Consider the following 225831-nt stretch of genomic DNA (forward strand, 5'->3'; position numbering starts at 1 on the left):
ACCAACCTGACCCAGGGCCAGCGCGACCTGTTCGGAGCCCACACCTTCCACCGCCTCGACCGACCGGGAACCTTCCACCACAAATGGCCCCAGGCATGAGATGGGCGGAACGCGCGCAGGCCGCCGGGCGCCGCGTCGAAGGTCGCCGATCCTCGCATGGCGCCCTTGCTCTGTTATCGGTATCATGGTAGTCGGACAGTCAGGGAGAACGGAATGTCGCTGAAGCTTTTCGATCTGACGGGCCGCACGGCCCTCGTCACGGGTTCGGGCCAGGGCATCGGCCTGTCGCTCGCCGAAGGGCTCGCCCGCGCGGGCGCGCGGGTGGTTCTGAACGGACGCGACGCGGCCAAGCTCGAGGCGGCGGCCGGGCGCCTGCGCGCCGAGGGCGTCGCGGTCGAGATCGCCCCCTTCGACGTGACCGATATCGCGGCCGTGCAGGCCGGCGTCGACCGCGTCGAGGCCGAGATCGGGCCGATCGACATCCTGGTCAACAATGCCGGCATCCAGCGCCGCGCGCCGCTCGAGACCTACCCGGCCGAGACCTGGGCCGAGATCATGCGGGCCAACGTCGATTCGGTGTTCTTCGTCGGCCAGGCGGTCGCCCGGCACATGATCGGGCGCGGGCGCGGCCGGATCATCAACATCGCCAGCCTCCAGGCGCAGGCGGCGCGCTACTCCATCGCGCCCTACACCGCCACCAAGGGCGCGGTGCTGAACCTCACCAAGGGCATGTGCACCGACTGGGCCCGGCACGGGCTGCAGGTCAACGCCATCGGCCCGGGCTATTTCGAGACGCCGCTGAACCAGGCGCTGGTGGACGATCCGAAGTTCACCGAGTGGCTCCAGGTTCGCACGCCGACCGGCCGCTGGGGCAAGGTGGAGGAACTGCAGGGCGCCTGCATCTTCCTCGCCTCCGACGCGGCGAGCTTCGTCAACGGTCAGATCGTCTATGTCGACGGCGGGGTGCTGGCGACGCTCTAGACCTCGGTCGCCCGGCGGCTGGGAGGCCGCCGCGACCCCCTTTTTCGGAACTTCACGAACGCCATGGGAGGCAAGGGCATGAAGAACACGACACGACGCGGGGCCATCAAGGCCGCGTTCCTGGGCTCGCTCTGCGCGGCCCTCCTGGCCGCGGCGGCCCCGAGCCCCGCCGAGGCGGTCACGCTCGCCGACATCCAGAGCCGCGGCACGGTGCGCATCGGCGTCCTGACCGGGGCGCCCCCGATGGGCATGATCGACGAGAAGGGCAATCCGAGCGGCTACGACGTGGACGTGGCCAACCAGGTCGCCCAGTACATGGGCCTGCCGGTCGAGCTCGTCCCGCTGACGCCCCCGGCGCGCATTCCCGCGCTCCAGACCGGCCAGGTGGACTTCCTGGTCGCCACGCTCGCGCCCACCGGCGAGCGCGCCAAATCGGTGATGTTCACTTCGCCCTATTCCGCCTTCAACATGGTGATCGTCTCGGGCCCGAACGAGAAGTTCGAGAACCTCGACGCGCTGAAGGGCAAGCGCGTCGCCGTGAACCGCGGTTCCTCGCAGGAGACGGCGCTGCGTCGTGCCAACGTGGACGGGCTGGAGATCGTCGTCTTCGAGGACGATTCCACCTCCGCGCAGGCGCTCGTCGCGGGCCAGGTCGACGCCACCGCGCTGCCCTCCACCGTGGCCAACGGTCTCCTGCAGCAGGCACCGCAGGCCGGCCTCCAGATCGGCTTCACCTTCTTCCGCCAGGGCAATTCCATGGCGGTGCAACCGGGCGACTTCGACCTTCTCCAGTACCTCAACACCTCGATCTACCTGATGAAGGTGTCGGGCGAGCTGGACAAGATCGCCGTGAAGTGGACCGGCGATCCGCTTCCCGCCACGCTGCCCGCCTTCTGAGGCGCCCGGACGCCGGCCCCAGCGGCCGGCGTCCTTCCCCCTTCGCGCCGGATTCAACTCCCATGAACTACACGTTCCAGTTCGGCGTCCTGGCGCAATACCAGGACGAGCTCCTGGCGGGGCTGTGGCTGACGATCCAGATCTCGGTCTTCGCGATCGTCTGCGGCACCGCCTTCGGCATTCTCTTCGCCGCGCTGCGCTCCGTCGCCGGGCGTCCGGTGCGCATCCCGATCGACGCCTATGTCGAGCTAATCCGCAACACGCCCTTCCTGGTGCAGCTCTTCATCATCTATTTCGGCCTGCCGGCCGGCGGGATGCGGGTCAGCGCCATCACGGCCGCGCTGATCGGCGTCACCATCAATCTTGCGGCCTATTCCACCGAGATCGTGCGCGCCGGCATCGAGGCGATCCACAAGTCGCAGATCGAGGCGGGCGAGGCGCTCGGCTTCACCCGCGTCCAGATCTTCCGCTACGTGGTCATCATCCCGGCGCTGCAGAAGGTCTATCCGGCCCTCTCGTCCCAGTTCGTGCTGATGATGCTGGCGACCTCGATCTGCTCGGCGATCTCGGTGGGCGAGCTCACCGCCGCGGCCTCGTTCGTCCAGTCGCAGAGCTACCGCTCGTTCGAGGTCTACCTTGCCGTCACCGCCCTCTATCTCGTGCTGGCGCTGGCGCTGCGCGCGATCCTGGCGCTGATCGGTCTCTGGCTCTTCGGCCGGCGCACCGCGCGGCGCGCGCTCAAGCCCGTGGTGGAGGCGTCGGCATGATCTTCCGCTCGTTCGGCACGTCCGAGTTCCTGTTCCTCCTCCAATCGCTCCAGTGGACGCTGATCCTCACCGCGCTGGCGCTGGGCGGCGGCGGGCTCGTCGGCTTCTTTCTGGCGCTGGCCCGCGCGTCCCGGCTCCGGCCGCTGCGCATTCTGGCCGGCACCTATATCCAGGTGATCCAGGGCATCCCGGTCCTGATGATCCTGTTCCTGTCGTTCTACGGCCTGGCGCTTCTGGGCTACCGCCTGCCGCCGCTGGTGGCGGCCGGCATCTCGATGACGGTCTACGCCTCGGCCTATCTCGGCGAAATCTGGCGCGGCTCGATCCAGTCGGTTCCCAAGCAGCAATGGGAAGCTTCGGAATCGCTGGCGATGACGCGCGCCCAGCAATATCGCTACGTGATCCTGCCCCAGGCGGTCCGCCTGTCGCTGCCCTCGACGGTGGGCTTCGCCGTGCAGGTGGTGAAGAACACCTCGATCGCCTCGCTGATCGGCTTCGTGGAGCTCGCCCGCGCCGGCCAGCTCGTGAACAACGCCACCTTCCAGCCCTTCCGCGTCTTCGTGGTCGTGGCCGTCCTTTACTTCATCGTCTGCTACCCGCTGTCGCTCCTGTCCCGGCGGCTGGAGAGGAGGTTCCATGCCTGAGGTCGCCATTCGGGACGTGCGCAAGAGCTTCGGCGCGGTGGAGGTGCTCAAGGGCATCACCATGGAGGTCGATCGCGGCGAGGTGACCGCGCTGATCGGCCGCTCGGGCTCCGGCAAGTCGACCCTGCTTCGCTGCGTCAACGGGCTGGAGGCGATCAACGCCGGCTCGATCGAGATCGCCGGCCACCGGGTCGGCACCGACAAGGCTGGCCTGCGGGCGCTGCGGCGGGACGTCGGCATCGTGTTCCAAAGCTACAACCTGTTTCCGCACCTGTCGGTCGGCGAGAACATCATGCTCGCCCCGCGCATCGTGAAGTCCGTGTCGCGCGCCGAAAGCCGCACCACCGCCGAGGAGGTGCTGGCGCTCGTCGGCCTGTCGGAGAAGTTCGACAGCTATCCGGACGAGCTGTCCGGCGGCCAGCAGCAGCGCGTCGCCATCGCCCGCTCGCTGGCCATGCGGCCCAAGGTGATGCTGTTCGACGAGGTCACCTCGGCGCTCGACCCCGAGCTCACCGGCGAGGTGTTGGCCGTCATGGAAGAGCTCGCGGAAGGCGGCATGACCATGCTCCTCGTGACCCACGAGATGGGCTTCGCGCGGCGCGTCGCCAACACGACCGTGTTCATGCACCAGGGCCGCATCCACGAGGCGGGTCCCTCGCGCGAACTGTTCGAGAACCCCAAGACCCCGGAGCTCGCCCAGTTCGTGCGCTCCGACGTCAAGTAGGAACACCATGGCCACCGAGATCCTGCAGCTCTGCCCCCTGATGCCGTCGCTGGAGGCGGCGCTCGCCGAGCGCTTCACCGTCCACCGGTTCTTCGAAGCGGACGATCCCGAAGCGTTCCTGGATGGGAATGCCGGGCGCCTGCGCGGGGTGGTCACCGGCGGCCATCTCGGCCTGCCGACCGATCTCGCCGCCCGCCTGCCGGCGCTCGAGATCGTCGCCATCAACGGTGTCGGCTTCGACAAGGTCGACCTCGCGGAGGCCCGGCGGCGCGGCGTGCGCGTGTCCAACACGCCGGACGTCCTCACCGAGGACGTGGCGGACCTGGCCATCGGCCTCATCGTGTCCGCGCTGCGCCAGATCCCGCAGGGCGACGCGCATGTGCGCGCCGGGCGCTGGCTCGAGGGCGACCTGCCGCTGGGCTCCAAGGTCTCGCGCCGACGCTACGGCATCTTCGGCTTCGGACGCATCGGCCAGGCCATCGCCCGCCGGCTCGCGGGCTTCGACGCCGAGATCGGCTATGCCAGCCGCTCGCCGGTCGACACGCCCGTGCGCGCCTTTCCCGACATCGCCGCGCTCGCCGCCTGGAGCGACGTCCTGGTGATCGCCGCCTCGGCCTCGCCGGAAACGCGCAACGTGGTCGACGCGGCGGTGCTCGAAGCGCTCGGCCCTCGAGGCCTCCTCGTCAACGTGGCGCGCGGCTCGCTCGTCGACGAGCCGGCGCTGATCGCGGCGCTGGAGGCGGGCCGCATCGCCGGCGCGGCGCTGGACGTCTTCGCCGACGAGCCGCGCGTGCCCAATCAGCTCCTCGCGCTTCCGGGCGTCGTCGTCACGCCGCACATGGCCAGCGCCACCCATGAGACGCGCCAGGCGATGGCCGACCTCGTCCTCGCCAATCTCGACGCCCACTTCGCCGGTCGCGAGATGCCGAGCGCGCTCGTATGACAGGCGCCGGGCCGGAGGCGGCCGCGCGGCAGACCGCCGCCGCCGCTCCGCCGCCCGTCGTCGTGGTCATGGGCGTGTCCGGTGCCGGCAAGACCACGCTCGGCCGGATGCTGGCGGCGAGACACGCCTTCCGCTTCCTGGATGGCGACGACTTCCATCCGGCCGACAACGTCGCGAAGATGCGCGCCGGCATCCCCCTCGACGATTCCGACCGGGCGCCCTGGCTGCAGTGCCTTTCCGATATCCTGTCGCAAGCGGGCGAGCCGACGGTGCTGGCCTGTTCGGCATTGAAGGCCTGCTACCGGGAGGCGCTCGCCGCCCGCTGCCCGCAGGCGTTCTTCGTCCACCTCGCCGGCAGCCGGCAGGTGATCGGCGGGCGGCTCGCCGCGCGCTCCGGCCACTACATGCCGCCCTCGCTTCTCGCCAGCCAGATGGAGGCTTTGGAGGCGCCGAGGGACACGGATACGAGCGTCACGCTCGACTGCGGACGGCCCCTCGAAGAGCTGTGCGATGCCGTCCTCTTGGCGCTTGCGGCACGGCGCGCGGGCGCGGCTTGAACCATCTGTCGGAGGATCGCCGCGCTCGTCGGATGCGACGCGCCGCGCTCGAACGGAGCGCGCTTCGATAGCCCGCAGCCGTCCTCCGAAGATCATGAGCCCTCCCACGATCGGCGTGGTGGCGGTCGTCTCGCGCGCCTGTACGCCTGGCGGACACGTGCCGCCGGCCGACCGCGAGCGCATCGACGAGGCCGCCCAGGCTGTCGGCTACCGGCCGAACATCGTCGCCCGGTCCCTCTCGACACGCCGCGCCAACACCATTGCCGTCGCCATGACGCGTCCGGGAACGCGTTCCTTGCCGACCGTCCGCAACGGTCTCGGGAACGAGCTGCAGGCGACGGGCTCCAGATGCTCCTGTTTCTGACCGGCCCCCACACAGATCCCGATCCGCCGATCGACGCGCTCCCGCGCCACCGGCTCGACGCCATCGTCCTGTCGGCGATCCGCTTCTCCCGTGCTGGATGCCACTTGCTGTCCCGTCCGCTCCGATCCTCGCGGTCGGATAGGGCGCGGCGACACCGAACATCCTGACAGGACGCCCCGTCCTCTCCGGAGCGGTGAACCTGCCGTCCACGATCTGGATTCTCCGGGAGCCGGGCGTGGCAGCCTCGATCGACGGAGGACCATGCTGTGGCGCTGACGGCAGCTATCGAGGTGGTCGCGCTCCAGCGGGGTCTTGCGAGCGCCAGGACCTTCGTCTTCCACATTGGACGGAACGAGTCCATGCCCGCGCTGGTTGTGTCCGAGCGGGCGGCGCGCAGGCTGCCGGTGGCGGCCTCGCTCCGCATCACCGCCGCCCGCGTCGAGTAGGGAAAGCTGATGGTGCCGGACGTCCCGATCGCCCTGCCGCCACGGCTCGTCATCCTTATGGCAGCCCGCCGGATCGTCGCCGGGCTCGCCGCCAACGTCGTAAAAGGCTGGGAAGCAGGGCGCGACAGGGAAAGGGAGGCCCGCCGCGATGGTCGACATCTCCGAATGGGGTCGGTGGCTTCTCTCGCCCCTGTCGGGCGCGAGCCACCACGAGATCGCGCCATGGGCCTACTGGCACGCGCGCATGATGGTGATGGGGTGGGGCGTGCTTCTGCCCCTGGGCATGATCGTCGCTCGATTCTTCAAGATCGTGCGAGCGTCCGACTGGCCGGCGACGCTCGACCGCAAGTTCTGGTGGCACGCCCACCTGACGTTTCAGATCGCCGGCATCGGCGTCATGACGCTGGGACTGTTGCTTGCCTACGGGCGGGGCGAGGGCGCCTCCGAACTGGCGCGCCTCCACCACCTCGTCGGCTGGACCGTCGTTCTGATGGGGTGGTCCCAGGTCCTGGGCGGCCTGCTGCGCGGCACCAAGGGCGGACCCACCGGCACGACGATCCGCGGCGACCACTACGACATGACGCTTCGCCGGGTCGTCTTCGAGTATCTGCACAAGTTCGGCGGCTGGGCCACCCTGCCACTCGTCGTCGTCACCACCACGATCGGTCTCGTCATGGTCGATGCTCCACGCTGGATGCCGCTCCTGATCGGCGGATGGTGGGGAGGACTGGCCCTCGCGTTCGTCCTCCTGCAGCGACAGGGATGCTGCATCGACACCTATCAGGCGATCTGGGGTCCGGAACCCGTGCATCCGGGAAACGCCAGGATGCCGATCGGATGGCGTGTCACGCGTCGCTGACACCGCACAGGCACGCCACGCGGCACGGCAGCCACCGGCGATCCGCGGCCGCCGCGGCAAAGCTCGGCGCGACTGTCGAACCCGGCCGCAAGCGGACGGTATCTCCCCCGGCGAGATCGCCGACGGGCCCTCGCATAGGGGAGATCCCGGCAATCGCCTCAGCCGCGAGCTGCGTTGTCCGCGGCATCCACGCAAACGTCGTGTTGATCGACCAAAATGCCAAGTCAGCACACGCCACTGCGCGTGGGTCTCGACAATTCAACGGCAGCTTCGGTAATCGGAAGTGGCGCGCCCGAAAGGATTCGAACCTCTGACCCCCAGATTCGTAGTCTGGTGCTCTATCCAGCTGAGCTACGGGCGCCTGGAACGGTTGGGTTGGCCCCGGCCGTTCGTGAGGGGTAACTAGACAAGTCGCGGGGCGATTGCAAGCGATTCTGCGAGGGTGCCGCGCGGTTCGTGGCAAGGCCCTGAATTTGATGTGGTTCCGTGACGTCCGGGGCCGTTCAGCCGACGGCGGCGGGCAGGGCGCCTGGGAGGTCGATCTCGAAGCGTGCGCCGGGCGTGGTGGAGGGCGCGAGGCGGATCTGGCCGCCGTGCGCCTTCACGATCTCGGCGGCGATCGCAAGACCGAGCCCCGTGCCCCCCGCCCGGGTCGAGCCGCGAAAGGCCTGGAACAGGTGATCGCGCGCCGCCGGGCCGAAGCCGGGGCCCGTGTCCTCCACGACGAGGCGCAGCATGCGGCCCTCGGGCGTTTCCGTCCGGACGCTGACGCGGCGCACCACCGCGTCCTCCGCTTCCCCCTCCATGGCCTGGACCGCGTTGCGCACGAGATTCGACAGGGCGCGGAAGAACTGCTCGGGATCGAGGTCGACCTCGAGCGCCGGGGGCACGGCGTTGTCGAGCTCGATCCCCCGGTCGGGCGTCACAAGCTGCGTCTCGAAGATCTCGTCCACCAGGCGGTGTAGGAGGGTGCGCCGGCGCACCGGCCGGCTCTCGGCGGCCTGGCCGTAGGCCAGCACCGACTGGGTGTAGTGCAGGGCCCGGTCGAGGCTGCGGATCAGGACGGGGGTGAATCGCTGCACCTGCGCGTCCGGCACGTCGGCGAGCCGGTCGGAGATGAGTTGGGCCGAGGCGAGGATGTTGCGCAGGTCGTGGTTGATCTTGGAGACCGCGAGGCCAAGATCGGCGAGGCGCCGCTGCTGGCGCAGCGTGTCGGCGAGCACGCCCTGCATGCCGGCGAGTTCGCGCTCGGCGATGCCGAGCTCGTCTAGCCGGCCGCTCGGGCTGAGAATCAGAGACGGGTCCTCCGGATCGGCGCCGAATCGCACGAGGGCACGCGTCAGCGCGCGCACTGGGCGCAGCAGGAACAGGCTGATCGCGCCGAACACCAGAAGGCCGGTGAAGCTCGCGACACCGAGCGACAGGAGAAGGATGTTGCGCGAATAGAGCCGCATCGCCCGGCGGAGCGGCGCCTCGTCGAAGACGATCTCGCCGCTCATCGTGCCGTCGCCGATCTCGCCGACCAGGCGGATGGTGCGGGGGCGGTGGCTGAGGAGCGTGCCGAAGGCAGCCCAGACCGCATCGAGGCTGCCCTCCTGCGTCAGGTCGACCTGCTCGTCGACGCCGGCAAGGTCCGGCACCCGGGCGAGGAGTTGCGTGCTGCCGGGCCGGCGGATGGCGATCAGCCGCGCGTCCAGGGCGTGCAGCAGTTCGCTTTCCTGATCGGGCGACAGGAGGAGGCCGCCTTCGGCGAAGTCCGCCATGAGGGTGGCCACGGACACGGTCTCCAGCTTGGACTGGAGCCAGTCGACGCGGAACCGGGCGATGGAGGGAACGAACACCAGCACCTCGGCTCCCATCACCGCCAGCACGGTGAGGGCGAAGAGGCGCGAGGACAGGCGCTTGGCGAAGGGCGGGCGCGAACCTTCCCTCGGCTTCGCGTCATGTAGGGGCTGTGTCATCGTGGTTCCGGCGGCCGTGAGGGGCCGGCGCAGGAGATAAGGGGAACGCGGGGCAAGCCTAGGCCATCGCCCGGGCGCGGTCATCCGCAAACGTATCGCGCGCGTCCGGAACCGCGCGGCGGGCTTAACGAACCCTGGCCGGCGCCCGCCGGGTGCTCGCGCCGCTGCCGGCCCGGACCGCCGATCGGGCGGGGGCGATTGACTTATCCCCCGCCACAACCCTATAAGCGCGCCCACAGACGGATGCCGGGTCGGATGGGGCTTGCCCATGCGGATCTTTCGTGCGTTCGACGTTCGATTTGAACCCATAGAAGATCAAGAGGTCCGCGGGTCCCCCGCGGTAAACGTCCATGAAGCGCACTTATCAGCCCTCCAAGCTCGTCCGTAAGCGCCGCCACGGTTTCCGCGCCCGCATGGCCACGACCGGCGGCCGCAAGGTGATCGCCGCCCGTCGCGCGCGCGGCCGCAAGCGCCTGTCGGCTTGAGCCGAGGCGCGCCCGGCTCCGGCGGACCGCCGATTTCCAGACTGACCAAGCGCGCCGAGTTTCTGGCCGCGAGACGGGGCCGTCGATTGACCGGCCCCTTCTTTTTGATCGAGGCTCTGGACCGCGCCGACGGTCGCGGCGCCCGCTACGGCCTCACCGTGACCCGCAAGGTCGGAAACGCCGTGGAGCGCAACCGCATCCGTCGACGTCTTCGTGAGGCGATCCGCACCGTGTGCGGGGCTGACATGGCGTCCGGCTTCGACTATGTGATCGTCGCCCGTCGCGAGCTTCTGACCCTGCCGTTCGACACGCTCACGGGCGAGCTTTCGAGACGCGTCGCCAAGGTGAAGGCGTCCAGGCAAGCGCCCGCAACGCCTCCCCCGGGGACCTGACTCCATGGAAAACAGCCGCAATTTCCTGATCGCCATGGCGCTTTCGATCGCCGTTCTGGTCGGGTGGCAGTTCCTCGTCATCAATCCGCGCATGGAGGCCGAGCGCCTCGCCGCGCAGGACGCGCCCGCCACGCTGCAGACGCCGACGACGCCCGCCGGAACCGAGCAGCAGGGCGCGGTCTCGCCGGCCGGGCGCGAAAGCGTGGTGCCGACGACGCAGACGCCCGAAGTCTCCGGCCAGACGCGCGAGGCCGCGCTCGCCGCGAGCCCCCGCGTCGCCATCGACACGCCCTCGCTGTCGGGCTCGATCAACCTGCAGGGCGCGCGCCTCGACGATCTGCGCCTGAAGAACTATCACGAGACGGTGGACGACAGCTCGCCCACGATCGTGCTCCTGTCGCCCGAGACGATCGGCGCCAACGCCTATTTCATGGAATTCGGCTATTCGGGCCAGGGCGCCGGCGCGCTGCCGGGCCCGTCCACGCTCTGGCAGGCCGAGGGCGGCCAGACCCTGACACCGCAGACGCCCGTGACGCTGAAGGCGACCAACGAGGCCGGCGTGACGTTCACCCGCCGCATCTCGGTGGACGACCAGTCGATGTTCACGGTCGATGACAGCGTGCGCAACGACGGCGCTGCGGCCGTCACCCTGTCGCCCTACGGGCGCACGGTGCGCTTCTCCAAGCCTGAGCACGCCGCCGCCTTCGTGATCTTCGAGGGCCTGATCGGGAATCTCGGCGAGGACGGCCTCCAGGAGGTCACCTACAAGAAGATCGAGGACGAGGCCCGCGTCTCGCCGGCCAAGACGTCGATCGGCTGGCTCGGCATCACCGACAAGTATTGGGCGACGGCGCTGGTTCCCTCAACCGGCATCGCCTCGTTCCAGCCGAACTTCCGCTACTCGGCCGACGGCCGCGCCTTCTACCAGTCGGACTATCTCGCCGATCCGATCACGATCCAGCCCGGCGCCGCGATCGATACCACGACCCGCGCCTTCGCCGGCGCCAAGGTGGTGGACACGATCAACGGCTACCAGGAGACGCTCGGCATCGCCCATTTCGGCCAGCTGATCGACTGGGGCTGGTTCTATTTCATCACCGAGCCGATGTTCCACTACATCGACTGGCTCTACCGCTTCACCGGCAATTTTGGCGTGGCGATCCTGATCGTCACCGTCACGCTGAAGCTCCTGTTCTTCCCGCTGGCCTCCAAGTCGTACCGCTCGATGGCGCGCATGAAGACCGTGCAGCCCAAGATTGCCGAACTGCGCGAGAAATATGCCGACGACCGGACCAAGCAGCAGCAGGAGATGATGCGGATCTACAAGGAGGAGAAGATCAACCCGGCGGCGGGCTGCTGGCCGGTGCTGGTCCAGATCCCCGTGTTCTTCGCCCTCTACAAGGTGCTCTACGTCACCATCGAGATGCGGCACGCGCCCTTCTTCGGCTGGATCCAGGACCTGGCGGCGCCCGATCCGACCAGCGTGTTCAACCTCTTCGGGCTGATCCCGATCACCCTGCCGCACCTCCTGATGGTAGGCATCTGGCCGATCCTGATGGGCATCACGATGTTCATCCAGATGAAGCTGAACCCGACGCCGCCGGATCCGGCGCAGCAGATGATCTTCACCTGGATGCCGATCATCTTCACCTTCATGCTGGCCTCGTTCCCGGCGGGACTGGTGATCTACTGGACCTGGAACAACACGCTCTCGATCACCCAGCAGACCGTGATCATGAAGCGGCACGGGGCCAAGATCGAGCTGTGGGACAACCTACGCGACACGTTCCGGCGCAAGAAGGCGAGCTGACGGGGCAGCGGACGGCGCCTCCGGGCGCCGCCCGCCCAGGCCGCAGACCCGAGCGGTGGACGCGCCGCCGGGGAGGCCGTAAGAAGCGGCCATGTCCCTCGGTCCCGATCCCCGCGCGGTGCATCCCGTGCCCGCCCACCAGCGCATCGTGTTCCTGCGCAACGTCGTCTCGGCGCCCAATGTCGAGATCGGCGAATACACCTATTACGACGACCCGGAGGCGGCGCTCCTCTTCGGCACGCGCAACATCCTCCACCACTACGCGTTCCTGGGCGATCGGTTGGTGATCGGCCGGTTCTGCGCCATCGCGACCGGCGCGCGCTTCGTGATGAACGGGGCCAACCATGCGATGTCCGGCTTCTCCACCTTTCCCTTCAACATCTTCGGCGAAGGCTGGGAGGAGGGGTTCGAGCTCGGCTCGATCACCGCCGGGCTGAAGGGCGACACCATGGTGGGCAACGACGTGTGGATCGGCGCCGACGCGCTGATCCTGCCGGGGGTGCGGATCGGCGACGGGGCCATCGTGGCGGCGTCCAGCGTCGTGTCGCGGGATGTCGCACCCTATTCGATCGTCGCCGGCAACCCCGCTGCGGAACGGCGTTTGCGCTTCGAGCCGCGTGTGATCGAGCGGCTGCTGGCGCTTCGCTGGTGGGATTGGCCTGCCGAGAAGGTCGGCCGCAACCTCGCCGCCATCCGCGGCGCCGACATCGACGCGCTGGAGAAGGCCGCATGAGCGAGACGACGCAGACGCAAGCGCCGGAGATGGACGGGGGCGAGGCGCGCCGCCTGTTCTTCGCGCGGCCCTGGGTGTTCATCCGCGGCGTGCCCGCGATGAAGTTCCTGCCGCCCGAAGGGCCGCCGGAGGTCGCCTTCGCGGGCCGCTCGAATGTCGGCAAGTCGTCGCTGATCAACGGCATCGTCGGACAGAAGGGGCTCGCGCGCACCTCCAACACGCCGGGGCGCACGCAGGAGCTCAACTACTTCGTGCCCGACGGCTTCTCGGGCGAGGCGGGCGACCTGCCGCCGGTCGCCATGGTGGACATGCCGGGCTACGGCTATGCGCAGGCCCCCAAGGAGCAGGTCGACGCCTGGACCAAGCTCGTCTTCGACTACCTGCGCGGCCGCGCCACGCTGAAGCGCGTCTTCGTGCTGATCGACGCCCGCCACGGCATCAAGAAGAACGACGCCGACGTGATGACGCTGCTCGACAAGGCGGCGGTGTCCTACCAGATCGTGCTGACAAAGGCCGACAAGATCTCCGCGCTCGCTCTGCCCAAGCTCGAGGCGGCCACGCGCGAGGCGATCCGCAAGCGGCCGGCGGCCTATCCGGCCATCATCGCGACCTCGTCGGAGAAGGGCTTCGGCATCGAGGAAGTCCAGTCCGCGATCGCCGGCTTCGCCGAGGTCAAGGACTGAGAATCGAATCGAGCTCCGCCGCGAGGCCGGCGGGGAAGAGGGGCGGATCGCCGCGTCGCAGCGCCGAGGTCGCGAACCAACGCGCGACGCAGGGCACCCCGTCCATGAACCGGACGGGCTCGGCCGTGTCGAACCGGCGGTCCAGGATGCGGATCGGTGCACAGAAGACGATCTCGTGGCCGCTGGCGCCTTCGTGCACGAAGAGGTTCTCGAACACCCGCCAGGGGCCGATGAGCGCGACCCGGGCGTCCAGTTCCTCCGCGAACTCGCGCAGAAGGGCGGCCTCCCGCGTTTCGCCGAACTCGACCGAGCCACCGAGAGGGCGCACGCCCCGCAATCCGCCGGCATCGTCGCGGACCTCCGCGGCCAGAAGCCGGCCCTCCACGAGCGGCAGTCCGAGAACCTTGACCCGGATCGACCGCGGGGGACGCCACGTCGTCAAGAGCGCGGGCCGTATCCGGCCATGAACAGGGCGACGGCCGCGTCGACGATACGCGCCATCTCCCGGTCCTCGAGCGGCGGAGCCTCGTCGTCGAAGAAGCGGCGGCGCAGGGCGCCGGCGGTGGCGAGCTCGACGAACTGGGCCGCAGCCAGGGCGATGTCCGCGATCTCGAGCGTTCCAGCGGCGCAGGCCTTCTCGAGATAGGCCGACAGGAGCGCGAGGCCGCGCTGCGGCCCGTGGCGGTAGAACTCGCGCCCGAGCTCGGGCATGCGGGCGGCGACCGCGATCACCGTGCGCTTGGCGTGCATGGCCTCCGGGGACATCACCAGACGCGCTAGGCGGAGTCCGTAGCGCCGGAGCGTGTCGGCCGGCTCGCCCGGATCGGTCAGGAGGGCTTCGACCTCGGCCAGATATGCTTCCCGCTCGCATTCGATCAGGGCGCGGAACAGGTCTTCCTTGGACCGGAAGTAGACGTAGAGCGTCGATTTGGAGACGCCCGCCTCGCGCACCACGTCGTTCATCGACGCCGCGTCGAAGCCGAGCCCGACGAAGGCCCGGCGTGCGCCTTCGAGAATCTGGCGCCGCTTCGCCGGGTCCTCGCCGGCCGCCGTTCGGCGATCGCAGGGGATCGGGGCGGGCGAGTCGATTCGAGGAACTGCGGTCACGGTTTGGGGACCATTTTTCGCTAAGGATGCCGAAATAATCGCGACGGGGATCGGGATGCACCCTTGCCCTGCCCTGTCATCACGTCTATGTCAACGTCGAACCGAACGGTTCGGTTCGATTTGGGTTCTGCCACTATGTCGAAATCCGCGTCGCAAAAGTCAAATCCTTCCGAGCAGCCGGAGCGCACGGCCGACGCGCCGAAGCTCGAGGTGGTCGGCCGCAAGACCGGCGAGGCCGCGCCTGCGTCCGAGAAGCCCGCGGAGGTCCCACCGGCCAAGCGCAAGGGCGGTATCGGCAAGCGCCTGCTGCTGCCGCTGATCGTGGTCGCGGCGCTGGGCGGCGGCGCGTGGTACGGCCACCAGTGGTGGGTCGACGGGCGCTTCCTCGTGTCCACCGACGACGCCTATGTGGGCGCCGACATGGCGGTGATGATCCCCAAGGTCACCGGCTACGTCCGCGCCGTGCCGGTGATCGAGAACCAGGCGGTGAAGGCGGGCGATCCGATCGTCGAGATCGATCCGGCCGACTACCAGCTCGCCCTGCGCTCGGCGCAGGCGAAGATCGATTCGCAGAAGGCCGCCATCGGCAGCATCGAGGCGCAGCGCGAGGCGGCCATGGGCCAGGTCGGCGAGGCGGAGGCCAACGTGACCGTGGCCGAGGCCTCCGTCGGGCAGGCGGACCTCGATCTGCGGCGGGCCGAGCAGCTCGCCCGCAGCGGCGCGGGCGCCCAGGCGCCGCTCGACCAGGCGCGCTCGGCCAAGGCCGAGGCCGACGCCAAGCTCATCGGCGCCAAGGCCTCGGTCACCTCCGCCCAGGCCAATGTCGGCGTGCTCGACGCGCAGATTACGCAGGGCAAGACCACGCTCGAAGGGCTCGAGGTCGCCCGCGACCAGGCGGCGCGCGATCTGTCCTTCACCACGCTGCGCGCGCCCTACGACGGCGTGGTCGGCAACCTGTCGGTGCAGACGGGCGACCTCGTCTCGCCCAGCCGCCGCCTGGCCTCCGTGGTGCCGCTCGACAAGGTCTACGTGGACGCGAACTTCAAGGAGACGCAGCTCCACGAGATCCAGGTCGGCGAGAGCGTGCGCATCGAGGTGGACGCCCTGCCGGGCGTCGAGGTGAAGGGGACCGTGGTCTCGCTCGCCCCGGCCTCGGGCTCGGTGTTCTCGCTGCTGCCGGCCGACAACGCCACCGGCAACTTCACCAAGATCGTCCAGCGGGTGCCCGTGCGCATCGCGATCGATCCGGCCGACGCGGCCAAGGGCAACCTACGCCCGGGTCTGTCGGTGACCGCATCGGTGGACACGCGCACCGCCCCGGCCGGCTCGCACGCGCTGGCCGAGGCGAACTGACCCTTCCCACCTGACGGCCGGCCCCCGGGAGGGGCCGGCGAGGCAGAGGCCCATGTCCTCGATCACCGCCCAGCCGTCCGCCGCCCTCGGCGCCACGGACAAGGTCCCCGCGCGCCGGGTCCTGGCCTTCATGGCCATGGTCTTCGGCATGTTCATGTCGATCCTCGACATCCAGATCGTCTCGGCCTCGCTGGCCGAGATCCAGGCCGGCCTGTCCGCCTCGTCCGACGAGGTGGCCTGGGTCCAGACGGCCTATCTGATCGCCGAGGTGATCATGATCCCGCTGTCCGGGTTCCTCGCCCGGATGCTGTCGACGCGCGTCCTGTTCACGCTGGCGGCGGCGGGCTTCACGGCCGCCTCGGCGCTGTGCGCGACCGCCACCAACATCGACCAGATGATCCTCTACCGCGCGCTGCAGGGTTTCATCGGCGGCGCGATGATCCCCAGCGTCTTCGCGGCGGCCTTCACCATCTTCCCCCCGTCCAAGCGCGCCGTGGTGTCGCCGATGATCGGCCTCGTGGCGACGCTGGCGCCCACGATCGGCCCGACGGTCGGCGGCTATCTCAGCCACGCGATGAGCTGGCACTGGCTGTTCCTGGTGAACGTGCCCTTCGGCATCGTGGTGACCCTGGCGGTCTGGAATCTTGTGGACTTCGACAAGCCCGACCTGTCGCTGTTCTCCCGCTTCGACTGGTACGGCCTGTTCGGGATGGCGGCGTTCCTCGGCGCGCTGGAATACGTGCTGGAGGAAGGACCGCTCGACGACTGGTTCGAGGACGAGGTCATCGTCGTGATGTCCGTGGTCCTGGTGCTCGGGGCGCTCCTGTTCTTCTGGCGCGCCTTCACCGCCAAGGAGCCGATCGTCGATCTCACGGCCTTCCGAAACCGCAACTTCGCCTTCGGTTCGCTGTTCTCCTTCATCATGGGCGTCGGCCTCTACGGCCTCACCTATCTCTATCCGGTCTATCTCGGGCGCATCCGCGGCTACGATTCGCTGATGATCGGCGAGACCATGTTCGTGTCGGGCATGGCGATGTTCTTCACCGCGCCGGTGGCGGGCAAGCTGTCCACCAAGCTCGACCCGCGCGTGATGATGGTGATGGGCTTCGCCTCGTTCGGGCTCGGCACCTGGCTGATGACCGGGCTCACCCACGACTGGGACTTCTACGAGCTCCTGATCCCGCAGATCCTGCGCGGCTTCGGGCTGATGATGGCGATGGTGCCGATCAACAACATCGCGCTCGGCACGCTGCCGCCCCAGGTCATCAAGGGCGCGTCGGGCCTCTACAACCTGACGCGAAATCTCGGCGGCGCCGTGGGTCTGGCGCTGATCAACACGATGATCAACGACCGCACCGCGCTGCACTACGACCGCCTGGCGGAGCGCGTGCGCTGGGGCAGCCAGGTGACCGAGGAACGCATGGCGGACATCGCGGCCAACCTGTCGGCCGCCGGGATCGACGGCAACCAGGCGGCGATCGGGCAGATGGTGCAGCTCGTGAAGCGCGAGGCCTCGGTGATGGCCTTCTCCGACGTGTTCCTGTTCCTGACGGCGCTGTTCGTCGCCCTGTGCCTCCTGTGCGTGTTCGTCCAGAAGCCGCAGTCGGGCGTCAAGGTGGACGCGCACTGACGCGGCGCGCCCTCCCGGCTCAGCGACGCGCGAAGTCGTCGAGCCGGGATCGGATCCGCCGGAAGAGGTCGCGATAGGCGTCGAGGATCTGCCCTCTGCTGCCGGTCACGGCGGAGGGGTCGGGCATCGGCCAGAACTCCACCGCGGTCGCGTCGGTCTCGGTCGCGCTCATCGCCGCGTGGTGGGCCTCGGGCGACAGGGTGACGATCAGGTCGAAGAACCCGTCGGCCAGGTCCTCGTATTTTTGCGGCTTGCGGTCGCCCAGGGTCAGGCCTTCCTCGGCCAGGATCACGTCCACGAAGGGGTCGCGCTCGCCGTCCTTGACGCCGGCCGAGGCGACGTAGGTGCCGGGCAGGACCGAGCGCGCGATGGCCTCCGCCATGGGCGAGCGGATCGCGTTCATCCCGCAGACGAACAGGATCGATCCCGGCCGTTTGGCGGCCTCGCCCGCATCGCTCAAGGGCGGGCCCTCGAACTGCTGCGGCTGCTCTGCCGGTGAACCATCGCAGCCCCTCGCTTCAGTTGCGCCGGTGCAGGACGCAGATCAGCGTGAACAAGCGCCGCGCCGTGTCCTTGTCGAGCGTGATCTTGCCGGCCAGGCGCTCCCGCAGGAGATCCGAGCCGTCATTGTGGATGCCGCGTCGCCCCATGTCGATGGCCTCGATCTGCGAGGGCGTGGAGGAGCGGATCGCCTCGTAGTAGCTGTCGCAGATCAGGAAATAGTCCCGGATCACCCGCTTGAACGGGGTGAGCGACAGGTGATGGGCCGCCAGCGCATGCCCCGTCTCGTCGGCGATCTCGAACACGAGGCGCCGGTCGGCCAGCGCCAGCTTCAGCCGGAAGCGCCCGCCCTCCAGCCCCTCGGGCTCGAAGACGTTCTCCTCGATCAGGTCGAAGATCGCCACGGCGCGCTCGTGCTCGACGTCGGGCGAGGCGCGCCCCACCGTCTCGTCCAGGTCCACCGCGATCAGCTTGCCCGCGCCCGCCATCGTCGCCCCCTAGAGGTTCAGCCGCACCGCGACCGAGCGGGCGTGCGCGTCGAGCCCCTCGACGTGGGCGAGCTCGATGGCGGCGGGGCCGAGCGCGCGCAGCGCCCCGGCCGAAAGCTGGAGGATCGAGGTGCGCTTGACGAAGTCGAGCACCGACAGGCCGGACGAGAAGCGGGCCGAGCGGGCCGTCGGCAGGACGTGGTTGGAGCCGCCGACATAGTCGCCGATCACCTCGGGCGTATGGCGGCCGAGGAACACAGCGCCCGCGTTGCGGATGCGCCCGAACAGCGCTTCCGGGTCGGCGGTGGCGATTTCCAGGTGCTCGGCGGCCAGGCGGTCGGCAAGCGGCGGCGCCTCGCGCAGGAGATCGGAGACGACGATCGTGGCGCCGAACTCGTCCCAGCTCGCGCGCGCCGTCTCGGCGCGCGACAGACGCGCGAGCTGGCGCTCCACCGCGGCCTCCACGGCGTCGGCGAAGGCGGGGGAATCGGTCAGCAGGATCGACTGCGCCGACCGGTCGTGCTCGGCCTGGGCCAGGAGATCGGCGGCGATCCAGTCGGGATCGTTGTCGGCGTCGGCGATCACCAGGACTTCGGACGGGCCGGCGATCATGTCGATGCCGACCGTGCCGAACACCTGCCGCTTGGCGCTCGCCACGTAGGCGTTGCCGGGGCCGACGATCTTGGCGACGGGTGCGATGGTGGCGGTGCCGTAGGCGAGGGCGGCGATCGCCTGCGCGCCGCCGACGCGGTAGATCTCGTCCACCCCGGCGATGCGCGCGGCGGCCAGCACCAGCGGGTTCAGCGCGCCGCGCATGGCCGGCACCACCATGGCGATGCGCTCCACGCCCGCCACCTTGGCCGGCACGGCGTTCATCAGGACCGAGGACGGATAGCTCGCCGCGCCCCCGGGCACGTAGAGGCCGACCGATTCCACCGCCGTCCAGCGGCTGCCGAGCACGGCGCCGATCGCGTCCTCGTAGCGGTCGTCGCGCGGGCGCTGGCGCTCGTGGTGGCTGGCGATGCGCCGATGGGCGAGGGTCAGCGCCTCCAGCGTCTCGGGGGCGGTCGCGGCGTGGGCGGCCTCGATCTCCGCCTCGCCGACACGCAGCGTCCCGGGCGTCAGCGAAAGCTGGTCGAACCGTTCGGTATAGGCGATCAGCGCCGCGTCGCCGTCGTGGCGCACCGCGGCCACGATGTCCCGGACGGTCGCCTCGACATCGGCCGAGGCCTCGCGCTTGGCGCCGAGAAGGTCGCGAAACCGGGCTTCGAAGTCCGGCTCGGCGGCGTTCAGCCTCTGGGGCAAGGCGCGGATCTCCCTCGGGCCGTCCGGTTCGGGCGCCGGCGAAGCGCCCTCAGACCGGGTGCGCCGGCCGCGACGGGGTACTCCAGGACGCGCCGAGATCGGTCAGCTGGACCTCGATGCATTCGACTTGGAGCCTTATCGCGGCTTCCCCGGCGAACACAAGCTCGATCGAACCGGAGGGCGCCTCGCCCTCGTGCCAGCGCAGCGCCATGAGCGACAGGATCTCTTCCGGCGCGCCCGGATCGATGCCCGTGCGGCTGGCCGACAGGACGCGGTCGAGCCGCAGGACGCTGCGGCGCCGCTCGCCGGGCTCCGGCCTCGCGAACCATCGCCGTGGCTTGGCGGTCTCCCAGGCGAAGCGGTTCATCGGCACGAGGAGCCGGCCGGCGCGCCCGTCGAGTCGGAGGTCGCCGGCGCGCAGGACCGCGTCCTGGCAATGGGCCGAGACGATCGCGAGGTCGTCCGCGTCGAGGGCGTTGAGTCGGATCTGATCCATCGTGTCGGGTCTCGTGAGCATGCCGGCGCATCTAGCGCGATCCGGCGCCCGGACAGGGGCGCCGGATCGAACGGGAGCCGCTCAGCCCGTTCCCTTCTCCCCGAGCGCCGCGAGCACCCGCGCCCAGGACCGCTGACCCTTGGCGAAGGAGGTCATCTCGTACTTCTCGTTGGGCGAATGGATGCGGTCGTCGCCGAGGCCGAAGCCGATCAGCAGCGAGGGCATGCCGAGGCGCCGCTTGAACTCGCCCACCACGGGGATCGAGCCGCCCATGCCGATCATCACGGCGGGCTTCGGCCACTCGTCGGAGAGCGCCTCGCGCGCCGTCTGCAGGACCGGCGAATCGAAGGGAAGCTGGATCGCCGGCGAGCCGCCGTGCTCGTGGAACTTGGCGGTGCAGTCGGCCGGCAGGCGCTCGCGCACGAAGGCGCGGAAGCTCTCGCGGATCGCCGCCGGGTCCTGGTCGAAGACCAGGCGGAACGACACCTTGGCCTGCGCCTCGGCCGCGATCACCGTCTTGAAGCCCTTGCCGGTGTAGCCGCCCTCGATGCCGTTGACCTCGGCGGTGGGCCGCGACCAGGTCTGCTCCAGCACCGAGCGTCCCCGTTCGCCCGCCGGCACCGACAGGCCGACCGAGCCGAGGAATTCCTGTTCCGAGAAGGGCAGCTCGTCCCAGACCCGGCGCACGTCCTCCGGCAGGTCCGGCACCCCGTCGTAGAAGCCGGGCAGGGTGACGCGGCCTTCCTCGTCGTGCAGATCGGCGAGGATCCTGGCGAGCACGCGGATCGGGTTGGCGGCGGCGCCGCCGAAATAGCCGGAATGCAGGTCCATCGAGGCGGCGCGGATCGTCACTTCCTCGCCGACCAGCCCGCGCAGGCCGGTGGAGATCGCGGGCGTCTCGCGGTCCCACATGTTGGTGTCGCAGATCAGCGCCACGTCGGCGGTGAGTTCCTGTCGGTTGGCGTCGAGGAAGGGCAGGAGCGAGGGCGAGCCGGACTCCTCCTCGCCCTCCAGGAAGATCGTCACCGAGCAGGGCAGGCCGCCGGTCTCGGCGATGAAGGCGCGGCAGGCCTCCACGAAGGTCATGAGCTGACCCTTGTCGTCGGCCGAGCCGCGTCCGGTGATGCGGCGCGTCCCGTCCGGCATCGCCGCCACCTTGGGGTCGAACGGATCGGCGTCCCAGAGGTCCAGCGGGTCGACCGGCTGGACGTCGTAATGGCCGTAGAACAGGACATGCGGGCTGCCGGCGGGGCCCTCCCGGCGCGCCACCACCATCGGATGACCGGCCGTTTCGGCGACGCGCGCCCGGAAGCCGATCGCCTCCAGGTCGCCCGCGAGCCATTCGGCGGCGCGACGGCACTCCGGCGCATAGGCCGGATCGGTGGAGATCGAGGGGATGCGCAGGAGATCCTGGAGCCGCTCCACGGAGCGGTCGAGGTTGAGGTCGAGACAGGCGAGCACGCTGTCGAGATCGGCCATGAGGTGCCCTTTCGCTGGCGTCACGGCCTGGCGGGCCGCGACGGATCGGCTCCTGCGATAGCGCGACCGGCGGCGCGACGCAAAACCCCGTTCGCGCGCCGGGACTGTCGCGCGGATGCAACAGGGGCGGTCCAAACAGGTGCGAAACTTGCGGGGATGAGAAGAGAAGAGCCGTCGCGGACTGGAGGGGGGTTGTCGCGACGGCTCCTTCTCATTAGAGCGGAATCCCGTGAGGGGGGATGGGATGATCCGCTCCGGACATTCGGCTCAAAGCGGGGGACGAGCTTGAGGCCGAACCACGACAGCATCGTGTGCGTCGTTGCTGAGAAAATGCGCCTTGACAGGCTTTAGTTCAATGGCTTCCGATCACGAAAGCGTGATCCGGTGCATTAAACCTTTGTAATCCAGACCGTGCGGCAAGCCTTCCTCTGGGGAGGGTGCGTGAGCGTGGCTCGTGCCTGCCGATGGACAGGACGCCCGCCCCGCGATACGACCCGCTCCATGCAAAAGGGCGATCACCTCTTCCTCGTCGATGGTTCGGCCTACATCTTTCGGGCCTACCATGCGCTGCCGCCGCTGACGCGCAAGTCCGACGGGATGCCGGTGGGCGCCGTGTCCGGCTTCTGCAACATGCTGTGGAAGCTGGTGGAGGAATCGCGCGACACCTCGGTCGGCGTCGCGCCCACGCATTTCGCGGTGATCTTCGACCATTCCTCGACCACCTTCCGCAACGCGCTCTACGACGGCTACAAGGCCAACCGGCCGCCGCCCCCCGAGGACCTGCGCCCGCAGTTCGGGCTGATCCGCGAGGCGGTGCGCGCCTTCGACCTGCCCTGCATCGAGAAGGGGGGCTACGAGGCCGACGACTTGATCGCGACCTATGCGCGGCTGGCGCGCGAGGCGGGCGGGGACGTCACCATCGTCTCCTCCGACAAGGACCTGATGCAACTCGTCGGGCCCGGCGTCGTGCTCTACGACCAGATGAAGGACAAGCGCCTCGGCCCCGAGGAGGTTCGGGAGAAGTTCGGCGTCTATCCGGACAAGATGATCGACCTCCAGGCCCTGGTCGGCGACACGTCCGACAACGTGCCGGGCGTGCCCGGCGTCGGGCCCAAGACGGCGGCCGACCTCCTGGAGACCTTCGGAACGCTGGAGGCGCTTCTGGAGCGCGCCGGCGAGATCAAGCAGGCGAAGCGCCGCGAGACGATCATCGCCAACGCCGACCAGGCGCGCCTGTCCAAGCGTCTCGTGACGCTCGACCAGGACACCCCGCTCGACGTCCCGCTGGACGACCTCTTCATCCACGAGCCGGACGGCGAGAAGCTCGTCGCCTTCCTGAAGGCGATGGAGTTCACGACGCTGACGCGGCGCGTCGCGGCCCGGCTCGACACGGACGCCGCCGAGGTCGCGCCGGCCAAGGTCGACGCCGAGGCGCCCGTGCGCGGCCCCGACCTGGACCCCGGCGCGACGCCGGCCGAGGCGGCGCTGGCGATGAGCCCGCAGGCCCTGGCCGCCGCGCGCCTGGCCGAGGCCGCCTCGCAGCCGGTGGACCGCGCGGCATACGAGACCGTGCGCGACGAGGACGCCCTCCGGCGCTGGATCGCCCGCGCCGGGGAAACCGGCATCCTCGCCTTCGATACGGAGACCACGGCGCTGGACGCGATGACGGCCGATCTCGTCGGCCTGTCCTTCGCGGTCGCTCCGGGCGAGGCGGCCTATGTGCCGATCGCCCATGTGGGCGAAGGGGCGGGCGACCTCCTGTCGGGCGGCGAGGCCGCCGCCGGCGTCGGCGAGCAGATCCCCCTCGGGCGCGTGCTCGACCTTCTGACGCCCGTGCTGACCGACCCCGCGATCCTCAAGATCGGTCAGAACGTCAAGTACGACTATCTCGTGATGCTGCGCCACGGCGTGGCGATCGCGCCCTTCGACGACACGATGCTGATCTCCTACGTCCTGGACGCCTCGTCGTCGCTCGAGGGACACGGGATGGACGAGCTGTCGGAGCGCCTGCTCGGCCACAAGCCGATCAGCTACAAGGAGCTGTGCGGGAGCGGCAAGAGCGCGCGGCCCATCGCCGCCTGCCCGATCGACAAGGTGGCGGAATACGCCGCCGAGGACGCGGACGTCACGCTGCGCCTCTGGCGCGTGCTCAAGCCCCGGCTGGCGGCCGAGGGCCTCACCGCGGTCTACGAGCGGCTGGAGCGCCCGCTGGTGCCGGTGCTCGCCCGCATGGAGGAGCGCGGCATCCGCGCCGACCGGCAGATCCTGTCGCGCCTGTCGGGCCGCTTCGCGCAGAAGGCGGCGGGGCTGGAGGCCGACATCCACATCCTGGCCGGCGGGCCCTTCAACGTCGGCAGTCCCAAGCAGCTCGGCGAGATCCTGTTCGGCAAGCTCGGCCTGCCGGGCGGCAAGAAGACCAAGACGGGCCAATGGGCGACCGACGCGCGCCTTCTCGAGGACCTTGCCGCCCAGGGGCACGAGCTGCCGCGTCGCATCGTGGACTGGCGCCAGATCACCAAGCTCAAGGGCACCTATACCGACGCGCTACCGACCTACATGGACGGGGCCGAGCGCATCCACACGTCCTATTCGCTCGCCTCGACCACGACCGGCCGTCTGTCCTCCTCCGAGCCCAACCTGCAGAACATTCCGGTGCGCACGCAGGAGGGCCGCGAGATCCGCACCGCCTTCGTGGCGCCCGGGGGCCACAAGCTGCTGTCGGCCGACTACAGCCAGATCGAGCTTCGGCTCCTCGCCCACATGGCCGAGATCCCGCAGCTCGTGGAGGCCTTCCAGGCCGGGCAGGACATTCACGCGACCACCGCGTCGGAGATGTTCGGCGTGCCGGTGGACGGCATGCCCGCCGAGGTGCGCCGCCGCGCCAAGGCGATCAACTTCGGCATCGTCTACGGCATCTCCGCCTTCGGCCTCGCGGCGCAGCTCTCGATCCCGCAGGGCGAGGCCGCGAGCTACATCAAGCGCTACTTCGAGCGCTTCCCCGGCATCCGCGACTTCATGGACCGCACCAAGGCCTTCGCCAAGGAGACGGGCTACGTGGAGACCCTGTTCGGCCGGCGCGCCCACTATCCCGACATCCGCTCGTCGAACCCCCAGGTGCGCGCGGCGGTGGAGCGGGCGGCGATCAACGCGCCGATCCAGGGCACGGCCGCCGACATCATCCGCCGCGCCATGATCCGCATGGAGGATGCGCTGCGGGCCGAGCGCCTGGGCGCGCTCATGCTGCTCCAGGTCCACGACGAGCTCGTGTTCGAGGTGCCGGACGAGGAGATCGAGGCGACGATCCCGGTGGTGAAGCGCGTCATGGAAGGCGCGGCCGATCCGGTGGTCGACCTCGTGGTGCCGCTGGTGGTGGATGCGCGAGCGGCCGGCAACTGGGACGAGGCGCACTGAACCGATGGATGCGATGAGCGAGCTTTCCCCCCGCGACCGGCTGATCGTCGGTCTGGACGTCTCCTCGCGCGCCGAGGCGGAGGCGATCGTCGTCGAGCTCGGCGACGCGGTGGGCTTCTACAAGATCGGCTACCAGCTCGGCTTCGCAGGCGGACTGCCGCTGGTGGGCGAGCTGGCACGCATGGGCAAGAAGGTGTTCCTCGATCTCAAGCTTCTCGATATCGCCAACACGGTGGAGAAGGGCGTCGAGAGCATCGCCGGGCTCGGCGCCGCGATGACCACGGTGCACGCCTATCCGCAGGCCATGCGCGCGGCCGCCCGGGCCGCGCAGGGCACGGGGCTGGTCGTCCTCGGCGTCACCGTCCTCACCTCGCTCGCCGACGAGGACATCCGCGAGGCCGGATACGGCGGCGGGGTTTCCGATCTCGTGGAACTGCGCGCGCGCCAGGCGGCGGAAGCGGGCATCGGCGGCATCGTCGCCTCGGCCCAGGAGGCGCCGCTGGTGCGCCCGCTGCTTCGCCCGGACATGGCGCTGGTGACCCCAGGCATCCGCCCGGCGGGCGCGCAGGCCGGCGACCAGAAGCGCGTGGTCGCCCCGGCCGAGGCTCTGCGCGGCGGCGCGTCCCACCTCGTGGTGGCGCGCCCGATCATCGCCGCGCCGGACAGGCTCGGCGCCGCCCGTGCCATCCTGGCCGAGATGCAGGCGGCCTGAACCTTCGAGGAGACGCCCATGCCCAAGGCCTACTGGATCGCCCGCGTCGACGTCCACGACCCCGAACGCTATCCCGACTACGTCGCCACCGCCGCGCCGGCCATGCAGCGGCACGGGGCGCGCTTCCTGGTGCGCGGCGGCCCGTTCCGCGCACTCGAGGGCGCGTCGCGCTCCCGCAACGTGGTGATCGAGTTCCCTTCCATGGAGGCGGCGCTCGCCTGCTACGGGGCGCCCGAATACCAGGCGGCCAAGGCGATCCGCGAGGCGGTGTCGGAGGCCGACATCGTGATCGTGGAAGGCTACGAGCCGGATTGAACGGCCGCAAGGCGTTCCGGAGGATGGCGCCGGAGGGCTACCGCATCCGCATGATGGAGCCCGGCGAGGCCGAGCGCCTGCGCGCGATCGACGCGGCGGCCGGCCGGCTTCTGGTCGAGGCGGGCCACGTCGCCCGCGCCGACCCGCCGCCGCTGCCGGACTTCGTGCGGTTCCTGCTGACGCACGAGGTGTTCGTGGCGCAGGAGAAGCGCGGCGCGCCGGTGGGCTATGCCGCCGCCGCCGACCTCGCCGCGCTGGTGGGCGATCCGGACGCGGGCGGCTGCTACTGGCTGGCGGCGCTGGCGGTGGATCCCGCCCATGGCCGGCGCGGCGTCGGATCCGCGCTGCTCCAGGCGGTGGTGCGGCGCGCCGAATGGTTCTTCCACCGCGCGGTCGGGCTCTCCACGGCGCGCGCGCTGCCCATCGGCGAGGGCTTCTATGCGGCACGCCGGTTCGTGGGCGTGGCGGAGGCGGACCTGACGCCAGCCCTGCTCAAGCGTCGCGAGATGGAATGGCCGTCCGGCGCCGCGCCGGGCTCGCGGGCCGTCATGGTTCGTTGGCTGTGACCCACGGTTCCGAAGGGCGCTTGTCGGACAATTAACTTGCACGGCACCAATTCGGTGCCATGTTTGGTCGCACGAGCCGGTTCCGGCTCCCCGTTTCCCAGTCGTGGGAGTGCATGTTGTACGAATTCTACGAGTGGAACCACGCGGTTCTGGCCCCCTTCCGCGCCGTGGCCGATGCCACCAAGGCGATCTACCAGAACCCGATGAACCCGATCTCGCACACCGAGATGGGGCGCACGGTGGCCGCCATGGCCGAGCTGTTCGAGCGCACCACGCGCGTCTACGGCAAACCCTCGTTCGACCTCCACGACACGTTCGTCGACGGCATGCGCGTTCCCGTGGTCGACAAGCCGATATGGGGCAGGCCCTTCGCCCAGCTCCTCCATTTCGAGCGCGCGCTGCCGGCGGGCCGGGCGCCCGACCCGCGCTTCCTGATCGTCGCGCCGATGTCGGGCCACTATGCCACGCTGCTGCGCGGCACGGTGGAGGCGCTGCTGCCCTATGGCGAGGTCTACATCACCGACTGGAAGGACGCGCGCACCGTGCCGCTTTCGGCCGGCCGCTTCGACCTCGACACCTATGTCGACTACGTCATCGAGATCCTGCGCTTCCTCGGCCCCGGCATGAACGTCGTCGGCGTCTGCCAGCCGGCCGTGCCGGTGATGATGGCGGTCGCGCGGATGGAAGAGGACGAGGATCCCTGCCATCCCGCCACGATGACGCTGATGGGCGGCCCGATCGACACGCGCGTCAATCCCACGGCGGTCAACCGGCTTGCCGAGGACAAGGGGATCGACTGGTTCCGCCAGAACGTCATCATGAAGGTGCCGTTTCCCCAGCCCGGCTTCATGCGCGAGGTCTATCCCGGCTTCCTGCAGCTCACCGGCTTCATGTCGATGAACCTCGACCGACACCTGATCGCCCACAAGGACTTCTTCTGGCATCTCGTGAAGAACGACGGGGACTCGGCCGAGAAGCACCGTACCTTCTACGACGAGTACAACGCGGTGATGGACCTCACCGCCGAATTCTACCTCCAGACGGTGGAGGAGGTCTTCATCAAGCACTCGCTGCCGCGCGGCACGATCACGCATCACGGCCATCGGCTCGACATGGGCAAGATCCGGCGCACGGCGCTGCTCACCGTGGAGGGCGAGAACGACGACATCTCGGGCGTCGGCCAGACCCGCGCCGCGCACGACCTGTGCCGCAACATCCCGGACGACATGCGCGTCCACTACCTCCAGCCCAAGGTCGGCCATTACGGCGTCTTCAACGGCTCGCGCTTCCGCGCCGAGATCGCCCCGCGCATCGTCGACTTCGCGCTGACGCACGGGCACCGCGCCGCTCCGAAGGCGCCCGTCGACGCCGAGGCCGGCGACGAGGCAACCTTGCGTCCGCCGCCGCCGCTGGACGGCGCGACCCTGCCCGAGGACGCCGTCGCCTCCGCCGTCGCGGCCACGGGCGAGCCGCCCTTCGACGCCGGCGCGCCGGCTGGCGACGGCACCGCCAACGTCTGAGGCTTCGGCTGCGGGGCGTTGAAGCGCCGGGAATCCGTCACCATCTCAGGAGCGGGATCCTCGCCCGCTTCCCATGGGCTCTGGTTGATGGACACCGACATGACGTCACAAGCTTTGATCCGTCCCGCCTGGACGCCGGCCACGATCGCGCTGATGGTCTTGGGCTTCATCGTCTACTGGCCGCTGGGCCTGGCGATGATCGCCTACATTCTGTGGGGCGACCGCCTCGAGGTCTTCCGCCGCGACGTCGGCCGGGCGACCGACGGCTTGGCCGCCACGTTCCGCCGCTCCGGCGCGCGCATGCCGTTCGCCGCCGAGCGCACGGGCAACGTCGCCTTCGACGATTGGCGCGAGGCCGAGCTGAAGCGCCTCGACGAGGAGCGGACGCGGCTCCAGCGCATGAGCGCCGATTTCGAGGCCTATGCGCGCGAGCTGCGCCGCGCGAAGGACCAGGAGGACTTCGACCGCTTCATGGCGAACCGCAAGCGCCGTGGCGATGTCGTGGACGCCGAGTTCACCGACGTCCGCTGACGCGAGCGCCCCTGTGCGACGCACCGGCCGCCGGCTTCCCGCCGGCGGCCTTTTTTGTGTCGCCGTTGCGGGGAAGGCGCTGCTCGACGTATGAAGCGCTGGCGGGGCGGGGCGGTTTTCGATGGCGACGAGGTTTCTGGAGCGGCTGGCGGGACGCGCGGCAGGGCCCCGTCTTCCCGAGACGCTGCTCCTGGCCGACCGGGCCGTGCCCCTTGAGGTGCGCGAGCACCCGACGGCACGGCGCATCGTGATGCGCCTGGCGCCCGGCGGCGACGCCCTGCGCCTCACCGTGCCGCGCAGGACCCCCGCGCGCACCGTGCTCGCCTTCCTCGAGCGCCATCGCGGCTGGGCGGAGGAGCGGCTGCGTGCCGCCGGCGGACGCGTCGCCGTCGCCCCCGGCATCCGCCTGCCGCTGCGCGGCGAGGCGTTTCGCCTCGTCCACGATCCCGCCCTCCGTGGCGCCCGGCTCGAGCGCGAGGGGGACGTCGGCGTGCTTCGCGTCGGCGGCGAGGCGCCGCACCTCGCCAGGCGCGTGCGCGACCTCCTGAAACGCGAGGCGCGACGCGACCTCCAGGCTGCCGTGGATCGGCACGCCGCCACGGTCGGGCTGCTGCCCCGGTCGCTGGCGCTCAAGGACACGGTGAGCCGCTGGGGCTCGTGCACGGCGGACCGCCGGCTCGCCTTTTCCTGGCGCATCGTGATGGCGCCGCCTGCCGTGCTCGACTACCTCGCGGCGCACGAGGTGGCGCATTTCCGCGAGATGAACCACGCTCCGGCCTTCTGGGCGCTTTGCCGCAGTCTCTGCCCGGAGACCGAGGCGGGGCGCCGCTGGCTGAAGCGCGAGGGGCCGGGCCTCCACGCCTACGACTTCGGCCCTTGAGCGCGGCCTCGCCTGCGCTTTACACCGCAGGGTCTATGGCGCGATAAGTCGTCATGATCGATCCCCACGCCATCCGAGAGTGCTTCGCCGCGTGACCCGCCCGCATATCAAGATCTGCGGCCTCAAGACCGAAGGCCATATCGACACGGTGCTTGCGCGCGGCTGCTCCGAGGTCGGCTTCGTCCATTTCGAGCCGAGCCCCCGGCATCTGTCGCTGGAGGACATGGTGCGCCTGCGCGCCCATGTCGGCGGCCGGGCGCTGGTGACGGTGGTCACGGTGAACGCGGACGACGACCTGCTCCGGCATTTGATGACGCGCGTGCGCCCGGACGTCCTGCAACTGCACGGATCGGAAAGCGCGGCGCGCGTCGCCGAGGTCTCGGCGCTGACCGGCGCCACGGTAATGAAGGCGATCCCCGTGGCGGGCGATGCGGACCTCTCGGAGATCGAGCGGTTCCGCCCCGTCGCCGACCGCATCCTGCTCGACGCGCGCGCGCCCAAGGGCGCGCGGCTTCCCGGCGGCAACGGCGTGCGGTTCGACTGGGGCCTCCTCGACGCGCTGGACGGCCGCGACTTCACCCTGTCCGGCGGCATCGCGCCCGAAACCATCGAAGCGGCCGTCCGCCGCGTCGCCCCGCGCGGCCTAGACGTCTCGTCGGGCGTCGAGCGCGAGCCCGGCGTCAAGGACGACGGCCTGATCCACCGCCTGTTCGACGCCTTCGAGGCGGCGGTCGAGGCGGGCCCGCTCACTCAAGAAGACCGGAAGCGCAGGTTCGCATGACCACGATCCCGACCCCCAACTCCTTCCGCCTGGGGCCCGACGAGGACGGTCTGTTCGGCCAGTTCGGCGGCCGCTTCGTGGCCGAGACCCTGATGCCGATCATCCTCGACCTGGAGACGGCCTACCGCACCGCCAAGGACGATCCGGCCTTCCGCGCCGAGCTCGACGGGCTCCAGACCCACTACACCGGCCGCCCCAGCCCGCTCTACTTCGCCGAGCGGCTGACCGAGCATTTCGGCGGCGCGCGCATCTATCTCAAGCGCGAGGAGCTGAACCACACCGGCTCGCACAAGATCAACAACTGCCTCGGCCAGATCCTGCTCGCCCGGCGCATGGGCAAGCCGCGCATCATCGCCGAGACGGGCGCCGGCCAGCACGGCGTGGCCACCGCCACGGTGTGCGCAAGATTCGGCATGCCCTGCGTGGTCTTCATGGGCGCCACCGACGTCGAGCGCCAGAAGCCCAACGTCTTCCGCATGAAGATGCTCGGCGCGGAGGTGCGCGCCGTGACCGCCGGGGCCGGCACGCTCAAGGACGCGATGAACGAGGCGCTGCGGGACTGGGTGACCAACGTCGCCGACACCTACTACCTGATCGGCACCGCCGCCGGCCCGCATCCCTATCCCGCCATGGTGCGCGACTTCCAGCAGGTGATCGGCGACGAGACGCGCCGGCAGATGCTGGAGGAGACCGGTGCGCTGCCGGACGCGGTGGTGGCATGCGTGGGCGGCGGCTCCAACGCGATCGGCATGTTCCGCGCCTTCCTGGACGACCCTTCCGTCGCGATCTACGGGGCGGAGGCGGGCGGCCATGGGCTGCATGTCGACAACGGCCATGCCGCCTCGATGAGCGGCGGGCGGCCGGGCGTGCTCCATGGCAACCGCACCTATCTCCTGCAGGACGCGGCCGGCCAAATCCTGGAAGGCCATTCGATCTCCGCCGGGCTCGACTATCCGGGCGTCGGCCCCGAGCATTCCTGGCTGCGCGACACGGGCCGGGTGTCCTACGTGCCGGTGACCGACGACGAGGCGGTGGACGCCTTCCACCTGTGCACGCGCCTGGAGGGCATCATCCCGGCGCTGGAATCGGCCCATGGCCTCGCCCACGTCGCCAAGCTCGCCCCCACGATGGGACGCGACCAGTCGGTCGTCCTGTGTCTGTCGGGGCGCGGCGACAAGGATGTCCACACGATCGCGGGGCGCATGGGCCTGGAGCTCTGATGGGCCCGGCCTCTCCGGGCGAGACGTACCGGCCCCGCGCGTCCGGGACGCTCGGACACTGGCGGGCGGGCTCGGCGCAGGTGAAGGCCTACGCGATCCGGGCGGACGGGGATCCGCTCGGCGACGATCTCCAGCGGGCGGCGCGCGATCTCGTGGGGGCCGAGGACCTCGGCGGGGCGGAACTCGGCTTCGCCATCGTCCATCGCGGCGAGGAGGCCGTCTGGCTGCTCCTCCACTGGTGGATGCCGGGCGGCATGCTCGCCGAGCGGCTTTGGCGCCGGCCGCTGGACGGAACGGCCGCGTTCGAGCCGGTGGACCGGCCGCTGATGGCTTGCGTCTGGGAACTCCCGGTGATCGGCTTCGAGCGGGATGCCTATGTCGAGACCGTCATGGCGGGGCGCTCCGGCGCCGAGTATCTCGCCCGCGTGCGGCCGGACGGGACGGCATGACGCAAGCTCGCGCCCTCGACATCGCCGTCGCCTGTCCCGACGAGGCGACGGCGCGCGCGATCGCGGACGGTCTGCTCGCGCGCCGGCTCGTCGCCTGCGCGCAACTCTCGGGGCCCATCGAAAGCCGCTATCGCTGGAAGGGGGCGCTGGAATGCGCGCGCGAGGTCGTGCTGGTTCTCAAGACGCTCGATGTCCGGTTCGAGGCGGTGGCGTCCGCCATCCGCGCCCTGCATCCCTACGAGACGCCGGCCATCACCGGATCTCCCGTGCTGGCCGACGCGCCCACCTTGAGATGGATCGCGGACGCCTGTATCGCATCCGCAACACGAATGGGCGGGACCGAGCCATGAGCACACGCATCGAGACGCGCTTCGAGGCGCTGAAGGCCGAGGGGCGTCCGGCGCTCGTGACCTTCGTCATGGCGGGCGACCCGGACGCCGGGACGACGCTGGAGGTTCTGCGCGCGCTGCCGGGCGCCGGCGCCGACGTGATCGAGCTCGGCATGCCGTTCTCCGATCCGATGGCCGACGGGCCGGCGATCCAGCGCGCGGGGCTGCGCGCCCTCCAGGGCGGCGAGACGCTCGCCCGGACGCTGGAGGCGGTTCGCGCCTTTCGCCAGGGCGACGACGCGACGCCGATCATCCTGATGGGCTACTACAACCCCGTCTTCATCTACGGCGTGGACCGCTTCGTCGCCGATGCCAAGGCGGCGGGCGTCGACGGACTGATCGTGGTGGACCTGCCGCCCGAGATGGACCGCGAACTCTGCCTGCCGGCGATCGGGGGCGGGTTGAACTTCATCCGCCTCGCCACGCCCACCACCGACGAGCGCCGCCTGCCGGCGGTGCTCTCGAACACGTCGGGCTTCGTCTACTACGTGTCGGTCAACGGCATCACCGGTTCGGCGGCGCCCGACACCACCGCCGTCGCCGCCGCCGTGGCGCGCATCAAGGCCCGCACGCCGCTGCCGGTCTGCGTCGGCTTCGGCGTGCGCACCGCCGATCAGGCGGCCGCGATCGGCCGCCATGCCGACGGCGTGGTGGTCGGCTCGGCGCTCGTGTCGGCGATGGAGGCGGCGCGCGAGGGCGGAACGCCGGCCATGGTCGAGGCGGTGTCCTCGCTGGTGCGCGAACTGGCGGGGGGCCTGGCCGGCTCCCGCCTTGCGGCGGCCTGAGCCGGCCGCCATCTGAGACATCGAGGGCCGGCACGCCCGATCGCATCGCCGCCGGCCGGACACGCATCCGAAGGACCAGGACGCCGTGAACTGGATCACCAACTACGTTCGCCCCAAGATCTCGAGCCTCCTCGGCCAGCAGCCGCGCGAGGTGCCCGAGAACCTCTGGATCAAGTGCCCCGAGACGGGCGAGATGGTCTTCCACAAGGACCTGGAAGCCAACCAGTTCGTGATCCCGTCCTCCGGCTTCCACATGCGCATCGGCGCGCGCGACCGGCTGGCCGGCTTCTTCGACGGCGGCATGTTCGAGGAGATCGCGCTGGAGAAGGTGCCGGTGGATCCGCTGAAGTTCCGCGACGAGCGGCGCTACGTGGACCGGCTCAAGGATTCGCGCACCAAGACCGGCATGGAGGATTCCGTGCTCGTCGCCTGCGGCGACATCGAGGCGCTGCCCGTGGTCGCGGCGGTGCAGGACTTCGCCTTCATGGGCGGCTCGCTCGGCATGGCGGCGGGCGAGGCGATCGTGACCGCCGCCGAGACCGCGGTGGAGCGCGCCCGGCCGCTCGTGCTGTTCGCCTCGTCGGGCGGGGCGCGCATGCAGGAAGGCATCCTGTCGCTGATGCAGCTCCCGCGCACCACCGTGGCGGTGGACATGGTGAAGGAGGCCGGGCTCCCCTACATCGTCGTTCTTACCAACCCGACCACCGGCGGCGTCACCGCGTCCTACGCGATGCTGGGCGATGTCCACATCGCCGAGCCGGGCGCCCTGATCGGCTTCGCCGGGCCCCGCGTGATCGAGCAGACGATCCGCGAAAAGCTGCCCGAGGGCTTCCAGCGCTCGGAATACCTGATGGAGCACGGCATGGTGGACATGGTGGTCCACCGGCACGAGCTGAAATCGACGATCGCCCGTCTCCTGCGCGTTCTCACCAAGGCGCCGCTGCCCGCCCTGCCGCCCCCGCCCGCAGCGGAGATCGAGCCGGTCGCGGCCGCCTGATCCGTCGATGAGCCAGACGAGCCTCGCCGCGGCCGAGATCGATCGGCTGCTCCAGCACCTGCCGAAGGGGATCGATCTCGGGCTCGACCGGATCGGCCGCCTCCTGGCGGCGCTGGGCGACCCGCATCGCAGGCTGGCGCCGGTGATCCACGTCGCCGGCACCAACGGCAAGGGCTCCACCGTGGCCTTCGCCCGCGCCATCCTCGAGGCGTCGGGCCGGGGCGTCCACACCCACACCTCGCCCCATCTCGTGGACTGGCACGAACGCTATCGGCTGGCCGGGACGGATGGCGCGCGCAGTGCGCTGGTGGCCGACGCGCTGCTCGCGGAGACGGTGCGCCGCGCGGCGGCGGCCAACGGCGACGCCACGGTCACGGTGTTCGAGCTTCTCACCGCCGTCGCCTTCATGCTGTTCTCAGAGCATCCGGCCGACGCGGTACTCCTGGAAGTCGGCCTCGGCGGCCGGTTCGACGCGACCAACGTCGTGGAGCGGCCCGCGGTGACGGCCGTCACCAGCGTCTCGCTCGATCACCAGGCCTATCTCGGCGACCGGGTGGAACTGATCGCCGCCGAGAAGGCCGGCATCTTCAAGCGCGGCTCGCCCGTGGTGATCGGCCCGCAGACCGAGCCGGCGGCGCTCGAGGTCCTGTGCGACAAGGCGGCGCGCACGGGCGCGCCCGTGCTGGTCCACGGGCAGGACTTCCACGCCATCAGCGAACGCGGCCGGCTGGTCTACCAGGACGAGCGCGGCCTTCTCGACCTCGCCCTGCCGCGGCTTCCCGGCCGGCACCAGATCGGCAACGCGGCGACCGCCATCGCGGCCGTGCGTGCCGCCGGGTTCGATCCGGCCGACGCCGAGATCGAACGCGGGATCGCGGCCGCCGAATGGCCGGGGCGCCTCCAGCGCATCACCTCCGGCCCTCTGGTGGCGCTGGCGCCCGATGGCGCGGAGATCTGGCTCGACGGCGGCCACAATCCGGGCGCCGGCGTCGTGGTGGCCGAGGCCATGGCCGACATGGAGGAGCGCGTCCCGCGTCCGCTGATCCTCGTCGCCGGCATGCTCACCACCAAGGACCCGGCCGGTTTCTTCGAGGCCTTCGCCGGCATGGCGCGGCACGTCTTCACCGTGCCCATCCGTTCGTCCGATGCGGGGATGACGCCCGAGGCGCTGGCGGACGCTGCGCTGGAGGCGGGGCTCGACGCCGAGCCCGCTCCGAGCGTTTCCGCCGCCATCCGGCGGGTCGCGTCGCACTGGGCGGGCGGCGCCGCGCCGCGCTTCCTGATCTGCGGCTCGCTGTACCTTGCGGGCGACGTGCTGGCCGAAAGCGACCTCGCGCCGCGCTGAGGCACGAAAAAGCCCGCGGCCGGGGTCGGTCGCGGGCTGGCGATCGGGCCTGCGCCGATCTCAGGCGGCGTTGGAGTTGATCCAGGCGAGGATCTGGCTCTTGGCGGCCGCGCCGACCTTCACCACCGGATCCTGGCCGGGATTGAAGAGCATCAGCGTCGGGATGGAGCGCACGCCGAACTGGGCGGCGAGGTCCGGGTTCTCGTCGATGTTCACCTTGACGATGTCGACCTTGTCGGTCTCTTCCGAGATCTCCTCGAGGCTCGGGGCGATCATCTTGCAGGGGCCGCACCATTCGGCCCAGAAGTCCACGACGACCGGCTTGCCGGCCTGGAGGACGTCGGTCTGGAACGAGGAATTGTCGGTCTTCTTGGTGGCCATGGGGCGCTCCGATGGGGCGGGGCTCCGACCGGACGCCTCGCGCGGTGGTTCGAGAAGGAACCGGCGGGGGAATCGCCGGCCGCCGGGTCCGGATGCCCCATAGGTAGAAGGGAGGGGCGGCGGGTTCAAGCCGCCCCGCCATCCGCCGTCCCGGTCCCTCCACCGCCCGCCGCGCCGCGCCCGGCACGCTCGGCGAGCGCGCGCGCCATCGCCGCCTCCGGCACCTCGACGAGCTTCGGTCCCTCGCTGTAGAGCAGCGCCGCGCGCACCGCCCGGCCGCGGAACAGGGGGCGCACCATCTCGGCATAGAGGGCGAGCTGCAGCACATGGGACGCCGGTGCGTCCTCGACCCCTTCGGGAACCGTGCGGCCGGTCTTGTAGTCGAGGATGTGGACGGCCTCGTCGGTCACCGCCAGGCGGTCGATCGCACCGCTCACGGCGTAGCGCCGGCCGCCGAGTTCGATCTCGCCCGCGACCGCCACCTCCGCCCGGTTGCCGGGCGCGAACAAGGGGGCGAAGGCCGGCTCGGCCAGGATGCCGAGCGCCTGGTCGGCGATCCGCTCCGCCTCGTCCTCGCCGAGCGAGTGGCCCTCGCGGCGGGCGAAGGCGCGGGCCGCCGCCTCGCGCTCGCCCGGCTCGAGGTCCGGCAGGGCCTGGAGCAGCCGGTGCAGCAGAAGGCCCCGCCGCACGCCGGCGCCCGGCCTGGCGGCGGCGCCGAGAACGGGCGAGGCGGAGAACGGGGCCGCCACGTCCTCGTCCATCGCCGCAAGCTCGATCCGGCTGCCGCCGGACGCCGTTGAGGGCTGGAGCGGGCGCGGCGGCAGCTCCTCGGGCGGCAACCGCGACAGGTCGAGCGGGCGCAGCGCCGGAGCGTCCGGCGCGGCGACGGGCGGAACCGCCGTCCCTTTCGCCTCGGCACCCAGCCGCCAGGCCAGCGTCTCGCCGGTCGACGGGTCCTTGACCTCGCGCGCATGGGGCTTCAGCGCCGCCTCCACGCGCTGGAGCCAGGACGCGGCGTCGGGTCCGCGCACGCCCGACAGGCCGCAGACCACCAGCCGGTCGGCCGCGCGGGTGAGGCCGACATAGAGGAGGCGGCGATACTCGTCCTCGGCGCGCGCGCGCTCGGCCTCGCGCAGGGCGCCCACCGCGCTCTCGCGGGTCGACGCGTCGGGGCACCAGAGGAAGCCCGGCGGCATGTCGGGGGGAAGGCCCGGCATGCCGGTCCACTCCATCAGCTTGGCGCCGTGGGTGTGGCTGAACGGCGCGGAGCCGGGATCGACCAGGAACACGACCGGCGCCTCCAGGCCCTTGGAGGCGTGCGTGGTCATGATGCGGACCTCGCCGCGCCCGTGCTCCATCTCGCGCTTGATCTCGGGCGGCGAGGCGGCGAGGTCGGCCAGGAACGCCTCCAGCCCGCCGTGCCCGGCCTGTTCCTCGGCGAGCGCCAGGTCCAGGAAGGCGTCGACCACGTCCCCCGCGTCGCGGCCGAGCCGCGCCACCAGCCGGGCGCGGCCGCCTTCCGGACCCAGGATGCGGGCGAAGAAGGTGAACACGGTCTCGAAGCCGGCGCGCCGGCGCAGCTCCTCCAGCCGTGCGAACGCGGCCACCGCCTTGTCGCGCAGCGCGCCACGCGCCCCGCCCGGCACGAAGTCCGGGATCCGCGCCTCGCCGCGCTCTCCGGCGAGGCGGCGCAGGGCGAGATAGAGCGCCTCCGGCCGTCCGGCGTCGCCGCGCGACAGGGCGAGCGCCATCAGTTCGTCGTCGGTGAAGCCGAACAGCGGGCTCTTCAGGACGGCCGCCAGCGACAGCTCGTCCTCGGCGTTGGAGACGGTGCGGCCGAGCGCGGCGAGATCGGCCACCGCGATATGGTCGGTGATCACCAGCCGGTCGGCGCCGGCCACGCGGATGCCGCGTTCGCGCAGCGCCGCGCCCATCGCCGAGACGAAGCCCGACCGCTTGCGCACCAGGATCAGGACGTCGCCCGCGTCCAGAGGGCGCACCTTGCCCTTGGCCCGGATCGGCCGGCCGATCCATTCCCCGATCCGCCCGGCGATGCGGGCGGCGAGGCGGTGGGCGGGCGAGGAGGCGGGCTGGAGGTCGACCGGGGTCAGCCAGTCCTCGTGCTGGGGCACGCTGGCCGGCACCATCACGGGCCAGACCTCGATCAGGCCTGGATCGGCGGTCCGGGTGGAGACGTGGACGGGCGGCCCGTCCTCCGACTGCAGCCCGCGCCGGTCGGCCGGCTCGGCGAACACACGGTCCACCGCCTGGAGGATGTCCGGCACCGAGCGGAAGGACTGGTGCAGCTCGACGCTGGCGAAGGGCCGCTCGGCGCCCTCGGCCAGCGCCCGCAGGTGGGCGCGTTCCCTCGCGAACATCTCGGGCGAGGCGCCCTGGAAGGAGTAGATCGACTGCTTCTCGTCGCCCACCGCGAACACGGTGCGCGGCCGGGCGGTGGCGGAGGCGCCGGAGAAGAACTCCTCCACCAGTTGGCGCACGACCTGCCACTGACGCGGGCTCGTGTCCTGCGCCTCGTCCACCAGCACGTGGTCGATGCCCTGGTCGAGCTTGAAATGCACCCAGGCCGACGCTTCCGCGCGCAGCAGGAGATCGGCCGTGCGCACGATCAGGTCCTCGAAGTCGAGCCGGCCGCGCCGCCGCTTCAGGGCGGCGTAGTCGCGCTCCAGCGTCTCGGCGATGGCGAGCGCGGCGCCGCTGGCGCGCGCGAGGCGCAGGGTGGCGAGGCGCTCGCGTCGTTCCTCCAGGAAATCGGCGAGCGCCGCCAGCCGCTCCTCGAAGTCCTCGAACGCGCCTGCCACCGCCTTGGTCGCGACGCTGGAGGGCTTGTAGCGCCCGCCGTCCGCCTTGAAGACGATCGCGCAGAGGGCCGCGAAGCGCGCCTCGGGCGTCGCGCTTTCCGCGACGAGGGCGAGCTTGCCGGCAAGCTTCAGGTCGGTCGCCTTGCCGCTGCGTGTGGCGGCGTCGGCCAGGGCATCGCGGAACCCGTCCTCGAAGCCCGGCGGCTCGAGCGCGGCGCGCAGCACGCCCGCCTCGTCCTCGTCCGGCGCGAGGCCGAGGGCGCGTCGGAGGCGTTCCTCCGCCGCCTCGCGCCCGCCCGTCGCCTCCAGGTGGCGTCGCAGCCGGTCGCGGCGCTGGACGATCTCCGACAGGAGCGCGTCGAGCCCCCATTCCCCGCCCATCGCCAGCGCGTCGGCGAAGGCGCGGGCGAGGTCGGCGTCCTCGCGGTCCTGCCCGCCTGGATCGTCCGGCCGGGTCTGCGCGCCGGCGATCAGCATGCGCCGGGCCTCCGCCAGCAAGAGCGCGCTCTCCGTCTCGTCCATCACCTCGAAATGGCCGGGAATGTTGGCTTCCAGCGGAAACTGGTGGAGCACCGCCTCGCAGAAGGCGTGGATGGTCTGGATCTTGAGGCCGCCCGGCGCCTCCAGCGCCCGCGCGAAGAGGCGCCGCGCCGCGGCCATCCGCTCGCGCGAGGGCGGTCGGCGGTCGAGTGCCGTCAGGGCCTCGGACAGGGCCGCCTCGTCGGTCACCGCCCAATGCGACAGCCGGGCGAAGACGCGCGTCTGCATCTCGGCGGCGGCCGCCTTGGTGTAGGTGAGGCATAGGATCTTGGACGGTTCGGCGCCGGCCAGGAGCAGGCGCACCACGCGCTCGGTCAGGACATGCGTCTTGCCCGAGCCGGCATTGGCGGCCACGAACACCGAGCGCGCCGGGTCGGAGGCGATGCGCTGGGCGTCGATCGTGGCCGGAAGAACCTCGCTCACGGCGTCGCCTCCTCGTCTTCGCCGGCTCCGGCGGCGGTCCATTCGCGCGCGCGGGCGAGGTGGTCGTAGGGGCCCGCGAAGTCCCCCGCCTGGAAGGGCCTCGCGCGCGACAGGTAGCCCCAGCCCGGATCGCGGTAGGCGGCCGCCAGCGCGCGGAAGGCGGCCAGCGCGGCATCCGACAGGTCGTCGCCGCTCTGGGGCTCGCCCGTGCGCCCGCCGTCGTGGGCGAGGCGTTCCTCGTAGAAGTCGCGCTCGCGCAGGCGCACGTAGAGAAGGTCGCGGACCGAGGCGACGGGGGCCAGCCCGTCGAAGCCGCCGAGTCGCGCCATCGCGCCCTCCAGCGGCAGTTGCGGGCTCAGCAGCGTGCGCGCCTGGCGGACCGAGGGATTGGTCCCGGTCTTGTAGTCGATGATCTCCACCGAGCCGTCGCGCATCCGGTCGATGCGGTCGGCGTAGCCGTGGAAGCCGACGCCGATCTCCGGCAGGTCGAAGCGCCCGCGCACCTCGGTCAGGCGCTCCGCCACCTCGCCCGCCCGCTCGCGCTCCCAGGCGATCATGTTGGTCGCCAGCGTTTCCATGCGCGGCCACCAGACGGCCTCGATCTCGGGCGGCAGCCTGGCCTCGTCGAAGGCCTCGCGGGCGATCGCCAGGAGTTGCGCGCGCGCGTCGGGCGCCTCCGGGTCCACGCCGTCCGCAACGAAGCGGTGCAGGATCGCGTGATACAGGTCGCCGCGCTCCGGCGCGCCGGGCGCGCGGATCATCTCCGGCAGCGGGTCGAGGCGCAGCACGCGCCGGGCGAACACCGCGTAGGGGTCGCGCACCAGGGTCTCCACCTCGGTGAAGGAATGGCGCACGGGGCGCGCGGCGACGGGGGGGCGGGGCTCCGGCCGTGGGGCGGGGGGCTCCGCCGGACGCTCGTCCAGGCGCCGGACGTGCCGGAGATAGGTCTCGCCGCGCAGGCGCAGCGCCTTCGCGCCCTCCGGCCCGGCCAGCGTCAGGATGCGCTGGAGCCAGCGCGAGGCGATGGCCGGAGCGCCGCCCGAGCGGTGCGAGCGCGCCATCACGACCCGCCGGCAGCCGAGCGCCATCCAGACGTCGTGCGCGGCGAGGCCGATGCGGCGTTCGGGCGGATCGAGGTCGATCTCCGTGCGCATCAGGCGCGACAGGAAGGCGTCGGAGCGCGCCGTGCCGGGCCAGGTGCCCTCGTTGAGGCCGCCGAGGATCATCACGTCGACGCTCTGGAGTCGGGCTTCCAGCGCGCCCCAGACGAAGACGCGCTGCGACAGGCCGCCGCGCGGGCGCACGTCCTTGGAGCGCATCAGCGCCAGCGCCACGTCCGGCAGCTCGGCGGCGCGGAAGGCGAAGCCGGTCTCGGGCGCGCTCACCCAGGCGCGCAGCGTGTCGCGCAGCGCCGTGCCCGCCTCCTCGGCGTAGAGCGCCGTGGGCAGGCCGGTCTCGTCGCCCGCCAGCGCCTCCAGGACGCGGGTGAGGCACACGGCGTGGTCGGCAAGCTCCTGCTCGCCGCCGTCGCGCAGCTCCGACAGCGGCAGCAGCGCGGCCTCCAGCCGTTCGGCCAGCGCCTGCGCCGCATCCCGGTCCTCGGCGGACACGAGCTGCACCGGGCGGGGCGCGCGCCCGTCCGGGGCCTCGGCCGCGCGGCGCCGCTCGGCGAACAGGGCGCCGAGCCTGGCGCCGTCGGCGACGCCGCAGCCGCCGCGCAGCGCGATCAGCTCGATGGTGCGCGCCGCCTCGCGCGCGCGGGCCGGCGCGAGGCCGAGCCGCAGCAGCGGATGCTTGAGCAGCGACAGGAGCGTGATCGGATCGCCCGGCTCCAGCGCCACCGACAGGGCGAGGCGGCAGAAGGTGCCGGGCGCCGTCGCGGGGAGCGGCCGACCGGCGGAATCGTTGGCCGCCACGCCGAACCGCTCCAGCTCGGCCGAGACCCGGCGGGCGAGGTTGCGGTCGGGCGTGGTCAGCGCCACCGTCGCGGCGGGATCGGCGAGGGCGTCGCGGATCGCCACGGCGATCGCCAGCGCCTCCTCGCGCTCGTCCGCCGCCTCGATCAGTTCCAGCCCGTCCAGCGCCTCCTGCCCGTGGCGGCGGCTGGCCTCCGGCCAGACGTCCGTGGTCTCGGCCGGGCGCAGCGCGTCGGACAGGAACCGTTCGCGCGCCAGGAGCGGGTCGGTCTCGTCGGGGCACAGGAGCTCGATGCCAGCGCGCTCCACCAGCAGCCCCTGGAGGATTCGCTTCAACGCGTGCTGCGGATGGCCGGGGGCGGCGATGGAGCGGGAGCGGTCGATCGCGTCGAAGCCGGTGGCGTCGAGGTGGCAGTCGACGCCGGGCAGCACCACGGCGCCATTCGGCAGGGCCGCCACCGCCCGCAGGAAGCGCAGCGTGGACGGCGCCGTGGCGGTGGAGCCGGCGACCAGGATCGGGCCGCGCGAACCCATGGCCGCGAGCCGGTCGGCCTCGGCCTCGAACCAGCGGCGGCCCAGCGTCGCCCGATCCTCGACGCCCCGTTCCGCCAGGATCGCCGGCCACTGCTCCGACAGGATCGAGAGGAAGGCGAGGGTGAGCTGCCACCACTCGGCCAACCGGTCCGGCGCCAGCGTCGCCAGCTTGTGGAGCCCCGCCTCCTCGGCGACCGCCTCGTCCAGGAAGAGGCACAGGTCCTCGGCCGAGTAGAGCGCATCGGCGGCCGAGGCCGGCAGCACGATCTCCTCGTTCGCGAGGATCCGCAGCGCCTGCCGGTTCAGCCCGTCCTTCCAGAAGCGCACGAGCCGCGCCAGCAGCAGGTGGCGCTCCAGCCCGTCCATGGCCGGCGCCAAGGTTTCGCCGAGGCCGACGAAGGCGGCGCCCTCGTCGGCCTCGGCCAGCGTGCGGATTGAGGGCAGGATGGCCGAGCCGCCGCCCATGGCGCGCGCGAACTCGCCGGCCAGCGAGCGCGCCGCGCGCCGCGTCGGCACGAGGATCGTCAGCCCGGCCAGCGCCAGCGGATCGGCGGCGAAGTCCTCGCCTGGCAGGAAGCGTCCGCGGAGGACGCCGCGCGCCAGCGTCGGCAGGAAGGGCAGGCCGGGCGAGATGGAGAAGACATGCGAGGGCATCGTCGGCACCCTAGCCGAGCGGGCGGGTCAGGCGAAAGGGGAGGGCGGGGAGCCGCCTCGCGCCGGCGGGGGAAATGATACCCCCCGATCGCTTCCTGTGTAGGAAGAGCCTCGGACGAAAAGAAGGGTTCGGGAACGGCTTCCCGAGCGGGGCGGGCCGGCAGCCCCCTTAAGCCCGCTCCGCCCGCGTCGCGCTGGCGGCGAAGGCGGCCTCGGCCTCGGCGATGGCGCGCGGAGTGCCGACCGTGATCCACAGCCCGTCGAGTCGGACGCCGAACAGGCGCTCCGCCTCGATCGAGCGGTCGAAGACGCGGTTCAGGGAGAACGTCTCCTCGGGCAGGTCCCGGAAGATCTCGGGCTTGAGGATGCCCGCGCCGGCGTAGATGAAGGGGCTCATGTCGCGTTCGGCGACGCGCTGGAGGCGCCCCTCGCGGTCCATGGTGAAATCGCCGCGCCCCTCGTAGCCGGTGGCCTGCCGCATCTCGGCGATCAGGAGGCTCATGTCGGCCGCTTCCGGGTTCCACAGATCGGCCAGGAGGTCGAGGTTGTCGCGGTAGCCGTCGATCCAGAACGTGTCGGAATTGACGAGGTAGAAGGGATCGTCGCCCAGCACCGGCAGCGCGCGCACGATGCCCCCGCCCGACTCCAGCAGGCGGTCGCTCTCGTCGGACACGACCACTTCCATGTCGCGCCGCTTGCGCAGGTGCGCGCGCATCAGGTCGGCCATGTAGTGGACGTTGACCACCACGCGCTCGACGCCGTTGCGGGCGAGAGCGTCGAGACCGTAGTCGATCAAGGCCTTGCCGCGGATCTCCACCAGCGGCTTCGGGATGGTCGAGGTGATCGGGCGCATGCGCTTGCCGAGGCCCGCGGCGAGGATCATCGCGGTCTTCGGCTTGGGCGCGCGGGGAGGGCGGGCGGCAATGGCGCGGATGGTCACGTCTGTCTCGTCTCGAAGGGGGCGTCCGGCTCGTCCAGAAGGTGCCACGCCGCGTAGAGGCGCGCCAGTTCGCCGAGCGCCGGATGGGAAAGCGTTCGTCGGAGATACGCTTTAATCCGGGGAATGTGACGCAGGTATTGCGGCTTGCCGTCCCGCACCAGGAGGCGGACGAAGATTCCGAGGATCTTGGTCTGCCGCTGCGCCGCCATGATCGCATAGGCGGTCTCGAACGCGGCCTCGCGGAAGCCCGGATCGACGCTTCGGCGCGCCGCGACATAGGCCAGCCGCAGCCGCGCCTCGAGGTCCGGCTCGATCGTCACGCGGGGGTCGTGGGCCAGGGCCGCCACGTCGTAGGCCGACGGGCCGACCATCGCGTCCTGGAAATCGAGGAAGGCGATCCGGTCGAGGCCGCTCCGGCCGGCGCGCCACACGAGGTTGGGCGCCTGCACGTCGCGCTGCACGAGGTGGCGCTCGGCCGTGTCGAGCACCGCGAACAGCCGCTCCCAGACGCGATCGAAGGCGGCACGCTCCTCCGGCGTCGCGGGGCGCCCGAAGACGTGCGGCACGTACCAGTCGAGGAGCAGCCCCGCCTCGATCGCCATGGCCGCATGGTCGAAGGGGGGCACCGTGTAGGGCCTGCCGTCGGGCAGGGCGAGCGCCGGGTCGAAGGACGCGGCGTGGAGATGGGCGAGCGCCAGCATCGCCGCCTCGTAGCGCTCCGGGATCGGCCGCCCTTCTCCGTCCAGCACGCCCTCGCGGCCCAGATCCTCCATCAGCACGAAGCCGTGGCCGGTGTCGAAGGCCTCGATGCGCGGGGTCGCGAGGCCGCGCGCGCGCAGCGCCTCGGCCACCGCGACGAAGGGCACCGTGTTCAGCGCCGAGCGCGCGATCTCGGCATAGGCGCGGCCGTCGCGCACGGGCGGGCCGAGCACCAGGGGCGGCGAATCCATCAGGATCAGCGGCCGGCCCCCGCCTGTCGCGAGCGTCTCGTAGCGCCGGGCCGAGGCGTCGCCGGGAAACGGTGCGCGCCGGGCGTCCGCATGCCCGGCGGCCGCCAGGAAGGCTAGGAGGGCGAGCGGGCGCTCGATCCGCGCCGCCGCTTCCGGCAGGGCGGCGATGGCGAGCCGTCGTCCGCCGCCCGGAAGGTCCGCGAGCGACAGGTGCAGGTTGGCGGCGCGCAGGACCTCGGGCGCGCGCTCCGGCCATTCGGCCAGGACGATGCCCGCTTCCGCTGCCTCGTCGAAGCCGAGTTCCACGAGCTCGTCCGGGTCGCCGAGGCGATAGAGGTCGAAATGGGTGACGCGCGGCCGCGTCGGGTAGATCTGCACCAGCGTGTAGGTGGGAGAGGGGACCTCGAGCGCCGGATCCCCTGCCACGGCTCGGATCAGGGCGCGGGCCAGCGTCGTCTTGCCGGCGCCGAGCGGGCCCGACAGGGCGACCACGTCGCCCGTGCCTAGAAGCGGCGCCAGCACGGCGGCGCAGGCCACCGTCGCCGCTTCGTCGGCGAGCGCGAGCGCGAAGTGCCGCGTCTCGTCCGGAACGCCGGCAGGCTCCATGCTCATTCGGCGGCGAGATCCCGCTCGTCGCGGACCAGCGGAAAGCGGCACAGAACCGTGGTGCCGGCCTTCGCGCCGGACTGGATCTCGACCCGGCCGCCGTGCAGCTCCACGAAGGAGCGCACGATCGACAGGCCGAGACCGGCGCCCGACTGGCGCCCGCCCGACGGGTTGGTCTCGAAGCGCTCGAACAGGCGCGCGACCTCGCCCGGTGCGATGCCGGGTCCCTGATCGGCGACGCTGAAGATCATCTCGCCGTTGCTGCGCACGGCCTTGAGGTGGACCACCGAACCCGCCGGCGCGAAGTTGGCAGCGTTGGACAGGAGGTTGAACAGGATCTGCGTGATCCGGTGTCCGTCGGCGCGGAAGGTCGAGCCCGCGCGGGTGATGTCGACGTTGAGGACGATGTCGTTCTCGCGGAACCGGTCGCGGACCGCGTCGGCCGCGTGCCCGACCGTGCCGGCGACGTCGACGTCGGTGAGGTCGAGATCCATGATGCCGGCGTCGATCGTGGCGAGGTCCAGGATGTCGTTGACGATGGTCAGGAGCGACGAGGTCGAGGTCCCGATATAGTCGAGATATTCCGACTGCCGGTCGTTGAGCGGGCCGGTCTCGGGCGAGCGCAGGAGCGCCGAGAAGCCGATGATGTTGGTCAGCGGCGAGCGCAGCTCGTAGTTCACGTGCTGCACGAAATCGCTCTTCAGGCGCGCGGCGTTCTCCAGCGCCTCGTTGCGCTCGCGCAGCATGCGCTCGGCCTCGCGCGCGTCGGAGATGTCGGTGAAGGTCAGCATGGTCTGCCCGTTGGGCAGAGGCACGACGCCATAGGCCTGGACGCGGCCGTCGGAGAGTTCGATCTCGCCGCTCTCGGCCTCGCGCGCCCCTTCGTCGAAGGCGGTGACGGCATGGGCGAAGGTGGCCCAGCTCGGCCCGGCGCCGGCGCCCTGCACTTCGCGGATCGAGACGGAGCTGGTGGTGGCGAAGGCGCGGATATGCGGCTTGGCGTGGAGGAATTCGGCCGACAGGCCCCAAAGCTCGGCGAAGATCGGGTTGGACAGGCGCAGGCGCCCGTCCTGCCCGAACACGGCCACGCCCTCGCGCAGGAAGTCCAGCGTCTCGCCCTGGAGGCGCACCAGCGCGTTGAGCCGCGACTCGAGCTGGAGCTTCTCCGTCAGGTCCTCGAACACCCAGCTCGCGCCGCCGCGCGGCTCGGGGCTGGCGAAGACGCGCAAGGTCCGCCCGTCGGCCAGGTGCCATATGGCTTCCGTCGGCTGGGTCGCGCGGTGCGCGGCCAGGATGTCCGCCTTGACGTCGCGCAGGGGACGGTCGTCGGGAAGGATGCCGCGCGAGCGGAGCTGGTCGAGAATGGCGATATGGTCGGGCGCGGTCTCGAGATAGGTGGTGGAGAGGTCGAACAGGCGCGCGAAGGCGGCGTTGTGGTAGAGGAGGCGGGTCTTCTCGTCGAAGCGCGCGATCGCGGTGGTGAGCTGGTCCAGCGTTTCCGAATGCGAGCGCACGGTCTCGTCCAGCTCGCGCCGGATCGCCTCGGCGTCCGACACGTCGACGGCAAGGCCGGCCGAGCCGAAGGGGCCCGCCGCGTCCACCACCTGGAAGTTGCGCCGGTCGGCCTCGACCACGGCGCTGAGGCGATCGGCGAAATGGCCCGCGTTGCGCCGACGCGCGGCGATGCGGGCGCGGTCCTGCTCGTTGAGGAACTCGGTCTGGGCGCTCACCGCGCCGGTCACGCCGGGCGCGTCGACCGCGCCGGCATAGGCGTCGTTGACCCAGATCAGCCGCTCGTCCTCGTCGCGCACCCACATGGGCACGGGCGCGGCGTCGAACAGGGCCTGCATGGTCTCGATCATGCCGTTGGTGCGCACGTGCTCGACCTTGAGCGCGGCCAGTTCCTCGCGCAGGCCCGACAGGGGCGTGAAGCGCACGGTGGCCAGCGCGCCGACGGTGCGCCCGCTCGCCTCGATCAGCCGGCCGTCCGGCCGCTCGATCTCCAGACGGAAGGGTTCCGCGCGATGGCGGAGCTGGGCGATCGCAGCCTCCAGCCGGCGCGCCTCGTCGGCATCCATCCAGGCGGAAAAGGCGAGGAACGCGCTCGCTTCCGCCGGAACGCCGAGGTTCTTGGGGAGCGCGCCGACGATGTCCGGCGCGCCCGCCCCGGCATAGACCACGAGGCGCTGGTGATCGTCGGCGAGCAGTCCGGAGCGACGTTCGGCCTCGGTCAGCGCGTCGGCCAGCTCGGCACGCAGGCGCGCGTTCTCCTCGGCCGTCGCGGCCTGCTGGCGGATCAGCCACACGGCGGTGATCATCGCCGCGCCGATCGTGAGCGCGACCAGGGCGAGATAGATGAGGGACTCGGCGGCCACGGGCCCGGCGGCGTCTTGCGCCCGCGCCCCGCCGCACGCGAGGACCACGCCCGAAAGGGCGAGGGCGAAGCTCCAGCCCCGCGCGGCACGCCCGGAGGCGTCTCCACAAGCTTGCCGCAGGCAGGTCCCCCGACCCACCCGCTCCAACGATTCGCGCGTCCGCATCGCGTCCTTTCAGTCGCCCCGCAATCGAGGCGTGTATCCCCGTAGCGCCCGCCGCTCCCCAACGTCGGGCCAGGAGGAGAATTTAAACGGTGGATAACCGTCCGAAAAGCGCCGATCGGACACGCGATCGAAAAAAGAAAGGGCGTCGGGGGGCTTGCCTCCGACGCCCTTTTGCTATGGGGCCGCCCGCCGTGACGGGCGGGCGGACACCGTCGTCAGTAGCGGTAGTGCTCGGCCTTGAACGGGCCCTGCGGGGTCACCCCGATATAGGCGGCCTGCTCGTCCGACAGGGTCGAAAGGCGCGCGCCCAGCTTGTCGAGGTGGAGGCGCGCGACCTTCTCGTCGAGATGCTTGGGCAGCACGTAGACCTGGTTCCCGTACTGCCCGCCCTTGGTGAAGAGCTCGATCTGCGCCAGCGTCTGGTTGGTGAAGGAGGCGCTCATCACGAAGGACGGGTGGCCGGTCGCGTTGCCGAGGTTGAGGAGGCGCCCTTCCGACAGCAGCAGCATGCGCTTGCCGTCCGGGAAGGTGACCATGTCGACCTGCGGCTTGATGTTGGTCCAGGCGAGGTTCCGCAGGGCGGCGACCTGGATCTCGTTGTCGAAGTGGCCGATGTTGCCGACGATGCACATGTCCTTGACCGCGCGCATCGTGTCGAGCGTCACCACGTCCTTGTTGCCGGTCGTGGTGATGATGATGTCGGCCGTGGGCGCGGCGTCCTCGAGCGTGACGACCTCGAACCCGTCCATCGCCGCCTGGAGGGCGCAGATCGGGTCGACCTCCGTCACCTTGACGCGGGCGCCCGCGCCCTGGAGCGAGGCGGCCGAGCCCTTGCCCACGTCGCCGTAGCCGCAGACCACGGCCACCTTGCCGGCCATCATCACGTCGGTGGCGCGGCGGATGCCGTCCACCAGCGATTCCTTGCAGCCGTACTTGTTGTCGAACTTCGACTTGGTGACCGAGTCGTTGACGTTGATCGCGGGGAAGGGAAGGAGGCCCTTCTTCTGGAGCTGGTAGAGACGGTTGACGCCCGTCGTGGTCTCTTCCGTCACGCCCCGGATGGCGTCGCGCTGGCGCGCGAAGAAGCCCGGCGTCGCCTGCATGCGCTTGCGGATCTGGGCGAAGAGGACTTCCTCCTCCTCCGAGCCGGGGTTCGAGAGGACGTCCTCGCCCGCCTCCGCCCGCGCGCCGGTGAGGATGTACATCGTGGCGTCGCCGCCGTCGTCCAGGATCATATTGGACGGCTCGCCGTCCGGCCACTGGAAGATGCGGTCGGTGTAGTCCCAGTACTCGGCGAGGCTCTCGCCCTTGACGGCGAAGACCGGGGTGCCGGTCGCGGCGATCGCGGCGGCGGCGTGGTCCTGCGTCGAGAAGATGTTGCACGAGGCCCAGCGGACCTTGGCGCCCAGCGCCTGCAGCGTCTCGATCAGCACGGCGGTCTGGATGGTCATGTGCAGCGAGCCGGTGATGCGCGCGCCCTCGAGCGGCTGGTCCGCCCCGAACTCGGCGCGGCAGGCCATCAGGCCCGGCATCTCGGTTTCCGCGATGTCGAGTTCCTTGCGGCCCCAATCGGCCAGCGAGAGATCCTTGACGACGAAATCGCCTGTGGCGGCCATGGTGAAGCTCCTCGGCTCGGGGCGCCCCGCCCGCGCGTCTGCCAAGCGCGGGCGAGGGCCGGTCAAGGCGCCTCCATAGCAGGCCGAGGGATATAAGGAAATCCTTATATCCTTATCCCGTCAGCACTCCTCGCCGAAGCGGTCGGCCACCAGGGCGGCGATGGCGCACACCGCCTCGTCGGCGTCGTGGCCCTCGGCACGCACGTCGATCGTGGTGCCCTGGCCGGCCGCCAGCATCATCAGGCCCATGATCGACTGGCCGCCGACCGAAAGGCCCTCGCGCGAAATGGTGATCTGGGAATCGAACCGCTCGGCGAGCTGCACGAACTTGGCGGAGGCGCGGGCGTGGAGGCCCTTGCGGTTCACGATGGTCAGCGTGCGCTCCACCGGCCCGTCGGACGGCGGGCCGGGCGGGGGCGCTTCGGTCGGCGGGGTGAGGGGTCCGGTCTTGTCCATGCTCGGCCGCCGATGGTTCCGTCTGAAGGTTCGAGGCTACTTGCCGCTGAGGATGCGGCTGGCGACGGCGATGTACTTTCGGCCCGCCTCCTGGGCGGCCACCAGCGCGTCGGCCATGGGCTTCTCGTCCCGCACGCTGGCGAGCTTGATCAGCATGGGAAGGTTGACGCCCGCGAGCACGTCGATGTCCCCCTCATCCATCACCGAGATGGCGAGGTTGGACGGGGTGCCGCCGAACATGTCGGTGAGGATGATGACCCCCTTGCCGCGCTCCGCGTCGCGCACCGCCTGGAGGATGTCCAGCCGGCGCTGTTCCATGTCGTCGTCCGGTCCGATGCAGATCGTCTCGAACGCTTCCTGGCGACCGACCACATGCTCCACGGCAAGTTTGAATTCGCGCGCGAGCTGGCCATGCGTCACCAGCACCAGTCCAATCATACGTCGTCCACTCCGGGCTCCGCCGCTTGCTTGAGCAGCGGATTGTGCGCTTGCGGCCAGATTGCTGCAAGACGCAGCAGGTCACACCGCTCGGAATCTTTCCAGATCAGGGTGAAAGCCTTGCGCGGTCGCGCTTCGGGACCGCTCACGAAGCCGCGACCGCCCTGCTGCGATGCGGCATCAACCTGGTTTCCCCGCCTGCCAGAAGGCGTGCGAGGCGGCGAGCGTTAGCAGGATGTCGGCGCCGAAGCTCGGATCGCGCTCCGCGAGGCGCACGGCGCGCAGACCGATTCCCGCGATCTCGACGCGCCGCGCCGCGTCGGGCATGCGCTCCACCGCCTCGCGCGGCACGAGCTCTACCACGAGGTCGAGAAGCGTGTGCGTCACGTGCCGCTCGGGCAGGATGCCGATGCCGCGGATCTCGATCAGCCCGGTGATCGCTTCGGGTGCGCGGGCGCCGAGCCGGTCGCCCTCGCGCGCGACGAGAACCTGGTCGTCGGCGACCAGCGCCGCCTCCAGGCCGGCGGCTTCCGCCCGCCGCAGCACGGCCAGCGCCAACGCCGACTTGCCGCTGCCCGAGGGGCCGCGCAGCAGGAGGCCGCGCCCGGCGAGGCGCAGCGCGGTGGCGTGGATGTTGGTCGCCCCGCTCACGTCTCGGCCGGGAGATCCACGGTGAAGCGCGCGCCCGCGATGCCGCCGGGGGCGGCGGCGTCGAGAATGTTCTCGGCGCGGATCGCGCCGCCGTGCGCCTCCACGATCTGGCGCGAGATCGACAGGCCGAGCCCCGAGTTCTGGCCGAAGGACTCGGCGCCGGGGCGATCGGTGTAGAAGCGCTCGAAGATGCGCTCGATCTTCTCGGCCTGGATGCCCGGCCCGTTGTCCTCGATCGTCACCGTGCAGGTGCGGGCGCGGCGCTGGAGACGCACCGAGATGCGACCGCCGGTCTCGGGCACGAAGGAGCGGGCGTTGTCGATGAGGTTGGTGAAGACCTGGCTGAGGCGCAGGTCGTGGCCGGCGACGCGGAAGCCGCGGCCCGCCGGCGGCGGCACGACCGTGAGGTCGATGGCGATTTGCTGCTCGGGCTTCAGGTGCCCGCGCGCCCCGTCCACCACGGAGCCGACGAGGCCCGCGAGGTCCACCTCGCCCGCCACCTCGCGCGCCAGCTCGGCGTCGAGACGCGAGGCGTCCGCGATGTCGGTGATCAGCCGGTCGAGGCGCTTCACGTCGTGCTGGATCACGGCAAGGAGACGCTCTCGGGCATTGTCGTTGCGCGCGAGCGGCAGCGTCTCGACGGCCGAGCGCAGCGAGGTCAGCGGGTTCTTCAGCTCATGGCTGACGTCGGCGGCAAAGCTCTCGATCGCGTCCATGCGCGCGTAGAGCGCGTTGGTCATGTCGCGGATCGCCGAGGCGAGGTGGCCGACCTCGTCGGCGCGGTCGCCGAAGTCGGGGATCTCCTCGCGCGCGGTGACGCCCCGTCGCACGCGGATCGCGGCCGCCGACAGGCGGCGCAGCGGGGTCGCGATGGTGGAGGCTAGGAGCGCCGACAGGATCACCGTCACCATGGCGGCCACGGCGAAGGTGCGCACGATGGCCATGCGCTCGGCCTGGACGATCTTGTCGATGTCGCCGCCCTGCGTCGACAGGAGAAGCACGCCCAGCACGGCGCGGAACCGCTGGATCGGCACCGCGACCGACACGATCAGCTCGCCGTTCTCGGTGGAGCGCACCAGGGCGCGGGGGCCGCCGGTCAGCGCGCTCATCACCTCCGGGTAGGTCGAGCCGGAGCCGCCCGGCGTCTCCTTGTAGATCGGCAGGTCGCCGTGGCCGAGAAGCCGGCCCGTCTCGCGGCTGATCCAGGCGAAGATGCCGTTCTCCTCGTCGGTCTCCACCGGCGGCAGGTCGTAGCGCAGGATCTGGCCGCGCGAATACAGGTGGCGCGAATCGAGGATCAGGTTGGCGTCGCGGTCGTAGAGACGGGCGCGCGTGCGCGTCGGCGAGATCAGTCGGCGCAGCAGCGGAGCGACGCGCTCCGGGTTGATCGGGAAGTCGAGCGATTCGGACTGGTCGGGATTGGGCTGGAGCGTCGCACCGGCCTGGAGTTCCAGGAGGCGTTCCGGGTCCACGGTGATCGAATCGGTCTCCACCGTGGCCGAGGACGCGATGGCGCTGGCGATGATCTCGCCCTGCGTCAGCAGGCTCTCGACGCGCGCGTCGATCAGCCCGGCCCGGAACTGGTTGAGATACAGGATGCCGGAGACGAGGACGATCAGCGCGACGAGGTTGAGGAAGACGATGCGCCGCGTCAGCGAGGAGAAGATGGAGTGGCCGAGCAGGCGGCGGACGCGGATCACCAGTCGCCGCACGATGGGCGTGCGGCGCCAGCGGGCCGGGCGGCGGCGTGCCGCGGCCGTGCGTCCGGTCTCGTTGGTGCCCGTCGCCGACAACCCCGCCGGCCCGTCAGACTTCGCGGAAGCGATAGCCCACGCCGTAGAGCGTCTCGATCATGTCGAAGTCGTCGTCGATCGACTTGAACTTCTTGCGCAGGCGCTTGATGTGGCTGTCGATGGTCCGGTCGTCGACATAGACCTGCTCGTCGTAGGCCGCGTCCATCAGCGCGTCGCGGCTCTTCACGACGCCGGGCCGCTGGGCCAGCGAGTGGAGAATCAGGAACTCGGTGACCGTGAGGGTCACCGGCTGGCCCATCCAGGTGCAGGTGTGGCGCTCCTGGTCCATCACGAGCTGGCCGCGCTCCAGGGAGGACTCGGCCACCGAGACCGGCTTGCCGCCGACCGTCTCGCGCGGGGCGCCGCGGCGCAGGATGGCGCGAACGCGCTCGACCAGGAGGCGCTGCGAGAAGGGTTTGCGGATATAGTCGTCGGCGCCCATCTTGAGGCCGAAGAGCTCGTCGATCTCCTCGTCCTTCGAGGTCAGGAAGATCACCGGAAGGTCGCTCTTCTGGCGCAGACGGCGCAGGAGTTCCATGCCGTCCATGCGGGGCATCTTGATGTCGAAGATGGCCAGGTGCGGCGGACGGGCGGACAGGCCCTCCAGTGCCGAGGCGCCGTCCGTATAGGTCTCGACCCGGTAGCCCTCGTTCTCGAGCGCGATCGATACCGAGGTCAGGATGTTGCGGTCGTCATCCACCAGCGCGATCGTCGGCATGTCGTCTCCACTCCTGTCCGGGCGGGCGAACGCGCGCCGTCAACCTCAACGGTGCGCCGTAACGCTCCCGGCCCGCCCCGTCGCCGGAGCGGGCTCGATTCCCTTCTGGAAGGGAAATGTGGCGTTCGTGACGCTTTTGCAACGCCTTTCGCGTTTTGCGCCGCTCGCCCTCGATCTTTCGCGAGATCTCAGAGCCGGACCTTGACGTTCTCCGTGGTGTCCGGGCGCGGCTTGTCGCCGACATAGGCCTTAGCGAACTCCCAGGCCTGGGTGATCTTGTTGGCGGTGACGTCCCAGATCTCGGCCTGCGTCGGGCGGACCACCAGGACCGCGGTGTTCGGGCCGTCCTTGCCGCCCGGCATCCAGGCCTCGGCCTGCGGGTCCCACGCCTCCTCGATCCGGGCGCGGTCGGTGGACAGGCTCGCCGTGCCCGAGAGCGCGACATACTCCTCCTTCTGCACGAAGGAGCAGGCGACCTGGTCGTCGGCGGTGATCTCCTCGACCTTGTGGGAGTTGCGGTCGGTGATGAAGAGGATTTCGGCGCGCTCGCGCGAGATCTGCGGCGCCATCGGGCGCGAGCGAAGCTTGCCCCCGTCGCGGGTGGTGACCATGCAGGTCTGGAAGTCGCCGATCATGTCCCAGAACTTCTCGGTTGCCGACTCGGCCATGTCTCGTCCTTTCAAGAATGCGTTCCGCCCCACAACGCAGGACGCGCCGAAAGGTGCCCGGGGCATCGGCGCGACCGAGGAGCCCCGGCGCACGCACCGCGCGAATTTATTTTGCTTGGGTTAATCCGATTGAAGTGCGGTGCTGAACCGATTTAGGCACGTAGATCGATGTTTTAAATCGTTTGATATTGCGGCATCCATGTATTTCTCTGAGTTTTCGATAGTTGCCGCGATGCGGCTTCGGGGATATTTGCTTGGCTTTCCGGGATGTCCCGGCCGACCGAGGGAAGTGTGACATGGAAGAATTCGGGCTCCGCAATCCCGATCGCGGCATCGAGACCACCGGTCTCGCCAACCTGTCGTCCCTGCGCTGGAACCTTGCCGAGGGCGAGCTCGTGGAAACGGCCGTGCGTCGCGGCGAAGGCAAGCTGACCGCCCACGGCGCCCTGGTCGTCACCACCGGCCAGCACACGGGCCGCAGCCCCAAGGACAAGTTCGTGGTGCGCGACGCCGGCACCGAGGGCCGCGTCTGGTGGGACAACAACAAGCCGATGGCGCCCGAGGCGTTCGAGCGGCTCTATGCGGACTTCAAGGCGCACGCCGAAGGGCGCGACCTGTTCGTGCAGGATCTCGTGGGCGGAGCGGACACGCAGAACGCCATCCGGGCGCGCGTGGTCACCGAATACGCGTGGCACTCCCTGTTCATCCGCAATCTCCTGATCCGCCCCGAGCGCGCCGAGCTCGAGGGCTTCGTGCCGGAGCTGACCATCATCGACCTGCCCTCGTTCCGGGCGGACCCCGAGCGCCACGGCTGCCGCACCGAGACGGTGATCGCCTGCGACTTCACGCGTAACATCATCCTGATCGGCGGCACGACCTATGCCGGCGAGATGAAGAAGTCGGTCTTCACCGTCCTCAACTACCGCCTGCCCGAGACCCGCGTCATGCCGATGCACTGCTCGGCCAATGTCGGCGCCGACGGCGACGCAGCCGTGTTCTTCGGTCTGTCGGGCACCGGCAAGACCACGCTCTCGGCCGATCCGACGCGCACGCTGATCGGCGACGACGAGCACGGCTGGGGCGAGACCGGCATCTTCAACTTCGAGGGCGGCTGCTACGCCAAGACGATCCGGCTGTCGGCGGAGGCGGAGCCGGAGATCTTCGCCACCACGCGCATGTTCGGCACGGTGCTCGAGAACGTCGTTCTGGACGAGGCGCGCGTGCCCGACTTCGAGGACGGCTCGCTCACCGAGAACACCCGCGCGGCCTATCCGCTGCATTTCATTCCGAACGCCAGCGACACCGGTCTCGGCGCCCATCCGCGCAACATCATCATGCTGACGGCCGATGCCTTCGGCGTGATGCCGCCGATCGCCAAGCTGACGCCCGAGCAGGCGATGTACCACTTCCTGTCGGGCTACACGGCCAAGGTGGCAGGCACGGAGAAGGGCGTGACCGAGCCCGAGGCGACGTTCTCGACCTGCTTCGGCGCGCCGTTCATGCCGCGCCACCCGGCCGAGTACGGCAACCTCCTGCGCGACCTCATCGCGCGGCACGGCGTGGACTGCTGGCTGGTGTCCACCGGCTGGACGGGCGGCGCCTACGGCACGGGGCGGCGCATGCCCATCAAGGCGACGCGCGCGCTCCTGGCCGCGGCGTTGGACGGCTCGCTGAAGTCGGCCGAGTTCCGCACCGATCCGAACTTCGGCTTCCGGGTGCCGGTCTCGATGCCGGGCGTGGACGCCGCGATCCTCGATCCGCGCTCGACCTGGAGCGATCCGGCGGCCTACGACGCGCAGGCAGAGCGCCTGGTCGCGATGTTCCGCACGAACTTCGCCAAGTTCGAGGAGCATGTCGACGCCGGGGTGATGGACGCTTCGCCGGCGCGGGCGCTGGCCGCCGAATAGGGCGCGCGATCTCCGGGGAGGAGGCGGGGCTCGCGACCTTCGGGTTGCGGGTCCCTTTCGTTTGCGGCAACCACGGGGGCGGAAGGCGGCGGCGTCCGCCGGAGCCGGGAGGAGGAAGCCGCGCATGGCGGAGCCAGCAGCGAACAGGGGCCTGCCCGTCAACGCCCGGATCACCATTCCCGACGACGAGCTGGAGGAAAGCTTCATCCGCTCGGCCGGTCCGGGCGGGCAGAACGTCAACAAGGTGGCGACCGCCGTTCAGCTCCGCTTCGGCGCGGCGGGGTCCAGCGTCCTGTCGGACGAGGTGAAGGCGCGGCTCCTGCGCCTCGCCGGCCAACGGGCGACGAAGGGCGGCGCCGTCCTGATCGAGGCCTCGCGCTTCCGCACCCAGGAGCGCAACCGCGAGGATGCGCGCGAGCGTCTCGTCGCGCTGGTGCGCGAGGCGCTCGTGCCGCCGCCGCCGCCGCGCAAGAAGACGCGGCCGACGCGCGGCTCGGTGGAGCGCCGGCTGGAGGCGAAGAAGGGCCGCTCCAACGTCAAGCGGATGCGCGGGCGCGTCAGCGACTAAAAATTATGATCACGAATTCGGCATCCGCGCCGCATCCCCTTCCGTAGCTCATGACGCCCCTCGCTCGGAGGGCGCATCAACAGGGGAAACGGACCCATGATCTCCAAGCTGTTCCGCAGTGCCCTCGTCGCCTCGCTCCTAGTCGGCTCGGCCGGTCTCGCGATGGCCAAGGACAAGATGGTCGAGGTCGGCGGCGCGCCGATGTACGCATCCAAGACGATCGCCCAGAACGCGCCCAACGCGAAGAACCTGACGACCCTGGTCGCGGCGGTGAAGGCGGCGGGCCTCGTCAAGACGCTGGACGGGAAGGGGCCCTTCACCGTGTTCGCGCCCGACAACGCGGCCTTCGCCAAGCTGCCCGCCGGCACGGTGGAGAAGCTGGTGAAGCCGGAGAACAAGGCGCAGCTCACCAAGATCCTGACCTACCACGTGGTGCCGGCCAAGGCGACCGCCGAAGCTGCGATGAAGATGATCAAGGACGACGGCGGCAAGCACGTCGTGAAAACGGTCGAGGGCGAGGAGCTGACGCTCGCCATGAAGGGCAAGAAGCTCACCGTCACCGACGCCAAGGGCAACGTCGCGACGGTGACCCAGGCCGACGTGATGCAGAAGAACGGCGTGGTGCACGTCATCGACACCGTGCTGATGCCCTGATCGCCGATCATGGACGACCGACGGCCCCGCCCCCATATGCGGCGGGGCCGTCCTGCCCTTCCACACCATCCACTCGGGAGCCTTCCCATGCGGCGTAGACAGTTCCTTCTCGGCCTCGCGGCGTCGGGGCTCGCGCTGAAGGCGGCCGGCGCGGTGGCCGCCGAGAGCTTTCCGTTCACCCTGAGCGACGAGGACTGGCGCCGCCGCCTGTCGTCGGACCAGTATGCCGTGCTGCGCCAGGAGGCGACGGAGCGGCCCTTCTCGAGCCCGCTCAACGCCATCAAGACCAGCGGCCTGTTCCACTGCGCGGGCTGCGACAACACGCTCTACTCGTCGGCGACGAAGTTCGATTCCGGCACGGGCTGGCCGAGCTTCTGGGCTCCGGTGCCCGGCGCGATCGCCAACCGCACCGACTATCTCCTGGTGTATCCGCGCACCGAGGTGCACTGCGCCAACTGCGGCGGCCATCTCGGCCACGTCTTCGACGACGGCCCGCCGCCCACCGGCAAGCGCCACTGCATCAACGGCGTCGCGCTCCAGTTCAAGCCCGGCCCGGTGACCTGAGCGGCGGCAAGGCTCCGTCAATCTTTGGGGCGCTGAATGGTGGCAGGGGCGCGAGGGGCCCGGCGCATTGAAGCGGGCCCTCCGGGTCGCCATATCTCGGACAGGTCGAGCGGGACGCCGCACCAGGGTCCCGACCGACAAGTCGCTTGAGACAAGGGCTTGCCGTGACATGAACAGGATGACGCCGTTTTCCAGTCCGCTGCTTCTCGGTTTCGACGGGGTGGAGCGGATGCTCGAGCGGATGGGGAAGGCCAGCGACGGCTATCCCCCGTTCAACATCGAGCGGATCCGCACCGTCGCGAGCGACGGGACGGCCGGCGAACCCGCCATCCGCATCACACTCGCGGTGGCCGGCTTCCTGCCGGACGACCTGGAGATCACGACGGAAGACAACCAGCTCACCATCCGGGGCGCGCAGAGCGACCGGGAGGAGCGGGACTTCCTGCACCGCGGCATCGCAGCCCGTCAGTTCCAGAAGAGCTTCCTCTTCGCCGACGGCATGCGCATTCTCGGCGCGCAGCTGAAGAACGGTCTTCTGATGGTGGACTTGGTCAAGCCCGAGCCCGAACGCGTGGTGAAAAAGATCGAGATCACCGTCGAGGATTGAAACCTCGGCCCCGATCTCCCGTTTGCCTCTTCAGGAGACGCCCCATGACCCGTACGAATTCCGTCACACCGGTTTCCCAGTCCGACCTCGCCTCGATCGGCGAGGGTCACCTGGCCTATCTGCGCCGCATGTCGTCCGACGACATCCGCGCCCGCTTCCCGTCCGCCCAGTCGATCCGGCCGGGTTTGAAGCTCTGGGCGCTGTTCTCGGCCGACGGCACGCCGCTGGCCGTGTCCGACGATCGCGGGTCGATCCTGGCGAGCGCCACCGAAAACGAGCTGATGACCGTCAGCATCCACTGACCCGCCCGGACCTTGCGGCGGAAAGATCGATCGAGGCCGGCCGGACCCGCTCCGCGCCGGCCTTTCGCTGACCGGGGGAGTAGGCGTCATGACGCCCGGCGTCAGGCCGCGTGCGGCGGTGCCTGGCGCGTCATCAGATGGTGGAGCGAGCCCGCGTCGCGCGAGGCGCGCAATTCGTCCACGGTGCGCGGGTCGCGCAGGAGGCGGGCGATCTTCGACAGGGCCTTCAGGTGGTCGGCGCCCGAGCCTTCGGGCGCGATCAGCAGGAACACGAGATCCACCGGCTGGTCGTCCAGCGATTCGAAGTCGATGGGCTTGGCGAGGCGCGCGAAGACGCCCTGGATGCGCTGAACGCCGGCGAGCTTGCCGTGCGGAATGGCGATGCCGTGGCCGATGCCGGTGGAGCCGAGCTTCTCGCGCGCGATCACGGTCTCGAAGATGTCGCGCGCCTCCAGGCCGGTGAGCGCGGCGGCCCGCTCGGAAAGATCCTGCAGAACCTGCTTCTTGGAATGCGCCTTGAGGGAGGGGAGGATCGCTTCCTCCCGGATCAGATCGGACAGCTCCACGTCGTCAATGCCTTCCGCTCAACCGGTCCGCGCAGCCCATCGGGGCGGAGCGTGCCGGACAAACCTTGCGCGGCCCTTCCCGGACGCCGACGGGACCGAGACCGGGGCGAGACGCCCCGGCCGGTTCCCGTGCGGCCGGTATCAGACCCTGGCCCGCAATGTCGAGGGGTCGATCCAGCCGACATTGCCGTCCGGCCGCCGGTAGACGATGTTCACCTCGTCGTTGGCGCCGTTCTTGAACACCACCACCGGACCGTCGCGGCGATCGAGCTCCATCACGGCGCTGGCGACGCTCATGGTGCCCATCACGAGCGAGGTCTCGGCGATCACGGCCGGGGCGAAGTCCTCCGGCACCTCCTCGGTCTCGTCCGGCACGGCGCTGATGACGGTGTAGGCGATCTCGCGCGATCCCGCGGCGCTCGCCTTGTGGTCCTTCAGCCGGCGCTTGTAGCGGCGCAGGCGCTTCTCGACCTTCTCGGACGCTTCGACGAAGCTCGACTCCGGGTCGTGGGTATCGGCGGTGGCCTGAAAGTAGACGCCGCTGTCCAGGTGCAAGGTGATGTCCGCGCAGGTGCGCGCCCCTTCCTTGGACAACACGACGGCACCGGAGAAATTCCCGTCGAAGTACTTGGCGACCAAGTCGTTCAGCCGATCCTCGATCCGCGAGCGAAAGGCTTCGCCGACGTCCATGTGTCGGCCCGATACGCGAAGTCCCATTCGTGTCTCCTTCCATTCGTCCGGCGACGGGCTTCGGAAGCCGCGCGTCGCCGTCTTCTCGAAGACTCCGCACGGCCATTTCGTTCCGGCCCGTCGGGGGAATCATTCGATCCCAATTCCGTGGCAGGGCCAAGGCCCCCAAGGCCCGAAATTCCGAGCGTGGCGGCGCCGGTTCGCTCAGCCGGCGAGGCGGCGGGCCTTCATCTCGCGCCGGCGTTGCACGGAGGAGGGAATGCCGAGCGCCTCGCGGTACTTGGCGACCGTGCGCCGGGCGAGCTCCACGCCCTCGCCCTGGAGCCGGGCGGCGATGTCGTCGTCGGACAGGACGCCGCCGGCGCCCTCGGCCGCCACGAGGTTGCGGATGCGCAGCTTCACGCTCTCGGCCGAATGCGCCTCGCCCCCGTCGCTGGCGGCGATGGCGCCCGAGAAGAACGCCTTCATTTCCACCGTGCCGCGCGGGGTGGCGAGGTACTTGCCGGCGGTCACCCGGCTGATGGTGGATTCGTGCATGCCGACGGCCTCGGCCACGTCCATCAGCGTCATCGGCCGCAAGTGTCCGCCGCCGCGCGCGAGGAAGGCGCCCTGGCGGCGCACGATCTCGTCCGCCACCTTCAGGATGGTGCGCGCGCGCCCTTCCAGGGACCGCTGCAGCCAGCCGGCGGACTGTCGGCACTGGGCCAGGAAGACGCGCTCCTCGCCGCTGCCCGAACGGGGCGCCCCGGCCTCGAGGCGGATGCGCAGTCGGGGAAAGGCCTCCGGGTTCAGCGCGACGCGCCAGCCACCGGGCGCGCCGGCGTCCTGCGTGACCACCGCGTCCGGCAGGACGGCCGCCGGCGGCGCGAGCGAGAAGGCCGAGCCCGGCCGCGGGTCGAGCGAGCGGATCTCGGACAGGATGTCGAGAAGCTCCGCCTCGCTTTCGCCGGTGAGGCGTGACAGCGCCGCGAAGTCGCGGCGCGCCAGAAGCGGCAGGTTGGCCAGCACGCAGCCCATCACGGGGTCGAGTCGGTCGCGCCGCCGGAGCTGGATGGCGAGGCATTCCTCCAGCGAGCGGGCGAACAGGCCGGCGGGCTCCGCCTCGTCCTGAAGGCGCCGGAGCAGGGGTGCCATCTCGGGCGGAAGCGCGAGGTCGGCGAACAGGAAGCCGGACGCGTCGAGATCGGCGAGCCAGTACTCCGCGAGCCGGCGCTCGTCCCCGCCGCCGAACACCTCGGCGATCTCGCCCATCGCATGGGCGTGGAGCGAGGGCAGGCCCTCGCCGACCCGCTCCTCCCAGGAGGCGGGCTCGCCGCCCGCGCCGGACGCGGCGCCATGCGCGAGGTCCAGGAGGCGTTCGGCGGCGTCGGGATGGCGCTCCCCCGCCGGGCCCGTCCCGTCGGAGAATGCGGCGCCGTCGTCCCGGCATCCGGAGAGCGGCGCGGGGTCGCTCGCGACGGGCTCCGGGATCGTCTCGACCGGCGACGGCGGCGCGGGCTCGGCTGCCGGCACGAGTTCCAGAAGCGGATTGCCGTCGGCCTCGCGCTGCAGGAAGGCGAGAAGCTCGACATGGTGGAACTGCAGGAGCCGGATCGACTGGAGGAGCTGGGGCGTCATGGTGAGCGACTGGCTCTGACGCGCCTGGAGGTTCATCGACAAGTTCACGGCGATCCTCCCCTCCGTCGTGCCCTCACAAGCTCGGGGCAACCTCGGGGAGAAAACTGGTCCGCATCTTGCTTGTCAAGGCGGGCCGCATAGGGCCCGGCCGGAATCGGTCAATAGGTGAACTGTTCGCCGAGATAGATCCGCCGGACGTCGGGATTGTCCACGATGTCCTGCGGGGTGCCGTGGGTCAGCACCGCGCCCGCGTGCATGATGTAGGCCCGGTCGATCAGCCCGAGCGTCTCGCGCACGTTGTGATCGGTGATGAGCACGCCGATGCCGCGCCGCGTCAGGTGGCGGACCAGTTCCTGGATGTCGGCCACGGCGATCGGGTCGACGCCCGCGAAGGGCTCGTCCAGAAGCATGAAGGTCGGGCGCGAGGCGAGGGCGCGGGCGATCTCGCAGCGCCGCCGCTCGCCGCCCGACAGCGCGGTGGACGGTTGCCGGCGAAGATGGGCGATGTGGAACTCCTCCAGGAGCGCGGTGAGCTGGCGCTCGCGCTCCGGCTTGGAAGGTTCGACCATCTCGAGCACGGCGCGGATGTTGTCCTCCACCGACAGGCCGCGAAAGATCGAGGCTTCCTGCGGCAGGTAGCCGATGCCGAGCCGCGCGCGCCGGTACATCGGGATGCCGGTGATGTCGTGGCCGTCGAGCTCGATGCGGCCGCCGTCCACGGGCACGAGGCCCGTGATCATGTAGAAGCAGGTGGTCTTGCCCGCACCGTTGGGACCCAGCAGCCCCACGGCCTCGCCCCGCCGCACCGCGACGTCGACGCTGTCCACCACGCGGCGGCCGCGATAGGTCTTGGTGATGCCACGCGCCACCAGCGTGCCGGAGGACGGATGGGCGCGCGCGTCGGACTGCATGGCGCTTTCGCGGGGGTCCTGCGCGGGTCGCGGGGCGATGGGGTCGAGCGGTGTGTCCACGGAACGTCCAGGGTCGGGGCGGCCGGCGCCGGACCGGCCCGCCCGGAGAAACGGGGCGGGGGAAGGGGGCTCAGTTGGCGCCGGGCGCGCCGCCGGCACCGGGCGAGAGCAGCATGCGCACCCGGCCGCCACCGCCCGAAGCCCCGCCGCAGTCGGTGCTCTGGAGCCGGGCGACGCCCGTGTCCATCTGGATGCGCAGGACGCAGCCGGTCGCCACGTTCTTGCCCTGGCTGAGCACGACGTCGCCGGTGAGCAGGGCGACCTGCGTCTTCATGTCGAACTCGGCCTTGTTGGCCGTGGCGGTCTGGTCGGCCGAGCGGATGGTCACCTTGCCGGTCGCCTCCAGGCGGCTGATGTCGCCCGAGCCGCCCGGCATGTTGGAGCGCTGGGCCGCCGGCTGGGCGCCGCCCTCCTGGTTGCGCACGTAGAAGACGAGGAGCTTCTCGGCGTTCATCGAGGTCTGGCCCTGGCGCACGCTGACGTCGCCCGAGAAGGTCGCCAGCGACTTGGCGTCGTCGACGTCGAGCTGGTTCGATTCGATGGCCACGGGCTGGTCGCCCTGCACCTGAAGCCCGCCGAAGGAATTGCCGAACCCCTGCGACTGCTGCTGCGCCATGGCGGCGCCGGGCAGCGAGGCGGAAAGGGACAGGGCGCCGAGAACGGCCAGCACGGCGGGCATGCGATGGGTCGATGTCATTGTCCGGGCTCGCTCGTGGGGGCGCCGCCCCCGTTGGAAAGGGACTGCGGAAGAAGGGTCAGCTTGACGCGGTTGCCGAAGGACAGCGTCTTGCCGCCGTCCGAGATCGACACGTTGCCCGCCTCCAGGCGCTGGTCGGAGGTGGCGATCTCCACCGGGCCGGTGCCGGTCAGCGTGCCGCCCTCGAGCGCGACGTCGGCGCTCTGCATGCGGATGCGGATGCCGCTGGTCGTGTCCACCGAGATCTGGTCGTAGAGGCGCAGCATGTTGGTGCGCGTGTCGAAGCGGCCTTTGGCCGCGACCAGCTCGGCCGTGGTGCCGGCGTCCACCGTGAGGTTGGCGCGCACGCCGTCCAGGTCGATGCTCGACCCGCCGAGCTCCTGGATCGCCCGGTCGGCGACCATGGAGAAGGGGCGGTCGTTGCCGTCGACGCCCGACATGCGCGGGTCGCGCATCACCAGGCGCCCGTCCTCGATCGAGGTGGAGGCGAAGGCGATGTCGGCGGGAAGGCTGCGCGCCAGCCAGATCGCCACCATGCCGGCGAGCACGATGGCGCTGGCCACCAGCGGCAGCCCGATCTTGAGCCAGCGCACGCGGCGCGAGTGGGCCCGCGCGCGGCTGAACGCGTGCGCCGGGCGCTCGGCGGCGCTGCCGAGGGCCAGATCGTCGCGGGTCGTGGTCGCCGCGTGCCTGCCCTGCCTGTTGGGTGCGTCGAGAATGCGGAAGGCTCCAGAACGAATCGAATGGGGAAACGCGGGATCGCCGCCGGACGGGGCGATCCGTGCATTTCCCTATGCGGGATATAGGGTTTTTACATGGTAAAACCACGGCGCGCGAGGGCCCGTCGCTCACACGCCCGCGCGTCGCCGGGCCGCGTCCCGGCGCCCGCTTGGCAAGCCGGCCCGGCCGGTCTATCGCTCGCTGCGAATGGAACGGCAGGGGCGAGGCGGCATGGACGCACAGGGGATCATCGACCGTCGGCGGCTGCGCCGCAAGCTGTCGTTCTGGCGCGTGGCGGCGATTCTGGTGCTCGCGGTGGCCGCCGTTCTGGCCGCGTTCGCCGCCGGATGGCGTCCGGGCGCCGGGCTCGGCCCCACCATCGCGCGTGTCGAGATCTCCGGCCTCATCACCGAGGACCGCGAGATGCTCGAGCTCCTGGACGACCTTGCCGAGGACGACGGCGTGAAGGCGGTGATCGTCAAGGTGAACTCGCCGGGCGGCACCACCGTGGGCGGCGAGACGCTGTTCCACGCGGTGCGGCGCCTCGCCGAGGCCAAGCCGGTGGCCGCCGAGGTCGGCCAGCTCGCCGCCTCCGCCGGCTACATGGTCGCCATGGCCACCGACCGCGTGTTCGCGCACCATTCCTCGATCGTCGGCTCGATCGGCGTCCTGTTCCAGTATGTCGACGCCTCCGTGCTGCTCGGCCGCATCGGGGTGGACGTGGCGGCGGTGAAGTCCTCGCCGCTCAAGGCCGAGCCGTCGCCCTTCGACCCCGCGCCGCCGGAGGCGCGCGAGATGATCGGGCGGCTGGTCGACAGTTCCTATGCCTGGTTCAAGCGGCTGCTGGCCGAGCGGCGCGGCTTCTCGCCGGCGGAGACCGATGCGCTCGCCGACGGCTCGGTGTTTTCGGGCGAGCAGGGCCTCGACAACCGTCTGGTGGACGCCCTGGGCGGCGAGCGCGAGATCCGCCGCTGGCTGGAGCAGGAGCGCGGCGTGCCCGAGGGGCTGGAGATCGTCGAGCGCGAGCCCGCGCGCGAGGGACGCTGGGGCCTGTCGGGCGCCGCGCACGCCCTCGCGACCCGTCTTCTCGGCTTCGACCCGGCCGCGTCAGGCCTCGGCGGAGCGGTCGCGGGAGCGGCCGGTCACCTTGACGGGATGGTGTCGCTCTGGCAGCCTCCCGGCCCATGACAAGGCGCGGCATATCTGCGCCATCCAGTTGAAATTGCAGGCGTTTTGGACCCGCATCGAGGGTGTGGCGGGTTCGGTGCCCTTCCAGGTTGCGCTTCGGGGAAACGTATCGTGATCAAGTCCGAGCTCGTGCAGATCATCGCCGGCCGCAACCCGCATCTCTACCAGCGGGACGTCGAGACCATCGTCAACGCGATCTTCGACGAGATCACCCAGGCGTTGTGCGAGGGAAACCGGGTCGAGCTGCGCGGCTTCGGCGCCTTCTCGGTCAAGAACCGTCCGCCGCGCGCCGGCCGCAACCCGCGCACCGGCGAGGCGGTCGAGGTGGAGGAGAAGTGGGTGCCCTTCTTCAAGACCGGCAAGGAACTGCGCGAGCGGCTGAACGACGCCTGAGCCGTCGCTCCGGGCCGGCCGGGAGCGGCCGCGAGGCACGGATCGCCGATTGACGCGGGCCGCGCCCTCCATACCTAGTTCCGAAGCCTGGGAATCAGGCGTCCGGCCGGGCGGCTTCCGTGCCTCCCGCGCCCCTCAAGACGGACGGACCATGATCTCGAAGATCCTCACCCTCCTCGTGCTCGGGCCGCTGGCGATCCTGCTCGTGGTCTTCTGCGTCGCCAACCGGGCGCCCGTGCCCGTGTCGCTCGACCCGATCGGCACCATTCCGCAGTTCGTCTACCAGGTGCCGCTCTTCGTGCTGCTGACCGGGGCGGTGATCCTGGGCCTGCTGCTCGGCGGCCTCGGAACCTGGGTCACCCAGCGCCACTACCGTGCCCGGGCGGCGCGGCGCGGCAACGAGGTGGAGAACTTGCGCCACGAGGTGGAGGTCTCGCACGAGCGCCTACGCCGCCTGCGCGAGGAGCAGGCCCGCGCCGCCTCGGCCGGGCCCGCGCTCGCCGCGCCCGGCGAGGCGCGGCCGGCGCTGTCCGGTCCGGCCGCCGCCTGATTCAGGCGTCCTGCGCCGCCTCGGCGGCAAGGGGCTCGCCGCCGACGCGGGCGGCCAGGTTGTCGAAGAACTGGCCGGCCAGCTTCCTGGCCGAGCCGTCCACCAGCCGGCCGCCGAGCTGGGCGATCTTGCCGCCGACCTGCGCGTCCACCGTGTAGGTGAGCACCGTCTCCGCGCCTTCGTCGGCCAGATGCACGTCGGCGCCGCCCGAGGCGAAACCGGCGATGCCGCCCTTGCCCTCGCCGACGATCGAGTAGCTCACCGGCGGCACGATGTTCTCGAGGCGCACCTGGCCCGTGAAGGTCGCCTTCACCGGTCCGACCTTGGCCACCACCGTGGCCGCCATCTCGTTGTCGCCCGTGACCTCCAGCGCCTGGCAGCCGGGAATGCACGCCTTGAGAACCGCCGGGTCGTTGAGCATCGCCCAGACCGTCTCGCGCGGCGCGGGCAGGCGGTATTCGCCCTTCAGATCCATGTCCTGTCCTCCCTCTCGGCCCGGGGGCCGGCAGGCGGGAAGAATGGTCCGCGCCGCGCGCTTTGCCAAGCCGGTGCGGTTTGCCGGATGCCCCTGCGATACGCTATGAGCCGCGGCATGAGGAACCACAGATCCAAGGGGCCGTCCAAGGGTTCGGGCAGGCCCGCCCGGCACGAGCGCCCGCAGCCGGGTCCCGGCGCGCCCGCCGGCGCGAAGGCGCGGCCGCCGACCCCCGCGAACCCGCCGGCGCCCGAAACGCCGCCCGCCCGGCGCGACAGCGTCGAGGAGATCGCGCGCGAGAACCGGCGCGACCGGCCGCCGGTGGAATGGCCGCAAGGGGCGCGCCCCGGCTTCCGCGCGCCGGTGATCCTCGAGGTCGAGCCCGGCGCCGACTACGCGCTCCTCGACTCGGGCGACGGCGAGAAGCTGGAGCGATACGGCCCGCTCTCGATCCGCCGCCCGGAGAACCAGGCGATCTGGCCGCGCCGCCTGCCGGCCGCGCTCTGGGAGGGCGCCGACGCCGTGTTCACCGGCGACACGGACGAGGAGGGCACCGGCCGTTGGCGCTTCCCCCGCGAGCCCCTCGGCGAGACCTGGCCGATGCGCCAGGACGGGCTGCCCTATCTCGGCCGCTTCACCTCGTTCCGCCACGTCGGCGTGTTTCCCGAGCAGGCCGTCCACTGGCGCTTCATGACCGACGCGATCAGCCGCGAGCTGGCCAATTCGGGGCGTCCGGTGCGCGTGCTCAACCTGTTCGGCTACACCGGCCTCGCCTCGCTCCTGGCGGCGCGCGCCGGCGCCGAGGTGACGCATGTCGACGCCTCCAAGCGGGCCATCGGCTGGGCGCGCGAGAACGCCGAGCTGGCGGGCCTTTCGGACAGGCCGATCCGCTGGATCTGCGAGGACGCCGTGCGCTACGCCGAGCGCGAGGCACGGCGCGGCTCGGCCTACGAGATCGTGCTGCTGGACCCGCCGAAGTTCGGCCGCGGCCCCAAGGGCGAGGTCTGGCAGCTCTTCGAGGACTTGCCCCACCTCCTGGTGCTGATGCGCCGGCTCCTGTCGGACCGCCCGCTGGCCCTGGTGCTCACCGCCTATTCCATCCGCTCCTCGTTCTATTCGCTCTCCGCCCTGATGGGCGAGGCGATGCGCGGGCTGGGCGGCACGGTGGAATCGGGCGAACTCGTCATCAGGGAGGAGGGCGCCGACGCCCGCCTCCTGTCCACCTCGCTCTTTTCCAGATGGGTGTCCGCTTGACCGACCGCGAAGCCCCCCGCCGCCCGGCCACCGTCGCTCCCGGCCGCGTGAAGGAGGTGACCAGCGTCTCCAACCCGATCGTCAAGGACATCCGCAACCTCGCGCTCAAGAAGCATCGCGAGGAGACCGGGCTGTTCCTGGCCGAAGGGCTGAAGCTCGTGATCGACGCGCTGGACGCCGGCTGGACCATCGACACGCTTGTCGCCGCCAGGACCCAGCTCCATTCCGACCTCCTCTCCAAGACCGCCGCGCGCACCGTGGCGGCCGGGGCGGACGTCCTGGAGGCGAGCGACAAGGTGCTGGCGGCCATCTCGCGCCGCGACAATCCGCAGAGCGCCATCGGCGTGTTCCGGCAGCGGACGCAGCGCCTCGATCGGATCGATCTCGGTCGCGACGGGCTCCTGGTCGTGCTCGACCGGGTGCGCGATCCCGGCAATCTAGGCACCATTCTGCGCACCGCCGACGCGGCGGGCGCCCGGGGCGTGGTGCTGGTGGGAGAGAGCGTCGACCCGTTCTCGCTGGAGGCGGTGCGCGCAACGATGGGCTCGATCTTCGCCATGCCTGTGGCGCGGGTCGACGAGGCCGGTTTCCTCGCCTTCCGCAAGGGGTTCTCCGGGCTGGTGGTGGGCACGCACATGCGCGGCGAGACCGACTTCCGAAAGCCCGCCTACGGTGCCGGGCCGACGCTGCTGCTGATGGGCAACGAGCAGGCCGGGCTGACGGACGCGCTGGCGGGGGCCTGCGATACGCTGGTGCGCATTCCCCAGGTCGGGCGGGCCGACAGCCTGAACCTCGCCGTCGCCACCGGGCTGATGATCTTCGAGGCGCGGCGCGGGAGCCTGGTTCTGTGAAGGCCCGTCTCCTCTCCGCCCTGTCCGTGGTCGCCGTGGCCGTGGGGCTCGATCAGGCGATCAAGCATCTGGTGGTCGCCACGATGGGGCTGGGCGAAGCGATCGAGCTCCTGCCGTTCCTGGCCCTGTTCCACGCCCGCAACGAGGGCATCGCCTTCTCCATGCTGGACGGGTTCCACGGGCTGGGCCTTGCCGCGATCTCGCTGGTGGTGCTCGGCTTCATCGGCTGGCTCTGGTGGAACACGCCGGCCGACCGCCGGCTCACCCAGTTCGGCTTCGCGATCATCGTGGGCGGGGCGATCGGCAACCTGATCGATCGCGTCACGCTCGGCTATGTCGTGGACTACGTCCTGTTCCACACGCCGGTCTGGAGCTTCGCGGTGTTCAACCTAGCCGACGCCTTCATCTCGGTGGGCGCGGCGCTGATCCTGCTCGACGAGTTCGTGCTGCACAGGAAGAAGCGACGGGCCGACGGACGGGAGCCTGCGGACGGTTGACGCGTTCGTGAAAGGGGCGGAAACAGGAGCCGGACGGTCCCGGCGGATCGGGGCGGCGACACGTCCGCTCGTCACGAAACCGTCGCCCCCGTCCGCTAATCGGATGGCGCCGAGCCGTTTCGATCGTCCGCAGGAGACGCCATGCTGGGATTTGCCGCCACCGTGAGCCCGCGCACCGCCCGAACGGGCGAGCCCCTGGCCAAGCGCGTGCTGTCGCTCATCCCGTCCGCTCCGCGCGGCTTCGCGGCGCCCCTGGATCCGCGCGCGCCGGTTCTCGGGCGGCTCGGGGGGCTGGAGGTGCGCCTGGCGCGCACCCGGGCGGAGATCCGCGCGGCGCAGGAGCTGCGCTTCCGCGTCTTCTACGAGGAGATGGCCGCCAAGCCCTCGCCGCTCCAGAAGATGACCCGGCGCGACGCCGACGGCTTCGACCGCTTCTGCGACCATCTCCTGGTGTTCGACCGCGCCAGGGCGGGTGAGGGCGCGGACCAGATCGTGGGCACCTATCGTCTGCTGCGCCAGAGCGCGGCGGGGCGCTCGCCGGGTTTCTACACGGCCGGCGAGTTCGAGATCGACCGGCTGGTGGCGCGCCACCCCGGCCTGCGGTTCCTGGAGCTCGGTCGCTCCTGCGTCCTGCCGGACTATCGCGGCAAGCGGACGGTGGAACTCCTGTGGCAGGGCATCTGGGCCTATGTCCTCCGCCACCGGATCGACGTTCTCTTCGGCTGCGCCTCGCTCGCCGGGACCGACCCCTCGAAGCTGTCCGACGCGCTGGCGCTGATGCGCGACAGCGCCCCGGCGCCCGCCGAGTGGCGCGTGCGGGCGGTGGCCGGGCGGCGCACGACGCTGGCTCCCGGCGTGGTCTGCGCCGATCCCAAGCGCGCGCTCGGCGCGCTGCCGCCGCTCCTGAAGGGCTACCTGCGGATCGGCGGCTATGTCGGCGAGGACGCGGTGGTGGACCACCAGTTCGGCACCACCGACGTGCTCGTGGTGCTGCCCGTTTCTCGCATCAACCCGCGCTATGTCAGCCACTACGGGGCCGACGCCGGACGCTTCGCCGCCTGAGGCCGTCGTCCCGCGAGGCGGCCGGGAGGGGCTCCCGGCCAGCCGGGCCGCTTCAGTGGTCCACGCGCACCACGGAGCGCGTGCGCAGGTCCACCAGGACCGGGCGCCCGTCGAAGTAGAAGTAGCCGTAGTCCTGGTCGCCCTCGACGCGCGACAGGTCCACCGCCTGCGGCACCGAGGCGCCGAGCGTGGGCGCCGCGCGGAGCGACGCGTCCGCCTGCGGATGGTCCACCGCGTACTGGTAGACGTTCACGCGCTCCTGCGCGCTCTGCGCCGCCGCCGTGCCCGCCACGCCTGCCAGAAGCAGCGCCACGAGCGCCACGCCGCCATTCCTGCCGATCCGCGCCATTCTGCTGATCACCGTCATCGCCTTTCCTCGCGCCCGCGGATGGGATCGCCGCGGTTCGAGCAAACATCGCCTTCGCCGTCCCCTGTCAGCCGTCGTCGACGGAATCATGGACGGTCTCGAAGGTCAGTCTCACATGCGGACATTGAATGCCGGATGAACGGTCGGCGTTCCATGGCGAATCCTGGGGACGGCAACAGGCCGGGCGCTTCCGCCGGGCGCCGCGCGCCGCTATCCATGCCCCATGCTGGAGATCCCGCGACCCGACCGAGAGCTTCGACGGGCCCCCGACGCCGGAGCCGGCGCCGCGGGCGACGCCGCGCCGACGCCGATGATGGCGCAGTTCCTGGAGATCAAGGCGGCCCATGCCGACTGCCTCCTGTTCTACCGGATGGGCGACTTCTACGAGCTGTTCTTCGACGACGCGGTGGAGGCTTCGGCGGCGCTCGGCATCACCCTGACGAAGCGCGGCAAGCACCTGGGCGCCGACATTCCGATGGCCGGCGTGCCGGTGGTCTCCGCCGACGACTATCTCCAGAAGCTGATCGCGCGGGGCTTCCGCGTGGCGGTCTGCGAGCAGGTCGAGGACCCGGCCGAGGCGAAGAAGCGCGGCTCGAAGTCGGTGGTCCGGCGCGACGTCGTGCGCCTCGTCACGCCCGGCACGATCACCGAGGAAACGCTGCTCGAGCCCGGCCGGCCGAACTATCTGATGTGCCTGGCGCGCGTCGGCGGCGCGGCGGGCGCCTACGCGATCGCCTGGGCGGACCTCTCCACCGGCCTGTTCCGCATCGCGCCGAGCAGCGCCGAGGCGATCGCCGCCGACATCATGGCCATGGAGCCGTCGGAAGTGGTCGTGGCCGACACGCTGGTGGCCGACGAGGCGCTGGCGCCGCTCGTCATGCGCCTCGGGCGCCGCCTGCGCCTCGAGCCGGCCGTGCTGTTCGACGGCACCACCGCCGCCGAGCGCCTGTGCCGCTTCTTCGGCGTCTCCACGCTGGACGGGTTCGGCGCGTTCGGGCGGGCCGAGACGGCGGCCGGCGCGGCGCTCCTGGCCTATCTGGCGCGCACGCAGCTCAAGGCGCATCCGCCGCTGTCGCCGCCGCGCCGCGTAGAGGCCGGGTCCTACCTGCGCATCGATCCGGCGACCCGCGCGAGCCTGGAGCTGACGCGCACCGTCGCCGGCAAGCGCCAGGGCTCGCTTTTGGGCGCCATAGACCGCTGCCTCACCGGCGCGGGCGCGCGCCTCCTGGGGGCCCGCCTCGCCCTGCCGCTGACCGACCCGGCGGCGATCCACGCGCGCCAGGACAGCGTGGCGCTGCTGGCGGCCGACGCGGGGCTGCGCCGGCGCCTGCGCGAGGGCCTGCGGGGCCTGCCGGACATCGACCGCGCCCTGTCGCGCCTCGGGCTCGACCGGGGCGGCCCGCGGGATCTCGGCGCCCTCGGCGAGGGGCTGCGCCGCGCCGGGACGATCGCGGACGCGCTGGCCGGTGCCGCGCTGGAGCCGGAGCTCGCCGAGGCGGCGGCGGCCCTGGCCGGGCGCCCCGCCGACCTCGTCGCGCGCCTGTCCGCCACCTTGGCGGACGACCTGCCGCTCCAGCGCCGCGACGGCGGCTTCGTGCGCGCCGGCGCCAGCGCCGAGCTCGACGAGACGCGCGCCCTGCGCGACCATTCGCGCCGGGTGGTGGCCGAGCTCCAGGCCCGCTACGCCGCCGAGACCGGCATCCGCTCCCTGAAGGTCAAGCACAACAACGTGCTCGGCTATTTCGTGGAGGTGCCCGAGGCGCAGGGCCCGGCCCTTCTGGCCGGCGGCGCCTTCCATCACCGCCAGACCCTCGCTTCGGCCATGCGCTTCTCGACGCCCGAGCTCGCCGACCTCGAGGCGCGGATCACCGAGGCGGGCGCCAAGGCGCTGGCAATCGAGCTTGCCGTCTTCGCCGAGCTGCGCGAGGCGGTGCTCGCGGCGCTCGACGCGATCCGCCGGGTCGGCGAGGCGCTGGCCGTGATCGACGTCTCGGCAGGGCTCGCCGACCTTGCCGTCTCCGCCGGCTGGGTGCGCCCGGTGGTGGACGGCTCGCTGGCCTTCTTCGTGGAGTGCGGGCGGCATCCGGTGGTGGAGGCGGCGCTCAAGGCCGCCGGCGGCCAGTCCTTCGTGGCCAACGACTGCGACCTGTCGCCGCCGGACGCCTCCGGCGCGGTGGCGGGCGGCAAGGCGGCGGCGGCCGGCGCGATCTGGCTCATCACCGGTCCCAACATGGGCGGCAAGTCCACCTTCCTGCGCCAGAACGCGCTGATCGCGGTGCTGGCCCAGATCGGCGCCTTCGTGCCCGCCACCAAGGCCCGCATCGGCGTCGTCGACCGGCTGTTCAGCCGCGTCGGCGCCTCGGACGACCTGGCCGAAGGGCGCTCGACCTTCATGGTGGAGATGGTCGAGACCGCCGCGATCCTCAACCAGGCGAGCGAGCGCACGCTGGTGGTGCTGGACGAGATCGGGCGCGGCACCTCGACCTACGACGGACTGTCGATCGCCTTCGCCGCCGTGGAGCACCTGCACGAGGTGAACCGCTGCCGCGCCCTGTTCGCCACCCATTTCCACGAGATGACGGCCCTGGCCGGCCGGCTCAAGCGGCTGCGCAACGCCACGGTGCGCGTCAAGGAATGGGAGGGCGAGGTGATCTTCCTGCACGAGGTGACGGCCGGCGTCGCCGACCGGTCCTACGGCGTGCAGGTCGCGCGCCTCGCCGGCCTGCCGCCGGCCGTGGTGGAGCGGGCGCGCGAGATCCTGTCGGAGCTCGAACGATCGGAGCAGGGCGAGAAGCGCACCGCCTTCCTGGACGACCTGCCGCTGTTCCGGCAGGCCGCCAAGGCCACGCCGCCCGCGGCCCCGTCCCCGGCGCTGGAAGGGCTCGCGGCGCTCGACCCGGACGCCATGACGCCGCGCGAGGCACTGGAGGCGCTGTATCGCCTGAAGGGTCTCCTGGCCGACCGGCGCTGACCGGCGGGCCGCCGTGCTTGCCCGGCCACGCTTTGCGGGCAGGCGCGCGGGAACGGTGCCGGCTTTCGCGCCTTCCTTCGCCGGACGGGCCGCCCCGTGCGGCCGGCAGAAGGAGACGAACCCGATGACGAACTTTCCCCCCCAGCACCAGGACCACGAACCCGGCCGCGAGCACGATATGACGCCGCGCCCCGACTACGAGCCCCGCTTCCCCGGCTCCGGCCGCCTCCAGGGCAAGGCCGCGATCGTCACGGGCGGCGACTCGGGCATCGGCCGCGCGACGGCCGTTCTGTTCGCGCGCGAGGGCGCCGACGTCGCGATCGTCTACCTGGAAGAGGACCGGGACGCCGAGGAGACCAAGGCCGCGATCGAGAAGGAAGGCCGCAAAGCGCTCCTGATCCGCGGCGACGTGCGCTCCAAGGCCTTCTGCCGGGAGGCCGTCGACAAGGCCGCGGACGCGTTCGGCAAGCTCGACATCCTGGTCAACAACGCCGCCCACCAGGAGGAGGCGGAGGACCTGCGCGACATCACCGAGGCCCAGCTCGCCAAGACCTTCGAGACCAACATCTACGGCTATTTCTACATGACGCAGGCCGCGCTGGACCACCTCCAGCCGGGTTCGGCGATCGTCAACGTCACCTCGGTCAACTCCTACAAGGGCAACGACACGCTGATCGACTATTCCTCCACAAAGGGGGCCATCACCGCCTTCACGCGCTCCATGGCCTCCAACCTCGTGGACAAGGGCATCCGCGTGAACGGCGTCGCGCCCGGCCCGATCTGGACGCCCTTCATCCCCATGTCGATGGACCCGGAGAAGGTCGCGAACTTCGGTTCGCAGGTGCCGATGAAGCGCGCCGGCCAGCCCAACGAGGTGGCCTCGGCGCTCCTGTTCCTCGCCTCGGAGGACGGGTCCTACTTCACCGGCCAGGTGATGCACCCGAACGGCGGCGCCATCGTCGGCGCCTGAGCCGGTCGGCGCCCGCGGCCTCTTCGCGGCGCAACCTTTTGTCAGGGCCGCTCGCCCATGCTAGAGCGCCGCCGTCGGACCGGCGGGTTCCTCCGGACCCGTCGTGCCGACGGCGGCGTGCGCCGGCATGAGGCAGTCCCGATGAGCGTTTCCCAGAAGCCCGGCATCCGTTTCGCGGCGCGTCACCCGACCGACGGCGAGGATCTGCGCCTCCCCGAGATCATCGACCCGCACGCGCTGCGCGCCGCGCTCTGGGCGCTCGTTCCCTCCGAGAAGCCGGGGAGCTGCGCGACGCCGGAGGTGCGCGCCCAGGTGCTAGCGGTCCTGAAGGCCTACAACGCTGCGGGCCGCAAGGCGGCCGAGGCGATGCTGTTCGCCGACGGCGGCGGCCTCCTGTGCGCCCAGCGCATCTCGGCGCTCCAGGACGAGCTGATCCGCGCCATCCACGACTTCGCCCTCCAGCACAGGTTCGCCGCGCCCAACCTGTCGTCGGGCGAGCGCATGGCGATCCTGGCGGTCGGCGGCTACGGGCGGGGCACGCTGGCGCCCGGTTCCGACATCGACCTCCTGTTCCTCCTGCCCTACAAACAGACCGCGCTCGGCGAGCAGGTCGCCGAATACCTCCTCTATCTTCTCTGGGATCTCGGCCTGAAGGTCGGCCACGCCACGCGCTCGGTGGAGGAGAGCGTGCGCCTGTCGGAGACGGACTTCACCATCCGCACCGCGATCCTGGAGCGGCGCCTCGTCTGCGGCGACGCCGAGCTCTTCGCCGAGCTCGGCCGGCGCTTCGACGCCGAGGTGGTGGAGGGGACGGGCCGCGCCTTCATCGCCGCCAAGCTGGCCGAGCGCGACGCGCGCCATGCCAAGGGCGGCGACACGCGCTACCTGGTCGAGCCGAACGTCAAGGAGGGCAAGGGAGGCCTGCGCGACCTCCACACCCTGTTCTGGATCGCCAAGGACCATTACCGCGTCGACACGCGCGACGCGCTGGTCGCCGCCGGCGTCTTCTCCCGGCGCGAGGGGCAGATCTTCGGCAAGGCCGAGGACTTCCTCTGGGCCGTGCGCTGCCACATGCACTTCCTGACCGGCAAGGCCGAGGAGCGCCTGTCCTTCGACCTCCAGCCCGAGATCGCCGCCCGGCTCGGCTACAACACCCATCCCGGCCTGACCGACGTCGAGCGCTTCATGAAGCACTACTTCCTGATCGCCAAGGACGTCGGCGACCTGACGGGCATCTTCTGCGCCGCCCTGGAGGAGGAGAAGGCCAAGGACGCGCCGGGCATCCGCGGCTTCGTGCGCTCGCTGCGCCGCCGCTCCCGCCAGATTCCCGGCACGCTCGCCTTCCTGATCGACAACGGCCGCATCACGGTGGCCGACCGGCACGTCTTCGCGCAGGACCCGGTCAACCTGCTGCGGATCTTCAAGCTCGCCGCCGTGCACCGGCTGGAATACCATCCCGACGCCCTGAAGCTGGTCCGCCGCTCGCTGCGCCTGATCGACGAGGCGCTGCGCCGCAACCCGGAAGCCAACTCGCTCTTCATCGACGTCCTGACCGACCGCGAGGATCCGGCCTTCCATCTGCGCCGGATGAACGAGGCGGGCGTGCTCGCACGCTTCGTGCCCGACTTCGGCAAGATCGTCGCGATGATGCAGTTCAACATGTACCACCACTACACGGTGGACGAGCATCTCCTGCGCTCCATCGCCGAGCTGTCACGGCTCGAGCGGGGCAATCTCGGCGGCGAGCTGCCGGTGACCAGCGGCTTCGTCTCCACGATCCGCGACCGCGTGCCGCTCTACGTCGCGCTGCTCCTGCACGACATCGCCAAGGGGCGGCCGGAGGACCATTCGGTGGCGGGCGCGCGCATCGCCGAGGCGCTGTGCCCGCGCTTCGGCCTCGACGCCGGCGAGACCGAGCTGGTCGCCTGGCTGGTGCGCGACCATCTCGTGATGTCCATGGTGGCGCAGCAGCGCGACCTCAACGACCGCAAGACGATCCGCGACTTCGCCGCGCGCGTCCAGACGCTGGACCGGCTGAAGCTCCTGACGATCCTCACCGTGTGCGACATACGGGCGGTGGGCCCGGGCGTCTGGAACGGCTGGAAGGGCCAGCTCATCCGCACCCTCTACGCCGAGACCGAGCCGATGCTCACGGGCGGCTATTCCGAATCCTCGCGCGAGCAGCGCACGCAGGCCGCCAAGGCCGAGCTGCGAGGACGGCTTTCCGAGTGGACGCCCGAAGCGCGCGAGACGGCGGTGGACCACCACTACCAGAACTACTTCCTGTCGGTGCCGCTCGACGACCAGGTGCTGCATGCCGAGTTCGTGCGCGACGCCGACGCCGCCGGGCGCGGCTTCGCGTCCGTGGCCCGCACCGACCGATTCCGGGGTATGACGGAGATCACCGTGCTCGCGCCCGATCATCCGCGCCTCCTGTCGCTGATCGCCGGCGGCTGCGCCTCCACGGGCGCCAACATCGCCGACGCGCAGATCTTCACCATGACCGACGGACGCGCGCTGGACGTGGTCACGCTGAACCGGGAGTTCGCGGAGGACGCGGACGAGCTGCGCCGTGCCGAGCGGATCGCGCGGACCATCGAGGGGCTGCTCGACGGGCGCGAGGCGATCCCCGCCCTGATCGCGCGTCGCCGCGCGCCGCGCACCAGCCCGTCCTTCGCCTTTCCGCCCCGTATCGACATCCACAACGAACTGTCCAACCGGCTCACCGTCCTGGAGGTCGAGGGCCTCGACCGGCCGGGGCTTCTGGCCGACCTCACCGGCGCGATCTCCGACCTGTCGCTCGACATCCGCTCGGCCCACATCTCGACCTACGGCGAGAAGGTGGTGGACGTCTTCTACGTCACCGACCTCCTGGGCATGAAGGTGACGGGCGAGGGGCGGGGCGAGCGCATCCGCCGCCGCCTGCTGGCCGTGTTCGAGGACCCGGACGGCGAGCTGACCTCGCCCTCCGCCAAGCCGTCGCCGGTGGCCTTCGGGATGGTCCCGTGAGCCTTCTTAAGAAGTTCGCCACCGTGGGGGGCGCGACGCTGGTGAGCCGCGTCTTCGGCTTCACCCGCGAGATGATGATGGCCTCCGCGCTCGGCATCGGGCCGGTGGCGGACGCGTTCAACCTCGCCTTCCGCTTTCCCAACCTGTTCCGGCGCCTTTTCGCGGAAGGGGCGTTCAACGCCGCCTTCATCCCGCTCTTCGCCCGTTCGCTGGAGGAGGAGGGGGAGGTGGGCGCCCGGCGCTTCGCCTCCGAGATCTTCGCCACCCTGTTCGTGGTGCTGACGGGCCTCACCGTGGTGGCAATGATCTTCATGCCCTTCCTGGTGAAGACGATCATCGCGCCGGGCCTCGCGGCCTGTATCGACGACCCGGAAACGCTGCGGCAGCAGCTCTCCTGCGAGGACCGCTTCGGCATCACCGTCGCCTTCTCGCGCATCATGTTCCCGTATCTCGCCTGCATGTCGCTGATGGCGATGGTGTCGGGCATCCTCAACGCCTTCCGCCGCTTCTTCGCCGCGGCGGCCGCGCCGACGCTGCTCAATTTCGTGCTGATCGGCGTCCTCGCCTATGCCTGGTGGCAGGCGGCCGATCAGCGCACGATCGGCTTCCTGATGAGCTGGGGCGTGCTGGCGGCGGGCGTCGGCCAGCTCCTCATGGTGACGCTCGCAATGCGCATGGCCGGCTTCTCCGTGTCGCTCGGGCGCCCGCGCTGGACGCTTGGCCTCAGGCGGCTCCTGGTGCTGGCCGGTCCGGCCGCGCTGATCGGCGGCATCACGCAGATCAACCTCTTCGTCGGCCAGGCGATCGCCTCCTACCAGCCCGGCGCGGTGTCGATCCTGACCTATGCCGACCGCCCCTATCAGCTTCCGCTCGGCATGGTGGGCGTCGCCATCGGCGTCGTGCTCCTGCCCGAGCTCGCCCGCGCCCTCAAGGCCGGGCGGCTGGAGGAGGCGCAGCACACCCAGAACCGCAGCCTCGAATTCGCGCTGTTCCTCACCGTGCCGGCGGCGGTCGCGCTGTTCGTGATGCCCGAGCCGATCATCCGCCTGATCTACGAGCGCGGCGCCTTCGGGCCGGACACGACCGAGAAGGTCGCGGCCGTGCTCGGCCTCTACGCGCTGGGCCTGCCGGCCTTCGTGCTCATCAAGGTGTTCTCGCCCGGCTACTTCGCGCGCGAGAACACCCGGACGCCGATGATCGTCACCGGCGTGTCGGCGCTGGCCAACACGGTGCTCTCCTTCGTGCTGTTCTGGTTCTACGCCGAGCGCGGCATCGCCCTGGCGACCACGCTGGCCGGCTGGATCAACGCGTGGCTTCTGTTCGAGGGGCTGCGCCGGCAGGGGCTGTGGCACGTGGACGGCAAGCTCCTGCGCCGCGCCGCCCTCGTGCTCCTCTCGGCGGCGCTGATGGGCGTCGCGCTGCTGGCGATGCTGGAGGCGCTGGACCGCTGGATGGGGGCGGACCCCAACGTCATCCACCAGTCGCTCGCGGTGCTGGCGCTGGCGGGTGTGGCGATGCTGATCTACTTCGCGCTGGCCTTCGCCACCGGTGCGGCGGACCGGGCGCTGGTGCTCAAGCTCGTGAAGCGGAGGCGGGAGGCACGCTGACGCCGCCCGCCCGCGCTCCTCAATCGCGAAGCTCGGCCGGAACCGTGCCGCCGTTGGCGGCGAGCTTGGTCATCACCTGCCGGTGCAGCCACGTGTTCATCGCGGCCGAATCGTCGTGGTCGCCCGTGTATCCGAGTTCCCCGGCTAGCTCCTTGCGGGCCGCAAGGCTCGAGTCGAGATCGAGAAGCTTCAGGAGATCGACGATCGAGCGGCGCCAGTCCAGCGTCTGGCCCGCGTCCTTCGCCTTGCCGTCGAGAATCGCGGCGACGTCCACCGAACCCGCCGGCGCGGATGCCGGCATGGACGAGGCGCCCGGCGTGGTGGCGGTGGGCGCCGATGCGCCCGCGGTCGCCGGCGCGGCCGCGCCGGAGCTGCCGGGCGCTCCCGCCGCGGGAGCCGTGATCTGGGGGCTGGGCGTCGGCTCCTGGCCCGCGGGTGCCGCGGTGCCGCCGAGGCTGGTGGAGGCCGGTGTCGCGGCGGGCCCGGTGCCGGCCTGCGGCGTGGCCTCCGCCGCCGGCGTTTCGGCATGGGCCGAGCCGAAGATCTTGGATTTGATGCGGTCGAAGAAGCTCATGGCGGGTCTCCTGCGGTTCGGTTCAACCGCCGGGATGCGGCGGGTGTGGAGGGGAGACGCCAGGGTTGTGCACCTGGTTCCCGGACGCGCCCGAGGCGCGTCTTGCGGCGCGCCGCCCGCTTCGCCATAAGCGCCCGATCGGCCGTCCCGGCCGCATGCCCTTCGGAGCTGTCCCATGGCCGCGTTCCAGCCGCTCGTGTTTTCCGGCGTCCAGCCCACCGGAAACCTCCATCTCGGCAACTATCTCGGCGCCATCCGGCGCTGGGTGGCGCTGCAGGACGCCTATCCCTGCCTGTTCTGCGTGGTGGATCTGCACGCCATCACCGTGTGGCAGGAGCCGGCCGAGCTGGAGCGCTGCATCCGCGAGCTGGCCGCCGCCTTCATCGCCAGCGGCATCGACGCCGACAAGCACATCCTGTTCAACCAGAGCCGCGTGCCGGAGCATGCCGAGCTCGCCTGGATCTTCAACTGCGTCGCCCGGCTCGGCTGGATGAACCGCATGACCCAGTTCAAGGACAAGGCCGGCAAGGACCGCGAGAACGCCTCGCTCGGTCTCCTGGCCTATCCGAGCCTGATGGCCGCCGACATCCTGGCCTATCGCGCGACGCTGGTGCCGGTCGGCGAGGACCAGAAGCAGCACCTGGAGCTGACGCGCGACATTGCGGCGAAGTTCAACCACGACTTCTCCGAGCGCATCGCCGAGAAGGGGCTCGGCCACCCGATCGCGATGGGCGAAGAGACCGTGCAGGGCTTCTTCCCGCTCACCGACCCGCTGATCGAGGGGCCGGCGACGCGCGTCATGAGCCTCAAGGACGGCTCGAAGAAGATGTCGAAGTCCGACCCGTCCGACCTGTCGCGCATCAACCTCTCCGACGAGGCGGACACGATCGCCAAGAAGATCCGCAAGGCCAAGACCGACCCCGACGCGCTGCCGTCCGAGGCGGCGGGCCTCGCGGGCCGGCCGGAGGCCGACAACCTCGTCGGCATCTTCGCCGCGCTGGACGGCCGCTCCAAGGCCGACGTCCTCGCCGAATACGGCGGGCGCCCCTTCTCCGAGTTCAAGCCGGCGCTCGCCGACCTCGCCGTGGCCAAGCTCGCGCCGATCGCCACCGAGATGCGCCGCATCCTCGATGATCCCGCCGAGATCGACCGCACGCTGCGCCACGGCGCCGAGCGCGCGCGCGCCATCGCCAGCCGCACGCTCGGCGACGTCAAGTCCATCGTCGGCCTGCTCAACGGGTAGCGCCGGGGCGGCCTGCCGGCCCGCTTGCCGCTCCGGCGGCGGGCTGTCATGGTCGCGCGATGGTATCGAAGCGACTCGGGCGGGGCGAAGGCGGCCGCCGCAAGTTCCTGGCTGTGATCGACGAGACGCCCGAATGCGGGCGTGCGGCGGCCTACGCGGCGCGCCGCGCCAAGGCCTCGGGCGGCGTGGTGGTGTTTCTCTACGTGATCGACGCGGCCGACTTCCAGCAATGGCTGGGGGTCGGCGAGATCATGCGCGCCGAAGCCATGGAGGAGGCGGAGACGCGCATGGCGCGGGTCACCGACGACTTGCGCGAGGCGGTGGGCCTGGAGCCCGAGACGCTGGTGCGCGAGGGCAAGACCGTGGACGAGATCCGCGCCCTGATCGAAGCCGACCGCGAGATCGCGATCCTGGTGCTGGCCGCGAGCGACTCGGCCGAGGGACCCGGGCCGCTGGTCTCGGCCGTGGCGGGCTCCGGCTCGGCCTTCCCGATCCCCGTGACCATCGTGCCCGCGACGCTCAGCGACGAGGACATCGAGAGCCTCTGCTGACCGGCCGGCGCGCTCAGCGCCGCAGGATCACGGCCGGGCGCCGACGCTCCCATCCCCGGCGCTCGAGTTCGGGCACGTCGTCCTCCCTCTCGGGCAGGCCGAGGCAGAGATAGGCGACGAAGCGCCAGTCCGCCGGCACGTCGAGGGCGGCGCGGATCTCGGCCGGATCGAGGATCGACACCCAGCCGAGACCGATGCCGTCGGCGCACGCCGCCAGCCACAGCGTGTGGATCGCCAGCACGGCCGAATAGTCGAGCGTCTCGGGCATGGTGTGGCGGCCGAGCCCATGGCCCTGCGCCGGATCGGCGACGCTGAACACGGCGACGTGCACCGGCGCCCGGTCGAGGCCGGCGAGCTTCAGCCCGGCATAGGCCGCCCGGCGCTCCGGCTGCGCGGCGGCCAGCGCCTCGGCGTTGCAGCGACGGAAGCTGGCCCGGACCGCTTCGCGCCGGGCGGGATCCTCCACCAGCACCAGCCGCGTCGGCTGGCTGAGGCCGACCGATGGCGCCAGGGCAGTCAGCCGCAGGAGATGCGCCACCCGGTCGGCGGGCAGCGGATCGAGGCGAAACCGGCGCACGTCGCGGCGCAGGCGCAGGAGGGTCTCCAGGGCGGCGAGGGCGCGGGGCGGCAGGTCTTCCATCCGCCTCCTGTGTCACCGCGCGCGGACCGGGGGAAGCCCCCTCAGGCCGCCGGCGCCGAGAGCGGCAGCGCGAGCCGCGCCTCCAGCCCGCCCTCCGGCGCGCGGCCGAGCGCGAGGCTGCCGCCGTAGAGCCCCGCGATCTCGGCGGTGATGGGCAGGCCGAAACCGTGGCCGGGCCGCGTCTCGTCGAGGCGGCGGCCGGGCTGGACCACGGCGTCGATCTCCGTCTCGGAAAGCCCCGGCCCGTCGTCGGCGATGCGTGCCACGGCCTGCGTGCCGTGCTGCGTGGTTTCGAGCACCACGCGGGCGCGGGCGTGGCGGCAGGCGTTGTCGAGGAGGTTGCCCAGCATCTCGTCGAGGTCCTCCCGGTCCACGGCGACGAAGAGGCCCGGCGCCAGCGCGGTTTCGAGGCGAACGCGGGGGTCAAACTTGGCGAGCGTCGCCGCCAGGTCCTCGCCGTGGCGGGCAAGGTCCGTGCGCTGGCGCACCGGCCCGCCGAGCGCGGCCGTGCGCGCGCGGCGCAGGTGGTGGCGCACCCGCCGGTCCATCAGCGCCGCGAGATCCAGGAGGCGGGCGCGGGTCTCGGGCTCGGGCAGGCGCTCGGCGGCGGCCGAAAGGGTGGCGAGCGGCGTCTTCAGGCCGTGCGCGAGGTTGGCGACATGCAGGCGGGACTGGCGCAGGTTGGCGGCATCCTGCTCGATCAGGGCGTTGAGCTCGCGCTGGAGCGGCTCGAGCTCGGCCGGGTATCGCCCCTCCACCGTCTCGCGCTCGCCCGAGCGCACGCGGGCGAGCGCCGTGCGCAGGGCGTCGAGCGGCTTCAGGCCGAAGCGCACCTGCGCGAAGATGGCGGCGACGAGCAGCGCGCCGAGGCCGGTCAGCGTGGCCGCCACCTGGAGCGTGACGTCGCGCAAGGGGCCGTCGATCGTCCCACGCGGGGCGGCCGCCAGGATGCGCGCCTCGCGTCCGCCGGGCAGGTCGACCTCCTGCTCGCGCAGCACCAGCGCCTCGCCGTCGGGGCCGAGGCCCGTGAGGAGCCGGTTCGGGCCGCCGCCGAGCCTCGGCGCGTCCTCGCGCAGGTCGAGCGCGCGCCCGCGCAGCGAACGCGAACGGGCGAGGATCCGGTCCTCCAGCTCGACCTGCCAGAACCAGTCGCCGCGCGGCCGGTCGAAGGGCGCGCCGTCGACCTCCGCCAGAGCGCGCGCCAGCGCCGGGGCCGGCGGCTCGGGCGGGCGTCGCCCGCGCCCCGGCCCCTCGCGCGGCGGGGCGTCGGGGGGCGGGGGGCTCAGCAGGGCGGCCTGGAGCGCGGCGATCTGCAGGTCGAGCCGGCCCGCCACCTCGCCGCGCACGAACCGCTCCAGCACGGTGCCGATCAGCAGCCCGGTGAGCAGCACGGCGGCCAGCACGAACAGCGCGGCCGAGAGCGTCAGCCGCGCCCGCAGCGACAGGTCGCGAAGGGATCGCGGGGGGCGAAGACTCATCCGGCCGCCGCCTCGCCGGCAGTGAGCCGGTAGCCGAGGCCGCGCACGGTCTCGATCATGGCGTGGCCGATCTTGCGGCGCAGGCGGGCGATGATGACCTCGACGGAGTTCGAATCGACCTCCGCGTCTCCCTCGTAGACGCGCTCGATCAGGTCGGCGCGCGGCACCACGATCTCCTTGCGCAGCATCAGGCAGGACAGGACGCGCCATTCCAGCGCGGTGAGCTTCAGCGGCAGGCCGTCGCGCTCGAACGTGCCGACCTGCGCGTCGAACACCAGGGAACCGCAGGCGAGGCGCGCGTCGGCATGGCCGCGCGCGCGGCGCACCAGCGCGCGCAGGCGCATCACCAGTTCCTCCACCCGGAAGGGCTTCACCAGATAGTCGTCGGCGCCGGCCTTGAAGCCCTGCACCTTGTCGCTCCACCCGTCGCGGGCGGTGAGGATGAGGACCGGCAGGTCGCGCTTGGCTTCGCGCCAGCCGCGCAGCACCTCGATGCCGCCGAGGCCCGGCAGGCCGAGGTCGAGCACCGCCGCGTCGAACAGTTCGGTGTCGCCCAGATGCAAGCCGTCGACGCCGTTGTCGGCGTGGTCCACGGCGAAGTTCTCGGCCCGCAGCGCCGCCGCGATCTCGCTCGCCAGGCCTGTGTCGTCCTCGACCAGAAGCACGCGCATGAGAGGTCTCGTGTCCTTGGAACCGCCGGGCCCGCACTAGTCGGGCCGCCTGAACGGAACCTGAACCGCGCGGTTCAGGAGGGGTTTCGATGCGACGGGTAGAAGGGGCGTCATCCGCAACCGACAAGGACCTGTCGATCATGACAACCCATTCTTCCCGTTCCCTCAAGCGTCGCCTCGGCATCGCCGCGCTCGTCCTGCCGCTTCTGGCCGGCTCGACCCTGGCCTTCGCGCAAGGCGCCCCGGCCGGCGCCCCGGCTGGTGCACCGCCGGCGCCGCGCTCGGCCACCGTGGGCGAGCTGCGCGACATGAACGACCTGCGCCTCGAGGGGAAGGTCGCCGAGGTGTTCGGCAACCGCTTCGTGCTGGAGGACGCGACCGGCCGCGCGCTCGTGGAGCTCGGCCCCCGCGGCGCGCGCGGCGACCTCGTCAAGGTCGGCGACACCGTCTCGGTGGACGGCCGCTTCGAGCGCGGCCAGGTCGACGCCCGTTCGATCAGCGTCGGCGGCGGCGAGCGCGTCGCCCTGGAGCGTCCGCGCCCCGAGCGCGACGGGCCGCGTGGACCCGGGCGGGGTCCTGGCCGTGACGGTCCTCGCCATGGTCCGCGCGGCGAGGACGGCCCGCCGCCGCCGCCGCCGCACGAGGAGCGCGCCGGACGCGGCTGGTTCGGCGGCGGCGTGGACGAGGCGGCGGCCACCAAGGCGCTGACCGACGCCGGCTACACCGAGGTGACGCTGACCGACACCAAGCGCCACCATGCCGAGTTCACCGCCAAGGACGCGGACGGCCGGATGTGGGAGATCAAGGTGGACGACGACAACCGGATCGACGAGCGCGAGCCCTATGCCGCGCCGCTCGGCGAGGACGCCGCCCGCGCCGCGATCGAACGCCTCGGCTACACCTATGGCGGCGACTACGAGGTGATGAAGGACCATGTCGAGGCCGACGCCAAGGACGCCTCGGGCCGCGACATGCGCATCGAGCTGAACGCCGACGGCTCGCTCCGCAAGGAGCGCTTCGAGGGCTGAACGGCGCGCCGGACGAGACGGGAAGGGGGCGGCGCGTCGGCGCCGCCCCTTTTCGCGCCGGGCGGTCCCCGAGCGTCCGCGCCCCGTTGCTTGCGGCGCGGGCGCGTGGCGACTATCTGGAACGGAAAGAATTTTCCGCCGCTGAACCGAGGCGCGCCCATGTTCATCCAGACCGAATCGACCCCCAATCCCCAGACCCTGAAGTTCCTGCCGGGGCGTGTGGTCCTGGAAAACGGCACCGCCGAGTTCCTGGACCCCGCCGACGCCGCCGCCCGCTCGCGGCTCGCCGCCAAGCTCATGGGCATCGACGGCGTGCGCAGCGTGTTCTTCGGCTACGACTTCGTCACCGTCACCAAGGACGACACCGGCTGGCAGCATCTGAAGCCCGCGATCCTCGCCGGGCTGATGGAGCATTTCCTGTCGGGCGAGCCGGTGATGGCGGCGGGGGCCGGCGGCACCGCGCCGCCCGACGATTCGGGCGAGGAGTTCTTCGAGGCGGGCGACGAGGAGGTGGTCTCGACCATCAAGGAACTGCTCGAGACGCGCGTGCGCCCGGCGGTCGCCCAGGATGGCGGCGACATCACCTTCCGCGGCTTCCGCGACGGCGTGGTGTTCCTCAACATGCGCGGCTCCTGCGCCGGCTGCCCGTCCTCCACCGCCACGCTGAAGCACGGCATCGAGAACCTCCTGCGCCACTTCGTGCCGGAGGTCGAGGCCGTGGAGGCGATGGAAGCGGCCTGACCCGGCGGGCATCGGACATGGCGGGCGGCCTTCTCCTGGCGATCGACACGGCGGGCGAGCGATGCTCGGCGGCGGTGCTGCGCCTTGCCGACGGCGCCATCCTCGCGGCCGTGGATCCGGTGGTCGGACGCGGCCACGCCGAGGTGCTGATGGACACGGTGGCCGAGGCGCTGGAGACGGCCGGCGCGGGCTGGGGCGAGATCGTCCGGCTCGGGGTCGGCATCGGCCCCGGTTCGTTCACCGGCATCCGCGTCGCCGTGGCGGCCGCTCGCGGGTTCGAGCTGTCGCTCGGCGTCGCCAGCGTCGGCGTCACCACCTTGGAGGCTCAGGCCGAGCCGTTCTGGGCCGAGGCACCGGTGCTGGCCGTGCACGACGCGCGGCGCGGCGAGGTCTATGCCGCCCTGTTCGATCGGGGCGGCGCTCCGCTGTCCGAGCCCGAGGCCCTGGTGCCCGGGGCGCTCGCCGCGCTGGCGCGGCGCGCCTCGGCGCCGGTCCGGCTCGTCGGCTCCGGGTCCGGCATCGCGGCCGAGGCGCTTGGGCTGGATGCCGCCCGCATCGACGATACCGAAGGCAGCGCGCCGATCCGCTCGCTGGCGCGCATCGCCGCCCGCCGCGCCGTCGCCGCGCCGCCGCTTCCGCTCTATCTGAGGGGGGCGGACGCGAAGGCGCAGGCGCCGTCCGGCCTTCGCGCGGCGCCTTGGACAGGCACCGTTAATCCTTGAGGCTGATAGTCGCGGACGGCCGGCGGTTCCGGTCCGGTCGCGATCCGCGGGAGGAGGAGGGCATGTACTGGTATCTGCCGTGGGCCTGGACGCTGTCCTTCTGGGAGGGCCTCGTCGCGCCGGCCGACCATGTCGCCGAGCCCTTGGGGCCGGACGACGTGGAATGGGCCGCCGCGCTCCATAGCCAGGCCTTCTCGCAGCCCTGGTCGGGCGACGAGTTCGCCGCGCTCCTGTCGCAGGCGGGCACCTTCGGCTACGTGGTGCGCCGGACCGGGCAGGTCCGCCCCGTGGGCGTGGTGCTGGCACGCCTCGCCGCCGACGAGGCGGAGATCCTGACGATCGTCGTCGACAGGGTGGCTCGCGGCAAGGGCTTCGGCCGCCTCCTGATGGACAACGTGCTCCAGCATCTCCACGCCGAACGCGCCGCCTCGCTGTTCCTGGAGGTCGAGGAGACCAACGCGCCGGCCCTGCGGCTCTATCGCCACCTGCGCTTCGAGGAGGTGGGGCGGCGCCCGGCCTACTACGTCGGTCCCGACGGCCAGCGCCAGAACGCCCTCGTCCTGAAGCGGACCCTTGGCCCTCGCTGAGGGCGCGGACGACGCGGCGCGGCGCGCGCAGCCGGGCGGCGCCGATCCGGTGGCGCGGCTGCGTCTGGCGGCCGTCGCGGCCGTGCTGGCGCTGATGACGCTGGTTCTGGCGCCCTTGCAACTCGTCGCGATCCGCTTCGGCTGGCGGCTCGCCGCATGGCTGCCCTTCCTGTGGCAGCGCGTGGCCGTGCGCGTCGCGGGCCTCAGGGTACACCTGCGCGGCGCCCCCGCCACCGGTCGGCCGCTGCTCCTCGTGTCCAACCACCAGTCCTGGGCCGACATCATGGCGCTGGGCTCGGTGATGCCGCTCTCCTTCATCGCCAAGTCCGACGTCGAGGGCTGGCCGGTCTTCGGCCTCCTGGCGCGGCTGCAGCGCACCGTGTTCGTGGAGCGCAACGCGCGCGGGCGTACGGGCGCACAGGCCGATTCCATCGCCGCGCGGCTCGGCGCGGGCGACGCGATGGTGCTGTTCGCCGAAGGCACGACCTCGGACGGCAACGGCGTCTTGCCGTTCAAGACGGCGCTGTTCGGCGCCGCGCAGGCCGCGCTGCGGGCCTCGCGCGCGCAGGCGGTGCTCGTGCAGCCGGTCTCCATCGCCTATGTCGGCGCCAACGGCATGGTGCTCGGCCGCTTCGGGCGCCCGCTCGCCGCCTGGCCCGGCGACGTCGCGCTGATGCCGCACCTCAGCGCCTTTCTGCGCGAGGGGGCGGTGGACGTCGAGATCTCGTTCGGCGCGCCGATCCGGTTCGAACCGGGCAGCGACCGCAAGGCAATGGCGCGCGCCTGCGAGGTCGAGGTGCGCCGGATGCTGCGCGCCAGCCTCGGCTTTCCCGGCGACGGCTGAGCGTTCCGGGCGGGCGTTGCGCGAAAACGTCGCTTGCGTCCGGGGGGCTGCCGGTCGATATAGGAGGGAGAAGGGCCGGGCCGGCGGCGGTTGCGCGGCGGTGCGGCGAAGTCGAGGACTTGCGCATGGGGTCCGTCCGGCCGTCAGGAGACGGGGCGGAGCCCGCAAAGGACGCATGGACACACCGTACGAACGAACGCGGGGCGAACGCAAGGTCTTCATCAAGACCTATGGCTGCCAGATGAACGTCTACGACTCGCAGCGGATGGGCGACGCGCTGGAGCGTGACGGCTATGTGCAGACCGAGGCGATCGAGGACGCCGATCTCGTGCTCCTCAACACCTGCCACATCCGCGAGAAAGCCGCCGAGAAGATCTATTCCGAGCTCGGACGCATCCGCGTGCTTAAGAGCGAGCGCGCGGCCGAGGGGCGGGACCTGCGCGTCGGCGTGACCGGCTGCGTGGCGCAGGCCGAGGGCGCCGAGATCATCGAGCGCGCGCCGGTGGTGGACCTCGTGGTCGGCCCGCAGACCTACCATCGCCTGCCCGAGGCGCTGGCCCGCGTCGCCCGGGGCGAGCGCGTGGTGGAGACGGACTACGCCGTCGAGGACAAGTTCGACCACCTGCCGAAGTCCGGCCGCGCCGCGATCGCCAGGCGGGGCGTGACCGCCTTCCTCACCGTGCAGGAGGGTTGCGACAAGTTCTGCACCTTCTGCGTCGTGCCCTACACGCGAGGCTCCGAGGTCTCCCGTCCGTTCGCCGCGGTGATGGACGAGGCGCGCCGCCTCGCCGAGGCCGGCGTGCGCGAGGTGACGCTGCTCGGGCAGAACGTCAACGCCTGGGCGGGCACCGACGCCGCCGGCCGGCCGATCGGCCTCGGCGGGCTCCTGCGCGCGCTGGCCGACGTGCCGGGCCTGGCGCGCCTGCGCTACACGACATCCCATCCGCGCGACATGGACGACGACCTGATCGACGCCCATCGCACCTTGCGCGCCCTGATGCCCTACCTGCACCTGCCCGTGCAGTCGGGCTCGGACGCGATCCTCAAGGCGATGAACCGGCGACATAAGGCGGCGGACTATCTCGCGCTTCTCGACCGCATCCGCGAGGCGCGCCCCGACATCGCGCTGTCGGGCGACTTCATCGTCGGCTTTCCCGGCGAGACCGACGCCGACTTCGAGGCGACGCTCGATCTCGTGCGCGCCGTGCGCTACGCGGCGGCCTACACGTTCAAGTATTCGCCGCGTCCCGGCACGCCGGGCGCCGCGATGGACGGCCACGTGCCGGAAGACGTCAAGACCGAGCGTCTCGACCGTCTCCAGGCGCTGATCCGCGAGCAGCAGGTCGCCTTCCAGGATTCCTTCGTCGGGCGCGACACCGAGGTTCTGATCGAGAAGCCGGGGCGCCATCCCGGCCAGATGATCGGCCGCTCGCCCTTCCTCCTGCCCGTGGTGGTGCCCGCCTCGGCGGGCGCGGTGGGCGACATCGTCACCGTGCGCGTCGCCGACACCCGCCCCAATTCCCTGATGGCCGCCGGCGCCGAGCCGGTTCTTTCGGCCCCGATGCTTGCCGCCGGCGGCGCGGAGCCCGAGTTGAGGAAGATCGCATGAAGGCAGCGCGCGGCATGCTTCCGGCCTCCGGCGCCTCGGACATGGCCCATATCGTGCTGACCTTCGACGACAACCGGCTGGCGAGCGCCCTGTTCGGGCAGTTCGACGAGCATCTGGCGATGATCGAGCAGAAGCTGTCGGTGGACGCGCGGGCACGGGGCAACAAGGTGGAGCTGCGGGGCGACCCGGTGGCCGCCGAGCAGGCGCGGCGCGCGCTGGACATCCTCTATGCCCGGCTCCAGTCCGGCCACGAGCTGCAGGTCTCGGACGTCGAGGGCGCGATCCGCATGGCGGTGGCGCAGGACGACCAGCTCGTGCTGCCGACCCTGGAGAAGAAGGGCCGTCTGGCGCTCGCCCAGATCTCCACCCGCAAGAAGACGATCTACGCCCGCACGCCGACGCAGGACGCCTACATGCGCGCCATGGAGCGCGCCGAGCTGGTGTTCGGCATCGGCCCGGCCGGCACGGGCAAGACCTATCTGGCCGTCGCCCACGCCGCCCAGCTCCTGGAGCGCGGCCAGGTCGAGCGCATCATCCTGTCGCGCCCGGCCGTGGAGGCCGGCGAGCGCCTCGGCTTCCTGCCGGGCGACATGAAGGACAAGGTCGATCCCTACCTGCGCCCGCTCTACGACGCGCTCTACGACATGATGCCGGCCGAGAAGGTGGAGCGCGCCATCGCGGCCGGCGCCATCGAGATCGCGCCGCTGGCCTTCATGCGCGGGCGAACGCTCGCCAACGCGGCGGTGATCCTCGACGAGGCGCAGAACACCACCTCGATGCAGATGAAGATGTTCCTGACGCGCCTGGGCGAGAACGCCCGCATGGTGGTGACGGGCGACCCGTCGCAGATCGACCTGCCCACCGGCGTGAAGTCGGGCCTCGTGGAGGCGCTGCGGGTGCTGGAGGGCGTGTCGAGCATCGTCTCGGTGCGCTTCGAGGCGAAGGACGTCGTGCGCCACCGCTTGGTGCAGGCGATCGTGGAGGCCTACGAGGCCGACGCGACCGACGCCCGCGCCAAGACCGCGCCATGAGCGAGGGGCGATCTCCCGGCGCGGCCCGCACGGGGCCGCGCATCCTCCTGTCAGTGGAGGACGATGGCTGGGCGGCGCTGCTGTCGCGCCCGGCCGAGGACATGGTCCGCGAGGCGGTCTTCGCCGCGGCGGGCGGGGCGGGCCTCGCGCCCGACGTCGAGACCGAGGTCTCCGTCACCCTGTCGGACGACGAGGACGTGCGCGCCCTGAACGCCGAATGGCGCGGCAAGGACAAGCCCACCAACATCCTCTCCTTTCCCATGATGCCGCTGCAGCCGGGCGACCGGCCGGGACCGATGCTCGGCGACCTGATCCTCGCGCGGCAGACGCTCGCCCGCGAGGCGGCGGACGAGGGCAAGGCGCCCGACGACCATTTCCGTCATCTCCTGGTGCACGGCGTCCTGCATCTTCTGGGCCACGACCACGAGACCGACCGCGACGCCGAGGCCATGGAGGCGCTCGAGATCGGGATCCTCGCCGGGCTCGGCATCGCGGACCCCTATGCCGACGCGCCCGACGCGCCGGAACGCCATTCTGGAAGGGACCCTTGGTGAACCACATGAGCATGCCCCCCTTTGGCGACGAGACCGGCCACGAGGCCGTTTCGTCGGAGACCCCGCCGGAGCCGCGAAGTCGCGGGCCCCGGCGCGGCGCGGAGACCGCCGCCGAGCCGGGCTTTCTGGAATCGCTCGTCGCGTTCCTGCGGCCGCGCGTGTCGCACTCCCTGCGCGAGGAAATCGCCGAGGCGCTGACCCGGCCCGAGACGGAGGCCTCCGGCTTCACGCCCAACGAGCGGCTGCTCCTGGGCAACATCCTCCAGCTCCACGACGTGCGCGTCGAGGACGTGATGGTTCCGCGCACCGAGATCCAGGGCATCGCCGCCTCCGCGACGCTGGCGGAGCTGATGGCGCGCTTCGAGGAGACCGGGCACTCGCGCATGCCGGTCTACGACGAGGGCCTCGACGATCCGCTCGGCATGGTCCACATCCGCGACGTGATCGGCCACGTCACCCGCGCGGCGCTCTGCTTCCGGCACGAGGAGGGCGAGGCAGACGCGCCGGTGCGCTCGGCACTGGATCTCGGCCGCGTCGACCTCGCCCACACGATCGCCGATCTCGGCCTCCTGCGGCAGATCCTCTTCGTGCCGCCCTCCATGCACGCGGCCGAGCTGATGCAGCGGATGCAGGCGAGCCACATCCAGATGGCGCTGGTGATCGACGAGTACGGCGGCACCGACGGTCTGGTCTCGCTGGAGGACATCCTCGAGATGGTGGTCGGCGACATCGAGGACGAGCACGACGACGACGAGGCCCTGGTCACCCACTCGGGCGACGGCGTCTTCTACGCGGACGGCCGGGCCGACCTCGACGAGGTCCGCGAGGTGGTCGGAGCCGATTTCGACGTCACCGGCCACGAGGAGGACGCCGACACGATCGGCGGGCTCGTGGTCAACGCGCTGGGCCGGATGCCGGCGCCGGGCGAGGTGGTCGAGGTGGTCGCGGGGTTCGAGATCGAGGTCATGGACGCGGATCCCCGGCGCGTGAAGCGGCTGCGCATCGTGCGCTTTCCCGAAGGGGCGGCCGCCGAACTCGACGGCTGACGCGCCCGGCGCGGAAGGTTTCGCGAAAGTCCCGCTCGTTACGACCTGCAAGGGTGCACCCGCGCCGGAGACGACGTGCCTCGCGGCGGACCGGGGCGGACGAGGGGCGTTGAGCGTTGGAACGACTGGCCGGACGGATCATGCTTCTCCATGGCTGGCGGCGGGCGGCCCTCGCGGCGCTGGCCGGGCTCGTGGCGACGCTGGGGCTCGCGCCGATCAACGTCCCGGCTGTGGGCTTCGTCTCCTTTCCGGTTCTGGTCTGGCTCCTGGACGGCGCGAGCGGACGGCCGGGGGCCGGCCTCGTGCGGCGCGCGCTGCCCGCCTTCCGGATCGGCTGGTGCTTCGGTTTCGGCTATTTCCTGGGCGGGCTCTGGTGGCTCGGCGCCGCGGTCCTGGTGGGCGGCACGAGCTTTCTCTGGGCGCTGCCCTTCGCCGTCCTCGGCCTGCCGATGGTGCTCGGCGTGTATCACGGGCTGGCGGCGGCGGCGGCGCGCCTCGCCTGGAGCGACGGTCCCGGGCGGCTGTTCGCCCTGGCCGCGTCCTTCGCCGCCTTCGAGTGGCTGCGCGGCACGCTCCTGACCGGTTTCACCTGGAACGAGATCGGCGTCCTGGCCGCGCCGGTGCCGATGCTGATGGGCAGCCTGTCGGTGGTCGGGCTGCACGGGCTGACGCTTCTGGCCGTGTTCGTGTTCGCGCTGCCGGCGCTGCTCGGCGCGCCCGTCCGCGGCCGAGCGGCGGCCTTCTCGTTCGGCGCCGTGCTGCTCGCGGCCCATGTCGGCTTCGGCGCCTGGCGGCTGGCCGAGGCCCCGACGGACACGGTGCCGGACGTCGCGCTGCGCATCGTCCAGCCCGCGATCCTCCAGTCCGACAAGTGGGACCCGGCCGAGGAGGAGGAGAACTTCGCCCGCCTCCTGGCGCTGACCGGCGGCGGCGAGCCCGCGCCCGAGGGAGCGCGGCGCCTCGTGATCTGGCCCGAATCGGCCTTCCCCTTCATCCTGACCGACCGGCCGGACGCGGTGACGCGCCTCGCCGACGCGCTGAACCCCTCCGACACGCTGATGGCGGGCGCCACGCGCGTCGAAGGCGAGACGCGGGACCCCGCCGCGCGGTTCTACAACTCCCTCTACGTGATCGATTCGAGCGGTGCCGTGCGCGAGGCGGGCGACAAGCTGCACCTCGTGCCCTTCGGCGAGTACCTGCCGTTCCAGGCGTTCCTCGAAGGGCTCGGCGTGACCCAGCTCACCCGGCTCCCCGGCGGCTTTTCGGCCGGCGCGGCGCGGCGGATCATGCGGGCGGGCGAGGGGGGGCCGAGCTTCCTGCCGCTGATCTGCTACGAGGCGATCTTCCCCGACGAGCTTCTCGGCGATCTCGAATTGCGGCCGGACTTCCTGCTCAACGTCACCAACGACGCCTGGTACGGCCGCACGCCCGGCCCCTACCAGCACCTGCGCCAGGCGCAGATGACGGCGGTCGCCTTCGGCCTGCCGCTGGTGCGCGCCGCCAATACCGGCATCTCGGTCGTCACCGACAGCGTCGGCCGACCGGTCGCCGGACTGGCGCTCGGAGAGCGCGGCACGGTGGATGCCGCCCTGCCCGCACGGGGCGCGCCCACGGTCTTTTCGCGCTGGGGCAATCTTGTGTTCGCCGCAATTGTCGGTCTTTTCGTCCTGCTTGCCGTCGGCGCCTCGATTCGGTCCGGCCGCGTGCGCCACTGAGGCGCGATTGCTCACCATAGTCGTATCATCTAGATAACGACTGATGTTCATGAAGCCGGGCGGCGGGGGCCGCGTCGGCAAGGCGCGCCGCCGGACGGCGGCGGCTTCCTAGGGGCGATCCATGGCGGTTGAAAGCAAGAAGCCGAACCCCGTCGACGTGCACGTCGGCGCGAGGGTGCGGTTTCGGCGAACGATGATGGGAACGAGCCAGGAGAAGCTGGGCGAGGCGCTGGGGGTGACGTTCCAGCAGGTGCAGAAATACGAGAAGGGCACCAACCGCGTCGGTGCCAGCCGCCTGCAGAAGATCGCCGAAGTCCTGCAGGTCCCCGTATCCTTCTTCTTCGAAGGATATCAGGGCGAGGAAAGCCAGCCCACAGGGATGGCCGAGGCGGACGCCACCTTCGTCAACGACTATCCCGTGTCCAGCGAGAGCATCCAGCTCAACCGCGCCTTCGGCAAGATCCAGGATCCCAAGGTGCGCCGCCGCATTCTCGAGCTCGTCCGGTCGCTGGCCGAGGCCGAGGCCGAGGAGAGCGGGTCCAAGTAGCGACGGTCCTTCCGCGGTGCGAGAAAAGCCTTGCGCATCGAGGTGCCGCTGTTAAGGACGGCCACTCCGATCGAACTCCCACAAGCGAGAGACCATAGGCGGATGCGCAGCGGCGAGTACTTCTTCACCTCCGAGAGTGTTTCGGAAGGTCATCCCGACAAGGTCTGCGATCGCATCTCGGACGAAGTGCTGGACCTGCTCTACCGCGAAGCGCGCAAGGCCGGGATCGACGCCTGGCAGCTGCGCGTCGCCTGCGAGACGCTGGCCACCACCAACCGCATCGTGATCGCCGGCGAGGTCCGCTGCACGCTCGATTCGGCCAAGCTTCGCTCCAAGGTCCGCTCCGCCGCCCGCCGCGCCGTGAAGTCGATCGGCTACGAACAGGACGGCTTCCACTGGAAGACCGCCAAGATCGACGTGCTCTTGCACGAACAGTCGGCCGACATCGCCCAGGGCGTCGATGCCGGGGCCAAGAACACGGAAGGGGCGGGCGACCAGGGCATCATGTTCGGCTACGCCTGCCGCGAGACGGCCGAGCTGATGCCCGCCCCGATCTTCTACGCCCACAAGATCCTGGAGCGCCTCGCCGAGGCGCGCCGCTCGGGCGAGGGCGGCGCGGGCGTGCTCGGCCCCGACGCCAAGAGCCAGGTCACGGTCCGCTACCGGGACGGCAAGCCGGTCTCGATCTCCTCCATCGTCCTGTCGACCCAGCATGTCGACGAGTCGCTGACGTCGGCCGACGTGCGCCGTCTGGTCGAGCCCTTCGTGCGCGAGGCGACCGCCGGCCTGCCGATCGACGACGACTGCGTCTGGCACGTCAACCCGACGGGCAAGTTCGTGATCGGCGGCCCGGACGGCGACGCCGGCCTGACGGGACGCAAGATCATCGTCGACACCTACGGCGGCGCGGCGCCGCACGGCGGGGGTGCCTTCTCGGGCAAGGACCCGACCAAGGTCGACCGCTCCGCCGCCTATGCCGCGCGCTACCTCGCCAAGAACGTGGTGGCGGCCGGGCTCGCCGACCGTTGCACCATCCAGCTCTCCTACGCGATCGGCGTCGCCGAGCCGGTCTCGGTCTATGTCGACCTGCACGGAACGGGGAGGGTCGAGGAAACGGCGCTGGAAGCGGCGCTGCGCGAGCTGATGGACCTCACACCGCGCGGCATCCGCGAGCATCTCGACCTCGCGCGCCCGATCTACGCCAAGACGTCGGCCTACGGGCATTTCGGCCGCAAGCCCGGTCGCGACGGCTCGTTCTCCTGGGAGCGCACCGACCTCGTCGCCAAGCTGAAGGCGAAACTTGGCCGCTGAACGCCGAACGAACGGCCCGCGCGCCCGCGTCCGCGAGAACTTCTTCGGGCGCTCGCGCGGCAAGACGCTCCGGCCGCTCCAGGCTGGGCTCCTGCGCGAGTCGCTGCCCGCGCTGGTGCTCGACCTTGGCCAGCCCGCCCCGGCCGACCTGCGCACCCTGTTCGAGGCTCCGGTCGACGCCGTCCGGCTCGAGATCGGCTTTGGCGGCGGCGAGCATCTGCACATGGAATCGGGGCGCCATCCCGGCACCGGCTTCATCGGGGTCGAGCCCTTCGTCAATTCCATGGCCAAGATGCTGGTGGCGCTGGACGCCGATCCGCGCGCGAACCTTCGTCTGTTCGGCGACGATGCGACGCTGCTGCTCGACTGGCTGCCGGACGCCTCGCTTTCGGGCATCGACCTGTTCTACCCGGACCCCTGGCCCAAGCGGAAGCACTGGAAGCGGCGTCTCGTGAACGCACGCACGCTGGACCGGATGGCGCGGGTGCTGCGGCCGGGTTCCCGCTTCCGCTTCGCCTCGGACATCGAGACCTACGTCGACTGGACGCTGCTCCACCTGCGCGACCATCCGGCCTTTCGCTGGCAGGCGGAGGGTCCGGCCGACTGGCACACGCCCTACGAGGGCTGGCCCGGCACGCGCTACGAGGCGAAGGCGCATCGCGAAGGGCGAAAAGGGGCGTACCTGACCTTCCTGCGGCTCTGACGCGGGCCCGGACGCCGCCGGCCGCCTGGTTGTGGAAAAGGCGCCTCGCCTTGCCAAGCCGCCCGCGCGGCTGTATACGGGGCTCAAATTCTCTGCGATGCGATCGTGAGAGTGGGTCCTCCCGGTCCCGCTCTTTTTTGTTAGGGGCAAGGCCTCGGCAAGAGACCCGGCGATCGCCGCAGGCGGGGCCGCCCGGAAGGGGCGCTCCGCGAGGCACGACCGGAGACTTCGTGACGGACAAGCGCATCATCATCGAACAAGGGCTCGAAGCCCGCATCGCCACCCTTCTGGAGCCGGTGATCGAGCAGCTCGGCTTCCGCCTCGTGCGGGTGCGGGTCTCGGCCCTCAACGGCACCACGCTGCAGATCATGGCGGAGCGGCCGGACGGATCGATGAGCGTCGAGGACTGCGAGGCGGTGTCGCGCGGGATCTCGCCGGTGCTGGACGTCGAGGACCCGATGGACCGGGCCTACCATCTCGAGATCTCCTCGCCCGGCATCGACCGCCCGCTGGTGCGCGCCGGTGACTTCCGGGCCTGGGCGGGCCAGTTGATGAAGCTGGAGACCACGCGTCTCCTGGCCGGGCGCAAGCGGTTTCGCGGGCGCATCCTCGAGGTGTCCGACACCGGCTTCCGGCTGGAGCGCGACGGCGCGGCCGCCGGCGAGGAGCCGGTGGTCGAGATCCCGTTCGACGCGCTGGCCGAGGCGCGATTGATCCTCACCGACGAACTCATCGCCGCCTCGCTGAAGGCCGACAAGGCCGCCCGCAAGGCGCGCGGCGCGCCGCTGGACGACGAGGACGACGCGCTGGACGGAGCCGGAGCGCCCGCCGCGCATTGATGTGACGACGGGAGGGGGCGCGCCGCGCGGCGCGCGACCTCCCATCCCGAAGGGCCGGAGCCACGAGTGCCCGGCGGCTTTCGACAGGAGACGTGAACATGGCAGTCAGTGCGAACAGGCTCGAGCTTCTGCAGATCGCGGATGCCGTGGCGCGCGAGAAGTCGATCGATCGTGAGATCGTGATCGCCGCGATGGCCGATGCCATCCAGAAGGCCGCCCGCTCGCGCTACGGCCAGGAGACCAACATCCGCGTCGACATCAACACCAAGACCGGCGAGATGAAGCTGCAGCGGCTTCTCGAAGTGGTCGAGGAGGTCGAGGATCCGGCGACGCAGATCTATCTCGATCTCGCGCGCGACAAGAACCCGGATGCGGAGCCCGGCGACTTCATCGCCGAGCAGCTGCCGCCGATGGAGTTCGGCCGCATCGCCGCCCAGTCGGCCAAGCAGGTCATCGTGCAGAAGGTGCGCGAGGCCGAGCGCGACAAGCAGTACGAGGAGTTCATCGGCCGGGTGAACGAGATCGTCAACGGCACGGTGAAGCGGGTCGAATACGGCAACGTCATCGTGGATCTCGGCAAGGGCGAGGGCATCATCCGCCGCGACGAGCAGATCCCGCGCGAGCTGTTCCGCTACGGCGACCGCGTGCGCGCCTTCGTCTACGACGTGCGCCGCGAGCAGCGCGGGCCGCAGATCTTCCTGAGCCGCACCCATCCGCAGTTCATGGCCAAGCTCTTCACCATGGAAGTGCCGGAAATCTACGACGGCATCATCGAGATCAAGGCGGTGGCCCGCGATCCGGGCTCGCGCGCCAAGATCGCCGTGGTGAGCCGCGATTCCTCGGTGGATCCGGTGGGCGCGTGCGTGGGCATGCGCGGCTCGCGCGTCCAGGCCGTGGTGGGCGAGCTCCAGGGCGAGAAGATCGACATCATCCCCTGGTCGCCCGACGCCGCGTCCTTCCTGGTCAACGCGCTGCAGCCGGCGGAAGTCGCCAAGGTCGTGCTCGACGAGGACGCCGAGCGTATTGAAGTCGTGGTGCCCGATGACCAGTTGAGCCTGGCGATCGGCCGTCGCGGCCAGAACGTGCGCCTCGCCTCGCAGCTCACGGGCTGGGACATCGACATCCTCACCGAGCAGGAGGAGTCCGAGCGGCGCCAGAAGGAGTTCGTGGAGCGTTCGGCGCTGTTCATGGACGCTCTGAACGTCGACGAGATGGTCGGCCAGCTTCTGGCCTCCGAGGGCTTCGCCAGCGTCGAGGAAGTGGCCTACGTGGAGAATTCCGAGGTCGCCGCGATCGAGGGATTCGACGAGGACACGGCCTCCGAGATCCAGAACCGCGCCAAGGAGTTCCTGGACCGCCGCGAGCAGGAGCTCGACGACAAGCGCAAGGCGCTGGGCGTCGCCGACGAGCTGCGCGGCATCGACGGCCTGACCACCGCCATGCTGGTGGCGCTCGGCGAGGACGGCGTGAAGAGCGTCGAGGACTTCGCGGGCTGCGCCGCCGACGACCTGGTCGGCTGGACCGAGCGCAAGGACGGCGAGACCAAGCGCTTCACCGGCGCCCTGTCGGCCTTCGACCTCAGCCGCCAGGACGCCGAGGCGATGATCATGCAGGCCCGCGTCTCGGCGGGCTGGGTCGAGGCGGAAGAGCCGGCGGCCGAGATCGACGAGGAGGCCGAGGAGGCCTGACGGGAGCGCGACGGAACGGATGAACGGCGACGAGGACGGGGACCTGGAGGAGGCGGTGATGAACGGACGCATGTGCATCGTGTCGCGCCGCTCGCTGCCGGCCGGCGCCCTGATCCGCTTCGTCGCGGATCCCGACGGCCGAGTCGTGCCCGACCTCAAGCGCCGCCTGCCGGGGCGGGGCGCCCATGTTGAGGCGCGCCGTTCGGCGGTCGAGGCGGCTCTGAAGCGCCGGCTTCTGGCCCGTGCCCTGAAGCGCGAGCTGGCGGGCACGGAGACGCTGGCCGACGACTTGGAGGCGCTGCTGGTGCGCGCGGCCGCCGGCGCTCTGGCGCTGGCGCGCAAGGCGGGCCAGGTGACCACGGGCGCGGCCAAGGTGGATGCCGCCCTGCGCGCCGGCAAGGCGCTGGCCTCGCTGCACGCCGCCGACGGGGCGGCCGACGGGGTGCGCAAGCTGGACGGGGCGCGCCACGCCCGCGCCTTCGAGACGGGCGCCGAACCGGTGCCGGCCTTCCACACGCTCACGGCCGCCGAAATCGGTTTGGCCATGGGCGACCACAATGTGATACATGCGGCCATCCTGCCCGGCGGCGCCGGAGCGGCCCTGATCGAGCGCCTGGAGGCGCTGGAGACATACCGGGGCGCAAGCGCCCGGGCGACAACCATCGCGGACACCGGGGACCCGGGTCCATGAGACCACCATTAAGATCAACGGCAGAGCACGGTTGCACAATGCTCTAGGCACGGATAGTGGCGCGGGGAACAACCCGCGCAGGAAGCGGAAGCGTAAATGAGCGATACGAAATCCGGCGACGACAAGACGCTGAGCGTCAACCCGAAGAAGACCCTGTCCCTCAAGCCGAGCGGCAACGTCCCGCAGTCGGTGGTGCGGCAGAACTTCTCGCACGGGCGGACCAAGAGCGTCGTCGTGGAGACCAAGAAGCGCAAGTTCTCGGTCCCCGGCGAGACGGCGAAGGACGCGCCCGCGGCGGTGGAGCCGGCAGCGGCACCCCCGGCGGCGCCCGCCGCGCCCGCGCGCCCGGCCCTGACCCCCGCCCAGATGGCGGCGCTGGAGCATGCGGCCAAGAACCCGCAGGCACCGGTCGCGCCCGATCGCCCCGCCGCACCGGCCCCGACGCCCGAGGCCGAGGCCGCGCCGGTGGCCCCGGTCGCCGAGGCCGCGCCCGCTGCGGCCGCCGCGCCCACGGCTCCGGCGGCAGAAGCCGCGCCGGCCGAACCCGTCGCCGAGACGCCGGCCGCGCCCGCCGCCGCGTCCGAAGCCCCCTCGACCCCTCCCGTTTCCGAGTCACCGAAGCCTTCCTTGAGCGAAACCGCCAAACCCGCCGCCGTCGCGGCCCCGTCCCCGGCGACCCCGTCCGCGCCGCGCGCCGCCCAGCCGACGCCGCCGCGCGCCGCTGCCGGCAGCCCGGCCGGCGCCCAGCGTCCGGGCCAGCCGGCGCGTCCCGGCTATGCCGGCTCGCCGTCCGGCCGCCCCGGCGCGGGGCCCCAGCGCCCCGGCCAGCCGAACCGTCCGGGGCAGCCCGGCGGTCGTGACGAGCGTCGCGGGCCGACGCCGGCCGCCGCCGCCCCCGGCGCGCGCCAGCCGCGCGGCGCCGTTCTGTCGGACCTGTCGTCCAAGGAGATGGACGCGCGTCGGCGTGCGCTCATCCTCGCCCAGCAGCGCGAAGCCGAAGACCGTCGCCTGTTCCAGATCGAGGAGGCGCGCCGCATCGCCGAGGACGAGCGGCGCCGTGCGGAGCGCGAGGAGTCCGAGCGCCGTCAGGCCGAGGAGGCCGCGCGTCTCGAGCTCGAGGCCGCCGCCCGCCGCAAGGCCGAGGAGGATGCGGCCCGCCGCGCCGCCAACAAGCCCGTCGCGCGCACCGGCGGTAAGGCCGGGGCCGATGTGATCCCCGGCCCGCCGCCGGTGGACGACGGCCTGGGTCTGCGCCCCGCCGGCCGCACGGACCTGACCAAGAAGACGCGCGCCGACGACGAGGACGATCGCCGTCGTCCGGGCGCGGCCCGTGGCCCGGCGCGCGGCCCGGCGGCGGACGCCGCCAAGCCGACCCGTGCGCGCGTCGGCGACGACCGCCGCGGCGCCGGCCGCGTCAATGTCGAGCGTGCGCTGTCCGACGAGGACGCGCGCGGACGCTCCCTGTCGTCGATGCGTCGGCGCCAGGAGAAGTTCAAGCGCTCGCAGCAGCACCAGACCCGCGAGAAGATTGCCCGCGAAGTGATTATCCCCGAGACCATCACCATCCAGGAACTCGCCAACCGCATGTCGGAGCGGGCCGTGGACGTCATCAAGTTCCTGATGGCGCAGGGCCAGATGATGAAGCCGGGCGACGTGATCGACGCCGACCTCGCCGAGATCATCGCCTCCGAGTTCGGCCACACGGTCCGCCGCGTGGCGGAATCGGACGTCGAGACCGGCATCTTCGACGTCGCCAGCGACCCCGAGAAGCTGGTGTCGCGGCCGCCGGTCGTGACGATCATGGGCCATGTCGACCACGGCAAGACCTCGCTCCTCGACGCGATCCGCAAGACCAACGTCGTGTCCGGCGAAGCCGGCGGCATCACGCAGCACATCGGCGCCTACCAGGTCGAGCAGAACGGCCAGAAGATCTCGTTCATCGATACGCCGGGCCACGCGGCCTTCACCGCGATGCGCGCCCGCGGCGCCCAGGCGACCGACATCGCGATCCTCGTGGTGGCGGCCGACGACTCGGTAATGCCGCAGACGATCGAATCGATCAGCCATGCCAAGGCGGCGGGCGTTCCGATCATCGTGGCGATCAACAAGATCGACCGTCCGGCGGCCGACGCCCAGAAGGTGCGCACGCAGCTCCTCCAGCACGAGGTCTTCGTGGAATCGATGGGCGGCGAGGTGCTGGACGTCGAAGTGTCGGCCAAGGTCGGCACCAATCTCGACAAGCTGCTCGAGGCGATCCTGCTCCAGGCCGAGATCCTGGACCTCAAGGCGGACCCCGAGCGCACCGCCGAGGGCGTCGTGATCGAGGCCCAGCTCGACCGCGGCCGCGGTCCGGTCGCGACCGCGCTGGTCCAGGCCGGCACGCTGCACACGGGCGACATCGTGGTGGCCGGCGACCAGTGGGGCCGCGTGCGCGCGCTGGTCAACGACCAGGGCAAGCAGCTCAAGGAAGCCGGTCCGTCCATGCCCGTCGAGATCCTCGGCATGCAGGGCACGCCGCTCGCCGGCGACCGCTTCGCGGTGGTCAAGGACGAGTCGCAGGCCCGCGAGATCACCGAGTACCGTCAGCGCCTGACGCGCGAGAAGGCCGTGGCCAAGTCCGCCGGCCAGCGCGGCTCGCTCGAGCAGATGATGACCCAGCTCCAGTCCTCGGGGCTCAAGACCTTCCCGCTGCTCATCAAGGGCGACGTGCAGGGCTCGGTCGAGGCCATCGGCGCGGCGCTGGACAAGCTCGGCACCGACGAGGTGCAGGCGCGCATCGTCCATTCGGGTGCGGGCGCGATCACCGAGTCCGACATCCAGCTCGCGGCGACCTCGAACGCGGCCATCATCGGCTTCAACGTGCGCGCCAACGCCCAGGCCCGCCAGCTCGCCGAGCGCGAGGGGATCGAGATCCGCTACTACAACATCATCTACGACCTCGTGGATGACGTGAAGCAGGCGATGTCGGGCCTCCTGTCGCCCGAGCGGCGCGAGACGTTCCTCGGCAATGCCGAGATCCTGGAGGTGTTCCACATCACCAAGATCGGCAAGGTCGCGGGCTGCCGCGTCACGGAAGGCAAGGTCGAGCGCGGGGCCGGCGTGCGCCTCATCCGCGACGGCGTCGTCATCCACGAGGGCACGCTCAAGACGCTCAAGCGCTTCAAGGACGAAGTCGCCGAGGTGCCGGGCGGCCAGGAGTGCGGCATGGCCTTCCAGAACTACGAGGATATCCGCCAGGGCGATATCATCGAGAACTTCCGCGTGGAGCATATCGCGCGCACGCTCTAATCCTCGACGGGGCCGGACCGGCCCCTTCACCGGACGCGATGCAAAGCCCGGCGGCGACGCCGGGCTTTGCAGTTGCGCCCGCCCCCGAGGACCACGCCGCGCGGCCAGGAGCAACCCGCCATGCCCAAGCATTCCAACAGCCCCAAAGGCCCGTCGCAGCGCCAGCTTTCCGTCGGCGAGAAGGTGCGCCACGCGCTGACCGAGATCCTGCAGCGGCGAGAGATCATCGACCCGCTCCTCGAAAACGCCGTGATCAGCGTGACGGAAGTGCGCATGAGCCCCGACCTCAAGCTCGCCACCGCGTATGTCACGGTGTTCGGACAGGAGGACATGGACCCGTTCATCCGGGCGCTGAACGCCCATGCGCGCTTCCTGCGCGGGCGACTGACGCCGGCGCTCAGGCAGATGAAGTACATGCCGGAGATCCGCTTCCGGCAGGACGACAGTTTCGACAACTACGCCCGGATCGACGCGCTGCTGCGCTCGCCGGAGGTCCTGCGCGACACGCAGGGGACGGCAGACGAGGAAGACAACTGATGGCACGTCGCGGCAAGAAGCCGAAGGGGCGCCCAATCTCCGGCTGGGTGATCTTCGACAAGCCGAAGGGCATGGGGTCCACGGAGGCCGTGTCCAAGATCAAGTGGCTGTATTTCGCGCAGAAGGCGGGCCATGCCGGCACGCTTGACCCGCTGGCGTCCGGCATGCTGCCGATCGCGCTGGGCGACGCGACCAAGACCGTCCCCTTCGTGATGGACGGGCGAAAGACCTATCGGTTCACTGTCTCATGGGGCGCCGAGACGACGACGGACGACACGGAAGGCCCGGTCACCAACGCCTCCGACCGCCGCCCGGCGCGCGCCGACATCGAGGCGCTGCTGCCCAACTACACCGGCGAGATCAGCCAGGTGCCGCCCGCCTTCTCGGCGATCAAGATCGAGGGCGAGCGCGCCTACGACCTGGCGCGCGCGGGCGAGACGGTGGAGATCGCCGCCCGCACGGTCACCGTGCACCGGCTTTGGATCTCGGACATGCCCGACAGCGCCGCCACGACCTTCGAGGCCGAGTGCGGCAAGGGCACCTACGTGCGCGCCATCGCGCGCGACCTCGGCCGCGACCTCGGCTGCTTCGGCCACATCACCGAGCTGCGGCGCGTGCGCGTCGGCTCGTTCGACGAGGACGACATGGTCACCCTCGACGAGCTGATGGACGCCGCCGAGGAGGGCCTGGAGGAACTGGCGCCGGAGGCCGTGGAGGCGGGCGCGCGCGCGCGCATCACCGACTTCACCGCGCTGGACGAGATGGTGCTCGACGCGGCCACGGCGCTCGGCGAGCTCTACGAGGTAGCGCTCACCGACGACCAGACCGGACGGGTCCTGTCGGGCAACCCGGTCCTCCTGCGCGGGCGCGACGCGCCGGCTTTCTGCGACGAGGCCTATGCCACGGGGCAGGGGCGGCTGGTCGCGATCGGCTCGATCGACCAGGGCTCGTTCCACCCCAAACGCGTCTTCGGCGGGCGCGGCTGACGGGCCGCGGCCGTTCCGGGCTGGCAATCGCCCGGGAATGCGCCTATACGAACCCCCGCATGCCCGGTTTCGCGATCGGGCGGGCCTCGTGGCCCTGGCTGGACGACATCCCGGCTAGGGCGTCCCAACCCTCCGTTTTTTCCAAGAAAGGGATATCCGATGTCGATCACGCTCGAGCGCAAAGCCGAACTCATGAAGGAATACGCGACCAAGGAAGGCGACACCGGTTCGCCCGAGGTGCAGGTCGCCCTTCTGTCGGAGCGCATCGCCAACCTGACCGAACACTTCAAGGGCCACAAGAAGGACAACCACTCGCGCCGTGGCCTTCTCAAGATGGTGTCCCAGCGTCGCCGCCTCCTCGACTATCTGAAGGAGCGCGAGGAAGAGCGCTACACCGCGCTGATCGGCCGTCTCGGCCTGCGTCGCTAAGCAAGACCTTCGCCGCGGCGCCCGGAAGCTTCCCGGCGCCGCGTCCCGCATTCCGACCCAGCTTCTCCCGCCCCGGCGGGGAAAGCCTGTCCCGGCCGGCGGCCTTCCGAAAGGTCCCGAGCCCGAGAGCCGAACGCTCATGGGGCAGGATTGCCGGACGCTTCCCGGCATGATCCCGACGGCTCCGCCCGGAGGGAACCCATCGTGCCCGAGCGCCGCCGACGAACGGCCGCGCCTCGCCCGGAAGCCTCCCGCCGTCTTGCCCATGCGCGTTTTTCCGAAAGCCGGCCGCGACGCTTCGCGGCCAAGCCATGAGGCACACCGCATGTTCAATACCCACAAGGTCGAGATCGAATGGGCCGGCCGCACGCTGACCCTGGAGACCGGCAAGATCGCCCGCCAGGCGGACGGCGCCGTGCTCGCCACCTACGGCGAGACCGCCGTGCTCGCCACGGTCGTCTCGGCGAAGGCGCCGAAGCCCGGCTTCGACTTCTTCCCGCTGACCGTCAACTACCAGGAAAAGGCCTTCGCGGCCGGCAAGATCCCCGGCGGCTACTTCAAGCGCGAGGGTCGGCCTTCCGAGAAGGAGACGCTGGTCTCGCGTCTCATCGACCGTCCGATCCGCCCGCTCTTCGCGGACGGCTACAAGAACGACACGCAGGTCGTCGTCACGGTGCTCCAGCATGACCTGGAGAACGATCCCGACGTCCTGGCGATGGTGGCCGCCTCGGCCGCGCTGACCCTGTCGGGCGTGCCCTTCATGGGCCCGATCGGCGGCGCGCGCGTCGGCTACATCGATGGCGCCTACAAGCTGAACCCGCATGTCGACGAGATGGCCGAGTCCAAGCTCGACCTCGTGGTCGCCGGCACGCAGGACGCCGTGCTCATGGTCGAGTCCGAGGCGCGCGAGCTGGACGAGGAGACCATGCTCGGCGCCGTGATGTTCGGCCACCAGGGGTTCCAGCCGGTGATCGAGGCGATCGTCAAGCTCGCCGAACACGCCGCCAAGGAGCCGCGCGACCACAACGCGCCGGACCATTCGGCGCTGGAGGGCGAGATGCTCTCGATCGCCGAGGGCGAGCTGCGCGAGGCCTACAAGAACACCGACAAGCAGGCGCGCTACGCGGCCGTCGACAAGGTGAAGGCCAAGGTCGTCGCCCACTTCCTGCCGGAGGGCGCGACCGAGACCAAGTACACGAAGGAAGAGGTCGGGGCGGTCTTCAAGGAACTCCAGGCCAAGATCGTGCGCTGGAACATCCTCGACACCAAGAGCCGCATCGACGGGCGCGACCTGTCCACCGTGCGCGCCATCGTGGCCGAGGCCGGCATCCTGCCGCGCACCCATGGCTCGGCGCTGTTCACGCGCGGCGAGACGCAGGCGCTGGTCGTCGCCACGCTCGGCACCGGCGAGGACGAGCAGTATGTCGACTCGCTGACCGGCACCTACAAGGAGACCTTCCTCCTCCACTACAACTTCCCGCCCTACTCGGTGGGCGAGACGGGCCGCATGGGCTCGCCGGGCCGTCGCGAGATCGGCCACGGCAAGCTCGCCTGGCGCGCCATCCGCCCGATGCTGCCGGCCAAGGAAGCCTTCCCCTACACGATCCGCGCCGTGTCCGAGGTGACCGAGTCCAACGGCTCGTCCTCGATGGCGACCGTGTGCGGCACCTCGCTGGCTCTGATGGACGCCGGCGTGCCGCTGCAGCGTCCGGTGGCGGGCATCGCCATGGGCCTCATCCTCGAGGGCGAGCGCTTCGCGGTCCTGTCCGACATCCTGGGCGACGAGGACCACCTCGGCGACATGGACTTCAAGGTGGCCGGCACCGACCGGGGCATCACCTCGCTGCAGATGGACATCAAGATCCAGGGCATCACCGAGGAGATCATGAAGATCGCCCTCGAGCAGGCCAAGGGCGGTCGCGAGCACATCCTCGCCGAGATGAACAAAGCGCTGGGTTCGGCCCGCGCCGAGCTCGGCGAGTTCGCCCCGCGCATCGAGGTCATGCAGATCCCGACCGACAAGATCCGCGACGTGATCGGCTCGGGCGGCAAGGTGATCCGCGAGATCGTCGAGAAGACCGGCGCCAAGATCAACATCGAGGACGACGGCACCGTGAAGATCGCCTCGTCGTCGGCCAAGGAGATCGAGGCCGCCAAGAAGTGGATCCACTCCATCGTGGCGGAGCCGGAAGTCGGCGAGATCTACGAGGGCACGGTGGTGAAGTGCGTCGAGTTCGGCGCCTTCGTGAACTTCTTCGGCTCGCGCGACGGCCTCGTGCACATCTCGCAGCTCGCCGCCGACCGCGTCCAGAAGACGCAGGACATCGTCAAGGAAGGCCAGAAGGTCTGGGTCAAGCTGATGGGCTTCGACGAGCGCGGCAAGGTGCGCCTGTCCATGAAGGTCGTCGATCAGGCCACGGGCGAAGAGCTCAAGAAGGCCGCCAAGGAGGAGGACGCGGAGTAATCCGTCGATCCCTCGCGACAAGACAAAGGGGGCGGCCCAACAGGCCGCCCCCTTTTTTTCGTGTCCTGGTCGGAGCCGGTTCAGGCGATGGTCAGGCCGACCGCGACATTGTCGCGCGTGGCGTTGGAATAGGGGCAGACCTGATGGGCGGTGTCGACCAGCTTCTGCGCGTCGGCGCGCTCGACGCCCGGCAGCGAGATGGTGAGGTCGGCGGTGATGCCATAGCCGCCCTCCGAACGCGGGCCGAAGCCGATCTCGGCGGTGACGGTCGCCTCGGCCGGAACCTTGACGCCGACCTTCGACGAGACGGCGCGCATGGCGCCCAGGAAGCAGGCGGAATAGCCGGCCGCGAAGAGCTTCTCGGGATCGGCGCCGACGCCGCCGGGACCGCCCATCTCCTTGGGAACCACGAGCTTGACGTCGACCGCGCCGTCCTCGGAGCGGGTGTGGCCGTCGCGGCCGCCGCCGGAGGCGGTGGCGCGGGTCTTGTAGATCGGATCGACGGGCATGGGCGGTGCTCTCCTAAAGCGATTGATTATTATCGCGATAACGAAATACCGACCGATGGGATGCCTGTCCAGCAAAAAGTTATCGTGATAATGAGTGGCGACCCGACCGGGAGTTTCCGATGACGCGCGCGACCGTGCCGCTGCCCCTCGACGACCATCTCTGCTTCGCCCTCTACGGCGCATCCATGGCCATCGGGCGCCTCTACAAGCCGATCCTGGACGGCTGGGGCATCACCTATCCGCAGTATCTGGCGCTCGCCGCGCTCTGGGAGGCCGATGCGCAGCACGTGGGCGCGCTGGCGGAGCGGCTGGCGCTGGAGCCCAGCACAGTGACGCCCCTGCTGACGCGCCTTGCGGCGGCGGGCTTCGTGACGCGCGAGCGCGACCCGGCGGACGGGCGGCAGGTGATCGTGCGGCTGACGGAGGCGGGACGGGCGCTTCAGGACCGCAGCGGATGCCTCGGCGATGCGCTGGTCGCCGTGGCCGGCCTGAGCCTGGACGAGCTTCGGCGGATGACGGCGGTCGCGCGCAGGCTGCGCGACGCCGTGGCGAGCCGGGACGCCGGCGAACCGGCAAGGTCCCGACCCTGACCCGTCAGGGCGCGGGGTTGCCGAAACGCTGGTGCAGCGCGTCCACGGCGTCCTGCATGGCGGGCGTCCAAACCACCGCGTCGGCGTCGAGGCATTCGTCGAGCTGGGTGATCGTGGTCGCGCCGATGATGGCGGCGGCGACGAAGGGCTGCGCCAGCACGAAGGCGTTGGCGAAGGTGGCCGGAGCGAGGCCGAAGTCGCGGGCCAGCGCGACATAGGCGTCCACGGCCTCGGCGGTGCCGGGCTTCTCGTAGCGCTGGAGCCGGTCGAAGAGCTGCTTGCGCGAGCCGGTGGGCAGGGCGCCGCCGGCATACTTTCCGGTCAGGTATCCCTGCGCGAGCGGCGAATAGGCGAGGAGACCGACATCCTCGCGCGCCGCGATCTCCGCCTGTGCCGTCTCGAAGGTGCGGTTCAGGAGGTTGTAGGCGTTCTGGACGCTCGCCATGCGGGGCGCGACGCCGGTCTCGGCGAGGGACAGCCAGCGCATCGTGCCCCAGGCGCTCTCGTTGGACAGGCCGGCGTGGCGGATCTTGCCGTCCCGGACGAGGTCCGCGAAGACCTCAGCCGTCTCGGCGATCGCCACCTCGTCGGCCACAGGGTCCGGCGCGGTCCAGCGCGTGGGCACCGAGCCGAAGCCGGCCGTGGGGCGGTCCGGCCAGTGGATCTGGTAGAGGTCGATGCAGTCCGTGCCGAGCCGCCGCAGGGAGCCCTCCACCGCTTCCAGCACGTTGCGCCGGTCGAGACGCGGCTCGGATCCGTCGCGCCGGAACCAGGTCATCGCCGAGCGGCCCACGACCTTGGTCGCGACCACCATCCGATCGCGGTTCCCCCGGGCCCGGAGCCACGAGCCGACGAAGCTCTCCGTGCGCCCCTGCGTCTCCGCCTTGGGCGGAATCGGATAGAGCTCGGCCGCATCCAGGAAGTTGACGCCGCGCTCCGCCGCGCGGTCGAGCTGGGCGTGGGCCTCGGCCTCGCTGTTCTGCTCGCCGAAGGTCATGGTGCCGAGGCAGATCCGGCTGACGCGCAGATCCGTGCGCCCGAGCGGTCGTTGCTGCATGGAAGGTCCTTGGGGGATCCGTGGATGGGAAGGGAGGCGGGAGCCCTCCTTACGCGCGCCGGGCGCCTGCCGCAACGCGGCATGCGCGTCATCGCCTCCTCATGCGCCTGCGCTAGATGCGGTGCCGAACCCCAGCAGACCGGAGCCGACATGCGCCTGATCCTCGTACCCGCCTTCGCCTGCGACGGCGATCTCTACGAGCCGCTGATCCCGCTGCTGCGCCCCGACTTCGACTGCCGGGTCGTGGTGCCGGCGGCGCCCGACATGGCGGCCTGCGCGCGCGAGGTGGTGGATGCGGCCGAAGGGCGTCCCTGCCTCGTCGCCGGCACGTCCTTCGGCGGGCACGTCGCCCGCGAGGCGGCGATCTCGGCCCCGGCCCTGGTGCGGGGCCTCGTGGTCATGGGCGCCGCGCCGCAGGCGTCGGCGAGCCGCGAGGTCTTCGACCGCCGGCGTGCCGCGATCGAAGACGACGGCGGGGCGGAGATGCTGGAGGAAATGGCGCGCGCCATCGTGTTCGAGCCCGAGGGCCGCGGGCAGGAGGCCGCCGACACGTTCCGCGCCATGGCGGCCCGCGCCGGCACCGACCGGCTCCTGGCGCAGAACGAGGCGCTGATGACGCGGCCGGACCGCACGGCCGACCTGCCGGGTCTCGCCTGCCGCTCGCTGCTCGTGTGGGGCGAGGCGGACGCGTTCTCCGCGCCCGAGGCGGGCCGCGCGATGGCGCAGGCCATGCCGGAGGCCGAGTTCGTGCTCCTGGAGGAGTGCGGCCATCTGCCGACGCTGGAGACGCCGATGCGGGTCGCCGCCGCGATCCGCGCCCGCTTCTTGTGAGGCGAGGGTGTTCGATCTCGTCGTCTTCGACTGCGACGGCGTCCTGGTCGACAGCGAGGTCCTCGCCGGCGAGGCGTTGCGCGCCGTACACCGCGCGCACGGGATCGAGGTCTCGGCCGCGCTGTTCTCCACCATCGTCGGCATGAAGGCGGCGGACGGGCTGGCGACTCTGGCCGCCGCCACGGGCCGCGCGCTGCCGCCGCGCGCCGAGGCCGACCTCTGGCCGGCGACGGCCGCACTGTTCCGCGAGCGGCTGCGCCCGTGCCCCGGCGTCGCGGACCTTCTGGAAGGCTCGCGGCTGGCGCGCTGCGTCGCCTCGTCATCCCATCCGGAACGGATCGCGTTCAGCCTCGAGGTGGCGGGCCTGCGCCGGTTCTTCGGGCCGGACGCGCTGTTTTCGGCCGCCGAGGTCGAGCGCGGCAAGCCGGCGCCCGATCTCTTCCTCCATGCCGCCGCGCGGATGGGGGCGCGGCCCGGCCGCTGCGTCGTGATCGAGGACACGCGCTTCGGCATCACGGCCGCCAAGGCCGCCGGCATGACGGCCGTCGGCTATGTCGGGGGAAGCCATGCCGGGCCGGACGCCGCCGGCCGCCTGGAGCGGGCAGGGGCCGACTGGGTGTCGGCCTCCATGGCCGAGATCGCCGCGCGCCTCGGCGCGGCGTGAGGGCCGATCAGGCGGAGACGGGGTCCGTCTCGCCCGCGATCTCGGCGCGGCGCTCCTGCGCCTTCAGCTCGTCCAGCGCCGGCATCGACATGATGTTGTAGCCGGCGTCCACGTAGTGGATCTCGCCGGTCACGCCCTTGGAGAGGTCCGACAGGAGGTAGAGCGTCGAGTTGCCTACCTCGTCGTGCGTCACGTTGCGGCGCATTGGCGCGTTGCGGCGCTGGTAGTTGAGCATCAGGCGCGCGTCGGAGACGCCGGCGCCCGCCAGCGTGCGCAGGGGGCCGGCCGACACCGCGTTGACGCGGATGTCGCGGGGGCCGAAATCGGCCGCCAGATAGCGCACCGAAGCCTCCAGCGCGGCCTTGGCGACACCCATCACGTTGTAGTTCGGCATGACGCGCATCGAGCCGCCATAGGTCAGCGTCACCATGGAGCCGCCCTCGTTCATGATCGCCGCCGCCCGCTTGGCGACCTCCGTGAAGGAGAAGCAGGAGATCACCATGGTGCGCGTGAAGTTCTCGCGCGTCGTGTCGGCGTAGAGACCCTTCAGCTCGTTCTTGTCGGAGAAGCCGATGGCGTGGACCACGAAGTCGATCCGGCCCCATTCGCGCTCCAGCGTCGCGAACAGCGCATCAACCGAGGCGACGTCCTCGACGTCGCAGTCCACGAGCAGCGTGGAGCCGATCTCGGCGGCGAGCGGGCGCAGCCGCTTGCCGAAGGCCTCGCCCTGATAGCTGAAGGCGATCTCGGCGCCCTGGGCGGCGAGCGCCCGCGCCGCGCCCCAGGCGATGGAGTTGTGGTTGGCGACGCCCATCACGAGGCCGCGCTTGCCCGTCATCAATCCGGTCATGGCGAAGGCCCTCAGTTCGGAACGCGCTGGAACACGAGCGTGGCGTTGGTGCCGCCGAAGCCGAAGGAGTTCGACAGCGCGATGTCGATCGCGGCATCGTCGATGCGCTCGCGCACGATGGGCACGCCCTCGAACTCGGGGTCGAGCTCCTCGATATGGGCGCTCTCGCCCACGAACCCGGCCTGCATCATCAGGAGCGAGTAGATCGCCTCCTGGACGCCCGCCGCGCCGAGCGAATGGCCCGTGAGCGACTTGGTCGACTGGACATGGGGCATGTCGTCGCCGAACACCTCGCGGATGGCGCCGATCTCCTTGGAATCGCCGACCGGGGTCGAGGTGCCGTGCGTGTTGACGTAGTCCACCCGGCCCTTCACCGTGGACAGGGCCTGGCGCATGCAGCGCACCGCGCCCTCGCCCGAGGGGGCCACCATGTCGTAGCCGTCCGAGGTCGCGCCGTAGCCGACGAGCTCGGCATAGATCTTCGCGCCGCGCGCCACGGCCCGCTCGTATTCTTCGAGCACCACCACGCCCGCGCCGCCCGCGATCACGAAGCCGTCGCGGTTCTTGTCGTAGGCCCGCGAGGCGACGGCGGGGCGGTCGTTGAAGTCCGAGGACATGGCGCCCATGGCGTCGAAGAGGTTCGACATGGTCCAGTCGAGATCCTCGTGGCCGCCCGCGAACATCACGTCCTGCTTGCCCCACTGGATCATCTCGGCGGCGTTGCCGATGCAGTGCGCCGAGGTCGAGCAGGCCGAGGAGATCGAGTAGTTGACGCCGTGGATCTTGAACCAGGTGGCCAGCGTCGCAGAGGCGGTGGACGACATGGCCTTGGGAACCGCGAAGGGGCCGATGCGCTTGGGGCTGCCGTTCTTGCGGGTGATGTCGGCGGCCTCGATCAGCGTGCGCGTCGAGGGGCCGCCGGAACCCATGATGATGCCGGTGCGCTCGTTGCCCGAGATGTCGCCCTCGGCCAGGCCGGAATCCTGGATCGCCTGCTTCATGGCGACGTGGTTCCAGGTGCCGCCCTGGCTGAGGAAGCGCATGGCGCGCCGGTCCACGAGGTCCGAGACGTCGATCTCCGGCTTGCCCCAGACGCGGCAGCGGAAGCCGTTGTCGGCGAAGTCCTGGCTAAAGCTGATGCCGGATCTGGCCTCCCGCAGCGAGGCGGTGACCTCGTCCAGATCGTTGCCGATCGAGGACACGATGCCCATTCCGGTCACGACGACGCGCCTCATGGCCAAACTCCCTTCTCGGGTCCTCCGGACCCTTCGTCTTCAAGAATAGCGGACGGCTCAGCCGCCGACCGCCTCGCCCGGCTGCTCGTCCTGGAACAGGCCGACGCGCAGGTTGCTCGCCTGGTAGATCACGACGCCGTCGGCCTTCATCCAGCCTTCCGCGATGCCGAGCTTGAGCTTGGAGCGCATCACGCGCCGGAAGTCGACGCCATATTCCACCAGCTTGACGCCGGGCGTCACCTGTCCGGTGAACTTGACCTCGCCGACGCCCAGCGCGCGGCCGCGGCCGAGCTCGCCCAGCCAGCCGAGATAGAAGCCCGTGAGCTGCCAGAGCGCGTCGAGGCCGAGGCAGCCCGGCATCACCGGATCGCCCCGGAAATGGCAGTCGAAGAACCAGAGATCGGGCGAGATGTCGAATTCGGCGCGGATCGAGCCCTTGCCGAACTCGCCGCCGTCGGTGGTCACCTCGGTGATGCGGTCGAACATCAGCATCGGGGGCAGGGGGAGCTGGGCGTTGCCCGCGCCGAACAGCTCGCCCCGGCCGCAAGCCAGAATCTCGTCCTTGCCGAAATGGGTCTTCACCGTGTCCATTGATCCGTCCGGTTGGGGAACGGTATGCCGTCGCCGTTCCAGCTTGTGTCAAATCGATCGCGGGACGGCCCTTACCACGCGAGCGCCCGCGGGCAAATGCGTTAACTTTCGCGACGGCGTCACGGTTTCGACCGGGATGCCCTTCATGGAGCCGTCATGCGCTTCGTTTTCGCCGTCCCAGCCCTGGCTTCCGCCTTCCTGATCGCCCTCGGCCCGGCCGCCGCCCAGGAATGGCGAAGCACCGGCCGGGGGGAGGGGGCGCGGGCCTTCTTCGCCAAGGGCGGGCGGCCGGCGGGCGTCCAGGTGGCCTGCCTCTCCGGCGGGCGGCTCGAGATCACGGCGGCGGGCAACGGGGCGCGCTTTCCCGCCGACCGCCCCGTGACGCTGGTCCTGTCGGTGGACGGCACCGCCTTCTCGGGGGAGGCGCGCGTGGAGCCCGAGGCGGCGGGGGGCGGCTCGCGCTTCGTGCGCGTGGCCGAAGCGGGGGAGGCGGCGACGCTCCTGGCGGCGCTGAAGCGTGGACGCGGCGTCGAGGTGTCGAGCCCGGCCGGCTTCATGCGCCTGCCGCTGGCGGGATCCGGACGTGCCCTCGGCGCCCTCGCCCCCTCCTGCGCGGGGCCCTGACGGGCTTCGATTGTTCGCGGACCGGTTTCCGACTATATTGAATCCGGACAAGGCCTTGCGGCATCGCACACTGCTCGGCTAAAGGTGAATTCTAGTGTCAAGTTTTCGGTGATCTGAACCATGGACAACCGGGCGAAGCCCTCCACGGCGGACATGCGCACGGCCGGCCGGCCTCAGAGCTTCTGCGTGTTCGAACGCCTGCGCGCCTCGGGCCTGCGGCCGACGCGCCAGCGCGTGGCCCTGTGCAACCTGATCTTCGGGGCGGGGGACCGGCACCTGTCGGCGGAAGAGCTGCACGAGGAGGCCCACAAGGCGGGCGAGCCCGTGTCGCTGGCCACCGTCTACAACACGCTGCACCAGTTCACCGACGCGGGCCTCGTGCGTCCGCTCTCGGGCGAGGGGCAGCGCACCTATTTCGACACCAACACCTCGGATCACCACCACTTCTTCGTGGAGGCCGACAACATGATGATCGACATCCCCGACGGGACGATCTCGGTCGGCAACCTTCCCGAGCCCCCCGAGGGCATGGAGATCGTGAACGTCGACGTGGTGGTGCGTCTGCGCCGCAAGACGGCGGCCAAGGCGCCGAACTGACGCCACGCCCGTTTCTCGCCCGCAGCGGCGACGAAGAAGGCCGGCGGTCGCGAGACCACCGGCCTTCCTGCATTCGAGGCGGGGGGACGAGGCGCCTCAAAACCGTTCGTCGGGGTAGACTCCCCAGATCTCCTTCTGGGTGACGAAGCCGCGGCGGCCCGCCGCCTCGACCTCGCACCAGCCGAAGGAGCATTCGCGCACCCGCGTGAGGACGCCGGGCTCCATCTCGGCCACCACGGCCCCGTCGGAGGCGGCCGAGCGGTGCATGGTGATCACCGCCTGCGTCTTGCCCTTGAGCCAGGGAGCGGCCAGCGCGGTGCGCTCGCCCGACAGGAGCGAGTGGTACACCCAGCCCTCGGTGCCCTCGGAATCGCGGATCCGGCGCCACAGGTCGAATTCCTGGATCACCTCCACCGGCAGCCCCTGCTTCAGGTAGAGCCAGGACACGGCGTAGTCCTTGCCGGGGCCGACGCGCAGGTTCACGCGCGCCGACTTCAGCGACACGAAGCGCGGAAGCGGCAGCTTGCGCTGCATCTCCGCGTCGACGCCCTCCTCGGCCGCCGCGGTGGGCGGCGGCGTCGCGGCGGCGGCCGGAGACTGGGCGCGCGCGGTGCCGAGGGCCGGCAGCGCGACGAGAAGGGCGAGGGCGATCGGCCCGAGAAACGGGAAGCGGGACACGGGGGGCGACGACTCCGGACATGCGGGGATGCTGCGGCCCGGACGGGGCCGGGCCCGCCGGCGCCTGCGGGTCCCTCCCGAGGGACGACCCGCAAGCCCGACACCTCCGCATGATCGCGGATCGAGGTTAACAACCCCTTGCGCGAGGCTGGCCGCGCCGCCCGTCGTGCGGCGCGTGCCCAGATGGTTCAGGCGGGCTGGGAGAGCGACGCGCCATCGAGCCGGAAGGCGGACATCGAGCCGTCCACCACGGCACCGGGCGCTCCGGGACCGGCGACGTAACGCTCGACGTCCTGCATCCGGCGGATCGTGCGCCAGAAGACGTCCTCCATCAGGATATGGGCGAACTCGCCGTTGCGCCCGACGCTGTAGAGCCCCTCGACCCCGGTGGACAGGGCGAACCGCTTGCGCTCGGTCTCGTAGGCGTTGAGATAGACCGGATAGGAGATCGGGGTGCGGATCGTGCCGCCCGCGCCGAGATAGCGCCCGCGAAGCTCCTCGCCGTAGAGCGCGCAGAGCTGGTCGAGGCAGCGTTTGGCGAGCTCCTCGTCGCCCATGGTCCAGCGCTCGTCGCCGACCTCGCAGCCGATGTCGAAGGTGACCAGCGTCTTGCCCTCCGGTGCCAGCCAGGGCATCGAGATCGGCGCCTCGGTGAGGCGAAACGACAGTTGGCTGCGATCGGGCACCCAGACCATCGTGTCGGGCAGGATGGCGCGGCCGGAAAAGCGCAGGTTCACGAAGATCATCGGCCGGTAGCGGAAGGCCGCCATCGGCTTCAGGGCGTCGCTGCCCTCCACGAGGCGGGGCAGGACGTGGACCGGCGCGGTGGAGACCACGGCGGACACCGGGATCTCGGCGCCGGCGCTGCGCACGGCGACGACGCGCCCGCGGTCCACCAGGATCCGTTCCACCGGCGATTCCAGCCGGAGGGCGCCGTCGAGGCTGCGCAGCGTCGGCTCCAGCAGCCGGGCGAGGCCCCCCTCGGGATAGACGTGGTAGACGCCGGCGCCCTCAGGCATGGTGCGGGTGTAGCCGTTGCACACGGCGCGTCGCGTCACCTTGGCGGCGGCGCTGAGATAGAGCGACTTGAGGACGCCGTGGGCGAACTTCTCGCCGATCGAGGACGACAGATCGCGCGCCGGCGCCCCCGACCAGGCCTCCACCAGCGGCATGGCCACCTCCTCGGCCATGGCGTCGCCGTAGCTGCGGCGCATCCAGTCCTCGGCATTGGCGGCCGGACCCCTGGCGCGCGGGGCGATGCGGCTGCGAAGCGCGCCGGCCAGGAAGCGCGGCTCGGCCATCAGCCCGAACGGATGGCTGCGGCTGCGCCCGCCCAGATGCACCGCCTCGCCGTAGTGGCGCACGGTGCGGCAGATGCCCTCGGCGCCGAGCGCGCGGGCCAGCCGGTTGGAGATGAAATGCGCGCCGTAGTCGTAGGAGAAGCCCTCGGCATCCTTGAAGGACGCCGCCATTCCGCCGACGGACCGCCCGGCCTCGAACACGACGGCGGGCAGGCCGCGCCGCTTCAGTTCGGCTGCCGCCGTGAGACCCGCGAGGCCCGCTCCCAGAACCGCGATAGGCTTCGTCATCCACTCCCTCCGGACGGTCTCGATCGACGCGCGTGATGCTCAATGTCGAGGACACGGGTGGATATTACGTTGCCGTCCAGGGCGAATCACGGGGTTGTCATGATCGGCGAGGGGGTTCGTTGTTTCTTGCTTAACGAATTTCCACTCGGGGGGGCTTTATCCGGTCGGCCCCGGCCGACGGTAGCGGATCTCCTCGAAGCGCATGCGCAGGACGTCGACCAGGAGCAGCCGCCCGGCCATCGGCTCGCCGACGTCCGCCACGAGCTTCACCGCCTCGGCGGCCCCCAGCGTTCCCATGATGCCGGTCACCACCCCGAGGATCCCGGCTTGGGCGCAGGCCGGCACGAGGCCCTCCGGCGGGGGCTCGGGGAACAGGTCGCGGAACCGTGGGAAGAGGCGCCCGTCGGGACCCGCCTTATGGGGCAGGAGGGTGGTCAGCGAGCCCGAGAACCGCTGCACGGCGACGGTGACCAGCGGCACGGCGGCCGCCTCGCACAGGTCCGCCGCCAGGAACCTTGTGTCGAAGTTGTCCGAGCCGTCGATCACCACGTCGTAGCGCGCCAGGAGATCGGGCCCGTTCCCGGCGTCGAGCCGGAGCGCGTGCGCTTCCACCGCGACATGCGGATTGAGCCGGTCCAGCGCCTCCGCCCCCGCCTCGACCTTGAGCCGGTCGATGTCGCGCGTGCCGAACAGGACCTGGCGCTGGAGGTTGGACAGGGAGACGCGGTCGTCGTCCACGAGGCCGATCGTGCCGACACCGGCGGCCGCGAGGTAGAGGGCGGCCGGCGAGCCGATGCCGCCCGCGCCCACGAGGAGCACCCGCGCGCCCTTGAGGCGTTGCTGGCCGGCTCCGCCGATCTCGGGCAGCACGATGTGGCGGGCGTAGCGGCCGAGCTCGTCGCGCGACAGCGGGGGAGGGGGGATCGTCATGTCACGGCTCCGTTGGCGACGCGCAGCATCTGCGCCCGTCCGCCCAGCGCTTCGAACAGCGCGGCGTCCGTGCCGGTCAGGAACGACTGCACGCCGAGCCCGTCGAGGATGTCGAACAGGGCGGCGCGACGGCCGGGGTCGAGATGGGCGGCGATCTCGTCCAGGAGCAGGACCGGCGCCATGCCCGACGCGGCTTCCACGAGCCGCGCATGGGCCAGCACGAGGCCGATCAGCAGCGCCTTCTGCTCGCCGGTCGAGGACAGGGCCGCGGACATGGCCTTGGCGCGGTGGGCGACCAAGAGGTCGCCGCGATGGGGGCCCTCCAGCGTGCGCCCCGCGGCGCGGTCCGCCATGCGGCGGCGCGCCAGCCGCTCGGCCGCGCGGTCTTCGAGGTCCACCGCCGCGCCCTCGAGACCGAGGTCCTCGTAGCCGGACGGGAGATCGAGCTCGGCCACCGGGAAGGGGGAAGCGGACGCGGCGTCGAGGAGGCCGGCGAGGCGGGCCACGAGGTCCGCCCGCGCCAGCGCGATCGCAAGGCCGAGCTCGGCCATCTGCCGCTCGATGCCGGCGAGCCAGCGGTCGTCGAAGCGGTCCTCCGCGAGGAGCCGGTTGCGCCCGCGCATGGCCTTCTCGTAGTCGAGCGTCCGGCGGCCGTGCTCGGGATCGACGGTCAGCACCATGCGGTCGAGAAAGCGGCGGCGGTCGGCGGCGGGACCGGTGAAGAGCCCGTCCATGGCGGGCGTCAGCCAGATCACGCGCAGGAATTCCAGAAGCTCGTCGGTGGAGCGCGCCGTGGTGCCGTCGATGCGCAGCACGCGCGCGGGCGCCCCCTCGTCGGGTCGCACCAGGGTGAGGATGTCGGTCGGCTCGTCGGCGGGAAGCGTGCCGGCGAGGCGGGCGCGCACGGAGAAGCCGCCGGTCGCGCTCGTCCCGCCCGTCCCCGCGCGCGCGATCTCGCCGTAGGCGGCGCGGCGCAGGCCCTTGCCGGGCGACAGGAGCGACAGGGCTTCCAGGAGGTTGGTCTTGCCCGAGCCGTTGTCGCCGTGGAGCACCACGAAGCGCGAGCCGATCGAAAGGTTCAGGGTCTCGTAGTTGCGGAAGTCCACGAGGCCGAGCCCGGTGACGCGCAGCCGGGCGTCGGGTGTGCGATCCATGGACGCTGCGGCGCGCCCCGTCAGACGCGCATCGGCATCAGGACGTAGAGCGTTCCCTCGTCGCCCCCGTCGCGGATCAGCGTGGGCGAGCCGGGGTCGGCCATCATGAACACGGCGCTGTCGCCCGAGAGCTGGCCGGTGATGTCGAGGAGGTAGCGGGCGTTGAAGCCGATCTCGATCTCCTCCGATTCGTAGCCGACGGGCAGCTCCTCGGTGGCGGTGCCGGCGTCGGGCGAGTTGACCGTCAGCACGAGCTGGCCGTCCGACAGGGCGAGCTTCACCGCGCGCCCGCGCTCGGACGAGATGGTCGACACGCGGTCCACGGCCGCCGCGAAGCTCTGCCGGTCGAGGGTCAGCGCCTTGTCGTTGCCGGTCGGGATGACGCGCTGGTAGTCGGGGAAGGTGCCGTCGATGAGCTTGGAGGTCATCACCACGGCGCCGAGGGTGAAGCGGATCTTGGAATCCGAAAGCTCCACGGCCACGGTCTCGGCGCCCTCGCCGAGCAGCTTCTGGATCTCGGCCACCGTCTTGCGGGGCACGATGATGCCGGGCATGCCCTCCGAGCCGGCCGGGGCGGGCATCTCGGCGCGCGCCAGGCGATGGCCGTCGGTCGCCACCGCGCGCAGCGTCGGCGCGCCGTCGGCCTCGATCGCGTGGAGGAAGATGCCGTTGAGATAGTAGCGCGTCTCCTCCGTGGAGATGGCGAACTGCGTCCGCTCCACGAGGCGCGCGAGGTCGGACGCCTTCAGCGTGAAGGCATGCGTGAAGGCGCCGGCCGTGATGTCGGGGAAGTCGGTTTCGGGCAGGCACTGGAGGCGGAAGGTCGAGCGCCCCGAGGAGACCGTCATCTGCGCGCCGTCGCCGGTGGTCTCGAGCTTGACCTCCGAACCGTCGGCCAGCTTGCGCACGATGTCGTAGAGGAGGTGGGCGGGCACCGTGGTGGCGCCGGGCACGTCGCCGCTCGCCGGCACGCTCTCGGTGATCTCGATGTCGAGGTCGGTCGCCTTCAGCCGCATCGCCCCGTCCTCCGTCTTCAGGAGGACGTTGGACAGGATCGGGATCGTGTTGCGCCGCTCCACCACGCGCTGGATGTGGCTCAGCGACTTCAGGAGGTTGGACCGCTCGATGATGATACGCATGGACGACAACCGTTCGCAGACTCGAAAGGTCGCCGGACCGGCGGGACCCATCGCAAAGGTCCCGACGTTTTAGAGCAAAGGCCGCCGGGCGCAAAGGGAAACCGCCGGAAACGCCCATGTTTCCGGCGGGATCGGGACGGGTGCCGGCGCGCCCTACTCCTCGATCATGCGACGGATCACGTCGAGCTCCTCCGAGAGCTTCTCGTCGCCCGCCCGCTCCGCCTCGATCTTGCGCACCGCATGGAGCACGGTCGTGTGGTCGCGGCCGCCGAAACGCCGCCCGATCTCGGGCAGCGAGCGCGGCGTCATCGTCTTGGCGAGATACATGGCGATCTGGCGCGGGCGCACGATGGTGCGCGTGCGCCGGGCCGAGAGGATGTCGGTGCGCGACACGTTGTAGTGGCGCGAGACGAACTTCAGGATGTCCTCGATGCGCACCCGCTTCTCGCCGCCGGCGCGCGTGAGCTGGTTCAGGAGGTCGTCGAGGTGCTCGGCCGAGAGCGGCTGGCCGACGGCGTGGCGGAAGGCGATCTGGTTGAAGGCGCCTTCGAGATCCCGCCCCGAGCCGGCGACGCGGCGCGCGATCGTCTCCACCACCGTCTCGGGCAGGGAGAAGCTCGGATCCCCCGCCTTCATCGCCGCCACGCGCGAGGCGAGGATGCCCCGGCGCATCTCGTAGTCGGGCGAGACCATCTCGATGGCGACGCCCCCGGACAGGCGCGAGCGCACGCGGCTGTCGAGCGATTCCAGCTCGAAGGCCGGCCGGTCGGCCGCCACGATCACCTGCCGCGCCGAATCGATCAGCGCGTTGAGGAGGTGGCAGAACTCCTGCTGGATCGACTTGCCCTGCAGGAACTGCATGTCGTCGATGATCAGGATGTCGATGCCGCGCAGGTTCTCCTTGAAGTCGAGCGCCTGGTTGTCGCGGATCGCGGTGGCGAAGCGCCACATGAAGTATTCGGCGGTGAGGTACACGACGCGCGGCCGGTCCTCGCGCGCCACCGCCGCGTTGGCGATGGCCTGGAGGAGGTGCGTCTTGCCGAGCCCCACCGAGGCGTGGAGGAAGAGCGGGTTGAAGCGCACCGACTGCGGGCCGTTCTCGGCGATCGAGCGGGCGGCGGCGAGTGCCACGCGGTTGGAGGCCCCTTCCACGAAGGTCGAGAACACGTAGCGCGGATCGAGCGGCGAGCCGAATTCCGGCCGCGCGCCCTCGCTCGCGGCGCCGCGCTCGGGGGCAGCGCCCTGGCGGGCCGGGGGGGCGGGCGCGCGGGCGCTCGTCTCGTTCGCGGCGGGCGGCTGGTCGGCGTTGGCGGCCGGCGGGGGCACGGCGACGCCGCGAACCGCCGAGCGCACCGCGACGTCCACCTTCAGCGTGCCCGGCACCTCCTCCGCGAAGATCTGCAGCAGCAGGTCGCGATAGTGCCCGTTGATCCAGGACTTCAGGAACGCGGTGGGCACGGACAGCTGCACCACGCCCTTGCCGACGTGCTCGAGCTTGAGGCGGGCGAACCACGAGGCGAAGACGTCGGGGCCGAGCTGTGCCTTGAGACGGGCGTTCACACGATCGAGGATCGCCGTCTCGTCGCGTGCCGGTGCTGCCATCGAGGTCTCGCCATCATGAGGTGCGGCCGGGGCGGCACGGCTGGGGGTGGAGGGGAAGGCGCGCGCGTGCGCGCCCGGAACCGGGGAGGCAGACGCGGCGCCTGCGTGGAGGGCGGTCATTTCTGCCTCCAGGGCAGGCCGGCCGCCTTCCATCCCGCGAGGTTGCCGCGGTGGCCGTCGGGATCCGGCGGTCCCTCGAAACCGTCCAGCACGTTGTGGCAGGCGGAGAAGCCCGCCGCCGTCATCGCGGCCGCGCTCGACATCGAGCGGGCCCCGGAGCGGCAGAGGAAGAAGATGGCGGACTCCTGCGAGCCTCCCGCCGCGCGCACCGCGGCGCCCACGCGCTCCACGAAGCCGGCGTCGACCGACATCGACGGATAGTTCTGCCATTCGGCGAACACGGCGTCCCGGCCGTTCTCGGGCACGAGCGGGAAGCCCACGAAGTTCCATTCGGCGCTGGTGCGCACGTCGACCAGAAAGCTCTGGGGGTCGGATTGCAGGACGGACCAGCACTCCTCGACCGAAACGTCGCCCTTGTAGGACCGGCTCATCGCGAACTCCCAACACGCCGCGCCGACCGAAGCCGGCCGCGGCGGAACGCAGAACGAAATCCACCCTGCCGCGCTCGAACGGAGCGCGAGCGGTCGGGTGATCCTCATCGATTAACGGAAAGCGCCCGGACGACCCGGCTTCGGGTGGGTCCGCTTAAGTTCTGGAAAACGCCCCTTGTCCCCAGCCTTCGTCGTCCGGCGCTCTTGTCGTGGGGCAAAAGCTACGGAACAGCCCAGGTTCGGGCAAGCTTTGAATCGGCGCTCGCGACCTCACCGTGGCCGAACTGTGGCGACTCCGACATGCCCGTTTCGCGGCCGAAATTCGCAATCGCCTGATTCAAAGGGAGATTCGAAAGGCGGGCGGGCCGCCATTTGGTCGCAGGTCTGAACGCGGGATTCTTTTTCGCGCCCCGGCTTGACTCCGGCGACTCGCCGCCGGCCGCCGGAAGGACCCGGGGTGGTTTCCGACCCCCTCCGACAAGCGGCTGTTTGCGCAAGGGTTTTTGTGATTCACGTCAACTCGGCGGCGTGGGCGACAGGGTGTCACATGACAGGGGAATGACGCGGCGGCGGCGTCCGGCCGGTCCCCCCGCCACACTCCTCCCGCCGCGCGGGGAGCGAATCGAAAAAGGGCCCGAGGCATGTGCCTCGGGCCCTTTTCAAAGCGGATCGTGGGTGCGGCCGATCAGGCGGCGCCGACGGCCTTCACGCGGCTCGCCAGACGCGAGATCTTGCGCGAGGCGGTGTTGCGGTGGATCACGCCCTTGGAGGCCGCGCGCGCCAGCTCGGGCTCGGCCGCCTTGAACGCTTCCTGCGCCGCCGCCTTGTCGCCGGTCAGGATCGCTTCCTCGACCTTGCGCAGGAAGGTGCGCACGCGCGAGCGGCGCGCCTTGTTGACGGCGGTGCGGCGGGCGATCTTGCGGGCGGCCTTCTTGGCCGACGGCGTATTGGCCATGTTCAGTCTCTCTCGGCTTGACGCGGGACCGACCGGCCGACTGGGCCGCCCGTCTCCGCGCGAATGGGTTCAACGTGAAGCCGCCGAGCCGAACGGAGATGAGCGGCAAGGCGCGAAAGGCCGCACCGGAACGATGCCGCCTGAAATCTGGCGCGCTTATAGGGGCAAGCGCCCCGGCCGTCAACGGTCGGGGCGCGGGCACCGTCAGCGATGGCGGAAGGTCGGCTTCCGCTTCTCCACGAAGGCGGCCATGCCCTCGGCCTGATCCTCCAGCGAGAAGGCGGCGGCGAACAGGCGCCGCTCGGCGCGCAGACCCTCGGTGAGCGTCGTGTCGAAGGCCCGGTTGACGGCTTCCTTGGCCATCATCGCGGCCGGCAGCGAGAAGCCGGCGATCGTCTCGGCCGCCTTCTGGGCCTCGGCCAGAAGCTCGGCGTCGGGCACGACACGGGCCACGAGGCCCGACCGCTCGGCCTCGTCGGCGTCCATCATCCGTCCGGTGAGGCAGAGGTCCATGGTCTTGGCCTTGCCGATCGCGCGCGCCATGCGCTGCGTGCCGCCCATGCCGGGCAGGACGCCGAGCGTGATCTCGGGCTGGCCGAACTTGGCTGATTCGGCGGCGATGATGAAGTCGCACATCATCGCGACCTCGCAGCCGCCGCCGAGCGCATAGCCGGCCACGGCCGCGATCATCGGCTTGCGGGCGCTCGCGAAGCGGTCCCAGCCGCTGGCGAAGTCGCCCAGATAGGCCTGCGCGAAGTCGAAGGGCTGCATCTCCTTGATGTCAGCCCCGGCGGCGAAGGCGCGCTCGGAGCCCGTGAGCACCACGGCGCCGATCTGCGTGTCGGCCGCGAAGGCGTCGGAGGCGTGGAGAAGCTCGGTCAGGACCTGCGTGTTCAGCGCGTTCAGCGCCTTCGGCCGATCCAGGGTCATCCAGCCGACCCGGCCGCGACGCTCCACCTTGATGCTCGTGTAGTCCATTCCGATCCTCCCGTTGCCCGTCCGAAGGATAGGGGCGTGCGAGCGGTCCGCCAAGCGGCTCAGGCCTCGCCGGCCTCGCGTTCGGCTTGCGGCAGCCCGGCGAACCAGTCGGCATAGGGCGTGTTCTTGGGCGCGAAGCGCGTCCAGTCCCGCGCGCCGTCCCGCCACCACACGGGGCCGCGCTCGCCGAGCGCGCGCTTGGCCGCGTCGACGTCGCGCCGCGCGGCCCGGCGCTCGTCGTCGCCCGCCGCATCGCGCACCGCGCGGCGCGCGGTCATCAGCGCGCGAACGGCGGCCTCGCGCTCGGGCTCCGGCAGCGCCGGGTCGCAGCGGCGCCAGAGCCGGCCCCGGGCCACGAAGTAGCGCCCGTCGGGCGTTCGTGGATAGTTCACCGTCACCGCTGGCACGACGCGCAGAAGAAGGTCGAGCGCCCCGACTGCACGATGCGCTGGACGACGCCCCGGCAGCCCTCGTGGCGGCAGGGCTCGCCCTCGCGGTCGTAGACGCAGAACCGGTGCTGGAAGTAGCCGAGCGCGCCGTCCGCCTGGCGATAGTCGCGCAAGGTGGAGCCGCCGGCCTCGATCGCGTCGGCGATGGTCTCGCGGATGTGGATGGCCAGTTCCCCAAGCCGCTTGGTCGGTCGCCCGTCGGCGCGCACCAGCGTTCCGGCAAGGCGCCGGGGCGACAGGCGCGCCCGCCACAGAGCCTCGCACACGTAGATGTTGCCGAGGCCCGCGACGATCGTCTGGTCGAGGAGGGCGGCCTTCAGCGGCGCCGCCTTGCCCTGGAGGCGCGGCGCCAGCGCCTCGCCCGAGAGCCCGTTGCCGGTGGGCTCGATGCCGAGCGCGCGGAAATGCGGATGCGTGTCGCGTTCGGCCGCCTCCACCAGGCTCATGTAGCCGAAGCGGCGCGGGTCGTTGAACACGATGCGCGCGCCGGGGGACGCGAGATGGAACAGCACGTGGTCGTGCAGCCGGTCCTCCGAGCGGGCGAGATGGAACGCCGCGCCGGCCACCGGCTCGCCGCCCCCCGCGCCGTCGACGCCCTCCACGCGGAACGAGCCGGACATGCCGAGATGCATGGCGAGCACGAGTTCGCCCTCGATCTCGGCCAGGAGATATTTCGCCCGGCGCCCGAGCGACAGGATCCGCCGTCCCTCGAGGCGCGCGGCGAAACGGTCGGGGAGGGGAAAGCGCAACGCCTCGCGCCGCATCTCGACGCGCGCGATCCGCGCGCCCTCCATCACGGGCGCCAGGCCGCGGCGCACGGTCTCCACCTCTGGCAATTCGGGCATCGCTGCTTATCATCTCCGGCACGGGCGCGCCGTCCGCTCGCGGGGCGCGGCCCTAGACATGGCGTGCCCGCGCCCGTTCCGCTATGGGTCGCCCGCATGGGCCGCGCCGGTCGCGGTCCCGAAGCTTGAAAGGTCGATGAGCATGTCTCGAACCCGCGTCGGCGCAACGGAGGGCATGGAAACCTCCTATGGATTCGAGACGGTCTCGGGCCGCGAGGAGAAGCAGGCCCGCGTCAACGAGGTGTTCCACCGCGTCGCCTCGAACTACGACCTGATGAACGACCTGATGTCCGGCGGCATGCACCGGCTCTGGAAGGACGCCATGGTGCAGTGGCTCGCGCCCTCGCGCCGGCCCGGCTGGCGGTTCCTCGACGTCGCGGGCGGCACGGGAGACGTGGCGTTCCGCATCGTGGAGGCCTCGCGCCGCGCGGCGGGGGGCACCGTGCTCGACATCAACGCCTCGATGCTGGCCGTGGGCGCCGAACGGGCCGAGAAGCGCGGCCTGTCGGCCAACCTCGATTTCGTGGAAGGCAATGCCGAGGATCTGAAGCTGCCGGACGACGGCTTCGACGCCTATACGATCGCCTTCGGCATCCGCAACGTGCCGCGCATCGACCTCGCCCTGGCCGAGGCGTATCGCGTGCTGAAGCCCGGCGGCCGCTTCCTGTGTCTGGAGTTTTCGGAGGTCGAGCTGCCGGTCCTCGACAGGATCTACGATCTCTGGAGCTTCAAGGCGATCCCGGCCATCGGCGGGGCGGTGGCCCGGGACCGCGAATCCTACGAATATCTGGTGGAATCGATCCGCCGCTTCCCCAACCAGGCGAATTTCGAGACCGCGATCCGGCGCGCCGGCTTCGAGCGCGTGACCCACCGGAACCTCACCGGCGGCATCGCGGCCATTCATTCGGGCTGGAAGCTCTAGGCTTGAGCAACCCCATCACCGGAACGATCGCCCTGGTGCGGGCGGTCTACATCCTGGCGCGAGAGGGCGTGGTCTCGGCGCTGCCCGCCGAGGGCCTGCCGCCGATGGCCAGCCTCGCCCATCGCCTCGCCGGTCTGATGGCGCGGCGCTCGGCCCGGCGCCGCGCGCGCTCCGAGCGCCTGAGCCACGCGCTGAACCGGCTCGGTCCGTCCTACGTCAAGCTCGGCCAGTTCCTCGCCACGCGCCCGGACATCGTGGGGACCGAGATCGCGCTGGAGCTCAGCCAGCTCCAGGACAAGGTGCCGCCGTTCCCGCGCGAGCAGGCGATCCGCGACATCGAGGTGACGCTCGGCCGTCGGATCGACGACCTGTTCGTGGAGTTCGGCGAGGTGGTGGGCGCCGCCTCGATCGCGCAGGTGCACAAGGCCCGCGTGCTGACCCGCGACGGGGAGCTGCGCGACGTCGCGGTCAAGGTGATCCGGCCGGGCGTGCGCGTCCGCTTCCGGCGCGAGCTGGAGGCCTTCGCCTTCATCGCGCGCGTTCTGGAGACGCTGGTGCGCTCCTCGCGGCGCCTCCGGCCCGTGGCCGTGGTGGAGACGCTGGCCCAGTCCACGCGCATCGAGATGGACCTGCGCCTCGAGGCGGCGGCGTCGTCCGAGATGTCCGACAACGTGGCCGAGGACCCGTTCTTCCGCGTGCCCGGCATCGACTGGGAGCGCACGGGCCGCGACGTGCTCACGATGGAGTGGATCGACGGCATCAAGATGAACGATGTGGCGGCCGTGCGGGCGGCGGGCCACGACCTGCCGCGTCTCGGCGTCAACCTCGTCCAGTCCTTCCTGCGCCATTCGATGCGCGACGGCTTCTTCCATGCCGACATGCACCCAGGCAACCTGTTCGTGGTGCCGGACGGCACGATCGTCGCCGTGGACCTCGGCATCGTCGGCCGCCTGACGGCCGATTCGCGCCGCTTCCTCGCCGAGATCCTCTACGGCTTCATCCGGCGCGACTACCGGCGCGTCGCCGAGGTGCATTTCGAGGCCGGCTACGTGCCGCGCACGCAGGACGTCCTGTCCTTCGCGCAGGCGCTGCGGGCGATCGGCGAGCCGATCCACGGCCAGCCGGCCGAGACCATCTCCATGGCGCACCTGCTGACCCTCCTGTTCGAGGTCACGGAACTCTTCGACATGCAGGCGCGGCCCGAACTCGTGCTTCTGCAGAAGACCATGGTCGTGGTGGAGGGCGTCGCGCGCGCCTACGACCCGCGCTTCAACATGTGGGAGGCGGCCGAGCCGGTGGTGACCGACTACATCGTCTCCGAACTCGGGCCCGCCGCCAAGCTGCGGGACGCCAAGAAGGGGCTCGAGGCGATCGGCCGCGTCATCCACCGCTTCCCCGATTTCGCCGCGGGCCTCGAGGTCTTCGCCAACAACATGCCGGACCTGATCGAGAACGGCATCCACATCAACGACGACGACCTGATGGAGCTGGCCAAGGAGTCGCGCACCGCGCTGATCGTGAGCCACGTCGCCCAGGTGGCCTCCGCCCTCGCGCTGGTGGTGATCGCCTGGCACCTGACGTTCGGCTAGGGTGTCGGGACGGCGCCGGGCCCTCGACCTCGGCACGCCCACCACCCCGGTCCGCCCTCGCGAGCACGCCATGAGCCTCTTCGACAAGCGCATCCTCCTGATCGTCGGCGGCGGGATCGCGGCCTACAAGTGCCTCGACCTCGTGCGCCGCCTGCGCGAGCGGGGAGCGAAGGTCACGCCGGTGATGACCCGGTCCGCGGCCGAGTTCGTCACGCCGCTCTCGATCGGGGCGCTCGCCGGCACCAAGGTCTACGGCGAGCTCTTCGACCGGGACGACGAAGAGGACGTCGGGCATATCCGCCTCGCGCGCGGGGCCGACCTCGTGATCGTGGCGCCCGCCAGCGCCGCGCGCATGGGGCGGATGGCGGCCGGGATCGGCGACGATCTCGCCGGTGCCGTCCTGCTGGCGACCCGCGCTCCGGTGCTGCTGGCGCCCGCCATGAACCCCGCGATGTGGACGCACCCCGCAACGCGCCGGAACGTCGAGACGCTGGCCCGCGACGGCATCCGCTTCGTCGGGCCGAACCGGGGCGAGATGGCCGAGAGCGGCGAGGCGGGCGAGGGGCGCATGGCCGAGCCGCTGGAGATCGCCGCCGCCGCCGAGGCCGTCCTCGGCGAGGCGCGGGGGCCGCTCGCCGGCCGGCACGTGCTCGTCACCTCCGGCCCGACGCACGAGCCCATCGATCCCGTGCGCTATATCGCCAACCGCTCGTCCGGCCGCCAGGGCCACGCGATCGCCGCCAGCCTCGCTCGGCTGGGCGCGCGGGTGACGCTGGTGTCCGGGCCGGTCGCGCTGCCCGATCCCCCCGGCGTCTCGACCGTGCATGTCGAGACGGGGCGCGAGATGCTCGGGGCGGTGGAGGCGGCGCTGCCGGCCGATGCCGCCGTGTTCGTGGCCGCCGTCGCCGACTGGCGCACGCAGGACGACGCCGCCCACAAGATCAAGAAGACGGGGGACGCGCCTCCGGCGCTCCGTCTCGTGGAGAACCCCGACATCCTGCGCACCGTGGGCACCGGGCCGCGCCGTCCGGCCTTGGTGGTCGGCTTCGCCGCGGAGACGCGCGATCTCCTGGAGAACGCGGCCGCCAAGCTGGCCCGCAAGGGCGCCGACCTGATCGTCGCCAACGACGTGTCGGGCGAGGTGATGGGCGGCGAGGCCAACACGGTGCACCTCGTCTCGCGCTCGGGCGTCGAGGCGTGGCCGACCCTGTCCAAGACCGAGGTCGCCGAACGCTTGGCGCTGGACATCGCGCGCCGATTGGGGCCAAGCGGCGGGGCATGAGCGCGCTTCCTCGAATCGGCATCCGCCGCCTGCCCCACGCGGAGGGGCTCGACCTTCCCGCCTACCAGTCGGCGGGCGCCGCGGGCGCGGACATCCGCGCCGCCGTCCACGAGCCGCTGGTGCTGGCGCCCCTGGCCCGCGCCCTGGTGCCGACGGGCCTGGTGATGGACATTCCCGAGGGCTGGGAGGTGCAGGTTCGCCCGCGCTCCGGCCTCGCGGCGCGCCACGGCGTCACCGTGCTCAACAGCCCGGGGACGGTGGACAGCGACTACCGGGGCGAGGTCATGGCGATCCTTGTCAATTTCGGCTCGGAGCCCTTCACCGTCGCGCGCGGCGAGCGCATCGCCCAGATCGTGGTCGCGCCGGTCTCGCAGGCCCTGTTCCAGGCGGTGGACGAGGTCTCCGCCTCCGAGCGCGGCGCGGGCGGCTTCGGATCGACGGGGCGGTGAGGCGATGACGCTGGCGGGGTTCGTCGCCTATGCCCTGGCGCTCGGCATCGCGGCGGCCGTGCCCGGCCCCGGCGTCGTCGCCCTGGTCGCGCGCGCGCTCGGGGCCGGCTTCCGGCACGGCATGGCCTTCGCCGGTGGGCTCGTCCTCGGCGACCTCACCTATCTGACGGCCGCCGTGTTCGGCCTGTCCCTGGTCGCCGACATGATGGGCAGCCTGTTCGTGCTGGTGCGCTACGGCGGCGCGGCCTACCTCGCGTGGCTCGCCTGGCGCCTCTGGCGGGCGGCGGGCGATCCGAAGCGGGTCGCGGCCCTCACGGGGGAGCGCGCGTCGCGCAGCTTCTGGGCGGGGCTGGTGGTCACGCTCGGAAACCCGAAGACGATCGTGTTCTACATGGCGCTGGTGCCGACGCTGGTGGACCTGCGCCATGTGACGATGGGCGACTACTTGGTTCTCGTCGCCCTCACGACGGCGGTCCTCGCGCTAGTGATGACGCCCTACGCGGCGCTGGCGGCCCGCGCCCGCGGCTTCCTGCAACGGCCTGCCATCTTGGCGCGCCTGAACCGGTCGGCCGCGCTGTTCCTGGCCGGGGCGGCGATGTGGACGGTGGTCCGGCGGCCCTGACGGTTCAGCGGCCGGCGATGCGGCGTGGATCCCTGGCCTCGTGCGGGCGGCGATCGGCGGGGGCGGCCTCGATCAGCGGGCCGCGTCCGAGCCCGCCGAGGCGCGTCAGCTCCACCCGGTTCCGGCCGCTTCGCTTGGCCTGGTAGAGGTTGGCGTCGGCCATCTTGTAGAGCGCCTGGAAGGCCACCGGCCCCCGGAACGCGATGCCGCCGGCCGAGATGCTCAGGCGCGTCCGCCGGTCGGCCGGACCCACCTCCAGGCGCTCGATCGCCATGCGCAGGCGCTCGGCGACGATCCGTGCCTCCTCGAGCCCCGCGTCCTTCAGGAGGATCGCGAACTCCTCGCCGCCGAGCCGCCCGACCAGATCGTGCTGGCGCACGGAACGGCGCAGGGTGGCGGCGATGGCGGTCAGCGCCTCGTCGCCGACATGGTGGCCCAGCCGGTCGTTGATCTTCTTGAAGTGGTCGGCGTCGAGGATCAGCAGCGTGTAGTGCACCACGTCGCGCGTGCGGCGGCGCATTCCGGCGCCGATCTCGGCTTCGGCGGCCCGCTTGAAGGTGGTGCGGTTGAGCACCTGCGTCAGGCCGTCTCGCGTCGCCACGTGGTGCAGCCGCTCGTTCTGGCGGCGCAGCCGCGAGATGCGCAGCGCGGCGTAGACCTGCAGCGGAAGCGCGCAGCCGAACAGGGCAAGGAGGCAGAACAGAAGCGTCGAGCGCGTGGCGGGCAGGGCGAAACCGTCGAACGTGTAGAAGGCCGCGATCACCATCACCGCCCCCATGGTGAGGGTGAGCCCGAGAAGCTCGAGGGAGAAGCGCACGAGGTCGTCGATCAGGGTCTGTCGCATGGGATCCGAAGCCGGAGGACTCGGAGCCCAGAATGCCGCCGACGTCTTGCCTCCGCCTGAAGCCTTTCGGTCGGATTCGATCGACCCTTTGCGCACCGCGACGTCCGCCCGCCGAAGATCATTCCTCGACGCGGGGCCCCAGGGGCACAATATTGCCGCGAAGGCCCGCGCGCGCCGGGTCGCGATGCTGGGGCTCCGGCCCGGTTCGCCCTATCATCTGCCCACAGGGCGCGACGGCGCGGCACAAACGGCAAACGGGAAGAGGAGGCGCGAGATCCATGGACAATCCCGCCAACGAGACGAACGCGCGCACCCACGGCCGGGGGCGGATCTACGATTCGATCCTCGACACGATCGGCGACACGCCGCTGGTGCGCCTGGACAAGCTGGCGCGCGAGAAGGGCGTGAAGGCCCATCTGGTCGCCAAGCTCGAGTTCTTCAATCCGATCGCCTCGGTGAAGGACCGGATCGGCGTCGCGATGCTGGAATCGCTGGAGGCCGCCGGCACGATCCAGCCGGGACGCAACACGCTGATCGAGCCGACGTCGGGCAACACGGGCATCGCTCTGGCCTTCGCGGCCGCCGCCAAGGGCTATCAGCTCATCCTCACCATGCCCGACACCATGTCGGTGGAACGGCGCAAGATGCTGCGCCTTCTCGGTGCCGAACTGGTGCTGACGGAAGGGGCCCGCGGCATGAAGGGCGCCATCGCCAAGGCCGAGGAGCTGCGAGCCGAAATCCCGAACGCGGTGATCCCGCAGCAGTTCGAGAACCCGGCGAACCCGCAGATCCACCGCGTGACCACCGCCGAGGAGATCTGGAACGACACGAGCGGCGGCGTCGACATCCTCGTTTCCGGCATCGGCACCGGCGGCACGATCACCGGCACCGGACAGGTGCTGAAGAGCCGCAAGCCCGGCGTTCAGGTGATCGCCGTGGAGCCGGAGGCCTCGCCCGTCCTGTCGGGCGGATCGCCGGGGCCGCACAAGATCCAGGGCATCGGCGCGGGCTTCGCCCCGCCCATCCTCGACCGCGACATCTACGACGAGGTCGTGACCGTCTCCAACGAGGAGAGCTTCGACACCGCGCGTCTCGTGGCGCGCCTCGAGGGCGTGCCGGTCGGCATCTCGTCCGGCGCCGCCCTGAGCGCCGCGATCAAGGTCGGCCAGCGCGAGGAGAACGCCGGCAAGACCATCGTGGTCATCATCCCGTCCTTTGCCGAGCGCTACCTGTCGACCGCGCTGTTCGAGGGGCTGGTGGACGAAGCCGAACCCAAGGAGCAGCCGCGCGGCGCGCCCTCGATCTGAGGCCGCGCGCAACGTTCGAGGGAGGGGGCCGCCGCGAGCGGCCCTTTTCTTTTGAGCCCGGTGACCCTTGTAAGGGGTGCGCCGCGGGAGGGCGGCGCTTCGCCCGATGACCTCAGCCGGACCCGGACCGATCGCATGCCCATACAGGAAACCCTGGAAAGCTCGCAAACCTTCCTGCGCACGCTCGCCGCGCAGGCCGCAGCCTTCCTCCCCAATCTCGTCGCCGCGCTCCTGATCCTGGCGGTCGGCTTCTTCCTTGCCGGACGCCTCGCCCATCTGGTGACCCGCGCCTTCGGCGTGTCGGCCCGGATCGACCAGACGGTGCGCGGCCCGTTGGTGGCGATCGTGCGCTACGTCGTCATCATCATGACGCTGGTGATCGCCCTCGGGCAGATCGGCGTGCAGATGACATCGCTCCTCGCCGTGCTCGGCGCCGCGGGCCTCGCCGTCGGCCTCGCGCTCCAGGGCACGCTCACCAACATCGCGGCCGGCATCATGCTGCTCTGGCTGCGCCCGTTCCGCGTCGGCGACTACATCGAGACGCAGAACTTCGCCGGCCGCGTCCACGAGATCGGCCTCTTCGTGTCGCATCTGGAGACCTTCGACGGGCTCTTCGTCTTCGCGCCGAACTCCACCTTGTGGAACGTGTGGATGCGCAACCATTCGCGCGCCGCCTCGCGCCTGCTCGCCTGGCAGGTGACCGTGCCGCGCGACATGCCCTTCGAGGAGGTGCGCCAGGCGCTGATCGAGGCCTGGCGCCGCGAGGGCGCGGACGGGCGGCTCAGCGAGCCGGTGGCCTTCCTGGACCAGCTCACGGCCGACGCGCAGGTGCTGGTGCTGCGCGGGCGGGTGACCGAGGGCGAGACGGCGACCGCGCAGCGGCGCATCGCCGAGGCCATCCGGCTGAGCTTCGCCCAGCGCTTCGGCGAAGGGCGCGAGCCCAAGGCGATCCAGCGAATCGTGCCCGCCGACAGCGATCCCTCGCGCTATCTCGGCCGCGACGAGGCGCCGGAGGCCAATCCCGTTCTGGTCAACGACCGGCCCGAGGCTCCAGCCCAGGGCGTGGTCTCGGCGCCCGGCGCCTGACGACGCGCGCGGGGCGCAAGAAAAAGGGCGGCGGATCCAGGATCCGCCGCCCTTTTCGTATCCGGGAGGTGACGACCTCGGCTCAGCGGCCGGGGCGCACGGCCTTCTTCGGCGCGGGCAGGAGCCCTTCGCGCTGGGCCTGCTTGCGAGCGGCCTTGCGGGTGCGGCGGATGGCATCCTGCTTCTCGCGGACGCGGCGCTCGGACGGCTTCTCGTAAGCCCGGCGCTCCTTCATCTCGCGGAAGACGCCCTCACGCTGGAGCTTCTTCTTCAGAGCGCGCAGCGCCTGTTCCACATTGTTGTCGCGAACGTCGACCTTCATGGGCATCCTTTCGATACGGGCCGGGGCGTAGCCCCGTGAGGGTTGTTGTCCGGGATGGCCCCGGCCAGTCTCAATTCATTCGTCCGTCGGCGGCGGAGCCGAAGGGCTCGGGGCCCTTCCCGAAGGCAGGGGCCACGTCCGTCGCGGTCGGCAGGCAAACGATCGCGTGTCAATGGCCTCTTTCGGCGCCGAAATCAAGGTGCAACCGGCGCGGCGCGACCCGATTGCGCCGATTCAGCGCGACACGCGACACCGGCCGACGCGCATCGGCAGACCGTCGCGCGGCTGCACGGTGATCTTCTGCACCGGATGCGGCGCACGGGCGCCCACGTAGTCGAAGCGCAACTCGCGCATCAGGGAGGCCAGCGCGATCACGCCTTCCTGAATGGCGAAGGATGCGCCGATGCACACGCGCGGCCCGACGCCGAAGGGGATGTACTGGAATCGATCGAGCCGCGCACGGTTCTCGGGCAGGAAGCGGTCCGGCATGAAATGCCCCGGCCGCTCCCACAGCGCCTCGTGCCGGTGGACCAGCCAGGGCATGACCAAGAGCGAGGCGCCGGCCGGAACCTCCAGGCCCGCCACCGTGTCCGCCTCGATCGCCATGCGGTTCAGCGACGGGGCGGGCGGGTAGAGCCGCATCGCCTCCTCCAGCGCGGCGCGCGTGCGCGGCAGGGCATCTGCCCAATCGCGCGGGTCGGGCAGGCTGGGCAGCCGCTCGTCCAGCTCGCGCTCGACCTTGTCGCGCTCGGCCGGCGCGCAGGCGAGGAGATACAGGGTCCAGCCGAGCGCGCGGGCCGTGGTCTCGTGCCCCGCGCCGATGAAGGTGATGATGTTGTCCTCGATCTCGTCGGGCGTCAGTCCGTCCGCGCGCAGGAGCAGGGTGAGGAGGTCCTGCGGCGCCCCGTCCGGATCGTGCGCCAGGAGGGCGCGGCGACGCGCGGCGGTCTCGGCGATCAGGCGGCGGAAGTAGCGGGTGGAGCGGTGGCCGAGCAGGCGCCCGAGGCGCGGCAGGAAGGCCGGCGCGTCGAGGAGGTCGAGCGGGTCGACCCGTCCCATCCGGTGCAGGAAGCTGTCCATGGCGCGCGCGAACGCCACCGGCTCGCCGGCGATCGCGTCGGTGAAGAGCGTCGCCTGGAGGATGTCGTAGGTGAGGAGCGTCATCTCGTTAGCCACGTCGCGCGGCGCCGCGTCGGCCTCCGCCGCGAGCCGCTCGGCGAAGGCGGCCGAGCGCGCGGCCATGACGGGGGCGAGCCCGGCGACGTTGCGCGGCGTGAACACGGGGGCGATCGCCCGCCGGCTGCGCCGCCAGAGCTCGCCCTCGGCGGTCAGGAGCCCGTCGCGCAGCATGGGTCGCAGGATGCGCTGGCGCAGCGGCTGCATCGCGTAGTTCGCGGCGTTGTCGACGAGGCAGTGGCGGATCGCCGCCGGGTCGTTGACGACCACGGTCGGCACGCGGAGCCAGTCGTCGCGCAGCACCGGCTCGCGATAGGCCCGCTCGCCCCAGATGGCGAGCGGATTGCGCATCGCGGTCCAGACGAAGGCCGGGGTCGAGAGCGGCCGCGCCTGCGGGCGCGGCGCGGGCGCCAGGAACGGCTGCGCGATGGCGGACATCGGGGGGCGATCCTCTTCGTGGGGCACGGCCCGGCATATGGGATCGAGGGGTGCCCGGCGGAAGCCCCCGGCCCGGGGCCGAGGCGCTGGAAAGCTTGGATTCGGGGGCGGAAACCATTATATCCGAAGGGCCGACGGGCACGAGTGCAGGGCGGGCGAGGCCTTCGCGGCCTCCCCCCGCATCACCACAGGAACATCATGTCAGAAGCCTTCGAGACGACCCCCGGCGCGGGCGCCGAGTACGGTGCCGATTCCATCAAGGTGCTGAAGGGTCTCGACGCGGTCCGCAAGCGTCCCGGCATGTATATCGGCGACACGGACGACGGCTCCGGCCTGCACCACATGGTCTACGAGGTGGTGGACAACGCGATCGACGAGGCGCTGGCCGGCCACGCGACGCTGGTCACCGTGACGCTCAACGCCGACGGCTCCTGCACCGTGACCGACAACGGACGCGGCATCCCGACCGACATCCATTCCTCCGAGGGCGTCTCGGCGGCCGAGGTCATCATGACCCAGCTCCACGCCGGCGGAAAGTTCGACCAGAACTCCTACAAAGTCTCGGGCGGCCTGCACGGCGTCGGCGTGTCGGTGGTCAACGCGCTCTCGGTCTGGCTGCGCATGCGGATCTGCCGCAAGGGGCAGGTCCACGAGATGAGCTTCACCCACGGCGTGCCGGACGCGCCGCTCGCGGTGACCGGCGAAGCGGGGTCGGACACCGGAACCGCGGTGACCTTCCTGCCCTCCACCGAGACGTTCCGGGGCGTGACCTCGTTCGACTACGGGACGCTGGAGCATCGCCTGCGCGAGCTCGCCTTCCTGAACTCGGGCGTGCGCATCGTGCTCACCGACAAGCGCCATGCCGACGAGAAGCGCAGCGAGCTGTTCTACGAGGGCGGGCTGGAGGCGTTCGTCCGCTATCTCGACCGCGCCCGCAAGCCGCTGATCGGCGAGCCGATCGTCCTGAAGGGCGAGAAGGACGGCATCACGGTCGAGGCCGCGCTGTGGTGGAACGATTCCTACAACGAGACCGTGCTCTGCTTCACCAACAACATCCCCCAGCGTGACGGCGGCACCCACATGGCGGGGTTCCGCGGGGCGCTGACGCGGCAGGTCATCGGCTATGCCGAGACGTCGGGCACCCTGAAGAAGGAAAAGGTGCAGCCCACCGGCGACGATTGCCGCGAGGGCCTGTCCTGCATCCTGTCGGTCAAGGTGCCGGACCCGAAGTTCTCCTCGCAGACCAAGGACAAGCTCGTGTCCTCCGAGGTGCGCCCGGTGGTGGAGAGCCTCGTCAACGAGACGCTGAGCTCGTGGTTCGAGGAGCACCCGCAGGAGGCCCGCGTGGTCACCGCCAAGGTGGTCGAAGCGGCCGCCGCGCGCGAGGCGGCGCGCAAGGCGCGCGAGCTGACGCGGCGCAAGGGCGCGCTCGACATCACCTCCTTGCCCGGCAAGCTCGCCGACTGCCAGGAGAAGGATCCGGCGAAGTCCGAGATCTTCATCGTCGAGGGCGATTCGGCCGGCGGCTCGGCCAAGGGCGCGCGCTCGCGCCAGAACCAGGCGATCCTCCCCTTGCGCGGCAAGATCCTCAACGTCGAGCGCGCCCGCTTCGACCGGATGCTCGGCTCCGACCAGATCGGCACGCTGATCACCGCGCTCGGCACCTCGATCGGCAAGGACGAGTTCAACCCGGACAAGCTGCGCTACCACAAGATCATCATCATGACGGACGCCGACGTCGACGGCGCCCATATCCGCACGCTGCTGCTCACCTTCTTCTTCCGGCAGATGCCCGAACTGATCGAGCGCGGCTACATCTACATCGCCCAGCCGCCGCTCTATAAGGTGACGCGCGGCAAGCAGAGCCAGTATCTCAAGAACGAGAAGGCGCTGGAGAACTACCTGATCGACGGCGGCCTGGACGACGCCATCCTGACGCTCGGCTCGGGCGAGGTCCGCTCGGGCCGCGACCTGCGCACCGTGGTGGAGGATGCGCTCCAGGTGCGCCAGGTGCTGAACGGTCTGCACTCGCGCTATGCGCGCCCCGTGGTCGAGCAGGCGGCGATCGCCGGCGCGCTCAGCCCGTCCGTGGCCGAGAACCGGGGCGAGGCGGAGGTCATGGCCGACCGGATCGCCAAGGCGCTGGACGCGGTCGCCGAGGAGACCGAGCGCGGCTGGATCGGCGAGGCGGACGGCGAGGGCGGCTACCGCTTCCAGCGTACCGTGCGCGGGGTGCTCGAGGTGCAGGCGCTCGACGCGGGGCTGATCCAGTCGGCCGACGCGATCGCGCTCCACCGTCTCGCCGGGCGGCTCGGCGAGATCTACGATTCGCCGCCCGTCCTCAAGCGCAAGGAGACCGAGCGAGCCCTCGCAGGGCCGCTCGACCTCCTGGGCGCTGTGTTCGACGTCGGCCGCAAGGGTCTGTCGCTGCAGCGCTACAAGGGCCTCGGCGAAATGGATCCGGAGCAGCTCTGGGAAACCACGCTGGACCCCGAGGTCCGCTCGCTCCTCCAGGTCAAGGTCGCCGACGCGACCGACGCCGACCAGCTCTTCTCGCGTCTGATGGGCGACGAAGTAGAGCCGCGCCGCGAGTTCATCCAGGAAAACGCCCTGCAGGTCGCCAACCTGGACATCTGACGGGTGTAACGGCGGCGATCGTCGGAGAGCGGGCGGCACGAGCTGCCGTCGACGCAGGGGCGGCCGCCGTCGCCATCGGGGCGCGACGGTTTCGTCGGCTGAACCGACATCCGAGGTCCATGCTTTGCGGATTTTGCGTCGGCTCGCCTGTTCGCATCGAGATGCGAGGGCGAGCAAGGCGTCGCGACGAAGGGGCGGATCTCGAAGGCCGAGAAAGGCGTCGATGACGCAACGGCAACGGAGCGCCGGGAAGGGGTCCGTCAGGTCCTGGTCCGATCCGCGACCATGATGTCCTGCTGGCCGCTGGCCACGCAGATGGCACCGCTCCGGCTGCCGGATGCGGCAGCGCTTGCGCCCGAAACAGGCTTTGGACCTTACGAAGGTTTGGGAGCCGGCGCACGCATCGCGACGGAGGACCCGGGCCCTATGCTGCGGCGCAGATGTCGCGTCTCGCGATGCGGCCGGTCTCTTTCGCAGATGCGAATGCCGGTTCCATCGGCGGCGATATGGGATATTCTTGCCAAACTGCGCCGACGGTTCCGGGCATTCTCCAGATCCGCCTCGAGGAAGGGGCGTATCGGCGGCGGGACGCGACGGGACGTTGTCAGATGGCGGATGAGAACCTCAGAGCGAAGGTCTTCCAGCAGATCCGGGCCGAGATCATCGCCGGTCACGCCAAGCCGGGCGACATGTATTCGGTGCCCAGTCTGGCCACCAGCTTTCAGATCTCGAGCACGCCCGTGCGCGAGGCTCTCCTGGAACTCGTGCAACTCGGTCTTCTGGAATCGCACCGCAACCGCGGCTTCCGCGTCACGACGCCGTCCATCGAGGAAACCCGCAACATCTTCGACATGCGGGACGTCCTGGAAACCTACGCGGCGCGCACGGTCGCCCGCATGCCCGGTCTCGACCTTTCCCCGCTCGTCGCCGTGGCGGACGAGATCGCCGATTCCGTCGCGCGACGGGACTTCCGCAACTACCTGATCGCCGATCGGAAGTATCATCACGTGCTGATCGCGCTCGCCGACAACCCGATCCTGACCCACACCATCTTCTCCCTGCGTGACCGGATGCGTTTCTACGGCGAGAACTCGGCGGAAGGCCGCGAGCGGCAGGAAGCTTCGGTCGGCGAGCACTACAGGATCATCGAATACGTCAGGGCCGGTGACGTCGGCGGCGTGGACGAGTTGCTGCGAAGCCATATCCGAGCCTGGGAACCCCTCTTCGAGACGGCGATTCCGACGCTTCACCATGACCCGGCGGCGAACGCGCCGAAACGTCCCCTTCGCTGAGGGGGGAGGGCGCTCAGGCGTCCGTCGCCGGCGGAGCGGCGGCGGCCGGAGCGAGGGTCGCACGGAAGGCCGCCATGCCGGCGATCATGGCCGCCACGAAGACCAGCGCGGGCACGGGGGCGAGGCCGATCGCGGCGAGCGCCGGACCCGGGCACAGGCCCACGAGACCCCAACCGATGCCGAACACGGCGGCGCCCGCGAGCAGCCGGGCGTCAATGTCGCGCCGGGACGGGATCTCGAAGCGGGGCGCGACCAGCGGGCGCTTCATCAGGCCCGCGAGCGCGAAGGCGGGCGCCGCAACCAGGATCGCGCCCGCCATCACGAAGGCGAGGCTCGGATCCCACGCGCCGAAGACGTCGAGAAAGCCGAGCACCTTCTCGGGCACCACCATCTGCGAGACCACGAGGCCGATGCCGAACAGGAGGCCGGCCACGAGGGCGACGAGGATGCGCGCCATGGATCAGCCTCCCAGGACGTGGCGGACGGTGAAGACGGTGAGGGCGGCGCTCGCCATGAAGACCGCGGTGGCGAGGATCGAGCGCCCCGAGCCCCGCGCGATGCCGCAGACGCCGTGGCCGCTGGTGCAGCCGGACCCGAGCCGCGTGCCGAACCCGACGAGAAAGCCGCCGAAAATCACGAGCGGCAGCGTCGCGGGCATCGAGACGGTGGGAAGCGCGTAGCCGGCGAGCGCCATCAGGGGCGCGGCGGTCAGCAGTCCGACAAGAAAGGCGAGGCGCCAGCGCGCCTCCGGGCCCTCCGGCCGGAGGGCGCCGTCGAGGATGCCGCTGATGCCGGCGACGCGTCCGTTCGCCAGAAGCAGCAGGGCGGCCGAAAACCCGATCAGGAGTCCGCCGCCCAAGGCGGACACGGGGGTGAACTGGTCCATGGGGTCGCGTCCTCAGGCGATGGGATCGGGCGGGCGTCGCGAGGCATCTGCCTCGTCCCCGGGCGGGCAGAACAGGCCGTGCAGGGTCGAGAACAGGGCCTCGATCCGCGGATCGGCGATCCGGTACCAGAGCGTCTGGCTTTCGCGGCGGCGGGCGACGATGCCCTGGTCGCGCAGGACCGTGAGATGCTGCGACAGGGCGGACTGCGACAGCCCGACGGCCTCCGCCAGCGTCCCGACATTCGCCTCGCCCATGTCGAGGAGCCTGCACAAGAGCATCAGGCGGCGCTCGTTGGCGACCGCCCTCAGAATGGCGGCGACCTCGCTCGCCTTGGCTTCGAACGCCGGCATGTCGTCCATGACATCCCTCCACGGGTAAGCCGTATCTAATTTAGCTTAGTCTAATATATAAGCCTGTCGGCTTGGCATGCCCGTGTCGCCCAGACCGTCTCGCCGCCGGTGCGACCTCCCGCCACACGGCAAAGTCGTCCGACTTGATCGCCGTAGTTGCCCGGCCGCGAAGCCTTCCCAGATTGGAACTGTTCGACAATCGGTCAGGACGGGGAAGACGATGACAGACCATTCCGCGCTCAATCAGGGCAACGGCGGCGAGACGCATCAAGTCGCGGACGCCGATCACCCGGTGCTGACCACCAATCACGGCACGCCGATCAGCGACAACCAGAACCAGCTCAAGGCGGGAGCGCGGGGGCCGGTCCTCATCGAGGACGAGGTCTTCCGCGAGAAGATGAACCACTTCGACCACGAGCGCATCCCCGAGCGCATCGTGCATGCGCGCGGCTCGGCGGCGCACGGCTATTTCGAGTGCACGGACAGCCTGTCCGACATCACCTGCGCCGACCTCTTCCAGAAGAAGGGGCAGCGCACCGAGGTGTTCGTCCGCTTCTCCACGGTGGCGGGCGGGGCGGGCTCGGTCGACACGCCGCGCGACGTGCGCGGCTTCGCGGTGAAGTTCTACACGCGCGAGGGCAACTGGGATCTCGTCGGCAACAACATCCCCGTCTTCTTCATCCAGGACGCGATCAAGTTTCCCGACCTGATCCACGCCGCCAAGATGGAGGCCGACCGCGGCTACCCGCAGGCGGCGACCGCCCACGACACGTTCTGGGACTTCATCTCGCTGATGCCGGAATCGACCCACATGGCCATGTGGATCATGTCGGACCGCACCCTGCCGCGCACCTTCGCCAACATGGAAGGTTTCGGCATCCACACGTTCCGGTTCATGAACAAGGAAGGCAAGTCGACCTTCGTCAAGTTCCACTGGAAGCCGAAGGCGGGCCTGGCTTCCACCATCTGGGACGAGACGGTGAAGGTCGCCGGGGCTGATCCCGACTTCCAGCGCCGCGACCTGTTCGAGCGGATCGGGCGCGGCGACTACCCGGAATGGGAGCTCGGCGTCCAGCTCTTCGACCAGGCCTTCGCCGACAGCCAGCCCTACGACGTGCTGGACGCGACCAAGATCATCCCCGAAGAGGTGCTGCCGGTCCGCATCGTCGGCCGGATGGTGCTCGACCGCTATCCCGACAACTTCTTCGCCGAGACCGAACAGGCCGCTTTCGTGCCGAGCCACGTGGTGCCCGGCATCGGCTTCTCCAACGATCCGCTGCTCCAGGGGCGCCTGTTCAGCTACACCGACACGCAGCTCTCGCGCCTCGGCACGGTGAACTTCCACCAACTCCCGATCAACCAGGCCAAGGGCCGGCCGGGAGGCTGCCCCTTCATGAACCAGCAGCGTGACGGACACATGCAGATGCAGGTGCCCAAGGGCCGCGCCAACTACGAGCCCAACAGTCTCGCCCGGGCCGGCGAGCCGGGCGGCGCGCGCGAGGATCGGGAGAACGGCTACAAGACCTATCCGGCGCAGGAGGAGGGCGAGAAGCTGCGCATCCGCCCCGAGAGCTTCGCCGACCACTACAGCCAGGCGCGCCTCTTCTGGCGCTCCATGGACCCGGCCGAGCAGGCCCATATCGCCTCGGCCTTCGTGTTCGAACTCTCCAAGGTCTCGATCGAGCACATCCGCATCGCGATGATGGCGAACCTGCGCAACGTCGACGAGGAACTGGCGACCCGGGTCGCCGAAGGTCTCGCGATGGACCTGCCGAAGGCCTCGCCGACCAAGGTGCCGGTGATCGATATGGAGCCCTCGCCGGCGCTGCGCATCGTGCGCGGACCGCTGGAGAAGCACACGCTGGAGGGCCGCACGGTCGGCATCCTGTTCGCCGACGGCACCGACGCGGGCGAGCTGAAGGCGGTCCGGGACGCGGTGAAGAAGGCCGGCGGCCACCCGATCACGATCGCGCCCAAGGTCGGCGCCGTTCCGCTTTCCGACGGCAGCCGCGTCAAGGCCGACGCCCAGCTCTTCGGCCAGCCCTCGGCCACGGTGGACGCCTGCGCGGTGGTTCTCTCCGCCGAGGCCGCCGCCAAGCTCGCGAAGGAAGGGGCGGCCGTGCAGTGGGTGATGGACGCCTTCGGCCATCTCAAGGCGATCGGCCACAACGCGGCCGCCAAGCCCCTGCTCGACAAGGCGGGCGTCGAGGCCGACGCGGGCGTCACGGACCTCGCCGGCTTCGTGGATGCGGCCAAGCGCCGCTACTGGGACCGCGAGCCCAAGGTTCGCACGCTGGCCTGAGGCGTCGTCGCATCGGCCGCCGCGCGTCCACCCACCGGACGGCGGCGGCCGTCGGACCAGGTAGTTCGAAGGAACGGCGCTCGGTTGCGGCGGGGAGGGGTGCCGTTCCGCCGCGCCGCACCATGTTGCCGTGCGCGGGCCCTTCGCACGGGGCCCATCCCCGATGCCATCCGAGAGCCCCCGCGCCATGTCGCAAGCCTTCGCGCAAGTTCCCGCGTCCACCGCCACAACCGGACCGGCCGCCGTCGACGCCCTGGCCGCCGATGCCCCACGGACCGTCGACCAGGCCGTGCGGGTCGACCCCGCCTTCGTGCTGTCCAAGATCGAGACCTGGGTGGTCGGCTTCCAGCGCCTTCTGCCCAACATCGTAGTCGCCATCGTCCTGTTCGCGCTGGTGTTCGCGGTCGCCTGGGCGGTGGAACGTTCCTTCCGCTCCTGGGCCAACCGGCACGACCGGTCCAATCTGGGCGCGGTGCTCGGCTCCTTCGTGAAATGGGTGATCCTGCTGGTCGGCGGCCTGCTGGCCCTGACCATCGTCATCCCCTCGCTCAACCCCGGCGACCTGATCGCCGGGCTCGGCATCGGCTCGGTGGCGATCGGCTTCGCCTTCAAGGACATCCTGCAGAACTGGCTGGCGGGCCTCCTGATCCTGATCCAGCGGCCGTTCGGCGTCGGCGACCAGATCGTCGTCAACGGCTACGAGGGAACGGTGGAGTGGATCGAGACGCGGGCGACGATCATCGCCATGTACGACGGGCGGCGCGTCATCATCCCCAATGCCGACGTCTATTCGCACGCCGTCACGGTCAACACCGCGCGTCCCACGCGCCGCTCGCAATACGACGTGGGCATCGGCTACGGCGACGACATCGAGGGCGCACGCCGCGCGATCCTCGAAGCGATCCGGTCGGTGCCGGGGATCGAGACCGAGCCGGCGCCGGAGGTGCTGGTCTGGGAACTGGCCGGTTCCAGCGTGAACCTGCGCGTGCGCTGGTGGACGAACTCCAAGCGCACCAACGTGGTGCATGTCCAGAGCGCCGTGCTCGAGGCGGTCAAGCAGGCGCTCGACGGCGTCGGCATCGACATGCCCTATCCCACGCAGGTCGTGCTGCTGCATGATCAGACCGAGGAGACCGACGGCATCCGGGGCGAGCAGCGCGAGGGTTGGCCGAGGCGCCCGGACCGCGAGCCGCCCGGTCCCCTGCGGCGGAACGGCGCGGCGCGGGGCGCGGACCAGCCCGGCGAAGCCGACGATTCGATCAGCCGCGCCGGGAGCGCGTCGCGTCCGTGACGTCGCGCTGGTTCTGGCTCCTGCGCCGCCTGTCGCGGCGCATCTGGGTGCGCGCCGCCCTGTTCTCGCTGGGCGGTGTCGTCACCGCGCTCGCGGCGACCTGGCTCAGCCCCTACATCCCGAGCGACCTGCCGACCAAGATCGGTTCAGACGCCGTCGACAACATCCTCGGCATCATCGCCTCTTCGATGCTGACGGTGACGACCTTCTCCCTGTCCACGATGGTCTCGGCCTATTCGGCGGCGACTAGCAACGTCACCCCGCGCGCCACGCGGCTGGTGATCGAGGACACCACGACCCACAACGTGCTGTCGACCTTCATCGGCTCGTTCCTGTTCAGCCTCGTGGGCATCGTCGCCCTGTCGACGGGCCTCTACGGCGACCAGGGGCGCGTGGTGCTCTTCGCGGTGACGATCCTGATGATCGTCGCCATCGTGGTCACCCTCCTGCGTTGGATCGACCATCTGTCGAGCCTGGGGCGCGTGACGCAGACCACCGAGCGGGTCGAGGCGGCGGCGATGGAGGCCATGCGCGAGCGCCGGCTACTGCCCTACATGGGCGGCTCGCCGCTGCACGATCCGGCCGCGATCCCGCGCTCCGCCCGGCCCGTCTTCGTGAGCGAGGTCGGCTACGTGCAGCATGTCGACGTCGGCGCCCTGTCGGCGCTCGCCAGCGAGGGCACCGGCCGCATCTACCTGCGGAGCATTCCGGGTGACCTCGCCGACCCCACCGCGCCGATCGCCATGGCCGACGGGATCGACCTGGAGAACCAGGAGCAGGCCATCCGCGACTGCTTCACCATCGAGGACATCCGCTCCTACGACCAGGATCCGCGCTTCGGCGCCTCGGTGCTGACAGAGATCGCCAGCCGCGCCCTGTCGCCCGGCATCAACGATCCGGGAACCGCGATCGACGTGATCGGGCGGGCGGTGCGGCTCCTGGCGGTATGGGGCGAGCCGCCGGAGCGCGAGGGCGAGGTGCCCTTTCCCAACGTGTTCGTGCCGCCGCTCGCGGTGGGCGACCTGTTCGACGACCTGTTCACGCCCATCGCGCGCGACGGCGCCTCGACGGTGGAGATCGGCGTGCGCCTCCAGAAGGCGTTCCGCACGCTCGCGCGCTTCGGCGGCGAGGGCTTTGCCGAGAACGCCCGGCGCCATTCCGCCGAGGCGCTGGCGCGGGCCGAGGCGGCGCTGTCGATCGAAGCCGACAAGCGGCGCCTGCGCGACCTGTCCGAGGAGGTCGGTCGCGACTAGCGACCGCCTGTTCAATCCGCAGGCGGGCGCGCCAAGGTCCGGCGCGCCACCGCGCCGAGCGTCAGGCCCTGCACCACGATCGTGAACAGCACCACCGCATAGGTCGCGGCGAGGATCGGCGACTTGGCCGGTCCGTCCGGCAGGGACAGGGCGAGCGCCACCGAGATGCCTCCGCGAACCCCTGCCCAGGTCAGGAACGGGATGTTGCGGGCCGACAGGGCGCCCGTCCAGCGGAACAGAAGCACCGGCGTCGACACCGCGACCAGTCGGGCGAACAGGACCAGCGGCACGGCGGCCAGCGCCAGAAGGGTGGTGGTGCCGTCGAAGCGCAGGATCACGACCTCGAGGCCGATCAGCAGGAACAGGACCGAGTTCAGCACCTCGTCCACCAGCGTCCAGAGCGAGGACACGTAGCCCTGCGTGCGGTCGCTCATGGCGCGGCGTGGCGCGAGGTCGCCGACCACGATCCCGGCCGCCACCACGGCGAGCGGCCCGCTGAGGTCGAGGCGCTGCGCGAGGGCATACGTGCCCGCCACGAGGGCCAGGGTAATGAGGACCTCGACCGGAAAGTCGTCGATCGCCCGCATCGCCCGGTAGGCGACGTATCCGGCGACCAGCCCGAGCGCGATGCCGCCCCCCGCCTCGACGGCGAGCCTCTCGAACGCCGAGGCGATCGTGAAGTCGTCGCCGCCCATTCCGGTGGCGAAGCCGATCAGCAGCGTGAACAGCACGACGCCCACCCCGTCGTTGAACAGCGCCTCGCCCTGCATCTCGATCTGCACCGCGTCCGGCACCTCGACGTTCTTGAGGACGTTGAGCACCGCCACCGGATCGGTCGGACTGATCAGGGCCCCGAAGACCAGCGCCCAGGCGAGGGGCACCGCCAGCCCGATCAGTCCCGCCGCCCACCAGAACAGGAAGCCCACGACGGCGGTCGAGATCACGGTGCCGACGAGCGCCAGGAAGGCGATCTGCCAGGCCCGGCTGCGCAGAAGGCGGACGTTCAGGTTGATGGCGCCGGCGAACAGGAGGAAAGCCAGCATGCCGTCCATGACGACCTTGGTGAAGTCGATCTGGCGCAGGGCGCGGGCGAGTTCGTCGTAGATCAGCTCGCCCGGAAACAGCGCCTCGATCCCCACCAGGACGAGCGAGGACAGGAGCCCCATGACCAGGAGGCCGGTCGCGTGGGGAAGCCGGATCAGGCGGTGGTTCAGCCAGCCGAACAGGGCCGACAGAACCAGAAGCATCGCGGAGATGTCGAGAACGGAGACCATGGAGATCGGGGGCTGGAGGGGAAGGGGCGCCCGGCCGGCCTTGCGGGCCTGCGGCGGGGGGGCGGGGGATGGCGGCGCCGCGAGAGGCTCAGGTGCCGGGACTTGCGTCCGCCATGCGCACGGTGACCTCGCGCTGGGGGAAGGGGATGGCGACGCCGTTCGCCTTGAAGGTGTCCCACAGCGCCAGATAGACCTCGCCCTTCACGTTGGTCAGGCCCGCCTGCGGATCGCGGATCCAGAACCGCAGCACGAAGTCGATCGAGGACTCGCCGAAGCCGGTGATCCAGCACACGACCGGCCGTTCCGCCACCACGCGCCCGACCCCGCCCGCCGCCGCCGTCGCCAAGCGGATCACCGCGTGCGGATCGCTGTCGTAGGCGACGCCGAAGGTGACGTCGACGCGCACCAGGTCGTTGGTGAAGCTCCAGTTGACCACCTGGTTGGTGATGAAGTCCTCGTTCGGGATCAGGTACTCGCGCCCATCGCGCGTCACCACCGAGACGAAGCGGGCCCGCAGCTCGCGGATCCAGCCGAACGTGTCGCCGAGCGAGATCGTGTCGCCCGGCTTGATGGAGCGGTCCAGCAGGATGATCACGCCCGAGATGAAGTTGGAGACCACCTTCTGGAGGCCGAAGCCCAGTCCGACGCCGAGCGCGCCGGACAGGACCGTCAGCGCCGTGAGGTCGACGCCCACGGCCCCGAGCGCCACGGCGAAGGCCAGGAGAAGAAGGCCGATGCGCAGGAACTTGCCGATCAGGACGCGCAGGGTCGGCGTCAGCTCGTCGCTGCGCTGGACGCGGGCATCAAGATAGTGGCCGAGCACGGAGGCGAACCAGAGCGTCGCGGCCAGGATGCCGAGGGCCTTCAGCACCAGAAGCGCCGAGACGCGGGACTGGCCGACCCGGATCGCCGCGCCGTCGAGGGCCGCCGCGACCGGCTCCGACAGATGCAGGATCGACAGGGCCGCCAGCCCCCAGGCGACCACGGTGATCGCGCGCGACAGGACGCGGTTGCGCACGATCCGCGAGGCGACCACGATCACCAGGAAGGCGAGCGCGAGGTCGAGCACGATCGACAGGACCTGCGATCGCGGCCCGCCCGCCGCCGTGTCGAACAGGGTGGAGATCCAGAGCAGCGCGACGAAGAACACGAGCCGCATCCGGCGGCGGATCGCCGAGACGATGCGCAGGAGCCGCGCCGAACCCCGGATGCGGCGGGCGGCGCGCTCGATCGCGTCGCGGGTCAGACGGTCGAGCCCCCAGGCAATCAGGAAGCACAAGCCGACCAGGGCGAGCTGAAGGAAGGTCGAGGGCTCGCGGAACACGGCGAGGAAGTCGGCGGCGAAGGCGAGGAGATCGGATCGAAGCCGTTCGGGCGTGTAACCAAACATGCGCGTCGCCTCCTCGTGCGGGGCGCCGTCTGCGATCCGGACCGGCCCATCGCCGGCGCGGCAAGGTGGCGGCCGCGCCCGCCCGACAAAGGTAGAGCGCCTCGTTCCGAGCCTCCATCCCCGATCGGAGCGCGAGAGGGGCGCCGCACCACCTGAGCGCGATCCCGCAGCCGGGTCTAATCCAAGCTTAAGGGAATTGCGCTATCGCGTAGATCCGTGCGGGTCCGAAGGGCCGGCGTGACGGACCCGGAGGGGAACACACATGCGCGACGGCCAGCGCGAGGCGCTTCGTCAGAAGGCGTTGGCGGAGACGGGGCTGCTCGACACGCCTCCCGAGCGGCAGTTCGACGCCCTCGCGCGCACGGCCCAGCGGCTGCTGGGAACACGCATGGCCTCGTTCACCCTGATCGACGCGGACCGGCAGTGGTTCAAGGCACGCTGCGGCCCCCTGGCGCAGGAGACGGAACGGGCGTCCGCCCTCTGCACGGCCGTGTTCGAGGGCGAGGAGCCGATGGCGGTGGCCGACGCCTCGGCCGATCCGCGCTTCGCCGCGAGCCCGTTCGTGACCGGAGCCCCGCACATCCGCTACTATGCCGGCGTTCCGGTCCGGGTGCGGCAGGCGGACGGCGCCGCCGTGACGATCGGCACGCTCTGCGTCCTGGACGACGAGCCGCGCGCCTCGTCCGGCGCCGACCTGGACGTGCTGGCGGAGCTCGCCTGCATCGCCGAGGCCCTGGTGGAGACGCGGGCGGTCGCCTCGCGGGCGGCCGAAGCGTCGCGCGACCTGATGGGCGTGGTGGAGCGCCTGGAGCGCGAGCGCCGGCAGTTCAAGCAGGCCGAGCAGATGGCCGACATGGGTTCGTGGCGCTACGACCTCGCGCGCAAGGCGACCACGTGGTCGGACGGCGTGTTCGCGATCCACGATCTTCCGCAGTCCGAGGGCGTGCCGAACGGCAACCTCATGGACTTCTTTCCCGAGCCGCATCGGACGGCCTTCATCGACGCGGTGATGCGCACGCTCGACACGGGCGCGCCGTTCGAGCTCGACGGCGACTTCGTGACCGCCAAGGGCAACCGTCGCCGGGTGCGCTGCATGGGCGAGATCGAGCTGTCGAAGGGGGCGCCGGTGGCGCTGATCGGCCTGATCCAGGACATCACGGAACGCCACCGCATGGAGCAGGAGCTTCTGCACCGGGCGCGAACCGACGAGCTGACGCAGATGCCGAACCGGGCGGAGTTCCATCGGGTCCTCGAGCAGCGGCTGCGTAAGGCGCAGGCCGAGGGCGGGGAGCTCGCCGTCCTGATGGTGGATCTCGACGGGTTCAAGGGCCTGAACGACGCGTTGGGGCATGCGGCGGGCGACGCGGTCCTGCGCCGGGTCGCCGAGAGGCTGCGCCAACCGTGCTACGACGACTGCTTCTCCGCCCGGCTCGGCGGTGACGAATTCGCCGTCCTCGTACCGGCGACCGACGGGCAGCGGGACGTCGAGGCGGTGACCGCGCGGCTCCTGCGCGACCTGCATCTCGTCACCCACGCGAAGGGGCACATCGCGAACGTGTCGGGGACGGTCGGTGTCGCCTGGTCGGGCGATGCCGACCACGACCGGGAGACGATCCTGCGCCTCGCCGACGAGGCGCTCTACGAGGCCAAGCGGAGCTGCAAGGGATCGTCCCGGACGCATGGCGGGTCCGAAGGGCGGCGGAAGACGGGCTGAGGCACGAAAAAGCCGCCGGCACGGGGGCCGGCGGCTTCCGGTTCGCCCGGCGCGGGGCGCCTTAGTTCGGCATCAGCACCGTGTCGATCACGTGCACCACGCCGTTCGACTGCATGACGTCGGCCTGCGTCACGGTCGCGCCGTGGCCCATCTCGTCGATCACCACGAGCTTGTCGCCGTTCATCTGCAGGGTCAGCGTGTCGCCCGACACGGTGGTCACGTTGTGCTTGCCGCCGTCGTCCTGGATCATCTTCATCGCGGCCTCGCTCGTCGCCTTGGCCGGGACCACGTGATAGGTCAGGATCTTGGTCAGCTTGTCCTTGTTTTCCGGCTTCAGGAGTTCGTCCACCGTGCCCGCCGGCAGCTTCTCGAAGGCGGCGTTGGTCGGGGCGAAGACGGTGAAGGGGCCGGGGCCCGAAAGCGTCTCGGCCAGCCCGGCCGCCTTCACGGCGGCGACCAGCGTCGTGAGGTTGCTGGCCTGCGAGGCGTTCTCCGGGATCGTCTTCATGGGATCCATCGGCGCGCCGCCCACCATCGGCATGTCCTGCGCGATGGCTCCGGACGCGAGGCCGAGCGAACCGATCGCCAGGGCGGTCGCGAGGGCACTCGTGCGGATCAGGGTCTTGAGCATGTCGTCTCTCCCTTAGGGGTCGATCGAACCGCCGACATGACGGCTGACACGGGAGCTACGGGCGCCCGGGCCGTTCGGCTTCACATGCTCACGGGATTTGTTTCGTTAGCCGGCCGCGCATGCGTATCCAAACGATCGGGAGCGTCGGGCGTCCGAGCCCCCGGTGCGCCCGACGCGTCGATCAGTTCAGGCCGAGCTTGCCGCGCAGCGTGGACAGGTCCTCGGCCAGGGTGTTGACGTTGGCGGCCAGCACCTTGCGGTCGCCGTCGGTCAGCTTCTCGTAGGGCGCGTAGCCTTCGCCCTCGCGATACTTCGCCAGCGTCGCGTCCACCGTGTCGAAGCTCTTGTCGACCTTGGCCACGAAGGCAGCGTCGTCCGTCAGCAGCGGGCGGACGAGTTCGAAGATCGTCTTCGACCCGTCGAAATTGCCTCGGAAGTCCCACAGGTCGGTGCCGCTGTAGCGGTCCTCCTCGCCGGAGATCTTGGTCGCGGCGACCTCCTCCATCAGCGCGGCCGCCCCGCCCACCACCTTTTCCGGCGGCAGGGCGAGATCGGAGATGCGCGTCTCGAGCTCGGTGACGTCGGCCATGAGCTTGTCGGCGATCGGGGCGAGCCCGTCCGTCGAGTTCTTCGCGAACAGCCCGTATTCGAGGCGGTGGAAGCCGGTGAAGCCGGGATCCTCCTCGCGCTTCTCGTGGTCGTCGGCGCGCGAATCGATCGAGCCGTCGAGATCGGAGAAGAGCTCCGCGATCGGCTCCACCGATTCGTAGCTCATGCGCGTGGGCGCGAACAGCGCCTTGGCCCTGGCCACGTCGCCCGCCTTCACCGCGTCGGTGAAGGCCTTGGTGTCGCGCGTCAGCGTCTCCAGCTTCTCGGAGACGTAGATCTTGTATTCGGCGACGGGCTGCACGAGGTCGAGCGGCGAGACCTCGGCAAGCGTCGGCGTCGCGCCGAACACGAGGGCGGCGAGCGCCGCGCCGGTGATCTGGGAAGGCTTCATGGGCTGGTCTCCGTCGTCAGGCTTTCAGGTCCGATGCGGCCTGGAGAAGCGAGCGGCCGAGGAAATCCTCCTCGTCGCGCACGCCGGGCAGGGTGAAGAAGTAGCCGCCGCCGACCGGCTTGATGTACTCCTCGAGCGGCTCGCCATCGAGGCGCCGCTGCACGGCGATGAAGCCCTGGTCGAGGTCGGCCTGGTAGGCGATGAAGAGCAGCCCCTGGTCGAGCTGCCCGTTCCGGGTCACGCCGTTGGAGTAGTTGAAGGGCCGACGCAGGATGAGGTTGGACTGCGTCCCGGGCCGGCGAGGGTTGGCGAGGCGGATATGGGCGTCGAGCGGGGTCACCGCGCCCTGCGGGTCGCGCCCGTAGTCGGGGACGTCCGCCTCCGTGCCCGCGTGGCCGAGCGGCGCGCCACTCGGCTTCTGCCGGCCGACGATCACCTCCTGCTCGGCCAGCGGCGTGCGGTCCCACCGCTCCACGAAGTTGCGGATCACCCGCACCGCCTGGTAGGTGCCCGCGCGTGCCCAGGCAGGCTCCTCGCCGTCCGCGCCGACCCAGACCACGGTGTCCATCAGCCGGGCGTCGCGCGAATCGGGATTGGCCGACCCGTCGCGGAAGCCCAGGAAGTTGCGCGCGCTTTCCTGCTGGCCGTCGCGGCTCGGCGGCAGGATCGGCACCGTGCCCTCCTGCTTCCAGCGGATCACCAGAAGGTCCGGCAGCACCTTGATGATGTCGCGCAGCGCGTGGATCGTCGTGTCGGGCGTGTTGGCGCAGATCTGGATCGACAGGTCGCCGTGGCAGAGCGAGGGGTCCAGGGCGTCGTTCGGGAAGCGAGCCATGCGCTGGAGGCAGCGGGGCTTCAACGCCCGCAGCCAGGGCCGCCCCTCGAAGAAGCTGTCGCCGAGCGACAGGGTGATCGTCAGGTTGTCGGGCGAGATCACCGGGCCGAGGATGCCGGAATCGGCCGGCGGCAGCTTCGGGTCGAGATCGGGCACCGGGCCGCCCGCCATCAGGAAGCGGAAGCGCTCGGTCAGCGTGCGCAGTAGGCGCTCCACCTCGGCGGGGCTTTCGGCCAGCGTGTCGAAGGCGACCACCATGCCCGCCGCGGGGCGGGGCGTCACGACCCCGCTCTGCGTGCTTCCGTGGAAGGGCTGTCGCTCGCTCGCCTTGTCGCTGTGCGGCGCCTCGGCCACCTGGCCCTGCGGTCGTTGCGCGGCGGCGGCCGGGGCCAGGGCGGCGGCGGCCGCCGCTCCTCCCGCGAGACCCATCAGGAGCCGGCGCCGATCGGTCACCATGGACCCGCCGCGATCGCTTTCGTTCGACATCACGCGCCACCCTGCGACAGGCCGATCGCCTCGCCCATCCGCTCCACGGCTTCGCCGAGCGCACGGGTGTCCTCGGCGAGCGCCTCGCGGCTTTCGGCCGGCACCGCGTCGAACGCGGGATAGCCGTCCGCGCCGCGAAGCGCGGCGAGCTGGGCCTCTACGGTGGACAGGCGCGTGCCCACCGCCTCGAACGCCTCCGGCGCGGCGTCGGAGGCGACGGGCTTCAGGAGCGCCACGATCTTGGCGACGCCCGAAAGGCCGGCATCGAAGTCGTCGAGGTCGGTGCGGGAATAGGCGTCCACCCCGTTGCCCGCCGTGGTGTCGGCCAGGAGCTGGAGGACCCGCGCCGCGCCGTCGGTCATGTCGGCCGGCGAGAGCTTCAGCGCGCGCAGCCGCTCGCGCAGCGCGGCGACGTCCGCCACGAGCTTTTCGGAGATCGGGGCGAGCCCCTGCGTCGCGTTCTGCGCGAACAGGCCGTATTCCAGGCGGTGGAAGCCGGTGAAGCCGCGGTCCGCCTCGCGCCCGCCGAGATAGGCCGCCACCGGGTCGATGGCGTTGGCGAGGTCGGCGATGCGGCTTGCCACCGGCGCGAGGCGCAGATACGGCGCGCGCGCCTGCGAATAGAGCCCGCGGGCCTTGGCGAGGTCGCCGGCCCGGATCGCCTCGTCCAGCGCACCGACCTCGCGTGCGAGATCGCGCGCCTGAAGCTGGGTGAACACCCGGTACTCCGCGAGCGGGGCGATGAAGGCGACGAGATCGGGGGCCGAGGGCGCGGCGCCGTCAGCCGCGGGCGTGACCACGAGCCGGCCGCGCGGGTTGGAAAGGAGGCCGCAGGTGATGGCGTATTCGCCCGGCCGCAGCCGCGCGCTCAGCGTCTGCGACAGGCCGGGCGCGATGTTCTCGCGCTCCTCCACCACCATCACGCCGTCGAGGATCTCCCATTCCACCGCGCGTTCGGTCCGGTTCTCGATGCGAAAGGTCGTGCGTCCCGCCGGAACGGTCAGCTCGTTGGGCCGGCAGGTGCCGTTCTCCAGCACCACCGTCAGGGCGTCCGCGCCCGGCGTGCGGCGTGCGGCCACCTGCGAGGCGTAGGCGAAGGCGCCGACGCCGGCGATCATCAGCAACGCCGATCCGGCGGCGGCCCACCGAAGGGTGCGGTTCGGGCCGCGGACGGGCGGGAGGGGCGGGGAGGACATCGGTCGGGCCTCTAGCGAAGCGCGGGGGCCGGGCGCGGCCGGGCCGGGGCGGGGGCGGCCGGCCGCAGGAACAGCGCCAGCGCGCCGGCGAGATAGGCGAGATAGGCGATGGCCTCGCCCACAGTCGGGTCGGCCAGATAACCGAACAGACCGGACAGGACGCTGCCGACGAGCCCGTCCTCCGGCAGGATGCCGCTGAGGTCGAAGATCGGCGCCTGGAGCTGGTTCCAGACGCCCGCCTCGTGGAGATGGCGCAGCGAGCCGGCCAGGAGGCCCGCCGCCACGAAGAGGATGAACACCCCGGTCCAGCGGAAGAAGCGCGCGAGGTCGAGCCGCACGCCGCCGACATAGATCGCGTAGCCGAGCAGCGCCGAGACGAAGATCCCGAGCAGCGCGCCGAGCGGGCCGGCAGCGCCGGGGCTCTGCTGGAAGATGGCCAGGAGAAAGAACACCGATTCCAGGCCTTCGCGCGCCACGGCGAAGAAGACGAGGCCCACCAGGGCGAGCCCTTGCGCGCGCGTGCCCGACAAGGCTGCGTCGATCGAGCCCTGCAGCTCGGACTTCAGCGAGCGCGCCGCCTTGCGCATCCAGAGGACCATGGAGGTCAGGATCGCCACCGCCGTGAAGCCGACCAGCGCCTCGAACAGTTCCTGCGTGCGCTGGGGAAACTCGGCGCTCGCCAGCTGCAGCCCGGCGCCCACGAACAGGGCGAGCGCGGCGGCGAGGAAGATGCCGGTCCACACGGCGGGCATCCAGGCGCCACGGCCGCTGCGGGAAAGGTAGCCCGCGACGATCCCGACGATGAGCGCGGCCTCCAGGCCCTCGCGAAGCATGATGAGGAACGGGACGAGCATGACCGGATCCTGGCAAGCTGCGGATGCGCGGAACCCTGTCCACGCCGCGCCCTCTTAATCCTTCACGAAATTGTCAGCAATCACTATGTTTTGGAACGATTCCAGTGCAATCGAGCGTTGCGCCAGCCGGACATCGGGGCCGCGCCCGGGCCGCCTCGCCAGTTCGGCCCAAATCATATAAGGACATCCTTATATGCGACTTGGCCATGCAGGTCCCTGAGGTTCATTCCATGAGTTCCACCCTCGACACGCTGTTCGCTTCCCGCCCCGCCGCGCCGCGCGACGACGTCTGGACCGCGCTGCGCCGGGCGGCCGCCGAGCGCATCCTGATCCTCGACGGTGCGATGGGCACGCAGATCCAGGGCCTCGGGCTCGGGGAGGAGCATTTCCGCGGGGAGCGGTTCGGCGACTGCGCGTGCCACCTCCAGGGCAACAACGACCTTCTGGTGCTGACCCAGCCGCGCGCGATCGAGGACATCCACTTCGCCTACCTCATGGCCGGGGCGGACATCGTCGAGACCAACACGTTCTCGGGCACCACCATCGCGCAGGCCGACTACGAGATGGAGGCCGTGGTCTACGAGCTGAACCGGGAGGGCGCCGCCGTGGCGCGCCGCGCCGCGCTGCGTGCGGAGGAGGCCGACGGGCGCCGGCGCTTCGTGGCCGGCGCCGTGGGCCCGACCAACCGCACGGCCTCGATCTCGCCCGACGTCAACAATCCCGGCTATCGCGCCGTCACCTTCGACGAGCTGCGCCTCGCCTATGCCCAGCAGGTGCGCGGCCTTCTCGACGGCGGCTCGGACATCATCCTGATCGAGACGATCTTCGACACGCTGAACGCCAAGGCCGCCATCTTCGCGGCCGAGGAGGTGTTCGCGGAGGCCGGCGTGAACCTGCCGGTGATGATCTCCGGCACGATCACCGACCTGTCGGGGCGCACGCTCTCGGGCCAGACGCCGACCGCCTTCTGGCACTCGGTGCGCCACGCGAAACCCTTCACGATCGGCCTCAACTGCGCGCTCGGCGCCGAGGCCATGCGCCCGCATCTCGCCGAGATCTCCAGCGTCGCAGACACCTTCGTCTGCGCCTATCCCAATGCCGGCCTGCCCAACGAGTTCGGCCAGTACGACGAGACGCCGGACGCCATGGCGCGCCAGGTGCGCGGTTTCGCCGAGGAAGGGCTGATCAACGTCGTCGGCGGATGCTGCGGTTCGACGCCGGAGCATATCCGCGCCATCGCCGAGGCGGTGGCCGGCCTCGAGCCGCGCCGCCTGCCCAAGGTCGAGCCGATGATGCGCCTGTCGGGTCTCGAGCCCTTCACGCTCACGAAGGACATTCCCTTCGTGAACGTCGGCGAGCGCACCAACGTCACGGGCTCGGCCCGCTTCCGCAAGCTCGTCACGGCCGGCGACTACGCCGCCGCGCTGGACGTCGCGCGCGACCAGGTGGCGAACGGGGCGCAGGTCATCGACGTCAACATGGACGAGGGGCTGATCGATTCGCGCAAGGCGATGGTCGAGTTCCTCAACCTCGTGGCTTCCGAGCCCGACATCGCCCGCGTGCCGGTGATGATCGACAGCTCCAAGTGGGAGGTGATCGAGGCCGGCCTGCAATGCGTGCAGGGCAAGCCGATCGTCAACTCGATCTCGATGAAGGAAGGGGAGGAGGCCTTCCTCCATCACGCCCGCCTCTGCCGCCTCTACGGCGCGGCCGTGGTGGTCATGGCCTTCGACGAGGAGGGGCAGGCCGACACGTTCGAGCGCAAGGTCGCGATCTGCTCGCGCGCCTACAAACTCCTGACCGAGAACGGCTTCCCGCCGGAGGACATCGTCTTCGACCCCAACGTCTTCGCGGTGGCGACCGGCATCGAGGAGCACGACGGCTACGGCACCGCCTTCATCGAGGCGACGCGCACGATCCGCGAGACGCTGCCGCACGCCCACATCTCGGGCGGCGTGTCCAACCTGTCCTTCTCGTTCCGCGGCAACGAGCCGGTGCGCGAGGCGATGCACGCGGTGTTCCTCTACCATGCCATCCAGGCGGGCATGGACATGGGCATCGTCAACGCGGGCCAGCTCGCGGTCTACGACACGATCGACGCCGAGCTCCGCGAGGCCTGCGAGGACGTGGTGCTCGATCGGCCGGGGCGGGACGGCAAGAGCCCGACCGAACGCCTGCTGGAGCTCGCCGAGCGCTATCGCGGCACGGCCGGCAAGGAAGCCAAGGCCAAGGACCTCACCTGGCGCGAGGGCACGGTGGAGGAGCGGCTCGCCCACGCCCTCGTCAACGGCATCACCGAGTTCATCGACGCCGACACGGAAGAGGCGCGGCTCAAGGCCGAGCGCCCGCTCCACGTGATCGAGGGGCCGCTGATGGCGGGCATGAACACGGTCGGCGACCTTTTCGGCGCCGGCAAGATGTTCCTGCCGCAGGTGGTGAAGTCCGCGCGCGTGATGAAGCAGGCGGTCGCCCACCTCCTTCCCTACATGGAGGAGGAGAAGCGCCTGTCGGGCGGCGAGGAGCGCAAGAACGCCGGCAAGATCCTGATGGCGACCGTGAAGGGCGACGTGCACGACATCGGCAAGAACATCGTCGGCGTCGTCCTCGCCTGCAACAACTACGAGGTGATCGACCTCGGCGTGATGGTGCCGGCCGCCAAGATCCTCGAAACCGCCAAGGCCGAGAAGGTGGACGTCATCGGCCTCAGCGGCCTCATCACCCCTTCGCTGGACGAGATGGTGCATGTGGCGGCCGAGATGGAGCGCGAGGGTTTCGCCGTGCCGCTGCTGATCGGCGGAGCCACCACGAGCCGCGTCCACACGGCGGTGAAGATCGACCCGCGCTATCGCAAGGGCCAGACGGTCTACGTGACCGATGCCAGCCGCGCCGTCGGCGTGGTGTCGAACCTCCTGTCGCCCGAGGGGCGCGAGAGCTACGCCGCGGGCGTGCGGGCCGAGTACGAAAGGGTGGCGGTGAAGCATGCGGAGGCCGAGGCCGAGAAGCAGCGCCTGCCGCTGGAGAAGGCGCGCGCCAACCGCCAGCCGATCGACTGGACCGGCTTCCGGCCGACCAGGCCCTCGTTCCTGGGAACGCGCACCTTCGACAGCTGGGACCTCGCCGAGCTGGCGCGCTACATCGACTGGACCCCGTTCTTCCAGACCTGGGAGCTGAAGGGTCGCTATCCCGCGATCCTCGAGGACGAGAAGCAGGGTGCGGCTGCCCGCCAGCTCTTCGAGGACGCGCAGGGCATGCTCGCCCAGATCGTCTCGGAAGGCTGGTTCCGCCCGCGCGCCGTGGTCGGCTTCTGGCCGGCCAACGCGGTGGGCGACGACGTGCGCCTCTACACCGACGAGGCGCGCAACGCGGAGCTTGCGACCTTCTTCACGCTGCGCCAGCAGCTCGCCAAGCGGGGCGAGCGGCCCAACGTGGCGCTCGCCGACTTCGTGGCGCCGAAGGACACGGGCATCGCCGACTATCTCGGCGGCTTCGTGGTGACGGCCGGCATCGAGGAGGAGGCGATCGCCGACCGGTTCGCCAAGGCCAACGACGACTATGCCGCGATCATGGTCAAGGCGCTGGCCGACCGGTTCGCCGAAGCCTTCGCCGAGCGCATGCACGAATACGTGCGGCGCGAACTGTGGGCCTACGCGCCGGAAGAGGCCTTCGCGCCCGAGGCGCTGATCGCCGAGCCCTACGCGGGCATCCGTCCGGCGCCGGGCTATCCGGCCCAGCCCGACCATACGGAGAAGGTGACGCTGTTCCGTCTCCTGGACGCGGAGGCGCAGGCCGGCGTCGTGCTGACCGAAAGCTACGCGATGTGGCCGGGGTCTTCGGTGTCGGGGCTCTACTTCGCCCATCCCGACAGCTACTACTTCGGCGTCGCCAAGGTGGAGCGCGACCAGGTCGAGGACTATGCGCAGCGCAAGGGCATGGCCATCGCCGAGGTCGAGCGTTGGCTCGGTCCGGTGCTGAACTATGTGCCGCCCGCCCGCTAGCCCGGGCGGCCGATCCCCATCCGAGAGGCGGGAGCGATCCCGGCCGGCCCTCGCGGTGCGTCCGCGAGGGCCGGCGTGCGCCGTTGCGCGGGCGAACCGGACGCACCGGCGGCCCGGGTGTCCTCGAGGGGCATACCCCATCGGCGCGCCAGCTTCGGAAATGGAAGTATTGCTTACATTAAGCTGAACCTGCCATATCCGCAGTCAAAATGTGGCCAAAACGGCACAACGCTGTGGCAGTCAGCTTAATGGGCAAGCGTTCCGGCGGTTTTTAAATTGTCTCCAAACATCTTCAATGGCATTTGTCGGACGTAGCCGCCGCAAGGGCTGCCTTAGCCTTCAACCAGGAATTGTCCGGGACAATGAAAAACGTTTTCCACCAAGTACTTCTTGGCTCCGCTGCGGCTCTCGTCGCTGTTTCCGGTGCTCGCGCCGCTGATGCCATCGTTGCTGTCGAGCCGGAGCCGGTCGACTACGTCCGCGTCTGCGACGTCTACGGCAAGGGCTTCTACTACATCCCGGGCACCGAGACCTGCCTTTCGGTCGGCGGTTACGTCCGCTTCCAGGTGAACGTCGCCGGCGACCCGGCCGTCAACCTCGAGGGTGACGACTACCAGCTCGCTTCCCGCGTCCGCGCCCGTCTGAACTTCGACGCCCGCGAAGAGACCGAGCTCGGCACCCTGCGCGCCTTCGCCCGTCTCCAGGCGACCAACACCTCGGGCGCCAACAACGGCGTGGCGATGGACCAGGCCTACATCCAGCTCGGCGGCCTGCTCATGGGCTACCGTGACTCGATGTGGTCGTCGAACATCGGCGGTCTCGAGGACGGCCTTCTGACCGACACCGACCTCGTGGTCGGCGACTTCAACACCAACCAGGTGTCCTACACCTTCGCCACCGGCGGCTTCTCGGCCTCGATCGGCCTCGAGGACGACGGCACCGGCGACGTGGTTCCGGACATCCACGGCAAGATCGTCTACTCGGGCGCCTTCGGCGGTGCCTACCTGTCGGCCGTCTACGACGAGACCTTCAACCAGGAAGACCTCGCCACCGCCTTCGGCAGCAACTTCAACTTCGTGACGCTGTCGGGCGGCTTCCCGACCCGTCTGCAGGACGGCAGCAACGACGCCTTCGCTCTGAAGGGCGGCGTGCTCCTGAAGGACCTGATCGCTGCCGACTCGCAGCTGAAGATCGAAGGTCACTACGCCTTCGACCCGACTGTCTACTCGTCGATCTCGGGCCTGGCCACGGTCAACACCTTCGCCGCCAACAACCCGAACATCCTGAACCCGACCCCGGGCTCGCTGCCGATCTTCCTCGAGTGGGCCGCCGGTGCGGGCTACGCCCAGAAGTTCGGCAAGCTCGGTCTGGCTCTCTCGGGCCAGTACGGCGAGACCTTCGACACGCAGTTCCTGGCGGTCAGCCCGCTGGGCACGGTCGTTCCGGTCGACCTGTCGGGCGACTACTACGCCGTGGTCGGCAACGTCGGCTACCAGATCACGAACAACTTCGCGACGCTGGCGGAAGTCTCGTACAAGAACGTCGACTTCGGTGGCCCGATCGGCGACACCGATCAGTTCAACGGCTTCCTGCGCTTCCAGCGCAACTTCTGATCCGACCGCAATATCGAAGGGGCCTCGCGCCCCTTCGTCCTTCCTGCCTCCAGTTTCGGGGAGAGACCTGTCGTCCCAGGTCTCTCCCTTTTCCGTTGGGGCATGCGGCCTCCGGTTTCCGGGGCCGCGGCAGGCGCCGGTTTCGCTGCGCTGCCGCAAGGTTGCCCCGTTGACGCGGGCCATTCACCGGGAAACAAGGACCCTTCGGCGGGCGAGGCGCCCGGCTCAGCGACCGAGGGGGATCCATGGCCGACACGACGCGACGCAGCGGCATTCGCACCACCGATGCGGAGGCGCTCGCCTTCCACGCCGATGGCCGCCCCGGCAAGCTGGAGATCGCGCCGACCAAGCCCATGGCCACCCAGCGCGACCTCAGCCTCGCCTATTCGCCGGGCGTCGCGGTGCCGGTGAAAGCCATCGCCGAGGACCCCGCCAAGGCCTTCGACTACACGACGCGCGGCAACATGGTCGCGGTGATCTCCAACGGCACCGCCATTCTCGGCCTCGGCAATCTCGGGCCGCTCGCCTCCAAGCCCGTGATGGAGGGCAAGGCGGTCCTGTTCAAGCGCTTCGCCGACGTCGATTCGATCGATCTCGAACTCGACACGGAGGATCCCGACACGTTCGTGAACGCCGTGCGCTATCTCGGCCCCTCGTTCGGCGGGATCAACCTGGAGGACATCAAGGCCCCCGAATGCTTCATCATCGAGCAGCGCCTGCGCGAGCTGATGGACATTCCCGTCTTCCACGACGACCAGCACGGCACCGCCATCATCGCGGCCGCCGGCATCATCAACGCGCTGCACCTGACGGGGCGGGAGATGAAGGACATCAGGCTCGTGTGCAACGGCGCGGGAGCGGCCGGCATCGCCTGCGTCGAGCTGGTCAAGGCCATGGGCGTGCCGCACGACAGCGTGATCCTGTGCGACACCAAGGGCGTCATCTTCCAGGGCCGCGCCGAGGGCATGAACCAGTGGAAGTCGGCGCACGCCGCCCATACGGACGCCCGCACGCTCGAGGACGCGATGCGCGGCGCCGACGTGTTCTTCGGCGTCTCGGCCAAAGGCGCCCTGACGCCTGACATGGTGCGCTCCATGGCGCCGAACCCGATCATCTTCGCCATGGCCAATCCCGACCCGGAGATCACCCCGGAGGAGGCGCACGCCATCCGCGACGACGCGATCGTCGCCACGGGGCGCTCGGACTATCCCAACCAGGTCAACAACGTGCTCGGCTTCCCCTACATCTTCCGCGGTGCGCTGGACGTGCGCGCCACGCAGATCAACGACGCGATGAAGATCGCGGCCGCCGAGGCGCTCGCGAGCCTCGCCCGCGAGGACGTGCCCGACGCGGTCGCCTCCGCCTACAAGGGGTCCGGCCGGCCGAAGTTCGGGCGGGACTACATCATCCCCGCGCCGTTCGACCCGCGCCTCATCACCCAGGTGCCCGAGGCCGTGGCGCGCGCGGCGATCGAGACGGGCGTCGCGCGCCGCGAGATCCCGGACTGGACGGCCTATCGCAATCAGCTCGCCTCGCGCCGCGACCCCACCGCCGGCACCTTCCAGAACATCTTCGCCACGCTGCGCCAGACGCCGCGCCGCGTCGTGTTCGCGGAAGGCGAGGAGGAGCAGGTCATCCGCGCCGCGACGACCTACGTCACGCAGGGTCTCGGCCAGGCGGTTCTGGTCGGGCGCGAGGATCGGATCCGAGAGACGGCGCGCTTCGCCGGCGTGGAGCTGCGCGACGGGATCGAGATCAACAACGCCCGCCTGTCCAACCGCACCAGCGCCTATTCGGAGCATCTCTACGCGCGCCTCCAACGCCACGGCTACCTCCAGCGCGACTGCCACCGTCTCATCAACACCGACCGCAACCACTTCGCCGCCGCCATGGTGGCGCTCGGCGACGCGGACGCGATGGTGTCGGGCCTGACGCGCAACTACTCGGTGGTCCTGGACGACGTGCGCCGCGTCATCGACCCCAAGCCGAACCGCGCCGTGATCGGCATCTCGATCGTGATCGCGCGGGGGCGCACGACCTTCGTCGCCGACACCGCCGTGCACGACATGCCGAGCGCCCCTCAGCTCGCGCGCATCGCGACGGAAGCGGCCCGCTTCGCCCGCAAGCTCGGCCATACGCCGCGCGTCGCGTTCCTGGCGCACTCGACCTTCGGCCATCCGGCCTCCGAACGCTCGGAGCGGGTGCGCGAGGCGGTGGCGCTCCTGTCGCAGAACAGCGTCGACTTCGAGTTCGACGGCGAGATGGGCGCCGAAGTGGCGCTGAACCCGGAGCTGATGGCTCTCTATCCGTTCTGCCGCCTCACCGGGCCGGCCAACGTCCTCGTCATGCCGGCCTTCCACTCGGCCTCGATCTCGACGCGCATGGTGCAGGAGCTCGGCGACGCGACGGTGATCGGCCCCGTGCTGGTCGGGCTGGAGAAGCCGGTGCAGATCGTCAAGCTCGGCGCCGCCGACACCGACCTCGTCAACATGGCCGCCTTCGCCGCCTTCTCGGCGGAAGGGTAAGGCGGGCGGCGGGCGGGGGCATCCCCCGCCGGCCGCCGGTCAGGTCGCGGCGGCCAGGCCGGTGCGCTTCGTCAGGCCGCGCTGGAGCGTGATGAAGGCGAAGAGCAGGATGCCGATGGCGATCTTGGTCCACCAGGACGAGAGCGTGCCGTCGAACACGATGTAGGTCTGGATCAGGCCCGAGATCAGGATGCCGACAAAGGTGCCGGCGACGAAGCCGACGCCGCCGGTGAGCAGCGTTCCGCCGATCACCACCGCCGCGATCGCGTCGAGCTCCACCCCGACCGTCGCCAGCGAATAGCCCGACGAGGTGTAGAGCGCGAACACGACGCCCGCGACGCCGGCCAGAAGGCTCGACAGCGCGTAGATGCCGATCGTCACGCGCGCCACGGGCACGCCCATCAGCTCCGCCGAGGTCCGGTCCCCGCCCAGCGCGTAGACGTAGGTGCCGAACCGCGTCTTGTGCGCGACCAGCATGCCGAGGGCGAAGACCGCCAGCATGACCATGGCCACGAAGGTGAGGCGGCCGCCGCCGGGAATGCGCCAGAAGATGCCCTTCAGCGCGTCGAAGGCCGGGTGGTCGATCGGCACCGATTCGGTGGTCAGCAGGTAGCAACCGCCCCGCGCCAGGAACATGCCCGCCAGCGTGACGATGAAGGGCGGCGTCTCCAGGTAATGGATCATCGCGCCCATCAGCGCGCCGAACAGGGCGGCGATCACGAGGATCGCGAGGATCATCGGGTAGGGATGCTGGCCGTCGCGGATGGTGACGGCCAGGAACACGCCGGTGAAGGCGATCACCGAGCCGACCGACAGGTCGATGCCGCCCGACAGAATCACGAAGGTCATGCCCACGGCGACGATGCCGAGGAAGGCGTTGTCGGTGAGGAGGTTGGCCACGACACGCGTCGACAGCATCGCCGGGAACTGGACCGCCGAGAGCGCGAAGGCGACGGCGAACACGGCGATCGTGACGAGGAGGGGCAGGAAGCGCGCGTTCATCGGTTCAGACCTTGCGGGAGCCGGCGGCGGCCGGCGCCGCCGTGCCCGTCTCGCGCGCCCGGCCCGCCGCCAGAAGCGCCGTCAGGCGCCCCATGGCGGGCGACTGGAGCACGAGGATCAGCGCGATCAGCACCGCCTTCAGGATGAGGTTCATCTCCGGCGGGAAGCCGGACAGGAGGATGCCCGTGTTCATCGCCTGGATGATCAGGGCGCCCACCAGCGCCAGGGGAATGGAGAAGCGGCCGCCCATCAGCGACGTGCCGCCGATCACCACGGCGAGGATCGCGTCGAGCTCGAGCCAGAGGCCGGCATTGTTGGCGTCGGCGCCCCGGATGTCGGCCGCCGCGATCAGGCCGGCCACGGCGGCGCAGAGGCCCGAGGTCATGTAGGCGGCGATCAGCACGGCCTTGGCGTCGACGCCGGCCAGCGCCGCCGCTCGGCGGTTGATGCCGGTCGCCTCGATCAGGAGGCCGAGCGCGGTGCGCCGGACCAGGAGCACCACCAGCACCGCCATGGCCAGCGCGATCACCACCGGCATGGGCAGGCCGAGAAGGGAGCCCGAGCCGATGAAGAACAGGACCGGGTCGTTGAAGGTGACGATGAAGCCCGAGGTGACGAGCTGCGCGATGCCGCGTCCGGCCACCATCAGGATCAGCGTCGCGATGATCGGCTGGATGTCGAGCACCGCCACCAGGATGCCGTTCCACAACCCGCAGAGGAGGCCGACGCCGAGCGCGGCGAGGATCACCAGCGGGATCGGCACGCCTGCCACCGTGAGCGTCGCCGCTACGGCGCCCGAGATCGCCATGGTGGCGCCCACCGAGAGGTCGACGCCCTTGGTGGCGATTACCAGCGTCATGCCGATGGCCAGCAGCATCACCGGCGCGCCGCGGTTGAGCACGTCGATCAGCGGGCCGTAGAGCCGGTCGTTGCGGAACGAGAGGTCGAAGAAGGACGGGAACAGGATCGCGTTGACGCCGAGCACCAGCGCCAGGGCGAGGAGCTGCGGCAGGGCGGAGCGCAGGCGGGACAGTCTCATCGGTGCGTTCCCTCGACCCCGGCGCCGGCGATGGTGCGCATGATGGCGCCGGGCGAGACGTCCTCGCCCGTCAGGTCGCCGAGATGACGCCGGTCGCGGAGCACCCGCACGCGGCCGGCATAGGTGGTGATCTCGTCGAGCTCGGAGGAGATGACGAGCATGGCCATGCCGTCCTCGCAGAGCCGCTCGATCAGCCGGACGATCTCGGCATGGGCGCCGACGTCGATGCCGCGCGTCGGCTCGTCGAGGATCAGGAAGCGCGGCTCGGTGGCGAGCCAACGGGCGAGGATCGCCTTCTGCTGGTTGCCGCCGGACAGAAGCCGGATCGGCTTCTCGATGTCGGTGGTGCGGATGTCGAGCGCCTCGACGAAGCGGTCGGCGATGCGCACCTGCTCGCGCATCCGCAGCGGCCGCGCCCAGCCGCGCCGGGCCTGGAGCGCCAGCACGATGTTCTCGCGAACCGACAGGTCGCCGACGATGCCCTCCACCTTGCGCTCCTCCGGGCAGTAGCCGAAGCCGGCGCGGATCGCCGCGCGCGGATTGGCGAGGCGCACCGGCTTGCCGTCCACGAAGGCCTCGCCCGTGTCGGCGCGGTCGGCCCCGAACACGAGGCGGGCGGTCTCGGTGCGTCCCGAGCCGAGGAGGCCCGCCACACCCACCGCCTCGCCGGGGCGAATCTCCAGGTCGAAGGGCTCGACGCTGCGGCGGCGGCCGAAGCGGCGGAAGGCGACGCGCGGCTCGCCGGCGGCGGCGCGGGCCGGCGCGCGCTCGTGCACGGCCTCGCCGAGCTCGCGCCCCAGCATCATGGTCACGATGTCCATGCGCGAGGTCTCGGCGATGACGCGTTCGCCCACGAGACGGCCGTTGCGCAGCACGGTCGCCCGGTCGCACACGGCGAAGACCTGATCCAGGAAATGGGTCACGAAGACGATGGCTAGGCCCCGGTCGCGCAAGGTGCGCATGGCGGCGAACAGCATCTCGACCTCGGCGGCGTCGAGGCTCGCCGTGGGTTCGTCGAGGATCAGCACCTTGCCCGACACGTCCACCGCACGGATGATGGCGACGAGCTGCTGCACGGCGACCGAGAGTTGGCCGAGCGCGGCCGCCGGATCGACCGCGAGCCCGTAGGCCCGCAGGAGCTCGGCGGTGCGCCGGCGCATGGCGCGCCCGTCGGTAAGGCCGAACCGGGTCGGCTGGCGGCCCAGGAACAGGTTCTCGGCGACCGACAGGTTGGGCAGGAGATTGACCTCCTGATACACGGTGCCGATGCCCAGCGCCTGCGCCTGCCGGCTGTCCGCCGGATGGATCTCGGCGCCGTCGAGCAGGATGCGGCCGCCGTCGCGCCGGTACACGCCGGTGAGCGTCTTGATGAGGGTCGACTTGCCGGCGCCGTTCTCGCCGAGCAGGGCGTGGATCTCGCCGGCCCGCAGGGTCAGGTCGACGCCGTCGAGGGCGGTCATCCCGGCGAAGGTCTTGGTCAGTTCGCGCAGGGCCAGGAGGTCGTGGGGCATGGATTCGCTCGGGTCCGATGGGCGGGCGCGGTGCCGCCGGGCCGATGCCGCGCGGCTCGCGCGTCCGACGGCGCCGCCGCCTTGAAGGGCCGCGCCGCCGGCCCGACGAGAGGCCGACGGCGCGGATCACGAACCGGACGGGGCGGGGCCCGTCGCAGCGGGTCGGCTCAGTAGCCGAGGCCCTTCTTGGACTCCATCACCGCCTTCGGATCGTCGGCCTGGGTGTAGAGCTTGGATTCGGTCTGGATCCACTTCTTCGGCTCGGTGCCGTCCTTCTTGTAGGCTTCCAGGGCGTCGAAGGCCGGGCCCGCCATGTTGGGGGTCAGCTCCACCGTGGCGTTGGCCTCGCCCGCCGCCATGGCGGCGAAGATGTCGGGCACGGCGTCGATCGAGACGACCATGATGTCCGAGCCCGGCTTGAGGCCGGCTTCCTTGATGGCCTGGATCGCGCCCACGGCCATGTCGTCGTTGTGGGCGTAGACCGCGCAGATGTCCTTGCCGCCGTTCTCGGCCTTGATGAAGCTCTCCATGACCTCCTTGCCCTTGGTGCGGGTGAAGTCGCCGGTCTGCGAGCGGGTGAGCTTGACGTTGTCGTGGCCGGCGATCGCCTCCTCGAAGCCCTTCTTGCGGGCGATCGCGGGGGAGGAGCCGGTGGTGCCCTGGAGCTCCACCACGTTGCAGGGCTTGGAGCCGACCTGGCCGACCAGATAGTCGCCGGCGACCTTGCCCTCGTGGACCTGGTCGGAGGTGACGGCGGTCAGGTAGAGGTCGTCGTCCGAGGTCTCGATGTTGCGATCCAGGAGGATCACCGGGATCTCGGCTTCCTTGGCCTCCTCCAGGACGTCGTCCCAGCCGGTCGCGACCACGGGGGCGAGCAGGATCGCGTCCACGCCCTGCGCCACGAAGGAGCGGATCGCCTTGATCTGGTTCTCCTGCTTCTGCTGCGCGTCGGCGAACTTCAGGTCGATGCCGCGCTTCTCGGCTTCCTGCCTCGTGACGGCCGTCTCGGCGGCACGCCAGCCCGATTCGGAGCCGACCTGCGAGAAGCCGACCACCATGCCGTCCTGCGCGAAGGCCGGCGCGCCCATCACGGTCGCCATCGCCAAGGCCGCAGCCAGCTTGCCCAACTTGCTCATGCTCTTCCTCCCTGATGCCGGGTCGAGGCCGGCCGAAATCCCACCGGCCTCCCGAGCCGGCGCGGCGCCCCGGTCGCGTCCGGGTGCGTCGTTGCGGGGCGTTTGACCCGCAATAACTCATACAAGTTCCAAACCGGCGCGTCTGTCAACTCGGTTTCTCGCGTCCAGCGGGCATGCCGAAGGCGCGCTTCGCCGCGGTGGCGTCAGGCGCGCGCCGCGTCACGTGCCTGTGGATTGCGGGCGGTGCGAGGAAATCGGCCCGCCGGCGAAACCCGGCGGAAACATGGCCGTTGTAGAAGCGAAGGGCCGACTACGAGGGAGAGTTTCCGGTGCGCATCGAGACCATGGTGTCCGTTTTCGTGAACCTGACCGCGCTGGCCATGCTGGCAGCCGGCACGACGCTGGCCGTCGCCATCCTGTTTCCCTAAGGGTTCGGCCGGCCGGGAACGAGCCGGCGGAGCGAGCGCCGGGGCGGGCAAACGAAAAGGGCCGGACCTCTTGGAGGTCCGGCCCTTTTCGATTCGTGGCGCCGCCGCGAGTGGCGAATCAGCTCTTGCTGCGAGCGAGATGGGCTTCCAGCACAGGGCGCACGCCGTCGCGCCACAGCGCCTCGAGATGGCTTGCGAACGCGTCGGCATAGACCGCGTCGGACCCGAGATCGCCGAAGATGTCGCGCTGCTCCAGGAAGCGGCGGGGCTCGTCCCGGGCGGCGCGTGCGGCGGCCTGCAGCGTGTCCCAGTTCGGATCGTTGGGCTCGATGGCGGTGCCGTCCTCCAGCGTGCCGTAGCAGTAGCGGCACCACAGGGCGCCCACCAGGGCGAGGCCGCTGATGTCCTCGCCGCGCGCCCGCCGCTCGCGCACGGAGGGCAGGATGAACTTCGGCTGGCGGTTGGAGCCGTCGAGCGCCAGGCGGCGCAGCGTGTCGCCGATCGCGGGATTGGCGAAGCGCGCGGTGACCGTGGCGAGATAGTCCTCGCGGCTGACGCCCTCAATGCCCGGTGCGGTCGGCAGGAGTTCGTTCTCCTCCACGTCGCGGAAGAAGCGCAGGACGAGGTCGTCGCGCATCGCGTCGTGGGCGTAGGTGAGGCCGACCAGCGCGGCGGGGTAGGCGATCGTGGCGTGGCCGGCGTTCAGGATGCGCAGCTTCATCAGCTCGTAGGGCGTGACGTCCTCCACGAAGGTGACCCCGACGCTCTCCAGCGCCGGGCGCCCGTTGCAGAACCGCTCTTCCACCACCCACTGGATGAAGGGCTCGCAGAACACCGGGCGCTTGTCCTCGATCCCGGTCTCGGCGCGCAGCGACTGCGCCTGCGCGGGCGTCGTCGCCGGCGTGATGCGGTCCACCATCGAGTTCGGGAAGGCGACGGTCCGCTCGATGTGGTCGGCGAGCGCCGGATCGGCCTTGCGCGCAAGGCCGGTCACCAGGCGACGCGTCAGGACGCCGTTGTGGGGGAGGTTGTCGCAGCACAGCACGGTGAAGGGCGGGGTGCCGGCCGCGTGTCGACCGGCGAGGGCGGACGCGATCAGCCCGAACACGGTGCGCGAGGCGTCGAGGTCGGCGGCATCGGCCGCGAGGTCCGGATGGTCGAAGTCGGGCTCGTCGCCCGACATGTAGTAGCCGCCCTCGGTGATCGTGAGCGTGACGATGCGGATCGCCGGATCGGTCAGCACCGCCATGATGGCGGCACGGTCGCCCGGCTCCACCACGCGGATCACCGAGCCGATCACGCGCGTCCGGCGCACGCCCTCGTCCACCTCGGTGACGGTGAAGAGCCCGTCCTGGGCGGCCAGGTCCGCGAAGGCCGCCTTCTCCTCCGGCCGGACGCCAAGGCCGACCACGGCCCAGTCGTGCCCCGCGCCGGTGGCGAACAGGTCGTCGAGATAGACGCACTGGTGCGCGCGGTGGAAATTGCCGACGCCGAAATGCGCGATGCCGGGCGTCAGGCTCGTCCGGTCGTAGGCCGGCACGCGGGCCGACTTCGAGATTTCGGCCAGATTGCCGTTTCCGAGCGCCACCATCGTCGATCCTCCCTTGTGCGGCACCGTCCTCGGTGCCGCCGTCGAGCGACCTCTTAGCGGATTCGGCGCGTCTTCGCACGCACCTCGCGCGCCGATCAGGCGGGGTCGGCGATGTTGAGCGCGTCGCGGATCGTCATGAGCTGGCTGCGAAGCTCGGCGAGTTCCGCGGAGTTGGCGCCGGTCGCGGAGCGGGCCGCCGCGGGGATCGGGCAGGCATCCTCGCGCAGCGAGCGGCCCAGCGGCGTCAGCGTGACCTCCACCACGCGCTCGTCGCGCGACGAGCGGTTGCGGCTGACATAGCCCGCCGTTTCCAGCCGCTTGAGCAGCGGCGTCAGCGTGCTGGAATCCAGCATCAGCCGTTCCCCGATGCTTCCCACGGTCTGCGGCTCCTCTTCCCACAGCACCATCATCACGAGGTACTGCGGATAGGTGAGGCCCAGCCGGTCGAGCTTGGGCTTGTAGTAGCGGGTGAAGGCGTGGGTGGCGGAATACACGGCGAAGCAGAGCTGTTCGTCGAGGAGAAGGTCCTTGCTCATCGGGATGCCGCCGCCGTGTCGTGCCGTTGTCCGTCCGTCTCCCATGCCGCAATGCGGACGGGGGCGCAACCGCGAGACGTCTGTCCCCACACGCCGCAGGACACGGTTCGAGCCGATTTCGCTCCGATACGGGTATTTGTCCGAGGAAACGTCGCCGATCGGCATCACCCCGGTTCCCTCCGCGGTCCCGAGCCTATAATCGGAGCGCGAGGCGGCGGGCACGCCGCGCCGGTCGCAACACGACGGAGAATCCCATGACCATCCAAGGCGAGCAGATCATCGGCCAAGCCATCTCCAAGGGAGGGCAGGGCACGGTCCACGCAATCGAGGCGGCGACGGGCACCCGGATGGAGCCGGCCTTCGGCGGCGCGGACAAGGCCGATCTCGACCGGGCCTGCGCCCTGGCCGAGGCCGCGTTCGACGCCTATCGCGAGACCAGCCTGGAGGCGCGGGCGCGCTTCCTGGAGACGATCGCCGACGAGATCCTGGCGCTGGGCGACGCGCTCGTGGAACGCTGCATGGCCGAGAGCGGCCTGCCGCGTGGGCGGATCGAGGGCGAACGGGGCCGCACCATGGGCCAGCTTCGCCTGTTCGCCGGGGTGCTGCGCGACGGCGGCTATCTCGACGCGCGCATCGACCCGGCCATGCCCGACCGCCAGCCGATGCCCCGGCCGGACCTGCGGCTGCGCAACGTGCCGCTCGGCCCCGTCGCGGTGTTCGGCGCCTCCAACTTTCCGCTGGCCTTCTCGGTGGCCGGCGGCGACACGGCCTCGGCGCTGGCCGCCGGCTGCCCGGTCGTGGTGAAGGCCCATTCGGCCCATCCCGGCACCTCCGAGCTGGTCGGACGCGCCGTGCATGCGGCGGTGGGCAAGTGCGGCATGCCGGAGGGCACGTTCTCGCTGATCTTCGCGGCCGAGCGCGCCATCGGCGAAGGCCTCGTGGCCGATCCCCGCATCAAGGCGGTCGGCTTCACCGGCTCGCGCACGGGCGGCACGGCGCTGATGCGGATCGCGGCGAACCGACCCGAGCCGATCCCGGTCTATGCCGAGATGAGCTCGATCAACCCGGTGCTCCTCTTCCCCGGCGCTCTCGCGGAGCGCGGCGCGGCGATCGGCAAGGCCTTCGTCGGCTCGCTGACGCTGGGCGCCGGCCAGTTCTGCACCAATCCGGGCCTCGTGGTCGCGATCGAGGGCGAGGGGCTCGACGCCTTCCTGAAGGGCGCCGAGGAGGCGCTCGTCGCCGCGCCCGCCGCCGTGATGCTGACGCCGGGCATCTGCTCGGCCTATGCCAAGGGCGTCGGCGCGGTCGAAGGCCATGCCTCGGTGTCGGTGGTCGCCAAGGGGCAGGCCGGCGAAACCCTGCGCGGGCAGGCCGCCCTGTTCCGCGTCTCGGCCGCCGACTTCGTCGGGTCCGCCGAGCTCCAGGAGGAGATGTTCGGGTCGGCCTCGATCGTCGTGGTCTGCCGGGACGCCGGCGAGATGACCCAGGTGGTCTCGGCGCTGGAAGGACAGCTCACCGCCGCGATCCACATCGCGCAGGCCGACCACGAGGCCGCGCGCGCCGTGCTGCCTCTGCTCGAGCGCAAGGCCGGCCGCATCCTGGTGAACGGCTTCGGCACCGGCGTCGAGGTGGCGCACGCCATGGTCCACGGCGGTCCCTATCCGTCCACGGCGGACGGGCGCTCCACCTCGGTCGGCTCCAAGGCGATCGAGCGTTTCCTGCGCCCGGTCTGCTACCAGGACCTGCCGGACGGGCTCCTGCCCGACGCCCTGAAGGACGCCAACCCGCTCGGCCTGTGGCGCCGGATGGACGGCACGATGACCGCGCCGAAGGCGTAAGGCGAGACGCCGGGAGAGGGCCGCCCCGGGGCGGCCGTCTTCACGACAGGAGCGGCGCGCCGGCGAAGGTGTCGGCGGCTGCGCGCGCGGTGTCGCGGATGAAGTCCGACAGGAGGCGGATGCGCGGCGCGCCCACGAGGTCGTCGTGGCAGATCAGCCAGTAGTCGCGCTCGATATGCACCTCGCGCGGCAGGATCGGCAGGAGGTCGGCATGCCGGCTGGCGATGAAGTAGGGCAGGACGCCGAGCCCCAGGCCCTGCCGCGTGGCGGCGAGCTGCGCGTGGATGCTGGAGCTCTGGTAGCTCGCCCGCTTGCCCGGCAGGATCTCGCGCAGGTAGTCGAGCCCCGGCGTGAAGATCATGTCCTCGATGTAGCCGATCACCGGATGGGCGGCGAGCGCGCCGGCTTCCGCGATCGGCCCGGCGCCCTCCAGGTAGGCGCGCGAGGCGTAGACGAACAGTCGATAGGGTACGATGCGCTCGCGCCGGTAGGGCCCGCTCGACGGCGAATGCAGCGCCACCGACAGGTCCGCCTCGCGCCGCGACAGGGAGACGATCTGCTGGATCGGCACGAGCTCGATCGACAGGGCGGGGTGGACGCGCGCCAGGACCGGCAGGCGGTCGGCCAGGAAGAAGTTGCCGAATCCCTCCGGCGTCGCGAGCCGCACGGTGCCGCGCGGGGTCGCCGGGCCCTCGGTGGCCGCCTCGGCGAACACCGCCGCGTCGCGCTCGATGGCGCCCGCCCGCTCCACCAGCCGCTCGCCCAGCGCCGTCAGCATGTAGCCGCGCGGCGAGCGCTCGAACAGGCGGACCCCGAGATCCTTCTCCAGCCGGTCGAGCCGGCGCGACACGGTGACGTGGTTGGTGCGCAGGAGGCGTGCGGCGGCGGACAACTGTCCCGTGCGCGCGACGGCCAGGAAGTGCTGCAGGTCGTCCCAGGAAAATCCGCTCACGCACCGTCCCTCGTCTGTTCCTTTTCGTACAGAACATTTTCGGAAATGAACATTCATAAGCATCTCGGCCGGTGCTAGCCTTCCCGGATCGGCAGCACGACGGGGCGGGAGGTCCCGGTGCTGCGGGCGAACGGCTCGAACCCGCGCGACTTGCGAAGACGCGGGGCGGGTCATGGGAGGTTGCGCGACGGAGCCGCGGGCTCCGCCCGTCCGCGCGCCGTCTCCCGGGCTTCGCCGCCAACCGGGAGGACCATGGATGACCCGTATCGCCGCGCTTTCGACGCTTCTTCTCGCCGCCACCGCCCTGCCGGCCGCCGCCCAGGTGTCCGACGGCAAGGTCAAGATCGGCATCCTCAACGACCAGTCCGGCGTCTATGCCGACTTCGGCGGCCGCTGGAGCTTCGAGGCGGCCAAGATGGCGGTGGAGGACTACGGCGGCAAGGTGCTGGACGCGCCGATCGAGGTCGTCACCGCCGACCACCAGAACAAGCCGGACGTCGCCTCCAACATCGCCCGCCAGTGGTACGACACCGAGCAGGTCGATTCCATCATGGAGCTGACGACCTCCTCGGTCGCGCTCGCGGTGCAAGGCCTCTCGCGCGAGAAGAAGAAGGTCACGATCACCACCGGCGCCGCCACCGCGGAACTGACCGGCAAGCAGTGCAGCCCCTACGGTTTCCACTGGGCCTACGACACCCATGCGCTGGCCGTGGGCACCGGCGGCGCGCTGGTGAAGCAGGGCGGCGACACCTGGTTCTTCCTCACCGCCGACTACGCCTTCGGCTATTCGCTGGAGGAGCAGACCTCCAACTTCGTCAAGGAGAACGGCGGCCAGGTGCTCGGCTCGGTGCGCCACCCGCTCTCCACCACCGACTACTCGTCCTTTCTGCTCCAGGCGCAGTCCTCCGGGGCCAAGGTCATCGGCCTCGCCAATGCCGGGCTCGACACGGCCAACGCGGTGAAGCAGGCGGCCGAGTTCGGCATCGTGCAGGGCGGCCAGCGCCTCGCCGCGCTGCTGTTCACGCTCTCCGAGGTGCACGGCCTCGGTCTCGAGGCGGCGCAGGGGCTGTCTCTGACGGAAGGCTTCTACTGGGACCGCGACGACGACTCGCGCGCCTTCTCGCAGCGCTTCTTCGAGCGCACCCAGCGCATGCCCAACATGATCCAGGCCGGCACCTACTCGGCGGTCATGCAGTACCTCAAGGCCATCGAGAAGGCCGGCACCGACGAGACCGAGGCCGTTTCGAAGGCGCTGCACGAGATGCCGGTCGAGGACGTCTTCGCGCGCGGCGGCAAGGTCGGCGCCAACGGCCGCATGATCTACGACATGTACCTCATGGAGGTGAAGACGCCGGCCGAGAGCACCAAGCCCTGGGACTACTACAAGGTGCTCGCCACCGTGCCGGGCGACCAGGCCTATATCGACCCCGCCCAGAGCGGCTGTCCGCTGGTGGGCGCGCAGTAAAGGGGCGCGAGCGATGGCGGGCGCAGCGCAGCGCATCGACCGGGCGGGGGCTCTCCCCGCCGCCGGCGGCGGAGAGATCGTCCTCGCCTGTCGCGGCCTGCGGCGGGATTTCGGCGGTTTCACCGCCGTCAAGGACGTCGATCTCGACGTGCGCCACGGCGAGGTCCATGCCCTGATCGGGCCGAACGGGGCGGGCAAGACCACGGTCTTCAACCTCCTGACCAAGTTCCTCCAGCCGACGGCGGGCACCATCACCCTGATGGGCGCCGACATCACCCGGACCTCGCCCTCCCGCGTCGCGCGGATGGGGCTGGTGCGCTCGTTCCAGATCTCGGCCACCTTCCCGCACATGAGCGTCCTGGAGAACGTGCGCGTCGCGCTCCAGCGCCCGGCCGGCCTCGCCACGCAATTCTGGCGCAGCCTGTCGGCGCTGGAACAGTTGGACGGGCGCGCCATGGAACTTCTGCGCGAGGTCGGGCTCGACGACGCGCGCGATCTCCAGGCGGCCGACCTGTCCTACGGGCGCAAGCGCGTCCTGGAACTCGCCACCACGCTGGCGCTGGACCCCAAGGTCCTGCTGCTCGACGAGCCGATGGCGGGCATGGGGCACGAGGACGTGGGCACCGTGGCGGCGATCATCCGGAGCGTCGCGCGGACGCGGGCCGTGCTCATGGTGGAACACAACCTCAAGGTCGTCGCCGACCTCTGCCACCGCGTCACCGTGCTCCAGCGCGGCGAGATCCTGGCGGCCGGCGACTATGCCGCCGTGTCGACCGACGAGCGCGTCCGCACCGCCTACATGGGGACCGATCATGGTTGAGCCTCTCCTGCGCGTGCGCGGCCTCAACGCCTGGTACGGCGAGAGCCATGCGCTGCACGGCGTCGATCTCGACATCCTGCCGGGCGAGACCGTCACGCTGGTGGGGCGCAACGGCGTCGGCAAGACCACCACGCTGCGCGCCATCATGGGCATCCTGCCCCGGCGCACGGGCGAGATCCGCTTCGACGGCCACGACATGATCCGCGTGCCGCTGCACCGCACGGCCCGCCACGGGATCGGCTTCGTGCCGGAGGAGCGGGCGATCTTCGCCGGCCTGACGGTGGAGGAGAACCTCCTGCTGCCCCCGGTGGTCGCGCCCGGCGGCATGGAGATTGCTGAGATCTATCGCCTGTTTCCGAACCTGGAGGAGCGGCGCGCCTCCGCGGGCACGCAGCTTTCGGGCGGCGAGCAGCAGATGCTGGCCATCGCCCGCATCCTGCGCTCGGGCGTCCGGCTCATGCTTCTGGACGAGCCGACCGAGGGGCTGGCACCGGTCATCGTGCAGCGCATCGGCGAGATCCTGGCGGCGCTCAAGCGCCGGGGCATGACCGTGCTCCTGGTGGAGCAGAACTTCCGCTTCGCCGCCCGCGTCGCCGACCGCTTCTACCTGATGGACCACGGTCAGGTCCTGGACGGCTTCCCCGTGGCGGAACTGCCGGCCCGGATGACCCAGCTCACCGAAACCCTCGGAGTCTGATCGCGATGACCATGGTGTTCGGCATCCCCATCCAGGCGCTGCTCGGCCAGCTCCTGGTCGGTCTCATCAACGGGTCGTTCTACGCGATGCTCTCGCTCGGGCTCGCGATCATCTTCGGGCTCCTGCGCATCATCAACTTCGCGCATGGCGCGCAGTACATGCTGGGCGCCTTCGTGGGCTACCTCCTGCTGACTCATCTCGGCATCGGCTTCTGGTTCTCGCTGCTGCTGGCGCCGCTCGTGGTTGGCCTCGTCGGCGTCCTCGTGGAGCGGGCGGCCCTGTCGCGGCTCTACGACCTCGATCCGCTCTACGGCCTGCTCTTCACCTTCGGCCTCGCGCTGGTGATCGAGGGGCTGTTCCGCTACCAGTTCGGCGCCTCGGGCCAGCCCTACGCACCGCCCGCGCAGCTTGCCGGCGGCACCAATCTCGGCTTCATGTTCCTGCCGAACTACCGCGCCTTCATCGTGGTGGCCTCGCTGGTGGTCTGCATCGGCACCTGGGCGCTGATCGAGCGCACGCGGCTCGGCGCGACCCTGCGCGCGGCCACCGAGAACCCGGTCATGGTGCGCGCCTTCGGCATCAACGTGCCGCTGCTCCTCACCTTCACCTACGGCCTCGGCTCGGCGCTGGCGGGCCTTGCGGGCATCCTGGCCGCGCCGGTCTACCAGGTGTCGCCGCTGATGGGCTCCAACATCATCATCGTGGTGTTCGCCGTGGTGGTGGTCGGCGGCATGGGCTCGATCGGCGGCGCCATCCTGACCGGCTACATGCTCGGGCTCTTCGAGGGCCTGACCAAGGTGTTCTATCCGGAGGCGTCCAACATCGTGATCTTCGTGATCATGGCCGTGGTGCTGCTGCTGCGCCCGGCCGGACTGTTCGGGAGGGCGGCCTGACATGACGAACGCCACCATGACGCTGCCGCACGAGCGGCCGGCCGCCAGGGCCGCCGGGCTCGCGATCCTCGCCGTCGCGCTCGCCGCGCTCTGCCTCGCGCCCTTCCTGGTCTATCCGATCTTCCTGATGAAGGTCCTGTGCTTCGCGCTGTTCGCGGCGAGCTTCAACCTCCTCCTCGGCTACACCGGGCTCCTGTCCTTCGGCCACGCCGCCTTCTTCGGCGGCGCGTCCTACGTCACCGCCTACACGGTCAAGGTCTGGGGCCTGCCGCCCGAGCTGGGCCTTCTGGCGGGCGTCGCCGCCGCGGCGCTGCTCGGCCTCGCGATCGGCTTCCTGGCCATCCGCCGCCAGGGCATCTACTTCTCGATGATCACGCTCGCCCTGTCGCAGATGTTCTTCTTCTTCTGCCTGCAGGCGCCCTTCACCGGCGGCGAGGACGGGCTGCAGGGCGTGCCGCGAGGGTACGCGCTCGGCTTCGTCGACCTGTCGCGACCGCTCGCGATCTATTTCTTCGTGCTCGCCGTGGTGCTGATCGGGCTCTTCGCCATCTGGCGCATCGTCCATTCGCCCTTCGGCTCGATCCTCAAGTCGATCCGCGAGAACGAGACGCGCGCCACCTCGCTCGGGCTCTCGGTCGGCACCTACAAGCTGGCCGCCTTCGTGATGTCGGCGGGGCTCGCCGGGCTCGCCGGCGGCTTGAAGGCGCTGGTGTTCCAGTTCGCGACGCTTACCGACGTCGCCTGGCAGATGTCGGGCGAGGTCATCCTGATGACGCTGCTCGGCGGCATCGGTACCATCGCCGGGCCGCTGGTCGGGGCGGCGCTGGTGGTGTCGCTCCAGAACTATCTGGCGACCTCTGCCTTCCCGGTCACGGTCGTCACCGGTCTGACCTTCATGGTCTGCGTGCTCCTGTTCCGGCGCGGCATCGTGGGCGAGATCGCCCACCGCCTGCGGCGGCGCGGATAGGGGCGGCGGCGATGGAGGGCGAGTTCGACTATGTCGTGGTCGGCGGCGGCACCGCGGGCTGCGTTCTCGCCAACCGTCTGTCGGCCGACCCAGCGCAGCGGGTGCTGCTGCTGGAGGCGGGCGGAAGCGACAACTACGCCTGGATCCACATCCCCGTCGGCTATCTCTACTGCATCGGCAACCCGCGCACCGACTGGTGCTTCCTGACCGACGCGGAGGAGGGCCTCAACGGGCGCGTCCTGGCCTATCCGCGCGGCAAGGTGCTGGGCGGCTGCTCCTCGATCAACGGCATGATCTACATGCGCGGCCAGGCGCGCGACTACGACGGCTGGCGCCAGATGGGCTGCGAGGGCTGGGGCTGGGACGACGTCCTGCCGCTGTTCCGCCGCTCGGAGGACTGGTTCGGCGGGGCCGACGAGATGCACGGGGCGGGCGGCGAATGGCGCGTGGAGAGCGCGCGGCTCCACTGGAAGATCCTCGACGCCTTCCGCGAGGCCGCCGAACAGGCCGGCATTCCGCGCACCGAGGACTTCAACCGCGGCGACAACGAGGGGTCCTCGTACTTCCGGGTCAACCAGCGGCGCGGGGTGCGTTGGAACGCGGTGAAGGCGTTTCTGAAACCCGTGCGCGGCCGGCCCAACCTCCATGTCGAGACGCATGCGCAGGTCCGGCGGCTGGTGGTGGAGGCCGGGCGCGTGACGGGCGTCGAGTTCGCCTCCGGCGCCGAGATCCGCCTCGCGCGCTGCCGGGGCGAGGTGGTGCTGAGCGCCGGGGCGATCGGCTCGCCGCACGTCCTGGAACTCTCCGGCATCGGGCGCGGCGAGGTCCTGGCGGATGCCGGCATCCCGGTCGTCCTCGAGCGCGCCCATGTCGGCGAGAACCTGCAGGACCATCTCCAGCTGCGTTGCGCCTACAAGGTGTCTGGCATCCCGACGCTCAACGAGCGCGCCTCCACCTTGCGCGGCAAGGCGGCGATCGCGCTGGAATACGCCCTGCGGCGCTCGGGGCCGATGTCCATGGCGCCGAGCCAGCTCGGCATCTTCACCCGGTCGGACCCCGCCTACGAGACGGCCAACCTCCAGTACCACGTTCAGCCGCTGAGCCTGGAACGGTTCGGCGAGTCGGTGCACCCGTTCCCGGCCTTCACGGCTAGCGTGTGCAACCTGCGGCCGACGAGCCGGGGCAGCGTCCACGCGCGCGCGCCCGACCATCGGCTTCAGCCGGCCATCCGGCCGAACTATCTCGCCACCGAGGATGACCGGCGCGTGGCGGCGGACGCGATCCGCCTGACCCGTCGCATCGCCGCCCAGCCGGCGCTGGCGCCCTTCCGGCCGGAGGAGTTCAAGCCGGGCGCCGCGTTCCAGTCGGAGGAAGAGTTGCGCGAGGCGGCGGGCGCCATCGGCACGACCATCTTCCATCCGGTGGGCACCTGCAGCATGGGCGCCGACGCCGCCTCCGTCGTGGATCCGCGCCTGCGGGTGCGGGGCGTCGCGGGCCTGCGCGTCGCCGATGCCTCGGTGATGCCGGCGATCGTGTCGGGCAACACGAACTCGCCCACCGTGATGATCGCCGAGAAGGCGGCCGAGATGATGCGCGAGGACCGGCGCGCGGGCGCCGCCTGAGCGGTCAGGCGGCCCGCGCGCGCACCTGGTTGCGACCGCCGGCCTTGGCCGCGTAGAGGGCCTCGTCGGCCTTCTGGAGGATCTCCGCCGCGCCGGACTTCCCCGCGCGCATGTCCGACAGCGAGGCGACGCCGATGCTCACCGTCAGGTATCCGTCCTCGGCGTCCTCGTGCGGGATGCGCAGCGCCAGGACGGCCCGGCGGATGGCCTCGGCACGGATCAGGGCCTCGGCGGGCCCAGCGCCCGGAAGGATCAGGGCGAGCTCCTCGCCGCCGTAGCGCGCGCCGATCTCGTCGTCGCGGCGCACGCAGGCCGCGAGGGCTTCCGCGACCGCCGCGAGACAGCGGTCGCCGGCCGGATGGCCGTAGCGGTCGTTGAAGGCCTTGAAGCGGTCGACGTCGAGCAGGAGCAGGCTGAAGTCGGACCCGTCGCCCGCCGTCGCGAAGGTCTCGTCCAGCCGCCGGTTGAAGGTGCGACGGTTGGCCAGGCGCGTCAGCTCGTCCGTCGCCGCCAGCGTCTCGAGCTGCCGCGTCGCCTCCGCCAGCGCCTCTTCCGTGCGCTGGCGCTGGTCGACGTCGCGCATCGAGATGACGCAGCCGCCCACGTCGTCGACCGGCCGTCCCGACAACTCCACCCAGATCACGCTGCCGTCCTTCCGGCACACGCGGTAGCGGATGCCCTTCACCTCCCCGCCGGCGCGGAACGTCTCAAGGAGCGACTGGACTATGGGCTGGTCCTCGGGCATCGCGATCTCGAGCGGACTGCGTCCCAGGAGTTCCGCCGGATCGTAGCCGAGGATGCGCCGGCTCGCGCCGGTCACCAGCGTGCGCCGCCCGGCGGCATCCACGCAGGAGATCATGTCGGCGGTGTTGTCCGCCACGATCTGGAACTGCCGCTGTCCCGCCGCCACGGCCTCCTCGGCCGCCTTGGCCTGCGCCAGCGTACGCGCCGCCGTGTCCACGAGCTCGCCGAGCCGGCGGAATTCGGGCGCCTGCCAGAAGTCCATTCCCGTGCTCACGGCGAAGTTGCCGGCGCCGATGCGCTGGGCCGAGCGCGACAGGAGCGCGATGGGGCGATGCTGCATCCAGTAGGCGATCAGCGCGGTGCCGCCGAGGGCCAGGATCAGCGTGCCGCCGCCCAGGAGCAGCGTCCAGCGCAGCCGGTGCTGCATCGTCGCGTAGACCTCGGCAGGCCTCACGCCGACGGTCAGCCACAGATCGGCGGTTCCGGCGTTCTGGATCGGCTCGAACCCGTAGATCATGGGCTCCCCCGAAAGGTCGTCGGACGCGGCACTGCGTCCCTCGCCCGCCTGGCGCATCGCGGCGAAGAGACCGAAGTCCGGAGCGATCGTGCCGAATTCGGTCGTGTGCGGCCAGCCGACCAGGATGCGCGCGGCGCGCGGCTGAACGATCGCCAGCGCATGGCCGGTCGCGGCGGACAGGGTGCGGATGTCGCGCTCGATCATCGACAGGTTGAGCGAGGCGAACACGACGCCGCCCGCCGCCGGGCCCGCGGTCGGCGGCAGGCGCATGGCCACGGCCATGGTCGGCTTGCCGCTGACGGGGCTGATCATGAAGTCGCCGGCGAAGAAGCGGTTGCCGCGCGCGTTGATCGCGCGTTCGAACAGGTCCTCGTCGTGGAAGAGCGATCCGGTCACGCCCCGGCTGTGGCAGAGCAGCGTCCGGTCCGGGCCGATCACGCCGATCGTCAGGAACTGCGGCCTCTCCGCCTTGAGGCCCGCCAGAAGCGTGTTGCACGCAGGCTGCTCCAGGCGAAGGATCTGCGGCGTGTGGCGCACGGTGGCCAGGAATTCGCGCGCGTCGTCGAAGACACGTGCGATCCGGGCCGCTCCGAGCTTGGTCTCGCTGGCGATGTTGCGCTGGGCTTCGAGCTCCGCATCCCGGAACGACACCACGAGGCCGGTCGCGATGAGTCCGATCAGCGGCAGCATGGCTGCCGCGATCAGCAACAGGAGGCGACCGCGCACCCCGATGTTGCGAAAGGCGTTCATCATGGAGCGTCGGTCCACCCTTCCTCGCCGCACATGGCCGCGATCGGCGCGCGGCTGGTTGAATTCTTACGTCGCCTACGTTTAACAAATCGCATGGAAGGTTCGTGGTGCGCCTACGCTCGGCGCAACGCATGCGCGAGACCGCGGACCGTCGTCTTCCGCCGGATGGATCCGGCCCGATGTCCTGCCTCGTGCGCGGCGCCAAGGAGTGCGCATGTCGATCCGCAATCTGGACGCGCTGTTCGAGCCGCGCTCCATCGCCCTGATCGGGGCCAGCAATCGGCCGGGATCGGTGGGCGCGGTGCTGGCGCGCAATCTCTTCGGCTCCGGCTTCGACGGACCGGTGATGCCGGTGAACCCGCGCGAGGCCTCGATCCGCTCGGCGGTGTGCTATCCCTCGCTCGACGCGCTCCCCATGGTGCCGGACCTGGCGCTGATCGCCACCCCGGCGGCGGGGGTGCCGGCGTTGGTGTCCGATCTCGGCCGGCGCGGCTGCCGGGCCGCCGTGGTGATCTCGTCCGGCTTCGACGCGGCCGGTCGGGCCGCGCTTCTGGAAGCCGCGCGCCCGCATCTCCTGCGTGTGGTCGGACCCAACTGCCTCGGCGTGCTGTCGCCGCCGGCCTCGCTCAACGCCAGCTTCGCCCATCTGACGCCGCGCAAGGGCGACCTCGCCTTCGTGAGCCAGTCGGCCGCCATGGCGACCACCGTGCTCGACTGGGCCGACGTGCGCGAGATCGGCTTCTCGCACGTGGTCTCGACGGGGGACATGAGCGACGTCGACATCGGCGACCTGCTCGACCATCTCGCCCTGGACGCGCGTGCGCGGGCGATCCTCCTGTATCTCGAGACCGTGACCGACGCGCGAAAGTTCATGACGGCCGCCCGCATCGCCGCGCGCACCAAGCCGGTGGTGGTCATCAAGGCCGGTCGCAACGCCGGGTCGGCGGCCGGGCTGCGGCCCGAGATCGGCGGCGGGCGGGGCGCCGACGACGTCTACGACGCAGCGTTCCGGCGGGCCGGGATGCTGCGGGTCGATACGCTGCGCGAGCTGTTCGAGGCGGTCGCGACGCTCGCCACGGGCCTGCGTCCGAGCGGCGACCGCCTAGCCGTCGTCACCAACAGCGATGCCGCCGGCACCCTGGCCCTCGACGCGCTGGACGGCTTCGGCGGCCGCCTCGCCGGGCTTGGCGACGCGACGTGGCGGCGGCTCGCGCCGATCCTGCCGGGGCCGCCCTCGCCGCAGGGGCTGGTGAAGCTCGCGCCGGACGCTTCGGCCGAGGCCTATGCGGAGGCGCTGGCCGCGATCCTGGAGGCGGGCGAACAGGACGCCGTGCTGGTGATGAACTGCCCGCAGGCCATCGCCGACGGGACCGAGGCGGCGCGTGCGACGGTGGAACGGACGCGCGTCGCGCGTCGCACGCCGATCCTGACCTGCTGGCTGGGCGAGCGGGCCGCCCGCACGGCGCGCCGCGTGTTCGCGGCCGGCAACGTGCCCACCTACCAGACGCCGGACGAGACCGTGCGCGCCTTCATGCAGCTCGTCACCTACCGCCGCAACCAGGACCTCCTGATGCAGACGCCGGCGGCCGTCGCGCCGGCGGGCGTCGATCGCATGGCGGTGGAGCAGCTCGTGGGACGCGCGCGGCGCGAGGGGCGCCTCGTCCTCGGCGAGCCCGAATCCAAGGCGCTGCTGGCCGCCTACGGCATCGCCACCGTGCCCACCGAGATCGCCGCCGACCCCGGCGAGGCCGCCACCCTCGCCAGCCGGATCGGCTTTCCGGTGGCGCTCAAGATCCTGTCGCCCGACATCGCGCACAAGAGCGACGTCGGCGGCGTGCGCCTCCAACTCGATGACGCAGCCATGGTGCGCGAGGCGGCCGAGCACATGGTCCGCACGGTGGTCGAGCGCCAGCCCGGCGCGCGCATCGACGGCTTCACCGTGCAGGCCATGGTGCGCCGTCCCAACGCCAGCGAGCTGCGGCTGGGGATGTCCACCGACCCGGTGTTCGGGCCGATCATCCGCTTCGGGCAGGGCGGCACGGCGGCCGACCTTCTGGACGATCGCGCCGTCGGCCTGCCGCCGCTGAACGGCGTGCTCGCCCGCGACATGATCGGGCGCACCAAGGTCTGGCGTCTTCTGCAAGGCTACCGGGAACGGCCGCCGGCCGACATCGACGCGATCGCCGAGACGCTCGTCACCCTGTCGCGCATGGCCGCCGACCTCGATTGCCTCGCGGAGATCGACATCAACCCGCTGCTGGCGGACGGCGAGGGCGTGCTGGCGCTGGACGCGCGCGTCGTGCTGCGCCCGGACGACCGGGCGGGCCGCCAGCGCTTCGCCATCCTGCCCTATCCGGAGGCGCTCGAAACCGAGATCGTCTCGCGCAAGGGCCGGTTCCGGCTGCGCCCGATCCGGCCCGAGGACGAGCCGGCGCTGGTGCGGATGGTCGAGCTGAGCGATCCCGAGGACGTGCGCCTACGCTTCTTCGCCCCCTTGCGCCGGATCGGCCACGCCTTCGCGGCACGCCTGACGCAGATCGACTACTCCCGCGAGATGGCCTTCGTGGCAGAGCCCGCGGAGTCAAGCGCGCAGGGCGCCATCCTCGGTGTGGTGCGCCTGATCGCGGACCCGGACGGGGAGCGCGCCGAATTCGGCGTCATGGTCCGCTCCGACCAGAAGGGCCGGGGGCTCGGGCGCCTCCTGATGGAGGCGATCCTCGCCTATGCCCGCCGACAGGGCGTCGGCACCGTGCATGGCGAGGTGCTGGCCGAGAACGCCGCGATGCTGTCGATGGCGCGGCGCATCGGCTTCCGGCAGCGGGTGCATCCCGACGATGTGGGGCTGCGGGTGCTGGAGATCGACCTGGCCGCCCAGGGCGCCGGCTAGGCGGGGCTCCCGGCCGCGGCGTGGGCTCAGCGCCTCGAGGCGAGGCCGCGGCGCACGAAGCCGGCCGACACGTCGGAGCGGAGCCGATGCTCCATCTCGTGCTGACGGCGGGCGAGGTTGCGGATGGCGGCCAGGAGATCGCCGCCCGCCTGGGCCACGGCTTCCTCCACGGCGGTCTCGAGTTCATCGTGATGGACGGCGGCGGCTGGCATCATGGCGGGCACTCCGATTCTTGCCTGCCGACCTTGGCGGCGGACGGTGCGCGGCGAAAGCCGGCCCGCGACGCTTTCCACCGATTCGAGCTGTCCATCCTCCGTGAGCGAGCGATAACGCAGATGTGAGCGGACTTTGTTGGCAACCTATTTACCTCACGCGATGGAGGATGGAGCACATCCTCATTCGCCAGTCCGTTGCAGCGCAAGGAACAGAGAATGGTCCAAGTCCCTTACACCGGCTCCAAGTGGGGTGACTCCGCGGCATCCGGCACCGGCGGCGGGACGGTCACCTGGAGCTTCAACCTGGACGGGGCGCGGTTCTACGCGTTCGACGGCGCGATCAGCAGCACGGTGTTCCAGACCTGGGTCCGCCAGGCCTTCGACACGTGGGAAAAGCTCGCCAACATCGATTTCGTCGAGGTGCCCACGGCCTCGGCCGACATCCAGATCGGGCTGGACGCCTTCGACGGGCGCGGCGGGACGCTGGGCGAGGCGAGCTGGACCTATTCGGGCGGGCTTACCATCCACGCCGAGATCGCGTTCGATTCGGCCGAGTACTGGGGCCCGACCTCGGCGGGCGGCACCAATTTCTACGCCGTCGCGGTGCACGAGATCGGCCACACGATCGGCCTCGGCCATGCCGACGATCCGTCCTCGATCATGTACCCCTATCTCGGATCGCTGGTCGATCCCGCCGCGGCCGACATCGCCGCCATCCAGGCGCTCTACGGCGTCGCGGGACAGTCGATCGGCGGGACGGAGGGCGCGGATGTCCTCTACGGCAGCACGGGCGCGGATACGGTGTCCGCGTTCGGCGGGGACGATCTGATCTACGCATACGAGGGCAACGACCTCGTCTTCGGCAACCAGGGCAACGACACCATCCATGCCGGCGTCGGCAACGATCTCGTCTATGGCGGAAAGGACGACGACCAGCTCTTCGGCAACCAGGGCGACGACACCATTACCGGCAACATCGGCAACGACACCGTGCACGGCGGGCAGGGGAACGACCTCGTCCATGGCGGCCGCGACGACGACTTCGTGTCGGGAGACCGTGGCAACGACACGCTGCACGGCGGCTTCGGCAACGACACGCTGGCCGGCGGTTCGGGTGCGGACCTCTTCCTGTTCGACGCCGGGCACGGCAACGACATCATCCTCGACTTCAACGCTGCCGAAGGCGACCGCATGAACCTCGGCGGTCAGACCTACAGCATTTCCGAGAGCAGCGGGTCCGCCGTGCTCGGCCTGTCGGGCGGGGGCACGATCACCCTTCTGGGCGTGACGGCCGCCGCATTCGACGCCGCCGCCGTGGCCTGAAGCGCCGGTCGGGCGAGGACCGCGTCGTTTCCTTGCAGGGGGCCGCGGCCGAAGCCGGCCGTCCCCCCGCGGCTCCTCACCCTTGCGTCTCGTCCGCCGGAGCTGTCGGAGCGTTCCCTTCGTCGGTGCGCGCCTCGGCCGCCGTGTCGAGGCGCACCACCACCGACATGCCGGGCACCAGCGCGCCCGCCGCCGCTTGGCCGGGATCGATCGAGATGCGCACCGGCAGGCGCTGAGCCACCTTGGTGAAATTGCCCGTGGCGTTGTCGGGGCGCAGCACCGCGAATTCCGAGCCCGTGGCCGGCGCGAAGCGTTCGATGCGGCCCGACAGTCGCGCACCCCGCAGGGCGTCCACCGTGAAGTGGACGGGCTGGCCGACGGCCATGCCCGGAAGCTGGGTTTCCTTGAAGTTGGCGACCACCCAGACCGTTTCCGGCACGAGGCTCGTGAGCTGCGTTCCCGCCTGGACGAACTGGCCGAGCTTGACCCCGACCTCGCCGAGCCGCCCGCCCTTGGGCGCGAGGATGCGCGTGTTGGCGAGATCGATCTGAGCGAGCCGCACCGCCGCCTGCGCGCTCTGCACCGCCGCCTCCAGCGACTGGCGCGAGACGATCACCGTCTGGAGATCCTGGCGCGAGACCTCCAGCGAGGCGCGTGCCTGGTCGAGCGCCGCCGCCGCCTGGTCGCGCGTGCGGGTGGCGACGTCGAGGTCGCTTCCGGGCACGAAGCCCTGCCGGGCGAGCGGTGCGATGCGGGCGAAGTTTCCCTCCGCCGTGTCGAAGGCGGACCGGGCGCTGGCCACCGCCGCCTCGCTGGCCTTGACCTTGGCCTCGGCCGAGCGCCGGCCCTGGCGCGAATTGGCGAGCTGCGCCCGCTGCCCGTCCAGTGTCGCACGGGTCTGCGCCAGCTTCTGCGAGAAGATCCGGTCGTCGATGCGCGCGATGAGCTGGCTGGCGACGACGGTTTCGTAGTCCTGCACCGGCACCTCGACCACGGTGCCGGCGAGCTGCGGCGAGATCACGGTGACCTGTCCGCGCACATAGGCGTCCTCGGTGGTTTCGATGCTGGTGGCGAAGGGCGGGAGGCGCCAGGCGTAGAGAACCAGCGCGACGCCGGCGAGGCCGACGCAGACGGCGAACAGGGTGGAGAGGGCGCGGGACAGCTTCATCGGACGAACTTCGGCTGGGTGTCGGAACGGGGAGGGGGAGGGATTCGCGAGGGCTTCAGGCAGCAGCCGCCTCTCGGCGCGCCGCACGCCATCGGCCGAGATGGATCGCGGCCAGGTGCACGAGAAGCGCGGCGAGCCCCAGGGAGGCGAGAGCGGCGACGGCGAGGAAGGCGTCGTTATAGGCGAGGATGTTGGCCTGCCGGGTCGCCTGCGCGCTCAGCACCGCGAGCCCCTCGGCCTGGCGCAGCGCCGCGTCGGGCAGGACGGACGCATAGGCCGCGCCCGTCCTGGCGACGCGTGCGGCCACCACCGGATCCGACAGGACGACATTCTCGGCGATCTGGCTCGAATGGAACTTCTCCCGGATCGTCACGAAGGTGCGGAACAGCGCCGAGCCCATCGCGCCGCCGAGCGACTGCGTCGTCAGGAACACGATCAGGAAGGACAGGATGTAGTTCATCCCGCGCTTCATGGCCGAGGTGAACCCGACCGCCAGCGCGGGGGGCAGGAACAGGACGCCCGCCGCCGAGATCAGCCCCTGGCTGAGATACATCCCCTCGGGGCCGGTCAGCGCGGTGGCGCGCGAATCCATCAGCGATCCCGCGATCAGGCAGCACAGCGCGACGATGTGGATGTAGGGCGCACGGCCCGGACGCACGATGAGCGTGCACAGGAGCCCCGCGGCAACGCCCGAGGCGATCATCACGAGGTAGAGCGTCGCCATCTGTTCGTTGCGCAGGCCCAGCACCTGGAAGAAGCCGTTGGCACCGCTCGTCTGCTCCGACAGGAGCAGCCGGAACAGAAGCAGGGTGCCGGCGAAGTGCACGATCTCCCGGGAGGTGATCCAGCGAATGTCGATCAGCGGGTTGGCGCGGTTCAGCTCCACCACCACGGCGACCGTCAGGCTCGCGATGCCGAGCGCCAGGAGCGCGCCGATCCACGGCGCCTCCAGCCACCAGTAGAACGGGCCCACCGTCGCCACCACCGCGAGCGAACCGAGGCCGACGGCGATGAACACGTAGTTCACGACGTCCATCCGCTCGATCACCGGCGTCTTCGGCGGCGAGTTCAGCGGCAGCAGGCGGATGAACCCGAAGCTGACCAGAGCGAGCGCGGTCTCCAGGAGAAACAGGCCGTTCCAGCCGCCGAGATCGAGAAGGCGCGGCGACACGAGACGCGCCAGCGGAGCTGCGATGGACAGGTTCGTCATCGCCAGGCTGACGCCCACCGTCATCTTCCGCTCCGGCGGGAAGGACTCCAGCATGTAGAGGAAGGCGAGCGACGACATCGGCGAGGCCGCGACGCCGGCGAAGAAGCGCACCACGATCGCCGACTGGATGTCGTCCACCACGAGATGCAGCGACGCGACTCCGACGAAGGCGACGATCGCGTAGGTCGCGAACAAGCGCAGGCCGAACTGCGCGCGCACCTTGGTCAGGAACAGCGTCATGCTGACATTGGGCGCAAGATAGGCGGCCGAAAGCCACACGGTCTCGTTCAGCGTGGCGCCGAGCGGCCCCTGGATCTGATAGAGATTGGCGGTGACGAGGTTGAGCCCGAGCCCCTGCGTCATCGCGATCAGGGTCGAGGCGAGGATGTAGAGCGCGGCCCGCCCGGCCGGCTTCGGCACGAAGGGGGCAGGCGCCGGCATCGGCGCGCCCCGGCGGCTGGACCGCGGCGCTTCAGGCGGGGTGCCGTCCGGCGCCGTGTCCGCGGGGGCGGGGCCGCCGACCTGGGCTGTCGCGCGTGCGGCATTCGCAGGCTCGTCGGTCATTTCCCGCCTCCCTCGACCGGCCCGTCCAGCGTGTCGGCGATGGCGCGCAGTACGCCGAGCGCCGCCTCTAGCGCGGCCGCGTCGCTGCCGGCGAGGATCGTCTCCCGCAGGCGCCGGGAGATCGCGGCCACGACCTCCGCCTGGCAGGCGCCGCGTTCGGTGAGTTCCACATGCTTGGCGCGCCGGTCTCCGGTCACCGCGCGGCGGGCGATGAGGCCGAGCGTCTCCATGCCGTCGAGGAGCCGGACCACCGTCGGACCTTCCAGTTCGAGCTCGGCCGCGAGATCGGCCTGGCGCAGGGGCTGGCGATCCGCCAGCACCGCGAGGACGCGGGCGCGGGGATAGGTCAGCCCATGCCGCATGACCTCGGCGTTGAAGCGCGTGCGCAGCTTGCGTGCGGTCTTCACGAGCGTTTCGGTGAAAGCGGCCTCGAGGAGGGGATCGGCGGGCGTCATGCGGCGGATATAGATAGCGCACTATCGATAAGCAAGGCATCGATATTCGCCGAGGGGGCATGGATCGCCTCCGCGTGGATCTCGCGGCGCTCGGTCTTCCGCCTCAGCGGGGCTTGCGTGTCGGCGCGTGGAAGTCCGGCGGCTTGTCGGCGATCCAGCGCAGGAAGCGGGCAAGTCCCGGCTCGGCCGACAAAGGCACGCCGTTTTCGGCATGCCGTTCGAGGTCGGCGTTGCTGAAGCAGGCATGAAGCGTGCGATGGCAGATCGGATGCACGGGGACGGTGTCCCTGCCGCCCCGGCTCTTCGGCACGGGATGATGCCATTCGACTCGGGCGCCGAGGGGGCGGGCGCAGAGCCAGCACGAGACCGGCTCGGGCACCGCCGGCACCGCGTCCTCGCTCCATCGGCCCCGATGCTTCCTCGCCACCGCACCCTTCTCCGGTCGTACGCCACCGCAGATGCGGCACCGACCGGCAGGGATCAATGGGGCGCTCCGACGCAGAGCCGCGCCTTCGGCGGCCGGTGCGGCGCACGTTGAGTGTGGTACCCGTCGAGCCGCGCCTGCGAAACCCTTTCGCGCAAATGCGAAGAGGGTGCGAGGCCGTTCGGCGGACATCCCGCCGCGAGGCGTTAGCCGTTACGGCGTCGTTCCGAGGGGATGCAATGGTGTGGGGGAGGGCTGGTGCTGCGAGAGAGGATTGAACTCTCGACCTCTCCATTACCAATGGAGTGCTCTACCACTGAGCTACCGCAGCTGGCCGACGGCGGCTCTATTGCCATAGGCTGGCGGGGAGCGCAAGGCGTGTCGTGCGGCGGTTTTTTCGCGACCCGCCACGCGGGGGCTGGACAGGTCGTCGGACCCTGACTATAAGGCGCGAACCGAACGAAGCGACCCACCGGGCCGCCTTTCGGACGGCGCCCAAGTAGCTCAGTTGGTAGAGCATGCGACTGAAAATCGCAGTGTCGGTGGTTCGATTCCGCCCTTGGGCACCATTCATTTTAATTCTCGTTTGATTGCAGTGCGTTGGAGCGGGAATTTGTCCCACTCTGCTCTTTTGCGTCTTTTGGTGGGACTTTTGCGGCCCCTGAAAGTTTCGCCCCGGCGCTTCCGGCAATCGTCCGCTGCCGCGCCCCGCGCGTGTAGCGATCGATCTCCTTCGATGTGGTGTGGCCGGTGATCGACATGATCTGCCGATCCGTGCATCCCAGCTCAGCCATCCGCGAAGCCGCTGCCTTACGCAGTCCGTGCGGTGCGCAATGCCCGACCCCGGCGTCCCGGCACCACTTTTTGAAGCGGTTGTAGAACGAGGTCCCCGACGCGAAGGGGCGGCCGAACTCGGAGACGAGAAACGTCTCCTCACCAAGCTTCGAAGCGTCGAGGATCCGCTGCAACTCGTCGATGATCGGAATGCCGAGATCGACCGGCTTGCGGTTCCGGTTCTTGTTCTGCCGGAAAACGAGCCAACGCTCGCCCTCGATTTCCTCCACATGCTGCGGCCCGAAGAGGCGAACGTCCTCCCGGCGCTGGGCGGTGTAGAGGAGCAGGGCGAGCGCCAGGCGCGCCTTGGAGCCGACAGGATGCCGATCCTCGTAGGCGTCGATCTCCTTCAGCGTCCATGCGTGAAAGCCGTCCGGATTGCCCTTCAGATAGGCAACATCGGCCGCGTGGTTGCGATCGACGATCTCGTCCTCAATCGCGAACTTGTAGAGCTGCCGAAGCGCCTTCACCATGGCGTTCGCGGCTTCCGGTCGATCCGCCTCGATGTCTTGCCGGCGCCGAATGTGAACGGGCCGCATCTTCGCGAAAGGCTTTTCGCCTTCCTTCTCGCACAGCCGTTCAAGGATGCCCCGGCGCACGCGCTGCGTGACAGGCTCCAGTCCACGGAAAGCCGCGCTTTGGAAGTAGCGAACGCACACCCAGCGGAGCGAGCCTTCGCCGATCGTCGCCGCTGTGGCCTTTGGCTTCAGGCGACCTGCGACGGCCGCCTGATAGTCCTCCAGGAAGTCCGCCGACCCTGCCGGGCCGCGCAGGCGGATCTTCCGGCCGCCCGGCTTGCGGTAGTAGATCCGCACGTTTCCATGACGATCCACGTCTTCAACGACATGGCGAAAACTGCCCTTCATCGCGCCCTCGGCGCTTCGGGGAGATCATCCCACTCGTTCACGACGCGGGCCGCTTCGTCCGGAAGGTCGTCGATTGCGGCGTCTAGGCGGTGCACGTCCCAAAGACGACGAGTGCCGACCCGTTTTGCCTTCGGCATCACGCCGGACCTGACCAGTTCGTCGAATTTGGTGGCGCCGATGCCAGCGTAGGCAGCCGCCACCTCACGATTAACCAGCCGAGGCGCCAGAGGGGAGGGGCGCCTTTCAGGCATGGACCCCGCCTTCCGGGCTCGAGAGAGCGGCGAAAATCAGGTCCATATGCTTTTCGCTGGGAAGCACGTGCGCTCCGAAGCCATGGTCGGACTTGATGAAGTCGCAGTACTGCCAGACCTCCCGGAGCGTGCGCGGACGATAGGCCAGCACAGCATCGAGCGCCGCGTGCATCGCCGCTTCAGCTGCATTTTCGCGCGCTTCCGCCGCGGGCAAACCCATCGTTGCCGCGCGCTGCTCTACCGCCTCGTAGCCTGAACTCAGTCGCTTCATGTTCTCAGCCCTCTCGGCGAGAGCCATGTTGAGCGATCGCTCAATGTCCCGATCTGTAGCGGGGCCGGAAACAAGGCGCACGAGATCGTTGATCGCCCTCGCAGCGCGACCGTGGACGACATTGGCGTGCACTTCATTGCTGTCAGCTATTGTGATCTGCCAAGGCGTCTGGCCGCTGCACTCGACCACAACGGGATCGGTACGCAGGCTGTCCCGATAGGCCTTCGTCAGCGCACCGCACTGCTCTTCAGCTTCGGCCCATTCCGTCTCGGCGGCAATGTAGCGCTGGATCAGCTTGTCCAAGTCGGAAGGGATTCCCGCCGCAGACGCCAGCGCCGCCGTCGAGCTAGCGGCGAGGGCCAGCGCGCCGATGCTGGCGAGCGCGTCACGGCGTGTGAAGCCTTGACCTTTGATTTCCGGCTGGGCCGTCGTATATTCGACCGTGTTCATCTGATTTCCTGACTTGATTGGATGGACATTCGATCGCTGCTCCAACAGCGATCGGCGGATATCAGACGGCCGATGCGCTCTTGCCGGAGCGGTCGGCCGTTTCCGTCTCGATGACGTTCTTCTCCAAGATCAACACGATCTCTGCGTTCATGCTGCGCCGGTTCAAGGCTGCTTGGATCTTCAAGCTGTCGCGCAATCCATCAGGCAAGCGAATGTTAAATTGCTCGGATCGGCGAGAGATTGCGGGCTGTGCCACGGTGCATGTTCCCCTAGCTGATTACTACGTCAGCGAAGCTAGTGGAATACTAGGGTTGCGGCAAGCGCTTTTTGATAGTTTTTCACTACGTGACGCAGAGGGGGCGATGATCGGTGGCTAGAGGCGACTATCCAAGCGCGAAGCAGGACCAGTACATGCTGCGTTTCCCAGACGGGATGCGCGAACGGCTGAAGCACGAAGCCGAAATGAACGGCCGCTCTCTCAACGCCGAGATCATCTATCGCCTGACCGGCACGATCGAAGCCGACGACGAAAGCCGCTCGACCGCCCGCGGCGTCTACGACATCCACCTGAAGCTGCCCGGCTCCGTCCGCGATCGCATCTATGCCGCAGCCGAAGAGAACGAGCGCACCCTCACCGGCGAGATCATCTACACGCTGGAACGCGAGTATCCCGATCTTGCTCCGCTTGGGGATATCCTCGACATCATCAACTTCAGCCTGGAACGCGCGAAGAGGAAGGGCGACGCTCGGTCCCACTATGAACTCGAACTCGCGCTGGAACGCGTGCGCGAGTTTTACCGGCATAGTTCAGACGATGGCTCGGCGGGACCGAGTTAAGGAGTGGATTAGGCATAGAATGTCCGGCGCAATCACACCAGTCCAGCCACCCCAGAATTACGTCCTGCCGTCACACGACACACTCTACCATTACTGTACAAACGACACTTTTTTAAAGATAATTGAAGGAAAGTGCCTGCAACTATCTGACCTTCGATTGTCCAACGATACGATGGAGGGAAGTTGGGTTCAGCATGTTGTTGCAGAGATGTGTGCTAGCGATCCTGTTTTGGCGCCCCACACCGACCGAATTTCTGCAATGATCGAAGATGCGGTCAAAACATTCGCAAACGTCGGTTTCTGTTTATCCGAAGACGGCGACTCGCTTAGTCAATGGCGGGGGTACGCCGATGATGGACAAGGGATGAGTATCGGCTTCTCCAAAGAGAAGCTGCGGGACTCTTCAAACTTTCAAGCCAATGGCATCGCCGTAAACATGTTGCAGCGCGTGGAATACGATGCCAGCACGCAGCGCTCTAGAATTCTACCAATACTTTTGAAGATAAAAGAAGGGGTTGAGCAGGGAGCTTTCAGCGTAGCTGCTCTGTTTGGGTTGCTTAGTAGCGCAGAGGAGAGAGAGATAAAGAAGCAGGCTCAGGATGTGGCATTTAAAAAGGTGGTCAACCACATTTTTGAGCTATTCCCGTTGTTTTATCAATACAAAAACCCCGCGTTCCGTGAGGAGCTGGAGTGGCGTCTCATCTACTATCGGATTGCCGAGAAGCAAATGTCATTTTTTGCAAAGCGCGATAGGATCGTCCCTTGTAAAAAGTTCAGTTTCGAAGGCCGCCACGAATATATGATTACAGATGTCGTCATCGGGCCGAAAAACATTTCGGATGTGTCGTTGGTCCAAGAGGTGATGGCCTCACGAGGCTACTCAGCTGTGACCGTTCGCCGTTCATCAGCCACGTATCGTTGATCGGTCAATAAAATCTTCGCGGTAGCGATCGTCTTATCCGCGAGCCGGAGACGTTCGTCGCGCCGATGCTCGCCTTGCGTCAACGCCACCGATCCATCGAAAGGCGTGCGCCAGCGCTATTGGGACGAGGCCATTCGGGACGATGCCCTGCGAGATCATCCACTCGACAACCTACTCGGCCGTCCTCACCCGCGGGCGAGTTTTGGCCGTCACAACAGCCCGCCGCCCGCATGATGCAGGTCCCCACATCGAACGAAGCCGGTGCCGTCTGCCAACTCGATCCAGCCGCTATTGTTCATTCAACGCTTGCGAACGCTGGCGATTATCACCACCGCGTTGGCAGGAAGTTCGCGCAGAGTTTCTGGCCTTGGGCTGACGAAGTGGCTGCCCACGCCTTTACGAATGATTTCAATAGCCTATCGGGAGTTTGTTGATCTACAGGGCTGGGGCGGGTTCTGGACGAACCTCAATCGCCCAACGGAAGGCTGCCATGCACAATCAAGGCCGCTGGGAGGAGCATCTTCATCTGTCGACCGGTCGTTAGGCGAAGGGCGCCCTCCATTCGAGATGAGCTGGCTACTGTATCGGTCGCTGTCGTTCGTAGGCCATCTGTTCTCGTTTGGTTTCTCCAGCTGAATCGCGGATAAGGTCACGCTCGAGTCGGTCTGGCTCTAGATTTTCGATCGTAATCCTCCCATGTTCAATCGCCATCCCAACCCATTGAGTGCGTTTAATGCCCGACCGGAATTTGCTCATTTACTGCGACGAGTCGCTGAGCAAGGGCGCATTCTTCTCCAATTTTTACGGCGGCGCACTAATTGAAGCTAGTGATCGGGAAAGTATCGAGCACGCGCTTGACGCGGCTAGGCAAGCAAACGGCCTCAACGCGGAGTTGAAGTGGACGAAGATTTCGGCGGGTTACAAGGATAAGTACATAGCGTTTATCGATGCGTTTTTTGATCTGGTGGCGGAAAATCGCATCAAGCTGCGGATCATGTTCACCCAAAACTCAAACCGGCCTCTTGGTTTAACGGATGATCAGATCGATAACGCGTACTTTCTTCTCTATTATCAGCTGATAAAGCATGCTTTCGGCCTTGCTTATTGTGGAACGAGCAGGACGAACAAGCGGGTGTCTATCTATCTAGACGACATCCCGGATAACCGCGAGAAGTACGAACGTTTTCGTGAATTCGTCGCAAGTCTCAGCAATAGCGCAGAGTTTCAAGCGTCTGGCGCATACATCCCAATAAGTGAGATCACTGATGTCGACTCCAAAAAGCATGATATACTACAAGGTCTCGACATAGTTTTAGGAGCAATACAGTTTCGCTTGAACAATATGCACCTCGAAAAGCCCCCTGGGCAATGGAGGCGAGCGAAACGAACGGTAGCGAAAGAGGCGGTATATAAGCATATCCTGAGGCGGATCCAGGCGATCTATCCAAACTTCAACATTGGAGTGAGCACGAGTAGACAGGGCGACCCGCGGAATGTCTGGCGTCAACCATACAGGCACTGGCTATTCGTGCCTAAAGACTTCGCTGTTGTACCTGGCCAGAGCAAAAAAGACATCGCTAAGCGCAGAAAGGCCCCGCAACCGACTACAAGTACCCCTAATATGAACTAGAGGCTTCATCGGAAGCAGGGCCCACAGGTAATATGGCGAGATTCGGGGTTGACTTCAATCCCAAATCGGTCCTTGCCCGAATGTTATCAACAGCGCTTTGCCGCTAGCAGACATCGCTCATATGTCAACTGCCGCAGCGCATCGACCGTGTAACCCTCACGGATTAGGCGCTCTTGGAGCTTGCAAGCATCAGCAATGGATGCACGGCTGGGATCGTACGAGGAGCCGGAAAGCGGCTCGGCCATGTGAATGAACGCCGTGGCGATCTGCCGGCGGTCGTACCCCGCCCGCGTTGCTCGATGCAGCGCATCGCGCATAATGCGCGCGAGCGGAGGAACCCGTTTTCGACGAACCCTAATTTCCGAAGGCATCTCTCAAAACTCGCAGCTAAACTTCGCCGTTGACGGCGATCTTCGGATAGGTGGCGGCGGTCTGGGGGACCGTCAGACCGCCGCCGGGTCCGGAGCGAGGGGAAAGGCGCTCCGAAGGCGCTTAGGCGACGAAACCGAAGTCGCCGTAGATCAGGGCGTTCGGGTTCTTCACCGCAAAAGCGAGGCGTTCCTCAGCGAGGATGGCGACCAAGTTGCGCGTGAAGAAGTCCGAGTGCTCGGTGCTGATCTCGACGCGCGGGAGCCACCGATCGTAGACGGTGGCCGCACTCTGGAACGAGCCGACCAGGAACTTGTCGATCGGCATCGAGGTCGTCTCGACGACGGGCAGGCCCCACAGCACGGCCGAGTCGCGAATGCCCGGATTGCCGAAAATGAAGTTGCCGCCTGCGTCCTTCTGAAGGCGGATCCGCATCCAGTCCGACGGGTGCATAATGATGCCATCAGGCGGGAAATCGGTGAGCGACGCCTGAAGCACGGCGAGGCCGACCTGATCGATAATGGTCGAGCCGCTGATCGTGAAGGGCGCTGCATAAGCCGTTGCCTGCGGGATCATGCCGAGAAGGTTCTCTCCCGTTCCCGAGCCCATGAGAAGCTGCTCGTCCTCCTTCAGCGCCAGCCCATAGCGAAGATCGTTATCGATGATCCCCGCGAGCTGCGCGGCATTGTCGAGGATCTGACGCGACGCCGGCACCCAATGCGCGATGACCTTCGCGCTGGTCGTCTTCATCTCGAAGCTGATGGCGCTTTCGGGCTTGAGCTGACCTTCGGCAACCATGGCCGGCGCCGACGAGCGCGCCGTTTGCTTCGGATACTCGACCGCGCCCGTTCCGATCTGGATCGAGGGGATGAGGTCGCGCACCCGCAGCGGACGACGGGGCAGGAGCACAGCTTCGTCACGATGGGGCCGGATCAGCGCTCCGCCCAACGTGGCGCCCGAGGTGATCGTCGTCTTCATCAGCAGCCCTTCGGACTGCTTCCGGCGATCCGCGTTGTTGCGGAAGCCTTCGATGTCGACGCCCTTCACAAACTGCTCGCCCCAGGTCTCTTCGCGTACCGGCGTCCCGCCGCCAGCTCCGCGCGCCATCTTCTGTTCGAGCTCGTCGAGGCGCGCCTCTGACTCACGGCTTTTTGTGGCGCCGTCGTCAGCCGTTTTCTTGATGGCATCGAGGCGTGCCGCGACGGCCGTATCGCGCTGCTCGATTGCCCGCGTGATGGTATCCACATCGACGCCGCTGCCGGCATTGGACTTGGTTCGAAGATGCATGTGCATGGGAGCGTTTCCTTAGAAGCGTCGAGCCGACGCCTGAAGCGCGGCCAGAAGGGGCGAGAAGTCGGAAGGGGCGGATTGGTCGAGCGCAGGCCAGCCGCCGAAGGCCACGCGACGCGCAGCCTCTTTCGACATGCCGGACTTGCGGAGGTGGTCTTCCAGCTCGCTCTTGCTGCCGAGCTGGATCAAGGCTTGACGGTTGGCGGGGAAGCTGACGACGGACACTTCGAACAGCTCGAGGGTGAGCAGCTTCAACACGCCCGTTTTTCGGTCGAATTCCGAACCCCCGGCGGGGATGTTATAACCAATCGAGAGCCCGGCTACGTCGCCACCGGTGACGTGGTGAAAGGCATCCTTGCCGGCGGTGGTCTGGGTGTTGAACTGGCCCCGGATGAGAAGGCCGATGTCGGTCTCTTCCATGTCCAGCCAGCGCCCGATTGGCTTCGCCCAATCGTGCATCCAGAGCATAAGGGGCATGGTCCCCTCGCGCTTGTGCTGGGCCAGCGACTTCGCGAAGGCGCCGGGCATCACCATGTCGCCGTAGCTGTCGACGTTGCCGAAAACGGAGCCGAGGCCCGTCACGGAGCCTGTCTCTGCGCTGGCATCGAACTTGAGCCGAAGGTAACCGGACTGCTTCAGGGAAAGTTGGGTCATCTGCCGATCTGACGTGAAGGAGCGAGCCGAAGAATCGGCTGGATCAAACTTCGCGTCCCGGCATCCACCGGTGGCAGGAAGGTCGCTGTCGCTCCGAACCCGTACCAGACGGTGAACTTCTGCGATCAGACGATTCCATAGCTACCGCGAGCCGGGACGCTCTTCAAGGGGTCAGTTCGCCGTCGTGCGACGTTCCACAGCCACGAGAGCGCCCCGCTGGATATTGTCGGCCATGGACCGGAAGATCCGCGCCGTCTGCTCAGCGCCCTCGTGGCGTGCGATCTGCGCGGCGGCGGTGGTGAGGAGCCGATCCATCGCCGTTTCGAACGACACGCCGCGTTCGATAAGCGCGACAAGGGTCTGATGGATGGCGCTGTCGGCCAGGGCCTTCAGTTCGGCGTCGGCAGTGTTCCGAATGGTCATCGGTCGGTCCTCTCAGTGCGCTATGGGCGATGGGAAAAGTAATGGCCCGTTTCCGGCGCCTCGAATGCTCAAACCCCTGCAATACAAGGGTTTCAGCGTGGTCAGCTCGGTTTTCGGACTTCGAAAAGTCGTCTCAGCAGAATTAAATCTCCGCGTGAGTTCCCCTGTGACGGAGGAGGGTCCCCAAGGCCGAACTTTCGACCTCCCCCCTCCCGTGCCTGCTGGATCCGGCCTGCCCGACCTCCTGCCTGTTGATGGGCCAAGGTCGGGCAGGCCTAATCGCTTGATTCCGTTGGCTTTGGTTGACCTGCCTAACCTGTCTGACCTGTGATTGATGCGTATGCGCACCTGCGCATGTGTATGTTTGGGGAAACGAGGTCGGACAGGCCGGACAGGTTAGGCATCCCATTGAACGGGCTTGCTTTTTCGCGTGGCTAACCTCGGCAAAGGTCAGCCCAAAAGGCCAGGCAGGTTAGGCAGACGCTTCACTCGTCGCTGCGATCCCACGGCACCGGCTGGCCGAGGTACGCCTCAAAGTCGTCCCGGCAGTCTCGCAGCGTCGGTAGCTCGTAGCCGTAGACCCGCTCCGGGGGACCGCTGTTGTCGTGCCGAACGCTTCGGCGTGTGTTGTGCGCTCTCGGCACGATCTTCTTTAGCCGCATGGCGAACTGCGTTTCCGACGACTTGCGATGCACACCGACGCGATCCGCTGCGGCCACGTAGTCGTCGACCAGGACGCGCGTCGGCACGAAGTCCGGCCACTCGTGGTGCCCGCGTGTCGGCATCCCTGCCTTCAAGCGGTCGAGCCACCAGAGCCCAACAGGATCGAGGCTGTGGATCTTCTGCTCGGCGAGTGCTTCCGTCTTCGGGATCTCGCGCAGGTTCACCGTCGATAGGTCGAAGGCTAGCAGGTCGTGGAGCAGCCGCTCCCGGCCCCCCGCGTCCATCTCGTCGGCCAGCTCCTGAAAGTACCCATGGTTTTGCGCCGAGTGGGGCGCTACGTCGAAGACAGCGAAGCGGCGTTCGTCATTGCCCGCCGGCACCACCCAGTCGTTGTTTGACGTGAAGATGATCCGTAGATGGTTGGCGAGACGAACGGGGTCGACGCCCTTGCTCTCGATCATCTGGGCCGACGAGGTAACAAGGCTCTTCAGCCTGCCCTCGGCCGTCTTGTCGCCCGCCCACACCGCTTCATCCGCCTGCAAGAGTAGAAGGCTCGCCATGTGGATGTTGAAGTTGCCGATCAGGTAGCGGGGATCGTCGACGAGCAGGTAGTGGGAATGGATCAGCGAACCCATCATCTCGCCGACGATCGACTTGCCATAGCCCTGTCCCCCGCGCAGCACGATCGACGTGCCCGGCTTCGATCGGGGCTGCTGCACCATCTGCGCGAACCAGGCGAAGAGCCAGCGATAGAGCGCAGGGTCGCCGTCGCAGACGTTCGTTAGGAGGTGGTCACGGAAGATGGTCCAGGATCCCTCCGCGCTCGGCTTCAGCGAGAAGCCGCGTCAGAGGTTCAGGAAACCGTCCCTGCCTTTCGCGCCATCCGGGCTAGGGAAGAACTCGAGCCCGGCGTAATCCCGCCGACCCGAGTCCATCAGCCATTTGTCGGCGTAGGAGATCGACCGGTCCTTGCCCTTCTCGTCTTTGAACGGATGTCGGGCGTTCTGGCTCAACGCCTTGAAGGCGTCGATCGAGATCAGCCGGACTTCCTCGTCAGGCTCAGCCCCAGGCCTTCGCCAGACGATCATCGGACCCTTGCCGATGACGACGAAGGCGAATTCCTCGTTCATCTCCTCGAGATCGTACCAGCCGAGGCGCAGCGCACTGACCCCGCCAGCGTGGGCAGTCGAGCTTTTTACAACCGGGCGCTCTGCCGTCTCTGCGGCGGCGCTCATGTCAGGAAATCGCTTGAACGAGTGGGACGCGAACGCCGAAAAGCTGTGTGTTCACCCGGTTGAAATGCCGGTCCCACTTCTCGCTAAGGCTTTGGCAGGCAGGGAGGAGGGCGCTACGCCCTTGGGCACCATTCCCTTTCGCACAGATCCCGTAGCCCGATCCGCCGTTTCGACGCGTGGTGTCGCCCCCGCTTGGCAGGGGCGAGACGTCAATGCGCGCGTCGGGCCGAATCGAGACCCATCTGCCAGAAGTCCGCTTCCAGCCGGCAGGCTGTGGCGAAGATCTCCTGCACCTGGCCGAGGCGCGCCGGCGTGAGGTAGCGTTCGGCCAGGCGGTCGAGATGCCCGCGCGCGCGCGCTGCGACGCCCTGGTAGGCCTCGCCCGCATAGTCGGCGATCCATTCGCGATAGGGATGGTCGTCGTGAAGCGAAGGGGCGAGGGCGCGGGCGATCTCGGCATAGCCGATCACGCACGGGGCGAGCGCGGCGTTGAGGTCCAGGAGGTCGCCGGACTGCCCGCAGTCGAGCACGAATCGCGTGTAGGCGACGGTCGCCGGATGCTCGGCCGCCCGCTCCAGGTCGTCCCGCGTCATGCCCCAGCGCGCGCACAGGCGCACGTGGAGGTGCATCTCGTCGTCCAGGATCGCCCCGAGCGTGCCCTTCGCCTCGCGCATGTCGGCGAGCGTGCGGCTCTTGTAGATGGCGAGCGCGTTGGCGCGGGCGAACTGGATGAGGAACAGGTAGTCCTGTTCCAGATAGGTGCGGAAGGCCGCCTGGGGCAGCGTTCCCGCCCCGAGCTCGCGCACGAAGGGGTGCTCCACATAGGCGGTCCAGTCGGCGAGGGTCGCCTGGCGGAGGCGGTCGAAGATGTCCATCGTCATGCCTCGTAGGCTGCGTCGAAGAAGGCGCGTTCCAGGCGCACCGCACGGCGGAAGAAGTCCGACACGCGCTCCGCCTCGGCCGGTCCGGTCCGGTCGAGCTCGGCCCGCAGGAAGGCGACGACGTCGCGGAAGTCCGGGTTGTCGTGCAGCGTGATCCATTCGGCCTGGACGAAATCGGGCGGAAGAGGCTCGGGGCAGCGTCGCGCCCATTCGAGATAGAGCCATTCGGCGACCACGAGGACGGCGAGGGCGGACGGGTAGGAGCGCGTCGCGGCGGCCTCGCGCATCAGCGACTGGAAGCCCGTGGTGGGCGCCTTGTCCGGCTCGTCGATGCGGCGTTCCACGTCGACGCCGAGCGCCTCGAAGGCGCGCAGGAAGTAGGTGTTCTCCTCGCCCGCGATCGTGCCGGCGAAACGGGCGAGGCGCAGGCGGGCCTCGAACGTGTCGGCCGAGGCGACGGCGGCGCCGAGCAGCGCCAGGAAGCTGTCGACGAAACGGTGATCCTGGACGAGATAGGTCGCCATCACGGCGGGCGCGACGCTGCCCGCGGCGATCTCGCGGACGAAGCGATGCTCGACGCTCGCCGTCCAGTCCGGCTCGCTCGCCTCGCGCAGCGCGTCGGTGAAGCGTGGGCTCATGCGTCGTCTCCTGTTCGGGTGGCGGGCCACCAGGCATGGAAGTGGTGGACGGGGCCGCGTCCGGTGCCGACGCGCAAGGAGTCGGCGGCCCGCAGGGCGTCGGTCAGGTAGGCCTTGGCGGCGAGCGCGGCGTCCGGCAGCGCGAGGCCGCCGGCGAGGCCTGCGGTCACCGCGGCGGCCAGGGTGCAGCCGGTGCCGTGGTCGCTGCGCGTGGCGATGCGGGGGGCGGGGAGGCGTTGCGTGCCGTCCCGCTGGAGCAGGAGATCGACACTGTCCGGTCCGCTCCCGTGGCCGCCCTTCACCAGCACGGCCCGCGCGCCGAAGCCGAGCAGCGCGCGGCCCTGGCGCTCCATCCCGGCCTCGTCCTCGGCCACCGGCAGCCCGGTGAGCAGCGCGGCCTCGTGGAGGTTGGGCGTCGCGACGTCGGCGAGTGGCAGGAGTTCGTCGCGCAGGGCCTCGATCGCCTCCTCGCGCAGCAGCCGGTCGCCCGAGGTCGCCACCATGACGGGGTCCACCACGGCGCGCCGGCCATGCGCGCGCAGGCGCTCGGCGATGGCGCGGATGGTCTCGCTGCGCGACACCATGCCGATCTTGATCGCGCCCACCGCGAGGTCCGACAGCACGGCGTCGATCTGCGCCGCGACGATGCCGGGCGACAGGTCCTCGATGGCGGTGACGCCGTGGGTGTTCTGCGCGGTCACGGCGGTCAGCACGCTGGCGCCGTAGACGCCGAGCGCGGAGAAGGTCTTGAGGTCGGCCTGGATGCCGGCCCCGCCGCCCGAATCGGACCCCGCGATGGTCAGTGCGATCGCGGTCACCGCGCGAGCTCCACCGCGTAATCGGCGAGCGGGGGAACCGTGTCGAGAAGGCCCTTCGACTGCATGTAGGCGGCGAACCGCTCGTAGCGCGCCGCGTCCAGCGCCGCCGGGCGCTTGGCGAAGCGCGGCAGCGTGTCGGCGAAGGCGCGCCGGTTGAGTTCGTCGTCGAGGTCGGGATAGGCCTTCAGGAACAGCGCCAGGGCCTCGTCGGGATGGTTGGTGGCGAAGATCGCGGCTTCCTCCACGGCTTCCACGAAGCGGGGCAGGCGGGGATCGGCGATCTTGTCGCGGCTGGTGACGAGGATCAGCTCGTCGTAGGCCGGCACCCCGTGCTCCTCGGGAAAGAAGGCACGACCCTCGTGGCCTTCGAGGCGCATCTGCGTCAGTTCGAAGTTGCGATAGGCGCCCACCGTGGCGTCGACATTGCCCGACAGGAGCGAGGGCGTCAGCGCGAAGTTGACGTTGACCATCTCGACGTCCGACAGCGACAGGCCGGCCGATTCGAGCATGGTTGACAGCACGGCTTCCTCGGTGCCGGCGACGGAGTAGCCGACCTTGCGACCCTTGAGGTCCGCCAGCGTCTTCACCGGCCCGTCGGCGCGCACCATCACCGTGGTCAGCGGCGTTTCCACCAGCGTGCCGAACCGCACCAGCGGCAGGCCCGCCTTCACGTCGAGCATGAGGTTGGGCTGGTAGTGGACCGCGACGTCGGCCTGGCCGGCGGCCAGAAGGCGCGGCGGGGCGGACGGGTCGGCGGGGGGGACGAGGTCGACGTCGAGGCCGCGCGCGGCGAACAGGCCCTTCTCGCGCGCCACCACCAGGGGCACGTGGTCCGGGTTGACGAACCATTCGAGGAGCACGGTCAGCTTGTCGGCGGCAAGGGCCGGCGCGGGGCCGAGCGCGGCGAGCGCGAAGCCCGTCGCGGCGAGGAGGGAGCGGACGATCATCGGGTCTGGGTCTTTCTCGTGGCGAAGCGTTGCAGGAAGGGGGGCGGCGCCTCCTCCGCGGCCCAGGGGGCGAGGCGGGGCGCGAGCTGGTCGACCAGGGCCCGCAGCGTCAGCGTCAGGGCGGCGAGGATCGCAAGGGCGGCGAACAGGAGGTCGGTCTGCATCCGGGCATTGGCCTGGATCATCAGGAAGCCGAGGCCGCCGGACGCACCGACCCATTCGCCGATCACCGCGCCGAGCGGCGCCAGCGGGGCGGCCACGCGCAACCCGCTGATCAAGGCCGGCACCGCCAGCGGCACGCGCACGTGCCACAGCGCCTGGAAGTGGCTGGCCTCAGTCAGGGCGGTGGCGTCCAGAAGGTCCGGGTCGGTGCGCCGGAGACCGTCGGCGAAGGCCGAGGCGACGGGAAAGAAGATGATCAGCGCCGCCATCACCACCTTGGACGCGATGCCGAAGCCGAACCAGAGCACCAGCAGCGGCGCCAGGGCGAAGACGGGCATCGCCTGGAGGATCAGGACCTGCGGCCAAAGGACGGCGCCGAAGCGCGGCAGGGCGACGGTGGCCAGCGCCGTCGCCATCCCAGCCGCGACGCCGAGGACGAGGCCCAGCGCGATCTCGACCCCGGTCACCAGCGTCTCGCGGCCGAGCCGCGCGGCATGGGTCCACAGCGTGCGCGCCACATCCAGCGGCGGCGGCAGCATGTAGCGCGGCGGCTCGAGGAGGAGCACCGTCGCCTGCCAGGCGAGGATGCCGGCCACGAGGCCGAGCGCGATCGCGCGGAATGCGCGCACCGGCCTCAGCCCGACACGGGGCGGTGGCGGGCGGACGGTGCGTCGGGCAAGGGGGGAACAGGTGGGCGCATGCGATCTCCCCGGCCGGTTTCGGCCACAAGAGATCCGGATGTCGAGCGGAGACAACGAAGGCGAAGGACGCCCATTCCCGTTCCTACGCCGGTATGACCCGGATCAGGTTCAAGGGTTCGGCCTCGCAGCCATCTCAGCACCTGTCGGTGCACCCCTCGGAATGGGCGGAAGATCGCGCAGCGCCGGCGCGAAGTCAATGTCGCCGCCGGCCGGGACGGTCGGACCGCACGCACCGGTGCGGCAACGGGCTCGGAAGGCGCGGCGTGAGAGGCGGGGCCGCGCCCCGTCGCGTCTCAGGCGGGCGAGCCGTCGCCTTCCTCTTCCATGGATACGGCTACGTCCGCGTTGGCCGACAGGCGCAGGCGGTCGCCCTCCACCTCGGCCACGAGGGCGAGGGGCACGTAGTGGTGGTGGCCGCGATGCGACCCTTCGCCGCTGTCCTTGCGCGTCAGCTTGATCCGGTTCTCCTCGACCCGGTCCACCGTGCCGACGTGGACGCCGTCGGCGCCGATCACGTCCATATGTTCCTTGATGTCCTGTCGCATGCTGGTCTCCTGCAGCCGGGCGTCAGCGCGCCACGAAGCGGTTCTCGTGGGCGGGCTCGTCCTTGCGCGGCTCTTTCTTGCCTTCGACTTCGCGCGCGGCGGCGGCCCAGAAGTCATGCTCCCGGCCCGTGGGCCGGCCGGCCTTCTCCCACAGGAAATAGGCCAGGTTCCGGATTTCCTGATCCCGATCCGACGTCATTGCGGTCTCCTCGCACGCTTACCGGTCCTGTCCCTGCGGCGCCGGGCGAACAACGCTCGTCGGCCATCCGGAGATCGACCTGTCGTCGGGAGTACATAAGCGTCCGCACCTATCCGGAAAGGCAGGCCGATGCGTGAGCGCGACGCAAATTTCGGCTCGGCCGACCGCCGCCGGAACGGCCCGGACCCTCTGCCTTTCGCAGCGGCGCGTTTCCATGCTATGGGCGCTGCCGCAGTCTCCGAGCGCCCCCCCCGGCGCGGCCGGGGCATCACGTCACGACGAGCCGTCCGTCCGCCGGGCGCACGGCCAGCCAGAGGCGAAGGCGTCGGCCTCTTGACCCATTCGTTCCGATCCATCCCGGAGGCCTCGTTCGAGGAATGACCAGCGGTCAGGCGGCTCCTGCGGCCGAGACGCAGCTCAAGACGCGCGAGAACCCCCATTCCAAGGGGATGGCCCCGCTGGTCCTCGGGAGCATCGGCGTCGTCTATGGCGATATCGGGACCAGTCCGCTCTATGCGATGAAGGAATCGCTGCTGCATGTCGGCGGCGTGCCCTCGGCCAGCGAGATCATCGGCATCGTGTCGCTTCTGGTCTGGTCGCTGATCTTCGTGGTCACGGTGAAATACGTGATGCTGGTGCTGCGCGCCGACAACCAGGGAGAGGGTGGGGCGCTGTCGCTGATGGCGCTGGCGCAGAAGGCGCTCGCCAAGCCCAACAGGATCATCATGGGCCTCGGCATCGTCGGCGCCGCGCTGTTCTACGGCGACGCCATCCTGACGCCTGCCGTGTCCGTCCTGTCGGCGGTGGAGGGCCTCAAGGTGGCCGCGCCCGGGCTCGACCCCTACATCGTGCCGATCGCGCTGGCCGTGATCATCGCCCTCTACGCCGTGCAGTCCTTCGGCACCTCGCTGGTCGCCCGCTTCTTCGGCCCGATCATGTCGGTGTGGTTCATCGCGCTGGCGCTGATCGGCCTGTCGCATATCGGCGACGCGCCGCAGATCCTCCATGCGCTGAACCCGATCAACGGGTTCTGGTTCATGACCAGCCACGGCATCGTCGGCTTCACGGTGCTCGGCTCGGTGTTCCTGGCCGTCACGGGCGCCGAGGCGCTGTATGCGGACATGGGCCATTTCGGCAAGCGGCCGATCCAGTTCGCATGGCTCGGCTTCGTCGGGCCGGCGCTGCTGCTCAACTACCTCGGGCAGGGCGCCTTCGCGCTGCACGACCCGGCGGTGCTGCCCAATCTGTTCTTCCTGTCCGCCCCCGACTGGGCGCGCGTCCCGCTGGTGATCCTCGCGACCATGGCCACGATCATCGCCGGCCAGGCGGTGATCACCGGCGCCTTCTCGCTGACGCAGCAGGCGATCCAGCTCGGCCTCCTGCCGCGCCTCCAGATCGAGTACACGTCCGAGACCGAACAGGGGCAGATCTACCTGCCGACCGTCAACTGGCTGATGCTGATCGGCGTGGTCCTCCTGGTCCTGTTCTTCCAGGACTCCTCCTCGCTCGCCGCCGCCTACGGCATCGCCGTCACCGGCACCATGGTGGTGACCAGCCTTCTGGCGGTGGTGGTGTTCGCCTATGGATGGAAATGGGGGCTCGGCCTCGCGGTCGCCGTGGTGACGCCGTTCCTCCTGATCGACCTCGCCTACCTCGCGGCCAACCTCTTGAAGCTCGCCGACGGCGGCTACCTGCCGCTGGTGATCGGCGGCTGCATCGTGGTGCTGATGGCGGTGTGGGTGCGCGGGGTGCGCCTTCTCAACACCAAGGCGGCCCAGCAGAACCTGTCGCTGGAGACCTTCATCAAGGCGATGGAGACCTCGTCGGTGTCGCGCGTCGCGGGGACGGCGATGTATCTCACCTCGACGCCCGAGACCGTGCCCTCGGCGCTCCTGCACAACCTCAAGCACAACCGCGTCCTGCACGAGCGCAACGTCATCGTCACCATCCGCACCGAGAACACGCCCTACGTGCCGCTAGCCGAGCGGATCGACTATCGCGAGCTGGCGCCCGGCTTCGCGCGCATCGCGCTGCACTACGGCTTCCTGGAGGAGCCCAACCTCGTGCAGGCGCTGATCCAGCTCCGCGAGACGGGCGTGAAGTTCGACGTGATGTCGACCACCTTCTTCGTCGGCCGTCGGCGCATCCGCTCTGCGGCGCGCTCGGAGATGCCGCGCTGGCAGAGCCAGCTCTTCATCAAGATGGCGCGGCACTCCTACGACATGATCGATTACTACAGGATCCCCGCCAACCGCGTGGTGGAACTGGGAACCTACGTCACCTTGTGAGCCGCCGCCGGCCTCGCAGCCCGCCTCCGCCGCCCTAGATACTCAGGTGAGCGGCCGCCCTGGCCGCCATGCCGGGTTTTCCGCAATCGGGGGGGCAGCCCCCCGTGCGCTCGGATCAAGGTCCCGGCCGGGAAGGACGTGCTTCATGGACATGCCAGTGAGGAGCGAGACGCTGCGCAGCAGCGAGCTCGGCGACATTGCCAACCGCGCCGAGAAGGGTTCGGCGATGCGCCTGATCCGCGCCGAGACCAAGGCCACCAACGACAAGACCGCGCGCCTTCGGGCGCTACGCCTCGCCCGCGAGGCCGAGGAAGCCGTCGTCGCCGCCGCCGAGGCGGCCGCCAAGCCCGCCAAGCGCCCGCGCAAGACGGCCGCCAAGGTCACCGCGAAGGTCGCCTGACCCGAGGGGTGGTTCCCCGGCGGGCCGACGACGGGCCGCCGGTGGAACCGGTTCGCAGTGGCCCGAAGACCTTCAGGCCGCAGGCGCCAGCCGCGCCGGACGGCCCCAGACATCCTCCGGGATCCCCACGAGATTCGCCTCGAACTCGCGCGAGCAGGTTTCCCAGGAAAACCCTTCCGCAAAGCGTCGGCATCCGTCCCGATCGATCTTCAGGGCGGCCAGAGCCGCCGCGCGCAGGTCCTCCGACAGGACGGCGTGCGGCGTGCCGCCCACGATGTCGCGCGGGCCGGGCACGGGCAGAGCCGCCACGGGCGTGCCGCAGGCCAGCGCCTCCAGCACCACGAGGCCGAAGGTCTCGAAGCGCGAGGGAAACACGAAGACGTCGGCCGCCGACAGGTGGCGCGCGAGGTCCGCGCCGTGCCGGTAGCCGAGGAAATGCGCGTCCAGATGGGCCGCCTTCAGCCGCGCGTTGGCCGGCCCGTCGCCGACCACGACCTTGGAGCCCGGAAGGTCGAGGCCGAGAAAGGCCGGCAGGTTCTTCTCGTCGGACACCCGGCCGAGATACAGGAAGATCGGACGGGGCAGGGCGAGGAAGTCGACGTCGAAGCCGGCCTCGCCGCGGCAGGGATGGAAGAGCTCGGTGTCCACCGCCCGGCCCCAGCGGCAGATGTTGTGGAAGCCCCGCTCGGCGAGCTCGTGCTCCAGCGTCTGGGTCTGCACCATGATGGCGGCCCCGCCGTTGTGGAACCAGCGCTGGGCCGCGTAGGCGGCGGCGGACCCGAAGCCGAGCTTGCGGTCGAAGTAGTCGCCGAAGCGGGTGTGGTACGAGGTGGTGAAGGGAATGCCGCGCGCGCGGCAGAAACGGCGCATGGACAGGCCGATCGTGCCCTCCACGGGGATGTGGATCGAATCCGGGCGGAAGGCTTTTACGCGCCGCGCGATGGTTCGGCCGGGCGCGACCGCCAGGCGCACCTCGGGGTAGCCGGGCGCCGGCACGGTGTGCGGGCAGTCGGCAGGCCCGAAGAGTTCGACCTCGTGGCCGAAGCGACGCAGCCAGCCGGCCGTCGTCTCCAGCACCCGGACGACGCCGTTGACCTGCGGTTCGGCGGCGTCGGACGCGATCAGGATACGCATGTTTGGACTTCCCCCAACCGGTGGAAACGGAAGGTCCGTTTCCGAATGCATTTCACGATGATAGAGCTTGCTTCGACGAAGCGTGCCGGGGCACGCCACGAGACGAAAGTGATGTCCGCATGAAGGTGATTGTTCTGGGTGGCGACGGGTTCTGCGGATGGGCGACCGCCCTGCACCTGTCGGCCGAAGGGCACCATGTGACCATCGTCGACAACCTGGTGCGTCGACGCACGGACGAGGAGCTCGGCGTGTCCAGCCTGACGCCGATCCGCTCCATCGAGGAGCGGCTCCAGGCGTGGCGCGAGACGCGCAACACCCCGATCGACTTCGTCCTGCTCGACGTCGCCAAGGACTACGACCGGCTGGAGGCGCTGTTCCGCGACGTGGCGCCGGACGCCATCGTCCACTTCGCCGAGCAGCGCGCGGCCCCCTATTCGATGAAGTCGCCCTGGCACAAGCGCTACACGGTCGACAACAACGTCAACGCCACCTCGGCCGTGCTCTGCGCCATGGTGGAGGCGTGTCCCGAGGCCCACCTCGTCCATCTTGGCACGATGGGCGTCTACGGCTACGGCAAGACCAAGGGCATGACGATCCCGGAAGGGTATATCGACGCCACGCTGCGCTCGGCCGGCGCACAGGCCGATGTCGAGATCCTCTACCCGGTGGATCCCGGCTCGATCTACCATATGACGAAGACCCTCGATCAGCTCCTCTTTCTCTACTACGCCAAGAATGACGGTTTGAAGATCACCGATCTGCACCAGGGGATCGTCTGGGGCACGTCGACGCCGGAGACCGATCTCGACGAGCGCCTGGTCAACCGGTTCGACTACGACGGCGACTACGGCACCGTGCTCAACCGCTTCCTCGCCCAGGCGGCGATCGGCCACCCGCTCACCGTCCACGGCACGGGCGGCCAGACGCGCGCCTTCATCCATATCCGCGACACGGTGCGCTGCATCGCGCTGGCCATCCAGGCGCCACCCCGGCGCGGCGACCGGGTTCAGATCATGAACCAGATGACCGAGACGCACCGGGTGCGCGATCTGGCGCAGATGGTATCGCGCATGACCGGGGTGCCGGTCGAGCATCTCGACAACCCGCGCAAGGAGATGGCCGAGAACGACCTCGTGGTGGCCAACGATTCGCTGATCCGGCTCGGTCTGGAGCCGACGCGCCTGTCGGACGGGCTGATGGAGGAGGTGGTCGAGGTGGCCGGCCGCAACAAGGACCGTTGCGACACCAGCCGGATCGTCTGCTCCTCGCTCTGGGTCCGCCCGATCGCCGCCGAATAGGGCGTCAGCTCCGACGGCCTTCGGCATCGACGGTCTGTATCACCTCGAAGCCCTCGAATTCGGGGTGTCCGAGATAGAGCGGGCGGGTGCTGCCGGCCCCGCGATGCGAGGCGCGGAAGGCCTCCGATCGCGTCCAGCCCTCGAAGGCCTCGCGGCTCTCCCAGATCGTGTGCGAGGCGTAGAGGCGGTGGTCCTCGCGCTCGGGGCCCTTCAGCATGTGGAACTCGCGAAAGCCGGGCACGGTGTGCAGGTGCGTCTCGCGGTTGGCCCAGAGCGCCTCGAACTCGTCGGCGGCGTCGGGCAGGACCTTGAAGCGGTTCATGGCGATGAACATCGGCGGACTTTCCGGGAATCGAGGCAATGTCGCGCCGGAGGATAGGGCCTCCCGTCCGGGCCGGCCAGTCCGTGCGGTGCTCGCGAAAGCGTGAGCGCGCACGGGTTGATCCGGGCGAAAAACGGTCCGGCGGCGCCTCTTCGCAAACGCTTTCTTGTTGTTTAAGGCGGGAGAATCAATCCACGGTGGTGCCTGTCCCGGGCTCCGCGCGAATCGCCACGACCAATGGCCGGCTTGAGCCCTTCGGGGGTATGCGCCGGCGGACGCAAACCTTGAGGGACCATCGCATGAGAAGACTTCCGCTCCTTCGCGCGGCGCTCGCGGCCGCCGCGCTCACCGTCGCCGCTCCCGCGCTCGCCCAGAGCTGCGGCAATTCCTCGGCCGGGTTCGGCCCCTGGTTGGAAAGCTTCAAGCGACAGGCGGCCGCCGGCGGCATCTCGCAGAACACGCTCCAGACCGCGCTCGGCAACGTCAGCTACGACCCCAAGGTCATCAGCCTCGACCGCAACCAGAAGAGCTTCAAGCTTTCGCTGGACGCCTTCATGGAGCGGCGCGCGCCCGCCTCCTTCGTCAAGAAGGGCAAGGGCATCATCGCGCAGAACCGCGACCTCCTGAACCGGATCGAGCAGCGCTACGGCGTCCAGAAGGAGATCCTGGTCGCGATCTGGGGCATGGAGACGGGCTTCGGCGCCAACTCCGGCAACATGAACATCTTCCGCTCGCTGGCCACCCTCTCCTACGACTGCCGCCGCTCGGACTTCTTCACCGAGGAGCTGATGGCCGCGCTCGAGATCGTGGACCGGGGCGACAAGCGCGCCGCCGACATGAAGGGCGCCTGGGCCGGCGAGATCGGCCAGACGCAGTTCCTCGCCAAGAACTACCTGCGCTACGCGGTGGACTTCGACGGCGACGGCCGGCGCGACCTGATCCGCTCCAAGGCGGACGTTCTCGCCTCCACCGCCAACTTCCTCAAGCAGCACGGCTGGATCGCCGGCGCCGGCTACAATCCGGGTGAGCCGAACTTCGCGCGCCTCGTGGATTGGAACCGCGCCACCGTCTACCAGCAGGGCCTCGCGCTCTTCGCGACCAAGCTGGCGAACTGACACGCGGCGCGCCGGCAAGGCCGGAGCCGGACCTCGATAGAGAAGGGCGGTGGCGCGGTGCGCGGCCGCCCTTTTTCCATGGTCCGCCGCCGCGCGCAGCCGATCCGCCGCTTCAGTCGCCGTCGAGCTCCGGGTAGCGGCGGAAGACGCCGTCCTCGTTGAAGGCGATGCGGCGGGAGCTGGCGAGGTAGCGGGCCACCGGCGGATGGGCGGCGACCCGCTCGCACAGCGCGACGAGGCGCGGATGATCGCCCTCCAGCACGGCCATGCGCCGGGGGAAGGCGTAGCGGAGCCCTTCCACGACCTGGAACAGGCCGAGATCGGCGTGGGCCAGCCGTCCGCCCGCCAGGACGCCGCTCGGGTTGGCCGCGAGCAGGCGCTCGTACCAGCCCAGGAACTTCGGCATGCGCTCGCGCCGGAACGCTTCCGCGCGCCGCAGCGCCTCCGGCTTCTGGTCCTCGTAGAAGAGGCCAGCGGCCACGGGATGGTGCGTGTCGTGCGCCTCCGCCACGAGATCGGCCGTGGTCAGTGCGATCGTGCGGGCGAACAGGCGGTCGTCCTCCCGGTCGGGCGCCAGCCCCAGCCGCTCGCCGAGCCAGGCCGAAATCTCGGCCGCCTGCGCCACGAGGCGCTCGCCCTGGACCAGGAAGGGCGGGGCGAAGGGGATGCGTCCGTGCAGGCCGGTCCGCAGGATGCGCATCATGGCGGGCACGCCGCCGCCGTCGGATTCGGCCAGCCGCCCCATGTCGCGATAGGAGGCCTCGGCCGCTTCCAGGACGAGCCGGGGAAACTCGCCGCGCCCCTGGAGGCCGGGCCAGTAGTAGAGGTCGAAGCGTTCGGTCATCGCGCGGGGCTCCCGTCGCATGCCGCCATGAAAGCTCGGCCGGCGAGCCCCCGTGTCGACGATGCGGTGGCGCGCAACAGACGAAGCCGGCGCGCGGCCGGCGTCGACGGGCGATGCGGCAGCCGCGTCAGGCCGCCAGGATCTCCGGCTCCGGCGACTTCGCGCCGGTCATCAGCGCCACGGCGTCGGACATGGAGATCGACTTCGGGTCCACCACGCAGAGCCGCTTGGACAGGCGGTGGATGTGGATGCGGTCGGCGATCTCGAAGACGTGGGGCATGTTGTGCGAGATGAGCACGATCGGCAGGCCACGCGCGCGCACCTCGAGGATGAGGTCGAGCACCTTGCGCGATTCCTTGACGCCCAGCGCCGCGGTCGGCTCGTCCAGGATCAGCACCTTGGAGCCGAAGGCGGCGGCGCGCGCCACGGCCACGCCCTGGCGCTGGCCGCCCGAGAGCGTCTCCGCCGCCTGGTCGATGTTCTGGATGGTCATCAGTCCGAGCTCGGACAGCTTCTCGCGGGCGATCTTGCGCATGCGCGGCTTGTCGAGCATGCGCAGATAGGAGCCGAGCGGCCCCTCGCGGCGCAGCTCACGCCCGAGGAACATGTTGTCGGCGATCGACAGGGCGGGCGACAGCGCGAGCTGCTGGTAGACCGTCTCGATGCCCGCGTCGCGCGCCGCCTGCGGATTGGCGAAGGTGGCGGGCTTGCCATCGAGCCGGATCTCGCCCGAATCGGGCGTCACCGCGCCCGAAAGCGCCTTGATGAGGGTCGACTTGCCGGCGCCGTTGTCGCCGATCACGGCCAGGATCTCGCCGGGATAGAGGTCGAAGTCGGCGTTGTCGATCGCCACCACGCGGCCGTATCGCTTGTTCAGGCCGCGCGCCTGCAGGACGGGTTGGGTGCCGAGTTGAACCATCACGCGGAAACCTTTCTGATCCACTGGTCGGCCGCCACGGCCAGGATGATGAGAGCACCGACGGTCAGGCGTGTCCACTGCGGATCGGTTCCGTAGATGCGCAGGCCCATGGCGAACACGCCGACGATCAGGGCGCCCACCAGCGTGCCGAGCACCGAGCCGCGCCCGCCGAAGAGCGAGGTGCCGCCGATCACCACGGCGGTGATCGCCTGGATGTTGGCCTCGTAGCCAGAGGTCGGCGAGACCGAGCCGATGCGCCCGATCAGCGCCCAGCCGGCGAAGGCGCAGATCAGCCCCGACACCGCGTAGACCGAGATCAGGACCTTGTTGGAGCGGATGCCCGACAGGCGCGCGGCGTCCTCGTCGTCGCCGATCGCGTAGACGTGCCGTCCCCAGGACGTGTAGTTCAGGATGTAGTAGAACAGCGCCACCAGGACGATCACGCTCACCACGGCATAGGTGAACACCGCGCCGCCGAGCTGGAACGTGTTGCCCAGGAACTGGAGGAGCGGCGCCTCCGCGGTCACGTCCTGCGCCCGGATCGTGGCGTTCTGGGTGTAGATGAAGTTGATCGCCTCGTAGACGAACCACATGCCGAGCGTGACGATGAAGGGTGGCAGTCGCACCTTGGCGACCAGCACGCCGTTGATCGCGCCGCACAGCGTTCCCACCGCGAAGCCGACCAGGATGGCGATCGGCGCCGGCACCCCGTTCATCACCGCCAGGTTGCCCATGATCACCGAGGACAGGACCATGATCGCGCCGACCGAAAGGTCGATGCCCGCGGTCAGGATGATGAGCGTCTGGGCCACGCCCACGATGCCGACGATCGCCACCTGCTGCAGGATCAGCGTCATCGTGAAGGCGTTGAAGAAGCGTTGCCCGATCAGGAGGCCGAACACCATGATGCCGAACAGGAGCACGATGATCGGCACCATGGTCGGGTTGCCGTGCAGGAAGTGCTGGAGATGCTGGAGCGGCGTCCGGCCATGGCCGGAGAAGTCGGCCACGCGCGTATCGCTCTTGGCGAGACCGGACTCGAATTCGCTGCCCTTGCTAGACGTGGTTTCGCTCATGGAACGAGGCCTCCCGAGGGGCTTTGGGCCGGGGCTGGCGCCGGCGATGCGCGGGGGTGGATGTCGGGCGACGCGACGTCGGGCGGCGGAAGGTCGAAAGACCTCCCGCCGCCCGCCGATCGTCAGCCCCAGCAGGCCTTGGCGGCAGCCTCGGTGTCCATCGACGTCACGCCGTCCACCGGCTGGTCGGTGACGAGATCGACGCCCGTGTTGGTGATCTCGAGGCCGGCCGAGGCCTCCGGCTTGGCGCCGCTCTCGGCGAACGTCTTGACCGCCTCGACGCCCATCGAGGCCATCTTCAGCGGATACTGCATGGAGGTCGCGCCGATCACCCCGTCCTTGACGTTGGCGATGCCGGGGCAGCCGCCGTCCACGGAGACGATGGTCACCTTGTCGGCGAGACCCAGGCCCTTGAGCGCCTCGTAGGCGCCGGCCGCGGCGGGCTCGTTGATCGTGTAGACGAGGTTGACGGTCGGATCCTTCTGGAGAAGGTTCTCCATGGCCTGGCGGCCGCCTTCCTCGTTGCCGTTGGTCACGTCGTGGCCGACGATGCGCTTGTCGTCCTCGTCGCCCACCACGTCCTTGTTCTTCACGTCGATGCCGAAGCCCTGCATGAAGCCCTGGTCGCGCAGGACGGCGACGGAAGGCTGCTGCGGGGTAAGGTCGAGGAAGGCGATGCGGGCGTTCTCGGCCTCCGCGCCCATCTTGGCCTTGGCCCACTGGCCGATCAGCACGCCCGCCTCGAAATTGTCGGTGGCGAAGGTGGCGTCGGCGGCGTTCAGCGGCTCCAGCGGCGTGTCGAGCGCGATCACGATCAGGCCGGCGTCGCGGGCCTTCTGCACGGAGGGCACGATGCCCTTGGTGTCCGAGGCGGCGATCAGGATGCCCTTGGCGCCCGCCGCGATGCAGCTCTCGATCGCCTGGACCTGGCTGTCGGAATCACCGTCGACGCGTCCCGCGTAGGACTGAAGATTGATGCCGAGCTCCTTGGCCTTGGCCTCAGCGCCCTCCTTCATCTTCACGAAGAACGGATTGGTGTCCGTCTTGGTGATCAGGCAGACGGTCATGGGCGACTGGGCGGAGGCGCCGGCCGTCATGGCGGCGAGACCGAGCGCGCCGAGCGCGGCGGAAGCGAGGAAGCGACGAAGCTGCAAGAAACATCTCCCGAAACTGGATGCGACGCCCATCATGGCGCCCCGCCGGGCGAATCTCCTCGTCCGCACCGAGCCGGGGCATCCAACAACCTCGGGATGAAACTGTCAATCGATAACTCAACGAGATTTATTTATTTATTGACAGGGTTTGCCGGCTGGTGAAATGTCGCGCATCGCCGCCCGATCGGGCGGCCGGGGGACCACACGCATGGACGAGGCGATGCCGACAGGCGGCGAGGCGCCGGGGAGTTCCGTTCGCGAATCGACCGACGAGCGCCTGCGCGGCTCGAACCAGGCGGGGCTGCGGGTCCACAACGAGCGCGCCGTCCTGTCGCTGATCCGCCGCCACGGTGAACTCGCCAAGTCGCAGATCGCCCGCCTGTCCGGCCTGTCGCCGCAGACCGCCTCCGTGATCATGCGCTCGCTGGAGGCGGAGGGGCTGGTGCTGGCGGGCGAGCCGCGGCGCGGCCGCGTCGGCCAGCCCTCCGTGCCGATGCGCCTCAATCCCGACGGCGCCTTCTCGTTCGGGCTCAAGCTCGGACGGCGCACCAGCGAGATCGTGCTGATGGACTTCGTGGGGCAGGTGCGCGACTCGCGCGACGTGCTCTACCGCTTTCCTCGCCGCTCGGAGGTGCAGGCCTTCGTGGAGCGGGGGGTGGCGGACCTGCGCGCCGCGCTGCCGCCGGCGCTGCGCCGGCGCATCGCGGGGCTGGGCGTCGGCATGCCCTTCCAGCTCTGGTCCTGGGGCGAGGCCAACGGCGCGCCGGCCGGCGAGATGGAGGAATGGCGCCATCTCGACGTCGCCGCCGAACTCGAGGCCTCCACCGGCGAGGCGGTCTACGTGGCCAACGACGTCACCGCCGCCTGCGGTGCGGAACAGGCCTTCGGCGCGATCGATTCGGCCGACTACATCTACTTCTTCGTCGGCGCGTTCGTGGGCGGGGGCATCGTGGTCGACGGGGCCTTGGTGCCGGGGCGGACCGGCAATGCCGGGGCGCTCGGCTCCATGCCCGTGCCCGCCCCCGGCGGCGGGCGGCACCAGCTCATCCACGCCGCCTCGATCCACGTCCTGGAGCGGCGGGTGGAGGAGGCGGGCCGTTCGGCGGTGGAGCTCTGGCGCAAGGACGCCGACTGGACCGGGCTCGGCACGCTCCTGGACGACTGGATCGCGGAAGCCGCCGAGGGCCTCGCCCATGCCGTCGCCTCGGCGGTTTCCGTCTACGACTTCGAGAAGGCGGTGATCGACGGCAGCTTCCCCGTCTCCGTCCGCGCGCGCCTGACCGAGGCGACACGCGAGGCGCTCGGCCGGATCGATCTCCAGGGCCTGCCGCCGGTCGCGGTGGTGGAGGGCACGATCGGCCGCGCGGCGCGCGAGGTCGGCTCGGCGAGCCTGCCGTTCTTCGCCAAGTTCTTCCTGGATCACCGGGTGCTCCTGGCCGAGCGCTAGGGCTTCGGCGAACCCTCCCGGTCGAGGGCGCTGACGATCAGCACCGATCCCTTCGCCGCCGTCACCACGACGCCGGCGCCCACCGGAAGGTCGGGCCCTTCCGCGTTCCACCAGCCGTCCTCCACGGCGACCCGGCCGCGTCCGTCGCGGATCGCCTCGCTGACGCGCGCGCGGCGTCCGACCAGCCGGGCGGTGCGGTCGTTGAGCGGCTCGCCCGAAGGCGCCTTCGCGCGTTGCCCGTACCGGCGGTGGCCGAGCAGCGCGGCGACCCCCGAGACCACGACGAAGCCGAGGAGCTGGCTCTGCCAGGACAGGTCGAGCCCGACCAGCGCGTTGGCGCCCACCACCATCGCCCCAATCCCCAGGAACAGGAGATAGACACCGGGCAGCGCGAGCTCGCCGACCAGTAGCAGCACGCCGAGGATCCACCAGCCGTAGGCGCCCACCGCCTCGCCCATCGCGCTCAGACCTCCGGTCGCGGAAACACCACGCCGCGGCTTCTTGGCACGGAGGAGGGCGGCCGCGGCGCCGACGGAGACGGGGGATCGGCGAAGCCCGCGCGGGCGAGCTCGGCGATGCCGCCGAGCGAGCCGATCAGCGACGAGGCCTCCAGCGGCATCAGCACGACGCGCTGGTTGGGGGCGCTCGCCAGCTTGGCCAGGGCCTCGGTGTACTTCTGGGCGACGAAGTAGTTGATCGCCTGCACATCCCCGGCCGCGATGGCCTCGGACACGAGGCGCGTCGCCGTGGCCTCGGCCTCGGCCAGACGCTCGCGCGCCTCCGCCTCGCGGAAGGCTGCCTCGCGCTTGCCCTCCGCCTCGAGGATCTGCGACTGCTTCTCGCCCTCGGCGCGCAGGATCTTGGCGTTGCGCGCGCCTTCCGCCTCCAGGATCTCGGCCCGTTTCTCGCGCTCGGCCATCATCTGCCGCGCCATCGAATCCACGAGATTCTTGGGCGGGTTGATGTCCTTGATCTCGATGCGGGTGATCTTGATGCCCCAGCCGTGGGCTGCCTGGTCCACCACGCGCAGGATGCGCTCGGAGATCGTGTCGCGGTTGGACAGGAGGTCGTCGAGGTCCATCGAGCCCATGACCGAGCGCAGATTCGTCATCACGAGGTTCAGGATCGCGTATTGCAGGTTCGACACCTCGTAGGCCGCCGCCGAGGCGTCGAGGATCTGGTAGAAGGCGACGCCGTCGGCGGCGACGCTCGCGTTGTCGCGGGTGATGACCTCCTGCGTGGGGACGTCGAGCACCTGCTCCATCATGTTCATCCGGTGGCCGATGCGCTCCACGAAGGGGACGATGATGTTGAGGCCGGGCGTCAGCGTGCGCACGTAGCGGCCGAAGTTCTCGACCGTGTAGTTGTAGCCCTGCGGCACGATCTTGACCGTGGAGGCGAGCACCAGGAGGGCCGCCACCACCACGACCACGACGAACACGCTGCCGAGTCCGAGATCGAAACCCATCGAATAGCCGTTCATCGCGTTCTCGCCTCCACGCCGCTCACGTCACTCGACCTCGCGGATGCGTCCGTCGGTCGCCGCCCGGTAGGGCGTGTGCCCGTCCTGGAGGTAGGCGATCACCGCGTCCTCCATGTTGGGACCGAAGTCGTAGGCGTTCTTCGCCTCGGTGGCGAACACCGCGTAGCCGTCGCCGCCCTGGCGAAGGAAGTTGTTGGAGACCACCGTGTAGGTGGCGGCCGGATCGATCGGCACCCATTCGCCCGACGCGTCCTTCACGCGCACCGCCTTGATCCGGTCGACGCCCGGCTCGCCCTTGCGGGACCAGTCGAACTGGATGCCGGCCACCTGGGGGAAGCGGCCCGCCCCTTCCTCGACCTGGGAGACGCCGTTCTCCAGCGCCTTGCGGATGTCCGCGCCCGTGAGCTGGAAGGTGGCCAGCGTGTTCTGGAAGGGCAGGACGGTGAGAACCTCGCCCATGGTGATCGGCCCCTCGTCGATCGAGGCGCGCACGTTGCCGCCGTTGCCGATCGCGATCGTCGTGCCCTGGTCCCGGGTGCGCTCGAGGATGGCGTCGGCCACGAGGTTGCCCATCTGGCACTCGGAGACGCGGCAGGTGTCGCGCTGCCCGTCGATCGGGGCGGCCGCCTCGGCCACGACCTTGGAGCGGATCTCCTCCAGCGGCTTGGCGAGTTCGGCGACGCGCGCCTTGATCGCCTCGTCCTCGGGCACGGAGGCGTCGAGCAGGATGGGCGCACCCTCGGCCTTGGTCACGCGGCCCTGGTCGTCGAAGCTGACGGTCAGCTTTCCCAAGTACTTGGAATAGGCATAGGCCTGGACGATCGGCACGTCGCGGCCGTCCGGTCCCTTCACCAGCGTCGGATAGGGACCGGCCGCCTTCGGGTCGGTGGAGGACAGGAGCGTGTGAGAATGGCCGCCGACGATCACGTCGATCCCCGGCACCTCGGCGGCGAGGCGCTTGTCCAGCTCGTAGCCGGAATGGCTGAGCAGGATGATCTTGTTCACGCCCTCGTCGGTCAGCTTCTTCGCCTCGCGCCGGGCCGCCTCGACCGGATCGGTGAAGGTGATCGACTTGCCGGCCGCGGTGAGTTCCTGGTTGTCCCGCGGCGTCAGGCCGATGATGCCGATCCGCTCGCCGTCCTTCTCGAGCACGGTGGAAGGCTCGACCACGGCTGCCAGGCCGGGCTCCCGCACGAGGTCGGCATTGGCCATCAGCATGGGGAAACGGACGGCGCCGGCGAACTTCTCGATCACCGGCACGCCGTCGTCGAACTCGTGGTTGCCGACCGCCATCGCCTCGAAGCCGATCGTGTTCATGAACTCGGCGGCGTCGTCGTTGTGGTAGCGCGTGTAGAACAAGGAGCCCTGGCTCTGGTCGCCGGCATCGAGCAGGATCGTCGGCGTCGCGCCCGCCGCCGCCCGCTCGGCCTTCACCGCGCCCGCGATGCGCGCCACGCCCCCGAAGCAGGCCTTCTCCGCCGCGTCCTTCTCCGAACAGGGGCCGTCGGACTTCGAGATCGGCTCCACCCGGCTGTGAAAGTCGTTGATGTGGAGGATGGTGAGGTCGAAGGCGTGGGCCGGCAGCGTGGTGCCGGCGGACAGGACGGCCACGAGGCCGAGCAGGGCGGATCGCATGAAGGCTCCTTCCAAGGGACGGGCGGGAGTGTCTCGGGGCCGGGCCGCTTTGGCAAGCCTCGACCGTGCGTTCCCTACCCAACCTGTTTGACAGGGGTATTTCCTTCCCCCAAACCCACAGGCCACCGAACCAGGAGGAGGAGCCCGCCCATGACCGATACCGTCGAGATCCACGGCCTCGAGGTCGCGTCCGTGCTGAAGGCCTTCGTGGAGAACGAGGCGCTGCCGGGCACGGGCGTAAACGCGGACGGGTTCTGGCGCTCGCTGGCCGAGATCCTCGCCGATCTCGCCCCGCGCAACCGCGAGCTCCTGGCCGTGCGCGACGACATGCAGGCCCGGATCGACGCCTGGTGCCGCGAGCGGCAGGGTCGGGCGGTGGACGGTGCCGAGGCGGAGAGCTTCCTGCGCGAGATCGGCTACGTGGTGCCCGAGGGCGAAGCCTTTTCCGTGGAGACGACCGATGTCGACCCCGAAATCGCCACGGTCGCGGGCCCGCAACTCGTGGTGCCGGTGCTCAACGCGCGCTTCGCGCTGAACGCGGCCAACGCCCGCTGGGGTTCGCTCTACGACGCGCTCTACGGCACGGACGCGATCTCCGAGGAGGGCGGCGCCGAGCGGGGCGGGGACTACAACCCGGCGCGCGGCGCCAAGGTGGTCGCCTGGGTGCGCGCCTTCCTGGACCGATCGGCCCCCCTGGACGGAGCCTCCTGGGCGGAGGTGTCCGGGCTCTCGGTCGCCGGCGGCCGTCTCGTGGCGCGCGTCGGCGAGGGGGGCGAGACGGGGCTCGCCCGGCCCGACCAGTTCGCCGGCCATCGCGGGACGGCGGAGGCGCCGGAGGCGGTGCTGCTCGTCACCAACGGCCTCCATGCCGAGATCGTGATCGACGCCGCGACGCCGATCGGCAAGCTCGACCGCGCCGGCATCTCGGACGTCGTCCTGGAGAGCGCCGTCACCACCATCCAGGACTGCGAGGATTCGGTCGCAGCGGTGGACGCCGAGGACAAGGTCGCGGTCTACCGCAACTGGCTCGGCCTGATGAAGGGCGACCTCGCCGAGACCTTCCAGAAGGGCGGCCGCACGCTGACGCGCCGGCTCGCCCCCGACCGCGACTACGTGGCGCCGGACGGCTCCGCGCTGACCCTGCCGGGCCGCTCGCTCATGCTCGTGCGCAATGTCGGGCACCTGATGACCAACCCGGCGGTGCGCCTGCCGGACGGCTCGGAGGCGCCCGAGGGCATCCTCGACGCCGTGTTCACCGCGCTGATCGCGCTGCACGACCTGCGCAAGACCGATGGGCCGCGCAACAGCCGCGCCGGCTCGGTCTACATCGTGAAGCCCAAGATGCACGGGCCCGACGAGGTGGAGTTCGCCGACGAGATCTTCAGCCGCGTCGAGAGCGCGCTCGGGCTCGAGCCCGACACGCTGAAGATGGGCATCATGGACGAGGAGCGGCGCACCACGGTCAACCTCAAGGAATGCATCCGCCGGGCGCGCCGCCGGGTGGTGTTCATCAACACCGGCTTCCTGGACCGCACCGGCGACGAGATGCACACCTCGATGGAACTCGGGCCGATGATCCGCAAGGGCGACATGAAGGCCGCCACCTGGATCAAGGCCTACGAGGACCGCAACGTCGACACCGGCCTCGCCTGCGGCCTCAAGGGCCACGCGCAGATCGGCAAGGGCATGTGGGCGATGCCCGACAAGATGGCCGCCATGCTGGAGCAGAAGGTCGGGCATCCCAAGGCCGGCGCCAACACGGCCTGGGTGCCGTCGCCCACGGCCGCGACCCTCCACGCGACGCACTACCACGACGTCTCGGTGGCCAAGGTCCAGGCCGCGCTCGAGGGCCATCCGCGCACCGAGCTCGCCGATATCCTGACCATCCCCGTGGCCGTGCGCCCGAACTGGACGCCCGAGGACGTGCAGGCCGAGCTCGACAACAACGCGCAAGGGATCCTCGGCTATGTGGTGCGCTGGGTCGACCAGGGCGTCGGCTGCTCCAAGGTGCCCGACATCCACGACGTCGGCCTGATGGAGGACCGCGCCACCTGCCGCATCTCGTCCCAGCACATCGCCAACTGGCTGCGCCACGGCGTCGTCACGCGCGATCAGGTGGTCGAGACCATGCGCCGGATGGCGGCCGTGGTGGACCAGCAGAACGCCGGCGACCCCGCCTACGAGCCGATGGCGCCCGATTTCGACCGCTCCATCGCGTTCCAGGCGGCGCTGGAGCTGGTGATCGAGGGGTGCGCCCAGCCCAACGGCTACACCGAGCCGGTGCTGCACCGCCGCCGCCTGGAGAAGAAGGCCGCCGCCCGACAGGCCTGAGGCCCGGCGTGCCGGCGGGCGGAGCGATGATCGAACTGGCCGAAGGCGCGGGCCCCCTGGCGATCCAGGGGGCCCTCTTCGCCTCCGCCTTCCTGTCGGCGACGCTCCTGCCCGGCTCGTCGGAGGCGATGCTCGTCGCGCTGATCCTGCGCGGCGGGTTCGACCCGGTGGTGCTGACGCTGGTCGCGACCCTCGGCAACACGCTCGGCAGCCTGTTCAACTGGGCCTGCGGGCGGTGGCTGATGCATCGCAGCGGCGCCCGCTGGTTTCCGGTGTCCGAGCGCGGCCTCGGCCGGGCACGAGCCTGGTTCGCGCGCTTCGGGCTGCCGACGCTCCTGTTCGCCTGGCTGCCCGTGGTGGGAGACGCGCTGACGCTGGTGGCCGGAGTGCTGGGCGTGCGCTGGCTGCCCTTTCTGCTTCTGGTGGGCGCCGGCAAGCTCCTTCGCTACGGCGCCGTCGCGGCCGCGGCCACCGGCTTTCTCGCCTGGTGATCCGTCAGGGTGCCGTGGGGGGAGACAAGTTGCGCGCCGCCGCGTCGGCCGCGTCGGCCGCCTCCGGCGCGGCGGCGTCCTTCGCCTGCCGCCGGAGTTCGTCGAGGGTCGTCGATCCCCGGAACACGATCGCGTTGTCGCGCGTCGTGGGCGACACCGCGCCGGCGCGCCCGGTCCAGTTGAAATGGTCCGCCCGGCCCTCGGTCGGGTCGTGCGGGGCGCCGGCCACCACGAGCCTGGCGCGCGGGCTGGCGTCCGTGCCGGATGCCGCCGCGGGGGCGGGGCCGCCGCCGAGCAGCCTGTCGCCGCCGTCGAGGCTCGGGTCGGAGAAGCTCACCGGCGGCGTGCTGGTGGTGGAGGCGAGATCGTCCACCGAGGGCAGGTCGTCCGCCGAGAGCTGCTGGGCGCCGAGGCTCGCCACGAGGTCGTCGACGCTGAGGCCGAGCACCCGCGTCACCGGCTTCTCCACGAAATAGGCGAGCTTGTCCTGGCCGGCGCCGGTCAGCGTGATGCCGTCCGAATTGCGCAGCCGCGCCGTCTGCCCGGTCATGTCGGGCCCGGAGGCGGTGAAGGCGCCGTTGGCGTCGGTGAAGCCGCCCCACACGTCCACGAACTCGCCGCCCGCCTTGAGGGCGGCCGTGCGGTAGAGGTCGTTGAAGTAGACCATGTCCTCGTTGGCGCGGTCGATGCCGAAGGGCAGGGCGCCGACCCAGACCAGGGTGGCGCCGCCGGCGCGCACGGCGGCGGCCAGCGCCTCGACGCGGGCGTCGTAGCGCTCGCTCCATTCCGTGGTCCGCAGGCCGAGCGAGGTGCCCGCCTCGCGGATCGCCTGCCGGTCGTTGGCGCCCAGCATCACCACCACCACGGCGGGCTTGCTGTCGGCGATCGCCTGGCCGATCTCGGCGGGCCAGTCGAAATGGTCGTCGCGCACCAGGCCCGACGATCCGTCCACCTTCGAGACCACGCGGATCTCGCGGTTCTGCGAGACGGCCTCCTCCAGCCCCTTGGCGAGCGAGCCGGCCATGAAGTCGCCGATCACCAGGACGGTGCGGGCGGTCTCGCTCTTCTCCACCGGTGCGGCCACGGCCGCGGCACCCGCCGCGGCTCCGGCGGCGGCGGCGGTCCGGTCGGAGCGCGAGCGGCCGGCGGAGCCCGCGTCGCGTCGCGGCTTGCGCACCTTCTTGACCTGCCGGCGCTGCGGCGGAGGATCGACGCGCTGCGGCGGCTGGCGGGCCTCGCCGCGTCCGCCGCCGAACAGCATGTCGAGGAGGCCGCGGCGCTGCTGCGCCTCGGCCGGCGGAGCGTGGGCGGCCTGCCCAGCCAGAAGGGCGCAGGCCAGCACGGCGGACAGGAGGGCGCGAGCCGGTCGCGCGCGGGTCTCGTCCGCCATCGGCCTTACTGTCTCCGCATGAGCTCGAGCAGGGCCTTGGAGGCGTTGCCGTCCTCCTCGACGCCCGCGCGGCGCTGGTAGGCCGAGATCGCGAGCTTGGAGCCCGAACCGATCTTGCCGTCGATCTTGCCGTCGTAGAGGCCATGACGCGTGAGGCGCTGCTGCACCTCGTAGCGCTCCTCCATGGACAGCGGCGTGTAGCCGCGCGGCCAGCTCTGGGCGAAGTCGCCGTAGCCGGCGATCCGGTCGGCCAGGTGCCCCACGGCCAGCGCATACTTGTCGGCGTTGTTGTAGCGCTTGATGACGAAGAAGTTCTTGGTCATCAGGAAGGCCGGCCCGGCCTCGCCGGCCGGCAGCACCAGGTTGGCGTTGTCGCCGGGGTTCGGGAAGGGGCGGTTGCTGACGCGCCGGAAGCCGCTGGCCGACCACTGCGACAGCTTGCGGTTGGCCCGCTCGAGCCG

Annotated in this window: 213 protein-coding genes, 3 tRNA genes, 1 pseudogene and 1 riboswitch (1 of these 218 only partly in view); of the genes and pseudogenes, 114 read left to right on the forward strand and 103 right to left on the reverse strand. The window is 70.2% G+C overall.

Annotation, left to right across the window (positions count from 1 at the left end; all coding sequences use genetic code 11):
* Positions 1-6: 6 nt before the first annotated feature.
* From D3218_RS09805 to D3218_RS09855, 11 genes are all read left to right on the forward strand, one after another.
* Complete coding sequence (locus tag D3218_RS09805) at positions 7-99, forward strand: hypothetical protein (RefSeq protein ID WP_280959970.1); 93 nt, start codon at positions 7-9, stop codon at positions 97-99.
* Between the two features lie 114 nt (positions 100-213).
* A complete protein-coding gene (locus D3218_RS09810) occupies positions 214-981 on the forward strand; it encodes an SDR family oxidoreductase (RefSeq protein WP_119539910.1) in 768 nt (255 codons plus the stop codon).
* Between the two features lie 78 nt (positions 982-1059).
* Positions 1060-1878 (forward strand): transporter substrate-binding domain-containing protein, encoded by an 819-nt coding sequence (locus D3218_RS09815; RefSeq protein ID WP_119540266.1) that lies wholly within the window; start codon positions 1060-1062, stop codon positions 1876-1878.
* A 62-nt stretch (positions 1879-1940) separates the two neighbouring features.
* Complete coding sequence (locus tag D3218_RS09820; protein ID WP_119539911.1) at positions 1941-2645, forward strand: amino acid ABC transporter permease; 705 nt, start codon at positions 1941-1943, stop codon at positions 2643-2645.
* The gene (locus D3218_RS09825; protein ID WP_119539912.1) at positions 2642-3289 is read left to right on the forward strand and encodes an amino acid ABC transporter permease; all 648 of its coding nucleotides are present in this window, start codon (positions 2642-2644) and stop codon (positions 3287-3289) included. The genes D3218_RS09820 and D3218_RS09825 overlap by 4 nt, the downstream gene beginning before the upstream one ends.
* Positions 3282-4013, forward strand: a complete 732-nt coding sequence (locus D3218_RS09830) for an amino acid ABC transporter ATP-binding protein (RefSeq protein WP_119539913.1) — start codon at positions 3282-3284, stop codon at positions 4011-4013. The genes D3218_RS09825 and D3218_RS09830 overlap by 8 nt, the downstream gene beginning before the upstream one ends.
* Before the next feature lie 7 nt (positions 4014-4020).
* Positions 4021-4956: a 2-hydroxyacid dehydrogenase gene (locus D3218_RS09835; RefSeq protein WP_119539914.1), complete on the forward strand. Its 936-nt coding sequence runs from the start codon at positions 4021-4023 to the stop codon at positions 4954-4956.
* Positions 4953-5513: a gluconokinase gene (locus D3218_RS09840; RefSeq protein WP_119539915.1), complete on the forward strand. Its 561-nt coding sequence runs from the start codon at positions 4953-4955 to the stop codon at positions 5511-5513. The genes D3218_RS09835 and D3218_RS09840 overlap by 4 nt, the downstream gene beginning before the upstream one ends.
* Before the next feature lie 94 nt (positions 5514-5607).
* Positions 5608-5877, forward strand: a complete 270-nt coding sequence (locus tag D3218_RS09845) for a LacI family DNA-binding transcriptional regulator (protein ID WP_119539916.1) — start codon at positions 5608-5610, stop codon at positions 5875-5877.
* Between the two features lie 266 nt (positions 5878-6143).
* Complete coding sequence (locus D3218_RS09850; RefSeq protein WP_119539917.1) at positions 6144-6323, forward strand: hypothetical protein; 180 nt, start codon at positions 6144-6146, stop codon at positions 6321-6323.
* A 148-nt stretch (positions 6324-6471) separates the two neighbouring features.
* Positions 6472-7182: a cytochrome b561 domain-containing protein gene (locus D3218_RS09855; protein WP_210209666.1), complete on the forward strand. Its 711-nt coding sequence runs from the start codon at positions 6472-6474 to the stop codon at positions 7180-7182.
* Positions 7183-7466: 284 nt separating this feature from the next.
* Here D3218_RS09855 and D3218_RS09860 read toward each other — a convergent pair.
* Positions 7467-7543 (reverse strand) — tRNA-Arg (locus D3218_RS09860).
* A 142-nt stretch (positions 7544-7685) separates the two neighbouring features.
* Positions 7686-9143 carry a sensor histidine kinase gene (locus D3218_RS09865; RefSeq protein WP_119539918.1) on the reverse strand — a complete coding sequence of 486 codons (1458 nt, stop codon included), beginning with the start codon at positions 9141-9143 and terminating at the stop codon, positions 7686-7688.
* A 350-nt stretch (positions 9144-9493) separates the two neighbouring features.
* On the opposite strand from D3218_RS09865, the gene rpmH reads away from it, so the two are divergent.
* The 5 genes from rpmH (at position 9494) to yihA (ending at position 13246) form a co-directional block, all read left to right on the forward strand.
* On the forward strand, positions 9494-9628 hold the full coding sequence (gene rpmH / locus D3218_RS09870; protein ID WP_026501365.1) for a 50S ribosomal protein L34: 135 nt from the start codon (positions 9494-9496) through the stop codon (positions 9626-9628).
* Between the two features lie 41 nt (positions 9629-9669).
* The gene (gene rnpA / locus D3218_RS09875) at positions 9670-10020 is read left to right on the forward strand and encodes a ribonuclease P protein component (protein ID WP_119540268.1); all 351 of its coding nucleotides are present in this window, start codon (positions 9670-9672) and stop codon (positions 10018-10020) included.
* A 4-nt stretch (positions 10021-10024) separates the two neighbouring features.
* Complete coding sequence (gene yidC / locus D3218_RS09880; protein WP_119539919.1) at positions 10025-11830, forward strand: membrane protein insertase YidC; 1806 nt, start codon at positions 10025-10027, stop codon at positions 11828-11830.
* Positions 11831-11921: 91 nt separating this feature from the next.
* The gene (locus D3218_RS09885; RefSeq protein WP_119539920.1) at positions 11922-12563 is read left to right on the forward strand and encodes a CatB-related O-acetyltransferase; all 642 of its coding nucleotides are present in this window, start codon (positions 11922-11924) and stop codon (positions 12561-12563) included.
* 29 nt (positions 12564-12592) lie between these two features.
* Positions 12593-13246: a ribosome biogenesis GTP-binding protein YihA/YsxC gene (gene yihA, locus D3218_RS09890; protein WP_119540269.1), complete on the forward strand. Its 654-nt coding sequence runs from the start codon at positions 12593-12595 to the stop codon at positions 13244-13246.
* Here yihA and D3218_RS09895 read toward each other — a convergent pair.
* A complete protein-coding gene (locus D3218_RS09895) occupies positions 13236-13574 on the reverse strand; it encodes an NUDIX domain-containing protein (protein WP_245414994.1) in 339 nt (112 codons plus the stop codon). The genes yihA and D3218_RS09895 overlap by 11 nt on opposite strands.
* Before the next feature lie 110 nt (positions 13575-13684).
* A complete protein-coding gene (locus D3218_RS09900; protein WP_119539922.1) occupies positions 13685-14353 on the reverse strand; it encodes a TetR/AcrR family transcriptional regulator in 669 nt (222 codons plus the stop codon).
* A 135-nt stretch (positions 14354-14488) separates the two neighbouring features.
* Here D3218_RS09900 and D3218_RS09905 point away from each other — a divergent pair, with 135 nt between their 5' ends.
* Both D3218_RS09905 and D3218_RS09910 read left to right on the forward strand, forming a co-directional pair.
* Positions 14489-15706 carry an HlyD family secretion protein gene (locus tag D3218_RS09905; RefSeq protein WP_119539923.1) on the forward strand — a complete coding sequence of 406 codons (1218 nt, stop codon included), beginning with the start codon at positions 14489-14491 and terminating at the stop codon, positions 15704-15706.
* 52 nt (positions 15707-15758) lie between these two features.
* Positions 15759-17336: a DHA2 family efflux MFS transporter permease subunit gene (locus D3218_RS09910; protein WP_119539924.1), complete on the forward strand. Its 1578-nt coding sequence runs from the start codon at positions 15759-15761 to the stop codon at positions 17334-17336.
* Between the two features lie 19 nt (positions 17337-17355).
* On the opposite strand, the gene D3218_RS09915 is transcribed toward D3218_RS09910, so the two are convergent.
* From D3218_RS09915 to D3218_RS09935, 5 genes are all read right to left on the reverse strand, one after another.
* The gene (locus tag D3218_RS09915; protein ID WP_280959966.1) at positions 17356-17796 is read right to left on the reverse strand and encodes an arsenate-mycothiol transferase ArsC; all 441 of its coding nucleotides are present in this window, start codon (positions 17794-17796) and stop codon (positions 17356-17358) included.
* A 58-nt stretch (positions 17797-17854) separates the two neighbouring features.
* Positions 17855-18325, reverse strand: coding sequence for a UPF0262 family protein (locus tag D3218_RS09920; protein WP_119539925.1), 471 nt, complete (start codon positions 18323-18325; stop codon positions 17855-17857).
* A gap of 9 nt (positions 18326-18334) precedes the next feature.
* Entirely contained in the window at positions 18335-19630 is a 1296-nt protein-coding gene (gene hisD / locus D3218_RS09925; protein WP_119539926.1) for a histidinol dehydrogenase, read from the reverse strand.
* 49 nt (positions 19631-19679) lie between these two features.
* Complete coding sequence (locus tag D3218_RS09930) at positions 19680-20126, reverse strand: DUF2948 family protein (protein ID WP_119539927.1); 447 nt, start codon at positions 20124-20126, stop codon at positions 19680-19682.
* Between the two features lie 81 nt (positions 20127-20207).
* On the reverse strand, positions 20208-21605 hold the full coding sequence (locus D3218_RS09935; RefSeq protein ID WP_119539928.1) for a dipeptidase: 1398 nt from the start codon (positions 21603-21605) through the stop codon (positions 20208-20210).
* Positions 21606-22106: 501 nt separating this feature from the next.
* Between D3218_RS09935 and polA the strand changes: the two genes are divergently transcribed.
* The 14 genes from polA to D3218_RS10005 all read left to right on the forward strand — a co-directional run bounded on the left by polA (position 22107) and on the right by D3218_RS10005 (position 35506).
* Positions 22107-25016 carry a DNA polymerase I gene (gene polA, locus D3218_RS09940; protein ID WP_119539929.1) on the forward strand — a complete coding sequence of 970 codons (2910 nt, stop codon included), beginning with the start codon at positions 22107-22109 and terminating at the stop codon, positions 25014-25016.
* A gap of 13 nt (positions 25017-25029) precedes the next feature.
* Positions 25030-25728 carry an orotidine-5'-phosphate decarboxylase gene (pyrF, locus tag D3218_RS09945; protein WP_425359301.1) on the forward strand — a complete coding sequence of 233 codons (699 nt, stop codon included), beginning with the start codon at positions 25030-25032 and terminating at the stop codon, positions 25726-25728.
* A gap of 18 nt (positions 25729-25746) precedes the next feature.
* The gene (locus tag D3218_RS09950) at positions 25747-26043 is read left to right on the forward strand and encodes a DUF1330 domain-containing protein (protein WP_119539931.1); all 297 of its coding nucleotides are present in this window, start codon (positions 25747-25749) and stop codon (positions 26041-26043) included.
* Positions 26044-26066: 23 nt separating this feature from the next.
* Positions 26067-26609: a GNAT family N-acetyltransferase gene (locus D3218_RS09955; protein WP_136625081.1), complete on the forward strand. Its 543-nt coding sequence runs from the start codon at positions 26067-26069 to the stop codon at positions 26607-26609.
* A 113-nt stretch (positions 26610-26722) separates the two neighbouring features.
* Positions 26723-28129, forward strand: coding sequence for a polyhydroxyalkanoate depolymerase (locus D3218_RS09960; protein ID WP_119539933.1), 1407 nt, complete (start codon positions 26723-26725; stop codon positions 28127-28129).
* Positions 28130-28228: 99 nt separating this feature from the next.
* Positions 28229-28660 carry a DUF2852 domain-containing protein gene (locus tag D3218_RS09965; RefSeq protein ID WP_119540271.1) on the forward strand — a complete coding sequence of 144 codons (432 nt, stop codon included), beginning with the start codon at positions 28229-28231 and terminating at the stop codon, positions 28658-28660.
* A gap of 121 nt (positions 28661-28781) precedes the next feature.
* The gene (locus D3218_RS09970) at positions 28782-29540 is read left to right on the forward strand and encodes a M48 family metallopeptidase (protein WP_119539934.1); all 759 of its coding nucleotides are present in this window, start codon (positions 28782-28784) and stop codon (positions 29538-29540) included.
* Between the two features lie 91 nt (positions 29541-29631).
* Positions 29632-30321 (forward strand): phosphoribosylanthranilate isomerase, encoded by a 690-nt coding sequence (locus D3218_RS09975; RefSeq protein ID WP_119539935.1) that lies wholly within the window; start codon positions 29632-29634, stop codon positions 30319-30321.
* A complete protein-coding gene (trpB, locus tag D3218_RS09980; protein ID WP_119539936.1) occupies positions 30318-31541 on the forward strand; it encodes a tryptophan synthase subunit beta in 1224 nt (407 codons plus the stop codon). The genes D3218_RS09975 and trpB overlap by 4 nt, the downstream gene beginning before the upstream one ends.
* A complete protein-coding gene (locus D3218_RS09985; protein WP_119539937.1) occupies positions 31541-31990 on the forward strand; it encodes a hypothetical protein in 450 nt (149 codons plus the stop codon). Before trpB ends, D3218_RS09985 begins: the two co-directional genes overlap by 1 nt.
* Entirely contained in the window at positions 31987-32340 is a 354-nt protein-coding gene (gene cutA, locus D3218_RS09990; protein WP_119539938.1) for a divalent-cation tolerance protein CutA, read from the forward strand. The genes D3218_RS09985 and cutA overlap by 4 nt, the downstream gene beginning before the upstream one ends.
* A complete protein-coding gene (trpA, locus tag D3218_RS09995; protein WP_119539939.1) occupies positions 32337-33164 on the forward strand; it encodes a tryptophan synthase subunit alpha in 828 nt (275 codons plus the stop codon). The genes cutA and trpA overlap by 4 nt, the downstream gene beginning before the upstream one ends.
* 85 nt (positions 33165-33249) lie before the next feature.
* Complete coding sequence (gene accD / locus D3218_RS10000; protein ID WP_119539940.1) at positions 33250-34161, forward strand: acetyl-CoA carboxylase, carboxyltransferase subunit beta; 912 nt, start codon at positions 33250-33252, stop codon at positions 34159-34161.
* Positions 34162-34168: 7 nt separating this feature from the next.
* The gene (locus tag D3218_RS10005; protein ID WP_119539941.1) at positions 34169-35506 is read left to right on the forward strand and encodes a bifunctional folylpolyglutamate synthase/dihydrofolate synthase; all 1338 of its coding nucleotides are present in this window, start codon (positions 34169-34171) and stop codon (positions 35504-35506) included.
* A 60-nt stretch (positions 35507-35566) separates the two neighbouring features.
* On the opposite strand, the gene trxA is transcribed toward D3218_RS10005, so the two are convergent.
* The 13 genes from trxA to D3218_RS10070 all read right to left on the reverse strand — a co-directional run bounded on the left by trxA (position 35567) and on the right by D3218_RS10070 (position 54149).
* Entirely contained in the window at positions 35567-35887 is a 321-nt protein-coding gene (gene trxA / locus D3218_RS10010; RefSeq protein ID WP_119539942.1) for a thioredoxin, read from the reverse strand.
* Positions 35888-36012: 125 nt separating this feature from the next.
* On the reverse strand, positions 36013-39669 hold the full coding sequence (addA, locus tag D3218_RS10015) for a double-strand break repair helicase AddA (RefSeq protein ID WP_245414995.1): 3657 nt from the start codon (positions 39667-39669) through the stop codon (positions 36013-36015).
* Entirely contained in the window at positions 39666-42773 is a 3108-nt protein-coding gene (addB, locus tag D3218_RS10020) for a double-strand break repair protein AddB (protein ID WP_119539944.1), read from the reverse strand. Before addB ends, addA begins: the two co-directional genes overlap by 4 nt.
* Before the next feature lie 169 nt (positions 42774-42942).
* Positions 42943-43656, reverse strand: a complete 714-nt coding sequence (locus tag D3218_RS10025) for a nucleotidyltransferase family protein (protein WP_119540272.1) — start codon at positions 43654-43656, stop codon at positions 42943-42945.
* Between the two features lie 53 nt (positions 43657-43709).
* Positions 43710-45275: a tRNA (adenosine(37)-N6)-threonylcarbamoyltransferase complex ATPase subunit type 1 TsaE gene (gene tsaE, locus D3218_RS10030; RefSeq protein ID WP_245414996.1), complete on the reverse strand. Its 1566-nt coding sequence runs from the start codon at positions 45273-45275 to the stop codon at positions 43710-43712.
* Complete coding sequence (locus D3218_RS10035; RefSeq protein WP_245414997.1) at positions 45272-47644, reverse strand: PAS domain-containing sensor histidine kinase; 2373 nt, start codon at positions 47642-47644, stop codon at positions 45272-45274. Before D3218_RS10035 ends, tsaE begins: the two co-directional genes overlap by 4 nt.
* 380 nt (positions 47645-48024) lie before the next feature.
* Positions 48025-49425 (reverse strand): adenosylhomocysteinase, encoded by a 1401-nt coding sequence (ahcY, locus tag D3218_RS10040; protein ID WP_119539947.1) that lies wholly within the window; start codon positions 49423-49425, stop codon positions 48025-48027.
* Between the two features lie 120 nt (positions 49426-49545).
* Positions 49546-49881, reverse strand: a complete 336-nt coding sequence (locus D3218_RS10045; protein ID WP_119539948.1) for an HPr family phosphocarrier protein — start codon at positions 49879-49881, stop codon at positions 49546-49548.
* A 36-nt stretch (positions 49882-49917) separates the two neighbouring features.
* A complete protein-coding gene (locus tag D3218_RS10050) occupies positions 49918-50319 on the reverse strand; it encodes a PTS sugar transporter subunit IIA (RefSeq protein ID WP_119539949.1) in 402 nt (133 codons plus the stop codon).
* 180 nt (positions 50320-50499) lie between these two features.
* A complete protein-coding gene (locus D3218_RS10055) occupies positions 50500-50970 on the reverse strand; it encodes an HPr kinase/phosphorylase (protein ID WP_119539950.1) in 471 nt (156 codons plus the stop codon).
* Entirely contained in the window at positions 50967-52763 is a 1797-nt protein-coding gene (locus D3218_RS10060) for a sensor histidine kinase (RefSeq protein WP_119539951.1), read from the reverse strand. Before D3218_RS10060 ends, D3218_RS10055 begins: the two co-directional genes overlap by 4 nt.
* A gap of 13 nt (positions 52764-52776) precedes the next feature.
* Positions 52777-53481 (reverse strand): response regulator transcription factor, encoded by a 705-nt coding sequence (locus tag D3218_RS10065; protein WP_119539952.1) that lies wholly within the window; start codon positions 53479-53481, stop codon positions 52777-52779.
* A 188-nt stretch (positions 53482-53669) separates the two neighbouring features.
* Positions 53670-54149 carry a pyridoxamine 5'-phosphate oxidase family protein gene (locus D3218_RS10070; RefSeq protein ID WP_119539953.1) on the reverse strand — a complete coding sequence of 160 codons (480 nt, stop codon included), beginning with the start codon at positions 54147-54149 and terminating at the stop codon, positions 53670-53672.
* 296 nt (positions 54150-54445) lie between these two features.
* On the opposite strand from D3218_RS10070, the gene D3218_RS10075 reads away from it, so the two are divergent.
* The 6 genes from D3218_RS10075 (at position 54446) to D3218_RS10100 (ending at position 58751) form a co-directional block, all read left to right on the forward strand.
* Positions 54446-56056 (forward strand): phosphoenolpyruvate carboxykinase, encoded by a 1611-nt coding sequence (locus D3218_RS10075; protein ID WP_119539954.1) that lies wholly within the window; start codon positions 54446-54448, stop codon positions 56054-56056.
* A 124-nt stretch (positions 56057-56180) separates the two neighbouring features.
* Positions 56181-56624 (forward strand): alternative ribosome rescue aminoacyl-tRNA hydrolase ArfB, encoded by a 444-nt coding sequence (gene arfB / locus D3218_RS10080; RefSeq protein ID WP_119539955.1) that lies wholly within the window; start codon positions 56181-56183, stop codon positions 56622-56624.
* A 96-nt stretch (positions 56625-56720) separates the two neighbouring features.
* Positions 56721-57278 (forward strand): fasciclin domain-containing protein, encoded by a 558-nt coding sequence (locus D3218_RS10085; RefSeq protein ID WP_119539956.1) that lies wholly within the window; start codon positions 56721-56723, stop codon positions 57276-57278.
* Positions 57279-57365: 87 nt separating this feature from the next.
* On the forward strand, positions 57366-57842 hold the full coding sequence (gene msrB / locus D3218_RS10090; RefSeq protein WP_119539957.1) for a peptide-methionine (R)-S-oxide reductase MsrB: 477 nt from the start codon (positions 57366-57368) through the stop codon (positions 57840-57842).
* A gap of 169 nt (positions 57843-58011) precedes the next feature.
* The gene (locus tag D3218_RS10095; protein WP_119539958.1) at positions 58012-58449 is read left to right on the forward strand and encodes an Hsp20 family protein; all 438 of its coding nucleotides are present in this window, start codon (positions 58012-58014) and stop codon (positions 58447-58449) included.
* A 44-nt stretch (positions 58450-58493) separates the two neighbouring features.
* A complete protein-coding gene (locus D3218_RS10100; RefSeq protein WP_119539959.1) occupies positions 58494-58751 on the forward strand; it encodes a BQ00720 family protein in 258 nt (85 codons plus the stop codon).
* 101 nt (positions 58752-58852) lie between these two features.
* Here D3218_RS10100 and ptsN read toward each other — a convergent pair whose 3' ends face one another.
* The 6 genes from ptsN to lptC form a co-directional block, all read right to left on the reverse strand.
* Complete coding sequence (gene ptsN / locus D3218_RS10105) at positions 58853-59317, reverse strand: PTS IIA-like nitrogen regulatory protein PtsN (protein ID WP_119539960.1); 465 nt, start codon at positions 59315-59317, stop codon at positions 58853-58855.
* Positions 59318-59458: 141 nt separating this feature from the next.
* On the reverse strand, positions 59459-60034 hold the full coding sequence (gene hpf, locus D3218_RS10110; protein ID WP_119539961.1) for a ribosome hibernation-promoting factor, HPF/YfiA family: 576 nt from the start codon (positions 60032-60034) through the stop codon (positions 59459-59461).
* Between the two features lie 177 nt (positions 60035-60211).
* On the reverse strand, positions 60212-61672 hold the full coding sequence (rpoN, locus tag D3218_RS10115; RefSeq protein WP_168990476.1) for an RNA polymerase factor sigma-54: 1461 nt from the start codon (positions 61670-61672) through the stop codon (positions 60212-60214).
* A gap of 110 nt (positions 61673-61782) precedes the next feature.
* Complete coding sequence (gene lptB, locus D3218_RS10120) at positions 61783-62535, reverse strand: LPS export ABC transporter ATP-binding protein (protein ID WP_119539963.1); 753 nt, start codon at positions 62533-62535, stop codon at positions 61783-61785.
* Positions 62536-62665: 130 nt separating this feature from the next.
* Complete coding sequence (locus D3218_RS10125) at positions 62666-63292, reverse strand: LptA/OstA family protein (RefSeq protein ID WP_245414998.1); 627 nt, start codon at positions 63290-63292, stop codon at positions 62666-62668.
* Positions 63289-63885, reverse strand: coding sequence for an LPS export ABC transporter periplasmic protein LptC (gene lptC, locus D3218_RS10130; RefSeq protein WP_119539964.1), 597 nt, complete (start codon positions 63883-63885; stop codon positions 63289-63291). Before lptC ends, D3218_RS10125 begins: the two co-directional genes overlap by 4 nt.
* Positions 63886-64243: 358 nt before the next feature.
* On the opposite strand from lptC, the gene sppA reads away from it, so the two are divergent.
* The 3 genes from sppA to D3218_RS10145 all read left to right on the forward strand — a co-directional run bounded on the left by sppA (position 64244) and on the right by D3218_RS10145 (position 66143).
* A complete protein-coding gene (gene sppA / locus D3218_RS10135; RefSeq protein ID WP_119539965.1) occupies positions 64244-65200 on the forward strand; it encodes a signal peptide peptidase SppA in 957 nt (318 codons plus the stop codon).
* Positions 65201-65311: 111 nt separating this feature from the next.
* Positions 65312-65593 (forward strand): integration host factor subunit beta, encoded by a 282-nt coding sequence (locus D3218_RS10140; protein WP_119539966.1) that lies wholly within the window; start codon positions 65312-65314, stop codon positions 65591-65593.
* Between the two features lie 151 nt (positions 65594-65744).
* A complete protein-coding gene (locus tag D3218_RS10145; RefSeq protein WP_119539967.1) occupies positions 65745-66143 on the forward strand; it encodes a lipopolysaccharide assembly protein LapA domain-containing protein in 399 nt (132 codons plus the stop codon).
* A 1-nt stretch (position 66144) separates the two neighbouring features.
* Here the strand turns inward: D3218_RS10145 and D3218_RS10150 are convergent, their stop codons facing one another.
* Positions 66145-66618, reverse strand: coding sequence for an SRPBCC family protein (locus D3218_RS10150; RefSeq protein WP_119539968.1), 474 nt, complete (start codon positions 66616-66618; stop codon positions 66145-66147).
* Positions 66619-66735: 117 nt separating this feature from the next.
* Here D3218_RS10150 and D3218_RS10155 point away from each other — a divergent pair, with 117 nt between their 5' ends.
* The 4 genes from D3218_RS10155 to olsB all read left to right on the forward strand — a co-directional run bounded on the left by D3218_RS10155 (position 66736) and on the right by olsB (position 70282).
* On the forward strand, positions 66736-67872 hold the full coding sequence (locus D3218_RS10155; RefSeq protein ID WP_245414999.1) for an RsmD family RNA methyltransferase: 1137 nt from the start codon (positions 66736-66738) through the stop codon (positions 67870-67872).
* On the forward strand, positions 67857-68723 hold the full coding sequence (locus tag D3218_RS10160) for a TrmH family RNA methyltransferase (protein WP_119539970.1): 867 nt from the start codon (positions 67857-67859) through the stop codon (positions 68721-68723). Before D3218_RS10155 ends, D3218_RS10160 begins: the two co-directional genes overlap by 16 nt.
* Positions 68720-69220 (forward strand): signal peptidase II, encoded by a 501-nt coding sequence (lspA, locus tag D3218_RS10165; protein ID WP_119539971.1) that lies wholly within the window; start codon positions 68720-68722, stop codon positions 69218-69220. Before D3218_RS10160 ends, lspA begins: the two co-directional genes overlap by 4 nt.
* Before the next feature lie 141 nt (positions 69221-69361).
* Positions 69362-70282: a l-ornithine N(alpha)-acyltransferase gene (gene olsB / locus D3218_RS10170; RefSeq protein WP_119539972.1), complete on the forward strand. Its 921-nt coding sequence runs from the start codon at positions 69362-69364 to the stop codon at positions 70280-70282.
* 52 nt (positions 70283-70334) lie between these two features.
* Here the strand turns inward: olsB and D3218_RS10175 are convergent, their stop codons facing one another.
* Entirely contained in the window at positions 70335-70649 is a 315-nt protein-coding gene (locus D3218_RS10175; RefSeq protein WP_168990477.1) for a DUF1236 domain-containing protein, read from the reverse strand.
* A gap of 310 nt (positions 70650-70959) precedes the next feature.
* Between D3218_RS10175 and mutS the strand changes: the two genes are divergently transcribed.
* The 4 genes from mutS (at position 70960) to murJ (ending at position 79206) form a co-directional block, all read left to right on the forward strand.
* Positions 70960-73620 carry a DNA mismatch repair protein MutS gene (gene mutS / locus D3218_RS10180; RefSeq protein ID WP_119540274.1) on the forward strand — a complete coding sequence of 887 codons (2661 nt, stop codon included), beginning with the start codon at positions 70960-70962 and terminating at the stop codon, positions 73618-73620.
* Between the two features lie 55 nt (positions 73621-73675).
* The gene (locus tag D3218_RS10185; protein ID WP_280959967.1) at positions 73676-74590 is read left to right on the forward strand and encodes an SDR family oxidoreductase; all 915 of its coding nucleotides are present in this window, start codon (positions 73676-73678) and stop codon (positions 74588-74590) included.
* 141 nt (positions 74591-74731) lie between these two features.
* Entirely contained in the window at positions 74732-77599 is a 2868-nt protein-coding gene (locus tag D3218_RS10190; protein ID WP_119539975.1) for a [protein-PII] uridylyltransferase, read from the forward strand.
* Positions 77596-79206, forward strand: coding sequence for a murein biosynthesis integral membrane protein MurJ (murJ, locus tag D3218_RS10195; RefSeq protein ID WP_119539976.1), 1611 nt, complete (start codon positions 77596-77598; stop codon positions 79204-79206). Before D3218_RS10190 ends, murJ begins: the two co-directional genes overlap by 4 nt.
* 19 nt (positions 79207-79225) lie before the next feature.
* On the opposite strand, the gene D3218_RS10200 is transcribed toward murJ, so the two are convergent.
* On the reverse strand, positions 79226-79780 hold the full coding sequence (locus tag D3218_RS10200; RefSeq protein WP_119539977.1) for a DUF3597 domain-containing protein: 555 nt from the start codon (positions 79778-79780) through the stop codon (positions 79226-79228).
* Positions 79781-79955: 175 nt separating this feature from the next.
* Between D3218_RS10200 and trpS the strand changes: the two genes are divergently transcribed.
* Entirely contained in the window at positions 79956-81023 is a 1068-nt protein-coding gene (gene trpS / locus D3218_RS10205) for a tryptophan--tRNA ligase (protein ID WP_119539978.1), read from the forward strand.
* 59 nt (positions 81024-81082) lie between these two features.
* A complete protein-coding gene (locus D3218_RS10210; RefSeq protein WP_119539979.1) occupies positions 81083-81574 on the forward strand; it encodes a universal stress protein in 492 nt (163 codons plus the stop codon).
* A 13-nt stretch (positions 81575-81587) separates the two neighbouring features.
* Here D3218_RS10210 and bluB read toward each other — a convergent pair whose 3' ends face one another.
* From bluB to D3218_RS10225, 3 genes are read right to left on the reverse strand one after another with little or no spacing between them, the layout of a single operon-like run.
* Entirely contained in the window at positions 81588-82214 is a 627-nt protein-coding gene (gene bluB / locus D3218_RS10215) for a 5,6-dimethylbenzimidazole synthase (RefSeq protein ID WP_119539980.1), read from the reverse strand.
* Between the two features lie 41 nt (positions 82215-82255).
* Positions 82256-83692, reverse strand: a complete 1437-nt coding sequence (locus D3218_RS10220; RefSeq protein WP_119539981.1) for a sensor histidine kinase — start codon at positions 83690-83692, stop codon at positions 82256-82258.
* Positions 83689-84363 carry a response regulator transcription factor gene (locus D3218_RS10225; RefSeq protein WP_119539982.1) on the reverse strand — a complete coding sequence of 225 codons (675 nt, stop codon included), beginning with the start codon at positions 84361-84363 and terminating at the stop codon, positions 83689-83691. The genes D3218_RS10220 and D3218_RS10225 overlap by 4 nt, the downstream gene beginning before the upstream one ends.
* Before the next feature lie 140 nt (positions 84364-84503).
* Between D3218_RS10225 and D3218_RS10230 the strand changes: the two genes are divergently transcribed.
* From D3218_RS10230 to pnp, 22 genes and pseudogenes are all read left to right on the forward strand, one after another.
* On the forward strand, positions 84504-85391 hold the full coding sequence (locus D3218_RS10230) for a hypothetical protein (protein WP_119539983.1): 888 nt from the start codon (positions 84504-84506) through the stop codon (positions 85389-85391).
* Positions 85392-85550: 159 nt separating this feature from the next.
* The gene (locus D3218_RS10235) at positions 85551-86132 is read left to right on the forward strand and encodes a NifU family protein (protein ID WP_119539984.1); all 582 of its coding nucleotides are present in this window, start codon (positions 85551-85553) and stop codon (positions 86130-86132) included.
* A 17-nt stretch (positions 86133-86149) separates the two neighbouring features.
* Entirely contained in the window at positions 86150-86854 is a 705-nt protein-coding gene (gene tsaB, locus D3218_RS10240; RefSeq protein ID WP_119539985.1) for a tRNA (adenosine(37)-N6)-threonylcarbamoyltransferase complex dimerization subunit type 1 TsaB, read from the forward strand.
* Positions 86855-86916: 62 nt separating this feature from the next.
* Positions 86917-87441 (forward strand): GNAT family N-acetyltransferase, encoded by a 525-nt coding sequence (locus D3218_RS10245; protein WP_119539986.1) that lies wholly within the window; start codon positions 86917-86919, stop codon positions 87439-87441.
* Positions 87442-87490: 49 nt separating this feature from the next.
* A complete protein-coding gene (olsA, locus tag D3218_RS10250; protein WP_483458054.1) occupies positions 87491-88285 on the forward strand; it encodes a lyso-ornithine lipid O-acyltransferase in 795 nt (264 codons plus the stop codon).
* Positions 88286-88460: 175 nt separating this feature from the next.
* Entirely contained in the window at positions 88461-89894 is a 1434-nt protein-coding gene (gene miaB, locus D3218_RS10255) for a tRNA (N6-isopentenyl adenosine(37)-C2)-methylthiotransferase MiaB (RefSeq protein WP_119539987.1), read from the forward strand.
* Positions 89891-90925, forward strand: coding sequence for a PhoH family protein (locus D3218_RS10260; RefSeq protein WP_119539988.1), 1035 nt, complete (start codon positions 89891-89893; stop codon positions 90923-90925). The genes miaB and D3218_RS10260 overlap by 4 nt, the downstream gene beginning before the upstream one ends.
* On the forward strand, positions 90922-91479 hold the full coding sequence (ybeY, locus tag D3218_RS10265; protein ID WP_119539989.1) for an rRNA maturation RNase YbeY: 558 nt from the start codon (positions 90922-90924) through the stop codon (positions 91477-91479). The genes D3218_RS10260 and ybeY overlap by 4 nt, the downstream gene beginning before the upstream one ends.
* A gap of 5 nt (positions 91480-91484) precedes the next feature.
* Complete coding sequence (locus tag D3218_RS10270) at positions 91485-92525, forward strand: hemolysin family protein (RefSeq protein WP_119540276.1); 1041 nt, start codon at positions 91485-91487, stop codon at positions 92523-92525.
* Positions 92526-92665: 140 nt separating this feature from the next.
* On the forward strand, positions 92666-94240 hold the full coding sequence (gene lnt / locus D3218_RS10275) for an apolipoprotein N-acyltransferase (RefSeq protein ID WP_136625082.1): 1575 nt from the start codon (positions 92666-92668) through the stop codon (positions 94238-94240).
* Positions 94241-94361: 121 nt separating this feature from the next.
* A complete protein-coding gene (locus D3218_RS10280; protein WP_119539991.1) occupies positions 94362-94787 on the forward strand; it encodes a helix-turn-helix domain-containing protein in 426 nt (141 codons plus the stop codon).
* 102 nt (positions 94788-94889) lie between these two features.
* Complete coding sequence (gene metK, locus D3218_RS10285) at positions 94890-96098, forward strand: methionine adenosyltransferase (protein ID WP_119539992.1); 1209 nt, start codon at positions 94890-94892, stop codon at positions 96096-96098.
* A complete protein-coding gene (gene trmB / locus D3218_RS10290; protein WP_119539993.1) occupies positions 96088-96801 on the forward strand; it encodes a tRNA (guanine(46)-N(7))-methyltransferase TrmB in 714 nt (237 codons plus the stop codon). Before metK ends, trmB begins: the two co-directional genes overlap by 11 nt.
* A gap of 230 nt (positions 96802-97031) precedes the next feature.
* Positions 97032-97640 (forward strand): ribosome maturation factor RimP, encoded by a 609-nt coding sequence (rimP, locus tag D3218_RS10295; RefSeq protein WP_119539994.1) that lies wholly within the window; start codon positions 97032-97034, stop codon positions 97638-97640.
* A gap of 98 nt (positions 97641-97738) precedes the next feature.
* Positions 97739-99328: a transcription termination factor NusA gene (gene nusA / locus D3218_RS10300; protein ID WP_119539995.1), complete on the forward strand. Its 1590-nt coding sequence runs from the start codon at positions 97739-97741 to the stop codon at positions 99326-99328.
* A gap of 19 nt (positions 99329-99347) precedes the next feature.
* Positions 99348-100019, forward strand: coding sequence for an RNA-binding protein (locus D3218_RS10305; RefSeq protein ID WP_119539996.1), 672 nt, complete (start codon positions 99348-99350; stop codon positions 100017-100019).
* Between the two features lie 96 nt (positions 100020-100115).
* A pseudogene (locus D3218_RS20325) lies at positions 100116-100292 on the forward strand (translation initiation factor IF-2 associated domain-containing protein); the annotation flags it as partial.
* 93 nt (positions 100293-100385) lie between these two features.
* A complete protein-coding gene (gene infB / locus D3218_RS10310) occupies positions 100386-103307 on the forward strand; it encodes a translation initiation factor IF-2 (RefSeq protein WP_425359302.1) in 2922 nt (973 codons plus the stop codon).
* A 120-nt stretch (positions 103308-103427) separates the two neighbouring features.
* Entirely contained in the window at positions 103428-103844 is a 417-nt protein-coding gene (rbfA, locus tag D3218_RS10315) for a 30S ribosome-binding factor RbfA (protein WP_119539998.1), read from the forward strand.
* On the forward strand, positions 103844-104830 hold the full coding sequence (gene truB / locus D3218_RS10320) for a tRNA pseudouridine(55) synthase TruB (RefSeq protein ID WP_119539999.1): 987 nt from the start codon (positions 103844-103846) through the stop codon (positions 104828-104830). The genes rbfA and truB overlap by 1 nt, the downstream gene beginning before the upstream one ends.
* Before the next feature lie 159 nt (positions 104831-104989).
* Positions 104990-105259, forward strand: coding sequence for a 30S ribosomal protein S15 (gene rpsO / locus D3218_RS10325; RefSeq protein ID WP_061937454.1), 270 nt, complete (start codon positions 104990-104992; stop codon positions 105257-105259).
* Positions 105260-105584: 325 nt separating this feature from the next.
* Positions 105585-107723 (forward strand): polyribonucleotide nucleotidyltransferase, encoded by a 2139-nt coding sequence (gene pnp, locus D3218_RS10330; protein ID WP_119540000.1) that lies wholly within the window; start codon positions 105585-105587, stop codon positions 107721-107723.
* An 80-nt stretch (positions 107724-107803) separates the two neighbouring features.
* Here pnp and D3218_RS10335 read toward each other — a convergent pair whose 3' ends face one another.
* On the reverse strand, positions 107804-108232 hold the full coding sequence (locus tag D3218_RS10335; RefSeq protein WP_119540001.1) for an organic hydroperoxide resistance protein: 429 nt from the start codon (positions 108230-108232) through the stop codon (positions 107804-107806).
* 119 nt (positions 108233-108351) lie between these two features.
* Here D3218_RS10335 and D3218_RS10340 point away from each other — a divergent pair, with 119 nt between their 5' ends.
* Positions 108352-108822 (forward strand): MarR family winged helix-turn-helix transcriptional regulator, encoded by a 471-nt coding sequence (locus D3218_RS10340; protein ID WP_119540002.1) that lies wholly within the window; start codon positions 108352-108354, stop codon positions 108820-108822.
* A gap of 4 nt (positions 108823-108826) precedes the next feature.
* Here D3218_RS10340 and D3218_RS10345 read toward each other — a convergent pair whose 3' ends face one another.
* Positions 108827-109879 carry an aldo/keto reductase gene (locus D3218_RS10345; RefSeq protein ID WP_119540003.1) on the reverse strand — a complete coding sequence of 351 codons (1053 nt, stop codon included), beginning with the start codon at positions 109877-109879 and terminating at the stop codon, positions 108827-108829.
* Positions 109880-110029: 150 nt separating this feature from the next.
* Between D3218_RS10345 and D3218_RS10350 the strand changes: the two genes are divergently transcribed.
* Together D3218_RS10350 and D3218_RS10355 are read left to right on the forward strand one after the other, a co-directional pair.
* Positions 110030-110710: an alpha/beta fold hydrolase gene (locus tag D3218_RS10350; protein ID WP_168990478.1), complete on the forward strand. Its 681-nt coding sequence runs from the start codon at positions 110030-110032 to the stop codon at positions 110708-110710.
* A gap of 7 nt (positions 110711-110717) precedes the next feature.
* Positions 110718-111374 (forward strand): HAD family hydrolase, encoded by a 657-nt coding sequence (locus tag D3218_RS10355; protein WP_119540005.1) that lies wholly within the window; start codon positions 110718-110720, stop codon positions 111372-111374.
* 7 nt (positions 111375-111381) lie between these two features.
* Here the strand turns inward: D3218_RS10355 and fabI are convergent, their stop codons facing one another.
* The 3 genes from fabI to fabA are packed head-to-tail and all read right to left on the reverse strand — an operon-like array spanning position 111382 to position 114050.
* Positions 111382-112224, reverse strand: coding sequence for an enoyl-ACP reductase FabI (gene fabI / locus D3218_RS10360; protein ID WP_119540006.1), 843 nt, complete (start codon positions 112222-112224; stop codon positions 111382-111384).
* An 11-nt stretch (positions 112225-112235) separates the two neighbouring features.
* Complete coding sequence (gene fabB / locus D3218_RS10365) at positions 112236-113459, reverse strand: beta-ketoacyl-ACP synthase I (RefSeq protein WP_119540007.1); 1224 nt, start codon at positions 113457-113459, stop codon at positions 112236-112238.
* Positions 113460-113516: 57 nt separating this feature from the next.
* Positions 113517-114050: a 3-hydroxyacyl-[acyl-carrier-protein] dehydratase FabA gene (gene fabA / locus D3218_RS10370; protein ID WP_119540008.1), complete on the reverse strand. Its 534-nt coding sequence runs from the start codon at positions 114048-114050 to the stop codon at positions 113517-113519.
* Between the two features lie 156 nt (positions 114051-114206).
* Here fabA and D3218_RS10375 point away from each other — a divergent pair, with 156 nt between their 5' ends.
* Together D3218_RS10375 and irrA are read left to right on the forward strand one after the other, a co-directional pair.
* Positions 114207-114674 (forward strand): hypothetical protein, encoded by a 468-nt coding sequence (locus tag D3218_RS10375; RefSeq protein WP_136625083.1) that lies wholly within the window; start codon positions 114207-114209, stop codon positions 114672-114674.
* Positions 114675-114827: 153 nt separating this feature from the next.
* On the forward strand, positions 114828-115271 hold the full coding sequence (irrA, locus tag D3218_RS10380; protein ID WP_210209669.1) for an iron response transcriptional regulator IrrA: 444 nt from the start codon (positions 114828-114830) through the stop codon (positions 115269-115271).
* Positions 115272-115367: 96 nt separating this feature from the next.
* Here irrA and D3218_RS10385 read toward each other — a convergent pair whose 3' ends face one another.
* The 11 genes from D3218_RS10385 to mutM all read right to left on the reverse strand — a co-directional run bounded on the left by D3218_RS10385 (position 115368) and on the right by mutM (position 126141).
* A complete protein-coding gene (locus tag D3218_RS10385; protein ID WP_245415000.1) occupies positions 115368-115949 on the reverse strand; it encodes an SH3 domain-containing protein in 582 nt (193 codons plus the stop codon).
* Between the two features lie 188 nt (positions 115950-116137).
* The gene (locus D3218_RS10390; protein ID WP_119540011.1) at positions 116138-117538 is read right to left on the reverse strand and encodes a protoporphyrinogen/coproporphyrinogen oxidase; all 1401 of its coding nucleotides are present in this window, start codon (positions 117536-117538) and stop codon (positions 116138-116140) included.
* 156 nt (positions 117539-117694) lie between these two features.
* Complete coding sequence (locus tag D3218_RS10395) at positions 117695-118468, reverse strand: HesA/MoeB/ThiF family protein (protein ID WP_119540012.1); 774 nt, start codon at positions 118466-118468, stop codon at positions 117695-117697.
* Positions 118465-119622 (reverse strand): DNA replication/repair protein RecF, encoded by a 1158-nt coding sequence (gene recF / locus D3218_RS10400; RefSeq protein WP_119540013.1) that lies wholly within the window; start codon positions 119620-119622, stop codon positions 118465-118467. The genes D3218_RS10395 and recF overlap by 4 nt, the downstream gene beginning before the upstream one ends.
* Before the next feature lie 20 nt (positions 119623-119642).
* Positions 119643-120761 (reverse strand): DNA polymerase III subunit beta, encoded by a 1119-nt coding sequence (dnaN, locus tag D3218_RS10405; protein ID WP_119540014.1) that lies wholly within the window; start codon positions 120759-120761, stop codon positions 119643-119645.
* A gap of 153 nt (positions 120762-120914) precedes the next feature.
* Entirely contained in the window at positions 120915-122363 is a 1449-nt protein-coding gene (dnaA, locus tag D3218_RS10410; RefSeq protein ID WP_119540015.1) for a chromosomal replication initiator protein DnaA, read from the reverse strand.
* A gap of 116 nt (positions 122364-122479) precedes the next feature.
* Positions 122480-122914 (reverse strand): rhodanese-like domain-containing protein, encoded by a 435-nt coding sequence (locus tag D3218_RS10415; protein ID WP_119540016.1) that lies wholly within the window; start codon positions 122912-122914, stop codon positions 122480-122482.
* Positions 122915-123599: 685 nt separating this feature from the next.
* Positions 123600-123869, reverse strand: coding sequence for a 30S ribosomal protein S20 (gene rpsT, locus D3218_RS10420; RefSeq protein WP_119540017.1), 270 nt, complete (start codon positions 123867-123869; stop codon positions 123600-123602).
* Positions 123870-124073: 204 nt separating this feature from the next.
* The gene (locus D3218_RS10425) at positions 124074-124847 is read right to left on the reverse strand and encodes an enoyl-CoA hydratase (RefSeq protein WP_119540018.1); all 774 of its coding nucleotides are present in this window, start codon (positions 124845-124847) and stop codon (positions 124074-124076) included.
* Positions 124848-124906: 59 nt separating this feature from the next.
* The gene (locus D3218_RS10430; protein ID WP_119540278.1) at positions 124907-125239 is read right to left on the reverse strand and encodes a hypothetical protein; all 333 of its coding nucleotides are present in this window, start codon (positions 125237-125239) and stop codon (positions 124907-124909) included.
* A gap of 2 nt (positions 125240-125241) precedes the next feature.
* Positions 125242-126141 (reverse strand): bifunctional DNA-formamidopyrimidine glycosylase/DNA-(apurinic or apyrimidinic site) lyase, encoded by a 900-nt coding sequence (gene mutM, locus D3218_RS10435; RefSeq protein ID WP_119540019.1) that lies wholly within the window; start codon positions 126139-126141, stop codon positions 125242-125244.
* A gap of 142 nt (positions 126142-126283) precedes the next feature.
* On the opposite strand from mutM, the gene ubiE reads away from it, so the two are divergent.
* The 5 genes from ubiE to D3218_RS10460 all read left to right on the forward strand — a co-directional run bounded on the left by ubiE (position 126284) and on the right by D3218_RS10460 (position 131005).
* Positions 126284-127063, forward strand: coding sequence for a bifunctional demethylmenaquinone methyltransferase/2-methoxy-6-polyprenyl-1,4-benzoquinol methylase UbiE (gene ubiE, locus D3218_RS10440; RefSeq protein WP_119540279.1), 780 nt, complete (start codon positions 126284-126286; stop codon positions 127061-127063).
* Positions 127064-127065: 2 nt separating this feature from the next.
* A complete protein-coding gene (ubiB, locus tag D3218_RS10445; protein ID WP_119540020.1) occupies positions 127066-128652 on the forward strand; it encodes a 2-polyprenylphenol 6-hydroxylase in 1587 nt (528 codons plus the stop codon).
* A gap of 70 nt (positions 128653-128722) precedes the next feature.
* Positions 128723-129934: a bifunctional phosphopantothenoylcysteine decarboxylase/phosphopantothenate--cysteine ligase CoaBC gene (gene coaBC, locus D3218_RS10450; protein WP_119540021.1), complete on the forward strand. Its 1212-nt coding sequence runs from the start codon at positions 128723-128725 to the stop codon at positions 129932-129934.
* Positions 129931-130383: a dUTP diphosphatase gene (gene dut / locus D3218_RS10455; protein WP_119540022.1), complete on the forward strand. Its 453-nt coding sequence runs from the start codon at positions 129931-129933 to the stop codon at positions 130381-130383. Before coaBC ends, dut begins: the two co-directional genes overlap by 4 nt.
* A 4-nt stretch (positions 130384-130387) precedes the next feature.
* Complete coding sequence (locus D3218_RS10460; RefSeq protein ID WP_119540023.1) at positions 130388-131005, forward strand: LysE family translocator; 618 nt, start codon at positions 130388-130390, stop codon at positions 131003-131005.
* 4 nt (positions 131006-131009) lie between these two features.
* On the opposite strand, the gene D3218_RS10465 is transcribed toward D3218_RS10460, so the two are convergent.
* A complete protein-coding gene (locus tag D3218_RS10465) occupies positions 131010-131849 on the reverse strand; it encodes a GGDEF domain-containing protein (RefSeq protein WP_119540024.1) in 840 nt (279 codons plus the stop codon).
* Positions 131850-132127: 278 nt separating this feature from the next.
* Here D3218_RS10465 and cysK point away from each other — a divergent pair, with 278 nt between their 5' ends.
* Both cysK and D3218_RS10475 read left to right on the forward strand, forming a co-directional pair.
* On the forward strand, positions 132128-133156 hold the full coding sequence (cysK, locus tag D3218_RS10470; RefSeq protein WP_119540025.1) for a cysteine synthase A: 1029 nt from the start codon (positions 132128-132130) through the stop codon (positions 133154-133156).
* A 135-nt stretch (positions 133157-133291) separates the two neighbouring features.
* A complete protein-coding gene (locus D3218_RS10475; protein WP_119540026.1) occupies positions 133292-134242 on the forward strand; it encodes a mechanosensitive ion channel family protein in 951 nt (316 codons plus the stop codon).
* 82 nt (positions 134243-134324) lie between these two features.
* Here D3218_RS10475 and rpsU read toward each other — a convergent pair whose 3' ends face one another.
* Positions 134325-134564 (reverse strand): 30S ribosomal protein S21, encoded by a 240-nt coding sequence (rpsU, locus tag D3218_RS10480; RefSeq protein ID WP_119540027.1) that lies wholly within the window; start codon positions 134562-134564, stop codon positions 134325-134327.
* A 234-nt stretch (positions 134565-134798) separates the two neighbouring features.
* Positions 134799-136178 carry a cytochrome P450 gene (locus tag D3218_RS10485; RefSeq protein ID WP_119540028.1) on the reverse strand — a complete coding sequence of 460 codons (1380 nt, stop codon included), beginning with the start codon at positions 136176-136178 and terminating at the stop codon, positions 134799-134801.
* A gap of 198 nt (positions 136179-136376) precedes the next feature.
* Between D3218_RS10485 and gyrB the strand changes: the two genes are divergently transcribed.
* Together gyrB and D3218_RS10495 are read left to right on the forward strand one after the other, a co-directional pair.
* On the forward strand, positions 136377-138815 hold the full coding sequence (gyrB, locus tag D3218_RS10490) for a DNA topoisomerase (ATP-hydrolyzing) subunit B (RefSeq protein ID WP_119540029.1): 2439 nt from the start codon (positions 136377-136379) through the stop codon (positions 138813-138815).
* A gap of 440 nt (positions 138816-139255) precedes the next feature.
* Positions 139256-140107: a GntR family transcriptional regulator gene (locus D3218_RS10495; RefSeq protein ID WP_245415001.1), complete on the forward strand. Its 852-nt coding sequence runs from the start codon at positions 139256-139258 to the stop codon at positions 140105-140107.
* 13 nt (positions 140108-140120) lie between these two features.
* Here the strand turns inward: D3218_RS10495 and D3218_RS10500 are convergent, their stop codons facing one another.
* The 3 genes from D3218_RS10500 to D3218_RS10510 are packed head-to-tail and all read right to left on the reverse strand — an operon-like array spanning position 140121 to position 141353.
* Complete coding sequence (locus D3218_RS10500; RefSeq protein WP_119540031.1) at positions 140121-140564, reverse strand: DUF6691 family protein; 444 nt, start codon at positions 140562-140564, stop codon at positions 140121-140123.
* Between the two features lie 3 nt (positions 140565-140567).
* Entirely contained in the window at positions 140568-140993 is a 426-nt protein-coding gene (locus tag D3218_RS10505; protein ID WP_119540032.1) for a YeeE/YedE family protein, read from the reverse strand.
* A 12-nt stretch (positions 140994-141005) separates the two neighbouring features.
* Positions 141006-141353 carry an ArsR/SmtB family transcription factor gene (locus D3218_RS10510; protein ID WP_119540033.1) on the reverse strand — a complete coding sequence of 116 codons (348 nt, stop codon included), beginning with the start codon at positions 141351-141353 and terminating at the stop codon, positions 141006-141008.
* Positions 141354-141564: 211 nt separating this feature from the next.
* Here D3218_RS10510 and D3218_RS10515 point away from each other — a divergent pair, with 211 nt between their 5' ends.
* The 3 genes from D3218_RS10515 to D3218_RS10525 all read left to right on the forward strand — a co-directional run bounded on the left by D3218_RS10515 (position 141565) and on the right by D3218_RS10525 (position 146190).
* Positions 141565-143646: a catalase gene (locus tag D3218_RS10515; protein WP_119540034.1), complete on the forward strand. Its 2082-nt coding sequence runs from the start codon at positions 141565-141567 to the stop codon at positions 143644-143646.
* Positions 143647-143833: 187 nt separating this feature from the next.
* A complete protein-coding gene (locus tag D3218_RS10520; RefSeq protein WP_245415002.1) occupies positions 143834-144937 on the forward strand; it encodes a mechanosensitive ion channel family protein in 1104 nt (367 codons plus the stop codon).
* Positions 144934-146190, forward strand: coding sequence for a DUF2254 domain-containing protein (locus D3218_RS10525; RefSeq protein WP_119540036.1), 1257 nt, complete (start codon positions 144934-144936; stop codon positions 146188-146190). Before D3218_RS10520 ends, D3218_RS10525 begins: the two co-directional genes overlap by 4 nt.
* Positions 146191-146201: 11 nt before the next feature.
* Here the strand turns inward: D3218_RS10525 and D3218_RS10530 are convergent, their stop codons facing one another.
* On the reverse strand, positions 146202-147464 hold the full coding sequence (locus tag D3218_RS10530) for a cation:proton antiporter (RefSeq protein WP_119540037.1): 1263 nt from the start codon (positions 147462-147464) through the stop codon (positions 146202-146204).
* Between the two features lie 88 nt (positions 147465-147552).
* Positions 147553-148854: a mechanosensitive ion channel family protein gene (locus tag D3218_RS10535; RefSeq protein WP_119540038.1), complete on the reverse strand. Its 1302-nt coding sequence runs from the start codon at positions 148852-148854 to the stop codon at positions 147553-147555.
* Between the two features lie 262 nt (positions 148855-149116).
* On the opposite strand from D3218_RS10535, the gene D3218_RS10540 reads away from it, so the two are divergent.
* Positions 149117-150568: a diguanylate cyclase domain-containing protein gene (locus D3218_RS10540; RefSeq protein WP_119540039.1), complete on the forward strand. Its 1452-nt coding sequence runs from the start codon at positions 149117-149119 to the stop codon at positions 150566-150568.
* 61 nt (positions 150569-150629) lie between these two features.
* Here the strand turns inward: D3218_RS10540 and D3218_RS10545 are convergent, their stop codons facing one another.
* The 5 genes from D3218_RS10545 to efeU form a co-directional block, all read right to left on the reverse strand.
* The gene (locus tag D3218_RS10545; RefSeq protein ID WP_119540040.1) at positions 150630-151199 is read right to left on the reverse strand and encodes a fasciclin domain-containing protein; all 570 of its coding nucleotides are present in this window, start codon (positions 151197-151199) and stop codon (positions 150630-150632) included.
* A gap of 181 nt (positions 151200-151380) precedes the next feature.
* Positions 151381-152199, reverse strand: coding sequence for an iron uptake system protein EfeO (efeO, locus tag D3218_RS10550; RefSeq protein WP_119540041.1), 819 nt, complete (start codon positions 152197-152199; stop codon positions 151381-151383).
* Between the two features lie 16 nt (positions 152200-152215).
* Positions 152216-153520, reverse strand: a complete 1305-nt coding sequence (efeB, locus tag D3218_RS10555; RefSeq protein ID WP_119540042.1) for an iron uptake transporter deferrochelatase/peroxidase subunit — start codon at positions 153518-153520, stop codon at positions 152216-152218.
* Complete coding sequence (gene efeO / locus D3218_RS10560; RefSeq protein ID WP_245415016.1) at positions 153520-154638, reverse strand: iron uptake system protein EfeO; 1119 nt, start codon at positions 154636-154638, stop codon at positions 153520-153522. The genes efeB and efeO (D3218_RS10560) overlap by 1 nt, the downstream gene beginning before the upstream one ends.
* A gap of 89 nt (positions 154639-154727) precedes the next feature.
* Positions 154728-155570, reverse strand: a complete 843-nt coding sequence (efeU, locus tag D3218_RS10565) for an iron uptake transporter permease EfeU (protein ID WP_119540044.1) — start codon at positions 155568-155570, stop codon at positions 154728-154730.
* 230 nt (positions 155571-155800) lie between these two features.
* Between efeU and metH the strand changes: the two genes are divergently transcribed.
* From metH to D3218_RS10580, 3 genes are all read left to right on the forward strand, one after another.
* Positions 155801-159565 carry a methionine synthase gene (gene metH, locus D3218_RS10570; protein ID WP_119540280.1) on the forward strand — a complete coding sequence of 1255 codons (3765 nt, stop codon included), beginning with the start codon at positions 155801-155803 and terminating at the stop codon, positions 159563-159565.
* 362 nt (positions 159566-159927) lie between these two features.
* Positions 159928-161178: a porin gene (locus D3218_RS10575; protein ID WP_119540045.1), complete on the forward strand. Its 1251-nt coding sequence runs from the start codon at positions 159928-159930 to the stop codon at positions 161176-161178.
* A 245-nt stretch (positions 161179-161423) separates the two neighbouring features.
* Positions 161424-163703 (forward strand): NADP-dependent malic enzyme, encoded by a 2280-nt coding sequence (locus tag D3218_RS10580; RefSeq protein ID WP_119540046.1) that lies wholly within the window; start codon positions 161424-161426, stop codon positions 163701-163703.
* 39 nt (positions 163704-163742) lie between these two features.
* Here the strand turns inward: D3218_RS10580 and yjfF are convergent, their stop codons facing one another.
* The 6 genes from yjfF to D3218_RS10610 all read right to left on the reverse strand — a co-directional run bounded on the left by yjfF (position 163743) and on the right by D3218_RS10610 (position 170946).
* The gene (yjfF, locus tag D3218_RS10585; RefSeq protein ID WP_119540047.1) at positions 163743-164705 is read right to left on the reverse strand and encodes a galactofuranose ABC transporter, permease protein YjfF; all 963 of its coding nucleotides are present in this window, start codon (positions 164703-164705) and stop codon (positions 163743-163745) included.
* 4 nt (positions 164706-164709) lie between these two features.
* Complete coding sequence (locus D3218_RS10590) at positions 164710-165744, reverse strand: ABC transporter permease (protein ID WP_119540048.1); 1035 nt, start codon at positions 165742-165744, stop codon at positions 164710-164712.
* Entirely contained in the window at positions 165741-167255 is a 1515-nt protein-coding gene (locus D3218_RS10595; protein ID WP_119540049.1) for a sugar ABC transporter ATP-binding protein, read from the reverse strand. The genes D3218_RS10590 and D3218_RS10595 overlap by 4 nt, the downstream gene beginning before the upstream one ends.
* A gap of 167 nt (positions 167256-167422) precedes the next feature.
* Positions 167423-168391 carry a galactofuranose ABC transporter, galactofuranose-binding protein YtfQ gene (ytfQ, locus tag D3218_RS10600; RefSeq protein ID WP_119540050.1) on the reverse strand — a complete coding sequence of 323 codons (969 nt, stop codon included), beginning with the start codon at positions 168389-168391 and terminating at the stop codon, positions 167423-167425.
* A 546-nt stretch (positions 168392-168937) separates the two neighbouring features.
* Positions 168938-170410: a mannitol dehydrogenase family protein gene (locus tag D3218_RS10605; protein WP_119540051.1), complete on the reverse strand. Its 1473-nt coding sequence runs from the start codon at positions 170408-170410 to the stop codon at positions 168938-168940.
* 95 nt (positions 170411-170505) lie between these two features.
* Positions 170506-170946 (reverse strand): MarR family winged helix-turn-helix transcriptional regulator, encoded by a 441-nt coding sequence (locus D3218_RS10610; protein WP_119540052.1) that lies wholly within the window; start codon positions 170944-170946, stop codon positions 170506-170508.
* 254 nt (positions 170947-171200) lie between these two features.
* On the opposite strand from D3218_RS10610, the gene D3218_RS10615 reads away from it, so the two are divergent.
* Entirely contained in the window at positions 171201-172784 is a 1584-nt protein-coding gene (locus tag D3218_RS10615; protein WP_119540053.1) for an aldehyde dehydrogenase (NADP(+)), read from the forward strand.
* A 40-nt stretch (positions 172785-172824) separates the two neighbouring features.
* Here D3218_RS10615 and D3218_RS10620 read toward each other — a convergent pair whose 3' ends face one another.
* Positions 172825-173736: a LysR family transcriptional regulator gene (locus D3218_RS10620; protein ID WP_119540054.1), complete on the reverse strand. Its 912-nt coding sequence runs from the start codon at positions 173734-173736 to the stop codon at positions 172825-172827.
* 256 nt (positions 173737-173992) lie between these two features.
* Between D3218_RS10620 and D3218_RS10625 the strand changes: the two genes are divergently transcribed.
* The 6 genes from D3218_RS10625 to D3218_RS10650 are packed head-to-tail and all read left to right on the forward strand — an operon-like array spanning position 173993 to position 180200.
* Positions 173993-175201 (forward strand): ABC transporter substrate-binding protein, encoded by a 1209-nt coding sequence (locus D3218_RS10625; RefSeq protein ID WP_119540055.1) that lies wholly within the window; start codon positions 173993-173995, stop codon positions 175199-175201.
* 13 nt (positions 175202-175214) lie between these two features.
* Positions 175215-176021 (forward strand): ABC transporter ATP-binding protein, encoded by an 807-nt coding sequence (locus D3218_RS10630; RefSeq protein ID WP_119540056.1) that lies wholly within the window; start codon positions 175215-175217, stop codon positions 176019-176021.
* Positions 176014-176718 carry an ABC transporter ATP-binding protein gene (locus tag D3218_RS10635; protein ID WP_119540057.1) on the forward strand — a complete coding sequence of 235 codons (705 nt, stop codon included), beginning with the start codon at positions 176014-176016 and terminating at the stop codon, positions 176716-176718. The genes D3218_RS10630 and D3218_RS10635 overlap by 8 nt, the downstream gene beginning before the upstream one ends.
* A gap of 5 nt (positions 176719-176723) precedes the next feature.
* Positions 176724-177611, forward strand: coding sequence for a branched-chain amino acid ABC transporter permease (locus D3218_RS10640; RefSeq protein WP_119540058.1), 888 nt, complete (start codon positions 176724-176726; stop codon positions 177609-177611).
* A gap of 16 nt (positions 177612-177627) precedes the next feature.
* Positions 177628-178578 carry a branched-chain amino acid ABC transporter permease gene (locus D3218_RS10645; protein WP_425359303.1) on the forward strand — a complete coding sequence of 317 codons (951 nt, stop codon included), beginning with the start codon at positions 177628-177630 and terminating at the stop codon, positions 178576-178578.
* An 11-nt stretch (positions 178579-178589) separates the two neighbouring features.
* A complete protein-coding gene (locus D3218_RS10650) occupies positions 178590-180200 on the forward strand; it encodes a GMC family oxidoreductase (RefSeq protein WP_119540060.1) in 1611 nt (536 codons plus the stop codon).
* Between the two features lie 4 nt (positions 180201-180204).
* Here D3218_RS10650 and D3218_RS10655 read toward each other — a convergent pair whose 3' ends face one another.
* Entirely contained in the window at positions 180205-182214 is a 2010-nt protein-coding gene (locus D3218_RS10655; RefSeq protein ID WP_119540061.1) for a sensor domain-containing diguanylate cyclase, read from the reverse strand.
* 211 nt (positions 182215-182425) lie between these two features.
* On the opposite strand from D3218_RS10655, the gene D3218_RS20260 reads away from it, so the two are divergent.
* The gene (locus D3218_RS20260) at positions 182426-185098 is read left to right on the forward strand and encodes a bifunctional acetate--CoA ligase family protein/GNAT family N-acetyltransferase (protein ID WP_119540062.1); all 2673 of its coding nucleotides are present in this window, start codon (positions 182426-182428) and stop codon (positions 185096-185098) included.
* Positions 185099-185124: 26 nt separating this feature from the next.
* Here the strand turns inward: D3218_RS20260 and D3218_RS19725 are convergent, their stop codons facing one another.
* Positions 185125-185313 (reverse strand): hypothetical protein, encoded by a 189-nt coding sequence (locus D3218_RS19725; protein WP_168990479.1) that lies wholly within the window; start codon positions 185311-185313, stop codon positions 185125-185127.
* 216 nt (positions 185314-185529) lie between these two features.
* Between D3218_RS19725 and D3218_RS10670 the strand changes: the two genes are divergently transcribed.
* On the forward strand, positions 185530-186636 hold the full coding sequence (locus tag D3218_RS10670; RefSeq protein WP_119540063.1) for a matrixin family metalloprotease: 1107 nt from the start codon (positions 185530-185532) through the stop codon (positions 186634-186636).
* 76 nt (positions 186637-186712) lie between these two features.
* Here D3218_RS10670 and D3218_RS10675 read toward each other — a convergent pair whose 3' ends face one another.
* The 5 genes from D3218_RS10675 to D3218_RS10695 form a co-directional block, all read right to left on the reverse strand.
* Positions 186713-187804, reverse strand: coding sequence for an HlyD family secretion protein (locus tag D3218_RS10675; RefSeq protein ID WP_119540064.1), 1092 nt, complete (start codon positions 187802-187804; stop codon positions 186713-186715).
* Positions 187805-187859: 55 nt separating this feature from the next.
* Entirely contained in the window at positions 187860-189455 is a 1596-nt protein-coding gene (locus D3218_RS10680; protein ID WP_119540065.1) for an MFS transporter, read from the reverse strand.
* A 119-nt stretch (positions 189456-189574) separates the two neighbouring features.
* On the reverse strand, positions 189575-189985 hold the full coding sequence (locus D3218_RS10685; RefSeq protein ID WP_168990480.1) for a MarR family winged helix-turn-helix transcriptional regulator: 411 nt from the start codon (positions 189983-189985) through the stop codon (positions 189575-189577).
* A gap of 151 nt (positions 189986-190136) precedes the next feature.
* Positions 190137-190421, reverse strand: a complete 285-nt coding sequence (locus D3218_RS10690; RefSeq protein WP_119540067.1) for an HNH endonuclease — start codon at positions 190419-190421, stop codon at positions 190137-190139.
* Between the two features lie 292 nt (positions 190422-190713).
* Positions 190714-190788 (reverse strand) — tRNA-Thr (locus D3218_RS10695).
* A gap of 162 nt (positions 190789-190950) precedes the next feature.
* On the opposite strand from D3218_RS10695, the gene D3218_RS10700 reads away from it, so the two are divergent.
* A tRNA-Phe gene (locus D3218_RS10700) sits at positions 190951-191026 on the forward strand.
* Between the two features lie 6 nt (positions 191027-191032).
* Here the strand turns inward: D3218_RS10700 and D3218_RS10705 are convergent.
* The 3 genes from D3218_RS10705 to D3218_RS10720 all read right to left on the reverse strand — a co-directional run bounded on the left by D3218_RS10705 (position 191033) and on the right by D3218_RS10720 (position 193385).
* The gene (locus tag D3218_RS10705; protein WP_119540068.1) at positions 191033-192157 is read right to left on the reverse strand and encodes a tyrosine-type recombinase/integrase; all 1125 of its coding nucleotides are present in this window, start codon (positions 192155-192157) and stop codon (positions 191033-191035) included.
* A 243-nt stretch (positions 192158-192400) separates the two neighbouring features.
* Complete coding sequence (locus D3218_RS10715) at positions 192401-193129, reverse strand: hypothetical protein (protein ID WP_119540070.1); 729 nt, start codon at positions 193127-193129, stop codon at positions 192401-192403.
* Between the two features lie 61 nt (positions 193130-193190).
* Positions 193191-193385 (reverse strand): Arc family DNA-binding protein, encoded by a 195-nt coding sequence (locus D3218_RS10720; RefSeq protein WP_210209667.1) that lies wholly within the window; start codon positions 193383-193385, stop codon positions 193191-193193.
* A 113-nt stretch (positions 193386-193498) separates the two neighbouring features.
* On the opposite strand from D3218_RS10720, the gene D3218_RS10725 reads away from it, so the two are divergent.
* The 3 genes from D3218_RS10725 to D3218_RS10735 all read left to right on the forward strand — a co-directional run bounded on the left by D3218_RS10725 (position 193499) and on the right by D3218_RS10735 (position 196518).
* Positions 193499-193966 (forward strand): Arc family DNA-binding protein, encoded by a 468-nt coding sequence (locus tag D3218_RS10725; protein ID WP_119540071.1) that lies wholly within the window; start codon positions 193499-193501, stop codon positions 193964-193966.
* A 19-nt stretch (positions 193967-193985) separates the two neighbouring features.
* Positions 193986-194888, forward strand: coding sequence for a DUF2971 domain-containing protein (locus tag D3218_RS10730; RefSeq protein ID WP_168990481.1), 903 nt, complete (start codon positions 193986-193988; stop codon positions 194886-194888).
* 733 nt (positions 194889-195621) lie between these two features.
* Complete coding sequence (locus D3218_RS10735) at positions 195622-196518, forward strand: DUF3800 domain-containing protein (protein WP_119540072.1); 897 nt, start codon at positions 195622-195624, stop codon at positions 196516-196518.
* Positions 196519-197010: 492 nt separating this feature from the next.
* Here D3218_RS10735 and D3218_RS10740 read toward each other — a convergent pair whose 3' ends face one another.
* The 12 genes from D3218_RS10740 to D3218_RS10795 all read right to left on the reverse strand — a co-directional run bounded on the left by D3218_RS10740 (position 197011) and on the right by D3218_RS10795 (position 206043).
* Positions 197011-198180, reverse strand: coding sequence for a phage major capsid protein (locus tag D3218_RS10740; protein WP_119540073.1), 1170 nt, complete (start codon positions 198178-198180; stop codon positions 197011-197013).
* Positions 198181-198192: 12 nt separating this feature from the next.
* Positions 198193-198831, reverse strand: coding sequence for an HK97 family phage prohead protease (locus D3218_RS10745; protein ID WP_119540074.1), 639 nt, complete (start codon positions 198829-198831; stop codon positions 198193-198195).
* A 171-nt stretch (positions 198832-199002) separates the two neighbouring features.
* Entirely contained in the window at positions 199003-199254 is a 252-nt protein-coding gene (locus tag D3218_RS10750) for a hypothetical protein (RefSeq protein WP_119540075.1), read from the reverse strand.
* 485 nt (positions 199255-199739) lie between these two features.
* Entirely contained in the window at positions 199740-200639 is a 900-nt protein-coding gene (locus tag D3218_RS10755; protein WP_119540076.1) for a primase-helicase family protein, read from the reverse strand.
* Positions 200640-200762: 123 nt separating this feature from the next.
* Positions 200763-201152: a hypothetical protein gene (locus D3218_RS10760; RefSeq protein WP_119540077.1), complete on the reverse strand. Its 390-nt coding sequence runs from the start codon at positions 201150-201152 to the stop codon at positions 200763-200765.
* A 209-nt stretch (positions 201153-201361) separates the two neighbouring features.
* Positions 201362-202027, reverse strand: a complete 666-nt coding sequence (tenA, locus tag D3218_RS10765; RefSeq protein WP_119540078.1) for a thiaminase II — start codon at positions 202025-202027, stop codon at positions 201362-201364.
* Positions 202028-202029: 2 nt separating this feature from the next.
* Positions 202030-202671: a TenA family protein gene (locus D3218_RS10770; protein WP_119540079.1), complete on the reverse strand. Its 642-nt coding sequence runs from the start codon at positions 202669-202671 to the stop codon at positions 202030-202032.
* Positions 202668-203489, reverse strand: a complete 822-nt coding sequence (thiD, locus tag D3218_RS10775; RefSeq protein WP_119540080.1) for a bifunctional hydroxymethylpyrimidine kinase/phosphomethylpyrimidine kinase — start codon at positions 203487-203489, stop codon at positions 202668-202670. The genes D3218_RS10770 and thiD overlap by 4 nt, the downstream gene beginning before the upstream one ends.
* Positions 203486-204433 carry an ABC transporter substrate-binding protein gene (locus D3218_RS10780; RefSeq protein ID WP_168990492.1) on the reverse strand — a complete coding sequence of 316 codons (948 nt, stop codon included), beginning with the start codon at positions 204431-204433 and terminating at the stop codon, positions 203486-203488. Before D3218_RS10780 ends, thiD begins: the two co-directional genes overlap by 4 nt.
* A complete protein-coding gene (locus tag D3218_RS10785) occupies positions 204433-205227 on the reverse strand; it encodes an ABC transporter permease (RefSeq protein WP_119540082.1) in 795 nt (264 codons plus the stop codon). The genes D3218_RS10780 and D3218_RS10785 overlap by 1 nt, the downstream gene beginning before the upstream one ends.
* Before the next feature lie 134 nt (positions 205228-205361).
* Positions 205362-205465, reverse strand: a riboswitch (TPP riboswitch).
* 127 nt (positions 205466-205592) lie between these two features.
* Positions 205593-205844 carry a DUF2171 domain-containing protein gene (locus D3218_RS10790; RefSeq protein WP_119540083.1) on the reverse strand — a complete coding sequence of 84 codons (252 nt, stop codon included), beginning with the start codon at positions 205842-205844 and terminating at the stop codon, positions 205593-205595.
* Positions 205845-205866: 22 nt separating this feature from the next.
* Complete coding sequence (locus D3218_RS10795) at positions 205867-206043, reverse strand: DUF2934 domain-containing protein (protein WP_119540084.1); 177 nt, start codon at positions 206041-206043, stop codon at positions 205867-205869.
* 377 nt (positions 206044-206420) lie between these two features.
* Between D3218_RS10795 and D3218_RS10800 the strand changes: the two genes are divergently transcribed.
* Positions 206421-208331, forward strand: a complete 1911-nt coding sequence (locus D3218_RS10800) for a potassium transporter Kup (protein WP_119540085.1) — start codon at positions 206421-206423, stop codon at positions 208329-208331.
* 145 nt (positions 208332-208476) lie between these two features.
* Positions 208477-208731, forward strand: a complete 255-nt coding sequence (locus D3218_RS10805; protein ID WP_119540086.1) for a transcriptional regulator — start codon at positions 208477-208479, stop codon at positions 208729-208731.
* Between the two features lie 72 nt (positions 208732-208803).
* Here the strand turns inward: D3218_RS10805 and D3218_RS10810 are convergent, their stop codons facing one another.
* On the reverse strand, positions 208804-209865 hold the full coding sequence (locus D3218_RS10810) for a glycosyltransferase family 4 protein (RefSeq protein ID WP_119540087.1): 1062 nt from the start codon (positions 209863-209865) through the stop codon (positions 208804-208806).
* A 119-nt stretch (positions 209866-209984) separates the two neighbouring features.
* Here D3218_RS10810 and D3218_RS10815 point away from each other — a divergent pair, with 119 nt between their 5' ends.
* The gene (locus D3218_RS10815) at positions 209985-211163 is read left to right on the forward strand and encodes an NAD-dependent epimerase/dehydratase family protein (protein WP_119540088.1); all 1179 of its coding nucleotides are present in this window, start codon (positions 209985-209987) and stop codon (positions 211161-211163) included.
* A 4-nt stretch (positions 211164-211167) separates the two neighbouring features.
* Here D3218_RS10815 and hmuQ read toward each other — a convergent pair whose 3' ends face one another.
* Positions 211168-211497 (reverse strand): heme-degrading protein HmuQ, encoded by a 330-nt coding sequence (gene hmuQ / locus D3218_RS10820; protein ID WP_119540089.1) that lies wholly within the window; start codon positions 211495-211497, stop codon positions 211168-211170.
* A 287-nt stretch (positions 211498-211784) separates the two neighbouring features.
* Between hmuQ and D3218_RS10825 the strand changes: the two genes are divergently transcribed.
* Positions 211785-212600: a lytic murein transglycosylase gene (locus tag D3218_RS10825; RefSeq protein ID WP_119540090.1), complete on the forward strand. Its 816-nt coding sequence runs from the start codon at positions 211785-211787 to the stop codon at positions 212598-212600.
* Positions 212601-212712: 112 nt separating this feature from the next.
* On the opposite strand, the gene D3218_RS10830 is transcribed toward D3218_RS10825, so the two are convergent.
* The 4 genes from D3218_RS10830 to D3218_RS10845 form a co-directional block, all read right to left on the reverse strand.
* A complete protein-coding gene (locus tag D3218_RS10830) occupies positions 212713-213444 on the reverse strand; it encodes a glutathione S-transferase (RefSeq protein WP_119540091.1) in 732 nt (243 codons plus the stop codon).
* Positions 213445-213571: 127 nt separating this feature from the next.
* The gene (locus D3218_RS10835) at positions 213572-214363 is read right to left on the reverse strand and encodes an ATP-binding cassette domain-containing protein (RefSeq protein WP_119540092.1); all 792 of its coding nucleotides are present in this window, start codon (positions 214361-214363) and stop codon (positions 213572-213574) included.
* A complete protein-coding gene (locus D3218_RS10840; RefSeq protein ID WP_119540093.1) occupies positions 214363-215439 on the reverse strand; it encodes an ABC transporter permease in 1077 nt (358 codons plus the stop codon). The genes D3218_RS10835 and D3218_RS10840 overlap by 1 nt, the downstream gene beginning before the upstream one ends.
* A 122-nt stretch (positions 215440-215561) precedes the next feature.
* Entirely contained in the window at positions 215562-216536 is a 975-nt protein-coding gene (locus D3218_RS10845; protein ID WP_245415019.1) for a sugar ABC transporter substrate-binding protein, read from the reverse strand.
* Positions 216537-216801: 265 nt separating this feature from the next.
* Between D3218_RS10845 and D3218_RS10850 the strand changes: the two genes are divergently transcribed.
* Entirely contained in the window at positions 216802-218040 is a 1239-nt protein-coding gene (locus D3218_RS10850; protein WP_245415004.1) for an ROK family transcriptional regulator, read from the forward strand.
* Here D3218_RS10850 and D3218_RS10855 read toward each other — a convergent pair.
* The 3 genes from D3218_RS10855 to D3218_RS10865 are packed head-to-tail and all read right to left on the reverse strand — an operon-like array spanning position 218037 to position 221158.
* Positions 218037-218498: an NfeD family protein gene (locus tag D3218_RS10855; RefSeq protein WP_119540096.1), complete on the reverse strand. Its 462-nt coding sequence runs from the start codon at positions 218496-218498 to the stop codon at positions 218037-218039. The genes D3218_RS10850 and D3218_RS10855 overlap by 4 nt on opposite strands.
* Positions 218499-218503: 5 nt before the next feature.
* Positions 218504-219523 carry an SPFH domain-containing protein gene (locus D3218_RS10860; RefSeq protein ID WP_119540097.1) on the reverse strand — a complete coding sequence of 340 codons (1020 nt, stop codon included), beginning with the start codon at positions 219521-219523 and terminating at the stop codon, positions 218504-218506.
* A gap of 27 nt (positions 219524-219550) precedes the next feature.
* A complete protein-coding gene (locus tag D3218_RS10865) occupies positions 219551-221158 on the reverse strand; it encodes a bifunctional metallophosphatase/5'-nucleotidase (RefSeq protein ID WP_119540098.1) in 1608 nt (535 codons plus the stop codon).
* Positions 221159-221308: 150 nt separating this feature from the next.
* Between D3218_RS10865 and D3218_RS10870 the strand changes: the two genes are divergently transcribed.
* The gene (locus D3218_RS10870; RefSeq protein WP_119540099.1) at positions 221309-223489 is read left to right on the forward strand and encodes a malate synthase G; all 2181 of its coding nucleotides are present in this window, start codon (positions 221309-221311) and stop codon (positions 223487-223489) included.
* A 26-nt stretch (positions 223490-223515) separates the two neighbouring features.
* Positions 223516-223980 (forward strand): YqaA family protein, encoded by a 465-nt coding sequence (locus D3218_RS10875; RefSeq protein ID WP_119540100.1) that lies wholly within the window; start codon positions 223516-223518, stop codon positions 223978-223980.
* 4 nt (positions 223981-223984) lie between these two features.
* Here the strand turns inward: D3218_RS10875 and D3218_RS10880 are convergent, their stop codons facing one another.
* Positions 223985-225370, reverse strand: coding sequence for an SGNH/GDSL hydrolase family protein (locus tag D3218_RS10880; RefSeq protein WP_119540101.1), 1386 nt, complete (start codon positions 225368-225370; stop codon positions 223985-223987).
* A 5-nt stretch (positions 225371-225375) separates the two neighbouring features.
* On the reverse strand, positions 225376-225831 hold the final stretch of the coding sequence (locus D3218_RS10885) for a lytic murein transglycosylase (RefSeq protein WP_119540102.1). It continues 762 nt past the right edge of the window; the window shows 456 of its 1218 coding nt (coding positions 763-1218); its start codon lies beyond the right edge, outside the window; it ends in the stop codon at positions 225376-225378.

Origin of the sequence: Aureimonas flava (assembly GCF_003583935.1) — a bacterium.
GTDB classification, from domain to species: domain Bacteria; phylum Pseudomonadota; class Alphaproteobacteria; order Rhizobiales; family Rhizobiaceae; genus Aureimonas; species Aureimonas flava.

Bases quoted from the DNA above. Each gene is read 5' to 3' on its own strand.
- D3218_RS09810 (WP_119539910.1), top strand. From the start codon at position 214: ATGTCGCTGAAGCTTTTCGATCTGACGGGCCGCACGGCCCTCGTCACG.
- D3218_RS09815 (WP_119540266.1), top strand. From the start codon at position 1,060: ATGAAGAACACGACACGACGCGGGGCCATCAAGGCCGCGTTCCTGGGC.
- D3218_RS09820 (WP_119539911.1), top strand. From the start codon at position 1,941: ATGAACTACACGTTCCAGTTCGGCGTCCTGGCGCAATACCAGGACGAG.
- D3218_RS09825 (WP_119539912.1), top strand. From the start codon at position 2,642: ATGATCTTCCGCTCGTTCGGCACGTCCGAGTTCCTGTTCCTCCTCCAA.
- D3218_RS09830 (WP_119539913.1), top strand. From the start codon at position 3,282: ATGCCTGAGGTCGCCATTCGGGACGTGCGCAAGAGCTTCGGCGCGGTG.
- D3218_RS09835 (WP_119539914.1), top strand. From the start codon at position 4,021: ATGGCCACCGAGATCCTGCAGCTCTGCCCCCTGATGCCGTCGCTGGAG.
- D3218_RS09840 (WP_119539915.1), top strand. From the start codon at position 4,953: ATGACAGGCGCCGGGCCGGAGGCGGCCGCGCGGCAGACCGCCGCCGCC.
- D3218_RS09845 (WP_119539916.1), top strand. From the start codon at position 5,608: ATGAGCCCTCCCACGATCGGCGTGGTGGCGGTCGTCTCGCGCGCCTGT.
- D3218_RS09855 (WP_210209666.1), top strand. From the start codon at position 6,472: ATGGTCGACATCTCCGAATGGGGTCGGTGGCTTCTCTCGCCCCTGTCG.
- D3218_RS09865 (WP_119539918.1), bottom strand. From the start codon at position 9,143: ATGACACAGCCCCTACATGACGCGAAGCCGAGGGAAGGTTCGCGCCCG.
- rpmH (WP_026501365.1), top strand. From the start codon at position 9,494: ATGAAGCGCACTTATCAGCCCTCCAAGCTCGTCCGTAAGCGCCGCCAC.
- yidC (WP_119539919.1), top strand. From the start codon at position 10,025: ATGGAAAACAGCCGCAATTTCCTGATCGCCATGGCGCTTTCGATCGCC.
- D3218_RS09885 (WP_119539920.1), top strand. From the start codon at position 11,922: ATGTCCCTCGGTCCCGATCCCCGCGCGGTGCATCCCGTGCCCGCCCAC.
- yihA (WP_119540269.1), top strand. From the start codon at position 12,593: ATGGACGGGGGCGAGGCGCGCCGCCTGTTCTTCGCGCGGCCCTGGGTG.
- D3218_RS09905 (WP_119539923.1), top strand. From the start codon at position 14,489: ATGTCGAAATCCGCGTCGCAAAAGTCAAATCCTTCCGAGCAGCCGGAG.
- D3218_RS09910 (WP_119539924.1), top strand. From the start codon at position 15,759: ATGTCCTCGATCACCGCCCAGCCGTCCGCCGCCCTCGGCGCCACGGAC.
- D3218_RS09920 (WP_119539925.1), bottom strand. From the start codon at position 18,325: ATGGCGGGCGCGGGCAAGCTGATCGCGGTGGACCTGGACGAGACGGTG.
- D3218_RS09930 (WP_119539927.1), bottom strand. From the start codon at position 20,126: ATGGATCAGATCCGACTCAACGCCCTCGACGCGGACGACCTCGCGATC.
- D3218_RS09935 (WP_119539928.1), bottom strand. From the start codon at position 21,605: ATGGCCGATCTCGACAGCGTGCTCGCCTGTCTCGACCTCAACCTCGAC.
- polA (WP_119539929.1), top strand. From the start codon at position 22,107: ATGCAAAAGGGCGATCACCTCTTCCTCGTCGATGGTTCGGCCTACATC.
- pyrF (WP_425359301.1), top strand. From the start codon at position 25,030: ATGAGCGAGCTTTCCCCCCGCGACCGGCTGATCGTCGGTCTGGACGTC.
- D3218_RS09950 (WP_119539931.1), top strand. From the start codon at position 25,747: ATGCCCAAGGCCTACTGGATCGCCCGCGTCGACGTCCACGACCCCGAA.
- D3218_RS09955 (WP_136625081.1), top strand. From the start codon at position 26,067: ATGGCGCCGGAGGGCTACCGCATCCGCATGATGGAGCCCGGCGAGGCC.
- D3218_RS09960 (WP_119539933.1), top strand. From the start codon at position 26,723: ATGTTGTACGAATTCTACGAGTGGAACCACGCGGTTCTGGCCCCCTTC.
- D3218_RS09965 (WP_119540271.1), top strand. From the start codon at position 28,229: ATGACGTCACAAGCTTTGATCCGTCCCGCCTGGACGCCGGCCACGATC.
- D3218_RS09970 (WP_119539934.1), top strand. From the start codon at position 28,782: ATGGCGACGAGGTTTCTGGAGCGGCTGGCGGGACGCGCGGCAGGGCCC.
- trpB (WP_119539936.1), top strand. From the start codon at position 30,318: ATGACCACGATCCCGACCCCCAACTCCTTCCGCCTGGGGCCCGACGAG.
- D3218_RS09985 (WP_119539937.1), top strand. From the start codon at position 31,541: ATGGGCCCGGCCTCTCCGGGCGAGACGTACCGGCCCCGCGCGTCCGGG.
- cutA (WP_119539938.1), top strand. From the start codon at position 31,987: ATGACGCAAGCTCGCGCCCTCGACATCGCCGTCGCCTGTCCCGACGAG.
- trpA (WP_119539939.1), top strand. From the start codon at position 32,337: ATGAGCACACGCATCGAGACGCGCTTCGAGGCGCTGAAGGCCGAGGGG.
- D3218_RS10005 (WP_119539941.1), top strand. From the start codon at position 34,169: ATGAGCCAGACGAGCCTCGCCGCGGCCGAGATCGATCGGCTGCTCCAG.
- trxA (WP_119539942.1), bottom strand. From the start codon at position 35,887: ATGGCCACCAAGAAGACCGACAATTCCTCGTTCCAGACCGACGTCCTC.
- addB (WP_119539944.1), bottom strand. From the start codon at position 42,773: ATGCCCTCGCATGTCTTCTCCATCTCGCCCGGCCTGCCCTTCCTGCCG.
- D3218_RS10025 (WP_119540272.1), bottom strand. From the start codon at position 43,656: ATGATCCTCGCCGCGGGCCTCGGCAAGCGCATGCGCCCGATCACCTCG.
- tsaE (WP_245414996.1), bottom strand. From the start codon at position 45,275: ATGAGCATGGAGCCTGCCGGCGTTCCGGACGAGACGCGGCACTTCGCG.
- ahcY (WP_119539947.1), bottom strand. From the start codon at position 49,425: ATGGCCGCCACAGGCGATTTCGTCGTCAAGGATCTCTCGCTGGCCGAT.
- D3218_RS10045 (WP_119539948.1), bottom strand. From the start codon at position 49,881: ATGGACAAGACCGGACCCCTCACCCCGCCGACCGAAGCGCCCCCGCCC.
- D3218_RS10050 (WP_119539949.1), bottom strand. From the start codon at position 50,319: ATGATTGGACTGGTGCTGGTGACGCATGGCCAGCTCGCGCGCGAATTC.
- D3218_RS10065 (WP_119539952.1), bottom strand. From the start codon at position 53,481: ATGCCGACGATCGCGCTGGTGGATGACGACCGCAACATCCTGACCTCG.
- D3218_RS10070 (WP_119539953.1), bottom strand. From the start codon at position 54,149: ATGGCCGAGTCGGCAACCGAGAAGTTCTGGGACATGATCGGCGACTTC.
- D3218_RS10075 (WP_119539954.1), top strand. From the start codon at position 54,446: ATGGAAGAATTCGGGCTCCGCAATCCCGATCGCGGCATCGAGACCACC.
- arfB (WP_119539955.1), top strand. From the start codon at position 56,181: ATGGCGGAGCCAGCAGCGAACAGGGGCCTGCCCGTCAACGCCCGGATC.
- D3218_RS10085 (WP_119539956.1), top strand. From the start codon at position 56,721: ATGATCTCCAAGCTGTTCCGCAGTGCCCTCGTCGCCTCGCTCCTAGTC.
- msrB (WP_119539957.1), top strand. From the start codon at position 57,366: ATGCGGCGTAGACAGTTCCTTCTCGGCCTCGCGGCGTCGGGGCTCGCG.
- D3218_RS10095 (WP_119539958.1), top strand. From the start codon at position 58,012: ATGAACAGGATGACGCCGTTTTCCAGTCCGCTGCTTCTCGGTTTCGAC.
- D3218_RS10100 (WP_119539959.1), top strand. From the start codon at position 58,494: ATGACCCGTACGAATTCCGTCACACCGGTTTCCCAGTCCGACCTCGCC.
- hpf (WP_119539961.1), bottom strand. From the start codon at position 60,034: ATGGGACTTCGCGTATCGGGCCGACACATGGACGTCGGCGAAGCCTTT.
- lptB (WP_119539963.1), bottom strand. From the start codon at position 62,535: ATGCAGTCCGACGCGCGCGCCCATCCGTCCTCCGGCACGCTGGTGGCG.
- D3218_RS10125 (WP_245414998.1), bottom strand. From the start codon at position 63,292: ATGACATCGACCCATCGCATGCCCGCCGTGCTGGCCGTTCTCGGCGCC.
- sppA (WP_119539965.1), top strand. From the start codon at position 64,244: ATGGACGCACAGGGGATCATCGACCGTCGGCGGCTGCGCCGCAAGCTG.
- D3218_RS10145 (WP_119539967.1), top strand. From the start codon at position 65,745: ATGATCTCGAAGATCCTCACCCTCCTCGTGCTCGGGCCGCTGGCGATC.
- D3218_RS10150 (WP_119539968.1), bottom strand. From the start codon at position 66,618: ATGGATCTGAAGGGCGAATACCGCCTGCCCGCGCCGCGCGAGACGGTC.
- D3218_RS10155 (WP_245414999.1), top strand. From the start codon at position 66,736: ATGAGGAACCACAGATCCAAGGGGCCGTCCAAGGGTTCGGGCAGGCCC.
- D3218_RS10160 (WP_119539970.1), top strand. From the start codon at position 67,857: ATGGGTGTCCGCTTGACCGACCGCGAAGCCCCCCGCCGCCCGGCCACC.
- olsB (WP_119539972.1), top strand. From the start codon at position 69,362: ATGCTGGGATTTGCCGCCACCGTGAGCCCGCGCACCGCCCGAACGGGC.
- D3218_RS10175 (WP_168990477.1), bottom strand. From the start codon at position 70,649: ATGACGGTGATCAGCAGAATGGCGCGGATCGGCAGGAATGGCGGCGTG.
- mutS (WP_119540274.1), top strand. From the start codon at position 70,960: ATGATGGCGCAGTTCCTGGAGATCAAGGCGGCCCATGCCGACTGCCTC.
- D3218_RS10190 (WP_119539975.1), top strand. From the start codon at position 74,732: ATGAGCGTTTCCCAGAAGCCCGGCATCCGTTTCGCGGCGCGTCACCCG.
- D3218_RS10200 (WP_119539977.1), bottom strand. From the start codon at position 79,780: ATGAGCTTCTTCGACCGCATCAAATCCAAGATCTTCGGCTCGGCCCAT.
- trpS (WP_119539978.1), top strand. From the start codon at position 79,956: ATGGCCGCGTTCCAGCCGCTCGTGTTTTCCGGCGTCCAGCCCACCGGA.
- D3218_RS10210 (WP_119539979.1), top strand. From the start codon at position 81,083: ATGGTATCGAAGCGACTCGGGCGGGGCGAAGGCGGCCGCCGCAAGTTC.
- bluB (WP_119539980.1), bottom strand. From the start codon at position 82,214: ATGGAAGACCTGCCGCCCCGCGCCCTCGCCGCCCTGGAGACCCTCCTG.
- D3218_RS10220 (WP_119539981.1), bottom strand. From the start codon at position 83,692: ATGAGTCTTCGCCCCCCGCGATCCCTTCGCGACCTGTCGCTGCGGGCG.
- D3218_RS10225 (WP_119539982.1), bottom strand. From the start codon at position 84,363: ATGCGCGTGCTTCTGGTCGAGGACGACACAGGCCTGGCGAGCGAGATC.
- D3218_RS10230 (WP_119539983.1), top strand. From the start codon at position 84,504: ATGACAACCCATTCTTCCCGTTCCCTCAAGCGTCGCCTCGGCATCGCC.
- D3218_RS10235 (WP_119539984.1), top strand. From the start codon at position 85,551: ATGTTCATCCAGACCGAATCGACCCCCAATCCCCAGACCCTGAAGTTC.
- tsaB (WP_119539985.1), top strand. From the start codon at position 86,150: ATGGCGGGCGGCCTTCTCCTGGCGATCGACACGGCGGGCGAGCGATGC.
- D3218_RS10245 (WP_119539986.1), top strand. From the start codon at position 86,917: ATGTACTGGTATCTGCCGTGGGCCTGGACGCTGTCCTTCTGGGAGGGC.
- miaB (WP_119539987.1), top strand. From the start codon at position 88,461: ATGGACACACCGTACGAACGAACGCGGGGCGAACGCAAGGTCTTCATC.
- D3218_RS10260 (WP_119539988.1), top strand. From the start codon at position 89,891: ATGAAGGCAGCGCGCGGCATGCTTCCGGCCTCCGGCGCCTCGGACATG.
- ybeY (WP_119539989.1), top strand. From the start codon at position 90,922: ATGAGCGAGGGGCGATCTCCCGGCGCGGCCCGCACGGGGCCGCGCATC.
- D3218_RS10270 (WP_119540276.1), top strand. From the start codon at position 91,485: ATGAGCATGCCCCCCTTTGGCGACGAGACCGGCCACGAGGCCGTTTCG.
- lnt (WP_136625082.1), top strand. From the start codon at position 92,666: ATGCTTCTCCATGGCTGGCGGCGGGCGGCCCTCGCGGCGCTGGCCGGG.
- D3218_RS10280 (WP_119539991.1), top strand. From the start codon at position 94,362: ATGGCGGTTGAAAGCAAGAAGCCGAACCCCGTCGACGTGCACGTCGGC.
- metK (WP_119539992.1), top strand. From the start codon at position 94,890: ATGCGCAGCGGCGAGTACTTCTTCACCTCCGAGAGTGTTTCGGAAGGT.
- nusA (WP_119539995.1), top strand. From the start codon at position 97,739: ATGGCAGTCAGTGCGAACAGGCTCGAGCTTCTGCAGATCGCGGATGCC.
- D3218_RS10305 (WP_119539996.1), top strand. From the start codon at position 99,348: ATGAACGGCGACGAGGACGGGGACCTGGAGGAGGCGGTGATGAACGGA.
- infB (WP_425359302.1), top strand. From the start codon at position 100,386: ATGGCGGCGCTGGAGCATGCGGCCAAGAACCCGCAGGCACCGGTCGCG.
- rbfA (WP_119539998.1), top strand. From the start codon at position 103,428: ATGCCCAAGCATTCCAACAGCCCCAAAGGCCCGTCGCAGCGCCAGCTT.
- truB (WP_119539999.1), top strand. From the start codon at position 103,844: ATGGCACGTCGCGGCAAGAAGCCGAAGGGGCGCCCAATCTCCGGCTGG.
- rpsO (WP_061937454.1), top strand. From the start codon at position 104,990: ATGTCGATCACGCTCGAGCGCAAAGCCGAACTCATGAAGGAATACGCG.
- pnp (WP_119540000.1), top strand. From the start codon at position 105,585: ATGTTCAATACCCACAAGGTCGAGATCGAATGGGCCGGCCGCACGCTG.
- D3218_RS10335 (WP_119540001.1), bottom strand. From the start codon at position 108,232: ATGCCCGTCGATCCGATCTACAAGACCCGCGCCACCGCCTCCGGCGGC.
- D3218_RS10340 (WP_119540002.1), top strand. From the start codon at position 108,352: ATGACGCGCGCGACCGTGCCGCTGCCCCTCGACGACCATCTCTGCTTC.
- D3218_RS10345 (WP_119540003.1), bottom strand. From the start codon at position 109,879: ATGCAGCAACGACCGCTCGGGCGCACGGATCTGCGCGTCAGCCGGATC.
- D3218_RS10350 (WP_168990478.1), top strand. From the start codon at position 110,030: ATGCGCCTGATCCTCGTACCCGCCTTCGCCTGCGACGGCGATCTCTAC.
- fabI (WP_119540006.1), bottom strand. From the start codon at position 112,224: ATGACCGGATTGATGACGGGCAAGCGCGGCCTCGTGATGGGCGTCGCC.
- fabB (WP_119540007.1), bottom strand. From the start codon at position 113,459: ATGAGGCGCGTCGTCGTGACCGGAATGGGCATCGTGTCCTCGATCGGC.
- fabA (WP_119540008.1), bottom strand. From the start codon at position 114,050: ATGGACACGGTGAAGACCCATTTCGGCAAGGACGAGATTCTGGCTTGC.
- D3218_RS10375 (WP_136625083.1), top strand. From the start codon at position 114,207: ATGCGCTTCGTTTTCGCCGTCCCAGCCCTGGCTTCCGCCTTCCTGATC.
- irrA (WP_210209669.1), top strand. From the start codon at position 114,828: ATGCGCACGGCCGGCCGGCCTCAGAGCTTCTGCGTGTTCGAACGCCTG.
- D3218_RS10390 (WP_119540011.1), bottom strand. From the start codon at position 117,538: ATGACGAAGCCTATCGCGGTTCTGGGAGCGGGCCTCGCGGGTCTCACG.
- D3218_RS10395 (WP_119540012.1), bottom strand. From the start codon at position 118,468: ATGACGATCCCCCCTCCCCCGCTGTCGCGCGACGAGCTCGGCCGCTAC.
- recF (WP_119540013.1), bottom strand. From the start codon at position 119,622: ATGGATCGCACACCCGACGCCCGGCTGCGCGTCACCGGGCTCGGCCTC.
- dnaN (WP_119540014.1), bottom strand. From the start codon at position 120,761: ATGCGTATCATCATCGAGCGGTCCAACCTCCTGAAGTCGCTGAGCCAC.
- dnaA (WP_119540015.1), bottom strand. From the start codon at position 122,363: ATGGCAGCACCGGCACGCGACGAGACGGCGATCCTCGATCGTGTGAAC.
- D3218_RS10415 (WP_119540016.1), bottom strand. From the start codon at position 122,914: ATGAGCCGGTCCTACAAGGGCGACGTTTCGGTCGAGGAGTGCTGGTCC.
- rpsT (WP_119540017.1), bottom strand. From the start codon at position 123,869: ATGGCCAATACGCCGTCGGCCAAGAAGGCCGCCCGCAAGATCGCCCGC.
- D3218_RS10425 (WP_119540018.1), bottom strand. From the start codon at position 124,847: ATGGACTACACGAGCATCAAGGTGGAGCGTCGCGGCCGGGTCGGCTGG.
- mutM (WP_119540019.1), bottom strand. From the start codon at position 126,141: ATGCCCGAATTGCCAGAGGTGGAGACCGTGCGCCGCGGCCTGGCGCCC.
- ubiE (WP_119540279.1), top strand. From the start codon at position 126,284: ATGTCTCGAACCCGCGTCGGCGCAACGGAGGGCATGGAAACCTCCTAT.
- coaBC (WP_119540021.1), top strand. From the start codon at position 128,723: ATGAGCCTCTTCGACAAGCGCATCCTCCTGATCGTCGGCGGCGGGATC.
- dut (WP_119540022.1), top strand. From the start codon at position 129,931: ATGAGCGCGCTTCCTCGAATCGGCATCCGCCGCCTGCCCCACGCGGAG.
- D3218_RS10460 (WP_119540023.1), top strand. From the start codon at position 130,388: ATGACGCTGGCGGGGTTCGTCGCCTATGCCCTGGCGCTCGGCATCGCG.
- D3218_RS10465 (WP_119540024.1), bottom strand. From the start codon at position 131,849: ATGCGACAGACCCTGATCGACGACCTCGTGCGCTTCTCCCTCGAGCTT.
- cysK (WP_119540025.1), top strand. From the start codon at position 132,128: ATGGACAATCCCGCCAACGAGACGAACGCGCGCACCCACGGCCGGGGG.
- D3218_RS10475 (WP_119540026.1), top strand. From the start codon at position 133,292: ATGCCCATACAGGAAACCCTGGAAAGCTCGCAAACCTTCCTGCGCACG.
- rpsU (WP_119540027.1), bottom strand. From the start codon at position 134,564: ATGAAGGTCGACGTTCGCGACAACAATGTGGAACAGGCGCTGCGCGCT.
- D3218_RS10485 (WP_119540028.1), bottom strand. From the start codon at position 136,178: ATGTCCGCCATCGCGCAGCCGTTCCTGGCGCCCGCGCCGCGCCCGCAG.
- gyrB (WP_119540029.1), top strand. From the start codon at position 136,377: ATGTCAGAAGCCTTCGAGACGACCCCCGGCGCGGGCGCCGAGTACGGT.
- D3218_RS10495 (WP_245415001.1), top strand. From the start codon at position 139,256: ATGTCGCGTCTCGCGATGCGGCCGGTCTCTTTCGCAGATGCGAATGCC.
- D3218_RS10500 (WP_119540031.1), bottom strand. From the start codon at position 140,564: ATGGCGCGCATCCTCGTCGCCCTCGTGGCCGGCCTCCTGTTCGGCATC.
- D3218_RS10505 (WP_119540032.1), bottom strand. From the start codon at position 140,993: ATGGACCAGTTCACCCCCGTGTCCGCCTTGGGCGGCGGACTCCTGATC.
- D3218_RS10510 (WP_119540033.1), bottom strand. From the start codon at position 141,353: ATGGACGACATGCCGGCGTTCGAAGCCAAGGCGAGCGAGGTCGCCGCC.
- D3218_RS10515 (WP_119540034.1), top strand. From the start codon at position 141,565: ATGACAGACCATTCCGCGCTCAATCAGGGCAACGGCGGCGAGACGCAT.
- D3218_RS10520 (WP_245415002.1), top strand. From the start codon at position 143,834: ATGTCGCAAGCCTTCGCGCAAGTTCCCGCGTCCACCGCCACAACCGGA.
- D3218_RS10530 (WP_119540037.1), bottom strand. From the start codon at position 147,464: ATGGTCTCCGTTCTCGACATCTCCGCGATGCTTCTGGTTCTGTCGGCC.
- D3218_RS10535 (WP_119540038.1), bottom strand. From the start codon at position 148,854: ATGTTTGGTTACACGCCCGAACGGCTTCGATCCGATCTCCTCGCCTTC.
- D3218_RS10540 (WP_119540039.1), top strand. From the start codon at position 149,117: ATGCGCGACGGCCAGCGCGAGGCGCTTCGTCAGAAGGCGTTGGCGGAG.
- D3218_RS10545 (WP_119540040.1), bottom strand. From the start codon at position 151,199: ATGCTCAAGACCCTGATCCGCACGAGTGCCCTCGCGACCGCCCTGGCG.
- efeO (WP_119540041.1), bottom strand. From the start codon at position 152,199: ATGAAGCCTTCCCAGATCACCGGCGCGGCGCTCGCCGCCCTCGTGTTC.
- efeB (WP_119540042.1), bottom strand. From the start codon at position 153,520: ATGTCGAACGAAAGCGATCGCGGCGGGTCCATGGTGACCGATCGGCGC.
- efeO (WP_245415016.1), bottom strand. From the start codon at position 154,638: ATGATCGCCGGCGTCGGCGCCTTCGCCTACGCCTCGCAGGTGGCCGCA.
- efeU (WP_119540044.1), bottom strand. From the start codon at position 155,570: ATGCTCGTCCCGTTCCTCATCATGCTTCGCGAGGGCCTGGAGGCCGCG.
- metH (WP_119540280.1), top strand. From the start codon at position 155,801: ATGAGTTCCACCCTCGACACGCTGTTCGCTTCCCGCCCCGCCGCGCCG.
- D3218_RS10575 (WP_119540045.1), top strand. From the start codon at position 159,928: ATGAAAAACGTTTTCCACCAAGTACTTCTTGGCTCCGCTGCGGCTCTC.
- D3218_RS10580 (WP_119540046.1), top strand. From the start codon at position 161,424: ATGGCCGACACGACGCGACGCAGCGGCATTCGCACCACCGATGCGGAG.
- yjfF (WP_119540047.1), bottom strand. From the start codon at position 164,705: ATGAACGCGCGCTTCCTGCCCCTCCTCGTCACGATCGCCGTGTTCGCC.
- D3218_RS10590 (WP_119540048.1), bottom strand. From the start codon at position 165,744: ATGAGACTGTCCCGCCTGCGCTCCGCCCTGCCGCAGCTCCTCGCCCTG.
- D3218_RS10595 (WP_119540049.1), bottom strand. From the start codon at position 167,255: ATGCCCCACGACCTCCTGGCCCTGCGCGAACTGACCAAGACCTTCGCC.
- ytfQ (WP_119540050.1), bottom strand. From the start codon at position 168,391: ATGAGCAAGTTGGGCAAGCTGGCTGCGGCCTTGGCGATGGCGACCGTG.
- D3218_RS10605 (WP_119540051.1), bottom strand. From the start codon at position 170,410: ATGGTGGCGCTCGGAAACGGCAATCTGGCCGAAATCTCGAAGTCGGCC.
- D3218_RS10610 (WP_119540052.1), bottom strand. From the start codon at position 170,946: ATGAGCAAGGACCTTCTCCTCGACGAACAGCTCTGCTTCGCCGTGTAT.
- D3218_RS10615 (WP_119540053.1), top strand. From the start codon at position 171,201: ATGACCATCCAAGGCGAGCAGATCATCGGCCAAGCCATCTCCAAGGGA.
- D3218_RS10625 (WP_119540055.1), top strand. From the start codon at position 173,993: ATGACCCGTATCGCCGCGCTTTCGACGCTTCTTCTCGCCGCCACCGCC.
- D3218_RS10630 (WP_119540056.1), top strand. From the start codon at position 175,215: ATGGCGGGCGCAGCGCAGCGCATCGACCGGGCGGGGGCTCTCCCCGCC.
- D3218_RS10635 (WP_119540057.1), top strand. From the start codon at position 176,014: ATGGTTGAGCCTCTCCTGCGCGTGCGCGGCCTCAACGCCTGGTACGGC.
- D3218_RS10640 (WP_119540058.1), top strand. From the start codon at position 176,724: ATGACCATGGTGTTCGGCATCCCCATCCAGGCGCTGCTCGGCCAGCTC.
- D3218_RS10645 (WP_425359303.1), top strand. From the start codon at position 177,628: ATGACGCTGCCGCACGAGCGGCCGGCCGCCAGGGCCGCCGGGCTCGCG.
- D3218_RS10650 (WP_119540060.1), top strand. From the start codon at position 178,590: ATGGAGGGCGAGTTCGACTATGTCGTGGTCGGCGGCGGCACCGCGGGC.
- D3218_RS10655 (WP_119540061.1), bottom strand. From the start codon at position 182,214: ATGATGAACGCCTTTCGCAACATCGGGGTGCGCGGTCGCCTCCTGTTG.
- D3218_RS20260 (WP_119540062.1), top strand. From the start codon at position 182,426: ATGTCGATCCGCAATCTGGACGCGCTGTTCGAGCCGCGCTCCATCGCC.
- D3218_RS19725 (WP_168990479.1), bottom strand. From the start codon at position 185,313: ATGATGCCAGCCGCCGCCGTCCATCACGATGAACTCGAGACCGCCGTG.
- D3218_RS10670 (WP_119540063.1), top strand. From the start codon at position 185,530: ATGGTCCAAGTCCCTTACACCGGCTCCAAGTGGGGTGACTCCGCGGCA.
- D3218_RS10675 (WP_119540064.1), bottom strand. From the start codon at position 187,804: ATGAAGCTGTCCCGCGCCCTCTCCACCCTGTTCGCCGTCTGCGTCGGC.
- D3218_RS10680 (WP_119540065.1), bottom strand. From the start codon at position 189,455: ATGCCGGCGCCTGCCCCCTTCGTGCCGAAGCCGGCCGGGCGGGCCGCG.
- D3218_RS10705 (WP_119540068.1), bottom strand. From the start codon at position 192,157: ATGAAGGGCAGTTTTCGCCATGTCGTTGAAGACGTGGATCGTCATGGA.
- D3218_RS10715 (WP_119540070.1), bottom strand. From the start codon at position 193,129: ATGAACACGGTCGAATATACGACGGCCCAGCCGGAAATCAAAGGTCAA.
- D3218_RS10730 (WP_168990481.1), top strand. From the start codon at position 193,986: ATGTCCGGCGCAATCACACCAGTCCAGCCACCCCAGAATTACGTCCTG.
- D3218_RS10735 (WP_119540072.1), top strand. From the start codon at position 195,622: ATGCCCGACCGGAATTTGCTCATTTACTGCGACGAGTCGCTGAGCAAG.
- D3218_RS10740 (WP_119540073.1), bottom strand. From the start codon at position 198,180: ATGCACATGCATCTTCGAACCAAGTCCAATGCCGGCAGCGGCGTCGAT.
- D3218_RS10745 (WP_119540074.1), bottom strand. From the start codon at position 198,831: ATGACCCAACTTTCCCTGAAGCAGTCCGGTTACCTTCGGCTCAAGTTC.
- D3218_RS10750 (WP_119540075.1), bottom strand. From the start codon at position 199,254: ATGACCATTCGGAACACTGCCGACGCCGAACTGAAGGCCCTGGCCGAC.
- D3218_RS10755 (WP_119540076.1), bottom strand. From the start codon at position 200,639: ATGGTGCAGCAGCCCCGATCGAAGCCGGGCACGTCGATCGTGCTGCGC.
- D3218_RS10760 (WP_119540077.1), bottom strand. From the start codon at position 201,152: ATGAGCGCCGCCGCAGAGACGGCAGAGCGCCCGGTTGTAAAAAGCTCG.
- tenA (WP_119540078.1), bottom strand. From the start codon at position 202,027: ATGGACATCTTCGACCGCCTCCGCCAGGCGACCCTCGCCGACTGGACC.
- D3218_RS10770 (WP_119540079.1), bottom strand. From the start codon at position 202,671: ATGAGCCCACGCTTCACCGACGCGCTGCGCGAGGCGAGCGAGCCGGAC.
- D3218_RS10790 (WP_119540083.1), bottom strand. From the start codon at position 205,844: ATGCGACAGGACATCAAGGAACATATGGACGTGATCGGCGCCGACGGC.
- D3218_RS10795 (WP_119540084.1), bottom strand. From the start codon at position 206,043: ATGACGTCGGATCGGGATCAGGAAATCCGGAACCTGGCCTATTTCCTG.
- D3218_RS10800 (WP_119540085.1), top strand. From the start codon at position 206,421: ATGACCAGCGGTCAGGCGGCTCCTGCGGCCGAGACGCAGCTCAAGACG.
- D3218_RS10805 (WP_119540086.1), top strand. From the start codon at position 208,477: ATGGACATGCCAGTGAGGAGCGAGACGCTGCGCAGCAGCGAGCTCGGC.
- D3218_RS10810 (WP_119540087.1), bottom strand. From the start codon at position 209,865: ATGCGTATCCTGATCGCGTCCGACGCCGCCGAACCGCAGGTCAACGGC.
- D3218_RS10815 (WP_119540088.1), top strand. From the start codon at position 209,985: ATGAAGGTGATTGTTCTGGGTGGCGACGGGTTCTGCGGATGGGCGACC.
- hmuQ (WP_119540089.1), bottom strand. From the start codon at position 211,497: ATGTTCATCGCCATGAACCGCTTCAAGGTCCTGCCCGACGCCGCCGAC.
- D3218_RS10825 (WP_119540090.1), top strand. From the start codon at position 211,785: ATGAGAAGACTTCCGCTCCTTCGCGCGGCGCTCGCGGCCGCCGCGCTC.
- D3218_RS10830 (WP_119540091.1), bottom strand. From the start codon at position 213,444: ATGACCGAACGCTTCGACCTCTACTACTGGCCCGGCCTCCAGGGGCGC.
- D3218_RS10835 (WP_119540092.1), bottom strand. From the start codon at position 214,363: ATGGTTCAACTCGGCACCCAACCCGTCCTGCAGGCGCGCGGCCTGAAC.
- D3218_RS10840 (WP_119540093.1), bottom strand. From the start codon at position 215,439: ATGAGCGAAACCACGTCTAGCAAGGGCAGCGAATTCGAGTCCGGTCTC.
- D3218_RS10845 (WP_245415019.1), bottom strand. From the start codon at position 216,536: ATGACGGCCGGCGCCTCCGCCCAGTCGCCCATGACCGTCTGCCTGATC.
- D3218_RS10850 (WP_245415004.1), top strand. From the start codon at position 216,802: ATGGACGAGGCGATGCCGACAGGCGGCGAGGCGCCGGGGAGTTCCGTT.
- D3218_RS10855 (WP_119540096.1), bottom strand. From the start codon at position 218,498: ATGGGCGAGGCGGTGGGCGCCTACGGCTGGTGGATCCTCGGCGTGCTG.
- D3218_RS10860 (WP_119540097.1), bottom strand. From the start codon at position 219,523: ATGAACGGCTATTCGATGGGTTTCGATCTCGGACTCGGCAGCGTGTTC.
- D3218_RS10865 (WP_119540098.1), bottom strand. From the start codon at position 221,158: ATGCGATCCGCCCTGCTCGGCCTCGTGGCCGTCCTGTCCGCCGGCACC.
- D3218_RS10870 (WP_119540099.1), top strand. From the start codon at position 221,309: ATGACCGATACCGTCGAGATCCACGGCCTCGAGGTCGCGTCCGTGCTG.
- D3218_RS10875 (WP_119540100.1), top strand. From the start codon at position 223,516: ATGATCGAACTGGCCGAAGGCGCGGGCCCCCTGGCGATCCAGGGGGCC.
- D3218_RS10880 (WP_119540101.1), bottom strand. From the start codon at position 225,370: ATGGCGGACGAGACCCGCGCGCGACCGGCTCGCGCCCTCCTGTCCGCC.